The sequence below is a fragment of the Paenibacillus sp. LHD-38 genome, from assembly GCF_031157315.1.
Classification (GTDB): Bacteria; Bacillota; Bacilli; order Paenibacillales; family Paenibacillaceae; genus Pristimantibacillus.
The window spans coordinates 1-190,979 of record NZ_JAVIFU010000011.1; the positions used below are offsets into that span (position 1 = coordinate 1).

The 190,979-nt window shown below is 46.7% G+C and carries 151 protein-coding genes and 8 pseudogenes; 122 read left to right on the forward strand and 37 right to left on the reverse strand.

The genetic code is table 11. The features are described from left to right. The 4 genes from RCO25_RS11325 to RCO25_RS11340 all read left to right on the forward strand — a co-directional run. On the forward strand, window positions 1–278 hold a 278-nt coding region (locus RCO25_RS11325; protein ID WP_308996254.1), incomplete at its 5' end, for a spore germination protein. Between the two features lie 323 nt (window positions 279–601). Then, window positions 602–1,249: a Ger(x)C family spore germination C-terminal domain-containing protein gene (locus RCO25_RS11330; RefSeq protein ID WP_308996255.1), complete on the forward strand. Its 648-nt coding sequence runs from the start codon at window positions 602–604 to the stop codon at window positions 1,247–1,249. Window positions 1,250–1,260: 11 nt separating this feature from the next. Then, entirely contained in the window at window positions 1,261–1,506 is a 246-nt protein-coding gene (locus RCO25_RS11335; RefSeq protein WP_308996256.1) for a hypothetical protein, read from the forward strand. Next, window positions 1,503–2,609 (forward strand): GerAB/ArcD/ProY family transporter, encoded by a 1,107-nt coding sequence (locus RCO25_RS11340; RefSeq protein WP_308996257.1) that lies wholly within the window; start codon window positions 1,503–1,505, stop codon window positions 2,607–2,609. Before RCO25_RS11335 ends, RCO25_RS11340 begins: the two co-directional genes overlap by 4 nt. A 218-nt stretch (window positions 2,610–2,827) precedes the next feature. Here RCO25_RS11340 and RCO25_RS11345 read toward each other — a convergent pair. From RCO25_RS11345 to RCO25_RS11355, 3 genes and pseudogenes are all read right to left on the reverse strand, one after another. Continuing rightward, window positions 2,828–3,010: pseudogene (locus RCO25_RS11345) on the reverse strand (spore gernimation protein); the annotation flags it as partial. A 551-nt stretch (window positions 3,011–3,561) separates the two neighbouring features. Further along, on the reverse strand, window positions 3,562–4,164 hold the full coding sequence (locus tag RCO25_RS11350) for an IS4 family transposase (protein ID WP_308996258.1): 603 nt from the start codon (window positions 4,162–4,164) through the stop codon (window positions 3,562–3,564). After that, the gene (locus RCO25_RS11355; RefSeq protein WP_308996259.1) at window positions 4,161–4,415 is read right to left on the reverse strand and encodes a DUF4372 domain-containing protein; all 255 of its coding nucleotides are present in this window, start codon (window positions 4,413–4,415) and stop codon (window positions 4,161–4,163) included. Before RCO25_RS11355 ends, RCO25_RS11350 begins: the two co-directional genes overlap by 4 nt. A 777-nt stretch (window positions 4,416–5,192) precedes the next feature. Here RCO25_RS11355 and RCO25_RS11360 point away from each other — a divergent pair. The 7 genes from RCO25_RS11360 to groL all read left to right on the forward strand — a co-directional run bounded on the left by RCO25_RS11360 (window position 5,193) and on the right by groL (window position 13,921). Next, window positions 5,193–6,359 carry a YhgE/Pip domain-containing protein gene (locus RCO25_RS11360; RefSeq protein ID WP_308996260.1) on the forward strand — a complete coding sequence of 389 codons (1,167 nt, stop codon included), beginning with the start codon at window positions 5,193–5,195 and terminating at the stop codon, window positions 6,357–6,359. 72 nt (window positions 6,360–6,431) lie between these two features. Continuing rightward, window positions 6,432–7,022 carry a TetR/AcrR family transcriptional regulator gene (locus tag RCO25_RS11365; protein WP_308996261.1) on the forward strand — a complete coding sequence of 197 codons (591 nt, stop codon included), beginning with the start codon at window positions 6,432–6,434 and terminating at the stop codon, window positions 7,020–7,022. A gap of 245 nt (window positions 7,023–7,267) precedes the next feature. After that, window positions 7,268–9,097, forward strand: a complete 1,830-nt coding sequence (locus RCO25_RS11370; protein ID WP_308996262.1) for a heparinase II/III family protein — start codon at window positions 7,268–7,270, stop codon at window positions 9,095–9,097. Between the two features lie 34 nt (window positions 9,098–9,131). Beyond that, window positions 9,132–10,262, forward strand: coding sequence for a glycoside hydrolase family 88 protein (locus tag RCO25_RS11375; RefSeq protein WP_374992097.1), 1,131 nt, complete (start codon window positions 9,132–9,134; stop codon window positions 10,260–10,262). 7 nt (window positions 10,263–10,269) lie between these two features. Next, a complete protein-coding gene (locus tag RCO25_RS11380; RefSeq protein ID WP_374992098.1) occupies window positions 10,270–11,493 on the forward strand; it encodes a DUF2264 domain-containing protein in 1,224 nt (407 codons plus the stop codon). A 433-nt stretch (window positions 11,494–11,926) separates the two neighbouring features. After that, window positions 11,927–12,208 carry a co-chaperone GroES gene (gene groES, locus RCO25_RS11385; RefSeq protein WP_076338572.1) on the forward strand — a complete coding sequence of 94 codons (282 nt, stop codon included), beginning with the start codon at window positions 11,927–11,929 and terminating at the stop codon, window positions 12,206–12,208. Between the two features lie 78 nt (window positions 12,209–12,286). Next, window positions 12,287–13,921, forward strand: coding sequence for a chaperonin GroEL (gene groL, locus RCO25_RS11390; RefSeq protein WP_308996264.1), 1,635 nt, complete (start codon window positions 12,287–12,289; stop codon window positions 13,919–13,921). Between the two features lie 86 nt (window positions 13,922–14,007). Here groL and RCO25_RS11395 read toward each other — a convergent pair whose 3' ends face one another. Next, window positions 14,008–14,340, reverse strand: coding sequence for a tyrosine-type recombinase/integrase (locus RCO25_RS11395; RefSeq protein ID WP_374992099.1), 333 nt, complete (start codon window positions 14,338–14,340; stop codon window positions 14,008–14,010). A gap of 65 nt (window positions 14,341–14,405) precedes the next feature. Between RCO25_RS11395 and RCO25_RS11400 the strand changes: the two genes are divergently transcribed. The 3 genes from RCO25_RS11400 (at window position 14,406) to RCO25_RS11410 (ending at window position 15,707) form a co-directional block, all read left to right on the forward strand. Then, on the forward strand, window positions 14,406–14,885 hold the full coding sequence (locus RCO25_RS11400) for a hypothetical protein (protein ID WP_308996265.1): 480 nt from the start codon (window positions 14,406–14,408) through the stop codon (window positions 14,883–14,885). Window positions 14,886–14,893: 8 nt separating this feature from the next. Beyond that, entirely contained in the window at window positions 14,894–15,277 is a 384-nt protein-coding gene (locus tag RCO25_RS11405; protein WP_308996266.1) for a hypothetical protein, read from the forward strand. 79 nt (window positions 15,278–15,356) lie between these two features. Next, window positions 15,357–15,707, forward strand: a complete 351-nt coding sequence (locus tag RCO25_RS11410) for a hypothetical protein (protein WP_308996267.1) — start codon at window positions 15,357–15,359, stop codon at window positions 15,705–15,707. Between the two features lie 357 nt (window positions 15,708–16,064). Here RCO25_RS11410 and RCO25_RS11415 read toward each other — a convergent pair whose 3' ends face one another. Then, window positions 16,065–16,250 (reverse strand): hypothetical protein, encoded by a 186-nt coding sequence (locus RCO25_RS11415; RefSeq protein ID WP_308996268.1) that lies wholly within the window; start codon window positions 16,248–16,250, stop codon window positions 16,065–16,067. Window positions 16,251–16,409: 159 nt separating this feature from the next. On the opposite strand from RCO25_RS11415, the gene RCO25_RS11420 reads away from it, so the two are divergent. From RCO25_RS11420 to RCO25_RS11460, 10 genes and pseudogenes are all read left to right on the forward strand, one after another. Continuing rightward, complete coding sequence (locus tag RCO25_RS11420) at window positions 16,410–16,634, forward strand: helix-turn-helix domain-containing protein (protein WP_308996269.1); 225 nt, start codon at window positions 16,410–16,412, stop codon at window positions 16,632–16,634. A 30-nt stretch (window positions 16,635–16,664) separates the two neighbouring features. Continuing rightward, window positions 16,665–17,267 (forward strand): restriction endonuclease, encoded by a 603-nt coding sequence (locus RCO25_RS11425; protein ID WP_308996270.1) that lies wholly within the window; start codon window positions 16,665–16,667, stop codon window positions 17,265–17,267. Next, the gene (locus RCO25_RS11430; protein WP_308996271.1) at window positions 17,189–17,491 is read left to right on the forward strand and encodes a helix-turn-helix domain-containing protein; all 303 of its coding nucleotides are present in this window, start codon (window positions 17,189–17,191) and stop codon (window positions 17,489–17,491) included. Before RCO25_RS11425 ends, RCO25_RS11430 begins: the two co-directional genes overlap by 79 nt. A 144-nt stretch (window positions 17,492–17,635) precedes the next feature. Then, on the forward strand, window positions 17,636–18,514 hold the full coding sequence (locus RCO25_RS11435) for an Abi family protein (protein WP_308996272.1): 879 nt from the start codon (window positions 17,636–17,638) through the stop codon (window positions 18,512–18,514). A 948-nt stretch (window positions 18,515–19,462) separates the two neighbouring features. Next, window positions 19,463–19,594: pseudogene (locus RCO25_RS34840) on the forward strand (recombinase family protein); the annotation flags it as partial. 526 nt (window positions 19,595–20,120) lie between these two features. Continuing rightward, window positions 20,121–20,396 carry a CPCC family cysteine-rich protein gene (locus RCO25_RS11440; RefSeq protein ID WP_308996273.1) on the forward strand — a complete coding sequence of 92 codons (276 nt, stop codon included), beginning with the start codon at window positions 20,121–20,123 and terminating at the stop codon, window positions 20,394–20,396. 10 nt (window positions 20,397–20,406) lie between these two features. Then, complete coding sequence (locus RCO25_RS11445; protein WP_308996274.1) at window positions 20,407–20,736, forward strand: hypothetical protein; 330 nt, start codon at window positions 20,407–20,409, stop codon at window positions 20,734–20,736. A gap of 47 nt (window positions 20,737–20,783) precedes the next feature. Then, window positions 20,784–21,308 (forward strand): hypothetical protein, encoded by a 525-nt coding sequence (locus RCO25_RS11450; protein ID WP_308996275.1) that lies wholly within the window; start codon window positions 20,784–20,786, stop codon window positions 21,306–21,308. Between the two features lie 267 nt (window positions 21,309–21,575). Next, window positions 21,576–21,719: pseudogene (locus RCO25_RS11455) on the forward strand (winged helix-turn-helix domain-containing protein); the annotation flags it as partial. Between the two features lie 44 nt (window positions 21,720–21,763). Continuing rightward, a complete protein-coding gene (locus RCO25_RS11460) occupies window positions 21,764–22,204 on the forward strand; it encodes a carbohydrate-binding protein (protein WP_308996276.1) in 441 nt (146 codons plus the stop codon). Window positions 22,205–22,404: 200 nt separating this feature from the next. Here the strand turns inward: RCO25_RS11460 and RCO25_RS11465 are convergent, their stop codons facing one another. After that, window positions 22,405–23,076 carry a FadR/GntR family transcriptional regulator gene (locus RCO25_RS11465; RefSeq protein ID WP_308996277.1) on the reverse strand — a complete coding sequence of 224 codons (672 nt, stop codon included), beginning with the start codon at window positions 23,074–23,076 and terminating at the stop codon, window positions 22,405–22,407. Window positions 23,077–23,411: 335 nt separating this feature from the next. Here RCO25_RS11465 and RCO25_RS11470 point away from each other — a divergent pair, with 335 nt between their 5' ends. The 8 genes from RCO25_RS11470 (at window position 23,412) to RCO25_RS11505 (ending at window position 31,284) form a co-directional block, all read left to right on the forward strand. Beyond that, the gene (locus RCO25_RS11470; protein ID WP_308996278.1) at window positions 23,412–24,056 is read left to right on the forward strand and encodes a bifunctional 4-hydroxy-2-oxoglutarate aldolase/2-dehydro-3-deoxy-phosphogluconate aldolase; all 645 of its coding nucleotides are present in this window, start codon (window positions 23,412–23,414) and stop codon (window positions 24,054–24,056) included. Window positions 24,057–24,069: 13 nt separating this feature from the next. Then, window positions 24,070–25,221: a galactonate dehydratase gene (gene dgoD, locus RCO25_RS11475; protein ID WP_308996279.1), complete on the forward strand. Its 1,152-nt coding sequence runs from the start codon at window positions 24,070–24,072 to the stop codon at window positions 25,219–25,221. A gap of 351 nt (window positions 25,222–25,572) precedes the next feature. Beyond that, complete coding sequence (locus tag RCO25_RS11480) at window positions 25,573–25,878, forward strand: hypothetical protein (protein WP_308996280.1); 306 nt, start codon at window positions 25,573–25,575, stop codon at window positions 25,876–25,878. Between the two features lie 22 nt (window positions 25,879–25,900). Then, window positions 25,901–26,332, forward strand: coding sequence for a DUF6557 family protein (locus RCO25_RS11485; protein WP_308996281.1), 432 nt, complete (start codon window positions 25,901–25,903; stop codon window positions 26,330–26,332). 73 nt (window positions 26,333–26,405) lie between these two features. Continuing rightward, complete coding sequence (locus RCO25_RS11490; RefSeq protein ID WP_308996282.1) at window positions 26,406–26,726, forward strand: hypothetical protein; 321 nt, start codon at window positions 26,406–26,408, stop codon at window positions 26,724–26,726. A 1,075-nt stretch (window positions 26,727–27,801) separates the two neighbouring features. Beyond that, window positions 27,802–28,710 carry an ABC transporter permease gene (locus tag RCO25_RS11495; RefSeq protein WP_374992101.1) on the forward strand — a complete coding sequence of 303 codons (909 nt, stop codon included), beginning with the start codon at window positions 27,802–27,804 and terminating at the stop codon, window positions 28,708–28,710. A gap of 18 nt (window positions 28,711–28,728) precedes the next feature. Continuing rightward, window positions 28,729–29,637 carry a carbohydrate ABC transporter permease gene (locus RCO25_RS11500; protein ID WP_308996284.1) on the forward strand — a complete coding sequence of 303 codons (909 nt, stop codon included), beginning with the start codon at window positions 28,729–28,731 and terminating at the stop codon, window positions 29,635–29,637. Window positions 29,638–29,676: 39 nt separating this feature from the next. Beyond that, on the forward strand, window positions 29,677–31,284 hold the full coding sequence (locus tag RCO25_RS11505; protein ID WP_308996285.1) for an extracellular solute-binding protein: 1,608 nt from the start codon (window positions 29,677–29,679) through the stop codon (window positions 31,282–31,284). A gap of 45 nt (window positions 31,285–31,329) precedes the next feature. Here the strand turns inward: RCO25_RS11505 and RCO25_RS11510 are convergent, their stop codons facing one another. Beyond that, on the reverse strand, window positions 31,330–33,630 hold the full coding sequence (locus RCO25_RS11510; RefSeq protein ID WP_308996286.1) for a helix-turn-helix domain-containing protein: 2,301 nt from the start codon (window positions 33,628–33,630) through the stop codon (window positions 31,330–31,332). 131 nt (window positions 33,631–33,761) lie between these two features. On the opposite strand from RCO25_RS11510, the gene RCO25_RS11515 reads away from it, so the two are divergent. Genes RCO25_RS11515 through RCO25_RS11540 form a run of 6 tightly spaced genes read left to right on the forward strand, consistent with a single transcriptional unit; the run spans window position 33,762 to window position 42,117 of the window. Continuing rightward, a complete protein-coding gene (locus RCO25_RS11515; RefSeq protein WP_308996287.1) occupies window positions 33,762–35,147 on the forward strand; it encodes an alpha-L-fucosidase in 1,386 nt (461 codons plus the stop codon). A 19-nt stretch (window positions 35,148–35,166) separates the two neighbouring features. Further along, a complete protein-coding gene (locus RCO25_RS11520) occupies window positions 35,167–36,453 on the forward strand; it encodes an alpha-L-fucosidase (protein WP_308996288.1) in 1,287 nt (428 codons plus the stop codon). A 33-nt stretch (window positions 36,454–36,486) separates the two neighbouring features. Then, window positions 36,487–37,365 (forward strand): sugar phosphate isomerase/epimerase family protein, encoded by an 879-nt coding sequence (locus RCO25_RS11525; RefSeq protein WP_308996289.1) that lies wholly within the window; start codon window positions 36,487–36,489, stop codon window positions 37,363–37,365. A 43-nt stretch (window positions 37,366–37,408) separates the two neighbouring features. Continuing rightward, entirely contained in the window at window positions 37,409–38,434 is a 1,026-nt protein-coding gene (locus tag RCO25_RS11530; protein WP_308996290.1) for a carbohydrate-binding family 9-like protein, read from the forward strand. A 6-nt stretch (window positions 38,435–38,440) separates the two neighbouring features. Next, window positions 38,441–41,080 carry a transglutaminase domain-containing protein gene (locus RCO25_RS11535; RefSeq protein WP_308996291.1) on the forward strand — a complete coding sequence of 880 codons (2,640 nt, stop codon included), beginning with the start codon at window positions 38,441–38,443 and terminating at the stop codon, window positions 41,078–41,080. Beyond that, on the forward strand, window positions 41,080–42,117 hold the full coding sequence (locus RCO25_RS11540; protein WP_308996292.1) for a glycoside hydrolase family 18 protein: 1,038 nt from the start codon (window positions 41,080–41,082) through the stop codon (window positions 42,115–42,117). The genes RCO25_RS11535 and RCO25_RS11540 overlap by 1 nt, the downstream gene beginning before the upstream one ends. A 155-nt stretch (window positions 42,118–42,272) precedes the next feature. On the opposite strand, the gene RCO25_RS11545 is transcribed toward RCO25_RS11540, so the two are convergent. After that, window positions 42,273–42,893, reverse strand: coding sequence for a GntR family transcriptional regulator (locus RCO25_RS11545; RefSeq protein ID WP_308996293.1), 621 nt, complete (start codon window positions 42,891–42,893; stop codon window positions 42,273–42,275). Between the two features lie 200 nt (window positions 42,894–43,093). Between RCO25_RS11545 and garR the strand changes: the two genes are divergently transcribed. The 4 genes and pseudogenes from garR to RCO25_RS11565 all read left to right on the forward strand — a co-directional run. Continuing rightward, window positions 43,094–43,987 (forward strand): 2-hydroxy-3-oxopropionate reductase, encoded by an 894-nt coding sequence (gene garR / locus RCO25_RS11550; protein ID WP_308996294.1) that lies wholly within the window; start codon window positions 43,094–43,096, stop codon window positions 43,985–43,987. 85 nt (window positions 43,988–44,072) lie between these two features. Continuing rightward, complete coding sequence (locus RCO25_RS11555; RefSeq protein ID WP_308996295.1) at window positions 44,073–45,515, forward strand: four-carbon acid sugar kinase family protein; 1,443 nt, start codon at window positions 44,073–44,075, stop codon at window positions 45,513–45,515. Between the two features lie 68 nt (window positions 45,516–45,583). Next, window positions 45,584–46,942 (forward strand): GntP family permease, encoded by a 1,359-nt coding sequence (locus RCO25_RS11560; RefSeq protein ID WP_308996296.1) that lies wholly within the window; start codon window positions 45,584–45,586, stop codon window positions 46,940–46,942. A gap of 207 nt (window positions 46,943–47,149) precedes the next feature. Beyond that, window positions 47,150–47,764, forward strand: a pseudogene (locus tag RCO25_RS11565) (glycosyl hydrolase 53 family protein); the annotation flags it as partial. Window positions 47,765–48,178: 414 nt separating this feature from the next. On the opposite strand, the gene RCO25_RS11570 reads toward RCO25_RS11565, so the two are convergent. Continuing rightward, the gene (locus RCO25_RS11570) at window positions 48,179–49,057 is read right to left on the reverse strand and encodes an AraC family transcriptional regulator (protein WP_308996297.1); all 879 of its coding nucleotides are present in this window, start codon (window positions 49,055–49,057) and stop codon (window positions 48,179–48,181) included. 105 nt (window positions 49,058–49,162) lie between these two features. On the opposite strand from RCO25_RS11570, the gene RCO25_RS11575 reads away from it, so the two are divergent. From RCO25_RS11575 to RCO25_RS11585, 3 genes are read left to right on the forward strand one after another with little or no spacing between them, the layout of a single operon-like run. Beyond that, window positions 49,163–50,353 carry a Gfo/Idh/MocA family protein gene (locus RCO25_RS11575; RefSeq protein ID WP_308996298.1) on the forward strand — a complete coding sequence of 397 codons (1,191 nt, stop codon included), beginning with the start codon at window positions 49,163–49,165 and terminating at the stop codon, window positions 50,351–50,353. Window positions 50,354–50,365: 12 nt separating this feature from the next. After that, a complete protein-coding gene (locus RCO25_RS11580) occupies window positions 50,366–50,671 on the forward strand; it encodes a hypothetical protein (RefSeq protein ID WP_308996299.1) in 306 nt (101 codons plus the stop codon). After that, a complete protein-coding gene (locus tag RCO25_RS11585; RefSeq protein ID WP_308996300.1) occupies window positions 50,668–50,823 on the forward strand; it encodes a hypothetical protein in 156 nt (51 codons plus the stop codon). Before RCO25_RS11580 ends, RCO25_RS11585 begins: the two co-directional genes overlap by 4 nt. 124 nt (window positions 50,824–50,947) lie before the next feature. Here RCO25_RS11585 and RCO25_RS11590 read toward each other — a convergent pair whose 3' ends face one another. Beyond that, a complete protein-coding gene (locus RCO25_RS11590; RefSeq protein ID WP_308996301.1) occupies window positions 50,948–51,259 on the reverse strand; it encodes a hypothetical protein in 312 nt (103 codons plus the stop codon). A 321-nt stretch (window positions 51,260–51,580) separates the two neighbouring features. Here RCO25_RS11590 and RCO25_RS11595 point away from each other — a divergent pair, with 321 nt between their 5' ends. The 8 genes from RCO25_RS11595 to RCO25_RS11630 all read left to right on the forward strand — a co-directional run bounded on the left by RCO25_RS11595 (window position 51,581) and on the right by RCO25_RS11630 (window position 65,811). Continuing rightward, entirely contained in the window at window positions 51,581–53,398 is a 1,818-nt protein-coding gene (locus RCO25_RS11595; RefSeq protein ID WP_308996302.1) for a cache domain-containing sensor histidine kinase, read from the forward strand. Beyond that, window positions 53,391–54,911, forward strand: coding sequence for a response regulator (locus RCO25_RS11600; protein WP_308996303.1), 1,521 nt, complete (start codon window positions 53,391–53,393; stop codon window positions 54,909–54,911). The genes RCO25_RS11595 and RCO25_RS11600 overlap by 8 nt, the downstream gene beginning before the upstream one ends. 194 nt (window positions 54,912–55,105) lie before the next feature. Further along, window positions 55,106–56,575 carry an ABC transporter substrate-binding protein gene (locus tag RCO25_RS11605; RefSeq protein ID WP_308996304.1) on the forward strand — a complete coding sequence of 490 codons (1,470 nt, stop codon included), beginning with the start codon at window positions 55,106–55,108 and terminating at the stop codon, window positions 56,573–56,575. Between the two features lie 82 nt (window positions 56,576–56,657). Next, complete coding sequence (locus RCO25_RS11610; RefSeq protein WP_308996305.1) at window positions 56,658–57,596, forward strand: ABC transporter permease; 939 nt, start codon at window positions 56,658–56,660, stop codon at window positions 57,594–57,596. A 52-nt stretch (window positions 57,597–57,648) separates the two neighbouring features. Then, window positions 57,649–58,566 carry a carbohydrate ABC transporter permease gene (locus RCO25_RS11615; RefSeq protein ID WP_308996306.1) on the forward strand — a complete coding sequence of 306 codons (918 nt, stop codon included), beginning with the start codon at window positions 57,649–57,651 and terminating at the stop codon, window positions 58,564–58,566. A gap of 33 nt (window positions 58,567–58,599) precedes the next feature. Beyond that, the gene (locus tag RCO25_RS11620) at window positions 58,600–59,919 is read left to right on the forward strand and encodes a glycoside hydrolase family 125 protein (RefSeq protein WP_308996307.1); all 1,320 of its coding nucleotides are present in this window, start codon (window positions 58,600–58,602) and stop codon (window positions 59,917–59,919) included. Further along, the gene (locus tag RCO25_RS11625) at window positions 59,916–63,050 is read left to right on the forward strand and encodes a beta-galactosidase (protein WP_308996308.1); all 3,135 of its coding nucleotides are present in this window, start codon (window positions 59,916–59,918) and stop codon (window positions 63,048–63,050) included. Before RCO25_RS11620 ends, RCO25_RS11625 begins: the two co-directional genes overlap by 4 nt. A 19-nt stretch (window positions 63,051–63,069) precedes the next feature. Continuing rightward, on the forward strand, window positions 63,070–65,811 hold the full coding sequence (locus RCO25_RS11630) for an alpha-mannosidase (protein WP_308996309.1): 2,742 nt from the start codon (window positions 63,070–63,072) through the stop codon (window positions 65,809–65,811). Between the two features lie 159 nt (window positions 65,812–65,970). Here RCO25_RS11630 and RCO25_RS11635 read toward each other — a convergent pair whose 3' ends face one another. From RCO25_RS11635 to RCO25_RS11650, 4 genes are all read right to left on the reverse strand, one after another. After that, complete coding sequence (locus RCO25_RS11635) at window positions 65,971–68,004, reverse strand: DUF5107 domain-containing protein (protein ID WP_308996310.1); 2,034 nt, start codon at window positions 68,002–68,004, stop codon at window positions 65,971–65,973. Window positions 68,005–68,025: 21 nt separating this feature from the next. Beyond that, on the reverse strand, window positions 68,026–68,841 hold the full coding sequence (locus tag RCO25_RS11640) for a carbohydrate ABC transporter permease (protein ID WP_308996311.1): 816 nt from the start codon (window positions 68,839–68,841) through the stop codon (window positions 68,026–68,028). 15 nt (window positions 68,842–68,856) lie between these two features. Then, the gene (locus RCO25_RS11645) at window positions 68,857–69,768 is read right to left on the reverse strand and encodes a carbohydrate ABC transporter permease (RefSeq protein ID WP_308996312.1); all 912 of its coding nucleotides are present in this window, start codon (window positions 69,766–69,768) and stop codon (window positions 68,857–68,859) included. Between the two features lie 97 nt (window positions 69,769–69,865). After that, on the reverse strand, window positions 69,866–71,245 hold the full coding sequence (locus RCO25_RS11650; protein WP_308996313.1) for an ABC transporter substrate-binding protein: 1,380 nt from the start codon (window positions 71,243–71,245) through the stop codon (window positions 69,866–69,868). Window positions 71,246–71,517: 272 nt separating this feature from the next. On the opposite strand from RCO25_RS11650, the gene RCO25_RS11655 reads away from it, so the two are divergent. The 19 genes from RCO25_RS11655 (at window position 71,518) to RCO25_RS11745 (ending at window position 124,197) form a co-directional block, all read left to right on the forward strand. Next, a complete protein-coding gene (locus RCO25_RS11655) occupies window positions 71,518–73,302 on the forward strand; it encodes a sensor histidine kinase (RefSeq protein WP_308996314.1) in 1,785 nt (594 codons plus the stop codon). Between the two features lie 151 nt (window positions 73,303–73,453). After that, the gene (locus tag RCO25_RS11660) at window positions 73,454–74,812 is read left to right on the forward strand and encodes an ABC transporter substrate-binding protein (RefSeq protein WP_308996315.1); all 1,359 of its coding nucleotides are present in this window, start codon (window positions 73,454–73,456) and stop codon (window positions 74,810–74,812) included. A 16-nt stretch (window positions 74,813–74,828) separates the two neighbouring features. Beyond that, window positions 74,829–76,499 carry a response regulator transcription factor gene (locus RCO25_RS11665; protein WP_308996316.1) on the forward strand — a complete coding sequence of 557 codons (1,671 nt, stop codon included), beginning with the start codon at window positions 74,829–74,831 and terminating at the stop codon, window positions 76,497–76,499. 214 nt (window positions 76,500–76,713) lie between these two features. Then, window positions 76,714–77,727: an S-layer homology domain-containing protein gene (locus RCO25_RS11670; RefSeq protein WP_308996317.1), complete on the forward strand. Its 1,014-nt coding sequence runs from the start codon at window positions 76,714–76,716 to the stop codon at window positions 77,725–77,727. Between the two features lie 177 nt (window positions 77,728–77,904). Next, window positions 77,905–82,992, forward strand: a complete 5,088-nt coding sequence (locus RCO25_RS11675; protein WP_308996318.1) for an endo-alpha-N-acetylgalactosaminidase family protein — start codon at window positions 77,905–77,907, stop codon at window positions 82,990–82,992. 99 nt (window positions 82,993–83,091) lie between these two features. Then, a complete protein-coding gene (locus RCO25_RS11680) occupies window positions 83,092–87,045 on the forward strand; it encodes a family 20 glycosylhydrolase (RefSeq protein WP_308996319.1) in 3,954 nt (1,317 codons plus the stop codon). Between the two features lie 105 nt (window positions 87,046–87,150). Continuing rightward, window positions 87,151–92,037 carry a discoidin domain-containing protein gene (locus tag RCO25_RS11685; protein ID WP_308996320.1) on the forward strand — a complete coding sequence of 1,629 codons (4,887 nt, stop codon included), beginning with the start codon at window positions 87,151–87,153 and terminating at the stop codon, window positions 92,035–92,037. A 104-nt stretch (window positions 92,038–92,141) separates the two neighbouring features. Next, window positions 92,142–94,847: a cohesin domain-containing protein gene (locus tag RCO25_RS11690; protein ID WP_308996321.1), complete on the forward strand. Its 2,706-nt coding sequence runs from the start codon at window positions 92,142–92,144 to the stop codon at window positions 94,845–94,847. Between the two features lie 77 nt (window positions 94,848–94,924). After that, on the forward strand, window positions 94,925–100,804 hold the full coding sequence (locus RCO25_RS11695) for an Ig-like domain-containing protein (RefSeq protein WP_308996322.1): 5,880 nt from the start codon (window positions 94,925–94,927) through the stop codon (window positions 100,802–100,804). Between the two features lie 16 nt (window positions 100,805–100,820). Further along, entirely contained in the window at window positions 100,821–104,732 is a 3,912-nt protein-coding gene (locus RCO25_RS11700; RefSeq protein WP_308996323.1) for a glycosyl hydrolase family 95 catalytic domain-containing protein, read from the forward strand. Window positions 104,733–105,006: 274 nt separating this feature from the next. Continuing rightward, window positions 105,007–108,003 (forward strand): sialidase domain-containing protein, encoded by a 2,997-nt coding sequence (locus RCO25_RS11705; RefSeq protein WP_308996324.1) that lies wholly within the window; start codon window positions 105,007–105,009, stop codon window positions 108,001–108,003. A gap of 88 nt (window positions 108,004–108,091) precedes the next feature. Further along, window positions 108,092–109,369, forward strand: a complete 1,278-nt coding sequence (locus tag RCO25_RS11710) for an Ig-like domain-containing protein (RefSeq protein ID WP_308996325.1) — start codon at window positions 108,092–108,094, stop codon at window positions 109,367–109,369. Window positions 109,370–109,384: 15 nt separating this feature from the next. After that, window positions 109,385–111,184 carry a glycoside hydrolase domain-containing protein gene (locus tag RCO25_RS11715; RefSeq protein WP_308996326.1) on the forward strand — a complete coding sequence of 600 codons (1,800 nt, stop codon included), beginning with the start codon at window positions 109,385–109,387 and terminating at the stop codon, window positions 111,182–111,184. A 15-nt stretch (window positions 111,185–111,199) separates the two neighbouring features. After that, the gene (locus tag RCO25_RS11720) at window positions 111,200–115,717 is read left to right on the forward strand and encodes a GDSL-type esterase/lipase family protein (protein WP_308996327.1); all 4,518 of its coding nucleotides are present in this window, start codon (window positions 111,200–111,202) and stop codon (window positions 115,715–115,717) included. 231 nt (window positions 115,718–115,948) lie between these two features. Then, window positions 115,949–117,313, forward strand: a complete 1,365-nt coding sequence (locus RCO25_RS11725; RefSeq protein ID WP_308996328.1) for an extracellular solute-binding protein — start codon at window positions 115,949–115,951, stop codon at window positions 117,311–117,313. Window positions 117,314–117,396: 83 nt separating this feature from the next. Continuing rightward, window positions 117,397–118,314 (forward strand): carbohydrate ABC transporter permease, encoded by a 918-nt coding sequence (locus tag RCO25_RS11730; RefSeq protein WP_308996329.1) that lies wholly within the window; start codon window positions 117,397–117,399, stop codon window positions 118,312–118,314. Between the two features lie 12 nt (window positions 118,315–118,326). After that, window positions 118,327–119,193 carry a carbohydrate ABC transporter permease gene (locus tag RCO25_RS11735; RefSeq protein ID WP_308996330.1) on the forward strand — a complete coding sequence of 289 codons (867 nt, stop codon included), beginning with the start codon at window positions 118,327–118,329 and terminating at the stop codon, window positions 119,191–119,193. A 208-nt stretch (window positions 119,194–119,401) separates the two neighbouring features. Then, entirely contained in the window at window positions 119,402–123,502 is a 4,101-nt protein-coding gene (locus RCO25_RS11740; protein WP_308996331.1) for a beta-N-acetylglucosaminidase domain-containing protein, read from the forward strand. A 254-nt stretch (window positions 123,503–123,756) separates the two neighbouring features. Further along, window positions 123,757–124,197 (forward strand): NanQ anomerase/TabA/YiaL family protein, encoded by a 441-nt coding sequence (locus RCO25_RS11745; protein ID WP_308996332.1) that lies wholly within the window; start codon window positions 123,757–123,759, stop codon window positions 124,195–124,197. A 144-nt stretch (window positions 124,198–124,341) separates the two neighbouring features. Here the strand turns inward: RCO25_RS11745 and RCO25_RS11750 are convergent, their stop codons facing one another. The 4 genes from RCO25_RS11750 to RCO25_RS11765 are packed head-to-tail and all read right to left on the reverse strand — an operon-like array spanning window position 124,342 to window position 128,905. After that, complete coding sequence (locus RCO25_RS11750) at window positions 124,342–125,037, reverse strand: LrgB family protein (RefSeq protein ID WP_308996333.1); 696 nt, start codon at window positions 125,035–125,037, stop codon at window positions 124,342–124,344. Further along, on the reverse strand, window positions 125,034–125,387 hold the full coding sequence (locus RCO25_RS11755) for a CidA/LrgA family protein (protein WP_308996334.1): 354 nt from the start codon (window positions 125,385–125,387) through the stop codon (window positions 125,034–125,036). Before RCO25_RS11755 ends, RCO25_RS11750 begins: the two co-directional genes overlap by 4 nt. A 43-nt stretch (window positions 125,388–125,430) precedes the next feature. After that, on the reverse strand, window positions 125,431–127,239 hold the full coding sequence (locus tag RCO25_RS11760; protein ID WP_308996335.1) for a cache domain-containing sensor histidine kinase: 1,809 nt from the start codon (window positions 127,237–127,239) through the stop codon (window positions 125,431–125,433). Window positions 127,240–127,243: 4 nt separating this feature from the next. Further along, window positions 127,244–128,905, reverse strand: coding sequence for a response regulator (locus tag RCO25_RS11765; RefSeq protein ID WP_308996336.1), 1,662 nt, complete (start codon window positions 128,903–128,905; stop codon window positions 127,244–127,246). A gap of 228 nt (window positions 128,906–129,133) precedes the next feature. Here RCO25_RS11765 and RCO25_RS11770 point away from each other — a divergent pair, with 228 nt between their 5' ends. From RCO25_RS11770 to RCO25_RS11805, 8 genes are all read left to right on the forward strand, one after another. Further along, window positions 129,134–130,525, forward strand: coding sequence for an ABC transporter substrate-binding protein (locus RCO25_RS11770; protein ID WP_308996337.1), 1,392 nt, complete (start codon window positions 129,134–129,136; stop codon window positions 130,523–130,525). A gap of 27 nt (window positions 130,526–130,552) precedes the next feature. Further along, window positions 130,553–131,500 carry a carbohydrate ABC transporter permease gene (locus RCO25_RS11775; protein WP_483874707.1) on the forward strand — a complete coding sequence of 316 codons (948 nt, stop codon included), beginning with the start codon at window positions 130,553–130,555 and terminating at the stop codon, window positions 131,498–131,500. Window positions 131,501–131,511: 11 nt separating this feature from the next. Continuing rightward, window positions 131,512–132,399 carry a carbohydrate ABC transporter permease gene (locus RCO25_RS11780; protein WP_308996338.1) on the forward strand — a complete coding sequence of 296 codons (888 nt, stop codon included), beginning with the start codon at window positions 131,512–131,514 and terminating at the stop codon, window positions 132,397–132,399. A gap of 60 nt (window positions 132,400–132,459) precedes the next feature. Further along, window positions 132,460–133,377: a dihydrodipicolinate synthase family protein gene (locus tag RCO25_RS11785; protein WP_308996339.1), complete on the forward strand. Its 918-nt coding sequence runs from the start codon at window positions 132,460–132,462 to the stop codon at window positions 133,375–133,377. A gap of 38 nt (window positions 133,378–133,415) precedes the next feature. Continuing rightward, window positions 133,416–134,096, forward strand: a complete 681-nt coding sequence (locus RCO25_RS11790) for an N-acetylmannosamine-6-phosphate 2-epimerase (RefSeq protein ID WP_308996340.1) — start codon at window positions 133,416–133,418, stop codon at window positions 134,094–134,096. Between the two features lie 18 nt (window positions 134,097–134,114). Next, window positions 134,115–135,080, forward strand: a complete 966-nt coding sequence (locus RCO25_RS11795; RefSeq protein ID WP_308996341.1) for an ROK family protein — start codon at window positions 134,115–134,117, stop codon at window positions 135,078–135,080. Window positions 135,081–135,537: 457 nt separating this feature from the next. After that, the gene (locus RCO25_RS11800; protein ID WP_308996342.1) at window positions 135,538–135,783 is read left to right on the forward strand and encodes a YolD-like family protein; all 246 of its coding nucleotides are present in this window, start codon (window positions 135,538–135,540) and stop codon (window positions 135,781–135,783) included. A gap of 172 nt (window positions 135,784–135,955) precedes the next feature. Continuing rightward, window positions 135,956–137,188: an aminopeptidase gene (locus RCO25_RS11805; RefSeq protein ID WP_308996343.1), complete on the forward strand. Its 1,233-nt coding sequence runs from the start codon at window positions 135,956–135,958 to the stop codon at window positions 137,186–137,188. 82 nt (window positions 137,189–137,270) lie between these two features. On the opposite strand, the gene RCO25_RS11810 is transcribed toward RCO25_RS11805, so the two are convergent. Both RCO25_RS11810 and RCO25_RS11815 read right to left on the reverse strand, forming a co-directional pair. Beyond that, a complete protein-coding gene (locus RCO25_RS11810; RefSeq protein WP_308996344.1) occupies window positions 137,271–137,681 on the reverse strand; it encodes an ImmA/IrrE family metallo-endopeptidase in 411 nt (136 codons plus the stop codon). Window positions 137,682–137,689: 8 nt separating this feature from the next. Next, window positions 137,690–138,115 (reverse strand): helix-turn-helix domain-containing protein, encoded by a 426-nt coding sequence (locus RCO25_RS11815; RefSeq protein WP_308996345.1) that lies wholly within the window; start codon window positions 138,113–138,115, stop codon window positions 137,690–137,692. A gap of 332 nt (window positions 138,116–138,447) precedes the next feature. On the opposite strand from RCO25_RS11815, the gene RCO25_RS11820 reads away from it, so the two are divergent. The 9 genes and pseudogenes from RCO25_RS11820 (at window position 138,448) to RCO25_RS11860 (ending at window position 143,175) form a co-directional block, all read left to right on the forward strand. Further along, window positions 138,448–139,071, forward strand: a complete 624-nt coding sequence (locus tag RCO25_RS11820; protein ID WP_308996346.1) for a sigma-70 RNA polymerase sigma factor region 4 domain-containing protein — start codon at window positions 138,448–138,450, stop codon at window positions 139,069–139,071. Further along, window positions 139,071–139,256 (forward strand): YvrJ family protein, encoded by a 186-nt coding sequence (locus RCO25_RS11825; RefSeq protein WP_308996347.1) that lies wholly within the window; start codon window positions 139,071–139,073, stop codon window positions 139,254–139,256. The genes RCO25_RS11820 and RCO25_RS11825 overlap by 1 nt, the downstream gene beginning before the upstream one ends. Further along, entirely contained in the window at window positions 139,249–139,542 is a 294-nt protein-coding gene (locus RCO25_RS11830) for a helix-turn-helix domain-containing protein (RefSeq protein WP_308996348.1), read from the forward strand. Before RCO25_RS11825 ends, RCO25_RS11830 begins: the two co-directional genes overlap by 8 nt. A 147-nt stretch (window positions 139,543–139,689) precedes the next feature. Further along, on the forward strand, window positions 139,690–139,848 hold the full coding sequence (locus tag RCO25_RS11835) for a sporulation protein YjcZ (RefSeq protein ID WP_308996349.1): 159 nt from the start codon (window positions 139,690–139,692) through the stop codon (window positions 139,846–139,848). A gap of 426 nt (window positions 139,849–140,274) precedes the next feature. Then, window positions 140,275–140,820 (forward strand): annotated as a pseudogene (locus RCO25_RS11840) (site-specific integrase). 356 nt (window positions 140,821–141,176) lie between these two features. Further along, the gene (locus RCO25_RS11845) at window positions 141,177–141,536 is read left to right on the forward strand and encodes a nucleotidyltransferase family protein (protein WP_308996350.1); all 360 of its coding nucleotides are present in this window, start codon (window positions 141,177–141,179) and stop codon (window positions 141,534–141,536) included. After that, window positions 141,526–141,903 carry a HEPN domain-containing protein gene (locus tag RCO25_RS11850; RefSeq protein ID WP_308996352.1) on the forward strand — a complete coding sequence of 126 codons (378 nt, stop codon included), beginning with the start codon at window positions 141,526–141,528 and terminating at the stop codon, window positions 141,901–141,903. The genes RCO25_RS11845 and RCO25_RS11850 overlap by 11 nt, the downstream gene beginning before the upstream one ends. A gap of 500 nt (window positions 141,904–142,403) precedes the next feature. Beyond that, the gene (locus RCO25_RS11855; RefSeq protein WP_308996354.1) at window positions 142,404–142,826 is read left to right on the forward strand and encodes an IS110 family transposase; all 423 of its coding nucleotides are present in this window, start codon (window positions 142,404–142,406) and stop codon (window positions 142,824–142,826) included. Between the two features lie 52 nt (window positions 142,827–142,878). Then, complete coding sequence (locus RCO25_RS11860) at window positions 142,879–143,175, forward strand: hypothetical protein (protein WP_308996355.1); 297 nt, start codon at window positions 142,879–142,881, stop codon at window positions 143,173–143,175. Here RCO25_RS11860 and RCO25_RS34845 read toward each other — a convergent pair. From RCO25_RS34845 to RCO25_RS11885, 6 genes and pseudogenes are all read right to left on the reverse strand, one after another. Further along, a pseudogene (locus tag RCO25_RS34845) lies at window positions 143,175–143,359 on the reverse strand (hypothetical protein); the annotation flags it as partial. The gene RCO25_RS11860 and the pseudogene RCO25_RS34845 overlap by 1 nt on opposite strands. 99 nt (window positions 143,360–143,458) lie before the next feature. Then, window positions 143,459–144,562, reverse strand: coding sequence for a GerAB/ArcD/ProY family transporter (locus RCO25_RS11865; RefSeq protein ID WP_308996356.1), 1,104 nt, complete (start codon window positions 144,560–144,562; stop codon window positions 143,459–143,461). 15 nt (window positions 144,563–144,577) lie between these two features. Next, window positions 144,578–144,811 carry a hypothetical protein gene (locus RCO25_RS11870; protein WP_308996357.1) on the reverse strand — a complete coding sequence of 78 codons (234 nt, stop codon included), beginning with the start codon at window positions 144,809–144,811 and terminating at the stop codon, window positions 144,578–144,580. Window positions 144,812–144,824: 13 nt separating this feature from the next. Continuing rightward, on the reverse strand, window positions 144,825–146,024 hold the full coding sequence (locus RCO25_RS11875; RefSeq protein WP_308996358.1) for a Ger(x)C family spore germination protein: 1,200 nt from the start codon (window positions 146,022–146,024) through the stop codon (window positions 144,825–144,827). A gap of 14 nt (window positions 146,025–146,038) precedes the next feature. Then, the gene (locus RCO25_RS11880) at window positions 146,039–147,556 is read right to left on the reverse strand and encodes a spore germination protein (protein ID WP_308996359.1); all 1,518 of its coding nucleotides are present in this window, start codon (window positions 147,554–147,556) and stop codon (window positions 146,039–146,041) included. Between the two features lie 104 nt (window positions 147,557–147,660). Beyond that, window positions 147,661–147,978 (reverse strand): annotated as a pseudogene (locus tag RCO25_RS11885) (GerAB/ArcD/ProY family transporter); the annotation flags it as partial. Between the two features lie 243 nt (window positions 147,979–148,221). On the opposite strand from RCO25_RS11885, the gene RCO25_RS11890 reads away from it, so the two are divergent. The 7 genes from RCO25_RS11890 to RCO25_RS11920 all read left to right on the forward strand — a co-directional run bounded on the left by RCO25_RS11890 (window position 148,222) and on the right by RCO25_RS11920 (window position 154,236). Continuing rightward, the gene (locus RCO25_RS11890) at window positions 148,222–148,785 is read left to right on the forward strand and encodes a site-specific integrase (RefSeq protein ID WP_308996402.1); all 564 of its coding nucleotides are present in this window, start codon (window positions 148,222–148,224) and stop codon (window positions 148,783–148,785) included. A 283-nt stretch (window positions 148,786–149,068) separates the two neighbouring features. Then, entirely contained in the window at window positions 149,069–149,737 is a 669-nt protein-coding gene (locus RCO25_RS11895; protein WP_308996360.1) for a response regulator transcription factor, read from the forward strand. Beyond that, window positions 149,734–151,167, forward strand: coding sequence for a sensor histidine kinase (locus tag RCO25_RS11900; RefSeq protein ID WP_308996361.1), 1,434 nt, complete (start codon window positions 149,734–149,736; stop codon window positions 151,165–151,167). The genes RCO25_RS11895 and RCO25_RS11900 overlap by 4 nt, the downstream gene beginning before the upstream one ends. Before the next feature lie 161 nt (window positions 151,168–151,328). Next, window positions 151,329–152,720 (forward strand): ABC transporter permease, encoded by a 1,392-nt coding sequence (locus RCO25_RS11905; RefSeq protein ID WP_308996362.1) that lies wholly within the window; start codon window positions 151,329–151,331, stop codon window positions 152,718–152,720. Window positions 152,721–152,728: 8 nt separating this feature from the next. Beyond that, entirely contained in the window at window positions 152,729–153,367 is a 639-nt protein-coding gene (locus RCO25_RS11910; RefSeq protein WP_483874708.1) for an ABC transporter ATP-binding protein, read from the forward strand. A 208-nt stretch (window positions 153,368–153,575) separates the two neighbouring features. Then, window positions 153,576–153,953, forward strand: a complete 378-nt coding sequence (locus tag RCO25_RS11915; protein WP_308996363.1) for an alpha/beta fold hydrolase — start codon at window positions 153,576–153,578, stop codon at window positions 153,951–153,953. Window positions 153,954–153,966: 13 nt separating this feature from the next. Continuing rightward, complete coding sequence (locus RCO25_RS11920) at window positions 153,967–154,236, forward strand: hypothetical protein (protein ID WP_308996364.1); 270 nt, start codon at window positions 153,967–153,969, stop codon at window positions 154,234–154,236. Between the two features lie 428 nt (window positions 154,237–154,664). Here RCO25_RS11920 and RCO25_RS11925 read toward each other — a convergent pair whose 3' ends face one another. The 4 genes from RCO25_RS11925 to RCO25_RS11940 all read right to left on the reverse strand — a co-directional run bounded on the left by RCO25_RS11925 (window position 154,665) and on the right by RCO25_RS11940 (window position 160,267). Beyond that, entirely contained in the window at window positions 154,665–155,891 is a 1,227-nt protein-coding gene (locus RCO25_RS11925) for a glycoside hydrolase family 16 protein (protein ID WP_308996365.1), read from the reverse strand. Between the two features lie 221 nt (window positions 155,892–156,112). Further along, entirely contained in the window at window positions 156,113–157,996 is a 1,884-nt protein-coding gene (locus tag RCO25_RS11930; protein ID WP_308996366.1) for a right-handed parallel beta-helix repeat-containing protein, read from the reverse strand. 6 nt (window positions 157,997–158,002) lie between these two features. Then, entirely contained in the window at window positions 158,003–159,343 is a 1,341-nt protein-coding gene (locus RCO25_RS11935; protein ID WP_308996367.1) for a carbohydrate ABC transporter permease, read from the reverse strand. 18 nt (window positions 159,344–159,361) lie between these two features. Next, on the reverse strand, window positions 159,362–160,267 hold the full coding sequence (locus tag RCO25_RS11940) for a carbohydrate ABC transporter permease (RefSeq protein ID WP_308996368.1): 906 nt from the start codon (window positions 160,265–160,267) through the stop codon (window positions 159,362–159,364). A 298-nt stretch (window positions 160,268–160,565) separates the two neighbouring features. Between RCO25_RS11940 and RCO25_RS11945 the strand changes: the two genes are divergently transcribed. The 6 genes from RCO25_RS11945 (at window position 160,566) to RCO25_RS11970 (ending at window position 166,872) form a co-directional block, all read left to right on the forward strand. Continuing rightward, the gene (locus RCO25_RS11945) at window positions 160,566–161,936 is read left to right on the forward strand and encodes an extracellular solute-binding protein (RefSeq protein ID WP_308996369.1); all 1,371 of its coding nucleotides are present in this window, start codon (window positions 160,566–160,568) and stop codon (window positions 161,934–161,936) included. A gap of 268 nt (window positions 161,937–162,204) precedes the next feature. After that, window positions 162,205–164,007 carry a cache domain-containing sensor histidine kinase gene (locus RCO25_RS11950; RefSeq protein ID WP_308996371.1) on the forward strand — a complete coding sequence of 601 codons (1,803 nt, stop codon included), beginning with the start codon at window positions 162,205–162,207 and terminating at the stop codon, window positions 164,005–164,007. Between the two features lie 43 nt (window positions 164,008–164,050). Further along, window positions 164,051–165,613, forward strand: coding sequence for a response regulator (locus tag RCO25_RS11955; protein ID WP_308996372.1), 1,563 nt, complete (start codon window positions 164,051–164,053; stop codon window positions 165,611–165,613). A 206-nt stretch (window positions 165,614–165,819) separates the two neighbouring features. Further along, window positions 165,820–166,071: a DUF4372 domain-containing protein gene (locus RCO25_RS11960; protein WP_308996373.1), complete on the forward strand. Its 252-nt coding sequence runs from the start codon at window positions 165,820–165,822 to the stop codon at window positions 166,069–166,071. A gap of 15 nt (window positions 166,072–166,086) precedes the next feature. Beyond that, complete coding sequence (locus RCO25_RS11965; RefSeq protein ID WP_308996374.1) at window positions 166,087–166,218, forward strand: hypothetical protein; 132 nt, start codon at window positions 166,087–166,089, stop codon at window positions 166,216–166,218. A 45-nt stretch (window positions 166,219–166,263) separates the two neighbouring features. Next, entirely contained in the window at window positions 166,264–166,872 is a 609-nt protein-coding gene (locus RCO25_RS11970; protein WP_308996375.1) for an ATP-binding protein, read from the forward strand. 113 nt (window positions 166,873–166,985) lie between these two features. On the opposite strand, the gene RCO25_RS11975 is transcribed toward RCO25_RS11970, so the two are convergent. Together RCO25_RS11975 and RCO25_RS11980 are read right to left on the reverse strand one after the other, a co-directional pair. Then, window positions 166,986–167,201: an excalibur calcium-binding domain-containing protein gene (locus tag RCO25_RS11975; RefSeq protein WP_308996376.1), complete on the reverse strand. Its 216-nt coding sequence runs from the start codon at window positions 167,199–167,201 to the stop codon at window positions 166,986–166,988. Then, window positions 167,140–167,922, reverse strand: coding sequence for an HAD family hydrolase (locus RCO25_RS11980; RefSeq protein ID WP_308996377.1), 783 nt, complete (start codon window positions 167,920–167,922; stop codon window positions 167,140–167,142). The genes RCO25_RS11975 and RCO25_RS11980 overlap by 62 nt, the downstream gene beginning before the upstream one ends. Before the next feature lie 256 nt (window positions 167,923–168,178). On the opposite strand from RCO25_RS11980, the gene RCO25_RS11985 reads away from it, so the two are divergent. The 10 genes from RCO25_RS11985 to RCO25_RS12030 all read left to right on the forward strand — a co-directional run bounded on the left by RCO25_RS11985 (window position 168,179) and on the right by RCO25_RS12030 (window position 178,620). Further along, a complete protein-coding gene (locus tag RCO25_RS11985) occupies window positions 168,179–169,246 on the forward strand; it encodes a putative 2-aminoethylphosphonate ABC transporter ATP-binding protein (RefSeq protein ID WP_308996404.1) in 1,068 nt (355 codons plus the stop codon). Window positions 169,247–169,291: 45 nt separating this feature from the next. Next, window positions 169,292–170,986, forward strand: a complete 1,695-nt coding sequence (locus RCO25_RS11990) for a putative 2-aminoethylphosphonate ABC transporter permease subunit (RefSeq protein WP_374992102.1) — start codon at window positions 169,292–169,294, stop codon at window positions 170,984–170,986. Window positions 170,987–171,036: 50 nt separating this feature from the next. Then, the gene (gene phnX / locus RCO25_RS11995; protein ID WP_308996379.1) at window positions 171,037–171,834 is read left to right on the forward strand and encodes a phosphonoacetaldehyde hydrolase; all 798 of its coding nucleotides are present in this window, start codon (window positions 171,037–171,039) and stop codon (window positions 171,832–171,834) included. Further along, on the forward strand, window positions 171,831–172,970 hold the full coding sequence (gene phnW, locus RCO25_RS12000) for a 2-aminoethylphosphonate--pyruvate transaminase (RefSeq protein WP_308996380.1): 1,140 nt from the start codon (window positions 171,831–171,833) through the stop codon (window positions 172,968–172,970). The genes phnX and phnW overlap by 4 nt, the downstream gene beginning before the upstream one ends. 13 nt (window positions 172,971–172,983) lie before the next feature. Further along, window positions 172,984–174,171 carry a saccharopine dehydrogenase family protein gene (locus RCO25_RS12005; protein WP_308996382.1) on the forward strand — a complete coding sequence of 396 codons (1,188 nt, stop codon included), beginning with the start codon at window positions 172,984–172,986 and terminating at the stop codon, window positions 174,169–174,171. 55 nt (window positions 174,172–174,226) lie between these two features. Continuing rightward, window positions 174,227–175,012: a DeoR/GlpR family DNA-binding transcription regulator gene (locus RCO25_RS12010; RefSeq protein ID WP_308996383.1), complete on the forward strand. Its 786-nt coding sequence runs from the start codon at window positions 174,227–174,229 to the stop codon at window positions 175,010–175,012. A 207-nt stretch (window positions 175,013–175,219) separates the two neighbouring features. Then, window positions 175,220–176,323 carry a putative 2-aminoethylphosphonate ABC transporter substrate-binding protein gene (locus RCO25_RS12015; protein WP_308996384.1) on the forward strand — a complete coding sequence of 368 codons (1,104 nt, stop codon included), beginning with the start codon at window positions 175,220–175,222 and terminating at the stop codon, window positions 176,321–176,323. A 98-nt stretch (window positions 176,324–176,421) separates the two neighbouring features. Further along, entirely contained in the window at window positions 176,422–177,150 is a 729-nt protein-coding gene (locus RCO25_RS12020; protein WP_308996385.1) for a cohesin domain-containing protein, read from the forward strand. A 42-nt stretch (window positions 177,151–177,192) separates the two neighbouring features. After that, a complete protein-coding gene (gene ald / locus RCO25_RS12025) occupies window positions 177,193–178,332 on the forward strand; it encodes an alanine dehydrogenase (RefSeq protein WP_308996386.1) in 1,140 nt (379 codons plus the stop codon). A gap of 114 nt (window positions 178,333–178,446) precedes the next feature. Further along, complete coding sequence (locus tag RCO25_RS12030; RefSeq protein WP_308996387.1) at window positions 178,447–178,620, forward strand: hypothetical protein; 174 nt, start codon at window positions 178,447–178,449, stop codon at window positions 178,618–178,620. 114 nt (window positions 178,621–178,734) lie between these two features. On the opposite strand, the gene RCO25_RS12035 is transcribed toward RCO25_RS12030, so the two are convergent. Genes RCO25_RS12035 through RCO25_RS12050 form a run of 4 tightly spaced genes read right to left on the reverse strand, consistent with a single transcriptional unit; the run spans window position 178,735 to window position 182,671 of the window. Continuing rightward, window positions 178,735–179,199 carry a RidA family protein gene (locus tag RCO25_RS12035; RefSeq protein ID WP_308996388.1) on the reverse strand — a complete coding sequence of 155 codons (465 nt, stop codon included), beginning with the start codon at window positions 179,197–179,199 and terminating at the stop codon, window positions 178,735–178,737. Between the two features lie 55 nt (window positions 179,200–179,254). After that, on the reverse strand, window positions 179,255–180,859 hold the full coding sequence (locus RCO25_RS12040) for an N-acyl-D-amino-acid deacylase family protein (RefSeq protein ID WP_308996389.1): 1,605 nt from the start codon (window positions 180,857–180,859) through the stop codon (window positions 179,255–179,257). Window positions 180,860–180,881: 22 nt separating this feature from the next. Beyond that, on the reverse strand, window positions 180,882–182,015 hold the full coding sequence (locus RCO25_RS12045) for an alanine racemase (RefSeq protein ID WP_308996390.1): 1,134 nt from the start codon (window positions 182,013–182,015) through the stop codon (window positions 180,882–180,884). Beyond that, the gene (locus tag RCO25_RS12050; protein WP_308996391.1) at window positions 182,012–182,671 is read right to left on the reverse strand and encodes a helix-turn-helix transcriptional regulator; all 660 of its coding nucleotides are present in this window, start codon (window positions 182,669–182,671) and stop codon (window positions 182,012–182,014) included. Before RCO25_RS12050 ends, RCO25_RS12045 begins: the two co-directional genes overlap by 4 nt. A gap of 300 nt (window positions 182,672–182,971) precedes the next feature. Between RCO25_RS12050 and RCO25_RS12055 the strand changes: the two genes are divergently transcribed. The 10 genes and pseudogenes from RCO25_RS12055 to RCO25_RS12095 all read left to right on the forward strand — a co-directional run. Next, entirely contained in the window at window positions 182,972–183,097 is a 126-nt protein-coding gene (locus RCO25_RS12055; protein ID WP_308996405.1) for a hypothetical protein, read from the forward strand. A 576-nt stretch (window positions 183,098–183,673) separates the two neighbouring features. Then, window positions 183,674–184,756 carry a CobW family GTP-binding protein gene (locus RCO25_RS12060; RefSeq protein WP_308996392.1) on the forward strand — a complete coding sequence of 361 codons (1,083 nt, stop codon included), beginning with the start codon at window positions 183,674–183,676 and terminating at the stop codon, window positions 184,754–184,756. 130 nt (window positions 184,757–184,886) lie between these two features. Beyond that, a complete protein-coding gene (locus tag RCO25_RS12065; RefSeq protein ID WP_308996393.1) occupies window positions 184,887–185,417 on the forward strand; it encodes a hypothetical protein in 531 nt (176 codons plus the stop codon). A 281-nt stretch (window positions 185,418–185,698) separates the two neighbouring features. After that, complete coding sequence (locus tag RCO25_RS12070) at window positions 185,699–185,857, forward strand: hypothetical protein (RefSeq protein WP_308996394.1); 159 nt, start codon at window positions 185,699–185,701, stop codon at window positions 185,855–185,857. A 7-nt stretch (window positions 185,858–185,864) separates the two neighbouring features. Continuing rightward, the gene (locus RCO25_RS34850; protein ID WP_374992100.1) at window positions 185,865–185,990 is read left to right on the forward strand and encodes an EAL domain-containing protein; all 126 of its coding nucleotides are present in this window, start codon (window positions 185,865–185,867) and stop codon (window positions 185,988–185,990) included. Window positions 185,991–186,217: 227 nt separating this feature from the next. Then, the gene (locus tag RCO25_RS12075; protein WP_308996395.1) at window positions 186,218–186,745 is read left to right on the forward strand and encodes a sigma-70 family RNA polymerase sigma factor; all 528 of its coding nucleotides are present in this window, start codon (window positions 186,218–186,220) and stop codon (window positions 186,743–186,745) included. 37 nt (window positions 186,746–186,782) lie between these two features. Next, window positions 186,783–187,970: a hypothetical protein gene (locus tag RCO25_RS12080; RefSeq protein ID WP_308996396.1), complete on the forward strand. Its 1,188-nt coding sequence runs from the start codon at window positions 186,783–186,785 to the stop codon at window positions 187,968–187,970. Continuing rightward, window positions 187,967–188,920 carry an ABC transporter ATP-binding protein gene (locus RCO25_RS12085; RefSeq protein WP_308996397.1) on the forward strand — a complete coding sequence of 318 codons (954 nt, stop codon included), beginning with the start codon at window positions 187,967–187,969 and terminating at the stop codon, window positions 188,918–188,920. Before RCO25_RS12080 ends, RCO25_RS12085 begins: the two co-directional genes overlap by 4 nt. Further along, complete coding sequence (locus RCO25_RS12090; protein ID WP_308996398.1) at window positions 188,917–189,786, forward strand: ABC transporter permease subunit; 870 nt, start codon at window positions 188,917–188,919, stop codon at window positions 189,784–189,786. The genes RCO25_RS12085 and RCO25_RS12090 overlap by 4 nt, the downstream gene beginning before the upstream one ends. A 136-nt stretch (window positions 189,787–189,922) precedes the next feature. Continuing rightward, window positions 189,923–190,474: pseudogene (locus RCO25_RS12095) on the forward strand (transposase); the annotation flags it as partial. A 58-nt stretch (window positions 190,475–190,532) separates the two neighbouring features. On the opposite strand, the gene RCO25_RS12100 reads toward RCO25_RS12095, so the two are convergent. Next, window positions 190,533–190,979 (reverse strand): transposase (locus RCO25_RS12100; protein ID WP_308996399.1); only part of this gene is annotated, 447 nt, incomplete at its 5' end.

Sequence of the window (190,979 nt, forward strand, 5' to 3'; positions counted from 1 at the left end):
TTCCGCAGTATAACGCGGCCATTTCACTTCGACTCTTACGGTTTCCGCTAATGGTCATTGCCGCTCTTCTGGGCGGATTCGGGCTCCTGTTCGGCTTGCTCTTCATCCTGCTGCACCTGGTTACCTTGCGCTCGCTCGGTCAGCCTTATTTAGCTCCAATCGCTCCGCTCAGACCGCGGCAGCTGCTTGATGTGCTGATTCGCGCTCCTTTGAAGCACCTCTTGCGCTCGCCGCGCAACCGGCATATGCATATGTCTATAAAACGAAAGAAAGGATGACTATGGCGATGAGAAAGCTGCATCTGAAGCTGTTTTTGATTGCTTTGGTTCTCCTTTCTTTAACGGGATGCTGAAGCAAATTGGAGCTTCCCGAAAGAAGCTTCATTATGTCTTTGGGAATTGACGAAGGCAGGAATGGCAATATTCGACTGACGGCACAATTATATAAACCGAACCCCGGACTAAGAGGAAAGGGGAGGGAGCGAAGCGTTCGTCAACGTTCAAGCCGAGGACGAATCGATGTTTGAGGCCGTGCGCGACTCGGCCAGCAACTGCTGACCATTCAATAAGTAGCTTACAGATATTCCGGAAAGACGGCGAATGTGACCCTGCTTGGTCTCGGTTTTCAGCTGAAGGGGCAAGTCGATGATGCGATGATCCCTTATCTCTATCGAAGTAAGAAACTAACAGAAACAACTCCGGTAGCGGGGGCCGTCCTTCTCAAAAAAGGAAAAATGATTGGGAAGCTGTCTTCCAAGGATATGGAAAGCGTCTTGATGCTGCGTGATGAATATGTACGTGGGGTTCTCGAAATCCCCTGCTTAACCCAACCGAAGGGCAAATCGAAATGGAAAGAAACGGTTCAAGTTATTTCAACGAGTACCCAGCTTTCTCCTGAGATCAAGCAGAGGTCTGTCACGGTGAAAGCGTCCATAACGATCGAAGGCACCGTCACTGAGCTCAAGTGTTCCAAAATAACGACGAGCGAAGAAGAAATAAAATTCATCAATCAAATCAAGAAAGTCGTCGAGCAAGATATGCAGAAAGCGTATGGGGAGCTGAAGCAGAAAAAAGCTGATGTCATTAACCTCGGCAATCTGATATACCGCAGACACCCCGCGTTATGGAAAAGCATGAAGGAAGACTGGCACGAGATTTTTTCGAAGAGTCAATTACAGATCCAAACCGATGTGAAAATTATCAATACCGGGACGACCATCGGAAAATCGGTTTTGTCTAAAGAAAAATAGGAGGGAAACCCGTGTTGGAGAAAGTTATCGTTCTGTTTGTCATGTATGCGCTCCTATTCGCGTACGACGGTCCGAGACTCAAACAGAAGCAGGCGCGTGAAAAGCTGGCTTACGGGGCTCTGATTCTAATCGCTCTTTATTTTAGTGTGGACTATGTATCCAATTTCGATATGCCGAGGCTGCATATGGTTGTCGTTCTGTTGTTATCCGATACGGCGGAGCAGATCGTTGGCTATTTTAAGGCGGGAACATCTTGAAAAATCGCGAATCCGTCACTGCAGGACAAATGTCACTCCTATTTTTCACGTTCATGACAGGGTCGGCCATTATCAATATTCCGGCCCCGCTAATCGCTTTCGCCAAAAACGATGCGTGGCTCTCACTGATTATTTCATGCACGATAGGGGGGCTGCTGCTGAGCTGTATGCTTTATCTGAATAAGCAATACCCCGGCTTAACTTTTGTAGAATACAGCCGCAAAGCGGTCGGTACGTGGATCACCTACCTTTTATCGATTCCTTTCGTGCTTTTTCTGTTCCAAATGTGTGCCGCTATCGTACTCGACGTAGACTTGTTTATGACCAGCTCTTTAATGGACGAAACGCCTATGTATATCTTTTCTTTTATTGTGGTGTTAGCTGCCGCAATAACCGTGCATGCCGGTATCGAAGCCATGGCCAGAATGTTCATCATCATCATCACGGTCATGCTTGGTTTCGTAGCAGTCATCTTCTTATTAGCACTTCCTGATTATCATCCGGAACAACTGCTGCCGATTATGCCGCAAGGAATCAAACCTGTGCTGCATGGCGTGTATTTTACTTACGGGTTCCCTTATGGAGAGGTGGTCGTGTTTGTCATGCTGCTGTCGTCTGTCCGTAAGACAAACAGCAAAGACCTAAACAGATCTATGTATAGGGCGCTTATCATAAACGGTGTCATTTTAATTACATCTGCCGTATGCACGATTATGATGTTCGGCCCTATGGCAGGGGAAAGAAAATACTCCTTGTATCAGTTTGCGCGCATGATCCAGGCTGTCGACATCATTGAAAGAATCGAATCCATCATCGCAATGGCCTTAATCGCAGGATCTTACATGAAAACCACGATTACCTTGTATGCGCTGACGTTAGCCATATCTCAACTGCTGCGTTTGCGCGATTACCGGATCCTCATATTTCCTACTGCTTTGATCATTGTGCTGCTCACCCTCTTGTTATCCGAAGGCATGACTAAATGGGAAGAAACAGTAGCGTCCATACACCCGCTTTATGTGTCGATATCGTATGTGTTTCCTTTGCTTGTTCTTACGCTGGTCACTTGGATCAAGTCCAAACGAAAGCAATCCAGCGAATAAGGGTCACTGTACCATTCCGGGAAAATGGTTTCTTCTATTAAGGACAACAAGACCCTCGGCTTAAACCATGTTAACAGTTAACATCCCTACGATGAAAGGACTGCCATCGTATAAACAGAGGTACAGTTCCGTGGTAAGGCTTAACCTTTCCAAGCAGGATTTCCACCTGCTAAACTTCTCGAATAGGATTGGTCGCACCGAAAGTTGAGTAAATAGGATTACGTTCTTTTCCTGATATTAAAATTGTCCGACAACAGCAGCCAATTTTGTGGGAAAGCTAGGCCCAGCTTCCAATACATCATTCCCCGTAAATTAAACTGCTTGATCAAATCAAATTTCGCTTGAATGCTGGGGGCATCCTCGAACCATACTTCATGTTGCACCCCTGCATCGTCGGTATGTAACGAAGGAATGAAAGGGCGTAGACCCGCCCCGACATGGGAATGAGAACCTCCAGGGGCGGCGTGGAGAAAGTGTGCAGTAAATGGGATTATTTAGGAAAGCTGTGCTCTCCCCTTTATTCCCGTGCGCCATCATGTTGCCGAAGTCAAAAACGGAGTTCCACTTCTTGTCTTTCATCCTTAACCAACCGGGCGAAATCCTGCGAATAAGCGAGCATTTGTGAGAAAATCATATCGTATCGAGGGAGTTCAATAAGAGAAAGTTTGTATATAGAAGGACTAAGAAAAAATAACAGATAATTAGTTTTTCTTTAACCAGATCTTTATGCTTGTCATTCTATATGATAGTAAATTTGAAAAGTAATCTAATATTAACATTGATCACTAGCGTTGCATAAACATCCGATCCGTTATAATCGAAAAATTCAGAAAACGAATTTTCAACTCGAAATCCAAAAGGTCGAACATCCCTTAAAGGTAGCCCTGTCCATTTGGTAGTTTATGTATATTTATTCATCAACGTTCTTCAACTAGTCCTTAGCCTGATGTCACTATGAAGTCTCTTTACGTCTACGACCAGATGTTCGACTCGGTTGTCGCTTTATTCGCTCGATCCATTCCGAATAGGGTCGCCACAGCAGTGTCTTCAGCCAGCGGCTGAGTTGTAGCAAGGAATGCCCCGCTTTTATGTTCAACTTTATCAGTGCTAATAGGCAAAAAGCGATAAGCGCAATCCATACTTGGTTATGTACGGCTCGTTCGCTTGTTCCGTAAAACCACTTGATCTGAAGATGCTGTTTCATCCACTTAAAGAACGTTTCGATCGCCCAACGGCTGCGGTACATCTCACTGATTTCTTCACTGGTCAGGTCGAATCGATTGGTAATTAGAACGAGTAAATTCCCTTCTGAATCTTCAGTTTGAATCATGCGAAGATCGTGCTTGACCCGTTTTTGTGGTGACCCAATACGAACTCTTTCATCCACAACTACTTTACTGTCTGGTGGGATTTCAAACGATTCCAGCGGCTCAATAACAGCGTTATTCTTCAAGCGTGTGACAAAGCGAATGTTGTCCTTGTAGTACCTGTTGAATGCATCGTAATCCACATAGCCGCGGTCAAAGACATAGGTTACGCCTGTTTCATCAATCAAAGCTGCGCAGCACTGATTGATTCAAGCCCGAGTTCCTGCTGAAATTCCTTGCATAACACGTCGTCAGCAATGTCTCGGAGACCGTCACGTCCTTGCAATTGAGCGTGAAGGAACAGTTTTAGATAAGCAGGTGTTGTGAGCTTTTTCACGTATTTATCCTGACCGGTTTCAGTGATCTGATTTGTGAACGTTTTTGTACAAATTGGCGCTAGCCATTTACCAAATGAAGTGAATAGGGTATTCTTATCCATGCGCTAACTTTCGTGGATTATGGACAGGAACTACCTCCCATAACCATTGTAAAGGATTTTTTTGCGTTCGTATGAATAAGTATCAGAAAGTTATGAAGATTCAGATAAAATTAATGCAACGCTAGTGATGAATTATTAATTGTGTGGAAGTTTAATAGGTGATGGAAAACAGAAGAGTGGAAAAGATCTTACGAATCCATATGGTCGATAATTGAAAAAAATGAGTTAATGCCATAACTGGTACAGATTTTTTGCTTCATATTACTCCCGATTATATGATTGCAAGGAATCGAAACGTTAATAATTAGTCTGAGAAAGTTAATTGCAAATATAACTAACAACAGGTTACCCGGTGTGGAAGAACTGGTTGGGTTGGTCCAAGTAATTTCCTGCGTTTGTAGACAGTATTTTAAGTAAGATTAATCTTGCAAATAGCTAAAGCTGCAAAAGATTCTATAGTATTATAATGAAGGATTTACAAGTTCACGTTGCATGATTAAAGGGAACAAAATAAAATCACTGAACAAGTCGCGATACCGCGGCTTTTTTTATATTTTAGATCGACGATAATATAGGGACTTTCTTGTCGTAAGATATAAGTTATTAGTTTTTTGAGGGGATTTTCATGTCGCTTAAGGGGAGAAATTCACGTCGTTGTAGTGCCGCAGAGCACGGCGACAACCGTTTATGCTGGTTGACAAAATATAATTTTCAGCATAAGATTTAAACAGTTGTTTTAAACAAGTGTTTAAATAGAGAAAACGGGAGTGGTTCAATATGAAAAATGCATTGCAGGCTTTTATGAAACGTCCAACCACTTGGGTTGGTATTATTACGGCAATCATGTTCCAAGTTATTTTCTCGGTCATTTGGATGACGGGCTATAACGGCGTCACGGATCGAATCGACAAGCTGCATATCGCGGTTGTCAATGAAGACCAGCAAATGGGAGCGCAGATTGCAAGCGGCCTTGTTCAAAATTTGCCCTTCAGCATGAATCAAATCAATAACATTGCCGAAGCTAAACAGCAGCTCGACGAACGGGAGCTTCAAATGATCGTCTGGATACCGGCGGACTTCTCTCAGAATGCCGCGGCTGCAGACGGCACGGCATCCATTCAATATATCATAAACGAATCCAATCCTGCGCTAATTAAAAGCATTATGAGTGGCGCGGCTGCGCAAATAACGGCAGAAGTGAATAAGCAAGCGGTAACCGGCGGCATTCAAACGGTCCTTGGCAACATGAAGCTTCCAGCGGAGCAGGCCGGAGCAGCCGCACAGGGATTGTCAGAGCGTGTCACTTCGGAAATCCAGTCAACCAATGTTATTCAAGGCATGAACAATCAAATGGTTCCCATGATGCTGGTGCTGGCTTCTTATGTTGGGGCTATGATTATGGGAATGAATTTTGAGCAATCTGCCATGGCAATAAGTGCGACAGTAAGCAGATGGAAACGTTTTGCGGCAAGAAGCATTCTTAATGCAGCGGCAGGCGTAATTGTATCTTTGGTAGGCTCTTCGCTGCTCGCAGCGTTTGGCGGCCAAATGACGCAGGGCTTCCTTCATATTTGGTTATTCCAGCTGCTGTTCGTACTGACTTTTATATTCGTATCACAAATGTTTATTTACTTGTTTGGCATGAGCGGAATGCTGTTTAACATTATGTTATTGTCAGCACAGCTTGTTACCTCCGGCGCGATCGTGCCTCGTGAATTATTATCGGATTTTTACGTGAAGCTAGGAGATATTCTTCCGGCTACGTATGCGGTAGAAGGCTCGATGAACATTTTGTTCGGCGGTCCAGCTGCAACGGCTGACGCGCTAACCCTGAGCATCATCGCGATTGCTGCTATTGCGGTAAGCGCATTGGCTGTAGCGGTAAAACGGCAGGCCGTGCGCCAGCAGCAGCCTGCCGCAGTCATTGCCAGTCATAACCGATAAAATCAAACTCGATCTTGCTGTTTGGTCGCGAATGGTTCAAAATAAAAGAAATTGCGTCTATGGAGGACCGTCATGACAACAGGGGATGCGGATATCAAAATCAGAATTTTGTTAGCGGCCAAAAAGCTATTTGCCCAGCACGGCTTCGAGAAAACGACCGTTCGGCAAATATGCGAGGAGGCAGGAGCTAACGTCGCGCTCGTGTCGTATCATTTTGGCGGGAAAGAAAATATGTTCGGAGCGTTGTTCGAGCATTTTTTTCCCAATGATCAAATTGCCAATGTAGACCCATCGCTAAGCCCTGTAGTGGGCGTAAAGCTTATTATTCGCGAGGTAACGAGATTTCGATACAGCGACCCTCAGCTCATTAATATTATTCAGCAGGAAATTATAATGAACACGGATCGCATTAAAAAAATTCGCAAGCATGTCATGCCCATGTGGAAACTGCTTCGTCACTGGCTTAAAGAGGGCGATGAGCAAGGCGTATTTCATTTTCGCTCGCTCGATACGACCTTGATGTCCGTTGTAGGCACGCTGCTCTTTCATCGGCATACCGAGTATTGGACCATATTGCTCGAAGAAGAGCATCCATCGCTGGAAACGATGATCGAAGATTTGACAGCGTTCATTTTGGGCGGCGTACATTTCAAAGAACAATAGCAGGGAGCCAGCATACCGTACGCGAGAAATCGTTGTGCGGTATTTTTAATTCATAAAAGTACTAATTTTTCACTATGAAGTGCAATAGAAAAATAATATAGTATAGCTAAATTGTCCACGAAGGGCGGTAATGAGTGAAGAGAGAATTGGGAATATGAGGCATAGGGGTCAAAACATTTTCAGGAGAAATGCCCGTCGAATACAGAAGCCAGCAATGCGCGGATAGAATGGGAGTGTAATAAATCATGAAACGCAAGCTGATAAAGGACATTTTGGAGCATAGCAGAAAGCGCGGTCTGGCTCTGCTCACTTTGGACAGCGCGGTTGAAGGATTGGCAGCAAGTTTGCTTGCTTCTGAAGCGAATCGGTCACTCCTTGACGAGATCAAGGCGGAGGCCGACCGGTTTGTGCAGACACCCGATCCTGAGCTTACCTATACTCTCTTTCGTATCTATGGCGATTCAGGAGAGCGACTAGCTTATGAGCGGGTTTATTTTGAAAGACGTAAAAGGCTGAATGCGTTTGTTATTATGGCTTTGCTTGAGCCGGACCGACAGCATTATGAATCAGCGGCTCTTAATATGATTTGGTCTATTTGCAATGAGTATACCTGGTGTTTGCCGGCTCATTTTAATGAAGATGCGGAGAAGCCGGATATTGATTTGTTTGCTGCGGAGACGGGCTATACGCTTAGCGAGGTGCTGCTGCTCTTGGGTGACAGATTGCCAGCATTGCTGCGCGAACGAATCGAAGGAGAAATCGAGCAGCGGCTGTTTCGCCCCTTTTTGAAACAAGGTCCTTATGGCTGGGAGACAGCTGAGCACAATTGGTCTGCGGTATGCGCAGGTTCAATTGGTGCTGCGGCCCTCCATCTCATCGAGGATACGGGACGGCTGTCCGAGCTGCTGGAGCGGGTACTTGAGTCGCTCGATTGTTACTTAAGCGGGTTTGGCGAAGACGGCGCTTGCGCGGAAGGATATTTGTACTGGCAGTACGGTTTCGGCTATTACGTTTATTTTGCCAAGCTGTTACAAGCGGCGACCGACGGCCGCATCGACTTATTTGCTTCACACAAGGTGAAGGAAATCGCGCTGTTTCAGCAAAAATGTTTTACAGGAGGCGGCACGGTCGTTAATTTCTCCGATTCGACTAACGAAAGCGGTATTTTTATGGGGCTTAGCTGCTGTCTTCATAACGAGTATAATGAGGTGATCGTGCCGGATGGAAGCCTGAGAGCAAAGTATTCAGCCGATCACTGCGGTCGCTGGGCGCCTGCGCTTCGCAACCTGATATGGGTGAAGGATGTATGGATGCAAGCATCGGATGACAAAACGCTCTGGCCTGCTGAGTCGTATTATTTGTCCGATGTTCAGTGGCTGTTATCCAGGCATGTAAGCGAAAATGGCGGCAGCTATAGCTTCGCTGCAAAGGGCGGGCATAATGAGGAGCCGCATAACCATAATGATGTAGGCCATTTTATCCTTCATGCGGATGGACAAGCCTATTTGGCGGATTTGGGAAGCGGGAAATATACGGCGCAATATTTTGGCCCGGAGCGTTATTCCATTTGGTGTAACGGCTCACAAGGACACTCGGTACCCGTTATTAATGGACTTCATCAGCAAAATGGTTCCTCATTCCGAGCAACGGTTTTGGAAGCGTCTACAGATGAAAAGGTGGATCAATTGATGCTTGCGATCAGCGGAGCTTACGGGCAATCTCAGCTCGAGCGTTTGGAACGTCATTTCCGCTGGGAAAAAGAAAGGCTGCCGCGCTTAAATCTGAACGACTTGCTTTTGTTTGCGGACAGCAGTGAGGCGGCGGAGCAGCATGTGACGGAGCGCTTTATTACGTTTCTTGCACCTGAGCTGGTGAAGGAAGGACATATCGTACTATCTGGAAAACGCCAACTTAGCATTACTTATGATCATCAAATATGGCGACCGACGGTGACGGCAAGAAGTGATCTGGATCATTTCGGAAACGAGCGCTTTTGGTATACGCTTGATTTTGAGGCTGCGGCGCCTGCAGGCATGCCTTTGACAGCGTCATTTATTTTTCAATTTGAATCCTAACTTATTTAATCGATGCGGGGGAGAGGGAATAGACATGGAGAAGAGCAATTGGACAAATGAAGCATGGGGTAAGGTACATGAGAAGGTAACGAGAACGAGCAATCGAATCGGCGCAAGATTTCCTCATGCCAGCGTGGATGGAGCTTATGTGCTCGAAGCGCCGCATTGGTGGACAGCCGGCTTTTGGCCGGGCCTGCTTTGGTTGTTGTACCGCGACTCGGAATCGAAGGATGAACACTATAAAGACATTGCCGAAGCATGCGAGCAGCAATTGGATGAGGTGCTCACCGGGTTTGACCGGTTGGATCATGATATCGGCTTTATGTGGTCGCTTACGAGCGTAGCCCGTTATAAGCTGCTAGGTGAAGAGCAATCGCGCAAACGCGCGCTGCTGGCTGCGAGTGTGCTCAGCGGACGTTTCAATGTAAAAGGAAATTATATAAGAGCATGGAATCCATGGGGCGAAGGTGATCGCAACGAGGGCTGGGCCATAATCGATTGTATGATGAACCTGCCGCTGCTCTACTGGGCGAGCGAGACGACGAACGATCCAAGGTTCAAGCACTTGGCGATGGAGCACGCGGATACGGTGCTCGAGCATTTTATCCGTACAGATGGCTCGGTCAACCATATTGTTGTCTTCCACCCGCAAACCGGCGAGTTTGAAAACGTTAACGGCGGACAAGGCTATGCACCGAACTCGGCTTGGTCGCGCGGGGCATCATGGGCTATTTACGGCATGGCGCTAAGCTACCGTTATACGGGAGAGCTTAGGTATTTAGAAGCAGCTAAGCGTGTTGCCCATTTCTTCCTTGCTAATTTGCCTGAGGATTCGGTCCCTCATTGGGATTTTCGTTTGCCTTCCGGCGTCGAGCGTTACCGCGATACATCAGCAGGCGCTTGTGCGGCTTGCGGCTTGCTTGAAATTGCGAGAGCGGTTCCGAATGAAGAGTCAGAGCTGTATCAAGCAGCAGGGGAGCGAATCCTGCGCTCTATGTACGAGAACTACGAAGCTTGGGAGAATGAAGCGGAAGAGGGCTTGATTTTGCATGGCACAAGCCATTATCCGGAGCGGAGAAACATTGATGTGCCGCTAATTTACGGCGATTATTTCTTCGTAGAAGGTTTGGCGCGACTAAGAGGAAATTCGGCAACGTTCTGGTAGGAGGGAGATGGATATGATGAGCAGACAACAGATCAGCAGCCCGCTTTCTGACCGTCAATATTGGCTCGAGCAGCTGCTTGCCATTAGCGGTCCTGTCCTGACGGCACTCGCGGAGCGCCACCTTAAAGAGAGCATGCCGATTGAATTCGCGGAGGTTTCCGGTGAAACCGAAGAGGAAAGGGCGATAGCTGCGGCAGAGCTTCAAGCTGACCGAGCGAAATATACACATTTGGAAGCGCTTGGACGGCTTCTATCCGGTATGGCTCCATGGCTCGAGAATAGGTCCCTTAGCGGAGCAGAAGAGGAGATTCGCGCCCGTTATGCCGAACTCGCTCGTGAGGCCATAGATGCGGGGACCGATCCGGACTCGCCGGATTACATGAACTTCAGTGATGGCTTTCAGCCGATTGTCGATGCAGCCTTTTTGGCGCTTGCGATACTGCGGGCGCCGGTAGAGCTGGGAGAAAAGCTGGAGCAGCGAGTGAAAAAGAACGTCGTTGCGGCGCTGAAGCAAACGCGGACGAGGAAGCCTGTTTTCTCTAATTGGCTGCTGTTTGCGGCTACCACTGAAGCTGCTTTGCTTAAGCTTGGTGAAAGCGACTGGGACCCGATGCGGATCGATTATGCCTTGAAGCAGCACGAACAGTGGTATTTGGGCGATGGCGCCTATGGCGACGGACCCGAATTTCACTGGGATTATTACAACAGCTTCGTCATCCAGCCGATGCTGGTCGACGTGCTTGCCGCAGCAGGTGACCAGTACGGAGAGTGGGATGCCATGCAAGCCGCCGTATCGGGCAGGGCTCGGCGTTATGCAGAGGTACTTGAGAGGTTAATCGGCACTGATGGCACCTATCCGCCAATTGGACGATCGCTTGCTTATCGCTTCGGCGCATTCCAGAGCTTAGCTCAGAGTGCCCTGCTGGATGATTTGCCGAAGAGTGTCAGTCCGGCCCAGGTACGCTCCGCTTTGACGGCAGCTATCCGCCGAACGCTTGAAATACCGGGCAATTTCACGCCGGAGGGCTGGCTCACGATCGGTTTTTGCGGACATCAGCGAGATATTGGCGAGCGTTATATTTCAACAGGCAGCCTCTATTTATGCGCGGCCGTGTTCTTGCCTTTAGGCCTGGCAAGCGAACATCCGTTTTGGAGTGGAGCAGAAGAAGCATGGACCTCGAAAAAGGCGTGGTCCGGACAAGCTTTTGGAATAGACACGGCATTGAAGTAAAATATAGATACTGTAAACGGGCAGATGATGGATGAATCCATCGTCTGCCTGTTTGAATTGGGATTGCGGCCTAAGGGCTCAAACATTACTTAGATGCTTCTATTTATATAGAAGAAAGTCGGGGGAGGGCATGCGGAAATTGTCGTCTTTTCATGCTTTTTGTATTATGGCGGCGATTTTATCCGCTGCGGCTGTCGTACATGCGTCGTAAGTAGCAGACGGCACTAGTAGTACCAAAAAGTCGTAGAATACAGCTTTCAGGCGCAAAAGAATAGCGTTCGTGCTTGCCCTGTGTAAATATACGGAAAATTAAAACCAAGCACTTGAAATTGATAACGAAAATGAGTATGATAAAAATAGTTGTTAGCACTTGAAGGTTACGAGTGCTAACGAGAATCTAAGCAGCGACAAATTTTGAAGGAGGCTATTTTCAATGATCAGACCTTTGGGTGAACGCGTATTGATCGAAGCAATCGCGAAAGAAGAAACAACCGCTAGCGGTATCGTATTGCCGGATTCGGCGAAAGAAAAGCCGCAAGAAGGCAAAGTGGTAGCAGTTGGCAGCGGTACGCTGAAAGATGGCGTTCGTGTTGCTTTGGAAGTTAAAGAAGGCGACCGCGTTCTTTTCTCCAAATATGCGGGTACTGAAATCAAATACGAAGGCAAAGAGTATTTGATTATGAAGGAAAGCGAAATTCACGCGATTTTTGAATAGCAGCCCGACATGGGTCACATAGAAGGCAAGATACGAGAAAACAAGATTACTTAAACTATTTTGGGAGGTTTTAAGTTAATGGCTAAGGAAATTAAATTTAGCGAAGATGCTCGTCGCGCAATGCTGCGCGGAGTTGACGCTCTTGCAAACGCGGTTAAAGTAACACTAGGTCCAAAAGGCCGCAACGTTGTACTTGAGAAGAAATTCGGAAGCCCGCTTATCACAAATGACGGTGTGTCCATTGCGAAAGAAATCGAGCTTGAGGATGCATTCGAGAACATGGGCGCTCAGCTTGTTAAAGAAGTAGCAACAAAAACAAACGACGTTGCAGGTGACGGTACGACTACCGCTACTGTTCTTGCTCAAGCGATGATTCGCGAAGGCTTGAAAAACGTTACTGCCGGCGCTAACCCAATGGTTATCCGCAAAGGTATTGAGAAAGCTGTTAAAGCTGCTGTAGAAGAGCTGAAAGCCATCTCGAAACCAATCGAAGGCAAGCAATCGATCGCACAAGTTGCTTCGATCTCGTCTGCTGACGATGAAGTAGGCCAACTAATCGCTGAAGCTATGGAGAAAGTCGGCAACGACGGCGTTATCACTGTAGAAGAGTCGAAAGGCTTTGTTACAGAGCTTGAAGTGGTTGAAGGTATGCAATTCGACCGCGGTTATGTATCGCCATACATGATCACTGATACAGATAAGATGGAAGCTGTCCTAGACAACCCTTACATCCTGATCACTGACAAAAAAATCACGAGCATTCAAGAGATCCTTCCGGTTCTTGAGAAAGTCGTTCAATCCGGCAAACAATTGCTGATCATTGCTGAAGACGTAGAAGGCGAAGCTCAAGCTACACTAGTAGTGAACAAACTTCGTGGAACATTCACTTGCGTAGCGGTTAAAGCTCCAGGCTTCGGCGACCGTCGTAAAGCAATGCTTCAAGATATCGCTGCTCTTACTGGCGGCCAAGTCATTACAGAAGAACTCGGCCTTGAGCTGAAATCGACTGGCGTTGAATCCCTAGGTTCCGCTCGTCAAATCCGTATCACAAAAGAAACGACAATCATCGTTGACGGCAGCGGCAACTCCGCTGACATCGTTGCACGCGTGAACCAAATCCGCGCTCAACTGGAAGAAACAACTTCCGACTTCGATCGTGAGAAGCTTCAAGAGCGTCTTGCAAAATTGTCCGGCGGTGTTGCTGTAATCAAAGTCGGCGCAGCTACAGAAACAGAATTGAAAGAGCGCAAGCTCCGCATCGAAGATGCCCTCAACTCCACTCGTGCAGCGGTTGAAGAAGGTATCGTATCGGGCGGCGGTACTGCCCTCATTAACGTATACAATGCCGTTGCTGCTGTTAAAGCAGTAGGCGACGAGCAAACAGGCGTGAACATCGTTCTTCGTTCCCTTGAAGAGCCGCTTCGCACAATCGCAGCTAACGCAGGCCAAGAAGGCTCCGTTATCGTTGAGCGTCTGAAAAACGAAAAAATCGGCGTAGGCTACAATGCAGCTACTGGCACATGGGTGAACATGTTCGAAGCAGGTATCGTTGACCCTGCTAAAGTAACACGTTCCGCGTTGCAAAACGCAGCTTCCGTTGCAGCTATGTTCTTGACAACTGAAGCCGTTGTTGCTGACAAACCTGAGCCGAAGGGCGCAGGCGCTGGCATGCCAGATATGGGCGGCATGGGCGGTATGGGTGGCATGATGTAAGACTTCCTATAAACCCTTGATATATAAAGGTTTTGGTGAGTCGGGAAGTTCATTTCCCCACATTTTCCCCACATAAGGTAATATGACTAGAGGCTTCTCATGAGTTCACCGAACTTGTGGGAAGCTTCTTTTTTCATTGTCTTGGTTACGTGCATGTAGACAGTTCGGGTTGTGTCGTCATCCTTGTGGCCTAAGCGTTCCATGATCTCATGTAAGCCAACGCCAGCTTCTGCCAGCAGAGATGTATGGGTATGGCGCAATGAATGGGGTGTAAGCTTTTCGTTTAGCTCAGCGAGCTTGAGCAGTCTCCCCATACGGTTCTCGATTGTTTTGATAAACTCAGGATAGCTCGTATTAAGTGCTTCGGTTTTCGCTACGACAAAATCCCCTTCATGATAGGTGCTACGGTATCTCATCATGTTTTCTTTCTGACGTTTGCGGTGCTTCTTCAATTCCTCGAATACTACCGGAGGAAACGAAAGATTTGACAAAAAGTAACTGGGAAAGCATGAGATCAAATATCTCGGAGGTGTGGAGAAATATTAAATCCGGCATCCAATGGGACTCCATGAAAGAAGTAATATCGAACGTTTGGGGTGCTATTAAACAAAAGACGAGTGATGAATGGAATAGCATCAAGGGTGTTGTTTCTGGTAATTGGGATTCATTAAAAACGTTTGTTAAATGGAATGAGATTGTAGGGGTAGTCGGTTCTTCATGGAATGCCGTAAAATCCTCAACAGCTGCCAAATGGGATGAAATAAAAGCCGCCATTAGTGACAAATGGGGCGCAATAACTCAAATCGATTTTAGTGATATATCGGCAGTTGTGATGGTCGCCTGGGGTGAATTAAAAAAAGGTACGAAGACGATGTGGGAAGGCAATGGACGGTTATCTAAACCGCAGCAACGTCATTCGCTAAACTCATCAAAGCGCCGCTCAATAGCGTTATCGATATGGTGAACAACGTCTTGGATTCGATCAATACATTATCAACAATTGAGCTTCCAAAAGCTTTAGGCGGCGGAGAAGTAGGCGGGCTTAAAATAACGAAAATTCCACGACTCGCCCGCGGCGGTATCCTTGATACAAAAACAAATGTGGGTAATTTCATAAGCGGCGAGGCTGGCGCGGAGATGGTCGTGCCGCTTGAAAACACTTCATTCACCGACAAGATTGCGGCAGCGCTTGGAACGGCGGTAATGACTGCTATGCAAATGTCGAACAACAACAGCAGTAGCAACCAGAGCGGCGGTAACATCACTCTCGATAGCACGGTTATTGGGCGCGTTATCACTCCGCTTGTGAACAAGGAAAACAGTAGGTTAGGTGGCCCCATGATTACAACGACTTAGAAAAACGAAGCCCGACTGCATATGCGGCCGGGCTTTTTTTTATTTTACCTATTCAATTAGAGAAGCCGCCTAGCGAACCTTGAATTCGCAGGCGGCTTTAATTTTAGATGTTTTAATTAGTGTTGACTATGAAGCCCCCAATGAGCCTGTTCGTAATGACTGTGATCTCCATGTGTATCATAATGACCGGGTATCCCTACCCAATGGAATCCATCAGGTGGATGCAATTGAGGAGGCATTCCCACTGGTTGTTGTAGTGGTTGATTTGCTTGATAGTAACCTATATGAGCATGTTCAAATTCACCTAAGTGAACATGCTCGCCGTGTATTACAGCTTCATAATGTTCAGGGATATCTACATGCTCCCAATGTTGACCTTGACCGTGATTGTGATCGTGATTATCTGGCAATTTACGTCACTCCTTTGTGATTTGGATTCATAAGTATTCTTGAACAACCCCTCTTTATTAATTCGAGGATAAATATGGGTAATTATTGGAGTGACCTATATTCGCTTTAAGTTGATGGTCACTCAACAAACTAACAAGCATTTCAACAAACAGAAAAAGTCCGACAGGTCTTGTAAATCAAGGGGTTTTACAACATTCTGACGTTGAGCTAACAAGCAAACTAACCGGCACGAAATATTTGTTGTTCAATCTGTTGTTCACTGTCTTGGTAATTCAGCCATGAAAGCACTGATATCAAGCGGTTTTTGTTGCCGTTCTGTTGTTCAACCTGTTGTTCAATTGGTTCCGATCTCACTCGCCAATTTTGGAGAGTCAACTCACACGATTAAGGCCAGCGAAGCCGTCACCCACATCCAGATGGCACACGCTCCCGATCCGATCAGAAACCACCGACCAAATTGCTTTACTGTTCGGGCTGCAGCTGCATCTCCTTGTGCTACGAAGCGCTTCTCTAACACTCCCGCGCTGATAACTACGCCTGCGATACAAACCATCGTCACCATTGCATTCAGCTCCCTTCGTGGAATATTCCTCGCTCTGTTCCTCGCGACTTGTTAAGAGTATAGTTCGAGCCGCTTGTACATAATTCGCAAAACTTTTCGAAAGGTTCGTTTAAATTTGGGAAACTCGCCCAAACTGGTTACTACAGGGAGGGATTGAGAATGTGGGGTTTAGGTAAAAAAAGGAGCCGACTGGGTAAGTGGCTCGATCAGCACGGATTAAATCAAGAGCAGCTTGTAAGGGAATCTAAAGTCAGCCGGAATACGATCAGCAAAGCCTGTATTGATGATGACTTTATTCCGAGTCCAACCGTAATGAAGAAGATTATGAATGCGGTACGTCAGATTGATCCTAACGTTAACGTCACTAAGTTTTGGGATATATAACCCCCTTACAATCAGAGGAGAGATGAATATATGTTTGCTGAATGGATCCTGATCTTAATTTTTTTGGGGATTGGATACATGGCTTATAATCTCCACAGAATTAGAGCCAATGAATTAATAAAAGAGTCATCAAGACTTAATAAAATGCTCTCACTAAATGTCGATGTGCGTAAGATTTTACTCGCTGGAATGTATCAACGTTTTAAAAGGGAAGAAGGGAAAACCGAGGATACTCCACTTGATTTTGAGTATTTTGTTGCGAAGACAATCCAGATCATACAAGGTGGGACGTGTGAGGTAACGCCTCCGAGCAATGATGGAGGCATCGATATTTTACACTATTCAGAGGATGGGCTGCAGCTTGTTCAGGTGAAATGCTATGCACCAAATAATCGAATTGATTTTCAACCCATAGCGGTTTTACATAGTCAAATGGTAAAACAAGATGCGGAAGGCGCTTTAGTAGTCACCACAAGTTCATTCAGTCAGGAAGCAATTAGATATGCGAAAGAAGTAAATGTTCGATTAATCGATGGAGAACAATTTTTAGATATGTGGCTTCAAAGTATAAACATAACATTAGAAGAGATCGGGGAAGGATCAACTTCACCATTGACCCCTTTCTACAACTAATAAAGAGTAAGAGGTGGGAGGGGTCTTATATTACAGAAAGAATTAGGGATAAATACCCAGACACATTGGACGTTGCGGATATTCAGAAGATAATGGGGGTCGGCAGAGTGCAGGCATACAACCTAGCCAATTCTAAGCAGTTCCATATCGTGAAAGTCGGCAGCCGGATCAAGGTTTCCAGGGATGTGTTTTTTGATTGGTTGGAGGGAACGAAAGGGGTATAAACCGGCTTGCTGAGTGGTTATTTTACAAAAAAATGCATTGATTATTGGTTTATTACGTGTTATAGTCAGTGTAACAGAACCCGCTCGCACCTCTCAACGATGTGTAACAGAGCGGGTCATTTATTTTTAAGGAGCTTCTTAAATATGAATGTTCATACTACAATACAACTGAAGCCTCCCACAACATTCGAAGAGCAACTTGACATATTAACTGGTAGAGGACTGATTGTACAAGATCGCCAATTGGCAATTAACGTTCTATCCCGCTCGAATTATTACAGGTTCACTGCCTATGCTCTCACTTTTAAAAATAAAAGCGACAGGTTCCATAAAGGCACTACTTTCGAAACTCTTTATATGCACTACATGTTTGATAGGAAATTACGGATATTGTTATTAGAAATTATTGAACCTATAGAAATTGCTTTTCGAACGCATCTATCGTATTTAATTGCTCATCATTACGGAGCGGAAGGTCATCTTGACCCACAAAATTTTAAAGATGCTGACAAGCATCAATCATTTTTGTTAGACCTTCAAAGGTGTCTTGGCCAATCTACAAAAGACTTATACGTACAACATCATAATTCAAGATATGGTGGTAGATTCCCTGTTTGGGTGGCTCTTGAAACTGTTACATTAGGGACTTTATCTAAGCTTTTTTCTAACCTCAAAGTGGCTGATTCCAAACATATAGCGCAAGAATACTATCCGAGCTCCCATTACAAAGAAATTTCAAGTTGGCTTCATTCATTAACTTTGCTTAGAAACAGATGTGCTCATTATAGTCGCATATTTAATCGTAGTTTTCCTAGTCAAGTTAGAATTCCCAAACAGTACAAATCTGCTATGCTTCAACCTTCTAGTTTGTTTGCTACGATCATTGGGATTAAGTTTTTTAGCACGCCGGAAACTTGGGAAATGTGGTTGGTTAAACTGTTAGCGTTAATGAACGAATACCCTGGTGTCCGGTTAGATCGAATTGGCTTCACGCCAGATTGGTATGACTTATTGAGCCAATAGACCGCGTCTAGTAGCTTCTCATAAAACGCTTCGAAATTGGTATCAGAGGGAGAATTTAGATCGCTTGATAAAGATTGAGGTTTCCCCACACAGTTTCCCACATACGCATTTTTACTGCCTAGTTTTCAATGGAATCAAAAGACGGAAGCCCTTGATATATCGGACTATTCGGAAACGTGAGGAATCAAAAAACCGCCCAGAAGCATGGGCGGCATGATGTAATAAAGGTGATAAACTCTTACATTTGTGAGATTGCCTAGGCTAATTCAGCCCAGTTTGAGAACTGGTCACGTAAAAAACTATTTTCTAAAGTAAAGACTACTTCCTAATAACAGGAGGTAGTCTTTTTTATGTTGTTAAATTTGCCTATCAGGATTTATTAGGAATTATCAAATTTGAGTAAAAGAGTCAGAGAGAAGTCAGGAGCTGTGTAGTCCTATCTTCTCTTATTGTTTGTTGAAACCTGAGACATATGACCTAGCATATCGTATAATTGCTGGAAGAGAAGGAAGTATAAATGAAAGTTGGGGTATCCATTGAGAGAAAAATTTGCGTTCATGAATTACAAGCTGATTATTAAAATACTGATAGCTGTCCTATTCATTCAGCTCTCAATGAAGTTCTTATTCGATGATAACTATCTACTCAGTACTGGGTTTACACTTGCTGGTATACTTCTTTTGTTTCATGTGCTTGAGCGCAGCTATAACAATGGAAAGAAAAATCAAAAATCAACATGTTAAAATAAGAGTCTGACTTCATTCGCTAAAAATGGTAACAACAAAGGAGATTACATCATGGATTCGATATTATTTATTGCAGCTTGGGCAATTGTTGGAATTTTTATTGGTGGAGTAATAGTACTCATTAAAGCTAAGTTCAAGAAATAAATTTACAACGAACATGGAATTTATTAGGATAAGGAAGATTACAACTGAATTTGTAAATGCATATGAAGAATGGAAAGCTGAGAGGATTACAGCTGTTGAAGCTTTGAAACGAGTAAACATGAAACCTAATACCTTTTACCGAAGAGTCGCTGAGTATGAAGTCAGTATTCAACTAGTGTCGCAAGCGTAAATATAATGCGTGTGATAGCAATTTGCAACGAGAGGTTATTATTGATGGCCGGTTCTCATTTAATTAATACTGAGAATACGGTCATTTTTCTTGAGCAGCTAAGTCACATTGTAAGTAAGCATTGATAAATCTCCACTTTTAAAAGACGTGTGTCTCTAGGGTAGGGGCGGTGGTTTCTACCTTTGAGATCAAATGCTGTTTCTTATTAGGGGGTAGCACATCTAAACCTCGAATATTTGATTTTGAAAAAGTTACATGAAAAAAAACAATTACTCCAACAGTGAGTAATAGCTACATGCTATTCATATAAGAATATACATACGATTGCTGAGAAGAATAGACATACTGGCGAGTGCTTACATGGCAAGTTTTTTTGGAATAGCGACATGCTGCTTGTTGATGAATGTAGTCGTAAACGGATTGAGGAAGTGGTTGAGCATTTAATCATACAAGGTGAATTTAATCGAATATTTGATAAATGCTGTGATTAGTCAATACCTAATTTATAAAAGTGGAGTTGAAAACCATGGCATTATATACATGTCCTTGTTGTGGTTATAAGACAATAAATGAACAACCGCCAGGAACATATGATATTTGCGAAATCTGCTTTTGGGAAGATGATGGTGTTCAATTTGATAACCCAGATTATGAGGGTGGAGCAAATGAGGTATCACTTAGACAAGGTCAAAGGAACTTCATTGAGTTTGGTTCATGTGAAGAAAGATGTATATATTCTGTTAGACCTCCAACAAAAAACGATGAACGTGATGAAAAATGGAAGACATTACCTTATAAATAGGAGCGGTCACATGAGAAAAAGGGTTAAGAAGAAAATTCATAAATGCTGTTTGGAGGATGTTTTCTATGAGATAAGCATTTCCTCTTATTGGCGCAAAAAACTATTTGAAAGTTCTGAAAAAAGTATGCTGATTATTGACAAGGATAACCTGCTTGGCATAAATGACTATTTAAAAAAACAAATAAAGCGTTATGATCTAAAATATTACGTATCAGTCGTACCTCATATGGATGCAGCAGGATGGGACGATTGGGGTAATAACCTATTTTATTTTAAGTTTGAACCTGTAGAGTTTTCTCACATCGTGTCTTACTCAGCTAATAATCCCAATGTAATTTAAAAAGTATAAATAAAAGCACGATTTTATCTAGATAGGGTGAAGATGTAATGGAGATATTTAAAAACCAAGTATGGGTGTTTAAAACAGATTACAGTTCTTTTTTATATTGCCGCTTCATTTTAATTGATTTAATAAGTCGATTTCCAATTAACCAAGATGAAGCAATCAAACGTATAAATTCTTTTTGGGGACATCTAGAGGAAGTATATGAAGGTGACATTATGTATCATGAACTACCTGAATATTGGTCTTCAAATATGTACTGGGGACATGATTCGGTTTGGTGGAAAAAAGGAGATGAAAGAATTAAATATAATCTACAGGAACTAAAAGCATATCGATTTGATAAATCAACTAAATATGAATTATGGGAACCTCAAATTAACTATTCAACCGATTATATTGATGATTTTGTATTTGCCGATAATAAAGAAATACAGGAATTAATAGATAAGCATTTGATGATTGGTAAGTATCATAAGAAATGGGAAGTAACTGCCCAAAATTATAGAGAAGCATTGCAAGCATTATACATTTTTAAAGGGTGGGGAGAGTACAGAGAGGTGCAATGATAAAAGAGCAATTTTATGGGGGAATACCAATGTCAACATATTATTATTTTCATTGTTTGAAATGTAAAGTCAAAGGTGGGTTCTATTCTAGGCAGGCATGGGGATGGGGAAACTCTGAGGAAGTAACAATCATGGAGGAAAAAAAAGGAGGCTACCTATACAAAGCAGTTTTATTGTCTGCCAAAATATAAAGTTTTCAATAGTTGAAGTTAGTAAAAGGTTACCTTCAAAAGGTAACAATTATATTGTGATTGGGAAACAAATCAGCTGAGGCCACATGAGCCAGTCCCTTCCGAGGGGGAGCTGTCCAGGCAATTTGGCATAAGCAGAATGACGGCCAAACTTGCGCTTGAGCAACTGGTTAACAAGGGAATGGTGTATCGTTTACCAAGAAGAGGAACGTTTCTCTCCGATCCGGCTGCTTTACGTTAAAAGCACAGCCACCGGAGCCGAGTGTGAATGTGGAGTTTGAAGACCGCTTTGAATGGACCACGGCTAAAAATACTTTTAATAACAATCCGTTAAAAACGGAACCGAACAACGGTGGCACGGTTGTCGGCAACACGTTTAATGGCGCATGGCTTATCTACAAAGATGCCGAGTTCGGGACGCAAGGCAAAAATTATGTCGAGATGGTATACGACTCGCCTTCTAATCGAGCCCCGGCAGACGTCGTTGCAGAAATTAGAATGAATAACAAAGACGGTGCGATTATCGGCAAGGTTAATCTTCCGAATACGGGCGGCAGTTGGGGGGCATACAAAACAGTCGGCGCACATCTTGATCAATCGCTGACAGGCAAGCAAACCATTTGTATCGTATTGAAGGGATCAACCACATCAAGCCTTTTGTATGTAGGGAACCTCGATCGGATGAAATATTCCAGGGTCGATTAAGAAGCTTGTATTATAGTTCGTTTTCCGCTTAAAATGTATAAAAAAAAGGCTCCTTCCTTCTAGCTAGAAGAAAGGAGCCTTTTTTTGGCGGATTCTTTATGGAAACTAGGCGGAATTATACCAGAGTGACTGAAATGCCTATACTTTTTTAAGAGCGGATTACTTCATCGAGAGCGAGCTTTGAATTAGAAGGCAAGTTGTTACTTTTTTAATGCTTCAAGCATGTCGTGGATATGGCTATGCATGAGCTGCCTTGCCTGCTCACTGTGTCGTTCTTCAATGGCGATCGCAATTAAGATGTGATAATTGGATGCTTTGGTACGCATATGAGGCAAGGTGTTTGTCTGTTTGCGACCTTCGGAGAGAAGTGGGTAGATTGACTCCAACATGCGAAATAGGACAGGATGCTGTGCTGATTCTGCAATGAGATGATGGAAGGCAAGATCGGTATCTAAAAATGGTCCCCCTTCTTCCATCTGGTTAACCATAGAGTCGGCCAGCGTTCGAAGTTGCTTGACTTGGGTGCGCGTAGCATGCTCTGCACTTAAGGCAGCCAGTTTGGGTTCAATGAGCAGTCTTGCTTCCAGTAATTTGACGAGAGAAATATCACCCAGTTCCTTAAGGTCCGCAGTAGGGTCTTCTAACAATAATGGATCGTTGCGTACATACATTCCCCGTCCATGTTCGATACTGACATTTCCTTGGCTTTCCAGAGTCCGCAGTGCTTCTCTTACAGTAGATACACTTACAGCCAGGTCCTTAGAGATCTCTTGAAGCGTTGGTATACGTGATCCGGGAGGCCATTCCCCACTTATAATTTTTTGTTTAAGTACATCTATTGTCATTGAAAAGGTAGTTTTTTTCATCATCATAATCCCCAATGTATCTTCATATTAGGTCTATATTATCATAATCGTACAAGCTTCTCCTAATCGTAATTACATATTGACATCTAGAAATAAAGATACTATGATACCTTCATAAAGATCTGATCTTTATCGGATAAAAGTAATTAAACGAAATAATTTATGTTATATCCTAATATTAGATCAGATCTATATGTGTCAATTTTATAACTATCAAATATAGATAGGATCAATAAAAAGGGTGTCTGTCTTTGTTACAGAGGAGGAGGATAGGATAAGATGGCAATCGTATCTTTTGAAGAGTCCAAGGTTCTGTTTAGCGGGCAAGAGGTGGAAGCATCATGAACAAAAAGGAACAGCTGCAGCAGTTAAAGGATTCCGGAATCGTTGCAGTCATTCGAAGGCCTCCATATAACAAGGTCATTCAGATTACGGATGCACTGGTTTCAGGTGGCGTCGGAGCGCTAGAGGTTACGGTCGATACAGACAGGGCATATGAAATCATTACTCAGTTGAAAGAGAGATACGAAGGTAAAGCCTTAGTTGGCGCAGGTACAGTATTAGATGAACAAACAGCGAAGGCGGCGATCGAAGCGGGAGCTGATTTTATATTCTCTCCGATCCTGGATGAAGCTACGATTCGTCTAACCAACCAATATGGACGTATCTCGATTCCAGGGGTCATGACGCCGACAGAGATCGTGAAGGGGTATCAATACGGGGCAGACATGCTTAAAATTTTCCCGGGCTCCTCACTAGGTGTTAACTATATAAAAGAGTTATCGGCTCCACTCGGACATATTCCGATGATGCCAACAGGTGGAGTTACTTTGGACAATGTGGGCCCATTTATTCGCGCAGGTGCTGTGGCTGTAGGCATAGGAAGTTCTTTAACGAATGTGAAAGCGATTGCAGAAGAACGGTATGAGGAGCTTACAAGGTTAGCTCGACAATTCAGACTGGAAATCAAAAAAGCTAGAGAATAGGGAGAGGGTAAATTTGAAAATTACTAAGTTTGAGACTTTTATAGTACCACCCCGGTGGCTATTCTTAAAAATTGAAACGGATGAAGGAATAGTTGGATGGGGGGAGCCTGTTATCGAAGGCAAAGCTCATACGGTACAAGCGGCTGTAGATGAGCTCATGGATCTGTTAATCGGGAAAGATCCGCTTCGCATTGAAGATCATTGGCAGGTGATGTATCGTGGCGGGTTCTACCGTGGCGGTTCGATACTGATGAGTGCGATTGCAGGGATTGATCAGGCGTTGTGGGATATTAAAGGAAAATATTTCAATGCTCCAATCTATCAGCTGCTTGGCGGGGCTTGCCGTGATTCGATGCGTGTCTATTCCTGGATCGGTGGGGATCGGCCGAGTGATGTTGGACTAGCAGCATTGGAGAAGCAGCAGCAAGGCTTTACAGCGATTAAGATGAACGCTACAGAAGAGATGCAATATATTGATAGCTATCAAAAGGTGGATCAGGTCGTGGAACGGGTAGCAGCGATCCGTACTGCGACTGGTCCGGACTTTGGCATCGGTGTAGATTTTCACGGCCGTATTCATAAACCAATGGCAAAGGTACTTGCCAAAGCATTAGAGCCTTACAGGCTGATGTTTATAGAAGAACCCGTGCTTCCAGAAAATAACGAGGCACTCCGAGATATTGTCAGTCATACCAGCACACCGATTGCGACGGGTGAACGAATGTTCTCACGCTGGGATTTCAAATCATTGCTGGAAGATGGCTATGTGGATATTATTCAACCAGATTTATCGCATGCAGGCGGCATTACAGAGTGTAAGAAAATCTTCGCGATGGCGGAGGCTTATGATGTTGCAGTAGCCCCTCATTGCCCGCTAGGCCCTATTGCACTTGCTGCTTGTCTGCAAGTTGACGCAACAGCTCACAATGCAGTCATTCAGGAACAGAGCCTTGGAATTCATTATAACCAAGGGAATGATCTGCTGGATTATATAACGGACCCAAGCGTATTTTCCTACGAGGATGGGCATGTGAAGATTCCGCAGGGCCCGGGGCTAGGTATTACAGTTAATGAGGAGTACGTCCGTAAAATGGCGTCGGAATCCCCACATCGATGGAGAAATCCGATTTGGAGACATAAGGACGGATCGGTGGCCGAATGGTAAACAGATCGGTGAAATAGTTTAGATTATTTTCGCCCACAACGGGTCAAGTAAATAACTTATTCAAAAGTGTAGACTACTTCCTCAATACAAGGAGGTAGTCTTTTTTATTTTGGAAGCACCATTCGCTATTGTTTGTTGTAACCTGAGACATAGTGCCTGTTAATATGAAAAAGGAGATCGTTAAGCAAGTCATTGATGCATGGAATCCGTATGGTCTACTACCAGATGCACCTGACGAGAATTTTAAATATGTAGTATGTTTAGACGCAGCGCAAGCAGGATATGGAGATCGATCAAAGAAATACAATGAAGGCAGGGAATGAAGAATTCATTCAAGGATTGAGGTAGAGAATGAAGAATCTTATTAGCTGGCTGCAAGCAAAGTATGCAATATTATGCCCTCATTGTGGAATGGAATTAAATTGGTTTGAAACTGCTTATGGCAAAGAAAATGATACAGTTCACTTGAAGTGTGTAACCTGTGATATTTTCTTTATTCATGATGAAGCATTAACTGAAACGGATGTACCGGGAAGACGTATCGAGCATTTTAAACAACAGGGCTGGGATGATGAGGGTTATCAAGGTGGACCGTCTAGTCATTACTATAAGCCTAAATGGTTGCGACGAATTGAAAGGCTACTAAATATTGAATAAATGAGTAAATGATGGAGGGAATATGCCGACATTCAAAGAGTTGATTATCGTTACAGATTTTACTAAGGTTTGGGAAAAGTTTATAATCCATTATCCGAACAAGAAGGAGCGATTTGACAAGTTTAGCACGCTCTATAAAAAACTGAAACTGGCTTCGCCTTTTCCAAACGAAACTAACATGTATATTTATATAAATGCTTTCCAGGAGACAATTGATGGGGATTCAATCTGCATCAATGAATTTAGTGATGAGGATGACTTACTTCATTTTGATGTTTGTGGAATGGATGACGAATGGATAGGTTACTCCATTGCATCAAGCAAATTTAGTGAATGGTTGGGTTATTACATAGATGAAGAGTCGTTAATTACTATGACAAATGAATGTTTTGTCGCCCATTGTCTTTGGGAAATGACATTCTACTATGGATATGATGACGGAGAATCTATATAAATATTTGATTTCATTGGACAGATGAAAGATATAAAGCGATTAAATGAGCTAAGAAATGAATAGGAGGTTTTAAATGGGGAATAACCAGTATTCCATATGGATCGAAGCGGAAGAATGGGCTGAAGGATGGGATATTCACGACGACAATACAGATGTAATCGTTACGTTCGAAGATGGTTCGAGATGGGTTGCTTCATGTTATACATACAAGAATATATATACGCTTGCGGAAAAGAATAGACAGACGGGCGAGTGCTTACAGGGAAAGTATTTTTGGGGAAGTGACATGTTGCTTGTGGATAATTGTAGTCGTAATCGCATTGAAGAAGTGATTGAACATTTAATAGCCGAAGGCGATTTTGAAAGGATATTCGATACGTGTGAAGTATTCTAGCTGCCAAGCAACGCGCTTTATTGGCCATACATTAAGCAAACAAATGAGAGATCATTTGTTTTTGACGCAGTCTGCCATCACCCGCGGAGCTTCTTAGGCTGCATTTCCGCAGAGCGTATTAATCATGTTGAAGTTTGTACAGCAGAAACCCATTCGTGCGAGGTGTTTCATAGCTACGCTGCAGTTACTACAACAGAACAACCTACAGACGAGGTGTTTCATAGCTACGCTGCAGTTACTACAACAGAAACAGCCTATTTAGACTAATTGAGGTCTTCTTAGGCTGTTTTTGCTGTATTTTCTACACTGTAGCGCCACACCATGCTCGCAGAACCTGGTTTCTATTGCACAAAGTGCAGTAGCCAACAGGCAACTCGCTTTATTGGGCATTCATTAAGTGAACAAATGAGAGATCACTTGTTTATTGTGCAGTCTACCCAGACGGGCTCATCTAGAGGCCCGTCTTTCTTTTGCTTAGACAGGCACGTGTTAGAGAAAAAAATATACCCATGCGGGTCATTGTCCATAACTTCAAAGAAAGAAGAATTTTCACTTATAAGTTTATCTATCTCCGCGAAACGAGCTTTACCGCCAATGGAAGGCTGCAGCTCTGTACGCTTGTATTTTAAGATGTGGATAAACTCGATTCGCCGAAGTCCAAGCTTCATGACCAAGATAAAATGAAAACGCATACATGTTATTTTTGTTTTATTTTATCCCATCACTGCCTGTAGGGGGTGGCTAATGGCTTTAAAGCGATTGGTAAATCTTGCGGAGCCCGATAAATAGGTGTTTTTAACGCAAAAATGACACATTTTCGATATTATTAGACTAGTTTGATTAATTCGTTATTTAGTCTTTATTCATTATAGTATGCGCTTTCACACGAGAGTGAAAATGACATATTTACGGTGCTTCCACTTGTAGGCTATCGTTGGAATTGTAAGCGATAGCATTTTTCGAATCCTGTCATGGACCACGAGGCTAAAGCAACAATAACAAAACCGGAAGGAGTGATTCTATGCAGGAGGCTAAAGGTATCGTAACGGGCAGCGTGCTTCCGGAACCGGGTAAGATGAAGAGCAGAGTGTGGAAAAGAATTATTCAGAACTGGGAGCTTTATTTATTCATTGGACCCGCATTTTTCTACTTTCTAATTTTTTCTTACGTTCCGATGTACGGCGTACAAATTGCGTTTAAGAACTTCATACCTACTAAAGGGATTATGGGAAGCCCTTGGGTTGGATTCGATCATTTTGTCCGATTTTTTGAATCCTATTACTTTTGGGACTTGATATGGAACACATTGAGTATTAGCCTGTATGAATTGGCAATCGGGTTTCCAATTCCGATTATACTGGCGCTGGCCTTCAATGAGTTGAAGGGCGGGTTCTTTAAGAAGATGGCTCAGACCGTCACTTATGCGCCGCATTTTATTTCGGTAGTCGTTATGGCGGGTATGATCATTACTTTCTTGTCACCTTCTAATGGGATCGTCACACACTTAATTGAATGGCTCGGGTTTGACGCACCTGATTTTCTGACGAGCCCTCAGTGGTTCAAGACGATGTATGTGTTCTCGGGTGTATGGCAAAGCGCAGGCTGGGGTACTATCATTTATTTGGCAGCGCTGTCAGGAGTAGATCCGGGTTTGCATGAAGCAGCGATTATTGATGGTGCTTCACGGTTCCAACGTGTTCGTCATATTAACATCCCGACGATCATCCCGACGATGACCATTCTATTGATTCTGAACATGGGAAGTCTGCTTGGGGTAGGATTTGAGAAAATACTATTGCTGCAGAACTCGCTGAATATGGAGGCATCTGATGTCATTTCGACTTTCGTATACCGTTCGGGGCTTGTGGATGCCCAGTACAGCTTCTCGACGGCGATCGGCTTGTTCAATTCAGTTATTAACGCGATTGTGCTTATTGTCGTGAATCAGATTGTGCGTCGTACCAATGAAAACAGCCTGTGGTAAAAGAAGGGGGGTTAGCCAATGATTTCTGCTGTTAAAGAATCCGGACGGGATAAACTATTTCTTATTTGCAACTATCTTTATGTATTCTTGGCTTTCATTATTGTAGCCTATCCTGTCATTTATATGATTAGTGCTTCAATTAGCGATCCGAATTTAGTCGGTTCCGGTGAAATGTGGTTGTGGCCAAAAGGCATTACTTTCGAAGGCTATCAGAGAGTGTTCCAGAACTCGAGTATATGGACGGGATACGGCAACACTATCCTTTATACGGTGGTCGGTACGGCGATCAATTTATTAGTTACGCTGCCGGCTGCATATGCGCTAAGCCGTAAAGACTTTTTGGGACGTAACTTTTTTATGGGAATGTTCCTAGTCACCATGTTCTTCGGCGGCGGCCTCGTTCCAAGTTATTTGCTCGTCAAAGAATTAGGAATGATCAATACGATGTGGGCGATTGTAATTCCTTCAGCCGCTTCGATCTGGAACATCATTGTAGCCCGTACGTTCTTTCAGTCTTCGATTCCTAAAGAGCTGCAAGAGGCTGCACAGATTGACGGTTGCACCAACATGCGGCTGTTCATAAAAATCATTCTGCCATTGTCGATGCCTATCATCGCGGTTATGGCTTTGTTCTACGGTGTGGGTAACTGGAACAGTTATTTTTCTGCACTCATCTATTTGAATGATGCTGCGAAATACCCTCTGCAGCTTGTCCTGCGACAAATTCTTGTTCTGCAGGAGATGTCGGCACAGGGCGGTGGCGCAATGGATGCTTCAAGCGCGTCTGCCCTCAATAACAAGGCAGAAATCGCTTCGCTGGTCAAATACGCCGTAATTATCGTAGCGACTGCGCCTATTATTGCCGTTTATCCGTTCCTTCAGCGTTACTTTGTGCAAGGTGTCATGATTGGTTCCGTAAAGGGCTGATCTTGCTCATAAACATACAAAAAGGGAGAGGTTTTTTGGATGAAAAAGCTACGTAAAGCATCATCGCTATTGCTCGGTATCACGCTGCTCATCTCAGTGTTAGCGGCTTGTGGTTCACCGAACGAAGAGGGCAAAACGAATGGCAGCAATGCCGGTTCCGAAACTTCCAATGCGGCTGAAGGGGTCAGCAAAGAAGGCTTTCCGATTGTCAATGAACCGATTACGCTCAAAATGATGTCACAGGATGTCGGCGTTGCGGATTGGAACAAAATGCCTGTACTACAAGAGATGGAGAAATTGACAGGCATTAAACTGGAATTCCAGAACGCACCGGTTGACAGCTTTGCGACCAAGAAAAATCTTGTATTTGCCAGCGGAGATTTGCCGGATATGTTCTATGCAGCGGATCTTAAACCTGCAGAACAAGTCACTTACGGATCTCAAGGTGTTCTTATCCCTCTTGAAAAATACATTGATGAAGGCTACGCGCCTAATATCAAAAAGATCTTTGATGACCATCCGGAGATCCGCAAGTCGTTCACCACGCCAGATGGACATATTTATGCGCTGCCGAACGTTGATTTAGCAGCAGTCTGGTACCGCGGTCCAATGTGGTACAACGGCAAGTTCTTGAAAACTCTTGGGGCAACAGAGCCTAAGACGACTGACGAGCTGTATGCCTATCTGAAGCGCGTTAAGGATGAAGATGCGAATGGAAATGGTAAGCAGGATGAAATTCCGCTTACATCCGTTAAACTAAACGATTTGCGCATGTACTTCCTCGGTTTCTGGGGCATTTATGATGAGGTCGTCTATGCCGATAAGGATGGCAAAGTGCATTACACGCCACAAGAAGAGGGTTACAAAGGATATTTAACGTTCCTGAACCGTCTATGGAAAGATGAGCTGCTCGACCATGAGACATTCTCGCAAACGGATGAACAGAAAAAAGCAAAAGGGAAAAACAATCAAATAGCTGTGTTCAACGACTATCATCCTTACTTTACGCTAGGCGGCGAACCAAGCGAAGACCACCCGTTGATGACGCCGGTGAAAAGTGAAATTGCTGATTCTCCTGTCTATGGCAAGCACCCTGGTATTTCAGCGAATGGTACATTCGCGATCACAAGTAGCAATCCGGCTCCTGAGGCAACTATGCGTTGGGTAGATTACCTATACAGCTATGAAGGCGCTACGTTGTTTAGTCAAGGTCCAGAGAACCTTCTATGGAAATATAAAAACAAGGAAACGCACGAAAAGGAATGGCTTCCTGTTCCAGGCGGCATCGACCGTGAAGAATACCGCGGAACGATGACACCAAACTATGGTATTCTTACGCCGGGTATGAACTCAAGCGATATTGCCGTAGGACTTCGGAGCGAGTTCGACCTATGGATCGATAAGCAAAATGCAGAGAAGCTTACGCCAATCGGAAAATCGCCTTACCCTAACGTTTATTTGACAAATGAAGAGCAAACCGAGGCTTCTGCTTTATTATCCGATCTGAACACTTACGTTATACAGATGGAAGCGAAGTTCGTAACCGGTCAGGAGCCGCTCTCCAATTGGGACAAGTATCTTGAACAAATTAAAAAAATGGGCGGCGACCGTATCGCTGAGCTTTATCAAAGCGCATACGACAGATAGAAAACAGAAACCCGGTCATGCGAAATCATGACCGGGTATTGTTTATTATTCATCATCCGCATCGGGCGCCGATTGGGCCTGCCCGTTCTCCCAGAATAACTTGCGGTATTGGCCAGGCGTATAACCGGTTTCCTTCTTGAATTTCCGGATAAAGTTAGGCGTATCCAAATAACCGACCTGAATAATGATTTCTTTGAGCGGAGCGTTCGTCGTTTTTAAATGGCGCATAACCTCATCCATTCTTTTTTGCCAAATATATTGAATAAAGTTAAGGCCCATCTTTTCCTTGAATGACCGGCTGACATGAGAAGGCGAAATAGCGAACTCAAAGGCTATCGTCTCGAGACTGAGCGTATGGTCCATATAGTGATCGTCGATATAGGACACAATCCGGTCGATCTGCGATTGCTCTTTTTTCTGATTGTTGCGCTCCACTTGATTGCAGATACGGGAGGCGAGATTCAGGAAGCCGCTCTCCAGTTCATCTAATGAATTGGTGTAAATCATATTTGGAGCCATTTCCTGAATCAAATTATGGATACCGAGCTCAGATGCGGTTTTCAGCATCGTGTTAAGAATATCAAAGCATATGCAGCGTTTAAGCAATGCGGACAGCTCGGATGATTGTAGGCTCCGGATTGACGGACTTATCATCTGTGCGGCGACATCGTAGCTTCCGAGCTTGAGGCTCTGTGCGAGCTTCATCAGCGAGTTGTTCGGAATCCAGAACGTATGATCCGGCGTATGAAGCAGCTTCTCGAAATAGGTGACGGTGCCGAGGCTGCTGGACGCTCGCAGTTCGAATGCGGAACAAGCTTCGATAAAGGATTGATTCAGCTGATCAGGACTATAGTAGCAGGTTCCGACGCCAATCGTGGGAGTAACATCGAACGTTTCCAGCATGTTGCTGCGCACCGCTTCGACAATGTGACGAATCGTGGTGGTTTCCTGCTCCGATTTGTTCATATTGAAGCTGATAATCAGCGCGAGTTGATCGAGTTGAGGGAGCTCAACACCGTAGGCATGAGCAGCCAGCTCCGGGAATTCGATCTGGGCAAGCAGCTCGATTATTTCTTGCCGTTCCTGTCTCTCGTCTTGCGTGTCCTCCATTGCGCCCCAGCCTATCACGATAACGAAGTGATGAGTTCGGTCGAATTGAAGATCGAATGCTTCTTGCAGCTCTGGCGTTAGACTTTGCGCATTCCCGTATTTGAGCAGCATGGACAGGATTTGATTTCGGGCGTATGGCTCTTGAAGATCTACACGCGAGCTGTATTCTTGCAGAGCTGTTCGAATGCGGTCTAGTTCGTTGCCGGTTGCTTTAGATTCATCTGACAGATGCTTCGGTTTTGATTTGGAATTTGCGAACTCCAGAAGCGTAGAGATCGGCTGGTATTGCATTCTGGCAAGCAAGAGGGCAATCGCAGCCCCTACAAGAACAACGATAATGAATAAAATGACGATGAAGCTGCGAACATGCACGACGCTGCTGAAAAATTGCGCGCTCGGCATGACGGTTACATACGTCCAGCCGTTATTCTCCGACGTTACGGATACGATCGAATGCGGTTTGCCATTTACTATTTTATCGTGAATGCCGGGCGAGAGACCGAATAAGGATTTCGCCTCAGCATTCGTTAAGGCTTCGCCTTGTCGATTGTCTACAAGAATTTGACCTTTGTTATCAAGAATATAAGTCAATCCTTGATAATTGCCTAGAATCGAATCGATTAAACTCGTGAGCTCGGATTCCTTGATCAGATACATGATCGTTCCGTGCGGGTTTGGACTGAAAGGAGTAATGGGAACCAGATAAGCCAGCATCGTATCCTCCAGATAAGCATTGCGGATGACGGAATCGGCTGGACGCATCGTTGGAAACTTGACGCTGTTCAAATCTTGGAAAACGGATTGTTTGTCCCAGTTTTTGAAGTTGAAGCTGCTTGCGAATACGTCAAGACTCGACAAACCTTTCGCGGAGTAAATGTTATCATCCTTATGAAAGTATAAGAACATTTCGCTAATGATAGAGCTTGTCGCTTTATATTGATCCAAGGCTTGAATGGCTTCTCCGCTAAAGTAAGAATCATGAACCCGATAGAGAGTCAGCCTCTTGTCATAGGAGACGCGGGATGCAATTTCGTTAAGCTCCTTCATCCGGCCGTCGATAATCACTTTGGTCTGCGTTAATTGATTGAGACGGGATTGCTCGATTTCGGAACGGAGATTGGTGACTGCGTTTTGATAGATGAATATGGTCATAAGCACTAATGGAATAAGTAAAATGAACAAGTAAGACCAGATATATTTTAAGAACAGTTTGGATTTGAAGTAATGCCGTTTCATTTATTCTGCCTCCTGTTGTACCGATCCATTTAGTTGTTTCTAATCATACCAATAAATATACAATTTGGACATAGAGGCGAAGAGTACTAAAAGTGATCAGCATGCGAGGCTTATTTGGCTGGAGGTATACCATGAGCGAAACACATCAAACAGAAGAACAAGAGCAGGTTGTAGAGCAGGGAGTACACAACTTCAGCAGTGAAGAGAAATGGGTAAAACCCGAAGATCCGCTGCTGCTGGAGCGTCTCGAATGGTTCAAGGATCAGAAGCTGGGTCTTATGATGCACTGGGGGCCGTATTCTCAGCTTGGTCTCGTAGAATCCTGGGCGCTCTGCGACCAGGATGAAGAATGGTCCCGCAATGAGATCGATTGGGATGTTGACGCAGAGGAACTGAAAAGACAGTACTTCGGATTAAACAAGACGTTCAATCCGCTCCGCTTTCAGCCCGAGCTGTGGGCAGACCTGGCTGCGGAGAACGGCTTCAAATATTTAAATTTCACGACCAAACATCATGACGGCTTCTGCATGTGGGACACCGCGACCACCGACTACCGCATCACAGGTCCGGATTGTCCCTTCCACACGCATAAGTACGCCGATATTTGCAAGCAGCTGTTTGATGCTTTTCGCGCAAGGGGCTTAGCTATTTCAGCCTACTTCTCGAAGGCAGATTGGCACACGCCTTACTACTGGGCACCGGGTATGGAGCGCGGCACTTTTACGTCTCGGGGGCCTTCCTATGATCCGAAGCAATATCCTTGGCTGTGGGAGCAATTCGTACAATTCACCCATAAGCAAATTATGGAACTGATGACGCGCTACGGCCGAATCGATATGTTATGGCTCGATGCAGGCTGGGTTAATGATTATCGCGACCAGAACATCAGACTGGGTGAAGTGGTGGAGAAGGCGCGTGAAATCCAGCCTTGGCTCCTCTCGGCTGACCGTACCGTCGGCGGACCGTATGAGAATTTGATTACGCCTGAGCAGACACTGCCGGAGCGTCCGCTGAATGTTCCATGGGAGAGCTGTATTACGATGGGTTACGCGTTCTCTTACCGCTATGAAGATAATTATAAATCCGTTCGCCAGCTGATCCATTTGCTCGTTGAAGTTGTTGCGAAAGGAGGCAATTTGGCCCTTAACGTCGCTCCGCAGCCTGACGGAAGACTGTCTCAAACCGCCATTTCCCGGATCAAGGGGATGGGCGCATGGTTGAAGGTTTATGGCGAAGGAATCTACGGAACGCGAATTTGTGAGCCGTATTCCGTAGGCAACTGTCAGTTTACGAGAAAAGACGATACGATCTATGCTTTCTACTTGTACAAGAATGAGCAAGAGACGGTGGAAGAGGAGATACACCTTCCGGTGCAGCAAGCCTTCAACCAGATTGATCTCGTAGGCGGACAGGACAACCTGTATTATCGCCGGACGGAGAACGGAATTATTGTACGTACACCAGAGAATGAACGCTCAGATCAAGCGCCGATAGCGCATGTATTCCGAATCAAGTAATCGAAAGGGGAAATGAGATATGCAGAAGTGGTTTCAGGAGGCTAAGCTCGGAATATTCATACATTATGGCATCTATGCCGTAGACGGGGTCGCGGAATCGTGGTCTTTCTATAACGGAAAAATGTCCTATGAGGATTACATGCAACAATTGGACCGGTTTACGGCATCGAAATTCGATGCGGACAAATGGGCGGATTTGATCGAACAATCGGGCGCCAAATATGCGGTCCTTACGACGAAGCACCATGACGGCGTAGCTTTATGGGACACGAAGTACAGCGACTTAAACGTTGTCAAGAAGACGCCGGTGGAAAGGGATCTTGTAAAAGAATATGCGGAAGCTGTTACGAAAAGAGGGATTCGCCTAGGGATGTATTACTCGTTGATCGACTGGTCGCATCCCGATTATCCGAGTGTTTTTGAGGGCGGCAAGGTACCTGATGATTTGAGCAAAGTCAATCGGTTCTCGAATCCGGTCGACGGCGTTCAGGATGAAGAAAAATGGAATCAGTTTTTGCAGTTTAACAATGATCAGCTGAAAGAGATTTTAACGAACTATGGAATGGTCGATCTGCTCTGGTTCGACGGAGACTGGGAGAGAACCGCGGAGCAGTGGAATTTGCCTGCGTTCAAGCAGTATTTGCAGTCGTTCAACCCCGATATCATCATCAACTCGCGTCTGCAAGGCCATGGGGATTACAAAACGCCGGAGCAGGGAATTCCGATTACGAGGCCGGAGGGGCCTTGGGAGTTCTGCACCACAATAAATACTTCTTGGGGATACGTCCCTACGGATAACAAATACAAATCCTTGACTCAGATCATTCGGATGTTCTGTGATTGCATTACGTTGGGCGGCAATATGCTGCTCGATATCGGGCCTATGGAAGACGGAACGATAGATCCGAGACAAGAGGATATTTTGCTAGGGCTAGGTGAGTGGATCCGAACGCATGAGGAAGCCGTGTTTGGAACGGATGAAGGCATTCTGACGAGGTATTATTTGGGCGGCAGCACGGTCTCGAAGGATAAGAAGACCTTGTACCTCTTTGTTTATGACAACCCGAAAGAGAGCGTATGCCTAAAAGGCCTATGCAATCCGATTAAAAAAATTACGGTGCTTCATTCCGGCAAGGAGCTTTCGCATGAGATTCATGGCGGCGTGCCGTGGTTCAATATTCCGGGAACGACGTGGATATCGATGACAGCGGAAGACGCCCATAAGCAGGTTACGGTCCTCAAGCTTGAGTTTGATGAAGAGCTGGATATGTACGGCGGCTCCGGGGCTGTTGTCACGCATAACTAGCAAACCAAATAGATCTCCAAGGAGGCAGAAACAGTGAAGATTGGATTAAGCTCTTATAGTCTATTAAAAGCGATTAAATCCGGAGAGATGAGCATTCTGGATGTTATCCGCTGGGTTGCCGATAACGGCGGAGAGCATTTAGAGCTCGTTCCTTACGGCTACACGCTGGTTGATAACCCGGAGCTGGCGGATGCCGTCCGCGAGACCGCGAAGGAAGCGGGCATTGCGCTGTCGAACTACTCGATGCCGGCAAATTTCGTGCAAGAAACGGAAGCTTTATTCGACGAGGAGGTTGCCCGGGTCAAGCAGCATGTTGATCTTGTGCACCGCCTCGGCATGAATCATATGAGGCATGATGTTACCGCATTTACGATTCCAAAAGAGCAAATGAGCATCCAATGGTTCGAGGATCATCTGCCGCTCATGGTGAAGGGCAGTCAGCTCATCGCGGACTATGCCTCGCAGTACGGCATTACGACAACGATCGAGAACCATGGCTTCAGCGTGCAGTCCAGTGACCGGGTACAGCGCGTATTGCATGCGGTTGACCGCACGAATTTCAAGACGACGCTTGATATTGGCAATTTCATGTGCGTGGATGAAGACTCAATCATCGGCGTGAAAAAGAATCTGCCCTATGCTTCGCTCGTTCACTTCAAGGATTTCTATTTCCGTCCGTATGACCAGGAACCGGGCGGCGGCGAGTGGTTCTTGACCTCGAACGGAAACTATTTACGCGGGGCGATTGTGGGACACGGCGATATCGAAATTCGAAAAATCGTCAAGCTCATCAAGGAATCAGGCTACGACGGGTATATCACGATTGAATTTGAAGGAATGGAAGAGTGCAAATCGGCCTCCCGCATCGCAATGGACAATCTGCGGCGCTTCTGGGACGAATGTTTACTATAAGCGAGATTCGTGGATTAATGCAGAAAAGAAACGAGGGAATCACATGTATTTAAGCGGAGTACCGGAGCCGAAACTTGAATATGCTCCAAAACGTTATATATGCAGGCGCGCCACGGAGCCGCTCCTGATCGACGGGCGTGTCGATAAGCCGTTCTGGGCAGCGGCGGATTGGACGGATGATTTCGTCGATATCGAAGGCGACCTCCGTCCGAGGCCTGCAAAGCAGACCCGCGTAAAAATGCTTTGGGACGATGACTATTTTTATTTTGCGGCGGAATTGATGGAGGATCAGATTTGGGCAACGTTGACGGAACGGGATTCGGTCATTTTCTACGACAATGATTTTGAAATTTTCATTGATCCCGACGGAGATACCCATCAGTATTACGAGTTTGAAATCAATGCGCTGAACACGGTATGGGATCTGCTGTTGATTAAGCCTTACCGTGACGGAGGCCCTCCGGTTAACGGCTGGGATATTAGCGGGCTTCTGACGGCAGTGCATATTGACGGGGAGCTGAACCGGCCGGGCGCAGCGAACCGGAAGTGGAGCATTGAGGCGGCAATGCCATGGAAAAGCTTGCGCGAATGCGCGGCTGAAGCGAAGCCGCCGGCAAAAGGTGAGTTTTGGCGCGTTAATTTCTCTCGTGTCGAATGGCAGGCAGAGGAGCAGGACGGCGAATACCGCAAGGTCGTTAATCCGGATACGGGGAAGCCTTATCCGGAGGATAATTGGGTGTGGTCTCCGATGGGGATTATTAATATGCATTATCCGGAGCTATGGGGCTATGTCGTATTCGCAGGTGAAGACGGTCCGGAATCGTTCGAGCTGCCGGCGGATGAACGCATCAAGTGGGAGCTGCGCAAGCTCTATTACCGTGAGCGCAATTACTTCGCAAGCCACGGCATCTTTACAAGCGATGAGAAATGGTTAATGCATGACGACGAGCATTGGGTGATTAAGCCTGTGATTGAGACAACCAGCTCCCTATTTCAGATATCTGCGCCATCGACGGATGGCAATTCCAGATTCTGCATTAGAGAAGACGGCAAGCTATGGAAGGAGTGAGTACGAATGACCCTACAGACCTCTGTATTCTCATTGGATCAACAAGCCATGGACCATATTGAGCGCAAGTTCCGCGAGAAGCAGCTGATCGCTGCGGCAAGATCGCAGGAGCTGTTCGATATCTTTCAGCAGAAGCTGACCTCAGAAGAAACCTGGGCGCTCAAATTTTTATTTGCCTATATGCCGGTAAACGATTTGGCCGATTATGACGGATCGTTATTTTTAAGCCATGTACGCCAAACGTTGGACATTCGGGGCCGCGTTCCTTGGGGAGCGCGTGTTCACGATCACCTCTTCCTGCATTTTGTGCTGCCGTACCGGGTAAACACCGAGAATATCGAGGATTCCCGCGGCATTTTGTATGACGAATTGGCGGCTCGCACTTCGCACTTGTCTATGGCGGATGCGATCTTGGAGACGAACTACTGGTGCCATGAGAAAGCCAATTATACGGGAAGCGATTTGCGAACGGTCTCGCCGCTGACGATGATCCGGACTGCGCGCGGCCGCTGCGGCGAGGAATCGACGCTTGCGGTTGCTGCGCTTCGCAGCATTGGCATTCCTGCAAGGCAAGTTTATACGCCGCGCTGGGCGCATTGCGACGATAACCACGCCTGGGTTGAAGCATGGGCCGACGGCAGGTGGTACTATATCGGCGCTTGCGAACCGGAAGCGCGCCTGAACCAAGGCTGGTTCAGTCCGCCTGCCCGGAGGGCAATGCTGATCAACACGCGGATATTCGCGAATTATTCCGGTCCGGAGGACATCACGCTCGCCGACGAGTGGTTTACGGAAATCAACTTATTGGAAGGCTATGCGCCTACAAGAACCATCACCGTTCATATAAAGGACGAGCAAGGCAGACCGGTTGACGGAGCTGACGTCTTCTTCGAGTTATACAATATGGCAGAATTTTATCCGATAGCGGCGCTGCCAACAAACGCGCAGGGGGAGGCTTCGTTTAAGACGGGGTTCGGAGATCTGATGGTTCGCGCAGTTAAGGATGGCAAGTGGGCGGAGAAGAAGATTACGGCCGCAGGCGGTGAGCTCATTGAGCTTGTTCTGGATCAGACGGAGCAGCCAAGCGATACGGCGGATTTTGATATGGTTCCTCCGCCGGAGCTTCACGGCGAGGCTTCTGATCCGCTGACCGACGAAATGATCCTGCGGCATAATCGGCGCCTGGAAGAAGGCACTGAAATTCGAAGCGGCTATGAGCAAACCTTTTTGGATGAAGCGCAAGCGACGAAGCTCGCCGAAGCCGCGGGCCTTCCGAGGGAGCGGGTGTGGGATGTGCTGCGCAAGGCGCGCGGGAACAGCCGGGAGATAGCAGCGTTCCTGTGGGAACACTCATTCCAACATGGAGAATGGCCGCTGCTTCTGCTGGAGAGCATGAACGAAAAGGATCTTACGGATACGTTTCGCCCAGCGCTTGACGATCATCTCATCGGGTCGCTGTCACAGCGCGGTGAGCTTCCGGAGGATCTATTCAACCGGTACATCCTTTGTCCTCGCGTATTATATGAGATGATCAAGCCTTATAAGCGTTTTTTCCAAGACATGTTCACCGAGGAGGACGTTTTATCGTTCCGGCAGGATCCGACGGGGCTTGTCCGCAAAATAGATGCGGAGTGGGAGATAAGAGAGGATCTCCCAAATCTGCGGGGCAAGGGCAACCCCGTAGGCACCTTCAAATTAAAGAAGGGGGACCGGGATTCTCTGGATATTCTGTTCGTGGCGATTTGCCGCAGCCTTGGCATTCCGGCACGTTTGCATCCGAGCGAGCAGAAGCCGCAATTTATGATGGGCGGCAGCTGGCAGGATGCTGTATTCACTCAAGGATGGAAGCCTCAAACGAAGAAGAAGGATAACGGTACGCTTCGTTTGCTGCCGGACGCCGATTTACGGGCAGAATCACCCGCCCCCTCGTACTCGGAGAATTTTACATTCGCCCGGCTGGAGAACGGAAGCTACAAGACGCTTTTCTACCCTTATGGGAATTCGGATGTATTTGATCAACCGTTCGAGGTCGAAGAAGGCTCATACCGAATGACTTCGGGCATTCGCCTGAAGGATGGTACCGTTCGCGTTCGATTCACTTACTTCACGGTACGCGCAGGGGAACAAACGGATTGCAGCCTGACATTCCGTGAGCCGATGCTCGATATTCCCGTGCTGGGAACGATGAATCGGGAAAGCGACCTCATTATGGGGAATGGCACCGTTAAGACGATGGGTGATCTAATCGGCACGAGCGGAGCGATTGTGGCTTGGCTGGAACCGGAACGAGAGCCAACCAAGCATTTGATCCGTGAGATCGGTGAGCTTGCCGAGCCTTTGACAGAACTCGGAGCGCCGATCATATTCGTTGTCGGGGATTCCGAGTGGGCCTCGTCATTCGATCCTGGCAGCTATTCGAAGCTGCCGTCATGCGCCATGTTTGTCCGTGACTCTTCCTATGCGTCGATACCTTGCTTTATTTCCAAGCCGTCAGCAAGCGAAGCGGGGTTCCCGCATCTCTTCGTTCTGGACGGCCAAGACCAAATTCGTTATACCGCATCAGGCTATAAAATCGGTACCGGAAAAGAAGCGCTGCAGATTTTAACCGGTATATGGCAGAAACCAGCGAAACGGAGTGTTACGTAATGACGAAGCGAAAATATATTGTGGCGGGTTATGCCGCCGATTCGAAGCTTCCTGACATCACGCGGGAAGATTTGATGAAGTTAACTCATCTGAATGTGGCCTTCGGCCATGTGCGCAATGATGAGATCACGACAGGCCATTTGAAGCATGTGGACCTTCTCCGAGAGATTAAACAAGAATTTCCTGAGCTTACGATCCTGTTATCCGTCGGTGGCTGGAGCGCCGGCGGATTCTCCGAAGCGGCATCTACACAAGAGGGGAGAAACCGCATGGCGAGCTCGGCGGTTCGCGTATTGTCCGATTATCCGTTTGACGGGATCGATCTGGACTGGGAATACCCATGCTATGGCGAAGCCGGCATTGCGTCGAGTCCGGAAGACAAAACCAATTTCACCTTGCTGCTAAAGACGATGCGCGAAGCATTGGATCGCAAAGGCGCGAGCGATGAGCGGCATTACCTGCTCACCATTGCCGCGGGAGCGGATCAATATTACGTAGATGGTACGGAAATGGATCAGGTCCAGCAGTATTTGGATTTCATTCAATTGATGACCTATGATATGCGCGGCGGCTTTCAAATTTTGACGGGGCACCATACGAATCTGTATACGCCAACCGGGGATTTGTTCCGAATCAGCGTGGATGCTTCCGTTAATTTGTTCATTCGGGCAGGCGTGCCGAAGGAGAAGATCGTCATTGGCGCGGCATTCTATTCCCGGCAATGGCATCAGGTTCCGGACCGCGCTAACGGGCTTCACCAAATGGCTGGAAGCACCGGCGGTTATGGACCGGATTTCACGGCATTGGCAGCGGAATACATTGATAAGAATAACTATATTCGGTACTGGGACAACGAAGCCAAGGCGCCGTACCTCTATGATGGAAACAGCTTCATCTCCTATGAGGATGAGCAATCGCTGCAGCACAAATGCGACTACGTCAAGCAAAATGAATTAGGCGGCGTCATGTTCTGGGAATACAGCTGCGATGAGACTCACCGGTTGCTCGATGCGATTGCTAAGGGGCTTAAGTCATAATAGCTTATGAATTTTAAAGCTTGAAGATCAACCGTATAGGTTTGGTCAAACAACAAAAACGGCACTTTTGTCATTTCCAATGACAGAAGTGCCGTTTTTGTTGCAGCGATATGGAATCCTATATGTAGGAGCGAAGGTTGTACGATAATCAGATCCTAACGGATCAAATGAAGGCAAAACTCAAGATCAGCCTGGAGATGATCTTTCATCAACCGCTCGGCCGTATTGCCGTCATGTGCTCTGATGGCCTCACAAATCTGCTGATGTTCATCAATGAGAAAGGGACGATGGTAATAGACGACGGTGTGCCGAAACAGATAGATAACGGATTGCATCCGGTCGAACAAATCAATCATTAATGAGTTATTGCTTGCTCCCATAATAATTTCATGAAACGCCTTATTCGCTTCCATGATCTCATCTAACGAGCCAGTTCTCCCGATTGCGACGCAATGCTCTAATGTGACGAGCTCTTGCTCGGACAAATAGGAGGCTGCACATTGTGCTGCGTGTCCTTCAAGCAGTTTTCTCAGTTCGAAAGTATTGCGAAGATCCGTCTCAGAAAGCTTCACAACACGCTTATTGACGACTAATCCTTCCTGTTCGAGCTTGCGGATGGATTCTCGTATAGGCGTGCGGCTTACATTCAAGTCTGCGGCAAGCTTTTCTTCAACCAGCTTGGAGCCCTGGGCCAGCGTACCGTTCAGAATCATATCACGCAGTGCTTCATAAGATTGCTGGTAGGCTGAACCGGATTTGGAATTGTCCCGCTGCATAGTTTTTCACCTCTAACGTCTACTTTATCGAAAAGCTTGATTATTCACAATGATTTAGAACGTTTGCGCGAAAAATGTATTCAAATATTTAAAAATTGTATACAAAAATATATAATTTGTGTACAATACATTTGAGAAAGCGAATTGATAGCGTTTACAGAATGGAAATCAAGTAAATGAATGGTTGGAGGGTTTGCAAAATGAAGAAACGAATCGGATTTATCGGATTAGGTATTATGGGGCGCCCGATGTCATCAAACCTGCTTAAAGCAGGATATGAACTTAGCGTATTCGATATAAATAAAGAGTCAGTAGCTGCACTTACTGCGGCGGGTGCTCGTGGCACAACATCTCCGAAGGAAGTTGCTGAGCATAGTGAAATTATATTTACCATGCTGCCTAACTCTCAGCATGTTAAGGAAGTCATTGCGGGTGATAACGGCATTCTGAACGGAGCTTCCAAAGGCAGCGTGATTATCGATATGAGCTCGATCTCGCCGGTGGTATCGAAGGAGCTGGCTGCAATTGCGGCAGCGGCCGGTCTGCACATGTTGGATGCTCCCGTAAGCGGCGGGGAACCAAAAGCAATCGATGGCACGCTGGCGATTATGGTCGGCGGAAGCGCGCATATATTTGAAAGCGTTCAGGATGTGCTGCAAGTGCTAGGCAAGGATGTTACTTTAGTCGGCGACAATGGCTGCGGCGCGACAGCGAAGCTGGCAAATCAGATCATTGTTAATCTTAATATCGCTGCGATGTCGGAAGCGCTTGTGTTTGCCGCTAAAGCCGGAATTGACATTGATAAAATGTATCAGGCCATTCGAGGCGGCCTGGCGGGAAGCGCTGTGCTGGATGCCAAAGTACCGCTTATTCTCAAGCGCAACTTTGTAGCGGGCGGACGCATCGATATTAATCTTAAAGACATGACGAATGTGATGGAAACCGCACATGATATCGGAGTACCGCTGCCGCTGAGCAGTCAGCTGCTTGAAATTTTTCATGCGCTCAAGGTTGACGGCAAGGCTGCTGATGATCATGGAGGAATTGTGCAATATTTCGAGAAGCTTGCAGGCATAGAGGTTAAAGGCGAGTAACCAGAGAGAATGTCTTATCAGCATTTTGCAATCATACATTACAACTTTTTGATAGTTATTATTTCAGAAGTGAGGTGGCTTATACATGAATAGCGAGGCAAAACGAACAACGCTTGCAGCTCTGCAAAATGAATTGCCGCTTGAGTGGGATAACAACGGTCTAAGGCAGGAAATTAAGCGCTTAAATAACGCCCGCGGACGAAAAATAATCGTATTAGACGATGATCCTACAGGCGTACAGACGGTTCACGATATTAATGTCTTGACGATGTGGGATAAGGAGCTGCTGCGTGAAGCGTTTGATGCTCCGGAAACACTTTTCTATATTCTCACCAATACACGGGGACTTGATGCGGCAGCGGCCGAGCAAATCAATCGTGAGATTGCCCGCAACGTGCAAGCGGTAGCAGCCGAGAAGGATAAGGGCTTTACCTTTGTCAGCCGAAGTGACTCTATGCTTCGAGGGTATTACCCCTTGGAAACGGATGTACTTTCGGATGAGGTACTCCGTGTAAGCGGCCGCGCTTATGACGGGCAGCTGATCATTCCTGCTTTTTTCGAAGCTGGACGAATAACATTGGAAAACACCCATTATATGGTGGAGAATCAGACGCTGATTCCTGTACATGAAACCGAATTCGCCAAGGATAAGGTATTCGGTTATGAGAACGGTGATTTGACGGAGTGGGTGGAAGAGAAAACAGAAGGCCGTATACAGGCCGGACAATGTCTTGTTATTTCACTGGATCAGATACGTAAGGGACCAGAAGCGGTTAAAGAGGTGCTGCTCGGAGCAACGGGCAATATGCCGATCATCGTTAACGCACTCACTTACGCGGATATGGATGTGCTGTCGCTGTCGCTGCTGCAAGCGGAGGAACAGGGGAAATCGTTTATTTTCCGTACGGCAGCATCGTTCGTGAAATCATACGCAGGCATTTCCGATCAAGGTTATTTGCCTCAGGAGAAGTTAATTGCGGACAAGCAGCAAAGTCACGGCGGTATAGTCGTCGTAGGATCCTATGTGCAAAAAACAACAAGGCAGTTGGAGCAGCTGCTTACATTTCCCGGTATTGTAAGTTTAGAAATTGATGTAGAGAGCGTTCTAGATCCCGAGGGCTACAAGCTTGAGCTTGGACGCGTGATTGCAGAAGCAAACAAGCATATAGCTGAGGGCCGAAATGTGGTCGTATACAGCAGCCGCAAGCTGATCGCCGTGGACAACAAAGCAGATAATTTCAAGATAAGCCGAACCGTATCAGGAGCGCTGGTCGAAATCGTGAAATCGCTTGAGGTTGTTCCGAAGTTTATTATTGCCAAAGGCGGCATCACATCCAGCGATGTGGCGACGAAGGGGCTGGCTATACGCAAGGCACGGGTGCTTGGGCAAGTTGCAGCTGGTATACCCGTTTGGCTAACCGGAGCGGAAGCCAAATTTAGCGGTATTCCCTATATCGTGTTTCCTGGCAATGTAGGCGATGAACGAACACTGCTGGAAACAGTCGAAAAAATAGAAGTTAAAAAGTAGATAACAGGGCTCGATCCTGTTTTCTTCTTACAAATGGAAAGCGTTATCAATTTAAGGGGGTAATATTGATGTACTCGGTATTTGGTCTCAGTCATGATGCAAGTCTGCTCTTGTATGCGGTTATATCCATTATCGGATTGATTTTGCTTATTGCTAAATATAAAATGAATCCTTTCGTTGCGCTTATTATAGGAGCCGTATTTATGGGGCTTATTTCAGGGATGCCTCTGACGGATATCGTCAAGTCTTATCAGGAAGGCGTCGCAAGTGTTCTTGGCTTTATTGCCATCGTGCTCGGTCTTGGAACGATGCTTGGCAAGCTGATGGCGGAATCCGGCGGAGCAGAGCGGATTGCCAAAACACTTGTCCGTGTATTTGGTGAAAAAAATGTCCACTGGGCAATGATGGTCGTGGCTGTAATATGCGGCATACCAGTGTTCATTCAGGTCGGTATCGTGTTATTGTTCCCGCTAGTATTTGTTATCGCCAAACAAACCGGAACTTCGCTTGTTAAAATAGGTATTTCCCTCGTGGCAGGTTTGGCCGTCGTGCACAGCCTTATCCCTCCGCATCCGGCAGCAATGCTGGCGGTAGGCATCTTTAATGCCAATATCGGCAAAACCATTTTTCTTGCGCTTATCGTTTCTTTGCCGGCGGCAGCGATTGCAGGACCGCTTTACGGGTCTTGGATTTCTAAGCGTATCAAGGTCGAAGCATCCAGCGATCTAATGGCACAATTTACCGAAACAAAGGAAAGAGAGCTGCCTGGATTCGGGATTACGCTGTTTACGATATTACTGCCCGTTATTCTCATGCTGCTGGCAACCATAGTCGATCTCATTCTGCCGGCGACGAACGGCTTTAGGATGGTTGTCGATTTCATTGGAAGTCCGATTATTGCTTTGCTGCTCGCGCTGCTCTTCTCACTCTACTCTTTCGGGTACGCGCGCGGCTTCACGAACAAGGAACTGTTGAAATTTACGAACGATTGCCTGGGTCCGGTAGCTTCGATTGTTTTACTGATTGGTGCAGGCGGCGGCTTCAATAAAATTTTGACTGCCAGCGGTGTCGGTGATGCCATTGCCGGCTTTGCCCAAAACGCACATTTATCACCGCTCGTGCTCGCATTCGTAATTGCGGGCCTCATACGGGCAGCCGTCGGTTCAGCGACGGTTGCGATGACAACCGCAGCAGGCATTGTTGCGCCTATCGCAGTTACGATGCCTGGCGTTAGCCCGGAGCTGCTCGTTCTCGCCACCGGAGCAGGCTCCATTATTTTATCCCATGTCAATGATTCCGGTTTCTGGATCGTCAAAGAATATATGAATTTGTCCGTCCCGCAAACCTTGAAAACGTGGACCGTGATGGAAACGATACTCGGTTTCTCCGCCTTTGCTATGGTTATGGTTCTTAGCCTCTTTATGTAATGGTTTGACCGAAATGAAAAATGGATGAGTGGTTTTGCAGGAGTTCGCTGAACTTTTGCAAAACCATTTTTTTTGTTGTGTAAACAGCCCCGAAGGGTGCAGGGAACAAATCGGCTTCAATAACATTGAAAATATTGGTATAACATCCTATATGAAAACCTAAGGAGAACGTACAATTAAGCCACATAATTGAAAGCGCATACAAAAATGGACGCCGTTTGGAACCATACGAGAGAGGTCATGACTGTCATGCAAAGCAAAGGCGTAACGCCTGATTGGGTGCAGATCGGGAACGAGACCAATGACGGGATGCTCTGGAATGACGGCAAAGCGTCCTTGAACATGCAAAACTACGCTTGGTTGATCAATACCGGTAACAATGCCGTGAAGTCGATTAGCACGGGGACGAAAACCATCGTGCATTTGGCGAATGGTTACGATAACAGCGTATTTGTATGGAACATAGGAGGTCTGATCGCTAACGGGGCAACCTTCGATATTATCGGGATGTCGCTTTATCCGTCAAGCACCGATTGGGCCAGCAAGGTCACGCAAACGATCAGCAACTCCAACGATATGATCTCTCGTTACGGCAAGCCGGTCATGATTACGGAGATTGGCATGGATTACAATCAGCCTGCCGCGGCAAAAAGCTTCGTCACGGATATAAAGACAAAAGTGCGCAATATTTCAGGAGGAAAGGGACTGGGCGTGTTTTATTGGGAGCCGCAGGCGACACCAAGCTACAACGGCGGATATAGCAAAGGCGCATGGCAAGCGGATGGCAAACCGACTATCGCTTTGGAGGGCTTCCTGAATTAACGCGACGATCTAAAAACTGGGTGTGCCTGAGCGGGTATTCGTTCCGGCGCATCCTTTTTTGCTAGCTTCGAGTAAGAAATAAAACCACCTTTAACCTCGGCCGTCCATCGATTACAGCGGATGGGTATCAGCGGACGAAGAAAGCGGAGGAGAGATCGGGGAAGGGCTGGCTGAATGCCTATCTTTTCTAAAGAGCGGACTTGGGATACATACTTAGGAGGCGAATACATATGGCGACCATTACGGATTTGCGCAAGCAGGACGAAAGCCGGCTAATGCCGATGGACTGGGGGAAAATATAAGAAAGTATAAAATTCAACCTTATACGTTGCTTATATTTCACCGCGAAACGAGCTTTTGCCGCCAAGGACGGCGTCAGCCGTTTACGCTTGATTCTAGACTTTATAAGTTTCACTATCGATTCCATTTCGCGCTGTTCTGATATTCTTTCGGCAATACTCCCGTTTTTTTCTTGAACATGCGAAGGAAGCTGGTATAGTCGTTGAACCCGCAGCGCATGCAGGACTCCAGCACGCTGGATCCCTCCGAGAGGTAACGCTTCGCGAGCGAGATCCGTTTGGAGACGATATATTCATGAACGGTGCTTCCTGTATATTCCTTAAAGACTCTAATCAAATGATATTTATTAATAAAAAATTGGCGCTGCAGCAGCTCGAGGGACAGCTCCTCATGCAAATGCAGCTCAATATAATCCAGGATGGGGGTCAGCTTGTGATGCAGCTCCACTCCGGCATCGACTGGCTTCTGGCTCAGAAAGATCCGGTTGACCGCCACGAGCAGCTCAAGCATACAGCTCAGCTTTAAGATCGCGTTCCCATCGGACCCGCTGCGCATCAGTGCCTCGTATTTCATGAACAGTTCCAGCATCTGCGAGGTTTCCTTGGCCGTAAGTGTCATTTTGTTACCTGTGCCAAGCGGCCGGTTATAGAAGCAGGCGAGCGGGTCCAGGCTCTTCGTCGCAAACAGCTTGAATAGCTGGGGATCAAATTCCAGCGTGACTCTCTCATAGGAATGCTCCGAAGAGAAGGAAGGCTTATGAATTTCATGCTCGTTCGTTATAATCAAATCCCCATATTGCAGCGGATAGACGGTTTTCTCTACGAAATAGCGGACATCCCCTTTAATGAGGAAATAGATTTCGCAGCCAGCATGCAGGTGAAAGTCGATATTATGCACCTTTTTGGCAACATGCAGGTAGCTGATACTCTGATCGATTTGCGCTAAATATTTTTCAATCAGGCAATATCCCCTCCATCCGAGTGAAAATGTCAATAATTCCAATATTCTAAGCAAATAATACAAAGTTATTGCTATCTATACATCATACAATGAGTAGGAAGAAAAATCATGTGATCTATGACGGGAGGATTTCTATTCATGAACAATCCGTTGAATATCGGTGTAGTTGGCCTTGGCGCAATCGGAGGCGGCTTGCATGTGAAATATTTGCAATCTACTTCTAACGTCAGGCTCGCCGGCGTATGCGATTCGGTTAAGGAGAAAGCGGATCAAATAGCGGCCGAGCACGATACGAAAGCTTATTATGATTACAAGGACATGCTGGATCAAGCAGGCCTTGAAGTCGTCATTATTGCCGTTCCTCACTATGATCATCCTGAAATTGCAATAGAGGCGTTCAAGCGGGGGATTCATGTCCTCTGCGAGAAGCCGATCGCGGTTCATTTGAATGACGCTTATCGGATGACAGAGGCATATGACCAGGCCAAGGAACAGTTCCCCGGCCTTCAATTCGGACTTATGTTTCAGGAACGTACGCTGCCCTTCTACCGCAAGGTCAAGGAAATCGTCGAAGGAGGCGAGCTCGGCCGCTTGACGAGAGCGACCTGGATTCACACGGCCTGGTTCCGTTCCCAGTTCTATTATGACAGCGGCGATTGGCGCGCAACTTGGGCCGGAGAAGGCGGCGGGATCTTGACCAATCAATGCCCGCATACGCTGGATATGTATCAGTGGCTGTTCGGCCTTCCCGCACGTATTACCGGACACGCGCATATCGGCAAATACCACAACATCGAAGTCGAAGACGAAGTGACGGCTTATTTTGAGCATGACAATGGCATGATCGGCCACCTCATTGTCACGACGGCTGAGATGCCTGGCACGAACCGGCTGGAAATTATCGGGGAGAACGGCAAGCTGGTGCTGGAGGACGGTGAGCTAGTCTGGTACAAGAACCCGGTGTCCATGCTGAAATATTCAAAGGAAACGCCGCATCGCTTCAGTCAGCTCGAAACGGTAAAAACGGTTGTGCCTATAGATATGGATGCGCCTTCAGGCCATCATATCGTTGCGGAGAAGTTTCTCTCCCGCATTCAAACCGGACAAGGCGAGCTCATTGCCGAAGGCTGGGAGGGGCCGCGGTCGCTTGTACTGGCGAACGGGATTATGCTTTCCTCCTTCCAGGAGCAGACGGTTCAGGTTCCGTTCGATACTGATGCCTTCGAAGCAAAGCTTAAGGAACTGATTAGTCAGTCGACCTATGTGAAGAAGAAAGCGGTTGCGCCGACGGCAGATGAGGATCTGAGCAAATCCTTTGGCAGCAGGTAAGGAGGGGAGCTTATGGCTATGAAGGTGACATGTTTTGCAGACGAAATTTCTCAGGACCTGGAAGAACAGCTTCAGGTGCTGTCAGAGATGGGACTTTCCCATCTGGAAATTCGCAGCGTATGGGGAAAAAATGTACTCGAACTGGATGCTGAGGAGCTTGACCGGATTAACGGAATGGTGAAAGAGCGGGGCTTCGGCGTTTCTTCTATTGCTTCCCCGGTTGGCAAATATGCGACGTGCATATTAAGGATGCCTCGTCGGAACTGCGTATGTTCGTGCCTGCTGGAAAAGGCGACGGGCGCATCGGCGAATTATTGAGCGTGCTGCAGAAGCGCGGCTTCGGCGGATTTCTCTCCGTTGAGCCTCATCTGAATGATTATATGCCGGATGCGAGCAATACCGAGCGCGTCATTGCAGCGATTCAAGCATTGCAGAGCCTGCTTAAGGACAATCAGATCGATTGGCAGTAAGATAGACATAAGGAAACCTGATGCGATCAGAAACATGGATCGAACCCAAATAAGAAAATACGGCAGCCATGGACGAGAAAAGTCCATGGCTGCCGCTGTTTTATTGAATATAGTGTCCCGTTTCCTATTCCTTGTCCTCACGCTGCTGTTCCTTGGCAAGCTGCTGCCTGAGCTCTGCATTTTTAGCTGCAAGCTGTTTCGCCAAAACAGCTTGGGAGGCATCGATTCTCGCGACCTCATCAGTTAGCTTCGTGATCTGCGTCATTTTGCTGCTCAGATCGCTGGGGGAAGAGCTTAGCTTGGTGCTCTTTTGCAGCTGTTTGATTTTTGCGGCCGCTTTTTCTTTTTTACTCTTATCGTTAACGCTTTGCTTTTGAAGGTCGGCGATTTCTCTTTTCAACCGGCTTATAATTGATGTAGTAAAGCTAATGGACATTCGAGCACCTCATAATCGTATAGTGTTGCATCGCCCCATTTTACTATATAAAGCTTGTATAAGCGAGAAAGAAGACCCGGGAGGAGGACATCTTAAACAAGATATCCACTCCCGGGTCGCGATTTTCCTCACCATTCCATTATAAGCCCCTGCAGTATCATCATTCAACCTCCCGGAAATTAAATCCCTAATTATGGAAAATATTTGGATGGTGAAAATAGGGCGGCTTGTGTCCACAAATCATAGTGAAGTATATTAAACGTTATATTACGTATCGAATTTTTCGGGCGATTTCGGTTTTACGCGGGAAAGGAGCTTATTTTGAAGGCTAAAAGCTTGTACGACAACTATGTGAAAAATAACCTTTTCATGAAAATGATTATGCTGTTCGCGCTCATCACTACGGTAACGATCGTGACGTTTTCTTATTTTATGTTCAATGTGATGTCAGAATCGATTGTCCGCAATGAGCTTGAAAATCAGAAGAAAGCGATGGATAGCGTGAACAGCTACATGACCCGCAAATATGAATCGGTGCAATCGATCATGCTGGATGTGTATCGGAATGAATCGTTATCGCTTCATCTCGCTTATTTTCTGCAGCATCCTTTTGAGGACTATATGAAATATCAGTTGGATCAATATACCGATGAGGCGAGTATCGATATGCCGAAGGGCTTGGCGTATTTTGAGAACAAGCTGGACAGCGATGCCGATATTGAGAATTTAATGCTGTACAGCTCGGAAAAGCAGTTTCTGTTTGCTTATAAGCAGGGGCATGTGACGCGATTGATATCAACCAATGCTTCGCGCTCTTATATTCCTGATGCGATGGCGCTGGAGAATACGATGGTGTCGGTGCCGAACGCTTGGGTTCGCGCTGCGATCGATCAACAGGAGCCTAAGCTTTATGCGATGCGCGTGCCGATAACGGACAAGAATACGTTTAAAAATTTAGGTCAGCTGCTCGTTTATTTTAATGCGGACCGTATCCAAAATACGCTGGAGAGCTATAAGGAGCAATTAAAAGGTTACATTCTCGTGTTAGGGCCAACCGGCGAAGTGCTGTTCGACTCTTCTGACCAGTATTACGGCGCCCGTTACCCCTATGCGGACAAAATAGATTCGCTCTACGACACGGCGATGCTTGAGCAGGAATCCTATGTGACGACGTTAACTCAAAACCAAGCGGGCTATATGGTGGTTGGCATAGCGCCGAAAGATGAGGTTGCCGCAGCCTATAAAGGGCTGAAGCGCACCATTATTTTAATTAGTGCGATCTGTATCGTGACGGTGCTGCTTGTTCCGATTCTGGTTGTCATTAACTTCGCAAAACGGACCAATAAAATCATCCGGTTCATGCGAAAGGTCGAGAGCGGCGATTTGTCGGCGCGTATCCAAGACGAGAAGGAGGATGAGCTCGGGCAAATCTCCAGAAGCTTTAACGACATGCTTGGCGAGCTGACTCGCCACATTGACCGTGTCTATAAAGCGGAAATCAAGCAAAAGCACACGGAGCTGGCAGCGCTGCAGGCCAGGGTGAATCCTCACTTTCTCTACAATACGCTGGAAGTCATTCGCATGCGGGCCGTTTCGCAGGGAGCGAAGGACGTAGGCGAAATGATATATAGTCTTTCCGTCCTGTTCAAAAGCTTCGTGCAGCCCAAAGGGGAAAATACGTTGAAGGATGAGCTTGAGACCTCTCGCCTCTATTTGGAACTGTTTCGCATCCGTTACAAGGACAAGCTGTCTTATGAAATTACATGCGATGAAAGCTTAGCAAGCCGGAGGATTATGCGGATGGCGCTGCAGCCGATTATTGAAAATTACGTCGTGCATGGTCTTGAGCCCCGCAGGCCGGATAACCGGATCCGGATTAGCGTCTGGCAGACTGAGGATCGGGTTCGGATTCAGGTGGAGGATAATGGCAGCGGCATTGAGCCTGAACGGCTGGAATCGATTCGCCTTGCGATGGACTCCCCGGAGGAAACCGGAGAATCCTTCGGCCTGCGCAGCGTGCATGAGCGATTAAAGCTGCTCTACGGTATGGACTACGGAATTGAAATAACGAGCACGCCAGGCGTCGGGACCATTGTTACGCTTGAGTTTCCAGTTACGGAGGACGCACAGCATGTATAGAGTGTTTTTAGTTGATGACGAGCCGTTCATTATCGAGGGCTTGTACGATATTATCGATTGGTCGGCGTTTGGTCTTGAAATCGTCGGCTCTGCGGAAAATGGGCAGGATGCGCTTGAAGCGCTTAAGGAATCAGCGCCGGATATATTGCTGACAGACATCTCCATGCCGAATATGGATGGTTTAACCCTGATTCGCGAAGCAAGGGAATTCCGGCCGGATCTAAAGGTTATTATTTTAAGCGGCTTTAACGATTTTGATTATATAAAATCCGGTCTCAAGCTTGGCGTTGAAAATTATTTGCTGAAGCCAATTAACATCGACGAACTTCAGGAGACGCTGGCCAATACCATCGACAAGCTGAACACGATAAGACCGGACCGTTTATTTAGCGATTATGATATTCGAATTCTTAGGGATAATATATTGTATCGCTGGTTAACCGGACGCATTGCGCCGAATGAGCTGACCGAGCGTATGGATATACTGGACATTCGGCTTGATGGGCCGTATCTCGTTACCGCGGTGCTCCGAACGGAGAGCCAGTTCGAGCCATCCTACGAAGCGGCTCAAAGGATGGCCGTGCAGGATCCTTCGATGCTGCCCTTTGTCGATATTGACGGCGATCTTGTTATCGTATTTATGATAGAAGATCCGGTTAAAGGGAAAGATAAAGCAATGAGCGTGCTTGAAAATATGCAAAAACGGTTGGAGCCTAGCCCATTGCGCATTACGATCGGAAGCGTGCAGGAGATAGGAGAAGGAGCGCCGCGAAGCTATGCCCACGCCAAGAAGGCGCAGGAGTATTTTTTGCTGCTGGATGAACCGGCTATACTCGATTACGGCATGCTTTCGGAGAAAAACGGGATCGAGCATGCGGCGGCCCAGCCGCTGGATTGGTCAGCTTATTCCAAGCTGATTAAGGCAAAGGACCTGGAGCAGCTTCATACGGCGATCGATGCTGAATTTGAGCGCTGCCAAATGCTTGAGGGAGCGACGCCTGCTTATATTCAAAGCATGGCGATCGAGCTCATGATCAGGTTCAAGATGGAGCTCAAAGAAATTAAGCAGGCGGATCAGCCGGAGCTCTACAAGGCCGGCTTTGCGCAAATCATGCAGGCAGAAACGATTGAAGGCTTAGCCGCGGTCGTCAAAGAGGCGGCAACCTTGACCGTTGACTCGCTTATGCGCGACGTGAAAAGTCCGATTATTCAGCTGCTGCTGGGTTATGTACATGAAAATTATGCGCAGGCGCTTTCTCTCAAATCGCTTAGTCAGCAATATAATATTCATCCCGTGTATCTCGGCCAATTGTTCCAGAAGGAAACGAATGAGACTTTTACCGAGTACATAAATAAATACCGCATCGGAAAGGCTAAAGAAATGCTGAAGGAAACACAGTTAAAGGTGCAGGAAATTGCAATGCAGGTGGGCTATTGGGAGACGGGATATTTCTATAAGCAATTTAAGAAATACGTCGGTATTTCTCCCACTGATTACAAAGGACTACTCTAATGCAACACGGAGCTGTCCTTTTTTCTTTAATTTGTACAGCATACCTTTAGTTTGTTGCCTATTTGAAAATCGTTACATCCGTTATTTTTAAGTTAGCCCTTTAAACGCTGTCTATGAGGGGCAAGCAATAAAGTAAGCGCATGCTTATGCAATCGGATTCTGCTTCGAAACACAATACGGGGAGGATTTAAACAATGAGTAGAAAGAAAAACAGCTTTACGCTAGCGCTTTCGCTGCTGCTGGTTATGTCAATCGTGCTAAGCGCCTGCGGAGGCGGCAAAAATGAAAGCACTGAGGGTACTGCCGAGAAACCGGTTGAACTGATCTGGTACACGATCGGTACGCCGCAAAAAGATGTGGACAAAGTCATGGCGGAAGTAAGTAAATATACAGCCGAAAAAATCGGCGTAACCGTGAAAATGAACATGATCGACTGGGGCGATTACTCGCAAAAGCTGCAGGTCATGACCGCTTCCGGCGAAGCGGTAGACATTATGTTTACTTCCTCATGGGCATTCGACTATGTACAGAACGCTAGGAAGGGCGCATTCATGCAAATCGATGATTTGCTGAAAGAGCATGGCCAAGGCATTATCGATACGCTTGATCCGGCATTCCTGGAAGGCTCCAAGATCGATGGTCATAACTACGGCATCTCGGCTAAAAAAGAGCTGCCTGCACAAGAGGTATGGCGCTTTAACAAGCAGTTTGTCGATAAATACAAGCTGGATATCTCAAAGGTGTATTCGCTTGAAAGCTTGGAGCCGCTGTTGAAAACGATTAAAGAAAACGAGCCGGATGTTTATCCGTTCGCCGTGGATAAAAACTACGGGCCTTACGTGCCTTACGATTACGTGATCGAGAAGCTTCCAATGGCTGTATCGCTCGATACGAAGGATTATAAAATCGTAAACGTGCTGGATACACCGGAAATGAAACAAGTTTTGAATACGATGCACAAATATTACAAAGCGGGCTACATTCCTGCAGAAGCCGCTACGATGGATTCGATGGCAGACGTTCAAACGACGGGAAAATGGTTCGCTGACCGTGCGACATCGCAGCCTTTCGCGGATAACCTTTGGTCGGCAACCAACGGCTACCCAGTCGTATCTACACCGGCAAGCGATGCGATTATTTATAACTGGTCCGTAATGGGCTCGATGCAAGCGATCTCGGCTAACTCGAAGTATCCGGAGAAAGCGATGGAATTCTTGAACCTGCTGAACACAGACCCTGTGCTTCGCAACATGGTTGATTCGGGAATCGAAGGCGTTCACTACAAGAAAGTAAGCGACAATGTGATGGAAAACCTGGATGAGTCGAAAAACTACGATATGCCTACCTTCTCGCTAGGCAACGTTATGCTTACGTACTTGAACACGACAGATCCAACCAACAAGTGGGAGGAGTTCAAGAAGTTTAACGATGCAGGAACAGAGGCGCCGCTTCTTGGCTTCAACTTCGACACATCGAAGGTAACAACGGAAATCGCGTCTTTAAACAACGTTAAGGAAGAATTTTGGGTAGCGCTAATGACAGGTACAGTTGATCCTGAGACTTACATCGCACGTGCGAACGAGAAATTCAAAGCAGCCGGACTTGATAAAATTATGGCTGAAGCGCAGCGCCAGCTTGATGAGTGGAGAGCCGCGAACAAGTAAACAAGCGGGGGGGGTATGAGACGGATGCTTGGCATTCGATTCATACCTTCTCTCATTAAATTGACAGCAGAGAGGTGATCACGTGGGAGCCTTTGGGCGATTTTTCAAGGATATTAACAAAAACAAAGCGATGCTGATTATGGTACTGCCAGCGACACTCTGGTTCATCTTCTTCTCCTACCTGCCGATGGCCGGCATGGTTATCGCGTTTAAGGAATACCGCTACAGCAGGGATGGATTTTTAGCCAGCATTATCGAGAGCAAATGGGTCGGTCTGCAAAACTTTAAATTTCTGTTCAGCACGAATGACGCTTATATCATTACCCGGAATACCGTGCTCTACAATATATTTTTTATCGTGCTGGGGCTGGTCATTGCTGTTGCGATGGCGATCATGCTGGCGGAAATTACGAATAAGAAATTAGCAAAGGTTTATCAGACGGGCATGTTTCTTCCTTATTTCCTATCCTGGGTTATCGTTGGATACTTCGTATTCAGCTTCCTCAGCTTGGATCGGGGTGTCGTGAACCAAATCGCAAGTTGGTTTGGGATCGATCCGGTGAATTGGTATTCGGACCCGACCTACTGGCCGATTATTATCGTGGTCGTATTTCTCTGGAAATCGGTAGGCTACAACAGCGTAATCTATTTGGCGGCGATCATGGGTATCGACAAATCGCTTTATGAAGCGGCAATGATCGATGGCGCAAACAAATGGCAGCAAATCCGCAACATTACGATTCCGATGCTGACGCCGCTTATTACGATATTGACGCTGCTTGCGATCGGTAAAATCTTTTATGCGGATTTCGGGCTGTTCTATCAAGTGCCGCGGGATTCCGGAACCTTATACAGCGTAACGAACGTCATCGACACCTATGTGTACCGCGGACTGAAAACGACCGGCGAAATCGGAATGAGCACGGCAGCAGGTCTGTATCAGTCGCTTATCGGCTTCGTTCTTGTCATTACATCGAATGGTATCGTACGTAAATTCAATAAAGACAATGCATTGTTCTAGTCATGACGGCCATACGGCCCATGGCAGGCATTGCGAAGGGAGGAAAACCGTTGTGTCCGCTCAAACGACGAAAGGCCGCGATTTTCATAGATTGACACCCGTTTGGAATATCGCTTTCCATTCGGTAGCCGGTATTTTTGCTTTACTTTGCGTATTTCCTTTTTTGTTCGTCACCGTTATATCGTTTACAGACGAAGCAACCTTAGCCAAAAACGGATATCAGCTGTTTCCGGAAAAATGGAGCTTCGATGCTTATACCTATTTATTTAAGGCTGGGGACCAGCTCCTTCGCTCCTATGGGGTAACGATTGCGGTTACCGTTATCGGGACGGCTATCGGTGTTGCGTTTACCGCGCTTTTTGCTTACGCGATTTCGCGTCACAGCTTTAAATACCGCAAATTTTTCGCTTTTTTCGCCTTTTTCACGATGTTATTTAATGGCGGGCTCGTCCCGACTTATATTGTCGTTACGCAGCTGCTCGGACTTAAAGATTCGATATGGGCACTCATCCTGCCGCTGGCGGTCAACGCTTTTTATATTATGATTCTTCGCACGTTTTTCTCAACCATGGTGCCGGATGCGATTATCGAATCGGGTAAAATCGACGGCGCGGGCGAGTTTGGCATTTTCTTTAAGCTGGTTCTGCCTTTGTCGCTGCCAGGCCTTGCTACGATTGGTTTGTTCAGTACGCTCGGCTATTGGAACGATTGGTTCAATGCGCTGCTTTACATTAATACGCCGAATTTAGTGCCGCTTCAGTCGATGCTGATGCGGATTGAAAATAGCATGCAGTTTATTTTGCAAAATTCACAAAATGCGTCGATCAGCACGGGTGTGCTGCAATCCATGCCGCAGGATACGTCCCGCATGGCAATGGTGGTGCTGGCAACCGGCCCGATCGTATTCGCATATCCGTTCTTCCAACGGTATTTCATTCAAGGCTTGACGGTTGGCGCCGTTAAGGAATAACGACGATTTTTCTTCTAAAGGAGCATACCGAACATGGAGCAATTCCGATTACCCAAAATCCCGATGCCGGAGCTGACGCTGCCGCAGGCGGTTCAAGATGTGCTGAAGGAAGCCGAGCAGAAGCTTGCGCATCGCCCGAAGCTGCTGCAATTATTCAAAAACTGTTTTCCGAATACGCTTGAAACGACGACAAAGCTGATGGACGACGGCACAACCTTCGTCATCACAGGCGATATTCCCGCGATGTGGCTGCGCGATTCCGTTGAGCAGGTGATTCATTACGTCCCTTTCACGAAGGAAGACAAGGACCTGCAGCGAATCATCGGCGGATTGATCAAACGGCATATGATGTCTATTCAAATCGATCCTTACGCGAATGCATTTAATGAAACGGCAAATGATTGGCATTGGAACACGACTGATGAGACGGAAATGTCGCCATGGGTCTGGGAGCGCAAGTTCGAGCTGGATTCGATCTGCTTCTCCATCCGCCTCGCGCATGCTTATTGGAAGGAAACCGAGCTGACGGATATTTTTGATTCCGGCTTCAAGGCGACAATGCGCCGCATCGTAGAGCTATGGAAGACAGAGCAGCGTCACTTTGAGCTGTCCCCGTACCGTTTTGTCCGGGATAACGGCATTCCGACGGATTCACTGCGCAATAGCGGCCTCGGCATGCCCGTCAATTACACAGGCATGATCTGGTCAGGCTTCCGTTCAAGCGATGACGCATGCGATTTCCATTACAACGTGCCGGACAATATGTTCGCCGTAGTAGCGCTTCGCCAAATGAGAGAAATCGCGGAATGGGTGTTCCGCGACATGGACTTCGTTAAGGAGCTGAAGAGGCTTGAGGACGACGTCGACCATGGCATTCAGCTGTACGGCATTTATCAGCATCCGGAATTTGGACCTATTTATGCTTATGAAACGGACGGTTTCGGCAATTATTGCCTCATGGATGATGCGGGCACGCCGGGCTTGATGTCCATTCCGTATCTCGGATATACCACGGCTGATGATCCGATTTACCAGAATACGAGAAAGTTTGCGCTTAGCAAGTTAAATCCGTTCTATTACGAAGGAACGGCAGCAAAGGGAATCGGCAGCCCGCATACGCCGCCAGGCTACATTTGGCATATGGCCTTGTCGATGCAGGGAATTACCGCTGTCAGCAGCGAAGAAAAACTGGCTTTGATCGATATGCTGGAGGCAACTGACGGGGGTACCGGTTATATGCATGAGGGCTTCCACGCGGATGATCCATCCGTATTCACGCGCAAATGGTTCGCTTGGTCAAACAGCCTCTTCGCACAGCTGGTTTACAAGGCGATGAAGGAAGACCTGCTATGAGCATGAACACCATTATTTTTTATGATCCTTCTTTTCCTCTGACTGCTCGCCTAAACGCCGACACGGAAGGTCAACTGCTCCAATTAGGGAGCGTTGTTCGCGCGGCTGGATTAGAAAAGGCGCTTCACGCAGCGGAGGGCGGCAGCTTTGTTAATATGCATGCGCCCTATTTTCCAAAAGAAGCGTGGGGCGAGATCCTTGCTTTTCTAAAGCGCGGCGGTGGCCTCGTCAGTATCGGCGGAGCGCCGTTCAAGCGTCCGGTTTCTAGAAATGAAGCCGGAGCGTGGGAGGCGGAAGGCGAGCAAACCGCCTATCACCGCGAGCTTCATATCCATGAGATCCTGCCCGTAAGCGAGGCACCGATCAAGACGTTGTCTGCTTTCGCGGACATTCCGCTGCTGCAAGGCAAGGAATCGATGTTTGAGGTTGCCGGGACCTGGAATCTGGTGCCCCATGTGACGAAAAGCAGCGACCTGCCTCATCAAATGGGCTCGGCAGGTCCAATGGATGCGCAGCTGTATCCGCTTCTGAAGGGAATTTCCTCTGAAGGAAGAGAGGTTGCTGCACCTGTCGTGTTATGGGAAAACACGAAGGGAAGCTTTGCGGGAGCGCGCTGGCTGTTCGTCAACCAGCCGTTAACGGAAGCGTTCTGGCAAGCGGGCGGCGCCGGCGAACTTAGCCGCTGGGCAGCATTCTGCGCGGCAGGCGTAACCGAGCTCTGGCTGAAGCCGAACTATGCTTCCTTCGAGCCGGGCGAGCGGATGATGCTGACGCTGCAGATGCAGCAGCTTAGCCGCACTGCCGCTAAACCCGCGCCTGCGGTCAGCTGGAGCTTCGCCCTAACGGCCGAGCACAGCAGCAAGCCGGAACAGCGCTGGACAAGCAACCTGCAAGAAGAAGCAAACAGCAAGCAGCTGATTTGCCGCATACCTGTTGCCCTGACGGTGGAGAGTGGTTATTACGAGGTACAATGCAGAGCTGAGTCGTCTACGGGGGAAGTACGCATCCTGCGCCAAGGCTTCTGGGGCTTTGACTCCGAGCTGCTCGGGGAAGGCAGCCCGGTAACCTGCGGACGGGATTATTTCGTGAAGGACGGCCGGCCGATGCCGGTTGTCGGCATGACGTATATGACCTCGGACGTTGCGCGCAAGTTTTTGTTTTTGCCTAATGCCTCCGTGTGGGACCGGGATATGGCCCAGATGCGCAAAGCGGGCATCAATTGGATTAGAACCGGCATTTGGACGGCTTACCGGAATGTCATGCAGGTGGACGGTCATGCCTCTGAGGAGGCGCTTCGCTCGATTGACGCGTTTCTCCTGACGGCTAAGCGCCATGATTTGCAGGTAACCTTTACATTCTTCTCGTTCACTCCAGAAACCTGGGAAGGCGAAAATCCTTATCTCGATCCGCGGAGCGTCGAGGCGCAGAAGCGTTTTATCCGGTCCATCATTTCGCGCCATAAACAGTCGAAGCATGTGGACTGGGATTTAATTAATGAACCGTCCATGTTCGATCCGCCTCGGATTTTTTCTGATGGCCCAAGGTCCTCTCGCGATTCCTTCGAGAAGGCGGCCTACGCGGCTTGGCTGCGGGAGCGCCACGGATCGGTGGAGCAGCTGCAACAGCTATGGAATATGACGCCGGAGCAGCTGCCGGACTTTGAGTCCGCCTTGCCGCCCGAGCCGGAGGAAATCAACTTCGACGTTCAGGATATGCACCAAGGAAAGAAGGGAACGCGCTGGCTGGATTATGTGTTGTTTTCTATGGATATGCATAATCGCTGGGCGAAGCAGCTGTATGACACCATTAAAGAAGAATGCCCGGACCATATGGTTACGGTTGGGCAGGATGAAGCGCTCGGCGCGCAGAGACCTTCTCCGTTCTTCTACGGCGAGGCCGTTGACTATACGACCGTGCATTCCTGGTGGCTGAACGATCAGCTCGTCTGGGACAGCATTTTCGCCAAGACGGCGAATAAGCCTAATCTCGTGCAGGAAACTGGCATTATGTATGTGGAGACGCCGGAGGGACGCGCGAAACGTTCGGAGAAAGAGCTTCGGAGCATGCTCGAACGCAAATATGCTTATGCTTTCGCGACGGGCGGAGCAGGCGCGGTCCAGTGGATATGGAATACGAATTTCTATATGGACAACGCGAACGAATCGCATATCGGGGCGCTGCGCGCGGACGGAACGGAGAAGCCGGAGGCAGACGTATCTTATGATTTCGGACGCTTCATGGCTGAAATCAGAGATTTGTTCAGCGGACGGGAGCTGGAGGATACGGCGGTTGTATTCCCGTATTCGAATGATTTCTCCAACCGCAAGCTTGCCTTTGATGCGACAACCAAAGCTACCCGAGTTCTTGCTTATGAGCTGAATAAACCATTCCGGGGCGTGAGCGAATACCATCTGGAAGAGCTGGAAGCAAATCCGGCTAAGCTGGTTATAGTACCGAGCGCCCATAATATAGATGACGCAGCCTTGGATCAGCTGCTCAGCCTCATTGAACGAACGGGTGCAACGCTCCTGCTTACGGGTCCAACTAGTTTAGATGCCTATTGGAGGCCGGTCGAGCGTCATTCGGCATTGTTTGGCGCGCGAGAGCTTGTCAATGTGCGGCGCGAGGAGCTGCTCAGCATCGGCAATCGCTTGCTGCCTGTTTCTTACGGCAGCCGCAGAATCGCGCAGGTTTGGAAAGAAGCAAGAATAGGCGCTGCAGAAGCCGGTGCCGAGCAGGTCATGGAGCTGCCGCTTGGCAAAGGGCGAATCCTTTGGTGTCCGCTGCCTGTAGAGCTTAACGACCGTATCGAGCCGGTATCAGCCATCTATCGTTATGCACTCGAGTCGGCTGGCTGCAACGAAGAGCTGAACTGGATCAAGGGCGGACATTTTCCAGGCGTGTACGGCCGCAAGCTGAGCTTCAATGACGGAGCGCTATTCACATTCGTATCCGAGTTCAGCTTAGATGCGGAGATTGAGGTCAAGGATCCGGTAACGGGCGTTCATTACTCTTTCATGCTGGAGAAGGAGCGTTCCGTACTATTCGCGGTGGACAACAAGGGCGCGCTGCTATCGATCTACCGTCCTGATCAGGTAAGCATAACGCTCATGTCAGCTAACGACGATTAACAAGAAGAGGTGTTCAACCATGACCCATAAAAGAACAGCCCATATCATCTCGCATACCCACTGGGATCGGGAATGGTATTTGCCATATGAGAAACATCATGTCCTGCTCGTGAAGCTGATGGATACGCTGCTTCATACGCTGGATACCGATCCAAACTTCAAAAGCTTCTATTTGGACGGACAGACGATTATTTTGGAAGACTACCTGCAGGTACGTCCGGAAAACCGGGAACGTCTTGAGCGCTACATTAAAGAAGGGCGTATTCCGATCGGCCCTTGGTATATTTTGCAGGATGCTTTTCTTACAAGCAGCGAGGCGAATCTTCGCAACTTACAAATCGGCCATCAGGATGCAAGCCGCTACGGAACGATTGCGAAGGTCGGTTATTTTCCGGATACGTTTGGCAATATCGGCCAAGCGCCGCAAATTTTGCGGCAAGCAGGCATCGATAACGCCGTGTTCGGCAGAGGCGTGAAGCCTACCGGCTTTAATAACACTGTCGCGGATTCCGATTATGAATCCTCCTTCTCCGAGCTGATCTGGGAAGGTCCGGACGGCTCACGCGTGCTCGGTGTTCTGTTCGCAAACTGGTATTGCAACGGCATGGAAGTGCCGACTGACGAAGCAAGCGCCAAGGAATACTGGGAGCGCAAACTTGCGGAAGCAGAGAAATATGCGGCTACAGGACAGCTCCTGTTCATGAACGGCTGCGATCACCAGCCGATCCAGCAGGATTTGTCGGCTGCGCTTGCTGCGGCAAGAGAGCTCTTTCCGGAGACGGAGTTTATCCACTCCAATTTCGAAGATTACTTGGCAGCGGTCAATGCTTCACTTACCCGCGAGTTGTCAGTCGTAAAAGGCGAGCTTCGCAGCCAGCGTACAGACGGCTGGTCAACGCTCGTGAATACGGCGTCTGCCCGCGTCTATTTGAAGCAAATGAACCAGCTGGGCCAAGCGATGCTCGAGAAGGTCGCAGAGCCGCTTGCTGCTCTTGCTTATTCGCTTGGGTATGAATACCCGCATCATTTGTTTACGTATGCCTGGAAAACGCTAATGCAAAACCATCCGCATGACAGCATTTGCGGCTGCAGCGTGGATGAGGTTCACCGCGAGATGGTCACCCGTTTTGATAAAAGCCGTCATATTGCGGAAGCGATTATCGACGACAGCAAAAAAACGATCGCAGACAGCGTGGATACTTCGGTATTCGAGCAGTATGGCGATCATGCGCTTCCGTTGGTGGTATTTAATACGACTGGCTGGAATCGCAGCGGTGTCGTAGAGGTTGAACTCGACGTTGACCGCATCTATTTCCGTGACGGCATGCCGTTAGATGAAATGAATCAGAAAATGTATGGCATTGATATTACAAGCAGATCGCTTGTTGATCGTGATGGCGCGGCAGTTGCCCACACGGTTGTCGATTTGGGACTTCAGTTCGGCTATGATCTGCCGGATGATAAGTTCCGTCAGCCTTATATGAGCCGCCGAGTGCGACTATCGTTCGAAGCGGCGCAGGTGCCTGCGCTTGGTCTAGCCGCGTACGCATGGGTTCGGGGAGCTGAGCCGGCAGAACGGCCGCTCGCATCATTAGCAGCGGGAACGCATGCGCTTGAGAACGCATGGCTTCGGATCGATGTCGAAAATGACGGGTCGTTTAATCTAACCGATAAACGCAGCGGACAAACCTATCAAGGACTTGGCATCTACGAAAATACCGGCGATATCGGCAATGAATACATGTACAAACAGCCAAATGGCGAACAAACACTGACAACGAAAGGGCTGTCAGCGAGCATTCGTCTTACGGAAAACACAGCTTTCCGGGCAGCAATCGAAATCGTGCATGAGTGGGCGGTGCCAGCTTCGGCCGATGAGCAATTCGAGATCGAAAAGCGCGAAGCGGTTTATTTCCCGGACCGGAAATCACAGCGTACAGCGCATACGGTTCCGCTTACGATCCGTACTGAAATCGCATTGACCCGAAGCGGCCAAGGCGTAGAATGGAAATCCTCGTTCAATAACCAAGCGAAGGATCACCGGGTTCGGGTCTTGTTCCCGACGGATCTTACGACAGCCGTTCACCATGCGGATTCGATCTTCGAGATCGCAAAGCGCGATATTGAGCCAGCTGCAGAATGGGTTAATCCAAGCAATGCGCAGCATCAGCAGGCATTCGTTGACGTAAGCGGCGAGCTTGCGGGCCTCACGGTTGCTAATCTAGGCTTGAATGAATACGAGGTACTGCGTGATGGCCGCAATACCATAGCGATTACGCTGCTGCGTTCAGTAGCAGAGCTCGGCGACTGGGGCGTGTTCCCGACGCCGGAAGCGCAATGTTTAGGCGAGCAAAGCTTCAGCCTTAGCATCATCCCTCATAACGGCGACGGTACGGAGTCAGGCGCTTATGCGGCGGCTTATCAATTCCAAGTACCGTGGACGGTTAGTCAGACGGGCGTGCACGAAGGAACTCTTGCTCCAAACGTTTCCCAATTTAATTGGGAAGGCAGCAGCCTAGCCTTCTCTTCGTTAAAGGTTAACGAGCAATCGGGAGATTTGATGCTTAGATGGTATAATATGAAGCCGAATGTAACGGGGCTTAAGCTCTCGGCTGGTGTTGCTGCTCCAGATTTGGGGCATGCTTATAAAAGCGATGTGCTTGAGCAGCCAGGCGATCTTCTTGCCGGTCAAGGCGAGTCATTCTATCAAGTGCCGGTAGGGCCTTGCGAGATTTTGACCCTAGGCGTAAAGCTTAAATAAATCATGAAAAAGCCCTCTGCAAGGCTAGCCGCGCAGAGGGCTTTTTTTTCTCTCCCGGCTCCCGGTGCTTGTATTTAACCGCAATACGCGATGGACATAATTACCTTACAAAAACGAGTCGATTTTCATTTTTCAATATATTTCCAGCAATGCTTTCAATTACTCGCCAATCATCCTAAAATCAATATTGGCAGGCGGCGGGAATTTTAATTTGGCTTCCTCAAGGATAGCAGCAGTTATAGCTTCGTTTCTTGCCCCAGCCAGCTTCTTGGCATTGTACTTGTACCAGAGTTCTAGGATTAGAACTTCTCCTTCGCGAATGACAGCAAATTCCTGTAGGAACAAGCGCTTTACAAAATCCTCCTGATCCAGTTCCAGTGCGGCTGCCCCTACGATAATCTGAATGCGGTCACTGCTCGAGAAAGATTCCGGCAAGGAGTGGTAAACGCGCCATGCCTCTTCGTATTGTTCCTTTTCAATGAGCAGATTCAAATATTCCTCAGCCAAGGCAAGGTCAGGGAATGATTGGGATAGGCTGTATGCTCGTTTCCAATAACCCAGCGCCGAGTCCGTGAGACCTCTTCGTTTCATCGCTTCAGCAAGATTCCGGTATACCCAGACAGATGGCTGTTGGCGAATGGAAGTTTCCCAAGCCTCGATCGCTTCATCCTCCTTGCCATTCTCATAAAGCATGACACCTAGATGCATGTAGACGTTCCAGGTTTGATTCCGTGCGGATTGCAGACTTGCCTGCAGAAGGTCCAGCCATTCCGCTTGGACCATCCAATCGCTTGGGATTTCATGAACACTACGCTCTGGAAGGTGCCCTTCGTTGAGAAGGGTGAGCCAATCCTGATTCACTGCATCAGAAGCATGATTCCCGTCGAAAAAAAGAAATCCCTCAGGTATCGTGCGATTTTCTAATTTTTCTCTGCGAAGCCGCTCAAGCTCCCCCCATTCTGAGCCGTGGAAAAGCTTTTGTTCAGGTGCTTTGCCGGCCTGCGCTTGAAGGGATTGATGAAGCGCAATAATCTCCTCTTGATCCATATGATGATCGACACAATCTTGGATATAATCCTTTGCCTGATTCCAATCCTGTTGATGGGCTAGCTCGACATCTATATCCGACAGCCCAATCACTTGGGTGAAATCCCATTCCGAATGGGCTGGCATATCGAGTCCGTGCAGCTGTGTAGGCGCGAAGCCGCCTTGTATTTCAATATAATTCCCTTCTCCGGGACTAGCGAGAAAGTCGCACCATCGTCTTCCCCCTGCATGGTTGCCCCAGCAGAACATTTTGCGGTAGCGCAGCCGGGAGGTAGAACGCTCGTAAAACAGCTTGCCATCCTCGTACGCAACGGCTTCCCATGGTGACTCGCTGCTTGCCGGCGTTTGGAAAAAATACTCGTTCGAGAATGGAAAGTTCATAGGATAGGAAACGTCTTTACCCGGGACAGTTGGCAGATAGGGCAGCTTTCCTAAGCCAAAGCCTTTAATTTTATAATCAATATAGATGACTTCATCGGTAGAAGAGAACACACGGGCTTCGGCGGTTTCCTCTACCGCGATATTCGTCCACCAATACATCGGTACCGCTTTGTTGTTGTCATTGATTATTTTTACATAAATGAGGAGCTTATCCGACCCCGACGGAAGATGGAAGTCGATTTGCCAAAAAACATTTTTACAGCGTTCATAATCATAAATGCGAAGAAAATCATTGCCATGATCATCTTTAAGTATAGCTGCATGTACGGGGGAGCATGTTGTGAATGTATGGCCTACTTGACCTATATTCCATTCTATCCCTCCAGAGAACCAGGCGTTCAATATCGCTAGATTAGCAGGTTGAAGCACAGGATTCGTATAGAGAATATCGCGGTTCGATTTTTTATCGAACAGAGAATACAATCTGCCACCGTACTGGGGCAAAAATACGGCTTGCAAGTGATCATTCTCCAGTATAATCGTTTCTAATAAAAGAGTTGTTCTAGTTCTTGAATAGCGATCCTGTATTCGATAGGGTAAATAGCGCTCTCCCGTCTCGTATCCGATCTTTGTTCGAAGCTCTTCCGTGAGGGTGCCATTATCGTTGACTTCTCTATGGTGGTTATTATTTCGAAACATCGGCAGCGGATTAACCCCTTCAATAGCTGCGCCTTCTATCCGTATGGTTGATTTATAAACACGCATTTAAATACACGCTCCTTTATACTATCCTTTTACTGCTCCAACGGTTATACCGGCGACAATTCGTTTGGAAATAAACAAATAAAGAATAAAGGTAGGCAGAAATACGACCATGGATGCTGCGAATATACCAGAATAGTTGCCTGTGTTGGTGAAGCCTACAACGATTGAACGTAAAGCAAGCGCCAGCGTTTGGTTTTTCGGATCGCCCACGAAGATCAGTGCATATAAATAGTCATTCCAAATAGACATGAAATTGAAGATTGATACGGTGATGAGACCAGGCTGAGCAACGGGCAAAACAATTTTAATAAACGCCTTGATCGGGCCGCAGCCGTCTACCGCTGCTGATTCCTCTAATTCCTTAGGAATGGAGGAGAAGAAGCCGGTAAGCAGAAACACGGCAAATGGAATATTGGTGAACGTATAGATTAGAATGAGCGTTAAGATGGACCCTGTAAGCTTCAGCTCAATGAATAGCGTAAACAGCGGAATGGAAATGAGCAAACTTGGAATGGACATTGCGGACAAAAACATCATGTTAACTACTTTTCTGCCCCTAAACTGCACTCTTCCTAAAATATATGCGGCAGGAGCAGCGATAACAAGGACGCCTACGCAAGCTGTTACGGTATAAATGAGGCTGTTCAGAAAATAACGCCCCATCTTCTGGATTTTGAATAAATCGATATAATTGGAAAAGTGGATGCCGCTTTCGAACAAGGAATGAGTGAAAATACCTCGTGTTGTGCTCAGGGAAGCCAGAATGGCGAACCCGAACAATACGATTGTGAACAACAGCCATAGATAGAGCGGAACGTAGCGAATTTTATTGACCATGTTGACACCTCATCTTTAATATTCAAGACGTTCTTTACGGAAAAACTGGTTGATGATGCCTGAAAGGATCAGAATCGATATTGTAATCATAACGCCTACCGTCGCTCCAGCCCCCACATTGAAGGATTCTTGCGTATAGACAGAGCTGCCATCGCCAAATACCTTGATGTACATGTAATAGCCGGGCGTCATCGTAGATGGGCTTTCCTCCAGTCCGAAGGTAGCGGACCAGACAAAGAAATTAATGGCCGTTACGGTCCATAACACTAGCGTCATCCGGAATACGTCCTGCAGCAGCGGCAATGTGATTTTGAAAAACTTGTGCAGCGGGTTTGCCCCCTCCAGTAGAGCAGCCTCGTAATAATCGTGAGGAATGCGATCCATTCCGGCATTTAAAATAAGCATAAAATAACCGATGGAACCAAAGCAGTAGGCTAAGAGCATCGATAGGAACAAATGACCGTCACTTGTCCATTGAATATCTGCAAGCGAGTTAAGCCCCAAAAAACGAAAGAGCTTCGTCAAGAAGCCATAGCTTGAATTGTAAATATATTGGAGCCAGATGACAGCTAACACGACAGCGGAAACGGTGTTAGGCAAATAAATAAGCGCTCGCCAGAAGCTCTTGCCGCGGACGCCCGAAGACAGGATAGCGGCAAATAGGAAAGCGAAAAACATCGTAATAATACCGCCGTAAAGCCATATTTTCAGTACATTCCACGCGGAGCCCATAAAATAGCTGTTATGAAACAGCTGCGAATAATTTTCGAGTCCGATGTAGGACCACTCGGATATTCTGCTGGATAGGGAAGGGATATCATAGAAGCTCATCAGTGTGGCTCTGAGCGTAGGATAGAGAAAGATAGAAAGATAAATGAGTACCGCCGGCAAAAGGAAAAGGGCAATAATCGGTTTTTTAATACGCATACAAATTTTCCTCCCGGATACGATTAATAATGGTCTAAAACGTCATTGTGCAGCAACCCGGAGGATGCTGCACAATGATCGAAACCTCTAGTTTTCGTTAGTTGGAGCCATAGAACTTCTTAGCTTCCGAGCTCATTTTGTTTACATAATCATCTGCTGATAATTTACCTGTAACAAGCTCCATGAATACCGGTACGATCATGCCTTTGGAGAAGTCGGCTGAATTGTTGATTCCGAAGCCCCAAGGCGCATTGATCTTAGCATTATCGATCGCGACAGCGGCCTCAGCCAAAGCGGGAGGCCATTCCGTATCTACGGTTGCGGGAATCGCTTGCGCTTGCTTCACCATTTCGGATTGCGCGTTTTTGCCGATCAGGTATTTGACCAATTCGATTGCGGCAGCTTTATTGCTGCTGTTCTTGTTCAACATAAGCGCTTGCGCGCCGAAGGTTAGCTCCTGCGTGCCGCCTTTTCCGTTACCGTTAGGCACAGTAGGGAATTGGAAAGATCCCCACTTGAAGTCAGGTCCTGCCGTTGCGGCAACTTCATTAGGCAGCCAAGTGCCGTTCAAGTATGCAGCGGATTGGCCAAGCACCAAATCCTGTTGAGCAGCTGGATATTTGCTGCCTGCGAGTTTAGTAGAGAAGTAGCCGTTCTCTTTCATGAGGAGCATATCCTTCGCGAATTGCAGCACGATTGGATCCTTCCACATCTCGCCTGTCTTGTCATTCACAAGCTGATCTACCCATTCGTTGCCCATTGCACTGCTGAGGTATCCGCCTATAAACAGATCGCGATAGGCATCGTCAAACGTGATTGGAGCAACGCCCGCCTGCTTAATACGCTCGTTATATTCCATGAACTGCTCCCATGTGGCAGGAGGACTTGTAATTCCCGCTTTCTCGTACACCTCTTTATTGTAGAAGAAAAGCACCGCGAAAGGCTGCTGCGGAAGAGCGTAGAAGCCCTCCTCAAGACCAGCTTTAACGGAGAGCGATTTCGTCCAATCCATCAAGCTTGGAAGAATTGATTCCTGTACCGTTTTGCCTTCCATTCCTACTGCCGGTTCGCTTAAATATTCATCAAGCTTAAGCAGGTGATCCTTTACGGTGTCCATCGTAACTGCAGGATCCCCTTCAAAAATATCTATCTGCTGACCGCCGTCCAGCGCAGGCTTAATTAATTTATTGAGATCTCGGCCTGTAAATTTCAAATCAACCGTTACGTTCGGGTTAGCTTTCTTAAATTGCTCGACCGCTCCTTGAATGACCTTAGCTTGCGGCTCTGTATCGCTCCACATGGACCAAAATACAACGCTGCCCTCCAGATTGGAAGACGGGGCATCCGGTTCAGCTGTTGAAGCGGAAGCAGGAGATTCTGAGGCCGCTGGATTGTTGCTTGCAGAGTTCGAGCAACCAATTGACAACATAAACATCATTGCTGTAAGTATTAATGATAAAACTTTGTAGCTTTTCATATTTGACTCCTCCTTTTTTTTGTAAGTATACCGTTGCAAAACGAAACGGGTACATGAACAATTTTGAACAAAACCTGTCATATTTTGAACTGGGTTACTCTCGATGGAATTCAGATAACGGAATAGTCCAAATAATCTCGTATATGGCTAATTAAATATCGTGATTCTTCGCTTATGATAAAGCTATTATTCTATGGTCGAATCATCGCGAGAGGGATTGATCGCAGATTGTCGAATAGAAACGAGAGTTTATTCGAGTTAAAGGAGTCATTATGCAAAAAAATTTGCGAATGTCCACGATACTAAGACTCTTTTTTATTTTAATCGTCATCGTACCGGTCATTTTGATTAGTGCTGTCATTTTAAACATCTATGAACGGGATATCCTGCAGCAAAACACGGGGCGTTCTCTACAAACCTCCCAAGCGGTTGCCTATTCCGTAAGTCAGGAAATAAATCGGATGGCTGGTTTGTTCGCTTCTATCGGTGTGGATCAGGATGTGATATTAACGGTATTGGACGTACATCATAAGACGGGTATCGAGAAACAAATAGCTAGCAATAAGCTGAAAATTTTGATCGAGAAGTACACGGCGTCCGTCTCCGGCCGCGTTCTTTCGGTCAACTTCTTTTTCGATAACGGAAAGTCTTACTCCTATTTGAAAAACATGATGATGGAAGAGTCCAGCGTTCGTGAACAAGAATGGTACCGTAATACGGCCAGCACACCTGACATCGTACAATTTCTGGGTATGCTCCCGAATGTGCTTTATGGCAATTACAATCCGTATATTATGGCTGCTGCACTCTCTCCCAGTGATTCCAATCCCTTTTCTAAGCTAGAAATGATTTTGTTTACGTTTGAAAGCGGCACTTTCGACCGTATTTTGCAATCGCGTGATAATTCGGAATCTGTGCTGCACATCGTAAGCGACAAAGGTGAAATTATTGCGTCAAATACAATTGTTGATAGAGGCATTCTAATTCCTGATAATTGGAATGCAGAAATTGGACAACATGCAAAAGGCTCTTTCGTGGACGACACCGAGGAAAATAGGAAATTGATTACCTATGCTAGAGTAGATGATACCAATTGGTATATTGTACAAATGCTACCGTATTCAGATTTAATGGCAAGCTATAGGAGCGTTAATTCCTTTGTATGGTTCCTTGCAATTTTGATCATTTTGGCGTTTGTGCTCGTTTCCTTCTATCTCGTTTCAAATGTCACAGAACCGATTCGCGAATTGCTCCGCCAAATGGTTCGAGTTACCGGAGGTGACTTAAACGCGAGGTATACGGGTTCAGGAAGCTTGGAAATGGTGCGGCTTGGCCATTCCTTTAATCTAATGACGGAACAGGTTCAGGATTTAATCGATCAGCATGAGAAACAGGAGGTGGAGAAGCGCAAGGCCGAATTTGCCGCTCTTCAATCTCAAATCAATCCTCATTTTCTGATCAATACGTTAAATTCGATAAAGTATATGGCGCTAATAAGCAAAGCGGACAATATCCGCAACATGACTCATGCGTTAACTCGGTTGTTAGCCTCTTCGTTTAATCGGGGCGGGCTGCTCACAACGATAGAAGAAGAAGTCGACCACTTGAAGCATTACTTATATATTATGGAGATTCGCTTCGGCAGGCCTATTCAGACGGAATGGGACATCGATACAGCGATTACTGGCCATTATTTGTTGAAGCTGCTGCTTCAACCGATTTTGGAAAATAGCATTATTCATGGTTTGAAGGAGATCGATTACCCAGGGAGAATAGATGTTACAATCAAAGCAAAAGAATCGGATTTGATTATTACTATCGCAGATAATGGAGCAGGCCTGCCGGATGATGCGATGCTTCAGCTTGATCAAGCGCCTATCTATGCATTTAGCGGAATGGGAAATCGGAACGTTCATCGAAGGATTCAATTGCATTATGGAGAGCGTTACGGATTGCAGTACGAGCCTAATTATCCACACGGAACGAAGGTAAGGATCCGCTTGCCTTTGATTAATGAACCGGATGAGGAAATGGCAGATATCACGATAAAGAGATAGAGCTGCTTCAGATTGAGGGGGATGAAAGAATATGATACATAAAAGATCATGTTTGAACCAAAAACGTCATATTGTTCTGTCTGCTTTCCGTGTATGATGATGTAAGCGTCAACAAGACTAATTATTCCACGCTTTATAGGGAGAAATATGAATGAGATTGAGAAAAGGAGTAGGATCCGCCTTAGTCATTAGCCTTATCTTTATAGGCTTGCTTGCCGGCTACATCGGCTTAAACAAGGATGAAATGAGCAATAGGGTCAATTCATATGGCACTGGTGATCCGCAAACGAAACAAGCTTCCAATCATACTCAGCCGGTAAAAATTAAATTGGGGATTTGGGAATCAAAGACGGATATCGAATTTTGGACAGAAAAAGTAAAGGATTACTCTATTATTAAACCGAATGTAACGGTTGAAGTGGAAACGATCCCCGATAACAGCGGCCAATATTTGAAGGTGCGCTTGGCGGCAAATGATTTGCCGGACTTGTTCTACTTGAAGCCTGGTCATCTGTCCATTTACAAGGCTTCTCTTCTTTCTCTGGATGAATTGAATGCGACAAGCAGAAATAAATACCCGGCAGAGTTGGATGGTAAAATAATTGGTTTGCCGCTTGTTTCTTTCTCCGAATATGTCTATTACCACCCGAGTATTTTCCGGGAGGTGGGTGTCGAGGTGCCGCAGACGTTTAACGAATTTATAAATGTGCTGGAGAAGATCAAATCGCACGGCAAATATATTCCTATCGCAATCGGCGGCAAGGAAGAATGGACCTTTTATCCCTTTATTGAATTTGGTCCTCCTATTATTACGGAGGATGAAAATTATTTGGCAAATCTAACAAATATCGAAAAGCCGTTTGGAGAGGGCTCCGCCTTTGAGAAAGCCGCAAATTTGCTCAAGCGGATAGCGGAGAACAAGCTGGCAGGACCTGATGCGCTTGGCATCGGTTTTGATCAGGCGAAGCAATTGTTTCAATCCAATCAAGCGGCTATGATCGCGCTCGGACAATGGTATTATTCAGACCATATGTCTAAGGTGGATTCCGATGAGGATCTGGGTGCGTTCGCGCTGCCTTGGAGAGCGACGACAAAAGAGCGGCTGCAGGCTGTCACCATGCCCGATCAATATATGGCCATCAACAAAAATTCCGAAAACACGGTAGAAACGATAGCTTTCCTTGAATGGATGTTTAGTCCTGATGTTTATCAAGCGTATATTAACAATTCGCAGAACTCTTCAACCTTGACCGATGTGAATTCTGTTATGCCCTTCTTTAATAAAGTGAACAACAGCCACCCGTTCCATCCATTTATGTATCAGGGGCTCGATGAGAAATTCGCGAAGGTGAAAAACGCTGCTCAATATGACGAGAAGAAAATGGCGCAAGAAATTTTTGCAGGTGCAACCATAGCTGATATGCTCAAAAAAATGAATGAAAATTGGAGCAAGGCGGTTCAATACGTCGATAACAATAATATCCATTTTCCATTGTATTTTGACAGGTGAAATCAGAGGGGGAAGTATGATGGCGAAGTACCAAGCTTTCATAGTAGATGACGAACCTTTAGCCAGATTAGCACTTCGGGAGTTCATTTCATTAACTTCAACGGACATAGAAATTGCAGGAGAGGCCGGCGATGGGGAAGAGGCGCTTATGCTTCTTAAGGAGCGTCAAGATGTCGACATCATATTAGCTGATATACAGATGCCGCGCATGAACGGAGTGGAGCTTCTTAAAGCCCTTCGCGATGCTTCGTTAACGCGGCAGCCGCTCGTCATCATGCTCAGCGCGTATGGCGATTACGGTTATGTAAGGGATTCCTTCGTACTTGGCGCCTTTGATTATATGCTCAAAGCGAAATTAGACGAGGCGTATATTGCGCCTGTGTTGAAAAAAACGGTAGATGAACTAAAAAGGCGCCAAAGAACAGAGGAGTCCGTATCACCCGCTCAAGACGAAGAAGAAACAGTATGCTCCATCCTGCACCGGATTTCCTTAACCCATGCTTCGAATCAAGCGGATTATGAACAAGATGAAGAGCTGAAGCAAGGCTTGGAATTTGTCAGGAATCATTTAGGAGAGAAAAATCAAGAGGTAGCGCTGATTCGCATGTCCGAGGTCATTCCATTCGAGCACATTCATCGAATGGTTCTGCAAACGATTCGGACCGTTACGAATACTGACCGGAATGAGGGAGTATGCCGCGTCTGTCGTCATGATGATCGTCATTATACGCTATTTTTCACGTTTCCCGAGCAATGCAGTACGCTGGCCATTCGAAGACTGACCCAAAGTGTATTAACGGATGTGAAAATTAGGCTGAAGCAGTTTTTGAATCTAAATCTATCGATTGGGATCAGTGATGTCGCAAGCGGCGTAATGCAGTGGAGCCGATTGTTTAGGCAAGCTGAACGGCTGTCGATCCTTAGCTACTATCATGGATACGATCGTTTGTTATATCCTGAAGCGGAGAGGCCATTTCGGATCGAAGCAGAAGATTGGAAGGAAAAGTGGGCATCTTTCAAGTCGGAGCTGCTGCTAGCATTAAAGGAAGCAGACCCTTCGCTGTGGAAGCAGCAGATGCAGCTTGGCTTCGAGCGGTTAGTCGAGAGGTTTCCTTCTTCCCCCGACGATATCAAGTCGGCACTCAGTGACCTTATTTGGGAGGCGGGGACGCTGATGCACAAAAACGGCGTTTCTTGGGAGACGCTGCATGAAAAGTTTCCGCATCCAGTAGAGCATGTTCGCACTCTGGAGACCTGGGATGAGACGGTGCAGTGGTTAGAGCTATTTCTAGAGAAGGTGCATGAGAAGCTGCATCCCAAATCACCATGCACTGCCGCTTGGCTCAGCCCCGTCGTTGCGAAAGCAAAGGCGATTCTAGAAAATCATTTTGATGAGGATATTCATTTATCGAATATTAGCGAGACGGTTGGTGTTAGCGAGAGCTATCTAAGCAAGCAATTCGCGAAAGAGACCGGTATTAACTTCATTTCTTATTTAACGAACTTGCGGATTGAAAAGGCCAAGGAAGGTTTGGAAAACGGGTTGAAAATTTATGATGTTGCGGAGAAAGTAGGGTACGTCAACCCTGAGCATTTTAGCCGTATCTTTAAGAAAGTAACAGGGCTTAGTCCGGTAGCCTATCGTAAGGAGAAAGATAAGCGTCTGGTCATCTCCTCTTATATTTAGCTTGATAGGGACATCGGATAAAGAACCTTCGAATCACTTTTATGTGGTCTGGAGGTTCTTTTGCGTTCTCACATTTCTGTGTGGATTTCGTTCAAGAGCAAAAAAAGTCGTTAAATGCAAAAATGATCAACTTTACTTCAAAATAGATCATTTGTATCCGCTTCCACGGTTTGTATGATAGAGGGGTCAATAAAACCAAGGGGAGGGATACATATTGTATCGAAAAATTCTGATGAACTCGCTGATCTGTACGATTTGTACGATGCTGTGGATGTCTGCTGCTAGCGCGGAGAAGGCATCCGATTTTGTTATGAAGGCGTCGGATAAGGAGTCCGCAAAAGCACAATTTACGATTACGCTAAGCGGAGAAAACATGAAGGATTTATACGCATATGAAGTAAAATTCAAGTTTGACCCTGATCAATTGGAGGTTGTAAAAGCAGAATCGAGCATAAAAGGATTTTCTGTCTCTCCGATTGTCAAAAACAATGAAATTACGTTCGCCCACACCAAGATCGGTAACGTGAAAGGTGAAGCCGGAAATATGGATATAAGCACGATCACCTTCAAAGCGAAAAAGGCTGGAACCGCTAAGGTGAATTGGACTTCCATGAAAATAATCGATCAGAACCTTAAGGATCAGTCCTTTATGCTAACGCAGTCCGTCGATTTCACGAAAATATTCAGTGATATTGTAGGGCACTGGGCGAAAGACGATATTATGCAAATGGTTAATAAAAGCATCGTGGAGGGCATCGATAACGATCGTTTTGCTCCAAACAACAACGTAACGAGGGCGCAGTTCGCAGCTTTGATCGCTAGAGCATTAAAGCTGAAGGAGGGCAATGGTAAAAATCCGTTTGCTGACGTTAAAGCAGGCTCGTGGTATGAGGAGACGGTAAAAAGCGCTTATGCGGCAGGTATTATCACTGGATTAACCAGCTCGTCATTTGCACCTGATAAAAGCATTACGCGTGAGGAAATGAGCGTTATGCTGATGCGAGCGAAGGCCTATGCTGCGGGAGTGAAAATAGACAGCCTGAAAACAGGCAGCTTAAAAGGTTTTAAAGATGAAGGCGACATTAGCGAATGGGCCAAAAAATCGGTTGGGTTCGCCATTGCTTCTGGATTGTTGAAAGGAAGAACAGCAAGCTCCTTCTCTCCTAAAAAGTTTACAACTAGAGCGGAGTCGGCTGTCGTCATAAAACGTTTGTTGTCAGGCAATTAAAGATACATTTTGTATCGTGCTTAAGTGTTTTTTCGAGGGGGGATGCAAAAAAAGTCACATTTGGCAGGTCGAGTTGCGTTTCATTTTTTATTAAGCACAGAGAGGGAGATCAAATTGAAAAGTAGCACCAAGCCTTATCGTATTCTTTTGGCTATGTTATTGGGAATACAGCTATGCATGCCATCAGCTGCTGTATTCGCAGCCGAGCAAGATACGGTTTATTTCAAGGATTATAATGACGGAACTATTACAGGTTGGACAGCAGGCAAAGGGTCAACGACGTTTACTGCGGATAATGGGGCTGTTAAAGCTGTTACGCAGGGAGCCGTTATTGTATACGATCAAACTTCGCCTCAATTTGCGGATGGCGAGTATGAGGTCAAGCTGAAGTTTAATGAGACGCCAACGAGATTTGGGCTAGTTTACCGTTATGTCGACAGCAGCAATTACAATATCATCCAATACGATTTGAACAGCTGGGGCTGGGATTCTGTAAAGGCTGGCGTAGAAACTTACGGCAATATTGCTTCTACTAGTCCAACGTTTGCAGCCGGACAGCAATATACGTTTAAACTGCGTTATGTGAAAGACAGCGTGGAACTGTTTGTTGACGGCGTTAGCGTTCTAAGCACGAGCTTGCCGAGTGTGCCAACAGGCGCCGGTAAAATCGGACTCCGCAGCTGGTTCGCAAATAAGACGATTGCGATTGATGACTTGAAAGTGACCGAGGCAAAGGTTACTACTCCTGATCCAAAGCCGATTACCGTCGTTGATACGCTCACATCCGATTTGATGAGCGTAGAAATTGACAAGGAATTCCCGCGGGTGAAAAATTACGTGTGGAAAAGCAGCGGCGCGGAAATGAAAGGCCAATTAAACGGCTTTAATGAATTGAAAATTAATAACAAATCCTATTATCCTACGGCAACTGCCTATGCGAAAAGCGCGGCAACGTCGGATAAAGGAGAAACAGCATTGTACACCCTTCATATCCCTGAAATTAATGTGGATTTGAAGGTGGCCATGGAATTATCTCATAACATCCTTAATTTTAACGTCGTTAGCCTTGAGGAAAAGGGCAGCGTAAAGGTTAAAACGATCGAATTTCCTAACCATGATCTCGTATCCGTGCTTGGAACGCAGGAAAAAGCGCAAGAAACGGCTGCATGGGTTACGGGCGGCTGGAATGAAGTCAATGAGGAATATAAAGACCTTAAAGCGGGAGCAACCGATGTTAGCGGAGGCCGCACCTATGCTTTCCTCAACTCGGACCAGTTAGCTGCAACGATGATCACCAATGTCGTGAATGATTACGATAAGGTGCGCGTGAAGGTAGCTATGGATACGCAGCTCGGCACGAAAAAAGCGACGATCTCAGGTGGCGCGTGGGTTTACCGAGGCAGCGATGTGCTAGATCCGGAGCCATTGCCTTGGGCGAAGGTTATACTGACGCCGGATGCGAACAATGACAGCTTAGTTGACTGGCAGGATGGTGCTATCGCTTATCGCGAGCACGCAGAGGTGCCGTTTGGCAGTGAAAAAATTCGCGACAATCTCTCTTATGTAAGTATGAACATTGGTTCTACCACATCAACGCCGTTCTTGCGCGCTTTCGATAACGCGAAGAAAATTTCGAATTTGACGGACGGGTTTGGACAAATGATTTTGTTTAAAGGCTATCAAGCTGAGGGACATGATGATTCCCATCCGGATTATGGCGGTCATATCGGAATTCGTCAGGGCGGAATTGAAGATTTCAACTATGTGCTAAGCGAAGGCAAGAAATACAATATCCTTGGCGGCGTTCACATCAATGCGACGGAATACATGCTGGATGCATACGAGACGAAGATGGAAAACTTGAATCAGCCGTTAAGCAAAGGCTGGGGCTGGCTGGATCAGGCTTACTATGTAAACAAAACAAAAGATGTGGAATCCGGCGAATTAAAACGCCGTCTTGATATGCTCAAGAGCGATACCGGGGATAATCTTTCATTTGTTTATGTAGATGTCTATGCAGGTGCTGATTACAATGCAAAGAAGCTATCCGATTACATTAATGGCAATGGCTGGATGCTGGGCACGGAATTTGCAGGCCCGCTTTATCAGCAAGCAGCATGGGTACATTGGGGAACGGATCCCGGCTATCCGAATCAAGGCAATAGCAGCCAAATCATTCGTTTCGTGCGCAATCACGTGCTTGATGGATTTTTAACCACGCCATTGTTGAAAGGAAATAAGCAGGTTGGTGTAGGGTATTGGCAAAGCGGTGCGGTCTTCAACAGCTACAAAGAAACAACTGCCGCATTCTTTAATCATAACTTGCCAACTAAATATATGCAGTATTTTCCTATTACGAAAATGACGGAAAATCGAATTGAATTTGAAAGCAATGTGGTCGTTGAACGCGGTCAAGACACCAAAATTCATTTGAGCAAGGACGGCAATGACATTGCGATCATGACCGACAGCAGCAATATCAGCAATAGTACGGTGTTCATTCCATGGAATCCGGAAACGGAAGAGAAAATCTATCACTGGAATCCAGCAGGCGGAGCTACGACATGGAACGTTCCGGCTTCATGGAGCAATGTGCAAACAGCGCAGCTTTATAAGCTTTCTGATCTTGGGCATGAGCTTATAGGCAGCGTACCAGTAACAAACGGTCAAGTGACGCTGACTGCGGAGAAGGGTGTCGGTTATGTGCTTTACAAAACGACTGCTCCGGCAAATAAGGATATGCTGTGGGGCGATGGCGGTTCGGTAAAAGATCCGAGCTTTGACAGCCAAAGCTTTAATAATTGGAGCAAATCCTCGACAGCAGCAAATACAGATCATATTCAAATTGTCAAAAACAACAATGCGGAAGACCAGCTTCAAGTGAATGGTCCAGAAGACGCGACGATCGAGCAGGTCATTACAGGACTTGAGGCCGGCAAAACGTATTCCGCATCCGTATGGGTTAAAGTGGACGGAAAACGGACTATGAAAATCGGCGTGAAACAAGGCGATTCTGAGGTATCCAATTATTTGGAAGATACCGAGCACGGGTATTTGTCGCAGCAGCATAAATATTCGAACAGCAAATACCAACGGATCAAAGTATCGTTTGATGCGGTAAGCGATACTGCATCGTTGTTCTTGAAAGTAGAGAAGGGCAGCGGGAATGTCGTGCTTGACGATGTGAGGGTATGGGAGAACCCAACCAAGACAGATGAGGGAGATGCCATCCTGTTCGAAGACTTCGAAAATGTCGATGAGGGCTGGGGACCATTCGTCTATTCGAAAACAGGACCAGTACGGACTCACCTCGTTGAAAAGGGCGGCAACCAAATTCAAAGCTATGTTTTAGACGGCAAATGGTCTCTCAAAACGAATGAGGAAGGAACGGGAGAATGGCTGCGAACGCTGCCGCACACGCTCCGAATGAAGGAGGATAATTTGTACCATCTGACGATGGATTACAATTCCGACGAGCTGGATATGTATACGGTTGCTGTACGCGTCAACGAAAACGGTGTTGTGCGCGATCTTGTTTCCCAAAATCTCAAGGCAGGTAAAAATACGATAGATCTATCTTTTGCTACGGAAGGCGCTAAAAATGCTTACTTAGCTATCATTAAAAACAAATTGAACAACCAGAAGGAATTAACAGGAACGCTCGTAGTCGATAACATTCGCGTTAACGATGAAGGACCGATCGTACCGGTCGAGGGAGTCCTTGTTAACAGCGTGACGCTCTCCAAGCAAGAAATGGAATTAAATAAAGGTGAGGCTTCTCAAATCAATGCGCTTGTTGGCCCAGCTAACGCATTTAATAGAAAGCTGCAATGGCAATCAAGCGATGCAAATGTGGTGTCCGTTGATCAAACAGGCAAAGTGTCCGCGGTCGGCATTGGATCAGCTACGATTACAGCTGCATCTACGGATGGCAGTCAAGTGAGCGCAGTGGTGCTGATTCATGTTTATGATGCAAATACGCTCATTCCACAATCGGAGATGACGGCGAGCGCATCAAGCTTTCAGCCAGGCGATGATCCAGAAAACGCGCTAGATGGCGATATTTCCTCACTTTGGCATACGAAGTGGAGCCCAGCACATTTGCCGGAATCCATTACGCTTGATCTTGGTGGAAGCTATACGGTAAATCAATTTAATTACACGCCAAGAACAGGAGCGGTTAACGGCATTATTACCCGTTATAATCTATCCGTTAGTACGGATGGGGTCAACTTCACGCAAGTCGCGACGGGCACTTGGGCTCGTGACGAGAAGGTGAAGTCGGTAAGATTCTCGGGGGCAGCAGCTACTCACGTTAAGCTCGAGGCAACAGAGGGTGTAGGCAATTTTGCTTCCGCGGCAGAGCTTAATGTGTTTAAAGCAGTTGACCCATCGGAAATCGGAGTGACCAGCGTTCAGTTAGACAAGGCGGAGGCGACGCTCAAGGAAGGCGAAACGACTGAGCTTACTGCAACCGTATTGCCTGAGAATGCAATAAACAAAAACGTAACCTGGTCTTCCAGCAACGAGGCCGTTGCAACAGTGGCTTCGCAGGACGGTCATGTAATCGTGACCGGCTTGAAAGCGGGTACAGCAGATATTACCGTAACGACGGTGGACGGCAAATTTACAGCTGTAAGCAGAGTTACGGTGCAAAAAGCGGATGTTGAGCTGCAGCCGGCGACTACTCTAATCGCACCGGAAAGCGTTCCGACAAAAACGGAATTTGCAGTGAAGCTTGGACTGCGCAACATTAAACAAAATATTTATGCGCAGGATATTAAGCTTCAATACGACGCTAACGTTATGGAATACGTTGGGGCAAGGTCATTGATCTCGGGTGTGAGCATCGTCGCTGATCAGGACGAAACGCCGGGCGTGCTTCGTTTTCTGCTTGCAAGTGAAGGATCTGCGCACGGAGTAACAGGAAGTGCGGATGTTCTTGAGTTAACCTTCAGATCGAAGGATGTGGCAGGGAAGAAGATCGGAAAGATTTCCGTTACCAGCGCGGAACTTGCCGACAGCAGTGTGGAATTGACTGCGGCGCCTTCTACGGTAGACATCGAGTTTGCTGAGAAGGGCATTAGCGGCGATATTACAGGTGACGGCAAAGTAAGCATCGGCGACTTGGCGATTATCGCAGCTCATTATGGTAAAACAGCGTCCAGCTCAGATTGGCAGCTGGCGAAGAAAGCAGATATTAACGGAGATGACGTAATTGATCTGGAAGACCTTGTTACCGTTGCAAGAAAAATTGTGGAATAAATAAAGTCCAACACGGCTGGCTGCATGATGTGATCGATATCATTGTGCAGCTGGCTTTCTTTCTGCCTGCTCAAAATAATAAATTGGGGTGAATTTCAAATGAAAAAGTGGATGAGTATCATCGGCATAGCCAGCATGATATTTTGTTCCATACCTCTACAGTCAGCTGGTGCGGCAGAAGCTGCCGTCAATGCTAAGCCGAAGGTCATACCAAGCTTACAGGAGTGGACGGGCGGAAGCGGCTCCTTCACGCTGACAAATAACTCGCGCATTGTTCTAGCGACCAATGATTTAACATCGGTAGCGGAAGTGTTCCAAGACGATCTGAAAGAAATAACGGGTAAGGATATTCCGATTGCAAGCGGTCAGCCAGCCTTAACGAGTGACTTCGTTCTTGGGGTAAACAGCACAAGAGATAACGCGATTGGCGATGAAGGTTATACGTTTGAGGTTGGCGATTACGTGAAAATAAAAGCGAATACGACGAAGGGCGTTTTTTACGGAACGAGAACAGCGCTGCAAATTTTGGAGCAGGATTCTTTGAAGTCGAGCATCGTGAAAGGGATCGCCAAGGACTTTCCTAAATACCAAGAACGCGGCTTCATGCTGGACGTAGCACGTAAATTTTTCCCGATGAGCGATCTCAAGGAATATGTAAAGATGATGTCCTATTACAAGCTGAACGATTTCCAGCTGCATCTCAATGACAATGAGATCTTCTCGGATACGAGCAGGCTGAACTGGAATAAATATTCTGCCTTTCGCTTGGTGAACACCAAGTACCCCGAATTGACGGCTAAGGATGGGCACTATACGAAGCAGGAATTTCGTGAGCTTCAAGATCTAGCCGGCGTTCGCGGGCTCAACATTACGCCTGAATTTGAATCGCCTAGCCATGCGCTGGCGCTGACGAAAGTTAGGCCAGATCTCGTGAAAGATAATCTGCCTGTCGATCATTTGGATATTACTCGTCCGGAAACGATCGAATTTGTCAAAGAGGTCATGGACGAATATTTGGATAATCAATGGTTTGACAGCAAAGAGATTCATTTTGGCGCCGACGAGTTTGATCGAAATGATAGAACGACCTTCGAGTATTACAGGCAATATCTTAATCAAATGAACGCGTATTTAAAAAGCAAAGGGAAAGTATCCAGAATGTGGGGCAGCTTATCGCTATTCACAGGAACGACGCCGGTTGACAAGGACATTATTACGCATATCTGGAACAATGGCTGGCAAAATCCAGTCGATTCGTCCGCACAGGGCTATAAAGTCATTAATACCGTAGATGGCTACCTGTACATGGTGCCAAAGGCGGGCTATTACCGTGATTACTTGGATACGAATTGGCTCTACAACAATTGGGAGCCTACCTATTTCGGCAGCAATCTCCGTTTGCAAGACGGGGACCCCAATCTGCTTGGCGGCATGTTCGCGGTATGGAACGATAAGCTTGGCAAGATGGTAAGCGCGGCTGATGTCCATGATCGCGTCAAGCATGCTATGCCTGTGATGGCGGAAAAAATGTGGAGAGGACAATCGAGCGACTCCACCTTTAGCGAGTTCAAGCAGCTTAGCGATCTGCTTGGCATTGGGCCAGGAAACGATCTTCTGCATGAGGTAGATTCGGTTGGAGAAACAGTCGTTCATTATTCTTTTGACGAAGGGAATGCAACATCGACAGCGGATCAATCCGGCAATTCATACAACGGTACGCTAAAGGACGCGGATTGGACGAATGAAGGGAAGATAGGCAAAGCGGTTATTTTTGATGGCAAGACAGATCGGATTGAGACAGGTTTGACGGTAAAAGGCTTTCCTTGGACGGCAGCGGCTTGGGTTAAGCTCGATGACCAATCGCAATCGGAGGAAGCGATTTTTCTGAAATCAGAATACGGCATGCTTAAGCTGAAACAAAAGGGCAGCGTTAACGCCGGATTCTCGCGCGAGGGTTTTGATTTTACCTTCAATTCCGCCATTCCGACAGGACGGTGGGTGCATGTCGCTTTCCGTGGAGATTTGCTCGGAACCTCCTTGTTCATTGATGGGGAGCTTAAAAGCACCTTAACCGAAACGACGCTGCTCCCTTCGGCTTCCATCGGAAGCAAGACAAATTCCTTCCTGGGAGCTTTGGATGAATTCAAGCTTTATGACCGTGCGCTGTCTGGCAAGGAGATTGGTGAAGCAGCAGGCTCGCCGCCTTGGACTGTCAATGCAGCAGCACATAAAACGGCAACCGCTTCTTCCGTTGAAGTCAGCGCTTTCCAACCGGGTCTAGCCTTCGATGAGATTGAATCCAGCGCTTCACGCTGGTCATCGAAATATACGGACAATGAATGGATTTATGTGGATTTGGGTCAATCCATCGATATTGGCAAGGTCATTCTGAAATGGGAGAATGCCAATGCCAAGGGATATAAGATTCAAGTTTCGGATGATGCTCTTTCCTGGCGTGATGTTTATTCCACCAGCGCGGGCCTTGGCGGCGTGGAAATCGTTAAATTTCCAACGGAAAGCGCGCAATATGTACGTATGCAGGGTACGAAGCGCATAGGGCAATACGGCTATTCCTTATATGAATTCGAGGTTTATCCAGCGAATCCGAATGATCCTGTTCCGGTCCCGATCCCAGTGCGCTATAAGCAAAATTTCGAAGCGAATACACTGGAAGGCTGGAATCATGCGATTGGGGCTGGAGGCGGCAGCATGGCCCTCGTGGATGATCCGGGGAATGCAGGCCAGCATGCATTGAAGCTTACTGCTAATAACATTAGCAACGTGTTTGTGGATGGAAATTCTCCAGCGATTAAAAACGGCGAGATCGAATTTAAAGTGACTCCGCAGAGCGATGTAATTCGTGCGGGTATTATTTTCCGGTATGCGAATGAAGGATCGTGGGCTTCAGTTGGCTTTGACCAGCGCGGCTGGTACTGGGTAAACGCGCAGGACAGCTATGGAGCGATGACCTCCGAGCAAGGCGCAATGCTGCGAAAGGGCGAAACGGCAACGGTAAAGGTCAAATTCGAGGGATCGTTTATAACGCTAATGGTAAATGGAACGACATACTTTGAAGGCGCTTTGCCTAATCTTCCAATTGAAGAGGGCAAAATGGGTGCGCGGGTATTCGGTTCAACGATTGCTGCTTTTGACGATTTCCAATTTAACAATAATGTTGCTGAAGTGCTGGTAACGGGCGTTAAAGTGGATAAACCGTCCATTCAATTGAAAAAAGGGGAAACGGCGGAGCTTGTTGCCACAGTGCTGCCAGGAAGCGCAACGAACAAAAAAACAACATGGGCGAGCAGCGATGAGGCTGTGGCTAAGGTCGTTGTCGCAAATGGCAAGGCAATCGTAACGGCGATTGGAGCGGGCAGTGCCGATATAACGGTCACGACCGAATCAGGCGGGTTTACAGCTGTCAGCAAAGTGACGGTAATACCTGCAAATACAGAAGCTTTATCTACAACAATCACGGCTCCAAGCAAGGTAACGTACGGTGAGCCGTTCAAAGTCAGCTTCGGTCTTCAAAGTGTAACCGAGTCAGTTTATGCACAGGACATTACGATCCAGTATGATGCCAGCCTAATGGACTTTGCGTCGGCTGAATCGTTGATCGATGGCGTTGCGCTTCTGGAGGTGAAGAAGGGAGAGGGCTCCGTCCGGCTGCTCTTGGCCAGCCAAGGGGGAGAGCATGGAATAGCCGGAGATTCGGTAATTGCGGAGCTTACCTTTACGGCGAAGAAGCTCGAACAGCCTCTAAAGGGGACCATAATCGTGTCGGACGCTTTGATTGGCACTGGCAGCGGAGAGGAATTTAAGGCAGGTTCATCCACAGCTGAGGTTAACTTCGAGAATGAGCTTCCAGGACTTCCGGGAGACTTGAACGGTGATAACAAAGTCAGCATAGGCGACCTTGCTATCGTTGCGGCGAACTATGGAAAAACGCCGGCTGATTCGGATTGGGAGCAAGCGAAGCGGGCAGATATGAACAATGACGGCATGATCGACATTAACGATCTTGCGTTTATTGCGAAAAAAATATTGGAATAGATCAAGCAACCAATAACCAATGGAAAATGACATGGCAAGGTGCTTAATGTGGCGCATGCTGCACGCTGTACCTTGTCTGTCCACTAACCGTACGGGGGAGATTAAGTGACCATTTTCAAATATCGCTGGGGGTTTGCGTTTGTTTTTGTAGTCATGCTGGCGGCAACGCTCTTATTGTTTAATCCTCATGCCGTCAATGCTGCCGCTGTTGGAAAGATCACAAGTTTTGAAAAAACGGATGATAAAACGTTTACGATAACCGCTGGCAGCGATAAGGTCAAAGTTATTTTCTTGAAGGACGATATGGTACGCATATGGCTCGGAGCCGGAGGCCAGTTTACCGAATTGAAAGGGAAAACGTCAGCTAAGCCTGCTGAGCCTATTGTCATTAAGGAAGACTTTGGGGCAGTTACGGTTTCGTGGTCCGATGAGGGCGCTTATTACAAGATGGAGACTAACAAATTTGTGCTGCGCGCGAACAAAAGCTCTCTAAAGTTCGCCATGTATAAAAAGGATAATACAACGCTTGTATGGGAGGAAGCGAGCGGATTAACCTACAATGATTCATCGACGACGCAGAAGCTCGTTCGGGGCGATGATGAATATTTTTATGGCGGCGGGATGCAAAACGGTTTTTTCTCGCACCGAGGCCAAAAAATTGACATCGCAAATAAATACGGCAACTGGGGAAGCGGCACCGTGTCGAACCCGTCCCCTTTTTACATCAGTACTGCTGGTTATGGCGTGCTGCGCCATACGTTCCAGACGGGGGCCTATGATTTCGATAGCATCGTTTCTTTGACTCATAATGAAAAAAACTTTGATGCTTATTATTTTTACGGTGACACGATGAAAGACATTTTGAATGGCTATACCGATCTGACGGGCAAGCCTAGCTTGATTCCAAGATGGGGAATGGGCTTTGGAGATGCGAACTGTTATAACCGAGCTCCCGGGACGACGATTGACGTCGTAGACAAAGTTGCCAAAGCGTATCGGGATCATGATATGCCGGGCGCGTGGATTTTGCCGAATGACGGTTATGGCTGCGGCTACACCGATCTAGGCAAAACGGTAGATGAGCTGGAGAAGTTAGGCTTTCATACAGGGCTTTGGACGCAAAACGGCGTTGCCAACATTGCGCAGGAGGTCGGCGTGGACGGAACAAGGCTCGCCAAGCTTGATGTCGCTTGGGTCGGACCAGGCTATGACTTCGCCTTAAACGGAACGAAGCAAGCGTTCCAGGGCATTGAAAATAATTCGGATGCGCGGGGTTATGTCTGGTCCGTCGGGGGCTGGGCGGGGACACAGCGGTATTCCACCGTTTGGTCGGGCGATCAGTCGGGGGATTGGGAATATATCCGGTTCCACATTCCGACGTTGATCGGTGCTGGGCTCTCTGGCATCCCTTATGCGACAGGTGATGTGGATGGCATATTTGGCGGAAGCGCCAAAACGTATGTGCGGGACTTGCAGTGGAAGGCGTTCACGCCGATTCTGATGAGCATGTCCGGCTGGGCTTCGAAGGACAAACAGCCTTGGGTTTGGGGCGAGCCTTATACGAGCTACAATCGGGATATTTTGAAATTAAGAGAACGGCTGACTCCTTATTTCTACACCTATCTAAATGAAGCCTATGAATCAGGGGCGCCAATGGTTAGAGGAATGGTTTATGAATATCCTAACGATCCGAATACGAAGGGACTGCTCACGCAATATCAATTTATGTCCGGCGGTTCCTTGCTGGTAGCGCCTGTATACTCAGATACCTCAAGCAGAAACGGCATTTATTTACCAAAAGGCAAATGGACGGATTATTGGACGGGAGAAGCGCATTACGGCTCCAAAATGCTGGATGAATATGAGGCGCCGCTTGGTCGTCTGCCGCTTCTAGTAAAGGGCGGAGCGATCATTCCGATGTACCCAGAGTCGCTTTATGATGGTCAAGTTCTGCCGAATCCGATTACGTACGATATTTATCCATATCAAACGTCAAGCTTTGAAATGTATGAGGATGACGGCGTGACTAAAGAACATCGCAATGGGAAGTTTGCTAAAACGCTGATTACCTCGATAGCGCCTGAGCAAGGGACAGGAGATCTTGTCGTTCAGGTTGGTGCAAGCATAGGTGATTATAAAGGTAAGCTTGCTTCGCGTACGAATCAATTTATGATACACATGCCCAATAAGCCGACTGCCGTTTCTGTTGATGCATCCAGCTCTTCGGAGCTTGCGACGAAGTCTGTTTGGGATGCTTCAGCAAGCGGCTGGTATTACGATGCGCAGGACAAAGGAGGCATTCTTTTTGTTAAAACATCGGATTTGCCTACTAACCAAGGCTTCGAATTGAAGGTGTCCGGCTTCACGGCTGATACGACACCTCTTGTTGATGCGGTTGCTATTGAATTGCCTACGACAGATACGGATCCGAGCAAAATTCCGCAGGACGATATGATTGCAACGGCAACGAATGCGGATGCTTCTGCTCCTGCATCCAACGTGCTTGACGGCAATTTCGAATCGATCTGGAGCACTGCCCTGAATGGCAGCGCGCAATTGCCGCAGTCGGTGACGCTGAACTTAGGATTCAAACAATTTGTAAATAAGATCAAATACCTGCCAAGGCAATACGGCGGCACAGACGGGATCATCACCGACTACAACGTGTACGTCAGCTTGGACGGAACGAATTTCACGCTAGTGAGCAGCGGACAATGGAAGGCCGATAAAGTGGAGAAGGTCGATACCTTTGATACCGTTAAAGCCCTTTATGTGAAATTGGAAGCGACTGCGGGAGTAGGGAACTTTGCTTCTGCGGCGGAGATCAATGTGTACCGGGATCTGCTGAAGCCTGCGCCCACGCCGATTGCGAAAAAAGGGATGAGCGCCTCAGCAATAAGCTTCCAGCCTGGAAGCGAGGCTTCCAAAGCAATCGATGGCGATGCGAATACCGTGTGGCATACGAAATGGGACGGGTCGGATAAATTGCCGCAAGCGATCATTGTTGATCTTGGCAAGGCTTATGAGATCAGTCAGTTCCGTTATACGCCGCGCAAGGACGCTGCAAACGGAACGATTACCTCTTACAACTTATATGTCAGCACAGACGGCCAAACGTATACGAACATATCCAGTGGAACGTGGATTAGAAACAATTTGAAAAAATATGTTTCTTTTGATGCCGTTTCTGCCCGATATGTGAAGCTGGAAGCAGTAGCTGCAGTAGGCGGCTTCGTATCCGCTACTGAGCTTGATGTTTATGAAGCGCCGAAGGAGGCGCCTGGAATCGAGCTCATTTCAGAAGGTAAAGCTGCAGCTGCCGACAGCGAGGACCCAGCATTCCCGGCAGCCGCTGGAAATGATGGAAATTTGGACACCAGATGGTCTGCAAACGATGCGTCAGCTAACCATACTTGGACCGTTGATTTAGGCGGCATGTACGCGATTCAATCCTCGGAGGTTTCCTTCGAGCATAGCGATAAGCTTTATAAATACAAGATTGAAGTGAGAGAAGCCGGAAGTGCAAATTGGATTACGGTCGTTGACCGTTCAAGCAACACAACCATTGGGGCTGTGCTGAAGGATAACTTCGGCAGCCAAGGCAGATACGCGAGAATAACGATTACGGGTCTGCCGGATGCGAGTACGAAAGCTAGCTTCTCCGAGTTTAAATTATTCGGTATGCCATTAAACGGGGATCAGAAGACTACTGGCGTAACGCTCGATCGAGAGACTCTGGCGCTGAATGTGCTCGATGAGCCGGTCACGCTGATCGCTAGCGTAGAGCCTGAAGGAGCAGCGAACAAAGCGGTAACGTGGGTAAGCAGTAACCCAGGTGTGGCTGCTGTTGACAACAAAGGCAAGGTTACGCCGATGGGCGCGGGATCAGCGACGATTACCGTGACGACTGTAGACGGAGGCTTCTCGGCAACGAGTGAAGTCACTGTAACTGGTCAGCAGAATCTAGTTGAAATTCCGCAAAGCCAGATGAGCGCTTCGGCAACAAGCACGCAAACAGGTACCAATGATCCGAAGTATGCGCTTGACGGAGATCCGGATACGCATTGGCATACGAAGTGGTTCAACGTTGATCCGCTGCCGCAGTCGATTGTTGTGAATTTGGGCGGAACGTTCAAAATTAGTAAGCTCGGTTACTTGCCAAGGCCTGATTCCGGCAATGGAACCATTACCGGCTACAACGTGTACACAAGCATCGATGGCGTGACGTATACGAAGGTAACGAGCGGTACATGGCTCAAAAACAACTTGTTGAAGGAAGCTAATTTCAAACCGATCGAGGCTGCTTTTGTGAAGCTGGAAGCGATTCAGGGCATTGGCGAGTTTGCTTCGGCGGCGGAATTAACCGTGTTTCAAGTAGAGCAAGCTTCCGCAGAGCCGCAAACTGAACTGTCCGGCAAGGCAAGTGTACAGAGCGGAGAGCCGTTTGTTGTTCAGTTCGCAATAAAAAATGTTTTAAACAAGGCTTATGCGCAAGATATTGTTATCGATTTTGATTCATCTGTTATGGCGTTTATTTCAGCTAAGTCGTTAATTGATGGCGTGAAGCTTATTGAAACGACGACGGTTTCTCCGGGCAAGATTCGTTTTATTATTGCAAGCGCAGGTGAAGCCAACGCACTGACTGGAGATGTGCAGGTGCTGGAACTGAGCTTCAAAGCGAAGGACAGCGAGGAAGCGGTGACTGGAACAATGACTGTAACGGACGCTACACTCGCCGATGAGAATGGAATGGAGACGAAACTGAAATCTTCTTCTATGAGCGTAGAGGTCATCCCTGTTGAAGCAGGAATTCCTGGCGATACGAACAACGACGGAAAAATTAGCATCGGAGATTTGGCACTTATCGCTGTTCATTACGGCAAAGGTAAGGAAAGCTCGGATTGGGCACAAATCAAGCATATGGACCTTGATAAAAACGGTATTATCGACATCATCGATCTAGCGGAAGTTGCCAAAAAGATGATTGGTTAGGTATTGAGCTGTAAGCCTCATATAAATTCATTTATTGGCCGGTTGGCCGCTTCCGCCGCTGCGGAAGCGGCTGACCAAATAACGAGCATTTGGAGGCAATTAAGATGAAAGCTGTACGAACAAAAAGATATTTTATGGCTATAGTAAGCGCGGTCTTGCTCGTAACGACATGCCTTACCGGCATCGCTCCGCTAAAGGCATCTGCATCGCATAAGCCAAATGACCACCTAGCTGCTACACCGCCGATGGGATACAGCACTTGGAATGCGGTACGTTTCAATGTGAGCGACAAGCTGATTCGGGATGTAGCCGACAGCATGGCTAGCAGCGGTTTACGAGATTTGGGTTACGAATATATCAATATCGATGATGGCTGGCAAGGCAAAAGGAACGGCAACGGGCCCTTGCAGCCCAACCTTGCCAGATTTCCTAATGGGATGAAGGAGCTTGCCGATTATGTTCACAGTAAAGGGCTCAAGATTGGGATTTACACGGATATCGGTAATATAGGCTGCGGAGGTCAAACTGGCAGTTACGGTTATTACCAGCAAGATGTAAATCAATTTGCGGAATGGGGGTTTGATTATGTCAAAGTAGATGCTTGCGGAGCCAATGCACAAGGTCTAGACTTCAAGACTCAATATGAGCAATTCGCCGAAGCATTGAAAAATGCGAACCCGAAGCGGGATATCCTTCTTAATATTTGCGAGTGGGGACAACAGCAGCCTTGGAACTGGGCTCCGGCAATCGGCCATACATGGAGAGTCGGATACGATATCGACAATCAAGGCGATTATTGGGACGGCGTGCTCTATGAAATCGATCAGACCGTTCCGCATGCCGATGTTGCAGGGCCTGGCCATTTTAATGATCCTGACAGCTTGGAGGTTGGCGTTATCTCAGATAAGGTTGGGCGAAGAAGCTTGAGCTTCGATGAATCTGTATCCAACTTCAGCATGTGGTCGGTGCTAGCCTCTCCGCTTATGCTCGGCTTGGATGTAACGACTTTGGATGACCCGAGCTCTTACAGCAGCCAATTTGCATCTATTGTCAAAAACGCTGAAGTGATAGCTGTAAACCAAGATCCGGCTGGCATTCAAGGCAAGAGGGTAGATGAATCAACGCCAGGCCTGCAAGTATACGCCAAGCCATTGGGAAGCAAAACGAGCGGCGAAAGAGCCGTTGTTCTGCTTAATCGCTCTAATGCTCCGGTGAAGATGACGGTTAACGCCGACCAGATGGGCTTGCTGAACACGTTCTCGGTACGTGATCTATGGAAGCACAAAGATAAGGGCAATTTTGCCTACAGCTACTCCGACACCGTTCCCGCGCATGGAAGCGTCATGCTGAAAGTGAGCGGAACCTACAATCCTAAACAGCCGGAAGAGCAGGCGATAGTAAAATATGAAGCTGAAGCTAGCGGAAATACGCTAAGCGGAGCGGTTAAACTGCGCGCCGTGCCTGAAGCTTCAGGCGGTTCAGTCGTTGGTTATGTAGGAAACGGCACTGCAAACTCACTTCAATTCAACAACATTGCTGCTCCGGCAGCAGGTTCCTATCAGGTAACGATTAGTTACGTTAGCGGTGATGCCAGAAGCACAGAATTATATGTGAACGGCATTCATTTTTCAAATCTGTCCATGACCGCATCGGGAGGTTGGAGCAGTGTTCGCACAAGTGTGATTAACGTGGATTTAAACGAAGGCATGAATACGATCAGGTTCAGCAACACCAGCGCAGGCTCCTACTCTCCTGATTTTGACAAAATCGAAGTGACTGCGCAGCCTATTGCACACGAGATAGCAGGCGGGAAACCAGCATCCTCCGACAGCGAGGGACCGGACTTTCCTACATCAAACGGCAATGACGGCAGCATGGCAACGAAATGGACTGCATTAGACGTAAATCCAGACCATGAATGGACGGTCGATTTGGGGAGCAGACATTTGATGAAGTCCTCATCGATTTCTTTTGAAAAAAGCGATCAAGTATACAAATACAAAATTGAAGTGCGGGTTGAGGGCAGCGAAAAATGGGATATTGCCGTTGATCGCATGAACAATACGGAAGCTGGAGCCGTGCTGAAGGATGATGTCAGCAGCGTGGGGCGTTATGTGAAAATTTCAGTGACAGGGCTTCCTAACGTTAGCACCAAAGCAAGTTTCTGGGACTTCAAACTATTCGGAGAAGCAGTCGAAACGGAAAGCGAGAATGCGAAGACGGAGCTAACGGGAGCGGTCAATGTTCCAGCCGGAGAACCGTTCAAGGTCCGGCTAGGTCTAAGCGGCGCTATTCAAAATGTGTATGCTCAGGACATTACGTTAAGCTTTGATGCACAAGTCATGGAATTCGTGGATGCTCATTCATTGATCGATGGCGTTCAGGTTCTTGAAAGCGCAGCGGCAACGCCGGGGAAGATTCGACTCATTCTTGCTAGTAGAGGTCAAGAGCATGCAATCAATGGGGCTGCGCAAGTGGTAGAGCTGGGTTTTAAGGCGAGGAATATTGAGAAAACGCTTACAGGAAATATAGAGGTAGTGAAGGCAACTCTTGGCGACGGCAGCGGCACCGAATTGGAAGCGGCGCTTTCCGCGCACAGCGTTGAAGTGACAGCTGCTGAACAAGGAATACCAGGCGATATCAACCAAGACGGCAAAGTCAGCATCGGCGATCTCGCCATCGCAGCCGCTCATTATGGCAAGGACTCGACAAGCCCGGATTGGGCGAAAGCTAAAGCAGCAGATGTGAACGGCGACAATAAGATTGATATCGCGGATCTCGCATTTATTGCTACAAAAATTTTAACGTAATGGATTGAAATAGGGGGGAATGCTGCGCAGAGCAGTTTTTCCCCTCTCCCTATTATTTGAATTGGAGAGGAAATCATATGAGGCCTAATCGATGGTTACAAAAAGGGTTAGCTTTTTGCTTGATGACAGCTATGCTAGTTACCAGCTTTACGCTTCCGGCTTTTGCCCGGGCAGCGGGAGATCCTGCAATGACGGTTCTACCGGTAGTTGATAGCACCGACAGCAGCACTGACTTCGAGTCAGAACGGCGAATGAACTTTAACGACGACTGGCTTTTTCAAAGAGAAACTAGCGGCAGTATCGTAGGAGCACAGGCACCGGGCTTTGATGATTCTTCGTGGCGGCAGCTTAATTTACCTCACGACTGGAGCATCGAGCTTGATTTTAACGCGAATTCGCCCGCGACCCATGAAGGGGGATTTCTGGACGGCGGAATCGGTTGGTACCGCAAAGCCTTTACGATCCCATCATCAATGGCAGGAAAGCGTATTTCGATTGATTTTGACGGCGTGTATATGAACAGCACCACTTATTTAAACGGGCAGCAGATAGGTACATACCCTTATGGCTATAATGCTTTTTCCTATGATATTACCGATAAACTGTACACGGATGGCAGAGAGAATGTAATTGCGGTGAAGGTGAATAACACCCAGCCAAGCAGCCGCTGGTATTCGGGCAGCGGGATTTACAGAAATGTATATTTAACCGTTACGAACCCCGTTCATGTGGCTAGATATGGCACCTTCGTGACTACGCCAAATTTAGAAGCCGACTACGCCGAGGGCAGAGCAGATGTAAAGATTCAGACAAAAGTTAACAATGATTCAGGCAAGCCGGCACAGGTAAAAGTAAAATCAACGATTTATGCAGCTGATGGGACGGCGGTATCGACAGTCGAATCGAACCCGGCAACAGCTGCAAGCGGTAAGGTTACTCTCTTCGAGGATAAGGCGGTCATTGAGCATCCGACGCTGTGGAGCATCGATAACCCATACAGGTACACGCTTCAATCCGAAGTTTTCGTTGATGAACAGCTTGTAGATACCTATCAAACTCGCTTTGGCGCCAGATATTTTAAGCTGGATAACAATGAAGGCTTCTCCTTAAACGGAAAATACATGAAGCTGCATGGAGCATCTATGCATCATGATCTTGGTGCCCTTGGAGCCGCAACGAATGCTCGCGCTGTAGAGAGGCAAATGCAAATCATGAAGGATATGGGTGTGAACGCCATTAGGGTTACTCACAACCCAGCCTCGCCTGAGCTGCTGGAAGCTGCCAACCAATTGGGGCTGCTTGTGATCGAGGAAGCTTTTGACGCTTGGAATCAGTCGAAAAAGACGTATGACTACAGTAGATTTTTTTCTTCATGGGCAGAGCATGACGTTAAGGAAATGGTAGATAGAGGAAAGAATGAACCGTCTATCATCATGTGGTCATTAGGCAATGAAATTTATGATACGACCAATGCAAACGGGGTATCTACTGCCCGCAATCTTGTTCGTTGGGTGAAGGAGGTCGATACGACCCGTCCAACAACAATCGGCGAAGACAAAACGAGAGGCGACAAGGTAAATGTCACGCCGATCAATAGCTTCGTTAAGGAAATTTTGGATGCGGTGGACGTTGTCGGACTGAACTACAGTGAAAATAATTATGCCGGCTATCATGCGCAAAACCCAAGCTGGAAAATTTATGGCGCTGAAACCTCGTCTGCAACACGCTCGAGAGGGGTATACACACATCCGTACGCTTATAATCAGAGCACGAAATATGCGGATATGCAGCAATCCTCCTATGACAACGATTATGTGGGCTGGGGACGTACGGCGGAGGATGCTTGGAAATGGGACAGAGATTTGAAGCATATCGCCGGACAGTTTATATGGACAGGATTTGACTATATCGGCGAGCCGACACCTTATTACAACGCATTTCCGGCCAAAAGCTCTTATTTCGGCGCAGTGGATACGGCTGGATTTCCGAAAGATATTTTCTACTATTACCAAAGTCAATGGAAGGCAGAGCCAATGGTGCATCTTCTGCCTCATTGGAATTGGACAGAAGGGCAAACGGTTCGGGTACTAGCTTATTCGAACGCTCATAAGGTAGAACTGCTGCTTGGTGGCAAGTCGCTGGGCGAGCGAAGCTATGTGAACAAGACCACCTCATGGGGAGCCCCTTATAAAGAAACTGTGGAAGGAAAGACGTATTTGGAGTGGGCGGTGCCTTTCCAAGCGGGTACGTTGGAAGCGGTTGCCAAAGACGAAGCGGGCAAGATTATTGCAAGAGATAAAGTTGTAACTGCGGGCGTTCCGGCTGCCTTGAAGCTGACAGCTGATCGTCATGTGATCACGGCGGACGGCAGCGATTTGTCCTTCATAACGGTAGATGTTGTTGACAGCAAAGGGATCATCGTGCCTACCGCTGACAATCTCGTAAACTTCACCTTATCAGGAGGCGGCAAGCTAGCTGGTGTAGATAATGGCAATGCGGCCAGCGTCGAGAGATTCAAGGACAATAAACGGAAGGCGTTCAGCGGCAAAGCATTGGCTATTATCCAATCGGATAATCAGGCAGGCGAAATCACATTGACCGCAGCTTCCTCTGGACTTCTCGGAGCTTCGACTACGGTGTTTACTGTGCCGATCCCCGAGGACGATCAACTGATGGTGGCTGGAATCGAAGGAATTCATGTGACTACCGGCCTGAATGAACAACCTGTATTGCCAGCAACGGTCAATGTTTATTACAGCAATTCATCGGTCTCCGCCAAAAAAGTGAGTTGGGCAGCGGTTGATCCATCCCTTTACGCTAAAATCGGTAAGTTTGCGATTGAAGGTACGGTGGAAGGCATTACGGAAAAAGCAGTCGCTAATGTGACAGTTATGGGCATTGTTGCTGTAAAACCCGTTGCAATTGTGACAAAAGTTGGCGTGCTTCCTGATTTGCCATCGCAAGTCAGCTTGCTCTACAGCGATGATTCTGTGAAGAATGTTCCTGTCAACTGGGATGCAATACCTGCAGACAAAGTAAATCAGGCGGGCAGTTTTATCGTTGAGGGAAATGTAAGCGAAACGGCCATTCGTGCAAAAGCGGCGATTAGAGTGACAAGCGAAAGCCAGCAGGCGAATATAATGCTGCGCAAGGAAGGCTCGTTATTTCCGCAGCTCGAAGCCACTTTCACGAATCCGGCCGATAATTTGGCTCATATTAACGACGGAATTAAGAGCTATAACGACAATCCAGTAAATCGTTGGACCAATTGGACCCGAACGCCCCGTAATGAGGGCGATTCTATTACGGTCGATTTTGGGAAGGCCTACTCTGTAAACGAATTAGATTTGTTCGTATTTACGGATTCCGGGACGGTAGTGCCCGGTACGGTAACGGTGCAATATTGGAATGGCACGGCATGGGCAGATGTGAAAAATCAAACGAACCCGTCGCCTTATGTCGTTCAGAAGAACGTGATCCGATTTGATTCCGTAACGACGAGCAAGCTGAAATTTCATATGACTCCTTCGCAAGCCGGCAAGTATGTGGCGTTGACGGAGGTTGAAATTTATGCGGATCAGATTGCGATGGGTGCGACCGCTAATCTTAGCGGGATTACCGTCAATGGCGAAGCTTTAGCGGACTTTAGTGCCACGAAGCATGATTATGAGCTTGCTTTGCCTTACGGAAGTGAGCTTCCGGTAGTGGAAGCTGTTGGTGCGGATCATGCAACAGTAACCATACTGCCAGCACTTTCTTTCCCTGGAATAGCTAAAATTTACGTAACCTCGGAGAACGGACTTGTAAGCTCCGAATATGTCATCCGTACATGGATGGAAGAGGCTAAGCTGATTTCTGCAAAGCTGGAAGTAGAGAAAACCGCTATTATTGCGGACGATGTGATTGACTTGAAGGTTAGCGGGCTGCTTGAAAATGGAGATGGGGTTGATTTAACCGGATTAAACCCAACGTTTGCTTTTGACCCTAATATTGTCAAGATTGAAAATGGCAAGCTCTATGCGCTGCGTGAAGGAGAGGTAAGGGTTACGGCAACAGCAACGTACAAGGGCTCTACAGTAACGACGCCGGAGCTGTTGATTACGATTGCTAAAAATACGGCAGAGAAAGTAATTGAGAGCTTGGAGCCGGTTACGGTTATCGTAGATCGGGGCATCGCTCCTGTTCTTCCTGAAACGGTTGTTGCTCATTTTAAAACGGGACTCCCTCAAAACGTCAACGTTACATGGGGGGATATTGCACCTGCTCAATACGCGAAGCTAGGCGAGTTTGGCGTGCTGGGCGTAGTTGCAGGGACGAATATCAAGGCTCAGGCCAAGGTCATCGTCAAGGGTGCTGTTGCTGTCGAGCAAGTTTCCAAAGCGGCATTGCGTAGTCAAAAACCTAATTTGCCGGCAACGTTAACCGTCTATTTCAGTGACGGCACGACAGAGCAGATGGCGGTTGTATGGGCAGATATTTTGGCAGGCAGCTTAGAATCGGTTGGAATTTTTAAGCTTGAAGGCCATGTAGAAGGCATTGAGCTTAAAGCGAAGGCGAGCATTAGAGTAACCGACCAAGTTGGTGAGCAGCAAAATATTAGCAGAGCGAAAAATGGTTACGAATACCCGAAAGCAGAAGCTTCTTTCACGAACAGAGGAGCTGGATCGTCTGACAGAATCGAAGCGATTAATGATGATGTCATCTCTTACTCGGCAGAGCCTCATAATCGTTGGACGAACTGGCAAAGCGTACCGCGTTCCGGCGACTGGGTATCGATCACCTTTGGTGACTTCGAGCCTACCGAATACGATGTGGACAACATGGAGATTCATTGGTTCGCAGATAGCGGCACATCTTATCCGGCTAGTTTCAAGATCCAATATAAATCCGGCGACAGCTGGGTTGATGTTACTCATTTAAGGAGCGAGCCTTCGACGCCATCATTGAACAAAGCGAACAACTACACCTTCGATCGTATTAAGACGTCGGCGTTGAGGGTGGATATGACCGCTCAGACAGGTAAAAGCTTAGCCATTACCGAGCTGAAAATCGTATCGAAGCGTCCATCGGCGAATAGCGAGCCGAGCGTTTCCGATATTCAGCTAGACGGCAAAAGCATAATTGACGGGTTTGTGCAGACTAGCGGAAATTATGAATACAGCGCCCTTATTAGCAGCGGATCTGACATTCCTCAAATTACAGCAAAGGGTGAGGGGAATTCAAGCGTTACGATCGTGCCGGTTGTTTCGGCTCCGTCTACCGCGAAGGTGATTGTGAAATCGGAGGATGGCAAGCGAACAACCGTTTATAACATTCATTTTAGCATCGAGGATGATGGAACGCCGCAGCCCTTGAGCATGAAGCTAAACGGATCGGGAGCGGTGCAATCGATGCAAACCTTTACGGTTGATTTAGGTTTACAGCATGTTACGGCTCCGGTGCAAGCGCAGGACATCATCGTTCGTTATGATGCCGACAGATTCGAATTCGTTAAGGCAGACTCCAAGCTGGAACATGTTAAATTGATCGAAACCGTGTCAGGAACCTCTGGTCAGTTACGGTTGATCGTGGTCAGCGAAGGGGCAGAGCATGCGATTCGTTCGGATGGCGCAATCATCGAGATGACTTGGCGGGCGAGGGCAACCGAGCAGCCGGCTTCCGGTAAAATCGAAACGACGCAGGCGATCGTAAGCGATTCGGAGGGCATAGAAACAAATGCTGCGCACACTTCCCTTACCATCGATATTGCTCCGATCAGCCTTCCGTCTAACCCGGATGTGAATGGAGATGGTAAAGTGAGCATCGGCGATCTGAGTATCGCAGCGGTTCATTATGGCAAGGATTCGACAAGCCCGGATTGGGCGCAGGTTAAGCGCGCGGATATCAATGGCGACGGCAAGATCGGCATTGAGGATCTTGCAGCTATTGCAACAAAAATTGCTCTATATGACTCATGAGAGGGGATTTAATGAAATGAGTATTGGAATAAATAGGATAGCAGCCAAAACAGCACTTTTATTATCGGTAATGATGACTTATTCCATTATTGCAAGCTATATCGTACCGACATCGGGGGGGCTGGGAATGAAGGTTTCTGCGGATGCCGCAGCACGAGCGGTAGCAGCTTCGCCCTCGGAGAATGATCTGTCGCTCTGGTACCGCCAGCCGACTGCTAGCTGGGAGACGCAGGCGCTGCCGATCGGCAACGGACATATGGGCGGAATGGTTTTCGGAGGCGTTGATCAGGAGCGCATTCAATTTAATGAAAAGACGTTGTGGAGCGGCGGTCCCGGTGCGGACCCGAATTATCAATACGGGATAAAAGAAGGCGCTCAAACGCATGTGGAGACGATTCGAACATTACTGAAGGAGGGGAAGATTAACGAGGCCAAAGCGCTGGTGGGCCGCATTACGGGCAACATGGGCGCTAATGATTCATCCTTTGGAGCTTATCAAGCATTCGGTGATGTATTTCTGGACTTCAACAAGCAGGCGACTTTTACCGTGACAGCGAGCTCGTCCAATCCGGCTTACGGCGAAGGGATTGAGAAGCTTACGGATGGGTCCGTCGATACGAAATGGTATTCCGGTGACGGCCAGCCGCCATTTTGGATTCAATGGCAGTACAGCGAGGCGAAGGTGATCGCCAGTTATTCATTTACATCAGCGAATGATGTAGCCAATCGCGACCCGAAAAACTGGACGCTAAAAGGCTCGAATGACGGCGTGCAATGGACGGTACTGGATACAAGGACCAATGAAGAATTTGCAAGCCGCAAGCAAACGAAATCGTACACGTTTACGAATAGTCAGCCTTATGTGTACTATAAATTTGATCTTGTAAGCAAGGGCGGAACGCAAATTCAACTGTCTGAGCTTAAGATGAACGACGGAGTGGGAGTACCAAACAATGTAGACGATTACCGCCGTGAGCTGGATATTCAGAACGCGACGGCAAGCGTATCCTACAAGCAAAATGACGTGCAGTATAAGCGAGAGTATTTTCTCAGCTATCCGGACAAGGTGATGGTTATGAGGCTGACGACGGAAGGGAACCATCCGCTCAGCTTTGACGTGCGCGTTACAGGCGCGCAGCCTTCCAATTCCGTTACGGCTTCAGGGAATGACACCTTAGTTTTAAAAGGGTTGGTGCCTAGCAACAAGATGGGCTATGAAGCTCAGCTTAAAGTGAAAAACGAGGGCGGAACGGTTACAGCAAGCGGAGGGAAAATTAAAGTAGACGGGGCAAACGCAGTCACTATATTGCTAACTGCAGCTACGGATTACGCAAATAACTTCCCAACCTACAAGAGCGATATAACGCCTAAGGCGAAGGTTGAAGCAAATATGAGTGCAGCGGCAGCTAAAACGTATGAGCAGCTGCGCGCATCTCATCTCGCGGATTACAAGGAGCTGTTTGATCGTGTATCGCTTGATTTAAACGGTGGAACGCCTGAAATGTCTACCGATGAGCTGTTGAATAAATATAAAACGAACGCATCGGAGAGCGAGAAAAGAAGTCTGGAGGCTCTTTTCTTCCAATATGGGCGCTATCTACTGATTGCATCGTCGCGGGAAGGCTCGCTTCCGGCAAACTTGCAGGGCGTGTGGAATCAGGTGAACAATCCGCCTTGGAATAGCGATTATCATACGAACATTAATGTGCAAATGAACTATTGGCCATCTGAGGTTGTTAACCTAGCAGAGACGGATATTCCTTATATCGATTACATTGATTCGCTGCGTGAACCGGGACGTGTAACGGCGAAAAAACAGCATGGTATTCAAGGAGAGGGCTGGGCCATTCATACCGTTAACAATCCATTTGGCTATACCGCTCCAGGCTCTGATTTTTATTGGGGATGGTCGCCAGCAGCTAATGCCTTTATGGTTCAGCAGGTGTGGGATCGTTATGCTTTCAGCGGCGATACCGATCTATTAAAAGGCCAATTGTATGACATTATTAAAGAAACAACGCAATTTTGGCTGGAATATTTGGTAGAGGATTCGGATGGAAGCTTGGTGTCGTCCCCCTCCTATTCTCCTGAGCAAGGTGATGTAGCAATCGGCGTATCCTACGACCAAGAGCTTATCTGGGGCTTGTTCACGCAATTTATTGAAGCAAGCGAGCTATTAGGCTTGGATGATGACTTGCGATTGGAAGCTATTGAGAAGCGGAACAAGTTGTGGCTGCCGAAGGTCGGAAACTGGGGGCAAGTGCAGGAATGGAAAAATGATATCGACAATCCAAACGACCAGCACCGTCATATCTCGCATTTGATCGGCTTATATCCGGGCACGCTCATTAATAAAGTGGATACGCCTGATTTGTTTGCAGCGGCAAAGGTGACTTTGAATGCTCGCGGCGATGGCGGAACAGGCTGGAGCAAGGCGAACAAAATCAATTTATGGGCGCGTCTGCAAGATGGTGACCGTGCGCATAAGCTGCTTGGCGAGCAGTTGAAAGGCAGCACCTTGCCAAATCTATTTGACACGCATCCTCCTTTCCAAATCGACGGAAACTTTGGCGCGACATCGGGCATAGCGGAAATGCTGCTGCAAAGCCATACCGGAACGATTGACCTGTTGCCGGCTATACCTTCCGCCTGGGAGGCGGGAAGCGTGAAGGGCTTAGTCGCAAGGGGCGGCTTTGAGGTAGCGATGACATGGAAAGGCACAGTGTTGAAGGAAGCAACTCTTACATCCAAACAAGGGAACGAAGCAAAAGTGAAGTATAAAGATTTTGTTCAGCAAGGCTCCTTTGATATCGTTCGTGCTTCAGACAATAAAACGGTGAAGTACATCATGAAAGACGGTGTCGTATCATTCGGCACAGAAGCAGGGCAGCAATACCGCTTCATATCGCATGTGAAGCCTCCGGTCTTGCCGATCAAAGTAGATGATCGCGACCCATCGATTGTGTATTCAGGGACATGGGGACCTTACAATGATTCGGGCGATTATAAAGGTACGGAATCCTTTAGCAGCACAGCAGGCAGCTATGCAGAATTTACGTTCGCAGGCACAGAGATTAAGCTGATAAGCGCGCGTCAAACGAACCATGGTTTAATTAATGTTTATATCGATGGTGAATTAGCGGCTGAAAATATTGATGGCTACGGGACCGCTACTTCCAAGCAGCAAATTCTATTTCAAAAGGCTGGTTTGTCCAAAGGGACACATACGATAAAAGTCGTGGTGAATGGAACGAAAAACAACGCCTCATCTAATACGATAGGCATGATTGACGCCTTCGAGTATCTCCCATTTGACGAAGAAGCGGAGCTTCCGGCAACAGAACTAACGGGACCAACGTCCATTGCTAGCGGAAAAACGTTCACTGTAGGCGTTGGCCTTAAAAGCGTTACGAAGTCCGTTTATGCGCAAGATTTTAGGCTCAGCTATGATGCAGATCGATTCGATTTTGTATCTGCAGAAGCAGTTAAGGACGGCGTCCAGCTGCTGGAGTCGAAGCACAGCTCGCCCGGCGTTCTGCGGCTCATTCTAGCTAGTGTCGGTGCTGGTCATGCTGTGACTGGTGATGCAAAGGTGCTGGATATTGTTTTTAGTGCAAAGGAAACATCCCAAACTGCTGTAGGAAACGTTGCGATTACCGCTGCAGAGCTTGGGGATGCAGAGGGAAGCGAGTCGAGCGTAGGTCTTGCCTCTATGGAGATCGAGGTTACGCCGGAAGTGAAAGGGAATTCTGAGGATGTTAACGGCGACGGTAAAGTTAGCATCGGGGATCTTGGCATTATTGCTAAGCATTATGGTAAAAATTCATCTAGTCCAGACTGGGCTCAAATCAAGCATGCTGACATCAATGGAGATGACACAATCGATCTCATAGATCTTGCAGCTGTCGCTAGAAAAATGCTGGAATAACATTTTCAAAACGGGGGAGATGCATGAGCTATTAGCATGCGCTCCCCCTTCTATTAAAGAAGAAATGCAAATGAGAGCAATAAATATCAATGTGACAACAAAAGACATCATTTAGATATGTTTACAAAGTCTATAAAATAAAGTAACAACTGGTATTTGAAGCAACTAGAGATAGGAGGCAGTGATCTGGTATGCGAAATAAGTGATTAAGGGACGGTGATTTTAAGTTTGTAGTAAGGAGATACTCAAATATGGTTTAAAGGAGCTGTATCCATTGAAAAGAGCTGCATCTGCCATTCTTGCATTGATCCTGATGTTCACCATGCTTCCTGCGACGATAATGGCCAATGAACAACCCTTGGAGACACCTGATCCAAGCTTAGTATTTCGTGCAGAAAATCAGCAAATCTACAACAATAACTATACAAATCTGAACGATAAAGTGGATGCGCTGAAAGGGCTGGAGGAAGGAACGATTATCGTTAGATTTCGTTATACAGGCACCTCGATTATGTCTTTATTCTCGCTTAGCAATAGTACTAAGGCTAACGGACATTTTCATCTTTACATTACCCCGGCAGCCATTGGCAGTGAAAACCGTTTAGACGCGCCGGGTCAGACAGCATCCAATACGCATGTCAAAGCTGATATTGCCGTGAAGCAGAATGAGGTTCATACGGTGGCATTGGTCGTAGACAAAAATCAGGGTTATAAATATTTCCTTGATGGAAAGCTCGTTAAAACGGACACGACATCGGCAAGAAAGTTTATGAGCAATGTTTTTGAGCCCAATAGCGCGCAATTGGGGCGTACGGAAAGACCCGCTGGCTCCAATCAATACGCATTTAACGGCGAGATTGATTTTGCAGAGGTGTACAGCAAACCGATTGCCGACCAGGAGCTCCTTGCCATTACAGGAGTAACGAATACAACTCCGGTTCAAAACCCTTTGCCTGAGGGTGCCTTGATTACAGATCCGTACTCGGTCTATTATCCAGGCCAATACGGCTCTAACGCATACCGTATTCCAGCGCTTCTGCAAACGGAAGACGGAACGCTATTAGCAGGTATCGACAAACGGATTAATCATGGCGGTGATTCCCCGGCAAACATCGATATGCTCGTAAGAAGAAGCTTGGACAATGGGAAGACGTGGGAAGCTAACGGGGTTCTCATTAACGACTATCCTGGAAACGCATCCAATATTGATCAAGCTTTGCTGCAGGATCGTGAAACGAAAAGAATCTTTTCTCTGGTTCTCGGCTTTCCCGATGGCGGAGGGTATCCGACCTCGGTGAAAGGCAGCGGCTTTAAGACGGTAAATGGAAAGCAATATTTGATACTTAAGGATCAAAGCAATAACGAGTACACCGTAAGAGAAAATGGCGAGGTGTATGACAGCTCAAACGTTAAAACAACGTACAAGGTAGATCAGAAGCGAAACTTGTATAACAACGATGTCAAGGTAAGCCATATTTTCCTGCCAGCTTCGCCTTTAAAGCCGATTCGAACTTCTTATCTTGAGCTTTGGCACAGTGATGATGAGGGTCTAACGTGGGAAGGTCCGGTGGATATGAATCCGGGGATGAAAGAGGAGTGGATGGCTTTCCTCGGAGCCGGACCGGGAACAGGCATTCAGTTGACTGAAGGGGATAAAGCGGGAAGACTTGTTTTTCCTGTTTACTTCACGAATGAGAATAGCGCGCAAGCAAGCGCAGTCATCTATAGCGATGATCATGGCGCTACATGGCATCGCGGCGAATCGCCTAATGAAGGGCGTATTGTGAACGGCGTTACTTTAAATGAAAGAACTTTTACAGGCAATGAGCTTACAGAATCACAGGTTGTTGAAATGCCGGACGGCCAGCTGAAGCTGTTCATGCGGAATTATTCGGGCTTTGCCCAAATTGCGACAAGCTTTGACGGTGGTGAAACATGGGATTCGGAGGTTGTGACCGAACGCGGCCTGCCAGCGGCTTACTGTCAAATGACGGCTATTCGCTATGACGGACAAATTGATGGGAAGGAAGCTGTTATTTTTGCCAGCCCTGGAAGCTCGTCAAGCCGAATCAACGGTACGGTCAAAGCGGGCTTGATCGTTGAAAACGGAAAGCACTCGAATGGCAGAACGAAATATGAGTTCGATTGGAAATATTCGCAGCTGGTGAAGGAGGGTCATTATGCGTATTCGAGTCTAGCGAATCTAGCAAATGGTGAAATTGGACTATTCTATGAAGGTACCGGAAGCGAGCAAATGAGCTTTATCAAATTTAATGAAAAATATTTGAAATGGCAGCGTCAAGGAAGCAGTCCTGAAGCGAAGCTAAATGCTATTGCGATTGATGCGCCTAAGCCAGACGGATATGCGGCAAACGATAAGCTGCGGATTAAAGCAGTATTTAATCATTATATGATGCTTAGCGGCGACAAAAGCTTAAAAGGCACAATCGGCGATAAGGCGGTCGTGTTCCAATTGGCAAGCCAAAATGGCTCAGGCACGGAATTTATCTTTGAAACGGAATTCCCTGAGCTTGCGCCCGGCTCTTATACGTTGAAGGCAGCGTTTGATGCTAATCTCAAAGCCTACAATGCATATGGAAATGCGCTTAATACGCAAGCGGTTGAGAATAAGCTGGAAACGCAAGTCGTCTCAGGCTCATTTGAAGTGCAGGGTGCTTCGACTGAGCTAACGGGGGTAAGCGCAGCCTTATCTGGTGAAGCATTCAACATTCAATTAGGTTTGAAAAATGTAACGCAAAGCGTATACGCGCAAGACATTACGGTGCTATACGACGCTGCTGTCATGGAATATACGTCTGTAATATCTTTAATTGACGGTATTCAATTAATAGAAACGATTACAAGCGAGCCGGGCAAAATTCGCTTCATATTGGCTAGTGCTGGTGCCGATCATGGAGTAACTGGTGATGCGAAATTGCTAGAGCTCAGCTTTAAGGCGAAGGATGTGACCGAAGCGGCTGCGGGTACAATCGAAGTCTCGACCGCTGTACTCGGGGATGAGCTCGGAGCGGAAACAGAAGCTGCTCCATCGTCGATTAGCATCGAAGTGACTCCTGCTGCAACAGGAATAGCTGGAGATATCAATGGCGATGGCAAGGTAAGCGTTGGCGATCTTGGCATTGTAGCCGCCCAGTACGGCAAGGATTCAACAAGTCCGGATTGGGAGGAAGCCAAACACGCGGATATCAATAAAGACAAAAAAATCGATATTGAGGATCTCGCAGCCGTTGCCAAAATCATCTTAGAATAAAGTCACAGGGGTAGGCATAACGCCTACCCTTTTCTTTATCCGGCTTGTACGTTCAATGATGCTTTGTTAGGGGAGGCTTTTATCAATCATGCGGAAAAAATCCTTTTTGCCCAAATTATTTATATGGTGTTTATTGTTATCTCTGATGTTGCCAAATCTAGCGCAGACCGAGCAGGCTAAAGCTGCTTCGAATGAGGAGTCTATGTCATTTATTATCAATGATTTTGAAATCGGCGACGGGATTAATCAGTTCAAATACTTTGGTCCATGGGGAGTCAGTACAGGTATCAGCGGTCTTCATAACGGTGATGAGCATTGGTCTAACGCCGCTAACTGGAGTGACCCGAACGATGTGTATTTTACGGTAAAGTTCGTAGGGGAGCGAATCATGCTTTATGGGATCACAGGGCCGAGACATGGCATATATGCTGTCTCCGTTGACGGAGGAGAAGCAACCGAGGTAGATGCGTATTCTGCGAACAGAACATTTAATCAGGTGATCTTCGATAGCGGGGCTTTGGCTAGTGGCGAGCATATTGTGAAGGTCAAAGCAACCGGCAAAAAAACAGGGACAGCGCCGGATATGCAAATCGATTATGCAGAGGTGACAAAGCAGGTCGTACATGCAACGGGGATTGAAATGGACGCTGAGCCTCTCGTTATTGAGGAGGGTTCAGTTGTTCAGCTTCGTGCCTCTGTATTGCCGGCAAACGCAACGAATAAGAGTGTAGTATGGTCATCAAGCAATGCGAGTATAGCTCAAATTGATGAACAAGGCAGATTGACGGCGGAAAATGCAGGCAATGTGACCGTTACAGCTGCTAGTTTAGATGGGGGATTCCGAGCGATGCGGGAGATTCAAATCAAAGCGGGCTCGCATTTTTTGAAGGGGGCAGTAGGGACGACCGATATGCATTATGTCAAAGCGAACTTGTTTGACGACTATAAACGAGTTGACTATGAGGAACTATCACAATTGACGGATAAAGCTTGGAAAGGCAGCGCATGGAAGGGCGATCGCGCAAGCGCGCAGCTTGTTTTATGGACAACGAGCAAGGTGCAGGAACAGGTTTCATTGACGATAGGAAGCCTTGTCGATCATAAAAACAATAAAATAGACGCTTCTCATCTTACCGCTCATTTTGTCAAAACGACAAAAGCGGCGCGAGGCAATCCTTCGCAAGGAAAGCCGCAGGAGCTGATACCGGATATTCTTGATTCGGCGGAACCTGTCAGCATGGAAAAGTTCAGCGTTCAGCCGATATGGGTTTCGATTGATGTGCCTAGAGATGCTGCTGCGGGACAATATACGGGACAAATGACGGTGCAAGCAGCATCTGGCGAAAATGTAGCCTTCACCCTTTAATTAGAAGTGCTCGACTTGACTTTGCCGGAAGTAAAGGACTGGGAGTTTGCGCTTGATTTATGGCAAAACCCGTATGCGGTTGCAAGGATCAACCACATTTCAGCAGACCAGCTTTGGACGAAGGCGCATTTTGACGCGATGAAGCCGCATTACAAGATGCTGGCCGAGGCCGGCCAGAAGGTCATTACCACTACGGTGACGTATGATCCATGGAATTCACAAACGTATGACCGATATGACAGCATGGTGAAATGGACGAAGAAAGCGGACGGCAGCTATGCATTTAATTTTGACATATTCGACAAATGGGTTCAATTTATGATGGAGTTAGGTATTGATAAGCAAATTGATGCTTACAGTATGGTTTCTTGGGCAAGCAAAATCAAATATTTCGATGAGGCACAGAACAAGGACATCATTGAAACCGTTCAAATCAGCAATCCAAAGTGGACGGTCATGTGGCGAGCTTTCTTGCAGGCATTTGTTCCTCATCTTGAGGAAAAGGGCTGGCTGGACATCACTTATATGGCGAATGATGAGCGATCATTAAACGACTTGATCAAGGCGGCTGACTTAATTGATGAAGTGTCGGACGGTAAGCTTAAAGTATCTGCCGCAATGAACTACAGCAGTTTAAATGATCCGCGGCTCGATCGCATTCAAAATATTTCGGTCGGCCTTCATTATGTTCAGCATGACGACAAGCAGTTATCGAATATTTCCGAGCGCAGAAGATCGCTTGGGCTAATTACAACGATTTATAACTGCGTGGGGCATTATCCCAATAGCTTTACCCGTTCCAATCCCGCTGAGCCCGTGTGGGTCATGTGGTATACGATGCGCCACAAGACCGATGGATACTTAAGGTGGGCGTTCGACTCCTTTGTGGAAAACCCGTTTGAGACTACCGATTTCAAAACCTGGGAGTCAGGCGACTCCGCTCAAGTTTATCCGGGAGCAATAAGCTCTGTGCGCTTCGAGAGAATGAAGGAAGGCATTCGAGATGTTGAGAAGGTCAGATATTTGACGAAGCAAGATGCAGCAATCGGTGAGGAATTGGCAGCTGGAATATGGGCAATGAAGAATGTCGGCCATGCGCTTGATCCATTCGGCGGTGTGAAAGATCCTGGCATGGTTGATATTCCGCAGGAGGTAAATCGGTTGAAGGCTGTATTAGATGATGCAACGAGAAGGTATATCCAAAAGGAGCAAGGCCCGCTTGAAGAAGGAGCTGTCCTTGATGGCCCGGCAAAAGTCCAATCGGGTGAATCCTTTGTCGTCAAATACGGATTGCTGCATGTCGCATCTCCTGTGCAGGCGCAGGATGTAAAGATACGTTATGATGCGAGCCGTTTTGAGTTTTTGGAAGCGAAATCCACGCTTGAGAACGTTAAAATCGTTCATTCCGTGAAGGGCGAGGAGCAGATTCGATTGCTTATCGTCAGCATAGGGGCGGAGCATGCGATTGGCAAAGATGGTCTCTTCATTGATTTGAAATTTCGAGCCAATGCTGCGGAACAAGCGAGCCAAGGCGCTATCCATGCTAATGAGCTGACTGTCAGCACGGCAGACGGTGTAGAAGCGATCCTTGCTCCTGCGACAATCGCTGTCGAAGTTATGCCGATCGTTTCCGGCTTCCCTGAGGATGTAAACAAAGACGGCAAGGTCAGCATTGGCGATCTTAGTATCGCTGCGGCGCATTATGGCAATACAACAAGCAGCCCGGATTGGGACACTGTCAAGCGCGCTGACATCAATAATGACGGGAAGATTGACGTTCAGGATCTTGCGGCAATCGCTTCTAAAATCGTATAAATCGGAGGTTTAGCGATGCATAGGGTATGTAGGAAAGGGATCACTTTTGTTATGCTTTTTTGCTTGATAACAGCTTCATTTGGTCTAAATAATGTATCAACGGAAGCAGCCTCAAGCGAAGGCATCATACTAGATTATTCGATTAATCGGGCATTTAACGGCAGCAGCGATTTTGTCGACAAGACTGGCGATGTCAGCAAGATAGCAGCTTTGTCGCAAGGCTCCGTTGCCGTAAAATTCAAGTCCACGAGCACGGCACTCGCGAAAACCTTTTTGAGCGCCTCGGATACGACAAAGCCGTCCAGCAACATTTCGTTCACGATGAATAACGGCACGGTGTATGTTGAGAATCGCGAGAATAACCAGTATGCGACCAAGATAAATGCCACAGGCACCTACAATGATGGAAAATGGCATACGGCCATCTATTCAGTCGACCAGTCCGGGACAAAAATCTATGTGGACGGCGTCGAGCGAGGTTCGAGTACATCTACTGCCTTCTTTCCCCATATTTCATCCATTACCGGGATGTGGGTAGGGAAAAACGTCGATAGTACCGGAAGCGAATGGTTTTATTCCGGGGAAATCGACTTTGTGAAAATCTATAATCGAACGCTCACAATAGAAGAGCGCAACGAACTGAGTAGTGTTTCTACTATTCAATTAGGCTACACCAATCCGTTTATCGATCTAGCGGCAGAGACGGGAAGACAAATTTTGACGGACAGAGAAGCCGGAGTCTATCTCGGGCATCCCGATTCGGTTCTGCTTAATGACGGTAAAACCATCTATACCACCTATCCAAAAGGGCACGGCACCGGACCTATTCTATTAAAAAAGAGTACGGATGGCGGACTGACATGGAGCGAGCGTCTTCCTACTCCTCCAAGCTGGGCTGAAAGCAAAGAGACGCCTACGCTTTATAAGCTTGAAAAGCCGGACGGAACAACCAGATTAGAGCTCATAAGCGGCTTGCCCCGCGATAGTGGGGGATTCAAAACAGCCTATTCAGAGGACGAAGGACAAACTTGGACAGAATTGACGCATTATTTTGCGGGTCAACAGCGCTTCGGATGGGTAGCTATGGCGAGTCTGACAAGGCTCAAAAAAGCGGATGGCAGCTGGGATTTCAAATGGATGGGCATCTTTCACGACGGAAGCTACAACAACTGGAAAACCTATATGACTTTTGATGAGCAAGGGAATGAGCAATGGAGCTTTCCCGAGAGGCTGCTAGCAGAGCATGATGCGATTGAAAAGTTTGCAGGGCTTTGTGAAATAGAAGTGATAAGATCGCCTGACGGCAGGCAGCTTGCACTGCTTGCAAGAGCGCAGCATAAGAAAACAAATGCTATGGTCGCATTTTCTAATGATGAAGGGAATACATGGACAGCAACGCGAGAAATGCAGGGCGCATTAATGGGAGAGAGACATAAAGCGGAATACGATCCTGTGTCAGGAAGGCTGCTTATCACATTCAGGGAAATCAACAGAAGAAGCGCAGCCGACTTGAATGATTGGGTAGCAGGCGATTGGGTTGCCTGGGTCGGCACCTATGACGATCTTGTTGGGTCCAAGGAAGGACAGTACCGCGTTCGATTGATGGAGGATTTTACGCCTTCAGTAAAGAGCGGTGATACGGGCTATGCCGGAAATGTCGTATTGGCCGATGGGACATTTGTGCTTACCTCATACGGGTACTTTGATCCTCAGGATACGCGGGCGGCATATATTATGACCGTTCGACTCAAGCTCAGCGAATTGGATAAAGCGGTCGGAACAGTCCCTCTGGAGGATTATAAGAAATTGAAGGTGCTGCTGAATGAAAATCGTTCCAGTAAATGGGTTTTTGTTGGCGACAGCGATACGCAGGGCAATAAGTATACGAACGGTCTACGAAGCTTTGTTGATTATTTTCAGGAAAGAGTCCGCTGGGAGCTGAGACATTTCAATGACTTCGTTATTAACGCCGGCAGCCGGGACAATAAAGCGTCAGAGATTGTACATTCATTTAATGAAAATGTAGCAAGGTTTAATCCTGCCGTTGTCGCCGTTATGCTGGGAGTGAAGGATGCTGATGCCGGAGCTGCCGGACAAGAGGCCTTTAAACAAAATGTAATAGCTATCGTGGATCAAATAAGAGCCATTCAAGCGATTCCCGTCTTGCAAACGCCCAACACGATAAAAGCGGGCTCTTCAAAAACGGATTTGGATAACTATGCTGCCATTATTCGAGAAGTGGCAGAGCAAAAAAAGGTCGTGTTAATCGATCATTATGAGCATTGGTCTAATCGACAAGTCGATCAGCAAGGACGCTCGGAGGATTGGCTGCAAGATGGAATCCATCCGAACCAGCTAGGCCACTATGAAATAGCAAAGAAAATTTTTAAAGACTTGGCGATATTCGATGCAAGCAGTCTAACGGGCAAGCTTGTTCTCCCTTATCGGTTTGGAGGCGAGGCACAGAATGAGGATAAAGCAGAAGACTTTCTTACAGAAGCCCCAGCTTCAGGATTAGCGGACTACAGCAAGCTTAAAGGGTTATTAAGCGAGAAGCTCGCAAGCACGTGGTTATTTACGGGCGACAGCATTACGCACGGTCCTTTGCACACCAATGGACTTAGCAATTTTGTGGAATATTTTCAGGAGAGAGTGCGCTCGGAGCTCGGGCATGATTCGGACCTCGTGATCAATACCGGGATCAGCGGGAACAGGACGGGCGATTTGCTCACAGGGTTTGAACAGCGAGTAACCAAGTTTAACCCGGATGCCGTTGCCGTTATGCTTGGCATGAATGATGTTGGTGTAGGCCTAGCGGGTCGTGAGACGTTTAAAAACAATCTGCGCAGCATTGTGGATCGGATTCGGGCTATCGATGCCGTACCGATTTTGCAAACTCCGAATCCGGCAAATGGCGATGCATCTAGGGCGGATTTGGTCAATTATGTAGACATTATCAGACAGGTCGCAGTAGAAAAGGATTCGGTACTCATCGATCATTATGCCTATTGGGAGAAGCAGAGCGCAACACGTTGGAAGAGCTGGCTTAACGACCTCATTCATCCGAATGAATACGGCCATCTGGAAATGGCCAAAAAAATATTTGCGGATTTAGACATTTTTGACGCAAATAGCCTAACCAGCAAGCTGCAATTGACCTACTCGGCAGGGACTCGGTCCATTGAGAATGATCGAAGGGGAACGGGCTCGGAGTTGGAGCAATTCGAATTTGTCGGTGCAGGCTGGGGTCACGGGTCAGACAGCTACAGCAATAGGTCAGACGATTATTATCAGCTGAAGTTTGTCGGAACGCGGATTAAACTAATGGGAGCCAAGGATCCGAAGCACGGCATTGCTGCCATTTCGATTGATGGAGGCACTGAAGTAGAGGTCGATTTGTATGCTGCTGTGCGTAACAATCAGTTTTTTTATACATCGCCTGAGCTTCCTTATGGGGAGCATACGGTCAAGGTTCGGGTTACGGGAAATAAAAACATGGCGGCAAGCGACAGATTTGTTGCTATTGATCAAGCGGTTATTCTAGAACGCCAAATAGTTCAAAACGATCTAGAAGGAACAGGTCTAGGCCAAATTGAATACGAGGGCAACTGGAGTATCGGTGAGGCCAGTCAGAGCAGCACGTCTGGTCATTATTTTAAGATGAGGTCTAGCGACAAACAGGTCGTATTGATTGGAACGAAGGGTCCGGATCAAGGCATCGCGGCTATTTCTATTGATGATGGACCTGAACAATGGATTGATCTGTATGCGCCTGCCCGAATCGAGCAGGTCGAATATTTTGTTTCGCCATTTTTAGCAAAAGGCCAGCATACGATCAAAGTCAGAGTAACCGGGGAGAAGAACGCGAGTGCGGCAAGCAGCAATGTTTCCCTTGATCGAATCGAGGTTGTTCCGAGTCAAGTTGCCCCCACAAAGGATTCAGCGGTACTGATTGGGCCGGAAGAGGTGAAATCCGGCGATACCTTTGCGATTCAAATGGGACTTAGCCACTTGACGACAACCGCGTACGCTCAGGACATTAAGATTGATTACGATGCGACTGCTATGGCATTTGTATCAGCCAAGTCGTTAATCAATGGTGTGCAGCTTATCAATGCGCAGTCCAACACACCTGGAAAAATTCGTCTCATTCTCGCAAGCGAAGGAGAGGAAAACGCCATAAATGGTAATGCTCAAATCGTGGAGCTCAGCTTTCAAGCGAAGGCATTATCTTCAACAGTGACAGGCATAATCGAAGCAGCCGAAGTTGTTCTCGCTGATGAGAACGGGCTGGAAACCTATGTAGAGCCGGCTTCGATTCACGTGAAAGTGATTTCGAACATACCGGAAGTATCAGGTGATCTGAATAATGACGGCAAGTATAGCGTCGGTGATCTCGCCATTGTGGCTGTTCATTATGGCAAGGATGCAGCGAGCCCGGATTGGGAGCAAAGCAAGAAAGCGGATCTGAACAAGGATGGAAAAATCGACCTCATGGATCTATCAGCCATCGCTAGAAAAATAGTCGAATAACCCTATTTATAGAGGGAGATGCACAGGGCTTGCTTGTGCATTTCTCCTCTTTTTTATGATTTACAGAAATTATAAATGAGAACAAAAAATATCAACTTCACAACAAAAGATATCATGTGGCGGCGCATAATCAACTTATATAATGAGGAAACAGAACGAATGAAAACAACTAGAGTTCATAGGATTTTGACGAAGGAAGCCTGAACGATACTTTAAGGAGGGTTACATGCAATGGGGAACAAATTCAAAAAAAGAGTAACATGGGGGATGGCACTTTTTCTCGTTCTGTTAGCTCTGTCAGGCTGCAGCGGAGGAAAGGGCAACAACACACCAGCGGCTGCAACCGACAAGCCAACGGATGCTACGAAGGTTGAAGAAACAGCGAAGCCAGCAGAGGAGCCGAAGATTTCGGGGGATTTTGAAATCCAGTATTTCGTTGGCGGTTACGGCGATGCATGGTGGAAAGAAGTGATTGGCGAATTTCAGCAGAAGTATCCGGATTTGAAAATCAAGGAATCCGCTGGTTCCCAAATTAATGAACAAATGAAGCCTCGCTGGATTCAAGGCAACCCGCCAGATGTTGTTTACATTGATGGCGCCGGATCGAACGAAACGCAAATGGTTCAAGATGACCAATTGATGGATATCACGGATTGGGTGAAGCAAGCGAATAATGTTGACGGCGAAAATCTTGTCAGCAATTTGATTGCTGGTCCTCAAGATTTTGGCGGCAAGAACTATACGATTCCGTTGGTATTCGGCTCGTGGGGAACGTTCTACGATGCTAGCCTCTTCGAAGAAAAGGGCTGGGCAGTGCCAACAGATTGGGATAGCTTCCTGGCAACAAGCGAACAAATTAAAGCGGCAGGTATTAACCCGTACATTCACACAGGCAAATATCCGTACTACATCGTCGGTGGTATGCTGAACTCCGGTTTTGTTTCTGAAAATGGCGATAATCCGCAAATTTTGAAGGATCAAGAAGCGGCTAAAGAAGGCTCGTTCAATAATGACGCCGTTAAGAAAACATTAGCTAAGCTTGTTGATATGCGTGATAAAGGCTACTTCGACAACGCTTCCTACGGTATGAATCATACGGATTCGCAAATGCTGTTCTTACAGCACAAGGATGCTATGATTCCAAACGGCTTGTGGCTGGAAAATGAAATGAGCAAGGATGTCCCGGATGGCTTTAAATTCGGATTCATTCCATCTGTTATGCAAAATGCAGGCGGTAAATATGTAGCGATTCCTTACACAAGCAATATCGCGATTGCAAAGAAAGCGAAAAACCCAGAGGCTGCTAAAGCGTTTGTCGAGTTTATCTTCACGAAGAAAGCGGCTGTTCGTTGGGCGGAGATTACTGGCGCACTGATGAACGTGAAAGCTGACTTGGAATCTTCCAGCGCCAGCAATGTTGTAAAAACAGCGATGGACTATTTTAACGGCGGCGACACAATCGTAGCACCTGTATTCAAACTAAACGCAGATCTTGAGCAAGCGCAAAATGATGCAACGATCGCTTTGCTGCAAAAGACGATTACACCGGATGAGTGGATCGACCGGATGGAGAAAGCAGCCGCGAAAACCCGCTAATACGTTTACCTCTCTCATTCTAACAATCAGAGGACCTTCGTTCCTCTGATTGTTCTTTCAAATCATAAGGGAGGCAATAGATCATGATTTCGATGATGAAGAAAAAGAAAGTTTCAAGCTCATGGAGCCGGAAGCTGTTTATTGCAAGTTTCCTGCTCCCTACATTAGGTTTGTTTTCATTATTTACAATTTATCCACTGCTCCGCGGATTATATTTAAGCTTCTTCGACTGGTCCGGCGGATCGGAAACGATGAACTTTATCGGAATAGACAATTATAAGGAACTGTTTGCCGATCCGGTTATTCCGATTGCGATCATGAATGATTACTTTCTCGTCTTCTGGAAGGTCATCTTGATTATGCTGCTCGCTACCTTCTTCGCGGTTGCATTAACAAGGTTAAAGCTAAAGGAGTATGGGTTTTACCGTGTCATCTTCTTCTTTCCAAACATTATATCGGTTGTCGTTATCGGGGTATTATGGAGCTTTATTTATAACCCGTCACTTGGTTTTCTAAATGCGTTCTTATCGTTGTTTACCGAAAATCCTGTAGCAACGAACTGGCTGGGCTCTCCCAATCTTGCCATATGGTCGCTTCTCCCCCCCAGCGTGTGGGCAGGGATTGGCTTCTATATGCTTCTCATTATCGCCTCGATCCTTGGAATAGACAGCTCCTTGTATGAAGCAGCGGGCATTGACGGCGCTAACGAATGGAAGCAATTTACGAAAGTTACGCTTCCGCTCATATGGGAGCAATTCAAAACGTCCATTATCCACATTGTCATTACGACTCTGAATGGTTCATTCATTATCGTCAAGCTTATGACAGAGGGCGGGCCTGATAATCAAACGCAAGTATTAGGCTATTATTTGTATCAAATGGGCTTCAAACAATTTCATCTCAGTTATGGGGCAACCATTGGTGTTCTGATTTTAGTATTAGCATTAGTCACAACCTTGCTTCTTAACCGTATTCTTCATCGGGACACAATTGAAATGTAATGAGGTGAACAAATGAATGATCTAGCAACCAAAAAACCGCTGCTATTCCTGTCGAAAACGGTGGTTCGTTTTTTCCTCCTGCTATGGACGCTGCTTGTCCTCTACCCGGTCATTTGGACATTTCTAACCTCATTGAAGGATAACCAACAGGTTATGATGGGGAAACCGTGGGATATTCCAACCATATTTCGTTTTGAAAATTACGTAGATGTATGGAACCGAGCACATTTTGGTGATTATTTCTTCAATTCCATCATAGTCACAGTCGGCAGTATGATCGTGTCATTGATAATGGCCGCAACGACAGCTTACATATTGGCTCGATGTACATTTAAAGGTAGAGGAATTCTTTATTTTGTTTATGTTGCCTCGATGATGATTCCTACGACGCTTGGATTAATTCCTTTATTTTTTCTGCTGAGTGATCTTCATTTGTCCAATTCTTTATTTGGGTTGGTAATGGTTTATTCTGTCGGCACAATCGGCATTCTTCCGTTCGCAATCTTTTTTTTGGTAGGCTTCTACAAGAAGCTGCCGAAGGAATTGGAAGAAGCTGCGACAATCGATGGTTGCACGAATTACGGGATTTTCTTCCGAATTATGCTGCCTTTATCCAAACCGGGCTTGGTAACAGTAGGAATTATGAACGCTTTAACCGTCTGGAATGAATATATCATGGCCACTGTGTTAATAAATGACCCTGAGAAGTATACGGTACCTGTCGGGATTGCGATTATGCAAGCGGAAATGCAGTACAGGACGGAGTGGGGGCCATTATTTGCTGGGTTAGCTATTTCGATGATACCCGTCATTGTCATGTATGTACTCTATCAAAGGCAAATTACCGGCGGACTTACGGCCGGCGCTTTAAAGGGTTAACGTTATCACAGCCGTTGCCCATCCAACTATCGCCATTCCGATCCGTGGAAATCAGCTGAGAGACATTGGCGGCGATGAGTCGCCCCAATGATCTCTAAGAATATGCTCACCAGGACCTCCGGAAATCATGAAGGAGACTTTTTTGCCATGCCCATATTCGGGGCTTTGCTTGATAAATGATGGGATTTATAAGGGAGGTAAGGATAAAATGTCCAGAAAGACGATCAGTCTTCTAATCGCGTTCTTTATGTTGACAACCATTTTTTCGAACATGGCAAGTTCCGCGACAGCAGCAACTGACATTCCATCCAAGGCCGGCAACGGCCAATATGAAATTTACCCGCTGCCTCAGAAACAAACCTATTACGGAACAAACTTCACTATTTCAGATGAAGTGAATCTCGTTATTGAAAGTGCGATTGATGAGTCCGCAACAAATTTTATTACGAGCCTATTAGCTGCCAAATCGATTCAGGTGACGAAATCGGAGTCGGTTGTACAAGGGAAAACCAATTTTCTGATTGGCGTGAAAAATTCAAATGAATATGTAAGCGCTTTTTTTAATCAGAATATCGAGTATGATGCCGAAATTTTCAACAAAAATGACGCTTACGTTTTGGACATAGACAAAAAATCGTCGCCAATGGGCAATATCTCCATACTCGGGGCGAATACAGATGCAGCTTACTATGCGATTGCGACCTTGAAGATGATTTTTGACCAGATTCCTGAGAAGAGTATTCAATCGGTGAAATATGAAGACTATTCCGATGCAAAGTGGAGAGGATTCATTGAAGGGTTCTATGGATTTCCATGGTCTCATGAGGATCGGATAAGCTTAATGCGGTTTGGCGGAAGAGTAAAGATGAATTCCTATATTTTTGCGCCTAAGGACGATAAGTATCATAACTCCGCATGGAGAACGCTGTACCCGGCGGATGAATTAATCCAAATCAAAGAGCTTGTCGATGTCGGCCATGAATCCAAGACACAATTTATTTGGGCGATCCATCCCGGCTTTAACATGATCAATTGGAATAATTATGACGCTGAGCTTCAAACCTTGCTAGCTAAGCTGGATCAGCTTTATAGCGTTGGCGTGCGCCAATTTGGCCTGTTCATGGATGATATCAGCACCTCGCAATCTTTAACAGACAAAGACAAACATGTAAAGCTTATTACAGATGTCGCCAATTGGGTCACTACAAAGGGAGATGTCAAATCATTAATTTATTGCCCTCCGTTCTACAATCAAAGCTGGACCGGAGAGGCGGGCAAGCCCTATTTGCAAGCATTAAGAAACGTTCCGGCAAATGTAGAAATCATGTGGACTGGAAAAAGTGTCGTTGGATCGGTAAACACGACCGATATGCAGTGGCCTAAGGATGCTACTGGCAGAGATCCTTATATGTGGTTGAACTGGCCGGTCAATGATTATAAAGATTCGAGACTTATGCTAGGCAAGGGAGAGATACTCGCCCCAGGCACACATAACTTTTCAGGTATTGTATCCAACCCGATGGGCAGCGCGGAGCTTTCCAAAATTGCCTTATTCGCCGTTGCGGATTATACCTGGAACGTGGACGACTTCAATAGCGATGAGAGCTGGCTGAATTCATTCGACTACGTCGCTCCGGAGGTTGCATCTGAGCTTAATACGATAGCCTACCATCTGAGCGATCCATCACCAAGCGGACATGGACTTCAGGTGGGTGAATCAGAAAATGTGAAGGCCGAGCTTGAGCTGCTTTTAAGCCGATTTGCCAATGGGCAATCCGTTGAAGAGGTTGGGCAAACATTAATCGCCAAATTGGACCAGGTGCTGCAGGCCATCGTGTCATTTAGAGAAAAAAGCCAAAATGCGAATATGGTTGAGGAAATTGATCCATGGCTGAATAGCTTGCGCTATGTTGTGGAATCAAGCAAATTCGCGGCACAATCAGCGATTGCGCTTCAAAAGGGAGAAATAGGCTCTGCGTGGGAAACGCTCGCCAAAGCAACAAATGCAATGTCAGAATCCAAGAAATTTAAAATCGAGAAATTAAAATATCCTGATGTAACGGTAGAAGCGGGCGCAAAGCGCCTCGTTCCTTTTGCCGAGCAAATGATTAACAAACTGGATGCACAAATTTACACATCGATTGATCCTGAATTTGTTATTCAGCTCCCCATGAGTTCATACGGTTCGCCATCTGGCTTGAACCAAATGGTTGATGGAGACAACAGCACAAATATCTATTTCCAGACGTTGCAAAAAAACGGCGACTGGTATGGCATTGATTTTGGCAAAACGATCAAGGTTCATGATATTGCGATCACACAGGGCAGAACGGACACCGATCATGATATTTTTCAAAGAGGTATTCTCGAATATTCGAATGATAAGCAAGCTTGGACCGCCATTGGAGAGGAAAGGTCAGGCATTAAGATCGTTGCCAATGAGCTTGATTTGGAAGCGAGATTCGTTAGATATCGATTGACGCATGCCGGCATTCCTGGAGGAAAGCCTGATTTGTGGACAGCGGTTAGAGAATTTTCAGTCAATGCGGACAAAGGGAAAGCGGCCATCTATACGAATGTGGAGGAGCTGAAAAAAATAGTTGTTAATGCTTCTGAAGCATCTGTAGCATTAAATCAAGTTAACCAAATCACGTTGGAGCCTTCTCATTATGTAGGGATAAAACTGCCGGCAATCGAGAAGGTATCCAATCTTTCACTTGAAACCACTTCAACAGAGGCTGTGCTGGAATCATCGGAAAATGGTGTGGAATGGAATACGGTAACCGTTGGCGGTCCGTATCGCAATGCCGCATATCTCAGACTAATCAATAAAGGGACTGAGCGAATTTCGTTCGATTTAAGTCAATTAACGATGAGTCTGTACAGGTTTTCTGAGCCCGTTGTCACTCATAATTATGAGAGCATTTATCAAGGCAAGCTTCAAGATATTTACAATGGAAAATTGGAAAGTAAAGTTTGGTTCGGTGGAGAGCAAAGGCTGGGCAAATATGTTCAGGTTGACTTGGGCGGCATTATCAATGTGCAAAACGCAGCTGTAGTTATCGGCGACGGAGAAGGGGATTATTTCCGAAAAGGCGATCTGCAGCTGTCGATTGATGGTCAAACCTGGGAAACGATTCATAACTTCAACAATCCGGGTGATCGGAGTCTAAATTTCCCTGAGCACGAGGTTCCTTATCGGTTTAAGAGAGTTCAGGTAGATGGAAAACAAGCTAGATACGTAAGACTGATTTCTACTGTAAATGATTCATCATGGCTTGCTCTCAATGAGATCATCGTCAATGAAGGACTAGCAAACGCGGGAAGTGAGAATCCTTCCATTCAAGCAAATCCGGAGGGGCGCTTGGGTAATGAATCAAATTATGCAATCGATCATAAGCTATCCTCCTTTTATGCGCCAGCCAAAGAGACGGAGTCAGGCGTTCTTAACTACAAGCTTTCAAGGGAAACTGAGCTAAGTAAAGTCATTATTATGCAAAGTCCGCTCGGAATATCGAATGCTGTGGTTTCAGTAAGAGACATGAAGGGATGGCATCAAGCAGGTATATTATCAAAATCGTACAACATGATTGACACATCCAAGTATGCGAATGTGCTGGAAGTTAAGCTTGAGTGGGATGGAGCTGTAAAGCCAATGGTACATGAAATCATACCTGTAAAGAGAGAAGGAGGAGTCATTGTCCCAGAGATGCCTCAAACGGAGCTAACGGGTGCGGTATCTGTCGCTGGCGGCCAGCAATTCGACGTTCAGCTCAGCTTAAAGAGTGTGACCGAAAGTGTCTATGCGCTGGACATTACGCTGGATTACGATCCTAATACGCTGGAATTCGTGTCCTCGAAGTCCTTGAAAGATGGAATCACCTTGCTTGATTCTGCGAAGCAAACACCTGGACATATTCGGATGCTAATGGTCAGCGAGGGTTCCTCTAATGCGATCACAGGTGATGTACAGCTATTAGAGCTAAAATTTAAAGCAAAGACTGTGGCGGAGACGACACAAGGAAGCATAACGGTATCCCAATTGATCATGGGTGATGATCAGGGAATGGAGACGGAAGCAGCGTCCTCGAACTTCCACATTCAGGTAACCGCAGCTCCACCTGGCATTCCGGGCGACGTGAATCATGACGGCAAAGTATCGATCGGCGATCTTGCACTCGTCGCAGCACATTACGGCAAAGATTCAAGCAGTTCGGATTGGGAGCAAGTGAAGCATGCAGATTTAACAAACGATGGTATCATCAATATTAACGATTTGGCGATTGCAGCCAGAAAAATACTTGAGTAAAGACAAGACAATGAAGGAGCATCCTGTGTGACATGGATGCTCCTTCATGTTTGTCTTTCTTTCTAGTCTTAGAACTAATTTCCTAATCCATTATTTTGCTTTTCTTGAAATAAGCCTTCCGGATCATTCCATTCCTAATCTAAAACAATAATTTCACTAGACACAAAATCTGTGATATCTTATCTGAATAACTTGCTATACTCGATAGAATAGCAAGCGGATAAAGTGTGTATGATAGAAGGGGCTGTGATGATATGATCTACGATAAGATCTCTAATGCAGGACAATATGCGTTTGAAAATCATAGATTAAAAAGCGCTGTTGAGGATATGCGGCTGAATCTGCATGGTGAAGCGGATGAAACGAATGATTTTCAAAAGAACAGCATCGTATTTACAACCGTTTCGAAAGAGGAAAAGCGTTACGAAGCACACAGAAAGTTCATTGATATCCATATCGTCCTAGAAGGACAAGAATACGTAGAAGTCAGCAATGTAGAGTGTCTATCCAATTCGACAGCGTATGATCCGGATCGTGATATTCACTTCGGCGATGTAACATCTAGTCTTAAATTCAAAGGCTGCTTAGAGCCCGGTTACTTTCTAATCTGCTTTCCTGAGGATACACATCTAGTGGGCGCGCATGAGCAGGCGGAGCAAGTCGTGAAGAAAATTATCTACAAAATCGCTGTATAAAAAAAGGGAGCCGTATCTCATGTGAGATACGGCTCTCTTTGTCTAAATATAAGAAAGTATAAAATTCAACCTTATACGTTGCTTATATTTCACCGCGAAACGAGCTTTTGCCGCCAAGGACGGCGTCAGCCGTTTACGCTTTGTTCAATAAGCGAACCACCAGTAGATCGGGATGAACAATATAGAGGTAATGATGCCTGCTACACCCATCGCAAAGCCGCTCATGCTGCCTTGTATTTCGGAATCTCTCAGGAGTCTGGCCGTGCCGATTCCGTGAGCGGATGTACCGATGGCAATGCCAATTGCGATTTCGTTTTTAAGCCTAAACGTTGTCAATAGCTTTTTACCGAACATGCTGCCAAAAAGTCCCGTAAGCACGGTTAACACAGCGGTAAGCTCAGGAAAGCCTCCTAATTGGCGTGAAATTTCTATCGCTATAGGCGAGCTGACCGATTTTGGAAGCATACTGAGCAAGATCTCGCGGCTGCCGCCAAGAAATGCAACCAAAACGGCAGCGCTGACGATGCTCGTTAACGAACCGACTGTGATCGCAATAAGAATGCTCGTAATATGCTTTTTGATTAATCCAAAATTTTTGTAAATCGGTACTCCTAGAGCTACTGTTGCGGGCCCAAGCAAGAGTGTAATGACATCTCCGCCTATTTTGTAAGCTTCATAGGGGATATGAAAGCTAAGCAGCAGCAGGATAATAAAACCTGAGCAAAGAAAAAGCGGGTGCAGCCAGCGCCAGCGGCGATGGACTAACTGTGCGCCGCTATAAGCCATTACGCTAAGCGTAATGCCAAATAGCGGTTGATTGATCCATTCATGCATGTTCATTCCGCACCGCCCTGTGATTCATATCGCTGCAGCTTGGCTGTAACAAACCCCGTTACCAGAAGGGCTGCTAATGAGCTGCCAATCACGCCAATTCCAATGGACAGCCAATTCGCTCCGATGAGCGGGAAGAAGACCATCGTGCCAACCAAGAAAGGAGTAAAGAAAAGCATCATATGTCCGGTAAGCCAAGTGGCCGTCTTATCTACCCATTCCAGCTTAATTAATTTGGTGAACAGTGCAATGATAAACAGGATGAGACCGATAACATTTCCTGGAAGCGGGATGTGAAGGTTTGATTGAAGCCAGCTTCCGACTAAATTAAAGCCTAGTAAAATAGCGAATCCTAGCATAATGTCTCCTTAAACGTGGGAATGAATTTAATTTTCAAAGGGATTAATTAGCCGGAAGCCGGATGATGACCGTCGTTCCTTCTCCTAATTGACTGTTGATAGCAATACCGTATTGCTCCCCGAAATAAAACAGAATACGATCATGTACGTTTTTGATTCCGATATGGGCCTCGTCCAGCGTGTCAGACGGTTGAGATAGCCGATAGCGAAGCTGCTCAAGCTTATTCTCGTCTATGCCGACTCCGTTATCTCTTATCATGATCAGCATGTCATTTCCTGATCTGGATGAGGATACCTCGAGCAGGCCGGGGCCGCTGCGGCGTTCCAATCCGTGAACAATAGCGTTCTCGATTAAGGGCTGCAGCGAAAAATGCATAACCTGCATGGCTTCGCTATTTGCTGCCAGTCGTTCAACATATTGAATTTTATCACCAAAGCGCAATTGCTGTATTTTTACATAAAGACGAATGTGTTCAAGCTCCTCACGCAAGGTTACCGTTTCCTTCCCCGTCTGGATATGAACTCGAAACAGCCTACCGACAATACCAACCATTTCGCCAATATCACGTTGTCCATTGATGACGGCTTTCATCTGAATGGACTCCAGCACATTTGCAAGGAAATGGGGATTGATTTGGCTCTTTAGCGCCCCAAACTGCGCAACCTTTTGTTGTGCCTTTGCCATAGAGGATCGCTCAATATAGTTTTGCAAGTCTTCAACCATTTTGCGAATTCCATGGTATAGAACACCGAATTCATCCTGACGGTCGCTGCTTAAATCCACATCGAATTTTCCCATGCCTACCATTTTCACTTGTCTGCTTAACAGTATAATCGGTTTCGTCACTCGTTCCGTTAAGATGTACATAAATAAAATAGCTGTGCCAAGCGATAGGATAGCTAACGTTAGGATGATTTTACCGAGAAACGCAGCTTGCTTAGTCATCTCTTTCTCACCTATATATTGAATGACCTTCCACTCCGAATAAGCTGAAGTAACAAAGTTGATATACGATTTGGTTCCGGCAAAATCAGCATAAAAGCTTCCTGAATCTTCTTCCAAAAAGGTACGGAGCGTCTGCCCCTCTAATTGAATGGGTGCGGAGGTTTCTGTATGATTGGCATCCGAATTGTAAATGACGCCGCCTTTATCATCGATAATAATAAAATTGCGTTTGCTAGTCTCTGAAAGCTTTAAAATCTCTCGCAACGAATCAAGGCGGATGTCGATGAGCATGACGCCTAATGGCTGTTTACTGCCGACTTTGTTAATAACCCTAGCGATCGAAATAACCATTTCTATGGAATTTGTGCGATGAAAGGGGATATGGCTGCCAAAAAGGATCACTCCGCCTTTTTTTTGCTTTGTTTGCACATACCAATCCTCAACGGTGAAGTCTTTGAAATCATAATCGGCTCGATTGAAATTAGCGGAATAAAAGACGCGAGAGCCTGCGTAAATTTGCACGCTATCTACATTTTTTATCGTCATCTCAATGGCGCTTATGAAATGTTCAATTGTGTTTCCGTATTGAATGCTCTGATCATTTCCAGAAGTATCCTGATTATTCTTCCAATGCTCAAGCGCCATTTGCAGTTGACTATCCATTTGTGCATTGAGCGTACCTTTCTCAATACTTTGAAGGTATTGGTCAATATTGAAGGATAAATTATTGAGAATTAAATTAGAGCTGCTTTGATATTCGTTTTTGACAGCTTGATTCGAGAAAATATAGATGATTGCGGAAATAACGAGCAGCGGAATGGTAATGGTCAGGACCATAAGAACAAAAATTTGATGGTTGACATGCTTCATTCGATATTGATAGGTGAGCCGGCCTAATTTGTTCAAATGATCACCATCCTGATTGTTTTCTATAGTCAGTTGGTGTCATACCTGTGATGCTTCCAAATGTTTTCACAAAATGCTTATAGCTTTTGTATCCGCACATCGAGCATACATCAGTTACTAAATACTCTGGTTTTTTTAAGCATTCCTGTGCATATTTAATCCGAATTTCAGTCACAAATCTCATGTAGTTCTTGTCCAGCTTCCGTTTGAACAAACGGCTTAAATAAGAAGGATTATAGAAGAAACGATCAGCAACCATTTGCAAGGTCACATCTTGATCAATGTTTTGTTTAATAAAGGATTCGATATGTTCAAAGATAATGACGTCTTGTTGATGATTTTGCGTTAACCCTTCCGTATAAACGATTCCCAAATGAACCATCCATCTGCCAAGCCAGTCAAATAGTGCTGCGAGAGTTGGGAAATCATCAACAAATGTGAGGTTCAAAAGCTTCTCGCTATACACGCCTTCAATGTGAATGCCGTTTTTATTGGCAAAGCGGATAATGACACTGATGATTTCTTGTAAAAAGGCGAGCCATTTTTCAGGTGAAGAATAGGCTATTTTACTCAACATGTCTTGAGCCAAACGCTGCATCAGCTGCTTGGTCTCATGCTCATCGCCGCTCTCTAAACAGGCAATGATCCGTTTTTTGTCATTCTCATCCAGCTGAATAAGCGGTGCTTTAGTTGAACCGGAAGTATCGCCTAATTGGGAGCCGAGGAGTAGACAACGTTCGGATTGATAGAAACGCTGATACAGCGCTTTATCCGTATAGTGCAGCAGCTTATTTAAATCTGATAGATCGGTAGTGGTCGTACCTATAACCAAATACAGGGATGTATGATGCTCTAAACCAACGGTTTTTAGCGTATTCTCTATTTGTTTTTGCACCTGCTCTTCTATGTCGATGTCCTTGCTATTGATCTCCTGTGCATCCAATACAGTGATTCCGTACAGCTTGGATTTATACCTATAAGTGAAAATTTGGCGTGGTATATGAGCAGGAAATACAGATTCCGCTGCTTCATTTATGAATGAATCGGCATGCTGTCTGATCCACTTTCTAGATTGCGGATGCGCTTCCAAACGAGGTAACCAAGTCAGCACAAATGGCAGATACAGGTAGGCATTGCTCCTGAATTCGCAAAGCTCCACAATCGTATCCTCTTCCACTACGGCATTCTCTTCCTCGAGCAAGACCTTTACCAGTTGACTCCCTTTAAGAGTCCAGTTGTCCTTTATTTCTTTTTCTAGATTAGAACGGTTTTGGAGCTCATGCCGTTTTTGCTTTAGATTATTCATGCATTCTTGTATCGTCGATAGACTTTCCTCATACTCCAAAGGCTTGAGCAAGAAAGCATGCACGCCGCCTATCCTTATCGCTTTCTGGGCATACTCAAAATCATTAAATCCTGTCAAAATAATAAATAAGGTATCGGGAAGCGCCAAACGGATTTTCTCGATCATTTGGAGTCCATCCATCTCTGGCATGCGAATATCGGTAATGACCAAATCGGGCTGCTCCCTTAGAGCCGTAATGAATCCATCCTTTCCGTTTTCAGCTTCATAAATGGAATGGACTTCAAGCTCCTGCCAATTAAAATAATGTTTTAGACCCATTCGTATTAATGGTTCATCCTCTACAATCATTAGCTTATACATGAAATTCCCTCCAGAAGTCAAACATGCTTTTGCAAGAACGTATTTTATTTGCTTCCTAAATGATGCAATGAATTATAACATTAGCAATGAAATGATTGAAGGAACATGTCAGAATACGACCATGAATGTAAAAGAAAAGGGATTCTTCTTAATTTACAAATGTTTTATGATTAGCGCAAGGGATAAAACGGTTTCATTTTGTTCCAAAACATAATGGGGGGTATTTGAATGAGAGTTATGAAAAAAGGACTTATGACGATTTTAGGTGTCGCTCTGCTGGGCATGCAGTTAGCTGCTTGTGGGAACACGAATACGAATACGAAAACAGAACCAAGTAATAACGCGAATCAAACAGATCCAGCAGCAACCGAGACGGCTGCTAAGCCAGTAGAAATTACATGGTGGAACTTCCCGACCTTCCAAGCTTTGGATGGAGAAGTAGGTAAATACGAGAAAGAGATTATTGCAGCATTTAATGAAAAATACCCGGAGGTTAAAGTAAATCTCGAGATGATCACCTTTGAAGGCGGCCCTGAAAAGCTGAACGTCGCAATTGCCTCCAATACAGCACCTGATGTTATCTATGATGCGCCTGGACGAATTATAGATTGGGGTAAAAAAGATTTGCTTGCTCCACTCAATGACATGGTAACGGATGAAGTGAAGAATGATATTTCGCCAGCCTTTTGGAAGCAATCGAGTGTTGGCGATCAGATCTATATGTATCCGATTAATACCGCACCGTTCATGATGGCTGTTAACAAGACGATTTTTGAGGAAATCGGGGCACTGGATCTGCTTCCGCTTGGTAAGGAAGACAGAACTTGGACGTTTGAAGAATATAAGAAAGCGTTGCAAGCGGTTAAGGATAAGGCGCCAGATGTTATTCCAACCGGATTTTTTGCAAAAAGCCAAGCTGGAGATCAAGGGACTCGCGCTTATATCGCTAACCTGGGCGTTTCAAGATTTTTGAATGAGGACAATTCCGCAGTTGCTATTAATACAGATGAAGCTGCTCAGGCACTGGATTGGATTGTTCAAGCTACGAAGGATAAATTGAGTGTTGCAGGCGCAGCTTCACTTGCCGCTGCTGATGTTAACGATTTGTTCCTGCAAGGGAAATTGGCCTTCACACTGAATTATTCTGCCGTCCTAAAGGCTCAAAACGTATCGAAAAAAATGGTTGAATTTGAAGATGTTCTGCTTCCTTTCCCTACACTAGATGGTTCGGAACCAAAGCTTGAGCCGTATCTTGGCGGTATGGCTGTATTCAACAATGGAGATGAGGACAAGATTGCTGCATCCAAAAAATTGATTGATTTCATTGCTAATGATGCGGTATACGGCAAGAAAAATTTGATTCAAACGGGCGGGCTGTCTGTTCGCAATTCGATTACGGGTCTGTATAACGATCCAGAGTACACATACGCAGAATATGCACGTAAATTTACGACTGATGCACCAACTATTGCAGATGGCTATGCGGATATCCGTACTTTCTGGTTCCCTGAATTGCAGCGTGCTTTGATTGGCGGAGCAACAGGCAAAGAAGCTTTGGACAGCTTCGCTGAAAAAGCTAATGAAGCGATTGACAAGGCAAAAACAGCATCGAAATCATAAAGGAAACGGCGTCCATGAGGGAGTAGAGTGCGCAAGTGCTCTACTCTTTTCAAATCACCGAAGAATGGGGAGAAGGAAATGGAGGCAGCTGTTCGCAAAAGGAAGGGCTATATTTTACGCGATTGGTTGATGAGCTATATTTTTTTATTGCCAGCGTTTGGATTTTTTCTGCTTTTTGTTGCATACCCGATGATAAAAGGAATTTATATAAGCTTCTTCGATTACTCTTTGAGAGATTTTAATTTTATTTGGTTCGATAACTATATCTCTTTGGTTCAAAACGATACTTTTCTTAAATCGATGAGGAATACGCTGTTACTAGTAATTATTACCGTTCCAATTGTCATCATTTTCTCTATTTTTATCGCAGTAAATATTTATAAGAAAAAAGAATTTGCAAGATCCTTTTTCAGAGGCGTTTTCTATTTACCGGCTGTATCCTCAGTCGTGAGCATTACTGTTGTATGGGGCTGGATCTATCATCCGAACTATGGCATTCTCAATTATTTGACCAGCTTGTTTGGCGCAGAGCCTATTTCCTGGCTTGGAGATACAAGGACTGCACTGCTTGCGATTATCGCGGTGTTGATCACGACTTCCGTTGGTCAGCCGATCATATTGTATGTCGCATCACTGGGCAACATCCCGACCTCCTATATTGAAGCAGCGGAGCTTGACCGGGCAACGCCATGGCAAATTTTCCGAAAAATTGTATGGCCGATGTTGATGCCTACGAATTTGTATATTATCGTGATTACCACGATTAATACCTTTCAGTGCTTTGCCTTGATACAACTGCTTACGTCGGGCGGCCCTGTATACAGCACATCGACTGTCATGTATGGCGTATATGAGCAAGCATTTGTACTTGGGCATTTCGGCAATGCCTCCGCGATGGGTGTCTTACTCGCAATCGTCATTGGAATTATCTCTATCATTCAATTCAAATACTTTGGCAGCGATGTTGAGTACTAAGGGGGGACATCATGAGTTCATATAATCAATTAGAAATGAAAACGCCAATCTTGCAGACAAAGAGAAAAAGCGCATGGCAAAAGGAACTCACTCTATCTAAAGTGCTGGCGGGCATTCTTTTAATACTGGCTACCGTATTTTTTATTTTCCCTTTTTATTGGGTGGTTTCCGGCTCTTTTAAGCTTCAGACCGTTGCCACTACCATCCCTCCTGAATGGTTTCCGCTCAAACCGACGATGCAGAACTGGACTGAATTATTTAAAAACCCAGTGGAGCGTTGGATGTTTAATAGCTTTATTATTGCATTGGTTGAGATGATCGCGATCTGTATCGTTTCTTCATCTGCCGGGTATGTGCTTGCAAAGAAATCCTTCCCGGGACGAGTGATTATCTTTACGATGTTTGTTGCGGCAATGGCGCTGCCTAAGCAGGTTATTCTCGTACCGCTCTTCACGATGCTAGCTGATTTTGGTTGGGTGAACACCTATAAAGGACTCATACTACCGGCTATTGGCTGGCCATTCGGAGTATTTCTAATGAAACAGTTTGCACAAACCATTCCAGGTGAGCTGATCGAAGCGGCAAAGATAGATGGATGCTCGGAAATACGCTTATTTACTACCATTATATTGCCTTTACTTAAACCGGCATTAGGTGCCCTTGCTATCTTTACCTTTATAACCTCTTGGAATGATTATTTCAGCCAGCTCATTATGACAAGGTCAACCTCGATGATGACTCTGCCGCTTGGAGTAGCTACACTCAGAGGCGAGTTTACGACGAATTATGGGCTGCTGATGGCTGGTGCGGCACTTGCGTCTATTCCAATGATCGCAATCTTCCTTTTATTCCAAAAAGCATTTACACAGGGCATTACTATGGGAGCGGTAAAAGGTTAAATGTATTTGAAATTTATCTATTTCCAAAATTTATATTCCTAAAACGGAGGCTATTTTACGATGAAACCCTATGATTTAGAACGCTTCAAAGGAATCACAATCGCTATGTATTCTACCTATAATGAGCAGGGGGAAATAAGTAAAGAAGCGGCTCGGAAGCTAGCCCGTCATTACGCTTCTGTTGGGGTGAAGGGCCTTTATGTGGGAGGAAGCTCAGGCGAAGGCATGCTGCAGTCTGTTGAAGAACGTAAGCAAATGCTGGAGGCGGTCATTGCAGAAGTAGGTAAAGAGCTTACAATTATTGCTCATATTGGTGCGCCTTCTACAAGAGACAGCGTAGAGCTTGCCAAGCATGCTGAACGAGCAGGGGCTCACGCCGTTTCGGCTGTACCGGCTATTTATTACCGATTATCTCCGCAAAGTGTTGAAGCACATTGGCAAGCTATTGTTGATAGCACATCTCTTCCGTTTATTATTTATCATATTCCGCAAACGACGGGCTTTCAATTATCGAAAAGCCTGCTCTCCAAGATGGCTGCGCAGAACAAAGTGATTGGCGTGAAAATATCAGCGGAGAGCACGTTTGAGCTGCAGCAATTTAAGGCTGCCGGCGGCAAGGACTTTCTTGTATTAAATGGTCCGGATGAGCAGTACCTTGCTGGGCGAAGCATCGGTGCGGACGGAGGAATTGGCGGCACCTATGGCGTAATGCCGGAGCTGTTCTTGAAGATCGAACAGTGTTATGTGCAAGGGAACATGGCTGAAGCGCAGAAGTGGCAGTTTATTGTTAATGAACTTATTGTAGAATTGCTATCCTTTCCATCCCTTTATGGAGCTTGCAAAGCGATCTTAAAGCTGCGCGGATTCGCAACGGGTGAGCCAAGGATGCCGCTTATGCCTGTTGCGGCTTCAGATATGGGCCGCATAGAAGCACTGAATAATAAAATATTAAATGAAATCAATAATGCGCAAGGCTAAGTGCAAAATATATCGCTTAGGAAAGGAATGAATTCGCTATGACTCGATTGAAAAACATTTTTCCAATGAAAGGGCTAATCGTTTCTTGTCAGGCACTTGAACAGGAACCGCTTCACGGCGGGGACACAATGGCAAAAATGGCACGAGCTGCTGTGAACTCCGGCGCAATTGGAATTCGAACAAACGGGGTTCCAGATATTCTCGCCATTAAGCAGGAAGTGGATGTACCGGTAATTGGGCTCATTAAGAGAGTTATCCCTGGTTCAGCTATCTTTATAACTCCGACACTTGATGAGGTGAAAGCCATCGTATCCGCCAAAGCCGACATCGTCGCGCTCGATATAACGAATCGAGAAGGTCGTTTGGAAACGGTAAAGCCATTAATTGATTATGCGCATGAATGGGGCGCCGCGGTCATGGCAGATATTTCAACTTTGGAGGAAGGGCTGGCAGCGGAGCAATTAGGTGTTGACTTCATCGGCACTACCCTCTCCGGATATACGCCGTACAGCACGCAGCAAGAAGGGCCGGATTTTGATTTGCTGGAGCAATTATGTGCGAAGGTGAGCCTTCCAATCGTTGCTGAAGGACGGATCTGGACGCCGGAGGATGCGGCGAAAGCAAGGAATGCAGGAGCGTCTTATGTTGTTGTGGGCAGTGCCATTACGCGGCCGCAGTTGATTACGGCACGTTATGTCAGCGCGCTGCTTACGCATTAGGGTTAAGGGGGAAGGCCGATGGAATCCCAATTGTACGATCCCCAAGCTGAATACGCAATCGGCGTGGATATTGGAGGAACAAAAATTAATGCAGGTGTTGTAAGCGCAGAAGGGGCCGTACTGCATACCGTAAGCCTCAGCACCTTGGCTGGGCAAGCCAAAACGGTGGATCGCGTTCATCAAGCCGTTGTTGATTTAATGGCGGTGGTGAAAGAGAAGTTTTCAAGTGTCCGGTTAAAAGGGATCGGCGTTGGCAGCGCGGGACAAATTGATTGGGCGAATGGCAGCATTCGATCGGCCTCAGAGCTTATACCCGGCTATGCCGGAACAGCTCTGAAGTGCATTCTTCAGAAGCAATTTCTTCTGCCAGTAATCGTAGACAACGACGTTAATGTGCTCGCGCTGACGGAGAAATATGTTGGAGCAGCACAAGGAGTTAACCATTTTCTCTGTCTTGCTCTTGGAACCGGTGTAGGCGGTGCAATCGTCGTTGATGGCCGCCTTGTACACGGCTTTTGGGGAGGAGGCGGCGAGCTGGGCCATCTGTCGGTAGATTTCAAGGGACCGTCATGCCTATGCGGAGGGAAGGGCTGCTTAGAGCAATACGCATCGGGAACTAGCATTGCTCGTCGGATGCGGGAGAAGCTTGCGCTAAGCGGACACCCCGCAGAAGATTTGGATTCCCGCGAAGTGATAACCAGATGGAAAGCAGGGGATCCCCTTGCTGTAGAGCTAATGGAAGAAACGATAGCTGCTCTTGGCTCCGCTGTTGCTTCCCTCATCCATATGTTCAATCCGGAAGTGATTGTTATTGGCGGAGGAGTCGCTGAAGCGGGTGAGCCATTGTTTGAAGGGATAAGGAGAGAAGTAAACCGCAGATCGATGCCTTCCATGCTGGAAGGAGTCCGAATTGAAGCGGCGTATCGCGGCAATTTGTGCGGTATGATAGGCGCGGCTCTGCAGGTATGGGAATATGGGGAATAAAGGATGCAGCAACAAAGCGGATGGTAGCATCCGCTCGTTTTTTTGCAAAGCGGAAATTTAACGCTCTACAGGAATGCTAACGGGCAGAAGAGTTGAACAATTTTTTCTAAGTATTGGATACAGCTGTTATAAGCCCAAGAATTTTGAGCATAACCACATACACTATAAATGAGGGGATGGTGGACAAGATGCTAAGATCATCTCACATCATTTTCTGCCATAGCTTAAAGGCGATGTTCCTGCATCGCCCTTTTTTAATGTGAGTAAAATCAATGATAACGTCAACCAACAAATGGAGTAATCGATTTACTCTTATTCCCGCTAACAGAGTCAAATGCCTGCATGCTATAATAGAGTTATACGCGTAACTTATATGGATAGAATAAGGGTCTCCTCGGAGCGGAGGGGCCCTTTTTTATTGGATATACGGTGCCATACATAGCAGGAGGGGAATTAGATGGCAAAAAAAGGACCGAAGCGGCCCACCAGAGATGAGTTTGAGCTGGAAGAGCTGGGTGAAAGATTGGTAGAGGCTAAGCAGGAAGGCACGGAGCTGCTGCTCACCATTTGGGCAGCGGAAGAACAGGTAAGAGGCGTAATTACCACACTCGATTCCAGAACGAAGAAGGTTCATGTGGAATATATGGGAAGCGTAACAAAGGTTCCTTTTTTAGATATTATGAAGATAGAAAGTCCTTATTAATTCGATTAGCTTTGAAGCAAAAGTGCCTCCCTCGTTCAAGGCTGAACGGCTGGGAGGTTTGTTTTTTTTCGCCATCAAGCCTCGTTTGAGCAATGCGAAGGAGAGGTTTATAATGGAATTAGGCTAACGTAAGAAACACTTATTCATTCATGATGGAGGAGGATCTACATACATGTACCCAACACAGCAGCATTTGGAAAAATACGCAGCGCTTGCCGTTAAGGTCGGCGTCAATGTGCAGCAAGGGCAGACGGTGATCGTCATGGCTCCGATTACCGCAGCTCCTCTTGTGCGTCTTATTGCGTCAAAGGCTTATGGAGCCGGCGCCAAAAACGTGCATGTGGAGTATAACGACGAGGAGCTTTCCCTCATTAAATACAAGCAAGCGCCGGATGAGGCTTTCTTGGAATATCCGATGTTCCGCGCAAAGGCTTGGGAGGATTTCGTGGAGCAGGGCGCGGCCTTTATTACTATCTATTCTCCAAACCCCGACTTGCTTAACGATGTCGATCCGACTAGGGTGGCAACGGCTTCTAAGGTGGCATCAACCGCGCTTAGCGGCTATAGAAGCTCGCTCATGAACCATACGAATGCCTGGTCGCTGCTTTCGTATGCGACACCGGGGTGGGCGGCTAAGATTTTCCCTGATTCCGCACCGGAGGAAGCTGTTCAGAAGCTGTGGGAGCGGATTATCGATGCGACCCGCATTGGGCTGGAGGATCCAATCCAGGCTTGGAAGGAACATAACGCAAAGCTGCTCCAAATGGTTGAGGTGCTCAATAACAAACGTTATAAGCAGCTTCAATACGAGGCGCCGGGCACGAGCCTAACCGTTGAACTTCCGGAAGGCCATATTTGGCTGGGCGGCTCCAAGGCGAATGCCAAAGGGATTTTCTTTAATCCGAATATGCCGACGGAAGAAGTATTCACCATGCCGAACAAGGATGGCGTTAACGGAACGGTTCGCAGCACCAAGCCGCTTAATTATAACGGGCAGGTCATCAACGGCTTCTCCTTGACCTTCAAGGATGGCAAAGTAATCGATCATACGGCTGAGCAGGGCTATGAGGCGTTGACTCATTTATTGAACACGGATGACGGGGCAAGACATTTGGGAGAAGTTGCTCTTGTGCCTCATGACTCGCCAATCTCCAATTCCAATGTAACTTTCTTTAATACGCTCTATGATGAGAATGCCTCCTGCCATTTGGCGCTAGGCCAAGCTTATCCGGTCAACCTTAAAGGCGGCACCAAAATGTCACCCGAGGAGCTTCTCGCTCATGGAGCGAATAGAAGCCTTACCCATGAGGATTTCATGATCGGCTCGCCGGACATGAATATCGACGGCGTGACGCAGGATGGAAACCGCGAGCCGATCTTCCGCAACGGCAATTGGGCGATTTAGTTAAATTAAAGAAAAGGCTCTGGTTCCGCAGTTTATGCTGCCAAACCAGAGCCTTTGTCATGCAAACGCCGTTAATGCCGTTTCAGAAATAAAACTTTTGCATCTCCGCCGGTACGCCATTGCGCATCAATAGCTCCGCGAGGGTCTCGCTGGCAGCGGGCGAATCGCCCGATATCAGCAGCCGGACGGCAAATTTATTCGCTTGACGTTCGTATTTTCCCGCATTGAAAAACGATTGCTCATCCAGCCAAAAGCGGTTAAAGCCCGGATGAAGCCGATCATGCCCAAGCTCATGGGCGCACACGAACCTGCGCCAATCCTCAGGCAGCTTATCGTGAATGACGATAAAGCGGCGCCTCAGCTTTTTGAAATAGAGGCCTCTCGTTCCTTCGCCAAGATCAGCATACCGGATATGAATGCCAATGCCCTCGGCGATGGTGAAGGGGTCGTTGGTCTTGAATTTCCGGATGAGCTTCAAAATCAATTTATCCATAGCAACACCTACCCTTGGGCATCATCAGGAGCATGGCCTGCCGCCTCGGTCTTTTTTTTGTGTTTATTCATTTGTTTCGCTTCCCAGAATAGCCCGGTCAGCACATCCATGACGCGCTGACGGTCAATGGGGCTCATCGGCACGCCGTCGAACATGATTTCCCCGTCTTCCTCCAGCAGCTTCTTGAAATCACGCTTATCCTTATACGTCGCCCATTCGGGAATTGTTGCTGCCGCAGCGCCTCGTCCAAGCAAATAATCGGTCGTCGTATGAAGGATATCGGCTAGCTTTTGCAAATCCTCGCTCGTTGGCGTCACGCGGTCATTCTCGATATGCCCCAGATTGGATCGGCCCATTTCGAGATGGGAGGCGACCTCCTGCTGCGTTAACCCGTGTTCAACTCGCAATTGCTTAATTCTCGCTCCTAATGACATTATGAATACCCTCCATTTTCGTTAAATGGTATTTTAGATACTTGACGGTAATTAAAATACCCAATAAAATGAGTTTCATCAGATAGACTCTTATTATTATGTACGAAGGTAGATAGAATGATAGTTTTAATACTCTTTTTTTTAGTCTAATGCTTGATTTCGATAGTGTCAATACCGTGGATGCGCGATAGTTTTTTGAAGGAAGAGTATTTTAATTACCGAAAGGATATTTTTTTTAAAAAAATAAGAACATATGTTCTTATTATGGTTGTTTTTTAAGCTCTATTTATCACTTTTAATACAAACACAAAAAGAAAGGATGCTGCAATCGAATGGAGAACAAGGAGATCTATTTGTCCGGCAATGAGCTTGAAACCTTTAAGAACTATCAAGAAAGTCATGACAAGCTATTTAAGGACCGTGTCATTCAACGCTTTTTTGAAAATAAGAGCCACGTTAAGCTGTTAGTTGGTTGTATGAATGGTGATGCTGCTTGCATGCAGCAGCTGGAGGAGACCTTTCGAAAGTATTTTTTTGAATACCGCTTTACCAAATATTTGGCGGGAACGATTCGCTTTTATACGATTGAGTTGCTGCGGAATCAACAAAAATATAAGCAGCGAAACCAGCTTATTTTTGACTCGCCGGCTTCCGATAAAGGTGAAGCAACCATGGGAGAGCTTATGCTGTCAAACCTAACCGATCAACCCTTCAGCCTCTCATACACCTCAGATCCATGCCAAATGGAAGCATCGTTTACGAATGATGACTTAACGGCTGTCTTTGAAGCTCTCTCCGGAAAACAACGCTTTGTCGCTGCTTTAGCATACGGCCTGCGCTATCAGGACAATGAAATCGCCAAAATACTTAAAGTAAGCCCTCAAGCAATAAGCAAATCGAGAAATAAAACATTAGAAATCATACGCTGCTCGCTTGCCGGAAAGGGGGTGAAATAATGCTGGAGACTTTAGCGATTACGCCTCTGCTTGCAGCGGTTGGGCAGGTTGGATTTCCGATTGTTCTGGCTGGTTATTTGCTTATTCGATTCGAGAGAAAAATTGAAGCTTTAACTGCCTCCATAACGGAATTGATTCATGCTGCCCGCAGTAAATCAAGCGAAAGCGAGGACAGCGATGGTTAAAATGCTGTTTGATAAAGTGAAGGCGGCACAGCTGGGAGATAAGGAGTCATTATGGGTGATCATCGAAGCATTCACTCCGGCTATTCGACAAGCAAAGCATCAAACAAATCGAAACGAACAGGATGATGTACAGCAAGCGATTATTGAAATGCTGATCCATAAAATTCTCTCCTACGATTTATCTCAGACATTGGATTACTCTGCTTTTTGCAAGCTGAATCAATGCGAGTCAAATGCCAAGTTAAATAGGTTAGAGAGAAACGACTACAGGGAGGAGGGATATTGATACCCGGGATGCATGACCTTGAGCCAAACACCGCAGGTGCGATGCGGATTCCCGCTTTAGGCATTTGCGCATTTACTGCAAAAGCCCATACGCTTTTCGCCCTGAATCATAGGATACTGTGTACGTTAACAAAAAGGAGATGACCACATGAGTTATGGAGTAGCGGGAGCAAATGTTGGACCTGGACACTGCGCGCCTTATCCAGTTGCGGGCGTAGGCACGGGCTGCGGCGGCGGTTTTTCTAACATTGGTTTTATTCTAGTCCTCTTTATCCTACTTGTCATAATTTCTCGTTCTTGTTGGTAATTTTTCGAAATATAAGAAAGTATAAATTTTAACCTTATACGATGCTTATATTTCACCGTGAAACGAGCTTTTGCCGCTTAGGACGTCGGCAGCCGTTTATGCTTGGCTAGTGCCTGTTCTTAAGTTTCACTAAGCGTATTTCCACTACCTGCAAGTATAAATAACAGCCCCAAGTGCCTGAGCGCTTGGGGCTGTTATAGCTGTGCGATAGGGACGAGCTAGATTCAGGCTTTATTCTGTAATGGTTTTCGCGACCAAAATCAAATCCAAGATGTCGACAGCGCCGTAGATCGTAAGACACTTTGAAGATTGAACTTAACAAAATGCACAAACTGTTAAATTGGTGAAAACGCATGCTGATTCTATTGTATAATTTAGCTATACATTTTCGAGTGGGAGGTGTTACCTCTGAGACCATCTCAAGGTGTGAATACCGTCCAACCAATCCGTGACCTGGAGAAGATCCGTCAGCTAAAAGAACTGCTAATACATCGATCTTATCGGGACTATTTTTTGTTTTTTATGGAGATCAATTCGGGCCTTAGAAGCAGTGACATTCTGCCTCTGCGAGTTTGTGAGGTGAAGGCGGCCATGCATCTTAAGGTACGAGAAAAGAAGACCGGTAACTCCCGGCGTATTTTAATAACGGATACACTTAGAAACGAAATCTAAAAGTATTGCCGGTCATTGGGGGATTCGGATTATTTGTTTCCTTCACGGAACGGTGATAAGCCGATTAGCCGCGTACAAGCCTGGAATATTATTAATGCTGCTGCGCGGGATGCCGGAATTCAGGACTCGATTGGGACACATAGCATGAGAAAGACATTTGGTTATCACTTTTATCAAAAGTATAAGGATTTGGCTTTGCTTCAACAGATTTTCGGCCATTCATCCCAATCCGTGACAATACGATATATTGGTATAACAGATGACATGATTGATCAGGCCATGCAGAACTTTTCTTTGTAGGGATAATACAAGCGAAGCTGTCATAACCCGCAAAGTAGATGTTAATAAATGGTGTTAACTTGACTACTAATTGCTTATTGTTCCGTTTTTCGATTTGTAATCGAAAAACGACGAATATACAGTGGTAACATGCCGCAATCATCTGAGCTTTATGAGACTCGTTAAAAGTGGAACTTTCCAATTCCAAATACTAACATTTATTTACAGACGTTTGCCCCTGGTGTCAGCTATGCTGGTACTGGGCCATTAAGCTAAACGGGTAGTATAGCGTAATCCTAAATCCTTCAATAGTGCTTTTACTCAAGATCATTTAAGGCTAAAATAGAATAATAACGAGATAACAAAGGAGAATGTCCATGAGAAGTTTAAAGGTTGCGGACATTAATACATTGACTAACAATGAAAAACAAGCAATCATACTCTTAAAAGAACGGCTCGAACAGAACTTTAAACTTGTAAAACTGATCATGTTTGGCTCTAAAGCTCGAGGCGATCACAATGAACATTCCGATGTAGATTTAATGGTGTTAGTTGAAGATCCAAAGACAACAGAGATGCGAGAAAAATTGTCGGCGTTACAATTTGATGTAATTATGGAACAAGACGCTCCATTAATGAGCACAATAGAGAATTATAAAAATTGGCTTGAAGAAAAAGATATTTCCTTACCTTTCAAGGATAATATCGAAAGCGAAGGTGTTGAAATTGAGATATAGTGAAGCGACCAAGCTAATGTTGAAGAAATCTGAAGGATCATTTCAATCAGCCAAGACCGATATAGAAAATCAAATATACGATAGAGCCGTGAGTTCACTCTATTACTCTGCTTTTCAGGCAGTGACAGCTTACATGTTGCATAAGGAAATCAGAAGCAAAAGCCATACACAAGTTCGATCATTTGTGAATAATGAGTTGATCCGCCCTGGACTTATATCCATTGAACTCGGAAAAATGTACAACAAACTAATGGATATGAGAAGTGATGCTGATTATAGTGATACGGTTACATTTTCCAAAGATCAGGTAGAGGGATTGTTTGAAAAAGTTAGAGAATTTAATCAATCAATTCGTAATATAACTTAGTCACAGCCTCAAAATCAGTACTAGACGGTCAGCCCAACAGGATTGAGCGGGCCGCTTTGCTGCGCTCCTTCCTCGGTCACTACCACCACGTCCCCCAGCATAATGCCAGATTGCAGTTAGCGCCGAATGTGCTTCAGCATGTGTTTGTCTTTCTCTTTCCGTGCAATCCGGCATATCAGGATGTCATGATTGATGCGGTCGAAGAATTGCGAGGTCGAGATCGACACAAATCGGTATCCCTCTTGGATGTATCGTTTGGCTTGTCTTACCACATCGTTTCCCTTCTGCTTTCTGGAGTCCCATACTCACGTACTACGGGGTCTGCTGCACTCTGCCGTTCACCGGTAGCCTTCTCCGAAAGTCTTAGACTGACGATGCGCCATTAAGCTAAACATTCCTGTAAGGCCTAAGATTTGGCCTTTGTCAAAAAAGGAGCGCCTCGGTATGATGGGTTTGTCGACGGGTTTATAACCCAACACCATCAAGGAGGCGCTCTTATTATGAAGTTTAAGCAATCAGACGGACAAAATCAACGCATCGAACGAATTTCCACATCTCACCTTGTTGTGGGTATAGATATCGCGAAGGAAACTCATGTCGCACAAGCAACTAATTTTCGCGGCATCGTACTTAGTAAGCGGCATCTTACATTCTCAAATACAATTGAAGGATTCGAAAAATTAGAACGATGGATCGAGGGAATTGGGCAGAAACACCGCTTAAAGGGTCTCATAATCGGCTTGGAGCCGACCGGACACTACGGGTATAACCTGGCCAATTGGCTTGCCGACAAGGGCAAGAGCGTTGTCATGGTGAATCCGGCCACCACCAAACGAAACAAGGAGAACCGCGATAATTCTCCCTCCAAAAGTGATCCGAAGGATGCGCTTGTCATTGCTGACGTGAACAGCCGAGGCTACTAATATGAATACTCGCGACAGGCAATCGTCTTTCAGAAGTTGCGAACGATTATGAGTGACGAATAGTGTACGGCTGCAGAACCGGATCATTCGCTGGTTAGACATTCGGTTCCCCGAGTATATCTCGGTGTTTAAAGACTGGGCCTGCAAACGTTCCTTAGCTACGTTTAAAGAATTCCCTTCTCCGCAGGATCTTGCGTCTCTGTCCGTATCAGAGGTGATCACGGGATGGAGAGAGCATATGAAGCGAGCCGGCGGCTCCACTGGCATGCAGAAGGCTGCGCAGCTCATCGCTCACGCTAAGAGCAGCATAGGCGAAACGACTGCCCTGTGCATTAACAAAATCACTTGAAGTGATGCAATCCGTTCTTCAAGATATTCCTTTGCGGATAAGCTGACGGCAAGTTTTGTGGTGTTAGGATCGATGCCATTACAATCGGCTTTCGGTACAAGGTACTCTTCGAAATTCTTATGCTGTCGGCTTCCGACAAGGATACGTCCCCGGAACGAACATAATTTCTCAGTTCTGTTAGTACGCCATGCTGCTAGGCAAGATGATTCTGACGAAGGAACAATTGGAGGAGCGCTTTTAGACTTACCGGTTTGGCAGATGAAGCGATCGGAAGCATACAATTCTATTTATCGGCTTGGCGTTTCTTGCGAACGACTGCTGCGACCAACAACAGAAGAGGCAATACTAGGCCATAAGTTGTCGCATACACCCCCCATACGGGAATGAAGTTCATTAAGTAGGTCGAATTGGGAATCGCCAAGATAGAGAGAACGATCAATATCATGGCGAGCGGAAGCGTTATGACTTTATAGTCTCTTAAGTTTAAGCATTGGGTCAGACCTAGTGCGGTTATGTAGAACATGAGGACAAGCCTGAAATAACTTGTAATAAACCAGATGATCGCCATAATGGCTTCAATTCTTTCCAAAAAATCGCCGATGCTAATATTTTTGGTGATGACATAGCTTGGAAACGTATTTCTGGCCGTTTGATCCGCTCCGAGAACCAGTATCGATAAAGCCGTTATAACACACAATATGATTCCGCTGAGCAACACACCGACAACCATCGCTTTTCCCGCTTTCTCTGTTCTGTTTACATACGGGTAAACCATTAACAATATGACAGGCTCCAAAAAGGGAAAGCTGAAAAAGGGAATCGCGGCCATCACGATCGGCTTAATCCCTCCTTCCATTATGGGCAGCATGTTCTCAACCTTTATTTGCGGGGATATGAACATAACCAGAAGAACAAACAGCAGCATGATCCATGGGAAAAAGATCTCCGCCGCGCGGGATAAAGGCTCCAGACCAAGTCGGGCGCCCATTACAACAACCGCCATGAATAAGATGTGAACGGCATGAATCGGGGTCTCCGGAATGACCTGCGTTGTCAAAAAATCGCCGATATTCCGAAGCGTCAGCGCCGCGATCAGAAAGGGAAAGCCGATGAAAAACAATAAAGAGACGGCTTTCCCTATGCATCTTCCAAGTATCTCCTCGGTATATTCGGCAAAGGTCATATCGGGAAAGCGCCTGCCCAGCGCATTATACAAAGGGATGATCGTAAGCGCTGCTCCTACGGTCAGTAGCGCGGCGATCCAGGCGTCTTGCTTGGCCGCGACGGCAAGAAAGGACGGAATAATCAGGATGGCGACACCGACGATGTAAAAAGTGACCAATATAGTCAATTGACGAGCCGATATTTTTTGGTGTTTTTGAGCCATTTTCGGCCCCCCTCCTTATTTCAACAGGCGTGTTAAGCTATCGCTGAGCGGCTTATATATAAAGGAGATCCAGTCCAGCGGGTTTGGAATTTTGACATGCAAGCTTTGTGCGATGCTAAGTCCGGCTCCAATAAGGAGTAAAACGGAAAACACCCACAGCTCCTTTTTCCATTTTTTCTTCCTTAGGGCAGGAACCTCGAGTATCGCAATCGCAATCGAAACGGTTAGAATTCCGGCAATCGCCAACATCGTATTCGCTCCTTTACTCTTTCATTTCTTGTATAAATGAATTGTTTACGGTACCGAGACGGCGAATGTTGACGTCCACCTTGACGTTAACGGGCAGTTTGACAAAATAGGCGTCCCATTCCTTTCCAATTTTTTTCCACAGCTTTGGCTCCGAGCGGTGAATGGCTTGGCCGAATCCGAATATATCCGCTTTGTACTTCTTCTGTATTTTTTTGATCGACGCTTCGATGAAGTTCTGCAGCCTTTGATTCGCCAACTGTTCGATCTCCTCAATCGTCGGCGTTTTGGTCAGATCGATACGGCAAGCGACTTCGCCCACGTTCGCTTCTATCCGAAGGTTCGCTTCGATGGAGGGTTTGCCGTTTTCGAGCTTGCCTTTGATCGTTCGTTTCGACCGGATGACCTCGAGTGTTATGGAGCCTCCGTTCGGACAATTCACGACGCCGACCGTACTTTTTACGTGACCGGTCAAGTAGTTATACGTTTTGCTTTCCAGCTCTGTCAACCAGCCGATCAATTTATCGCCGCTAAACGCCGCCAGGCCCGTATATTGCAATCGGCCGGACGAATCGATTTCTTCTACGTTTTTTTTGGTTCCCGCCGCCTCTTCGTCCCCCTTTAGTTCGATGCCGGTCAGGATTGCTTGCTTGCCTTCGCTGGTCAGGTCGGACAAAAGCTCGTTTAAGGTAATTTTGCGCGTAGGCGCCCATGCATTCTCCGAGGATTCCAGGGCATTAAACAGATTGACGGCCGGTAATTTTTCCATCGGCGTCATGACGTTCAGAATATTTTTCGCTTTTGTATGTTTGGCCACGATGATGTAGAAATCGGTTCGCATCTCTTGGTCTCTGGACAATAAGTCGAGCACATCCGCGATACCTTCTCTGGCGAGCGGCTCGCCGATAACAAGGATACGAACATGAGCCCCGTATATTTTTCGCGGGCTTTGCTTCGTCATCTTACGCAGCGCCTCGAGTACGGAAGCGCCGGTCGCATGATATAAGACAACCGGAGGACGCCCGCTGGCTCCTTTCATGCCCGCTGCTTCTCCCGGAGCGACGACTTGAGCGGACACCTCGTATTGATCGTCCGCTTTATCGATTCCTATGCCGATAGCGATCCCGAGCGTATTCAATTCCCGGCGGTTCCAGCAGCCGGTGACGAGCGCGAGCATAACGACGAGTAGAAGCGGTATTAACCATTTTCGGGGCATGACATGGACCTCTCTTATTCTCTAGGCTGCGGTTTCGAGGGCTGCGCGGTTTGCTCGCGAATGACATTTTTTTGATTGATCAGCCGCGGGCGGGAAAATAGAGCCCAATGAGGCATTCGAATCAGCGTATCCTTGAGATCGGGAATAGTCATAGGCGCGAACGGGCTCATATATGGCACTCCGAAGGAACGCAAGCTGCACAAATGAAGGACAAGCGCGATGATTCCGACAATAATGCCGAAAATACCGAACGAAGCGGCGAGTCCCATCAAAGGAAAACGGAGCATGCGAATCGATATGGACATGTTGATGGATGGAAATACAAAGCTGGATATCGCCGTAATCGACACGACGATAACCATGGCGGCCGATACGATGCCGGCATCAACCGCCGCTTGTCCGATAACGAGCGTTCCCACGATCGAAACCGCTTGTCCGATCGTCCGGGGCATTCGGATGCCGGCTTCCCGCAATATTTCAAACGTAATCTCCATCATGAGCGCCTCGATGAACGCGGGGAAAGGGACGCCTTCGCGTTGAGAGGCCAAGCTGATCAAGAGCTGGGTAGGCAGCATTTCCTGATGAAAGGTGGTGATCGCGATATAGAGCGATGGACCGAGCAGCGCGATCATAATACCGATAAAACGAAGAAGGCGAATAAGGCTGCTAATATCCGCGCGCTGATAATAATCTTCAGCCGAGTGAAAGAAGGAAATGAACAGCGCTGGAACGACCAGCACGAACGGCGTTCCATTTACGAGAATGGCGATTTTCCCTTCCAGCAGCTGGGCTGCTATCACATCCGGGCGCTCCGAATTGTAGATCGTCGGGAAAGGCGAATACGCTTCATCCTGAATCAATTCCTCGATATAGCCGCTTTCCAGAATGGCGTCGATATCGATCCGATCCAGACGCGCGCGCACTTCTTCGACGATTTTGTCGTTCGCAATTCCGTTGATGTACATGATGACAATGTTCGTTTTAGTTACCCTGCCGATTCGTTTGCTCTCAAGCCAAAGATTCGGATCGTTAATTTTTCTGCGGATCAAGGCCACATTGGTGTGCAAGCTTTCCGTAAAGCTTTCCCTTGGACCCCGGACGACGGCTTCATTGACCGGCTCCGACACGCTGCGTCTTTCCCCGCCGCACATTTCGATACTGAACCCTTGCGGATACCCATCCAATAAGAGGATAAGGCTTCCGGATAATAGGGACAGAAGAAGAGGGCCGAAATCCGTCACGGCCTCAATATCGCCTGCCGAATGCAGCGAATCTTTCAGCAGAGGCAGATCAATTCCTGTAGTCTCCGTATCCGCTTTTTGAAGGTTAAGGTTAAGCGTCTCGTTAATGAAGTCATTGGCGGATTGGATATCCGTGAGCCCGGTGGTATAGCAGATTCCTGCTCTAAACTGTCCTTCCGAACCGATCCGGATCTCTCTGATGACGATGTCGTCGCTATTTCCTAACGCTGTTTTTATATATCCAATATTTTCTTCCAGGCTTGCATAGAGCGGCTGCGGTTTAACACTCATCGACTGTCCCTCATCTGTGTTGTAAATTGGCTGTTTGTTCCATTATTCCCTGAGCGCAGGTTTATAAACTTCAATGTCGAATTGCATGGTCAGACCTTTTTTCTCTATAAATCGATGCCCAGCAATAATAAAGGAAGGAATAGCCCGTACGTTAATGAATAGGGCGTCCATATTTTGGCGAGAAACGTGTGGAAGTAGGCCGTATTCGGGCTGGCGATCAAAGAGAGCGTAACGGCTATTATTCCTAGAGGCAGCGTTAAAAAACGGTATGATTTCAGGCGAAACGTCTGCGAGATTCCCAAAGCCGAGGCGTAGAAGCAGATCGTAAGCTTGAAAAAAATCGTCAAAAACCAAATGATCGCGAGTATCGCTTCGACCCGCTGGAAGAAGCCGGCAATATTGATTTGTTGCGCGAGCATGTAGCTGGGAAACGACTGCGTTTAATTAGTCGCCTTTGATTAGGCGGTTTTTAGTTGGTTGAAACGATAACGAAATTAACAAAATGACCAATTTGTTAATTTGGTGAAAACGCATGTGGGTAGCTGAAAAGCGGCTTCCAGCAATGCGATTTTCGTTTTTTTTCGGTCCCATAAAAAACTTGTACTTAACATTTTGATTCTATTGTATTATTTAGCTAAACATTTCGGGTGAGAGGAGTGTTACCCCTGAGACCATCTCAAGGTGCGAATACCGTTCAGCCAATCCGTGACCTGGAGAAGACCCGTCAGATTAAAGAGCTGCTCTTACATCGATCTTACCGGGACTATTTTTTGTTTTTTATAGGGATAAATTCGGGCCTTAGGATCAGTGACATTCTACCTCTGCGAGTATGTGAGGTGAAGGCGGCCACGCATCTTAAGGTACGAGAGAAGAAGACCGGTAACACCCGTCGAATTTTAATAACGGATGCGCTCAAAAACGAAATCCAAAAGTATTGCCGTACACTAGGCGATTCGGATTATTTGTTTCCTTCCCGGAATGGGGATAAGCCGCTTAGCCGCGTACAAGCCTGGAATATTATTAATGCTGCTGCGCGGGCTGTCGGCATTCAGGATTCGATAGGGACACATAGCATGAGAAAGACTTTTGGTTATCACTTTTATCAAAAATATAAGGATCTGGCTCTGCTTCAACAGATTTTCGGCCATTCGTCCCAATCCGTGACCAAGCGTTACATTGGAATTACAGACGACATGATTGATCAGGCCATGCAGAACTTTTCATTGTAAAAATGAGTTTAAAATAAGACCGATAAACATGTCATTATATACGTTTAAGATAGGTAGCATGCCTTTGCCCCACTACTAAAACTCCTCAAACTTGAGAAAATTATTGTATATTGCGCATATCCGTAAAGCAAGTGCTGTGATGGCTTTGCGAGCAGTGACATAATTGGTATGGAACTAGAATAAGGGGATGCGGGGGCCAGCTTTTTTTGTGATAATGGTATGATGGACGAAGTCTATGCGAATAGAGCGCCCGACCAAAATGTACAGTAAAAGAGGAACTACTATGAAGAAAAAAATATTACTGGTGGAAGATGAAGAAACTACACGTGAGGGCATTGATGAGTTTTTGACAGTAAAAGGTTATGACGTTATAGCTGCCCAGGATGGAGAAGAAGCAATTAAAGTATTTGAAAGTATGGGGTTTGATTTAGTCATTTTGGATATAATGCTTCCAAAGGCGGATGGTTTTACGGTTTTACAAACAATTAGAGAATCTAGCCAAACCTCTGTTTTAATGTTGACTGCAATGGATGATGAATATACGCAAATTATGAGTTTTGAAGAGCAGGCGGATGATTACATGAGTAAACCTTTTTCCCTTGCCGTGTTAGAAAAACGAATTGAGGCTTTGTTGCGAAGAAGCAAGCCTGATTATAATAAAGAGTTATGGATTTATGAGGATACGAAAGTAGATTTCTCCGGGTTTAGCGCAACATATAAAGGGTCGGAGATAGATGTAAAACCAAAAGAGATAAAATTATTATATCTATTGGTAGAGCATGCAGGACAGGTTCTTTCACGCGAACAGATCCTTGATCGATTGTGGGATCATGATGAGACGCCTCTTGATCGCGTCATCGATGTGTATATAAAGAATCTCAGAAAGAAACTTCATCTTGATTGTATAAAAACAGTAAAAGGTGTGGGGTATAAATATGAGGAATCCATATGAAAAAGCTGAAGTTATTTCCTAAAACTTTTCTATACACGATCGGCATCATGAGTGTTATTGTATTGCTGGTTCATGGTTTGATGTATGTTCTGCTGCCTTCTTTTTATCTCGATCAAAAGAGAGAGGAAGTCAGTGTGAAGGCAAACGAACTTATGGATACTTTAAAAGAAACAAGTGAAGAACAAGCGATTAAAATCGCCGAAAAGTATGCGATTCAGCATAACGTGAATATTATACTCGGTATTAATGATAAAATTTATCGATACCAAGGGTTTACGCCCATTGATATTTACTATAATCCTGCAGACGTGAAAGACTCGGCAAGTATGCTGCCAGTTGATGAAAACCAAACCATACAAATAGGATCGCCGGGGTCCCTATCATCTTATAAAGTGATACTTGAAAAAATAACATTTGAAAATAAAGATCATCTGCCTTATGAGCTGCATCTTATGTTAAGTATTCAACCGGTAGATGAAACAAAGCAGGTTGCGTTTAAATTACTTCCTTATTCTATAGCCATCAGCTTTATTATCTCTCTTATTGCGGCATATATTTACAGTAAGGTAATTACGAGACCGATTCAGAACATTTTGCGCGTTACAAAAGAAATGGAAACACTGAAAAAAGACAGCTATTGTATCGTGGATAGTGAAGATGAAATCGGGATGTTAGCGGAAAATATTAATGCTTTATATGATACGTTGTGGCATACCATTGAATCCTTGGAACAAAAAATCAATGATATTAGTGAGGTAGAAAAGGAAAAAGTGGAGTTTTTACGCGCAGCCTCCCATGAATTAAAAACTCCGTTAACGTCTCTGCATATTTTATTGGAAAACATGAAATATAATATTGGGAAATATGGCGATAGAGATTTCTATTTAGGAAAAGCGGCTGAAATGGTGATGGAGTCGACGGAAATGGTGCAAAATATATTAAATACAAGCAAATTGCAGACTGTGTCACATGAGGAACAGAAAGAAAAGCTAGATGTAAGGGAAGTTTTATTAGAAACTATCGAATCCTATAAAATTTTGGCAAAAGCAAAAGAAATTCAATTGACCCTTCAAGTAGAAGAAACTTGCTTTTTTTATATGAACAAAGAAGCTTTGAGAAAAGTGCTCTCCAATCTTCTCTCGAATGCTATAAATTATACTGGCGTAGGGAAAAAGGTTGAGATTCAAATGGTAGGCGGATGCATTTCTATAGAAAATGAGTGTACACCACTTTCCGGGGAAGTGTTGGCACATATTTTTAAAGCTTTTTATCGACCTGATTTCAGTAGAAATAAAAAAGATGGCGGGACTGGCTTAGGCTTATACATTGTGAAAAATATTTTAACACATGCGAATCTCCGCCACTCTTTTACCCCAAGTGACTTAGGGATGAAATTTATTATTGAATGTCCGCCTGTTGACGAACAATAACGATTATGACAGTAGAGTAAGCGTGTTTGGAAATGACGAAATCATTTCTAGACACGCTCTTTTTGGTTCTCTTTGATCCATCACAAATGTGCATGGAACATTTCATCTACGTTTCATATTGGACATGTAAGCTGACAATATCAAGCCAAGGAGGAACTTACATGTCAATCATTAAACGTGCATGGTACTATGTCACAAGAAAAAAAAGCAAGTCGCTGCTCATGTTTCTTATCTTATTCGGGATTGCAACTGCTACGATTAGCGGAATCGCAATTAAGAAAGCCACTGTCGATACAAGAGATCAAATCAATCAATCGATGAATGCCGGCTTCAGGCTAAAAGGCAATTTGCTAAACAATCCCGGTATTGGCGGGCGTGGTTTTGGGAATGTCCCCGCTTCAGCAATTGATCAAATCAAGGGGATCGAAGGGGTTGCAAAATATAATGCCCGAATAATTGGAGAGGTTGATTTAGTAGATTTAAAGAAAGTCAAATTAACCAATCCTCGAATACAGCAGGATGATTCAATAATGAAAGGCTACGAAAGTTTCTCGAGTTTAGACGGAATGACAGACTCTTCTTTAGATAATAAGTTCATTAGCGGCGTTCTTACACTTACAGAAGGAAGACATATTACGAAAGAAGATAAACAAAAAGTATTAGTTAACGAGGAATTTGCGAAACTCAATCATCTTAAACTTCACGATAAGATCTATGTAAAGGCAAGTGAACTTGCCTCGATTCGTCCTAGCGAAGGCGGAAGCAATGAACAAATTCCTTTGGAAATTGTCGGATTGGTTAGTGGAAGTAATATGAACAGCGCAACAATGGAATCCGAGTTGGTGGAGAATGCCATCATTACGGATATTCAAACGATAATGATGCTGAATGGCTATGACGACAAGACAGCTCTTTACCAAGAGGTCAAATTCTATGTGAATGATCCGAAAGAATTGCCGGGCGTTCTTAAAAAGGTACATGAGTTACCAATTGACTGGTCAAATTACGTGATTGAAAACTCAAGCAGCGACTACCCGGCTTTAACAGGCTCTTTAGATAGTATGGATGGGCTCATTAATAAGATGTTGATTGGAATTGTGGTCGTCAGTGCGATTATCCTCTCCCTCGTTCTCGCCTTTTGGATCAACGGGAGAATTCATGAGACGGGTGTATTACTATCATTAGGTGTTTCGAAAATAAGCATTATCACTCAATATGTTGTTGAATTATTATTTATCGCTGTCGTAAGCTTCGGATTATCTTATTTCTCGGGACAGGCCATTGCACAAAATATTGGCGATAGCATGGTTCAGCAAGCGAATGAAGCAGGTACAATGAACTTGCAGCAAAGTCTCGGCGGTATGCAGTTGGGAGCGGACCCTGATACAAGTACAGTTAGTAAAACATTAGATGGTATTGATGTGTCAATTACACTTGCTGAAATGGGCTATGTGTGGTTAATCGGCGGATTAATCATTTTACTATCGGTCTGCATCTCATCGATCTTTATCATCCGGTTAAAACCTAAAGAAATACTGTCGAAAATGAGTTAGGAGGGGACATGATGGCTATTTTGGAATTGAGCAATGTTTCATATGCATATAAGAATAAAAAAGATAAAAAAGTCTTGAACAATATCAATGTGGCGTTTGAAAAAGGGGTATTTTACGCCATTCTGGGGACATCCGGTTCGGGTAAAACAACATTATTATCGCTGCTTGCAGGGTTAGATGATCCGCAAACAGGCGAGGTGCGATTTGCCGGGGAGGATCTTAAGGCAAAGGGCTATCGAAATCGTCGGAAAAACCAAATTTCATTAGTCTTTCAAAATTATAATTTGATTGATTATGTGACGCCTATGGAGAATTTAAAGCTCGTCAACAAGCAAGCGAGTAAACAAATATTATTAGATTTTGGGCTGGAAGAGCATGAAATCAATCGAAACGTATTGCAATTATCAGGCGGTCAGCAACAACGTGTAGCGATTGCAAGAGCGCTCGTATCCGACGTTCCGGTTATTTTAGCTGATGAACCGACTGGTAATCTAGACGAAGAGACGGCGGATGATATTGTGAAGGTCCTGATGAATAGCGCACATCGGCAAGGGAAATGTGTAATTGTCGTGACGCATAGTAAACAACTTGCCAGTCAAGCAGATGTTGTCCTTCAACTGCAACAACAAAAGCTGTTAAAGAAGTAAACATTTACACAAAAAAAGGAGCCACATTATGAAAAAATCAGTTATTGCATTACTATTAGGTGTTTCGATAACAGCACTTAGTACAGGTTGTTCCCAGAATATATCCGAAAAGCCAGCAAAGAAGCCTACTCTTTCTTCTGAATAAACAGTAGACAAGAAGCAGGAAATTAAACCTTATGGGAAACTAGTCGATGTCAAAGGCAAGAAGATGAATGTTCTCGTTACAGGTGAAGGAAAACAGACAATTGTGTGGATTCCTGGTTATGGTGATATTGCCCCAGGTTTGAGTTACACGAAAATGCTGGAGGAGCTTTCACCTCACTATCGGGTTGTTGTCGTTGAGCCTTTCGGTTACGGTTTGAGCGATATAATTGATGAACCGCGTACGATTGAAAATATTACTGAAGAAATTCATGAAGCTGTAAAGCAAGTCGGTGTGGATAAGTATATTCTAATGGGACATTCAATTTCAGGAGTCTATGGGATGAAATATATTGATCGTTACCGCGATGAGGTGACTGGTTTTATAGGGTTAGATTCAAGCACGCCAAATATGCAAGGTTGTTGCCAACAAAAATGTAATTGATGAGAACAATCGAATGAAGGAAAACTTCGATAAGTCTAAGGAATCACTATTTCCTTCTGATTTGCCTGTTGCTTTTTTCCTGGCCAAAGAATCGATAGAAAGCTGGAAATTGTCCCCTTTTAAAAATAATTATTGGATAAAAATGCACAAGGATTTGATTAAGGATTCCAGCTATGCAGAGGTTTATGAAATTGATGCCGACCATCTGCTCTATACGACAAAATACAAGGAAATCACAGAGAAATTGAATAAATTTCTGGCTAATGTACCGTCAGCATCATAATAGTTGTGAATAAGGATGAAAATAAGGACAGGACATAATTAAGACAATGAAAAGTGATGCCAATAATGATCAAATATGGGATCTCCGAAATTGAGTTTATTCGACAAATTATGATATTTTGACTAGTAACTTGATGGCGAGGAGATCCGCGGTTACGTTCAAAAGCTAAAAATCTGTACAAAGTAACCTTGGGGCATCCGTAATTGGATGCCCCATATATTTTCGCCGTTAGGCCCGATACGGGGAACCGTACCACAAGTAGGGCGAAATTTTTTAGTGGGATAAAGCTATTTCCTTGTTGTGGAAGATGGGTTATAAGCAGATGCTATACACCAGGATCTCCGAAGAGTGGATAAGAAACGCAGAAATGCCCCGACCCGCCATGGTCAAGGCATTCTTCTTTGTTTAGAAGATTCTTATATAACGGTTTACTGTTTATACAGTTCCACGTCATCGAATACAGCCCAGTCATTGGTGCCGCCTTTGTAATCGGTTGCAAAACCGTATTCGATTTGTCCGTTGGTAACTTGAATATTTGATATGGTGACTTGGTTCCAAGAGCTGCCGTTTACGTCAACAGTCCGCTCTACACCGCCGTAATCCTTCACGTACATGCGGCAGTAATTGTAATTAGCAGCGCTGCTTTTGGCGACCCATGCTTTTAAGGTATAGAGTCCGTCTTCTAATCCGGTTTTCCTTTGATACGTGTATACGAAAAAAGGAGTAGCTTTGGAGTGCTGCAGCTTATAGTCTCCGCTGTGGGTTCCGCCTGGGTGATATGTGGCAAAACTAGCATCCGTGTCCCCGGATTCCAGCCACCCGGTCGGAGCTTGACCGCCGGCGGCTTCAAACCCACCATTTTCTACAGGAGTGCTGGAGTAGACTCTTACGTAATCAATTTCAAAATTGGATGGAAGATAGGCGTCAACGGGATTTCCAGCATGCCCTTCAATACTCATAATGACGTTTCGAGGTTGTGTGGCGAATTCCTTAATGACGGACGCATTATATTCCCAGTACTTTACCCCATCCAGATAGAACCGAAGCTTGCCGTCCCGACGTTCCAATCCATATACATGATAGTCATTGTCGAGGGACACTGATGCGTTATATTTCTTGTTTCCGGCCACAAAATGAAAGTCAGGGCTTCTTGGCCAAGTATGAAGCGTACTTTCGACTCGTTGTGGAGCTCCATCAGGATCCAGCGATTCCTGCATATCGATTTCTATATTCGGATTGCTCCACTGGATAGGTTCATCCGATAACCAGAGCGCCGCGGTTACATTGGCATTTTTGTTGATCATTTTAGCTCGGATTTCGGTATACGAGTTTGCGCCCACCTGAAATTTCGACTTCAAAACGCCTGCCGTGTAGTACTTGCCATTGTAGGTTTCTTTCTTGGCAGCCAGCTTCAGAATACCATCGGATACGCTGACGTTGTCCGGATTGAAAGCAAATACGCCGGAGGTATCATACCAGAGAGAAGTGCCCCATTTGGATGAGTCAAGACTGTCGAACTCATCGCTTTTGCTGAAGTCTTGCGTCCATACGGTACCGCCTGGACCAGCTGCATTAGCTGGCGCAGCATTGTTTGAGAACAGCATCCACGCAATCAGCATTGTTGCTAGAGACAATTTGGCAAACCTTGTTCCCATTTCTTTTTTCCTCCTTTGGTTGAAGAACCCTGAATTCTAGAATGGTGGTTCTTCATTATCGTAGCAAGAAAGCTCCCCGCAAAAAAGGAAGCAAATTAAATAAAAGGTACGCAATTTCAACGTATGTAAACGCTTCCCAACTAGCTGGCTATTTCTAAACCTAATGAGATAGCGATAATAACACCTCCATTCTGTCGCATTGTACCGGGAAGCCGACGAGATTAATCGGCGGCAAACCCTGTATTTTGTGCGATTTCAATATTTCGGGTTGTATCCGCATCCGCATAAATGCCTGACTCATACCGAGTAGTCGTTGAAAAGCATTTATTGTTCGCTATTGTCACATCCGACGCATGAAGCAGATGAATGGTGCCTCGGTAGACCTCATCATAGATCGGCGCTTCTTCCTGACTGGAGCCGTAATGATGCTGCTTTAGCGGCACTTGGTTCGCATTGATGATGGTATTTCCCTGAACCGTAATATTGCGGCAGGAAGAAAGGAACATCGCCATGCGAGGGCTGTTGACGATCGTGTTATGCTCGATCCAGATGTCACTGAAGATCGGATATGGCGTTCTTCCGCCAGGCAGATATACCCCCATGTAAATTACAGCCATTTGCCAAGCGTTCAGATCGCAATTGCGGAAGATGTTATGGCGAATCGCCACCTGCTTCACGCCGGTTCCTTCCGACCATCTGGATTCGCAGCCGGATTCGATTTGAATCGCTGCCCCTTGAATATTCTCAAACAAGTTGTGCTCAACGATGCCATGCGAGCCGTGAATCAAGATGCCGCGAGCCCGGTTATGGGTAAAGCGGTTGTTGCGGATGATGAAATGATCGGTGGAGAATCTACGGTTAAACAACACCGAATTCTCATCCAGCAGTTCTGGAAGGACATCCTCAAACGTAAGCGTGCATGTATGCTCATCCTCGTTGTAGCTGACCCCGACCAGCGGAGAACTGAACTGCATCGGCGACAAGTCCGGGTTACGCAGCTCTAGGATGTCCCCGACTTGGAACAGCAGAGAATTTTTTCTTACTCTCAAGGCCGTTAACGTATGATGGTCCACACGTTTGACTCCCATTGAGGTGTTGTCATGGATATTAATGCAGTCGTCTCCCGCATAGCCGAACTCGCAATCCTCAATGATGAAATGTCCTTTGGAGTTGGCAATATGGAAGCAGTCCACAGAAGTGGAAATCGGGCGGTCTGTGCCGGGACGCTGCGTAATCTTGCAATGATCCAGGTGAATATGGTGAATGGCGCCGTTGCCAACAAAGCCGCTTCCTGGACACGAATAGATGGTGACACGGTCGACAGTGATGTGGCTGCTGTCAAATAGGAAAACAGCGACTGTATCATACTCATAGTGCCGCAGATTGTAGCATTGTCCCGGCTTGATCCGCGCAGCTGTCCAAGCGGGCTTGGAAGCGTAAAACCGCATCGTATTCGAGTCGATCTTTTCCATGCCGAGAATAATGTTCGACAGCTCCCGGACGAGCTTCTGCATCTCCGCGTCTGTCTCTGCCTGCTCGCTAAGGAGCGGGTGCTCATTCTTATAAGGGCGGTACTCGATGCCGCCGGTCGTCCCAGGCGTGTAGCGAACGGGATTAAACGGCCCGACGATATGGATCCGCCATTGGTCGGGAATCTCGATATAAGCCGGGAACTCCATATCGAAGTAAGCCCCGTCTTCTTCGACGTTCGTAACAACCCCCACACTGGCTAGAGGAGCGACCTCCCAGTTCCAATCCAGGACAAGGCGGTGCAGCCGAACCCTGTGGCAATTGATAACCTTCGTAAACATCTTCGGGTAACCGAACCGGAGCTCTGACCCGCAGCCGTCCACAGTAAAATCGGTCAACCCGTCAAAGGTCAAAAAAGCATCCCCAGGAGGGGGGGATTGAAAGTAATAAACGCCATTTGGAATGAGGAGCTGTGAGGCTCCTGTTTCCTTGCAATAATCGATTGCCTGTTGAAACGCTTGCTGGTTGCAGAATGAAGGATCCGTAGAGGCGCCGAAGTCGATCACATTTATGACACGTTCCTTTGACGGTTGGGGCAAATCAATAATAATATTCAGCATTTCGTTCGTTAACATGAATTTTCACCCTTTCACTCCAGATGACATTACGCTTTGCTTCAATTGTTTGGAGGACAATACGGTCACCAATATAACCGGAACAATCATGACGAGTGAAAGCCCGAGAATGAAGTTTTGCTTCGTATTGCCGTTCATGGACAGGTTGTACAGCGCTACATTCAAGGTCCAGAGACTTTGGTTTTCAGTAACCATCCATGCCCAGAAGAAATCGTTCCAGTTGCCGATAAACGTCTGCAGAGCGATCAGCGAGATGATCGGCTTCGACAGCGGCATCATAATTTTTGCATACAGGAAGATGTTGCTTGCCCCGTCTATTCTTGCGGCTTCAAAGTAATCGTTAGGAATGCGGTCAAAAAAGCCTTTGAATAAGTACACATAGAATCCGAATGGGTATAGGAACGGCAGCAGGAGCGCGATATAATTATTGTAAAATCCCATTGACTTATACATAATCAACTGTGGCAGCATGATGGACGCGAACGGAATCATCATCGCTCCCAGAAAATATAGAAGCACATAGCGTCCAGCCTTTGGACTGAGTAATCTGGAAATGGCGAAGGCGGTTATCGAACATAGAAAAACCTGCGTAATAATTGCCCATCCGATGACAATAACCGTGTTGAAAATAAACGTCAGGAAGCCAAATTGGGCAATTGTCGCATTCTGCGAATAGACATTGGACGGCATCTGCAGATAGTACACGAAGCTTTCCAGCAGCAGTACATTTTTGGTTTTCACGCCAGTGCTGGTCAATTTGCCGCTGATATCGTATTTCTCGGAAAATAAACCCGACATCGTCGTGGTATACTTGTCACTCAAGTCCGACATTTTGGGTTGGTTGTCAAGGCCGTTCGGATCGAATTCGTAGCCAATCGTATCGTTCGCTCTAACATAGCGGTCTCCGTAGAGCAGCACATCGGATTTCACTACACTGCCTTGGTAGACGCCAAAGTCGCGAATCAGCTCCAGCTTCATCTTATGGGCTCTCGAATAAAAAACGATCTTGTTGTCCTTCACCCCATAAAATTTGATCTCAAATATCGATTCTCGCGGCAGTTCGTAGCCGATCGAGAACATGGCGAGCGCATTGTCGCGCATCGCGGCATCGAGTAAATCCTGCTCCTTACTTGATCCTAGATCGGAATAGTCGACGATGATGGTCATACTTTGCGCCCGATCCGGGAGGATGCTAGGCGGCATGTCGTAAATCTTCACATTGTCTTTAGCCGAATTGCTGATCGTATAGAGCAGCGGATAGAGCAGCAGGGCGATAAATCCGATGGTAATGGCGTAAGCGACGATCTGCAGCCACTTGTCCGCGCCGCTTTTTCTTTCTTTTTCCATGCTTAAGACCTCCTCCTTCTAGTCTTTTTCTGTACGGTCCAGTCGCATTTGTATAGCGGATACGATGGCAATGACAACCAGCAAGACCATAGAGGCTGCGGAGCCCCGACCGTAATTGAAATCCTGCTTGAAGGTGTTAAAGATATAGATTCCCATAGAAGTTGACGCGCCGCTCGGACCGCCGGAAGCAAACATATAAGGGATATCGAGAATTTGCATCGTCTGGATCACCGCCATGACCAGCTGAATAAAGATTAAGAATCGGATGTTTGGCAAAATGATATAGCGAACTCGCTTCCAACCGACGCAACCGTCCAATTGAGCGGATTCCACGATATCTTTGGAGATGCCTTGGATTGCCGACAAATAGAGCAGTACGCTGATTCCTCCTCCGATGACGCCCGGGAAGATGATAGAGAACTTCGTTAAGGAAGGATCGCTTAACCAGGCTTTGGGCTGGCCTCCGAAAAAGGTAACGATCTGATTCGCAACACCGTAATCCGGATGCCAGATCCATTTCCAAATGATGACGTTTACAGCAGTCGGGATAAGCGCCGGCAGGATGTATAGGGTCATAAACGCCTGCTTCCAGCGCGATATTTCATTAAGAAACAGAGCTTGAATAATCGGAATAAAAAAAGCCATAATTAAACTCAGGATCAGAAAGGCAAATGTATTCTCCCAAGCCTGCCAGTAGTAACTTGTGGAGAACATGCGGCTGTAGTTGTCGAATCCAATAAATCTGCCGGGAGAATTGATCGGATCGTAATCGAAAAGAGAAATATAAAACGCTTTAAAAATAAGGTAGTACTTGAGCCACGCGGTCAATAAAATAGGCGCCGCGAGCAATAACCATGGAGCAAGCTTGTGTCTGGTTGAATATTTTTGATTCAGCCATTTTTTTGAGGGTGTTTGGGCTGCCATGATGTAACCTCCGTTTCTGAATATATGAGCTTGAATATTAGCTTATCAATCGACGGCGGCAGGCGGTAGGATACAAAATTAATTTTGTAGGGACACTTTTTTTACTTTTCATGCGGGTATCAAGTTGTTGTCCGATGACGGAATCAGAAATAAATAAAGCGCTATCATAAAGTTGAATTTAGGTACCATTAGGTTCAATCCAAAGCCTATAAATTTAAAAAAAACTGATCTAGACTTTACTTAACGCCCATATCGAATTCGTTTGGGGGAATAAAAACAAAAAATGGAGGTCAAACAGATGACAAAAAGAAGAATGCTTCTGACATTATTGTCCCTTATTCTTCTGGTTTCAGTTTTAAGCGCTTGCGGCGGCAGCAATGGTAATACGTCCAATACGGGCGAGCAAGGAGGTTCGGCTGCCAATACAGGTGATAAGACTAAGCAGCCTGAGCCTGTCACCTTGACGATGTGGGTCACAAGCCGCGAGCAGGATGATTTCGGAGCTCAAATGGAAAAGGAATTCCTGAACAGCCACCCTCACATTACGTTCAACAAAGTAGTGAAGGAAGGCGATCCGGGGAATGAATTCTATCAAGCGGTTGCGGCCGGCAATGCTCCCGATTTTGTGGAGGTTTCCTTTACGATGATGGATAAATACATGAAGGCTGGAATTGTAGAACCGCTGAACAACTATGTTGGTCAATGGGATGAGTGGAGCAATTTCAATAAAACGTATGTCGACATGTTTACGGTTGACAGCAAAGTGCTAGGTATTCCTACTAAAGTTTCCCCAATGCTGTTCGGCTACAACAAAGCCCTGTTCGCAAAAGCGGGCATCACCGAGCTCCCTAAAACTTGGGATGAAGCGTTGGAAGTGGCTAAGAAAATTAATGATCCTTCCGGTCAGGTATCCGGCTACGCGACCTTGGCGGCTGAATGGACCGAATGGTTCTTCCAATACTATGTATGGCAGGCCGGTGGAGATTTAACGAAACAAAATGCCGACGGTTCAGCTGAATTGACGTTTACGGGTCCTGCTGTAATCAAAGCTGCAGAGTACTATAAGCAGCTGCGCGCCAATAAGGTGCTGCAATCCGATCTTACTTTGAAATTTGACAACCTGATTGAGAAGTTCGCTCAGGGCAAGATCGGGATGATGCCGTTCGCTGGGGATTGGGTCAGCTGGGCAATTTCGCTTGGTATGAAGCCGGAGGACATCGGATTGATGCTACCGCCGGCAGGTCCATCCGGTCAAACTGCTACTGCAATCGGCGGCAGCACCTATGTTATTAATGCGAAAACTGCGCAAGCCCAAAAGGATGCCGCTTGGGAGTACATCAAGTTCCTAAGCTCGAAGGATTACATGACAAAATTCTATCAGAATGTAGCCAGCAAAGGTGCGGGCAACCCTGTAGTTATGGTTCGCGACGATCTGAACATCAATGACTTCTTCAACTTCCCTGAAGAGTACGCTGGGGTGCTGAAGAGCGTAACGGACATCGGCCGACTTGAATTCTACGGTAAAGCCGACTTCGGTGTATACGTAGATCGCGCTGTGCAGAAATTGCTGACGGATCCGAATGCAGATCCGACCAAAGAATTCGAAGCGGCTCAGAAACTGGCTGCCTCGGAAGTGTTGGATAGTTTTAATGAGAAATCCAAACAATAGTTAATGCTGTGAATTGTCAAAAGAAGAACTGCTTCTTGCAGTTCTTCTTTTGATTGAATTCTAAGAAATTATAAGTTTCACTTTATAATGAACTTATAATTCACCGCGAAACGTTTGCTGCACCGTCAAAGGACTGCACTGCCGTTTACGCTTGCTTTCATCTATAATGGAAATGAATCATGCAAGGTTAAGAAGTAGGTGGGCTTATATGCTAATCAGAGCGATACGGAATCGATTTATAAGTTTTTCCCATGTTATCATTAAGGGGTTGCGTACCACACGTATCTTCCAGCGGCTGGTGGTTGCGTTCTTTGTTCTTATTATTTTGCCGTCCCTGTTCATTACGTTCTTCACGTACAACAAGTACGTAAATGAAATTGAAACCAATATGGAAAAATTTATATCCCTGCTCGTTCAGAATGTTAATGTTCAAATAACGGATAAGTTGAATTCCTTTGAGCGTACGGGGGTGCAATTATATTCAGACAGCACATTTATCGATGGCTTACAATCCAAATCGGATGAAAGCCGCCTCATGGTCGGGCGAAAGCTGAACTCCGTCGCTGTAAACAACGGATATATTGCAAGCCTGCAGGTAGTTACTCCAACGGACCAGTACACGATGATCGACAGCTATGGAGAACGAAACGGCGGTTATATCCGCGATTTAAAGCGCTTTCGGGAGAGTGAGTATTACACCGAGGCCATGGAGCAGCATGGATATCCCGTTTGGTTCGATACAAGCAGAGTCACTGATCTTTTCTATAAAAGCGAGTCCACCAAATATGGCATGACGGATCTCATAACGATGACTCAAGCCGTCTATGATATGGAGACTCACGACTTTGCAGGTGTAATCATCTTGAATATCAAGATAGGCGTGCTCACGGATTCTCTGAAATCCTATGCCTTCTACGGAAGCGGAAATACGTTTCTCACTGGCCCGAACGGGGCCATTATGGGAATTAATCTGAATATATCCGAACCAAACTTTTCTACTGCCAGAGATATTGTTTCGCTGATTGCATCCAACAGGGAGGGAATCTATAACGGAAAGATGGACGGGATCCGTGTATTTATGGTTTACAAGCAGGTTCCTTACACCGATTTATCGGTTGTTCATATCGTGGATAAAGACAAGCTGCTGCAGCCTGCATACAACATCCGCAACTTATGTCTTTCGATTGTAGCCGTACTAATAATGCTGTCCATTATTGTTGCTTATTGGACGACAATCAGCATCTCACAACCATTAAATAAACTGATGAGGGCCATGAGCGCTTTTCCCAGAAATGAATTCCATGTCAGCTATACGCCCTCCGGCCAGGACGAGATTACCCTATTAGGCGACCAGTTTATCCAAATGGCGGATCATACGAAGACGTTGATCGATCAAATCTACGTCACCGAAATTAAACAGAAAACGTTAGAGCTGAACCATGCAAATGCGGAATTAAATGTTCTCCAGATGCAGATTAATCCCCATTTCCTATATAACACATTGGACATCATCCGCTGGGAAGCGATGTATGAGGCTGGCGGAGAAAGCAAGGTAACCCGAATGATCGATGATTTCTGCAAACTGATGCGTATGACAATCAACAAAGACGAAGAAATCATCACGATTGAAAAGGAATTAGCCCATGCGCTGACCTATATTGATGTCATTAACTTTAGACATCGCGCCCCCATTTCGCTCACAATTGATTTTGATTTCAGTACGAAGAACTTCTTTATTCCGAGGCTGACAATCCAACCACTGATTGAGAATGCGGTCATCCATGCCTTTCATGTAGTGGGGACAGAAGCGCGAATTAACATTACGGGAACAATGGAACATTCCATAATGATGATCCGTGTAACCGATAACGGTGCGGGAATTCAACCTGACAGGCTGACGGAGCTAACGGACTCTCTGCTAAGCGACAACTCGCCTCAAGGCAGCATCGCTCTTTACAATGTCAATCAGAGATTGAAATTGCGCTACGGGAAAAGCTTCGGACTAGTCATAACGAGCGAGCTTGGAGTCGGCACTACCGTGCTCATAAAGCTGCCGGGAATCGAGAAGTAGGATAGGACACTTCGCATCCATGATGAGAACAGGAGGAAAGGACATGTACTATAATGTATTACTCGTAGACGATGAAGAAATTGTATGCGATGGATTAACCCGATTTGTCAATTGGGAAGAGCTTGGATACCGGGTAGTTTCATCCGCAAGCTCGGTAGCTCAAGCTCTTGTATATATGGAGTCCTCGCCTGTCGATCTTGTCATTAGCGATATTCGGATGCCGGTTCAGAACGGGCTGCAGCTCATGGAGATCATCCAGTCAGAATATCCTGCTGTGCGTACGATCATTTTAAGCGGGTACGGCGAATTTGAATACGCGCGGCAGGCTTTGCGGCTCGGGGCGAGCGATTTTCTCACGAAGCCCGTAAACTTTGGAGAGCTGAAAAAACTGTTGATCAACATCAAGAAGGAGCTGGACCAGGAACGCCAGGAGGACCGCAATCGAAAAGAATATAGGCAGATGCATCTTCATCATGTATTAAACAGCTTGGCGAAAGGATATATTGTCGATGATCAGGAGGAGCAGGCTGAGCTAGCCGGATTGCCTTGGGACCGAGAATACTGTTTAATCCGGTTTCAACACCAGCAGTTCTACAACGAACAAGCGGATCTGAATGATGTTAAGGAGCTCATTTCCCGAATCGCCAGCCAGGCTGCCGCCGATAAAGGCTCTGTCTGGGTCTTCAATAATGAACGGAGCGAGATCGCCTGCTTATGGATGCCTCCAGTGGAAGGAGATACGACGGATTATTTGAAGGCGCTAACAGAAAGCCTGGAAAGTCATCAGATTGAGGCTGTACTGGGAATCAGTGAAAGGCATCGTCGACTGGATCATTTGAAAGAGGCATACTTGGAAGCGGGACGGGCGCTGCAGTATGCGATGCTCCATCATGACCGGAAAATAACTCATTATCGCGAGATTGATCATGTGCTGCTCACCGACTATCGGATCGATGAGACGCTGGCTGCCGAAATCCTGGATCTGCTGGCCTCGCCTGAGCAGTGGAGCCGCATCGAAGCGATTATTTATTCCACAATAGATGCCATGAATTACGAAGGCTGCAAACCCCATGAAATTCAAGCCTTCTGCATTCAGATTCTGTTCATGATCAGCCAGAATCTTTATAGTATCCATAACATGAAGTCTTCTGCCAAAACAGACAATGTCATGTTCGCGACGGTTCGCGCCTTGTTGCTTTCTTCCGATTTGACTAGCATGAAGGACAGCATTGCAGGAGCTCTCGATCGGATGAATCAGGAACTGAATCCAGTGGATCAGGAAGCGAAGTCAAGCCATACGATTGCCAAGGTGCAGCGTTATATCGATGAGCATTATGCGCAGAATATCAGCTTAACGACTCTTTCCAATGTGTTCTTTATACATCCGATCTATTTAAGCCGTTTATTCAAAGAAAAGACGGGCAAGAATTATCTTGACTATGTGACAGAGGTCAGAATCATGCGAGCCAAAGAATTGCTGAAAAATCCCGCATTAAAGGTGTATGAGATTTGCCAAATGGTTGGATATGACAGTCCGCGCTATTTTAGCAAGTTATTCAAAAGCTTAACGGGCATGACGCCGAAGGAATATAAAGAGTATACATGAATATTGATCATCTCCCTGGTTTTGCATAGTTGCAAATGCAGATGCCGTACGTCTTTATTTAATATACATTATGGTTTATTATCACTAGCGTTGCATTAATCTTCTCCGAATCTTCATAATATTCAGCCATTTATTTGTCTAGGCAACAAAAAAAATCCTTTACAATGGAATGGCAGGTAGCATAATCCACCGAAAGGATTACAGGTATGGACAAGGATACCCTATTTTCTTCATTTGGTAAATGGCTAGCGCCGATTTGTACGAAAACGTTCAAAGATCGAGTTACCCAAACAGGCCAAGATAAATACGTCAAAAAGCTCACGACACTGGCATACTTCAAACTCTTTCTTCATGCTGAGCTGCAAGGACGCGATGGTCTTCGGGACAAGTGGGCTGTGGGCTTTCAGAACCGGACGGTTGTCGGCGGGTTTTATATAAAGCTGTTACATCCGTTTTAACGGGAGATATGGAAAGTGAGAGTTGTAGCTTTTCGGCTAACGATAGTGCCGCTTGTTACCGTCAACCCAGATTTGAGTAAAGGCAGTTTGGTCGGGTTTTATTGGATTCCATTATCGAGTATTATAGATGATCTGATTCATGATTAGGGATATGATCTGAAGAAAGTGTTCGTCGCTTAGACGAAGGACACTTTGCTTATTACCGCGGTAAGCGGGTTTTTAAAATTAATTCGTAACGATACTTTGCCTAAGAATAAATTGGACGAGTATATCGATATCAGTCTTAACGAGCTTAAACGTATGGAAGTTGTTATTTCTAATTACCTTGCCATTGGCAAACCACATGATAAACAGAAGGTACGAACAGACCTTTTATATCAGCTACAAAACACAATCGATGTGATGATACCGTATGGAAATATGTACAATGTTCAGATTGAGTTAATAAAACCGCACGCCCCTGTTTGGATTATGGCTGATTCGGATGAGATTAAGCAAGTGATCGTTAATTTCATTAAAAATGCGATAGAAGCATGTTCGGAGGTTTTGGACGGAAAAGTATCGTTAAGTTTGTCACTTGATGGTAAGGATGCCATTCTTATCATCAATGATAACGGGATTGGCATGAATAAAGACCAGGAAAACCGTCTGGGTACCATTTATTTTTCAACTAAATCAAACGGTACAGTCCTAGGGCTTACCTTTTCATTTCAGGTCATACGTGCGCTGGGGGGGACTATATCCATCAATAGTCAACCTCAAGTAGGCACAGAATTTAACATTACCATCCCCCTTGCATGACGTCTTCTCTTTATTTTCCTTGAACAATGAAAGAATGGTGGAAAGTCTGATAATACTATGAAGTTAACTGAAGCCCACGAACATAGCGTTCAGTGGGCTTCTTTGGCTATTATTTAATTTTCACAAGCTACCCCGTCTTTGTCACGATCTAGTTTGAAACTGTAACCAGGATCACCTTCAAAAACTGGCGAAGCTCCAGCAGTTAAATAGAGAAGGCTGTCTTCATTCTTGCCAGCTATGGCGTACGACAATTCCGCTATCCTGCTATCAAAGCAGCAGACCCGCAACTTCTCTAAGCGAGCGTATTTCAAAGGTCGGACGGGGCGCATCGCTTGGCGGTCGTTTGCCTGAACGATTCAGCCAGGCGTTTGCCATGCCGGTACCGTTCGCTCCCAGGATATCGGTGTACAGGTTATCTCCTACCATGAAGCAATCTCCTGCGCAAAGACCAGCTAGCGCCATGCAGTGCTCGAAAATTTTAGGCGACGGCTTGCCCCATCCAACCTCGCCTGAGATGACGATATGGCGGAAGAACGCAGATAAACCGCTAACACCCAGCAGCTTTTCTTTCTGCAGATCCGGCGTGCCGTTCGTAAGAAGCATAAGCGGATAGGCCTTACTTAATGAATGCAGAACCTCGACTGTATCTTCATATATATAAGGGCGCTTTCTTCTTTCTATAGGAAACGTTTCGGCCAGCAGCACAGCCAATTCTTCATTATGGACGCCCAGTTCCTTTAGTCCGTTCTCCCAAACCTCCTTACGAAAAAGAGGAGCTTTTTTCCTCATATACAGCAGCTCAGATGCTGTCCCATCGTCAAAGCGCGCCCACATTGCTTCCATTGCCGTTACCTCTATGTTGGCTAAATAGGAGTAAACTGCAAGTTCCTTAAATGTGGATTGCGCTTGTATAAGGACGGCTTCCTTAAGCAGCATAGCGGGTATGCCTTCCGATTGAGCTGCTGCCTCGCATGTGGCATCAAGAGCTTCATCTGTACTTTTTTCATCCCAAATCAGCGTATTGTCGAGATCAAAGATGATCGTATTCATCGGCCGCATCATTCCTTTGTTTTGGTTGGTTGTGTGTGATTAGAAACAAGGAAACAATCAGTTAGCTTCCTGTAAATCTATATTAATATGAAAAACAAACTAAAAACAACGATAAAACAATTAAATACACAATCTTTACATGTGTTTGATATTCTCTTAACAAAACTCTTTTAGAATACAAATAAGCAAAGAAACAAAGCCTCCATTCATTCATACGTTCATGAAGCATCGATAGGAGGTCACAAGGAGAATGAGGATGAGAAATGACGGATTGGCGATTAACGGTATTCGCAAGACATTTGGCAGCTTTCAAGCGCTCCAAGATGTCAACGTCCATATTCCAAAAGGAAAATTCACTTGCCTATTAGGTCCAAGCGGCTGCGGCAAGACGACATTGCTTCGTATTATCGCGGGTCTCGAGCAGGCGGACACAGGCACGGTCATGCAAGACGGCAAGGATATTTCAATGCTGCCTACAGCGAAACGAAATTTTGGCATCGTTTTTCAATCCTATGCATTGTTTCCGAATCTGACCGTTAGCGAAAATATTGGCTACGGCCTAAAAGGGAAGCAGCCAAAGCGCCAGATTGAAGAGCGGGTGAAGGAGATGCTTGAACTGATCGGATTAACGGCAATAAGGGAGAGGTTTCCTGCACAGCTCTCAGGCGGGCAGCAGCAGCGTGTCGCGCTAGCTAGAGCGATTGCCTTATCACCTGACATTTTGCTGCTGGATGAACCGCTTTCCGCGCTTGACGCGAAGGTGCGGGAGAAGCTGCGCGAGCAGCTATGCGAGCTGCAGGAGCGGCTTGGCATAACGACCGTTATGGTGACGCATGATCAGGAGGAAGCGCTGACGATGGCAGATCAGATCGTCGTCATGGATCATGGGCAGGTGGTGCAGATTGGTACGCCGCAGGAAGTCTACGATAAACCGAAAACCCCGTTTGTAGCTGATTTTATCGGAGCGATTAATTTCTTTCCGGCTGGAACGGCAAGGTGGGAGGGAGCCGGTCCGAACGACCTGCTGGCGATCAGGCCGGAGCATATCCAGATCGATGAAACACAAGGCTCAGCGGATGAACAAAGGGAGGATGGAATTAGCGGCTTTGTTCAACATGTGGAATTTCGCGGCGCTTTCTATCGCGTAAGCCTGCAGCTTGCCAATGAACTAGGCCGCCATTCGGATATGAACGTGACCGTGGACATCTCTTCGCAAACCGCTAACCGTTATGATTGGTCACGCAATAAGCTGCTTCATCTTCATTTGCCGCAGGAGCGTATGCTTCATTATCCCGCGGCAGGCGCTGGGATCGTAGAGGAGTAAATGATGAAATTAAAATCAAATCAAGTACTGTCCTTACAAGCGGCGATGCGGAGCAAGCGGAAGACGATGGAAAGCAATTGGCTGTTAAAGCTGCTGCTGCTTGTTTTATTGCTGGCGCTTGTTACAGCGATCGTGCTGCCGCTGCTGTCGATGTTTAAACAGGCTTTCACGGATACCGAAGGCAACTGGGTGGGATTAAATCATTTTACGACCTATTTGCAGTCTAAATCACTCATCCAATCGATGCTGAACACGATTACCGTATCTACGGCAACGACGGCTATCGCCGTGCCGCTTGCCTTTGGACTGGCTTATGTATTGACCCGAACGAATATCAAAGGGAAAGGCTTCTTTAAGGCGCTTGCGATGCTGCCGTTATTCGCGCCAACGATGATGCACGGGATAGCCCTCACCTATTTGTTCGGACATCAAGGTCTCATCTCTACCGGATTATTCGGCCTTCTGCCTTTTGAATGGCGAATTTCGCTTTATGGTGCGACGAGCATCATTATCTCCGAGGTCATTTACACGTTTCCGCAGGCCTTTCTTATTTTGTGCGCAGGCCTTGCGATCAGCGATTATCGCTTGTATGAAGCGGCCGAATCGATGGGAGCGAGCGGTTTGCGCAAGCTGCTGACGGTAACGCTGCCGTCCGTAAAGTATGCGCTTCTCAGCGCTGTTGTCATTTGCTTCACGCTGAGCTTTACGGATTTTGGAGCGCCGAAAGTCGTTGGCGGGCAGTACAACGTGCTTGCCACGGATATTTTCAAACAAGTAGTCGGCCAGCAAAATATGTCTATGGGAGCTGTCGTCGGCATTGTTCTGACGATTCCCGCGATTATTGCTTTCGTCGTGGACCGCATCGTTACGAGGAAGCAGCAGGCATACGTAACATCAAGATCAATTCCTTATTCGGTTAAGAACAATCGGCTTCGCAATGTCGTGGCTTATGTTTATGCCATTATTCTCTCAGCCATGGTCTTTCTTTTGATGGGAGCAGTCTTGCTGGCTTCGGTTGTGAAGAAGTGGCCGTATGATATGTCCTTTACTTGGAGCAACTTTGACTTCTCGAGTGCTGCGGCAGGCGGCTTCGATCCGTTCTGGAACAGCGTGGAGATGGCGGCTTGGACAGCGGTTATCGGGACGCTTGTTACCTTCATGTTTGCATATTTAATCGAAAACGGGCGTGTCTACCGTCCCGTCAGACAAGCGGCATATTTCTTGTCGATCCTGCCGCTGGCGCTTCCTGGTCTTGTCATAGGATTAGCTTATATTTATTTCTTTAATCATCCGGCCAATCCGTTCCATTTTATTTACGGAACGATGATCATTTTGGTTTTGGCGAATGTGGTTCACTTCTACTCCGTTCCATTCATGACGGCGACTGCAACTTTGAAAATGCTGGATAAGGAGTTCGACCATGTCTCCGAGTCGATGAATGTCTCGAAGCTGCGTACGTTCGCACGCATTACGGTGCCTTTGTCGCTGCCGGCTATTTTGGAAATGGCCGTCTACTTTTTCGTAAACGCGATGGTGACGGTATCTGCGCTGATCTTCCTGTACGCATCGGATTTAAGGCTTGCTTCGGTATCCATCGTCAGCATGGATGACGCGGGCGATACGGCGGCGGCAGCCGCGATGTCCGTACTTGTCGTGCTGCTGAATATCGTCGTGCGTTTCCTGTATGAAGCGGGAACGGCAAGGCTTCGACGCAAAATGTCAGCTTGGCAGAAACGGTAAAACAGCTTTAACAATAACAACATTACAACATACTTTGGAGGAGATTATTGATGATCAAAACAGTGATATTGGATTGGGCAGGAACAGTGGTAGACTACGGCAGCTTTGCGCCGGTAGAAGCGTTTCGCCGGTTATTTGAGGAAAGAGGAATTGAGGCGTCAGCCAAGGCGATTAGGAAACCGATGGGCCGCATGAAAAAAGACCATTTGCGCGATATTTGCTCCGATCCGGAAGTCGCTGCCGCATGGGAGGCGAAGTATGGCAGTGCTCCAAACGAGAGTGACATCGATGAGATGTATGAAAAGTTCGAGCCGATGCTGTTCTCGATTCTCCACCACTATGCGACGCCGGTGCCAGGCGCGCTTAAGCTGATTGAGAGGCTGCGGGAGCAGGGCATAAAGATTGGAACGACGACAGGTTATACACGTCCGATGATGGATATTATCGCACCGGAAGCGGCTAAGCAAGGGTATTCTCCCGACAGTACAGTTACCCCGGACGAAGCGGCGGAAGGCCGTCCGCATCCTTGGATGATTTTCCGCAATGCGGAGCGGCTTGGCACTTATCCGATGAGCCATATCGTCAAATGCGGCGATACGGAAGCGGATATGCGGGAAGGGCGAAACGCAGGAGTATGGTCGGTAGGCGTTATTTTTGGCGGCAATGAAATTGGCCTTACACAAGCGGAAACAGAGGCTTTGACCGCAGGAGAAAAGGAAAGGCTCTTTGTGGAAGTATCGGAGCGTTTGATGCAAGCGGGTGCTCATTTCATCATTCGTGAAATCGGCGAGCTGGATGGTGTGATTGCACATATTAACGAAAGACTGCAGGCGGGGGAACGTCCATGAAATCATTACAAGAGAATGCAGCTGTAACTGAAAATCCGTATTTGCTGTTAACGCCAGGCCCTTTAACGACGACGCGCAGCGTAAAGGAAGCGATGATGAAGGACTGGTGCACCTGGGATGAGGAATATAATCGGCTCGTCGCCTCGATAAGAAAGCGGCTGGTACAGCTCGCTGCGCCGACAGCGGCGGATGCTTATACAGCGGTATTAATGCAAGGCAGCGGGACATTCAGCGTTGAAGCCACAATCGGCACGGTTTTGCCAAAGCAGGGCGGCAAGCTTGTTATCGCGGTTAATGGCGCTTATGGAGAGAGAATCGTGCAAATCGCCAAGGTGCTCGGCATTCCCGTTGCGGTTGTGCGGTTCGACGAGCGTAGTCCGATTGATCCGGAATTGTTTGAGCAAGCGCTTATGAGCGACCCTTTGATCACGCATGCAGCCATCGTCCATTGCGAGACGACGACTGGAATCCTTAATCCGCTGCCGGAGATCGCCGAAGTTATTAAGCGCCGGAATGTGACGTTTATCGTTGATGCCATGAGCAGCTTTGGCGGCGTGGAATTGAATATGCATGAGCTTGGCATAGATTATCTGATAAGCAGCAGCAACAAATGCATACAGGGGGTTCCGGGCTTCGGTTTTGTAGTTGCGCGCCGTGAAGCGATTGCTGCTTGCAAAGGCCATGCGCGTTCCTTATCTCTTGATTTGTACGACCAATGGGACATGATGGAGCGTTCGAACAGCAAATGGCGTTATACGTCGCCGACTCATGTCGTGCGAGCATTTGACCAAGCGTTAAAGGAGCTGGAGCTTGAGGGCGGAATCGCTGCTCGGCAAGAGCGCTACAGCAGCAATCAGCGAGTTTTGACGCAAGGAATGGAGGAAGCCGGTTTCCCTGCGCTGCTGCCGCTTGAATGGCAATCGCCTATCATTACGGCCTTCCGGTACCCGAGCGCCGAGTTTTCGTTCGAGACTTTTTATGCAAGCTTGAAGAAGGAAGGGTTTGTGCTGTATCCAGGCAAGCTGACCTCGGAGCCTACCTTCCGAATCGGAAGCATTGGCGACGTCCAACCTTCTGATATGGCAAGGCTGGTTGCGGTAATCAAGAACATTCAGAGTTCTGTTCACAAGGAGTAGGAGGAGAAACAAGATGAAGGTATTTTGCTTAGGGGGCGCGGGCCGCATTTGTATGGAAGCGGTGCTGGATCTGGTACAGTATTCTGCTTTTGAGGTCATTACGATCGGTGATTTCAATCTGGAGGCTGCTGAGCAGCTTGCTGCCTCATTGAATGATCCACGTGTAAATGCGGTTCAAGTAAACGTGCGGAATCATGAGGCAACGGTAGAGCAGCTTCGGGGCTATGATATCGTTATGGACGGCACAACGATTACTTTAAACGGACTATCTACCGCATGTATTGCGGAGGCAGGCTGTCACGGCATTAATTTGAACGGCTTTGGCGAAGAGGATGCCAGTCACAAGGTCTTTGTCCGTCATGGGAAAATATGCTTGCCCGGCTTCGGGATGACGCCAGGCGTTACGCAAATGATGGCTATGCATGCCGCTAGTCAGCTGAAGGAAGTGCATGAAGTGCGCGTGAGCCATGGCTCTTATCGGCCGATCGCTTTCTCTAAGTCGATTGCAGAAACGAATGTCTATGAGTACGATCCGAATCTTCCGGGCCGCGTGGTTTATGAGAAGGGACAGTTCATACAGGTCGAGCCGTTTGCCCGACCGAGGGAAATCGAGCTTCCGGAGCCGTATGGCAAATCCATTCAATATATTATTCCGCATGCGGAAACGCGTACGCTGGCGAAGGCGCTTGAGAGCAAGAATGTCCAATTGATAGAGGTGCGCGGAACATGGCCACAGCAAAATATGAGGCTTGTCCGCTCGTTATATGAATACGGATTTCTACGAAACGATTCGATTACAATCGCAGGACAAGAAATCGGAATCATGGACTGTATTGGACAATACTTATTTGAATCGCGCGAAGGTCACGAAACGGAGCTGTACGGTTACTCCTTGCACATTGAAGTAACCGGTATATCAGCCGAGAGCGGCGAAGCGTGCAGGCATACGCTCACGCATACCCATCCGGCGTCAGACGGCACGGTTGCAGGCTGGGAGAAATTACGGGCATACACGAGAAATGTCGGAATCCCGCTGGCCATTGCGACGGAGCTAATCGCCAGCGGCCAGACGCTTTGCAAGAATCGCGCCGGCATAGTTACGCCGGAGGAGGCCTTTGAGCCAAAGATCATATTTGAGCAGCTAAGCAAGCGCGGCATAGCCATTCATGAAAAGATTGAGAGTTTAGTAGAAGTGCGTTAGAATACGGGTATTAATCCATAAGAACGCTTAAGCTGAAGATGAAGGGGACATAGCGATGTCGCTAGCCGGAGAAGAACGGAAGCAGATCATCATTGATATGCTGCAATTGAAAGGAAAGGTTCGTACGCCTGAGCTCGTACAGGCACTCGATGTGTCATCGGAGACGATCCGCCGCTATTTGGAAGAGCTGGAGGATGAGCTCAAACTCAAGCGGGTATATGGCGGCGCTGTAAAAATTAACGTAGAACGCGAAGAGCCTGCGTACGTTCGGCGTGAGGTGCAGCAAGCAGAAGAGAAAAGAAAAATTGGAAGGGCAGCGGCTTCTCTGATTCAAGATAAAGACGTCGTTGTGATCGATGATGGAACAACAACGCAGCAAATGATTGATTCGCTCGCTTACAAAAAACAGCTTACGGTGCTTGTATCATCTGTCTATACGTTGAATTTGCTGATCGGCTATAAGAACCGCAATATATTCGAAGGTGAAATTGTTCTAATTGGTGGCCGGATTAATCCAAAGCATTACCGTACCTCCGGCACGCTGGCGATGGAGTTTATGACTAATTTCAATGTGGACAAGGCATTTATCGTAGCGGATGGCTTGCAAATCGACAGCGGCATTACGAGCTATGAGGATGAACGGGGCGTTTTGGCAAGAACATTCATGAAGCAGGCCAAGCAAACGATCGTGTTAGCGGATTATACGAAGATCGGCACGAGCCATTTCTATAAAATTGCAGATTTCAAAGAGATTGATATGATCATTAGCGACATCGCGCCTCCGCCAGCTTGGCGTTCTAAGCTGGATGACCAGGATGTTCACTGGATTGTAGCGGAATAGCATATTAAACGTAGAGCCTTCAAGTCTATCAACGACTTGAAGGCTCTTATTTTATGTGAAATTCCCAATATTAGTCACAGGGAAAAACACAAACAAAAACGAAAAACATAAAACAAAACAATTTATTTACTTGTACTTTACAGTGCGTTAAACAAACAAGCTTATAGTAGAGCTAGAGAAGAAGAACAATCAAAGGGAGAGAAAAAAATGAAAAAGAGCTTGTTTATGCTTATTAGTATGATAGTTATCGTTGCACTCTTATCCGCATGCGGCGCCAACGGAGGAGCGAACAATACGCCGGCTAGCACTTCAAATGATTCTTCGGCAGCGGCGGAAACCGCCCTCGATACGGACAGCAAAGAGCTTACCGTTTATACCGCGCTTGAGGATGATCTCATTAAGGAATATTTGAAAACTTACAACGAAAAACACCCTGACATCAAATTAAATATCGTTCGTGATTCAACGGGCATTATCACGGCGAAGCTGCTTGCCGAAAAGGATAATCCGCAAGCTGACGTCGTATGGGGCGTAGCGGCAACAAGCCTGCTCGTGCTTGATCAAAGCGGTATGCTGGAGCCTTACTCGCCGGTTGGCGTTGACCGCATTCAAGCGGAATTCAAAGACAGCGCGAGCCCTGAGCACTGGGTAGGCATCGATGCATGGGAAACGGCGATTATTGCCAACACGGTTGAGCTTGAGAAAAAAGGTCTTGCCATACCGCAATCCTATGAGGATTTGCTTAAGCCTGAATATAAAGGGCTAATCACAATGCCTAACCCGGCATCCTCTGGTACGGGATTCCTAACGGTTTCCGGCCTGCATCAGCTGCTTGGGGCAGATCAAGCATGGGCGTATTTAGACAAACTTCATGAAAACATCGGAATTTACACGCATTCGGGTTCAAAACCGGCAAAAATGGCTGGTACTGGTGAATATCCAATCGGAATTTCCTTCGGATACCGCGGCATTAAAGAGCAAAATGACGGTTCGCCAGTTGAAGTTGTATTCCCGACCGAGGGATCAGGCTGGGACGTTGAAGCAAATGCATTGTTGAAAAAGGCAAAAATCAAGAAAGCGGCGCAGGAGTTTTTGGACTGGGCCATCACGGATGACGCCATGGCAGAGTACAGCAAGAACTATCCAATCGTAGCAGTTAAGGGCGATTCCAGCGTTATACCAGAGGGTTATACAAAAAATCCGATCGAGCAGTTAATCAAATACGATCTTCAAGAAGCGGCGAAGCAGCGTGATGGTGTCCTAAATGAATGGAGCACTCGTTACGACAGCAAAAGCGAGCCGAAATCATAATCCGTTTTGAAGCAAAAGACTGGCAAGCGGTTAGTAGGCCGCTGTCAGCCTTTTATAATTTCGGTATCGAATCCATGTGAATAGGAGGACTTAAATAGATGGCAATATCGAGGAGGATCGGGGTTTTCTTAATTGCATTTATCGTTCTTTTCGGAGCGGTATCGATAACCGGCATTGGCAGTTCATCCTTGCTAACGGCAACGAGTGCAGCAGCGGCGGGCGCAAAGCTAACTTTGAGCGAAAGCCAGAAGCTCGCGGTAGTCGGACAACCCGTGAAAGTCATTGTGAAAGGCGAGCAATTAACCGACTTGTACGGATTTGAATTCAAGCTGAAATATGACACAGCAAAGCTGAAGTTTATGAGCGCCTCCGCGGAGTGGGAAGGAATGGCAATCTCGCCAATCGATAAGAACGGTGTCGTTACGTTTGCGCATACGAAGGTTGGAGCCTCGGCGAAAGGCGTTAGCGGTACGAATGCTATTGCAACGTTCACGTTCGAAGCGGCAGCAAGCGGGAAAACGGGCATAGAGCTGCTCGAAGCCAAGCTTGTGGATAGCGAGGTGAAGGCTGTTCAGCTCAAAAGCGCTGCGAAGCTGGCTCTGTTAACGAGTATGCGGGCATCGCGTTATCCCTTGGATGAGGGTGCGACAGCGACGTTTGCAGATGCCGAGAAAATACCGGTATGGGCTAAGCCGTCGGTAGCATCCGCCGTTACGCATAATCTGTTGAAGGGAAGAAGCGGCAATCGTTTTGAACCGCAGCAGCACGCGACGCGCGCGGAAACCGTAACGATAGTTTTATCGCTTGTCGATGCGTTGTATAAATAGCAATCTACTAATTGAATTAGGGCAACAGGAGCTGAACTGAAGATGATCATCGGAATTCCGAAAGAAATGAAAAACAATGAAAATCGAGTAGCGATAACACCGGCAGGCGTCGAGGCCTTCGTTCATGCTGGCCATGAGCTGCGCCTTGAAGCGGGTGCTGGACTTGGCAGCGGGTTTACGGATAAGGATTACCGGGAAGCTGGAGCAACAATTGTGGCTAATGCGAGCAACGCATGGGAATCGGAGCTTGTCATAAAGGTGAAGGAGCCGCTGCCTGAGGAATACGCCTATTTCCGCGAAGGACTTATTCTGTTCACTTATTTGCATCTTGCAGCGGAACCGGCCCTTACAAAGGCGCTGGCAGACAAAAAGGTAATTGCCGTTGCTTATGAAACAATTCAGTGCGAGGACGGTTCATTGCCGCTTCTCATACCGATGAGCGAGGTAGCGGGACGGATGTCGATCCAGATCGGTGCTCAATTCCTTGAACGCTCTAATGGCGGGAAGGGCGTACTGCTCGGCGGTGTTCCGGGCGTTGCGCCGGCTAAAGTCGTCATTATCGGAGGAGGCATTGTAGGAGCTAACGCGGCTAAAATGGCCCTAGGGCTTGGGGCAGACGTTACCTTGCTCGATATCAATCCAAACCGGCTGCGGCAGCTTGATTCCCAGTTCCAAGGGCGCCTCAGAACAGTGGCGTCAAACAGCTATACGATTGCCGAGGCCGTGAAGAGCGCGGATCTATTGATAGGAGCGGTGCTGCTTCCGGGCGCTAGGGCTCCGCTGCTTGTTACGGAAGCTATGGTGAAAAGCATGCAGCCTGGCTCTGTGATCATCGATGTAGCCATCGACCAAGGCGGCTCCATTCAGACGATCGACCGGATCACGACGCATAGCGAGCCGACATATATGAAGCATAACGTCGTACATTATGCGGTCGCCAATATGCCGGGAGCGGTCGCGCGAACCTCAACGATGGCATTAACGAATGTAACGATTCCGTATGCCCTGCAAATTGCAAATCAGGGCTATAAGCAGGCAGCCTTGCGCAATAGAGAGCTGGCGAAAGGAATAAATGTCATGGATGGGATGATTACCTGCAAGGCCGTTGCGGAGGCTCATGCCTCTCGCTTTGAGTGCATTGAGTCGATGTTATCCGGTCAAGCAAGCATCGCAGCCAAGTAAGAAAAGGTGTGGGCTGTTCCGAAAAATGAGCAGGAGCACATTTTGCACAAACGCCTATACTTTTTTCTCCTTTAATCATAGGATACTGTACCTTAATAAAAAGGAGATGAACAAATGAGCTATGGAGTAGCAGGCGCAAATGTAGGACCAGGACATTGCGGACCAACTTACCCGGTTGCAGGTGTTAGCCACTGCGGTCCTGTGGTTGGCGGTGCGTTTTCAAGTGTAGGCGTTATCTTAGTCCTTTTCATTCTGCTTGTCATTATTTCCCGTTCTTTGTGCCACTGAGCGGTAAAGCTTACTTGTAAATCGGCAGCATAGCGTTTCCACTACTTGAAATAGCATAAATACCCCCAAGTGCCTGAGCCTTGGGGGTTTTGCATGCAGCAGCAGAAGCAGCAGCTATTCGCGAACCTCTGCGATCAGTTCGATTTCAACCGGCGTGTGGAAGGGGAGGTCACTTGTGCCGATTGCGGAGCGGGCGTGCCGGCCGTTTTCGCCGAACACCTCGATGAGCAAATCGGAGGCTCCATTCAGTACATATGGCTGGTCGCCGAAGCCGGGAGCGCTGTTGATGAAGCCGAGAATTTTTACGATTTTTACGACGCGGTCGAGGTCGCCCAAAAAAGTCTTCATGGCGGCAAGCAGGTTAATGACGACCTGTCTGGCCGCTTCTTGCCCTTGCTCGATCGTCAGATCGGAGCCGATTTTCCCCTCGTACATCAGCACGCCGTCGATGCGGCAGTCGAAGCCGGAAGTATAAATCAAATTGCCGGTTTGGTTGACCGGGATATAGGAAAACTTAGGTTTCGTGGTTTCTGGCAAAACAATACCTAGCTCAGCAAGACGTTTTTCGATGATAGACATAGAGGAACAGCTCCTTATTATTGGGTAGGGTCAGATGCGTAACGAAGTTTGTTGCCTAGTGCGTGCAGCAATGCTGCGCGCGAATGAGATGGCCTTCACGTTTATTCGTGTGCGTGCCGTGCGAAAGCGTGAGATGGCCGGATACAATGACATGCGAGATGCCGGACGGATATTGGCGCGGCTCCTCGAAGGTGGCGGTATCCTGGATTATATCCGGGTCGAACACCGTAATGTCGGCAGCATAGCCGGGCACGAGCAGCCCTCTTTTGCCAAGCTTAAACCGCTGCACAGGAAACGAGGTTAGCTTGCGAACCGCTTGTTCAAGCGACAGCACCTTGTCCTCGCGGACATATTTGGCAAAGACGCGCGGGAATGTCCCGTAGGTGCGCGGATGCGGCTTGCCGATTTCGCAGTTTAAGCTGTCGGAGGCGATCAGCGATTTCTCGTAGCCGATAACCTGCTTCACATCATCATCCGACATATGGAAATAGACAATGGCGATCTGCCCGTTCTCCTCCAGCAGAAGATCCATCAAACAATCGACAGGATGCTGCCCGCGCAGTTCGGCGACCACGGCAATGGATTTGCCTTCAAGCGCTTTGTTCGCTTCCGTCTGCATAGACGAAATGATTATGCTGGACCAGCCGGTCGAGCACACGAGATTATCCCATGTGTCCTGCTCGCGGCTAAGCTCTTCTTTTATTCGCGTACGGAGCATTTTGTCGCGGAACGCCTCAAGCGTTGCTTCGATACCGCCTTCGAGCACCCAAGGCGGCAGTACTGTCGTTAATGTCGTAGAGCCTGCGGCATAAGGATACACATCTACAGTGACGTCCATGCCGCGTGCTCTGGCGGCCTCCACGAGCTCCAGCGCGTCAAGCGCCTTGCCCCAGTTCGCGCGGCCCGCTGCCTTCAAATGGCTGATATGCAGCGAGATGCCAGCCCATTCCGCGATCCATATGACCTCGGCAACGGAAGGCAGCAGGTTGTTGCCTTCACCGCGAATATGAGTGGACAACAAGCCGTTGTATTTGGGCAGCACGCTGCAAAGCTCGGCGAGCTCATCACGGGAGGTATAGCTGCCCGGCGCATACAATAATCCGATCGATAGGCCGATGGCACCGGCACGGAGCCCTTCTTCAAGCAAGGTCTTCATGCGTTCAAGCTCGTTCTTCGAGGCGGGGCGGTTCTCAAAGCCCATCACCGCGATACGAAGCGCGCCGTGCGCAACGTAAGTGGCGATGTGCTCCGAAGGATTCGAGCGGCCGACAAAGTCCATATATTGACCGACCGTTTCCCAAGGCCACTCCCAGCTTGTGCTGCCAAGCACCGGCTGCACGTACGCTTGCAGCAGCTGGGCTTTTTCCCGAACGAAAGGAGCAGGGGCGAGCCCACAGTTACCGACTACCTCGGTGGTTACGCCTTGCTGCAGCTTAATTTCGCTGTGCGGATGATCGATAATCATTAGGTCGGAGTGACAGTGCCCATCGATAAAGCCGGGAGAAATAACCTTGCGGCCTACATCAATGATTTGTCCTGCCTCTTGGTCAATGCGGCCCATCGCAACGATGAGGCCGTCCTTCACCCCAACGTCGCCGTTATACCAGGGGTTGCCGCTGCCATCGACGATTTTGCCGTTTTTCAAAATAAGATCGAGCATGCTGTAAGACACCTCCTTGTCGTTATTCGAGCATACCGCGTGCGGCTACGGAAGTTTTGCGGAGCTGCCCGTCCGTTTCTTTGATGTAGACGAAGCTGTGCAAATTGACCGTGCTGCAGATATGGTTTGGGATAATACGAATGACGTCTCCTACCTGATAGACAGCATCAGGAGCCACGCGAATCATGCCATGCTCTTCATTCATTCGCTCGAGCACGGCATCCGGGTCTCCGGTGACATGACCGAAGCCTTTAAGAAATAAGGGAGCGGTGCCTGGCTGCACATCTGTCGCGAAGGTTTTGCTGCCGCCGTCGATCACGATTAAATCATCCGAGGGCCGGCTGACAATGGTAGCGAGCACGGCGCCGGCGCATTGTTCAAGCGTGCTGCTGCCAAACGCGGCCTGCATCCGGTCCTGGTAGATATAGGTGCCGGGGCGAACCTCCGTCACGCCGTCTATCTCAGCCGCGTAGATTGCCGTCGGCGAGGAACCGACGCTCACATCTTGAATCGTTATGCCGGCAGTTCTAAGGGCAGTCGCTGCCTCGGCCATTAAACGGCCTTCCTCATGTCCGGCCGCTTTGATGTCGAGCGTCGAAGCACCGTCAACCAGAGCTCCGCGATACGTGAAAATTCCACTAAGCTTAATCCCGGGTAGCTCGGTGATTAGCCGGGCGATTTGCACAGCTTTGTCCATGGAAACACCCGTGCGCCTCAGTCCGGTTTCGAGCTCAAGCCGCACCTCCAGCACAGCGCCTTCCCGCAGCGCCGCTTCGGAAACTCGCTTCGCTCCTTCGAGACTGTCAACCCCAATGATCAGCCGGATGCCGGATCGCCCCAAACGTGCGGCCCGATCAAGCTTGGATTTGGAAACCAGCGGATAAGCGACGAATATATCGCGAATGCCGCCGCTTGCCATCACTTCTGCCTCGGAGATTTTCGCTACCGTTATGCCTACGGCGCCCGCGGCGATTTGCCGTGCTGCCATCTCCGGCAGCTTATGTGTTTTGGCGTGGGGACGAAGCTTCACGCCAAGACGCGCAACCGCCTCCGCCATGGCTGCAATGTTGCGCTCAACGACATCGCCGTCGATGACGACGCAAGGGGTTTCGAGCTCCCGTCCTTCATATAACGGCGCATGCATCCATTCGCTCATAGTCCTGTGCCTCCTTCGATATCTTCGACTTTGGATTCCTCCAAGTAGCTGTACAGCGTAAACTTTGAAATACTCAAATAGCTGCAAACCTTCTCGCCCGACTTCTTAATCAGAAAGGCGCCCTTTTGGTCGAGCAATTGTATGATTTTAATTTTGTCTTCCTTCGTCATCGCCGCAGGCGGTTTGCCGACCGTCTCCTGCGCTTCCTGTATAAGCGTATCAAGCAGGTCATTCACATTGCTGACGAATGATTCCCGAACGGGCGTAAGTCCGCTTGCTGTAAGCGATTGGAGCGTTTTCTCCGCTACCATCAGATCGGTAATATCGAAGTTGATGCACATCGCTCCGATGATGGTTCCCGCATTATTTTTTACATACATGGAGGTGGAGCGGAGGATGCGCCCGTCCTTCGTCTGCGTGACATAGTTATGGCGGTTATCGCCCTCCGAGGTCCCGCGCATAATTTCCAAGCCGAGATTTGTGCCGGGATCTCCGATTTTACGCCCCGTCACATGGCCATTCTCGATCGCTACAATCGTGCTTTCAACCGGCTTTGACCAATCGTGGACGACAACCTCGCAATGATCACCGAACTGCGCGGTTATGCCCTTGGCCATCTCTGTCAAAAATAATAGTTCTTGCGATATGGATTCCACTTACGCTCACTCTCCCGTTTGCCTTACAGTCTTGTTGCCCACATGGTACTACGGCGGATGGAAAAAATCAAACAAAAAATCTGTTAACCTAAAAAAAAGTATGATAGGATGTGTTTAAACATTTTTTAAAATATAAGAAAGTATAAAATTCAACCTTATACGTTGCTTATATTTCACCGCGAAACGAGCTTTTGCCGCCAAGGACGGCGTCAGCCGTTTACGCTTGGGTATACTATTGAACAAGTTTGATATTTTAAACACGTATATGCAGCTTTAATTCTGCCTTATACAGCGTTCGAGATGCCGATTGCGATATTTGTATGTATGGTGCTTACGATGGCGCTTGCCGTTGTTCCGACCATCATCGCTTATCTGGCTTTTCAGGAGCAGGTGATGAAAGGGATGACCGCAGGAGCGGGCGGTTAAGGGTTAAAGAATCGCGCCTGTCACAGGTGAAAGATTGCTGCTGCCTTTACGCGCGAGATTCTCTGTCTTGGCAGAGGCATACTTGATTTTAAAATGGTGCTACAGTGTATATTCTGCAACAGAATGACCGGATATAGCTGGCGCGCGAGCCTACGCTGCAGTTAATACAGCGTATTCACTGCTAAGATGAGCAATATCGCTGCTGACGAGGATTCTATTGTATTTTATACATTGTAAGCCAGCGGCTCAGCTGCCATGAAAGGTTTCTATTGCACAAAGTGCAGTGGAAGCCATTTTTAATTTATAAGAATTTATATGCAGCCGTTTGCGCTTGATCTATAAGAATTTATAAGTTTTCATTTATAAATCTGCTTACCTATCACCGCGAAACGAGCTTTTGCCGCCAATGGACGGCTGCAGCCGTTTACGTTTGTGCGAGGGCATAGTAAGGGAATGCTTATAATAGAAGATACCTGCCAAACGGGCTCATATAAAAGATGAAAGAGCGTAACTATTACGATATAATAGAATCCATTCATCTTTTACTTAAAATACGGACATACGGGAGAAAACGCGATGACTATTCAAGAACAAAATATACCGGTTCATTTGCTGTCTGGCTTTCTTGGGAGCGGGAAGACGACGCTGCTCAGAAGATTGCTGGATTATTATACGGCACAGGGCAAGAAGCCGGCGGTCATTATGAACGAGCTGGGCGATATTAATTTGGACGGCCAGCTGGTAGGCGACGAGGTGCCGATGGCAGAAATGCTGAGCGGCTGCATTTGCTGCACGATGCGCGGCGATCTGGGCATGGAAATCAGCATGCTCATCAACGAGCATCAGCCTGATGTGATCTTCATCGAATCAACGGGCGCGGCCAATCCAATGGAAACGTTGGATGGGGTAACCGAGGCGGCGATGTACAAAGCGATTGATCTGCGCAGCGTCATTACGATTGTTGACGGACCGGAGCTGCTTGCGCGCAGCCGTGACGGCAAGGGACGTACGTTCAAGCTGATGCTGGAGCAAATAAGATGCGCCACGGTTTTGCTGCTGAATAAAGTGGACAAGCTGGAGCCCGATGAACTCGTGGAGGCGCAGCAGCAGCTTAGGGAGCTTAATGCCCATGCTCAAATTATAGCGACGGTCCGCTGTGCAATAGACGATTGGAGCTGGCTGGATGCGGATCTCGCCCCAAGCGCTGCTCTCCATCCAAATCATGCGGTTGCAGCCCATCTCGAACAAGAAGACGCTGCAGCTGAGCACGCCGGCGAAAGCGAGTCCTGCGCCGTACCTGGCTGCACGATTGATCACCATACGCATGGGAAAAATGAAGCGGGCCATCATCATACGCATGACCATGTCATGGTTGTGACGCATTATTGGCGCAATCCCGTAAGCAGCGAAGCATTCGAGTCGCTGCTGCAGCGGCTTCCGTCTAACATTTACCGGGCGAAGGGCATCGTTACGTTTACGGATGCGCCGAGCCGCTTTCTTTTTCAATTCGCCTATAAGGAGTCGGATTTTATGCGGATCGACCCCCAAGGCCATGTCAATGATGTAGCGGTATTTATCGGTGAGCATTTTTCTAAGGAATGGCTGCTGAAGGAGCTGGAGCAGCTGGAAAACACTAATAGCAGGGAGCTGCAAGGCTAGTTTCACGTTGTAGGAATATGTCGAAAAATGCCATTAACATGTCTATTCACGTGAATGCTTGGGCAAAATAATCCAGACGGGGTTTGCTTAGCCTCGGCATCACGATTGCAATGGAAAGGTGTGGCAGCAAATGATTAGAAAATGGTTTATCCCCATCGTGTCGCTGGCCGTATTGTTTGCGGTCGCTCCCGTGTGGGCCGCGAAGTCAGTAGCGGTTTTGCCAAATGTTTCACTAACGGCACAGCATCCCGAAGAGTCCGATATGAGCAATGAGCATAAGCACCATAAGGGCAAAATGACCCGCAAGGACTTTGAGGCTTATCGGCTGGAGAAGCTGAAAGAGTTAGCGACATACTTCGGTATCCAAGCCGAAGGGAAAACGGCGGAACAGCTGAAGAAGGAAGTAGAGGCTGCGAAGCTGGCTAATAAGGATAAGTGGGAAGCGTTTAAAGCAGAACATCAAGCGAAGCGTCTTGAGCATTTGCGCAATATTGCCAAGGAGCATGGCATCAAAACCGAAGGCAAGACGTCGGAGCAGCTTCGCGAGGAGCTTTTCCAGCTTCACGGGGGGAAAGGCAAGCGTCCTCATCGCCTGGAGGATCATGACCGCGCCAATGAAGAAAATGAATCGAAGCAAAAGGCCAAGCAAAGCGAGGTATAAGCTGGGTCATCCGAATCCGCCTGAGTCATGGACTGAGGCGGATTTTTTTGGCTGCGCGGTAAAACTGAGCAGTCGATAGGCAAAACTACTTACTCAAGAATGATATTGGAATAACTTATTAGTCAATTGTAATTTAGAAAGGTTCAATCAACCCTTGCGATATAGAATGATGGTGATTTTAGTGGTTTTTTGTCGAATTATATAATGATAATATCCTGTTTTTCATTTTGCTGGGGATGAACTGTCAAGAATACTAGAACCACATCATTTGGGTGCTCTATATGGCTTGCAAGCAAATCAGCGAATGGGAGCAAATGGGCTTGACGCAGCTTTCGGTGAGCGTGAACATGTCGATGATCCAATTCCAGCAAAAGCAAATCGTCCATACGATTGAGCGGATCATATCCGGTCTTTATCAGCGGAATCGTAAGCGATTTTAAGAAACAAATGATTTACAAGTCTGTTATCGTCATAGCGCATCATTTAAATTTGAAAGTGGTGACAGAAGGCGTAGAGACCCAAGAAGAGCTTAATGTGATCTGCAGCCATAATTGTGATGCTGTTCAAGGCTAAATATACAGTCCTCCTGTTCCGGCCGGTAAGTTTGTACAGCTATTCATGGAACATAATAAAGATGCTTAATGATCAATCCGTCTCCCCTTATACGTGGAGGCGGTTTTTTTATCGTGCCGGCAATCCGCCCGTTTGGTAAAATATTGTTTAGCGTTGATGTGTTACAAAAAGGCGGAAGGAATCGTCTTCCTTATAGCTTGAGCAAAAAAAGCAAGGAGGTAATCGGAATGGAACATTCGGCGCCGGATTTGTTTCGTCAGCAATTTAATCAGCATTATCCTTCGGTAAGACGAAAGCTCATTGCGCTTATTCGCGATGAAGCAGCTGCTGAGGATCTCGCCCAGGAAACATTTCTAAGGTTATACCGGAATCCGCCGGATCAGCCTGAAGCAATCGGGGGCTGGCTTCACCGCGTATTAACGAGGCTGGCCTATGATTATATGGATATGAAGGCGCGGGAGCGAGCATTAACGGAGAAGCAGGAGCAGAGCATGCTGTCACAGCCGCAGGCCGAGCAGTCAGGCGAACAGCAGCTGCTCGATAAAGACGAGCAGGAACGGGTTCAAGGCTGGCTTGATGCCCTGCCTGAACGGGACAAGCAAATGCTGCTGCTAAGGTATGAAGGATACAGCTATGCAGAGATAGCGGAGCAGCTTAAGGTCCGGCAGCCCCAGGTCGGAATGATGCTGCGAAGAGCCGGGGATCGGCTAAAGCGGCATGCGCAGAAGGCAGAAGGCGCGTTTTCGCATGAATAGTAAGTGAGAAGTCAAAACCTTTTAGGAGGAGATCAGGATGACAGCCAATGGTGATTTGAATAAGCGGGAACAAGAACAAATGTCGGCCGCATGGGCCCGTCTCGAGAAGCAGCTGCAGCAGACGGAGCAATCGCCGCTCTGGCAGCAATGGGAGACGCAAGCTCTGATAAGCGAGTCTGCACAAGAGAAGGAGAAAGAAGGTTTCACTCCAACGGGAGGAATGCAAGCGCCGAAATCTGCAATCAGTCCGGTTCTTTCCGAGGCGCAGCAGGCTAATGCCGTTCCGCTGGGAAGACCGCGCGCAGCTATAAATGAGACTGAAAGCAATCCGCGTAAGGGCGGTACGGCCCATCGCTGGCTTCGAAGAAATTTAGGCAAAACGGCAGCCGCATGCGCTGCTGCCCTGATCACGGTGGTGATTGCTACGCCGTCAACGAATGAGGCTTTGGCAGCCTGGCTGAATACGTTCCGCATGGAGCATGTGATGGTAGTAAACGAGAATGATTTGGAATCGCTTTTGAACGGCTTTATGGGCGAGGGCGAGTCGCTCGAGACGAATAATCGGTTCGGCAGTTTCGAGCGGTCGTCGGAAGGAAGCTGGGAGCCGCTGACAGCAGGGCAAGCAGAAGAAAGGCTGGGAGTTTCGATACCGGCCATATCCGTTGCGGAGGATCAGACGACGGATATTACATCGAGGCCGGCGGAGTCGCTTACGTTTCGCTTAAACGTGGACGAAATAAACAGCGCAATGCGCAGTCTCGGTGCGGATAAGCTGCTGCCTGAATCCGTTGACGGCAAAGCGATAACCTTTCATACCGGCCAAGGTATAAATGTGGCATATCGACCGAATGAAGGAAGCGGCTCTGAGCAAAGCGTGCATGTTTCTTATATCAAAGAGCCAAGCATAAACGTAGATTCTTCGGTAGATGTAAAAGATGCCTATGAGGCGGTTATCCGCTTCCCGGCTCTGCCCGAGCATTTGCGTAACTCGCTGCAGCAGGCTATCAGCTTGGATAACGGCGAAATGCCGATACCGATTATTACAAATAATATAACGGAGAAGGTTGTTATTAAAGGGGTAGAGGTTTATATGGAACAGATAGCCGGTCAAACCAACCTCAACGCCATTTGGCTGCAGGACGGACTTGTTACCAATGCGAATTTCTTTGGCTATGAGGATAAGCAGAAAATACAAGCCATCCTTGCGGAGCTGATTCGTTCATGAGTTCCTATGCGATTGAAACCAGCCAGTTAACCAAGGATTATGGTGACGGGCGCGGCTGCCACGGCGTTACGTTATCCGTTAGAGAAGGGGAAGCCTTTGGCTTCCTCGGTCCTAACGGAGCTGGAAAAAGCACCATTGTGAAAATGCTCACCGGATTAATTAAGCCCACCTCAGGCAAAGCTCAAATCTACGGTCATGCTTCAGGAACAATTGAAGCAAGGCGCAGATTGGGCTATTTGCCTGAGCTTTTTCGGTATCCGGATTGGCTGACAGGCGAGGAGGTGCTTGCTTTCCATGCGAAGCTGTGCGAGCTGGACCGCATAACGGCAAAACGGCGTATCCGCCAGCTTCTAGACGAAGTAGGGATCGGCAGCCGCGGACGTGATCGGCTTAAAGGCTATTCAAAGGGAATGCAGCAGCGGCTTGGCCTCGCATGCGCGCTGCTCGGCGACCCGGCGATCCTGTTTCTGGATGAGCCGGCCTCCGCGCTCGATCCGGTAGGCCGGCATGAGGTGCGGGAGCTGCTCGCTAGGCTAAGAGGACAGGGGAAAACGATTTTTCTTAATTCGCATTTGCTGGAGGATGTAGAGCAGCTATGCGATAAAGTGGCTCTGCTTAATAACGGACGGGTGCTTGCGGAGGGCAAGCTCTCGGAGGTGATTCGCTCGCAATCTATTAGGCGCCTGCACGTCAGCGGATATACGCCGCTCGCAGCTGAACGCATCCGTCAAATGCTTGGCATAAGCATAGCGGTCACCTTATCGGAGACTGGAGACGGCACGGCATGGCTCGAGCTCGAACTGGAGAATGACGAACAAATCGGTTTGGTGAATTATTTGCTAATTGAACTGGGACTAACCCTGTATGAGGTAGGAAAAGTACAATCAAGGCTGGATGAGTGGTTCAGGCAAGCCGTAACGGGTCTGGAACATAGGGGGGAACGAAGATGATCGCGGTTTGGGGTTTAACGTGGAAGGAGCTTATTCGCAAGCGAGTGACGCTGATGACGATCATAATGACAATACTTTTTTGGATTGCTTATTGGTTCGTTGCGGATGCGATAGCGGGTGGGGAAGTGCATGTTGCTGCTTCTATGGACCTGCTCGAAAATTTCGCCCGCAGCTCGATGATTTTGACGCTTGGCTTTTTTTTCGGGGCATTCGCAGTCGCGTTCTTGGCGATTTTCAGCTCGGTTGCCGCTATAACCGGTGAAGCGGAATCGGGGGTGCTGCAATCCGTCTTAGCTCGGCCGATTCAGCGCTGGAGATGGTTTATGGGCAGATGGTTTGGCTTTGTCAGCTATGTAGCGCTTTATGCGATCCTGTTGTTCGTTTCGATTATAGCTATCAGCTGGATTGAAACGGGTGTCCTATTTAGTCCGGCCGTACTGTTAAAATCGTTGGCCTTATTCCTTGCTTCTATTCCGCTGCTTGTTACCTTAACCATGGTTGGCTCTTGCTACATTAGCCCGCTGGGAAATGGGATTTGGATGACGATGCTGTTTGGGATGGGGTGGCTTGGCAGCACGATCGGACGGTTTATGGATTCAGGTGTGAGTCGTATGAAAGAACTTCGGACACTTGAGACAATAACGGGACTAATAAAGCTGGCTATGCCAGCAGATGCTTTGCAGCAGCGCATGCTGAGCGAATTATTTTCCATCTCGGAGCTCAGTGGTTTGTATAACCTCAATAACGAACTAAGCATTTTCTCGATTAGCGGCGCGGCCACCAATTCCTTATTAATTTACTGCCTCATCTATACGGTTGTCATGCTGATGGTTGGTTTGCTCATGATGAGACGGAAGGATTTCTAAAAAGGACTGCCCCCTAAGCAGGAGGCCACTGAAAAAGTCCCGATTATATAAGCAGGATACCTTACCTCAACATTTCCGAGGAAAGGTATCCTGTTTTCCTGTATAATAAAGGTATTAAATTTAGGCGGTGTTTCGGATGATTTCAAACCAACTCTCCCTTAATCTCAGTCCATTTATGGCTATTTACGATATAGTAGTACCTAAAGATAATATGCTTCGTCAAATTAATGACCTCGTAGATTTTTCTTTTGTTCAAGAAGAATTACAAAATAAATATTGCCTTGATCATGGTCGCAATGCAGTACCTCCCATTCGTATGTTCAAATACCTATTACTGAAATCAATCTTTGATTTATCGGATGTGGATGTCGTAGAACGTTCCAAGTATGACATGTCGTTGAAATACTTCTTAGATATGGCGCCAGAAGATGGCGTCATTGATCCAAGTTCTTTAACGAAGTTTCGTAAACTTCGCTTGAAAGATGTGAACTTGCTCGACATGCTGATTCAAAAAACAGTGGCAATCGCATTGGAAAAAGAAATCATTAAAAGCAGCGCTGTTATCGTGGATGCCACGCATACGAAAGCACGCTACAATCAGAAATCCCCGAAAGAAATTTTGATGGAGAAGTCTAAACTGCTGCGAAAAGCAGTCTATCAAATCGATGAAAAAATGAAGGATAAATGGCTCTTCGCTCTACTGGATGGATAACGCCAATTAGAATAGCTTCATAGACATGTTGGTTTTAGGAGATTCTTAAAGGCATGGTAGAATTGGATAATGGGTAAAGATGGATCTTTGATCTGCGTGCTGCAAGCGCTGGAATTCGAAGTTTGTTAGCAGTCATGTAGACCATCGCAATTAGATTATCAACATTTCGGTATCCGCGAGCTCTCCGTTTAGCAGCTTGTACAAGACCATTAATGCCTTCGAGCAGGCCGTTTGTCATTTTGCTGTGAAACCAACGTAGAATACCTTCCTCATGTGCTTTTACGGTCTTTGCAAGTTCCATCATGGGTTCCAGCTGAGAGCGTCTTGCCCATCCTAACCACTCTCGCAAATAAACGTCCGCAAGTAGGTGTGGCGTTATCCATAAATCCTGCATAGCCAATTTTAACTGGTAAGCTCTGCCCGTTTTTAAGTTGCTGTCTTTTAGGCTTTGTAGTTCTTCTTTCTGCTCCGCCTTCAGATT

What these genes read in the sequence shown, in the direction of transcription:
- RCO25_RS11355 (WP_308996259.1), bottom strand. Translation starts at nt 4,415, where the DNA reads ATGGATAAGAATACCCTATTCACTTCATTTGGTAAATGGCTAGCGCCA.
- RCO25_RS11360 (WP_308996260.1), top strand. Translation starts at nt 5,193, where the DNA reads ATGAAAAATGCATTGCAGGCTTTTATGAAACGTCCAACCACTTGGGTT.
- RCO25_RS11365 (WP_308996261.1), top strand. Translation starts at nt 6,432, where the DNA reads ATGACAACAGGGGATGCGGATATCAAAATCAGAATTTTGTTAGCGGCC.
- RCO25_RS11370 (WP_308996262.1), top strand. Translation starts at nt 7,268, where the DNA reads ATGAAACGCAAGCTGATAAAGGACATTTTGGAGCATAGCAGAAAGCGC.
- RCO25_RS11375 (WP_374992097.1), top strand. Translation starts at nt 9,132, where the DNA reads ATGGAGAAGAGCAATTGGACAAATGAAGCATGGGGTAAGGTACATGAG.
- RCO25_RS11380 (WP_374992098.1), top strand. Translation starts at nt 10,270, where the DNA reads ATGGATATGATGAGCAGACAACAGATCAGCAGCCCGCTTTCTGACCGT.
- groES (WP_076338572.1), top strand. Translation starts at nt 11,927, where the DNA reads ATGATCAGACCTTTGGGTGAACGCGTATTGATCGAAGCAATCGCGAAA.
- groL (WP_308996264.1), top strand. Translation starts at nt 12,287, where the DNA reads ATGGCTAAGGAAATTAAATTTAGCGAAGATGCTCGTCGCGCAATGCTG.
- RCO25_RS11395 (WP_374992099.1), bottom strand. Translation starts at nt 14,340, where the DNA reads ATGATGAGATACCGTAGCACCTATCATGAAGGGGATTTTGTCGTAGCG.
- RCO25_RS11415 (WP_308996268.1), bottom strand. Translation starts at nt 16,250, where the DNA reads ATGGTGACGATGGTTTGTATCGCAGGCGTAGTTATCAGCGCGGGAGTG.
- RCO25_RS11420 (WP_308996269.1), top strand. Translation starts at nt 16,410, where the DNA reads ATGTGGGGTTTAGGTAAAAAAAGGAGCCGACTGGGTAAGTGGCTCGAT.
- RCO25_RS11425 (WP_308996270.1), top strand. Translation starts at nt 16,665, where the DNA reads ATGTTTGCTGAATGGATCCTGATCTTAATTTTTTTGGGGATTGGATAC.
- RCO25_RS11435 (WP_308996272.1), top strand. Translation starts at nt 17,636, where the DNA reads ATGAATGTTCATACTACAATACAACTGAAGCCTCCCACAACATTCGAA.
- RCO25_RS11440 (WP_308996273.1), top strand. Translation starts at nt 20,121, where the DNA reads ATGGCATTATATACATGTCCTTGTTGTGGTTATAAGACAATAAATGAA.
- RCO25_RS11445 (WP_308996274.1), top strand. Translation starts at nt 20,407, where the DNA reads ATGAGAAAAAGGGTTAAGAAGAAAATTCATAAATGCTGTTTGGAGGAT.
- RCO25_RS11450 (WP_308996275.1), top strand. Translation starts at nt 20,784, where the DNA reads ATGGAGATATTTAAAAACCAAGTATGGGTGTTTAAAACAGATTACAGT.
- RCO25_RS11465 (WP_308996277.1), bottom strand. Translation starts at nt 23,076, where the DNA reads ATGATGATGAAAAAAACTACCTTTTCAATGACAATAGATGTACTTAAA.
- RCO25_RS11470 (WP_308996278.1), top strand. Translation starts at nt 23,412, where the DNA reads ATGAACAAAAAGGAACAGCTGCAGCAGTTAAAGGATTCCGGAATCGTT.
- RCO25_RS11480 (WP_308996280.1), top strand. Translation starts at nt 25,573, where the DNA reads ATGAAGAATCTTATTAGCTGGCTGCAAGCAAAGTATGCAATATTATGC.
- RCO25_RS11485 (WP_308996281.1), top strand. Translation starts at nt 25,901, where the DNA reads ATGCCGACATTCAAAGAGTTGATTATCGTTACAGATTTTACTAAGGTT.
- RCO25_RS11490 (WP_308996282.1), top strand. Translation starts at nt 26,406, where the DNA reads ATGGGGAATAACCAGTATTCCATATGGATCGAAGCGGAAGAATGGGCT.
- RCO25_RS11495 (WP_374992101.1), top strand. Translation starts at nt 27,802, where the DNA reads ATGAAGAGCAGAGTGTGGAAAAGAATTATTCAGAACTGGGAGCTTTAT.
- RCO25_RS11500 (WP_308996284.1), top strand. Translation starts at nt 28,729, where the DNA reads ATGATTTCTGCTGTTAAAGAATCCGGACGGGATAAACTATTTCTTATT.
- RCO25_RS11505 (WP_308996285.1), top strand. Translation starts at nt 29,677, where the DNA reads ATGAAAAAGCTACGTAAAGCATCATCGCTATTGCTCGGTATCACGCTG.
- RCO25_RS11510 (WP_308996286.1), bottom strand. Translation starts at nt 33,630, where the DNA reads ATGAAACGGCATTACTTCAAATCCAAACTGTTCTTAAAATATATCTGG.
- RCO25_RS11515 (WP_308996287.1), top strand. Translation starts at nt 33,762, where the DNA reads ATGAGCGAAACACATCAAACAGAAGAACAAGAGCAGGTTGTAGAGCAG.
- RCO25_RS11520 (WP_308996288.1), top strand. Translation starts at nt 35,167, where the DNA reads ATGCAGAAGTGGTTTCAGGAGGCTAAGCTCGGAATATTCATACATTAT.
- RCO25_RS11530 (WP_308996290.1), top strand. Translation starts at nt 37,409, where the DNA reads ATGTATTTAAGCGGAGTACCGGAGCCGAAACTTGAATATGCTCCAAAA.
- RCO25_RS11535 (WP_308996291.1), top strand. Translation starts at nt 38,441, where the DNA reads ATGACCCTACAGACCTCTGTATTCTCATTGGATCAACAAGCCATGGAC.
- RCO25_RS11540 (WP_308996292.1), top strand. Translation starts at nt 41,080, where the DNA reads ATGACGAAGCGAAAATATATTGTGGCGGGTTATGCCGCCGATTCGAAG.
- RCO25_RS11545 (WP_308996293.1), bottom strand. Translation starts at nt 42,893, where the DNA reads ATGCAGCGGGACAATTCCAAATCCGGTTCAGCCTACCAGCAATCTTAT.
- garR (WP_308996294.1), top strand. Translation starts at nt 43,094, where the DNA reads ATGAAGAAACGAATCGGATTTATCGGATTAGGTATTATGGGGCGCCCG.
- RCO25_RS11555 (WP_308996295.1), top strand. Translation starts at nt 44,073, where the DNA reads ATGAATAGCGAGGCAAAACGAACAACGCTTGCAGCTCTGCAAAATGAA.
- RCO25_RS11560 (WP_308996296.1), top strand. Translation starts at nt 45,584, where the DNA reads ATGTACTCGGTATTTGGTCTCAGTCATGATGCAAGTCTGCTCTTGTAT.
- RCO25_RS11575 (WP_308996298.1), top strand. Translation starts at nt 49,163, where the DNA reads ATGAACAATCCGTTGAATATCGGTGTAGTTGGCCTTGGCGCAATCGGA.
- RCO25_RS11580 (WP_308996299.1), top strand. Translation starts at nt 50,366, where the DNA reads ATGGCTATGAAGGTGACATGTTTTGCAGACGAAATTTCTCAGGACCTG.
- RCO25_RS11590 (WP_308996301.1), bottom strand. Translation starts at nt 51,259, where the DNA reads ATGTCCATTAGCTTTACTACATCAATTATAAGCCGGTTGAAAAGAGAA.
- RCO25_RS11600 (WP_308996303.1), top strand. Translation starts at nt 53,391, where the DNA reads ATGTATAGAGTGTTTTTAGTTGATGACGAGCCGTTCATTATCGAGGGC.
- RCO25_RS11605 (WP_308996304.1), top strand. Translation starts at nt 55,106, where the DNA reads ATGAGTAGAAAGAAAAACAGCTTTACGCTAGCGCTTTCGCTGCTGCTG.
- RCO25_RS11620 (WP_308996307.1), top strand. Translation starts at nt 58,600, where the DNA reads ATGGAGCAATTCCGATTACCCAAAATCCCGATGCCGGAGCTGACGCTG.
- RCO25_RS11625 (WP_308996308.1), top strand. Translation starts at nt 59,916, where the DNA reads ATGAGCATGAACACCATTATTTTTTATGATCCTTCTTTTCCTCTGACT.
- RCO25_RS11630 (WP_308996309.1), top strand. Translation starts at nt 63,070, where the DNA reads ATGACCCATAAAAGAACAGCCCATATCATCTCGCATACCCACTGGGAT.
- RCO25_RS11635 (WP_308996310.1), bottom strand. Translation starts at nt 68,004, where the DNA reads ATGCGTGTTTATAAATCAACCATACGGATAGAAGGCGCAGCTATTGAA.
- RCO25_RS11640 (WP_308996311.1), bottom strand. Translation starts at nt 68,841, where the DNA reads ATGGTCAATAAAATTCGCTACGTTCCGCTCTATCTATGGCTGTTGTTC.
- RCO25_RS11645 (WP_308996312.1), bottom strand. Translation starts at nt 69,768, where the DNA reads ATGCGTATTAAAAAACCGATTATTGCCCTTTTCCTTTTGCCGGCGGTA.
- RCO25_RS11650 (WP_308996313.1), bottom strand. Translation starts at nt 71,245, where the DNA reads ATGAAAAGCTACAAAGTTTTATCATTAATACTTACAGCAATGATGTTT.
- RCO25_RS11655 (WP_308996314.1), top strand. Translation starts at nt 71,518, where the DNA reads ATGCAAAAAAATTTGCGAATGTCCACGATACTAAGACTCTTTTTTATT.
- RCO25_RS11660 (WP_308996315.1), top strand. Translation starts at nt 73,454, where the DNA reads ATGAGATTGAGAAAAGGAGTAGGATCCGCCTTAGTCATTAGCCTTATC.
- RCO25_RS11665 (WP_308996316.1), top strand. Translation starts at nt 74,829, where the DNA reads ATGATGGCGAAGTACCAAGCTTTCATAGTAGATGACGAACCTTTAGCC.
- RCO25_RS11675 (WP_308996318.1), top strand. Translation starts at nt 77,905, where the DNA reads ATGCCATCAGCTGCTGTATTCGCAGCCGAGCAAGATACGGTTTATTTC.
- RCO25_RS11680 (WP_308996319.1), top strand. Translation starts at nt 83,092, where the DNA reads ATGAAAAAGTGGATGAGTATCATCGGCATAGCCAGCATGATATTTTGT.
- RCO25_RS11690 (WP_308996321.1), top strand. Translation starts at nt 92,142, where the DNA reads ATGAAAGCTGTACGAACAAAAAGATATTTTATGGCTATAGTAAGCGCG.
- RCO25_RS11695 (WP_308996322.1), top strand. Translation starts at nt 94,925, where the DNA reads ATGAGGCCTAATCGATGGTTACAAAAAGGGTTAGCTTTTTGCTTGATG.
- RCO25_RS11700 (WP_308996323.1), top strand. Translation starts at nt 100,821, where the DNA reads ATGAGTATTGGAATAAATAGGATAGCAGCCAAAACAGCACTTTTATTA.
- RCO25_RS11710 (WP_308996325.1), top strand. Translation starts at nt 108,092, where the DNA reads ATGCGGAAAAAATCCTTTTTGCCCAAATTATTTATATGGTGTTTATTG.
- RCO25_RS11720 (WP_308996327.1), top strand. Translation starts at nt 111,200, where the DNA reads ATGCATAGGGTATGTAGGAAAGGGATCACTTTTGTTATGCTTTTTTGC.
- RCO25_RS11725 (WP_308996328.1), top strand. Translation starts at nt 115,949, where the DNA reads ATGGGGAACAAATTCAAAAAAAGAGTAACATGGGGGATGGCACTTTTT.
- RCO25_RS11730 (WP_308996329.1), top strand. Translation starts at nt 117,397, where the DNA reads ATGATTTCGATGATGAAGAAAAAGAAAGTTTCAAGCTCATGGAGCCGG.
- RCO25_RS11735 (WP_308996330.1), top strand. Translation starts at nt 118,327, where the DNA reads ATGAATGATCTAGCAACCAAAAAACCGCTGCTATTCCTGTCGAAAACG.
- RCO25_RS11740 (WP_308996331.1), top strand. Translation starts at nt 119,402, where the DNA reads ATGTCCAGAAAGACGATCAGTCTTCTAATCGCGTTCTTTATGTTGACA.
- RCO25_RS11745 (WP_308996332.1), top strand. Translation starts at nt 123,757, where the DNA reads ATGATCTACGATAAGATCTCTAATGCAGGACAATATGCGTTTGAAAAT.
- RCO25_RS11750 (WP_308996333.1), bottom strand. Translation starts at nt 125,037, where the DNA reads ATGAACATGCATGAATGGATCAATCAACCGCTATTTGGCATTACGCTT.
- RCO25_RS11755 (WP_308996334.1), bottom strand. Translation starts at nt 125,387, where the DNA reads ATGCTAGGATTCGCTATTTTACTAGGCTTTAATTTAGTCGGAAGCTGG.
- RCO25_RS11765 (WP_308996336.1), bottom strand. Translation starts at nt 128,905, where the DNA reads ATGTATAAGCTAATGATTGTAGAGGATGAACCATTAATACGAATGGGT.
- RCO25_RS11770 (WP_308996337.1), top strand. Translation starts at nt 129,134, where the DNA reads ATGAGAGTTATGAAAAAAGGACTTATGACGATTTTAGGTGTCGCTCTG.
- RCO25_RS11780 (WP_308996338.1), top strand. Translation starts at nt 131,512, where the DNA reads ATGAGTTCATATAATCAATTAGAAATGAAAACGCCAATCTTGCAGACA.
- RCO25_RS11785 (WP_308996339.1), top strand. Translation starts at nt 132,460, where the DNA reads ATGAAACCCTATGATTTAGAACGCTTCAAAGGAATCACAATCGCTATG.
- RCO25_RS11790 (WP_308996340.1), top strand. Translation starts at nt 133,416, where the DNA reads ATGACTCGATTGAAAAACATTTTTCCAATGAAAGGGCTAATCGTTTCT.
- RCO25_RS11795 (WP_308996341.1), top strand. Translation starts at nt 134,115, where the DNA reads ATGGAATCCCAATTGTACGATCCCCAAGCTGAATACGCAATCGGCGTG.
- RCO25_RS11800 (WP_308996342.1), top strand. Translation starts at nt 135,538, where the DNA reads ATGGCAAAAAAAGGACCGAAGCGGCCCACCAGAGATGAGTTTGAGCTG.
- RCO25_RS11805 (WP_308996343.1), top strand. Translation starts at nt 135,956, where the DNA reads ATGTACCCAACACAGCAGCATTTGGAAAAATACGCAGCGCTTGCCGTT.
- RCO25_RS11810 (WP_308996344.1), bottom strand. Translation starts at nt 137,681, where the DNA reads ATGGATAAATTGATTTTGAAGCTCATCCGGAAATTCAAGACCAACGAC.
- RCO25_RS11815 (WP_308996345.1), bottom strand. Translation starts at nt 138,115, where the DNA reads ATGTCATTAGGAGCGAGAATTAAGCAATTGCGAGTTGAACACGGGTTA.
- RCO25_RS11820 (WP_308996346.1), top strand. Translation starts at nt 138,448, where the DNA reads ATGGAGAACAAGGAGATCTATTTGTCCGGCAATGAGCTTGAAACCTTT.
- RCO25_RS11825 (WP_308996347.1), top strand. Translation starts at nt 139,071, where the DNA reads ATGCTGGAGACTTTAGCGATTACGCCTCTGCTTGCAGCGGTTGGGCAG.
- RCO25_RS11830 (WP_308996348.1), top strand. Translation starts at nt 139,249, where the DNA reads ATGGTTAAAATGCTGTTTGATAAAGTGAAGGCGGCACAGCTGGGAGAT.
- RCO25_RS11835 (WP_308996349.1), top strand. Translation starts at nt 139,690, where the DNA reads ATGAGTTATGGAGTAGCGGGAGCAAATGTTGGACCTGGACACTGCGCG.
- RCO25_RS11845 (WP_308996350.1), top strand. Translation starts at nt 141,177, where the DNA reads ATGAGAAGTTTAAAGGTTGCGGACATTAATACATTGACTAACAATGAA.
- RCO25_RS11855 (WP_308996354.1), top strand. Translation starts at nt 142,404, where the DNA reads ATGAAGTTTAAGCAATCAGACGGACAAAATCAACGCATCGAACGAATT.
- RCO25_RS11865 (WP_308996356.1), bottom strand. Translation starts at nt 144,562, where the DNA reads ATGGCTCAAAAACACCAAAAAATATCGGCTCGTCAATTGACTATATTG.
- RCO25_RS11870 (WP_308996357.1), bottom strand. Translation starts at nt 144,811, where the DNA reads ATGTTGGCGATTGCCGGAATTCTAACCGTTTCGATTGCGATTGCGATA.
- RCO25_RS11875 (WP_308996358.1), bottom strand. Translation starts at nt 146,024, where the DNA reads ATGCCCCGAAAATGGTTAATACCGCTTCTACTCGTCGTTATGCTCGCG.
- RCO25_RS11880 (WP_308996359.1), bottom strand. Translation starts at nt 147,556, where the DNA reads ATGAGTGTTAAACCGCAGCCGCTCTATGCAAGCCTGGAAGAAAATATT.
- RCO25_RS11895 (WP_308996360.1), top strand. Translation starts at nt 149,069, where the DNA reads ATGAAGAAAAAAATATTACTGGTGGAAGATGAAGAAACTACACGTGAG.
- RCO25_RS11900 (WP_308996361.1), top strand. Translation starts at nt 149,734, where the DNA reads ATGAAAAAGCTGAAGTTATTTCCTAAAACTTTTCTATACACGATCGGC.
- RCO25_RS11905 (WP_308996362.1), top strand. Translation starts at nt 151,329, where the DNA reads ATGTCAATCATTAAACGTGCATGGTACTATGTCACAAGAAAAAAAAGC.
- RCO25_RS11910 (WP_483874708.1), top strand. Translation starts at nt 152,729, where the DNA reads ATGATGGCTATTTTGGAATTGAGCAATGTTTCATATGCATATAAGAAT.
- RCO25_RS11915 (WP_308996363.1), top strand. Translation starts at nt 153,576, where the DNA reads ATGAATGTTCTCGTTACAGGTGAAGGAAAACAGACAATTGTGTGGATT.
- RCO25_RS11920 (WP_308996364.1), top strand. Translation starts at nt 153,967, where the DNA reads ATGAAGGAAAACTTCGATAAGTCTAAGGAATCACTATTTCCTTCTGAT.
- RCO25_RS11925 (WP_308996365.1), bottom strand. Translation starts at nt 155,891, where the DNA reads ATGGGAACAAGGTTTGCCAAATTGTCTCTAGCAACAATGCTGATTGCG.
- RCO25_RS11930 (WP_308996366.1), bottom strand. Translation starts at nt 157,996, where the DNA reads ATGTTAACGAACGAAATGCTGAATATTATTATTGATTTGCCCCAACCG.
- RCO25_RS11935 (WP_308996367.1), bottom strand. Translation starts at nt 159,343, where the DNA reads ATGGAAAAAGAAAGAAAAAGCGGCGCGGACAAGTGGCTGCAGATCGTC.
- RCO25_RS11940 (WP_308996368.1), bottom strand. Translation starts at nt 160,267, where the DNA reads ATGGCAGCCCAAACACCCTCAAAAAAATGGCTGAATCAAAAATATTCA.
- RCO25_RS11945 (WP_308996369.1), top strand. Translation starts at nt 160,566, where the DNA reads ATGACAAAAAGAAGAATGCTTCTGACATTATTGTCCCTTATTCTTCTG.
- RCO25_RS11955 (WP_308996372.1), top strand. Translation starts at nt 164,051, where the DNA reads ATGTACTATAATGTATTACTCGTAGACGATGAAGAAATTGTATGCGAT.
- RCO25_RS11960 (WP_308996373.1), top strand. Translation starts at nt 165,820, where the DNA reads ATGGACAAGGATACCCTATTTTCTTCATTTGGTAAATGGCTAGCGCCG.
- RCO25_RS11975 (WP_308996376.1), bottom strand. Translation starts at nt 167,201, where the DNA reads ATGCGCCCCGTCCGACCTTTGAAATACGCTCGCTTAGAGAAGTTGCGG.
- RCO25_RS11980 (WP_308996377.1), bottom strand. Translation starts at nt 167,922, where the DNA reads ATGAATACGATCATCTTTGATCTCGACAATACGCTGATTTGGGATGAA.
- RCO25_RS11985 (WP_308996404.1), top strand. Translation starts at nt 168,179, where the DNA reads ATGAGAAATGACGGATTGGCGATTAACGGTATTCGCAAGACATTTGGC.
- RCO25_RS11990 (WP_374992102.1), top strand. Translation starts at nt 169,292, where the DNA reads ATGCGGAGCAAGCGGAAGACGATGGAAAGCAATTGGCTGTTAAAGCTG.
- phnX (WP_308996379.1), top strand. Translation starts at nt 171,037, where the DNA reads ATGATCAAAACAGTGATATTGGATTGGGCAGGAACAGTGGTAGACTAC.
- phnW (WP_308996380.1), top strand. Translation starts at nt 171,831, where the DNA reads ATGAAATCATTACAAGAGAATGCAGCTGTAACTGAAAATCCGTATTTG.
- RCO25_RS12005 (WP_308996382.1), top strand. Translation starts at nt 172,984, where the DNA reads ATGAAGGTATTTTGCTTAGGGGGCGCGGGCCGCATTTGTATGGAAGCG.
- RCO25_RS12010 (WP_308996383.1), top strand. Translation starts at nt 174,227, where the DNA reads ATGTCGCTAGCCGGAGAAGAACGGAAGCAGATCATCATTGATATGCTG.
- RCO25_RS12015 (WP_308996384.1), top strand. Translation starts at nt 175,220, where the DNA reads ATGAAAAAGAGCTTGTTTATGCTTATTAGTATGATAGTTATCGTTGCA.
- RCO25_RS12020 (WP_308996385.1), top strand. Translation starts at nt 176,422, where the DNA reads ATGGCAATATCGAGGAGGATCGGGGTTTTCTTAATTGCATTTATCGTT.
- ald (WP_308996386.1), top strand. Translation starts at nt 177,193, where the DNA reads ATGATCATCGGAATTCCGAAAGAAATGAAAAACAATGAAAATCGAGTA.
- RCO25_RS12030 (WP_308996387.1), top strand. Translation starts at nt 178,447, where the DNA reads ATGAGCTATGGAGTAGCAGGCGCAAATGTAGGACCAGGACATTGCGGA.
- RCO25_RS12035 (WP_308996388.1), bottom strand. Translation starts at nt 179,199, where the DNA reads ATGTCTATCATCGAAAAACGTCTTGCTGAGCTAGGTATTGTTTTGCCA.
- RCO25_RS12040 (WP_308996389.1), bottom strand. Translation starts at nt 180,859, where the DNA reads ATGCTCGATCTTATTTTGAAAAACGGCAAAATCGTCGATGGCAGCGGC.
- RCO25_RS12045 (WP_308996390.1), bottom strand. Translation starts at nt 182,015, where the DNA reads ATGAGCGAATGGATGCATGCGCCGTTATATGAAGGACGGGAGCTCGAA.
- RCO25_RS12055 (WP_308996405.1), top strand. Translation starts at nt 182,972, where the DNA reads ATGCCGATTGCGATATTTGTATGTATGGTGCTTACGATGGCGCTTGCC.
- RCO25_RS12060 (WP_308996392.1), top strand. Translation starts at nt 183,674, where the DNA reads ATGACTATTCAAGAACAAAATATACCGGTTCATTTGCTGTCTGGCTTT.
- RCO25_RS12065 (WP_308996393.1), top strand. Translation starts at nt 184,887, where the DNA reads ATGATTAGAAAATGGTTTATCCCCATCGTGTCGCTGGCCGTATTGTTT.
- RCO25_RS12070 (WP_308996394.1), top strand. Translation starts at nt 185,699, where the DNA reads ATGGCTTGCAAGCAAATCAGCGAATGGGAGCAAATGGGCTTGACGCAG.
- RCO25_RS34850 (WP_374992100.1), top strand. Translation starts at nt 185,865, where the DNA reads ATGATTTACAAGTCTGTTATCGTCATAGCGCATCATTTAAATTTGAAA.
- RCO25_RS12075 (WP_308996395.1), top strand. Translation starts at nt 186,218, where the DNA reads ATGGAACATTCGGCGCCGGATTTGTTTCGTCAGCAATTTAATCAGCAT.
- RCO25_RS12080 (WP_308996396.1), top strand. Translation starts at nt 186,783, where the DNA reads ATGACAGCCAATGGTGATTTGAATAAGCGGGAACAAGAACAAATGTCG.
- RCO25_RS12085 (WP_308996397.1), top strand. Translation starts at nt 187,967, where the DNA reads ATGAGTTCCTATGCGATTGAAACCAGCCAGTTAACCAAGGATTATGGT.
- RCO25_RS12090 (WP_308996398.1), top strand. Translation starts at nt 188,917, where the DNA reads ATGATCGCGGTTTGGGGTTTAACGTGGAAGGAGCTTATTCGCAAGCGA.